The 171,288-nt window shown below is 69.5% G+C and carries 184 protein-coding genes and 3 pseudogenes (1 of these 187 cut by a window edge); 109 read left to right on the plus strand and 78 right to left on the minus strand.

Annotated elements, in window-relative coordinates:
* Positions 1 to 158: the beginning of a LysR substrate-binding domain-containing protein gene (locus tag K343_RS0106590; protein WP_028007374.1), read on the minus strand. The gene continues 772 nt to the left of window position 1, outside the view; only the first 158 of its 930 coding nucleotides appear in the window; its start codon is at positions 156 to 158; its stop codon lies off the left edge, out of view.
* Positions 159 to 301: 143 nt separating this feature from the next.
* Between K343_RS0106590 and K343_RS21235 the strand changes: the two genes are divergently transcribed.
* The 10 genes from K343_RS21235 (at position 302) to K343_RS0106640 (ending at position 9,459) form a co-directional block, all read left to right on the plus strand.
* On the plus strand, positions 302 to 664 hold the full coding sequence (locus K343_RS21235) for a 2Fe-2S iron-sulfur cluster binding domain-containing protein (RefSeq protein WP_084615732.1): 363 nt from the start codon (positions 302 to 304) through the stop codon (positions 662 to 664).
* Positions 616 to 1,116 (plus strand): GlcG/HbpS family heme-binding protein, encoded by a 501-nt coding sequence (locus K343_RS0106600; protein ID WP_211226178.1) that lies wholly within the window; start codon positions 616 to 618, stop codon positions 1,114 to 1,116. Before K343_RS21235 ends, K343_RS0106600 begins: the two co-directional genes overlap by 49 nt.
* 68 nt (positions 1,117 to 1,184) lie before the next feature.
* Positions 1,185 to 2,624, plus strand: coding sequence for a 2-hydroxymuconic semialdehyde dehydrogenase (locus K343_RS0106605; protein WP_028007376.1), 1,440 nt, complete (start codon positions 1,185 to 1,187; stop codon positions 2,622 to 2,624).
* 18 nt (positions 2,625 to 2,642) lie between these two features.
* Positions 2,643 to 3,437, plus strand: coding sequence for a 2-oxopent-4-enoate hydratase (dmpE, locus tag K343_RS0106610; protein WP_028007377.1), 795 nt, complete (start codon positions 2,643 to 2,645; stop codon positions 3,435 to 3,437).
* The gene (dmpH, locus tag K343_RS0106615) at positions 3,434 to 4,222 is read left to right on the plus strand and encodes a 2-oxo-3-hexenedioate decarboxylase (RefSeq protein WP_028007378.1); all 789 of its coding nucleotides are present in this window, start codon (positions 3,434 to 3,436) and stop codon (positions 4,220 to 4,222) included. Before dmpE ends, dmpH begins: the two co-directional genes overlap by 4 nt.
* 147 nt (positions 4,223 to 4,369) lie before the next feature.
* The gene (locus K343_RS0106620) at positions 4,370 to 4,633 is read left to right on the plus strand and encodes a tautomerase family protein (protein WP_028007379.1); all 264 of its coding nucleotides are present in this window, start codon (positions 4,370 to 4,372) and stop codon (positions 4,631 to 4,633) included.
* The gene (locus K343_RS0106625; RefSeq protein ID WP_028007380.1) at positions 4,630 to 5,544 is read left to right on the plus strand and encodes an acetaldehyde dehydrogenase (acetylating); all 915 of its coding nucleotides are present in this window, start codon (positions 4,630 to 4,632) and stop codon (positions 5,542 to 5,544) included. Before K343_RS0106620 ends, K343_RS0106625 begins: the two co-directional genes overlap by 4 nt.
* Positions 5,544 to 6,611: a 4-hydroxy-2-oxovalerate aldolase gene (dmpG, locus tag K343_RS0106630; RefSeq protein WP_028007381.1), complete on the plus strand. Its 1,068-nt coding sequence runs from the start codon at positions 5,544 to 5,546 to the stop codon at positions 6,609 to 6,611. The genes K343_RS0106625 and dmpG (K343_RS0106630) overlap by 1 nt, the downstream gene beginning before the upstream one ends.
* 122 nt (positions 6,612 to 6,733) lie before the next feature.
* Positions 6,734 to 7,786 (plus strand): MBL fold metallo-hydrolase, encoded by a 1,053-nt coding sequence (locus K343_RS21240; protein WP_161628862.1) that lies wholly within the window; start codon positions 6,734 to 6,736, stop codon positions 7,784 to 7,786.
* A 185-nt stretch (positions 7,787 to 7,971) separates the two neighbouring features.
* Positions 7,972 to 9,459: an alginate export family protein gene (locus K343_RS0106640; RefSeq protein WP_161628863.1), complete on the plus strand. Its 1,488-nt coding sequence runs from the start codon at positions 7,972 to 7,974 to the stop codon at positions 9,457 to 9,459.
* Positions 9,460 to 9,675: 216 nt separating this feature from the next.
* Here the strand turns inward: K343_RS0106640 and K343_RS24380 are convergent, their stop codons facing one another.
* Positions 9,676 to 9,861, minus strand: coding sequence for a hypothetical protein (locus K343_RS24380; RefSeq protein WP_154662462.1), 186 nt, complete (start codon positions 9,859 to 9,861; stop codon positions 9,676 to 9,678).
* A 147-nt stretch (positions 9,862 to 10,008) separates the two neighbouring features.
* Here K343_RS24380 and K343_RS24755 point away from each other — a divergent pair.
* Positions 10,009 to 10,218: pseudogene (locus tag K343_RS24755) on the plus strand (transposase); the annotation flags it as partial.
* A 42-nt stretch (positions 10,219 to 10,260) separates the two neighbouring features.
* Here the strand turns inward: K343_RS24755 and K343_RS0106645 are convergent.
* On the minus strand, positions 10,261 to 10,875 hold the full coding sequence (locus tag K343_RS0106645) for a TetR/AcrR family transcriptional regulator (RefSeq protein WP_028007383.1): 615 nt from the start codon (positions 10,873 to 10,875) through the stop codon (positions 10,261 to 10,263).
* Positions 10,876 to 11,211: 336 nt separating this feature from the next.
* Here K343_RS0106645 and K343_RS0106650 point away from each other — a divergent pair, with 336 nt between their 5' ends.
* From K343_RS0106650 to dmpG (K343_RS0106675), 6 genes are all read left to right on the plus strand, one after another.
* Positions 11,212 to 12,081: an alpha/beta fold hydrolase gene (locus K343_RS0106650; protein ID WP_028007384.1), complete on the plus strand. Its 870-nt coding sequence runs from the start codon at positions 11,212 to 11,214 to the stop codon at positions 12,079 to 12,081.
* Between the two features lie 13 nt (positions 12,082 to 12,094).
* A complete protein-coding gene (locus tag K343_RS0106655; RefSeq protein WP_028007385.1) occupies positions 12,095 to 13,093 on the plus strand; it encodes a VOC family protein in 999 nt (332 codons plus the stop codon).
* Positions 13,090 to 14,832, plus strand: coding sequence for a bifunctional 3-(3-hydroxy-phenyl)propionate/3-hydroxycinnamic acid hydroxylase MhpA (gene mhpA, locus K343_RS21245; RefSeq protein ID WP_051278011.1), 1,743 nt, complete (start codon positions 13,090 to 13,092; stop codon positions 14,830 to 14,832). Before K343_RS0106655 ends, mhpA begins: the two co-directional genes overlap by 4 nt.
* A 99-nt stretch (positions 14,833 to 14,931) precedes the next feature.
* Positions 14,932 to 15,663 (plus strand): 2-keto-4-pentenoate hydratase, encoded by a 732-nt coding sequence (locus tag K343_RS0106665; protein ID WP_366514393.1) that lies wholly within the window; start codon positions 14,932 to 14,934, stop codon positions 15,661 to 15,663.
* A 12-nt stretch (positions 15,664 to 15,675) separates the two neighbouring features.
* Positions 15,676 to 16,635 (plus strand): acetaldehyde dehydrogenase (acetylating), encoded by a 960-nt coding sequence (locus K343_RS0106670; protein ID WP_028007387.1) that lies wholly within the window; start codon positions 15,676 to 15,678, stop codon positions 16,633 to 16,635.
* Positions 16,632 to 17,687: a 4-hydroxy-2-oxovalerate aldolase gene (gene dmpG, locus K343_RS0106675; RefSeq protein ID WP_028007388.1), complete on the plus strand. Its 1,056-nt coding sequence runs from the start codon at positions 16,632 to 16,634 to the stop codon at positions 17,685 to 17,687. Before K343_RS0106670 ends, dmpG (K343_RS0106675) begins: the two co-directional genes overlap by 4 nt.
* Positions 17,688 to 17,737: 50 nt before the next feature.
* Here the strand turns inward: dmpG (K343_RS0106675) and K343_RS0106680 are convergent, their stop codons facing one another.
* Positions 17,738 to 17,971, minus strand: coding sequence for a thioredoxin family protein (locus tag K343_RS0106680; protein ID WP_028007389.1), 234 nt, complete (start codon positions 17,969 to 17,971; stop codon positions 17,738 to 17,740).
* Positions 17,972 to 18,000: 29 nt separating this feature from the next.
* Entirely contained in the window at positions 18,001 to 19,005 is a 1,005-nt protein-coding gene (locus K343_RS0106685; RefSeq protein ID WP_028007390.1) for a permease, read from the minus strand.
* 346 nt (positions 19,006 to 19,351) lie between these two features.
* Here K343_RS0106685 and K343_RS0106690 point away from each other — a divergent pair, with 346 nt between their 5' ends.
* From K343_RS0106690 to lepB, 6 genes are all read left to right on the plus strand, one after another.
* Positions 19,352 to 21,094: a phosphoethanolamine transferase gene (locus K343_RS0106690; RefSeq protein WP_028007391.1), complete on the plus strand. Its 1,743-nt coding sequence runs from the start codon at positions 19,352 to 19,354 to the stop codon at positions 21,092 to 21,094.
* Positions 21,095 to 21,289: 195 nt separating this feature from the next.
* Positions 21,290 to 22,057: a glutathione S-transferase family protein gene (locus K343_RS0106695; RefSeq protein ID WP_043112266.1), complete on the plus strand. Its 768-nt coding sequence runs from the start codon at positions 21,290 to 21,292 to the stop codon at positions 22,055 to 22,057.
* Positions 22,057 to 22,455: a GFA family protein gene (locus tag K343_RS0106700; protein ID WP_028007393.1), complete on the plus strand. Its 399-nt coding sequence runs from the start codon at positions 22,057 to 22,059 to the stop codon at positions 22,453 to 22,455. Before K343_RS0106695 ends, K343_RS0106700 begins: the two co-directional genes overlap by 1 nt.
* Before the next feature lie 12 nt (positions 22,456 to 22,467).
* Complete coding sequence (locus K343_RS0106705) at positions 22,468 to 22,848, plus strand: YciI family protein (protein ID WP_028007394.1); 381 nt, start codon at positions 22,468 to 22,470, stop codon at positions 22,846 to 22,848.
* A 73-nt stretch (positions 22,849 to 22,921) separates the two neighbouring features.
* A complete protein-coding gene (locus tag K343_RS0106710) occupies positions 22,922 to 23,344 on the plus strand; it encodes a VOC family protein (RefSeq protein ID WP_028007395.1) in 423 nt (140 codons plus the stop codon).
* Positions 23,345 to 23,461: 117 nt separating this feature from the next.
* Entirely contained in the window at positions 23,462 to 24,103 is a 642-nt protein-coding gene (lepB, locus tag K343_RS0106715; protein WP_028007396.1) for a signal peptidase I, read from the plus strand.
* A 92-nt stretch (positions 24,104 to 24,195) separates the two neighbouring features.
* Here lepB and K343_RS25160 read toward each other — a convergent pair whose 3' ends face one another.
* Positions 24,196 to 25,611, minus strand: a complete 1,416-nt coding sequence (locus K343_RS25160; protein ID WP_028007397.1) for a fatty acid desaturase — start codon at positions 25,609 to 25,611, stop codon at positions 24,196 to 24,198.
* Between the two features lie 184 nt (positions 25,612 to 25,795).
* On the opposite strand from K343_RS25160, the gene K343_RS0106725 reads away from it, so the two are divergent.
* Positions 25,796 to 26,809: an AraC family transcriptional regulator gene (locus tag K343_RS0106725; protein ID WP_028007398.1), complete on the plus strand. Its 1,014-nt coding sequence runs from the start codon at positions 25,796 to 25,798 to the stop codon at positions 26,807 to 26,809.
* A gap of 7 nt (positions 26,810 to 26,816) precedes the next feature.
* Here the strand turns inward: K343_RS0106725 and K343_RS0106730 are convergent, their stop codons facing one another.
* Positions 26,817 to 28,004 carry an MFS transporter gene (locus tag K343_RS0106730; protein WP_028007399.1) on the minus strand — a complete coding sequence of 396 codons (1,188 nt, stop codon included), beginning with the start codon at positions 28,002 to 28,004 and terminating at the stop codon, positions 26,817 to 26,819.
* Positions 28,005 to 28,120: 116 nt separating this feature from the next.
* On the opposite strand from K343_RS0106730, the gene K343_RS0106735 reads away from it, so the two are divergent.
* The 3 genes from K343_RS0106735 to K343_RS0106740 all read left to right on the plus strand — a co-directional run bounded on the left by K343_RS0106735 (position 28,121) and on the right by K343_RS0106740 (position 30,310).
* Entirely contained in the window at positions 28,121 to 29,029 is a 909-nt protein-coding gene (locus K343_RS0106735) for a LysR family transcriptional regulator (RefSeq protein WP_028007400.1), read from the plus strand.
* 38 nt (positions 29,030 to 29,067) lie between these two features.
* Positions 29,068 to 29,646, plus strand: coding sequence for a hypothetical protein (locus tag K343_RS24385; protein ID WP_154662463.1), 579 nt, complete (start codon positions 29,068 to 29,070; stop codon positions 29,644 to 29,646).
* A 112-nt stretch (positions 29,647 to 29,758) separates the two neighbouring features.
* Positions 29,759 to 30,310, plus strand: a complete 552-nt coding sequence (locus tag K343_RS0106740) for a DUF4256 domain-containing protein (RefSeq protein WP_028007401.1) — start codon at positions 29,759 to 29,761, stop codon at positions 30,308 to 30,310.
* Positions 30,311 to 30,337: 27 nt separating this feature from the next.
* Here the strand turns inward: K343_RS0106740 and K343_RS24390 are convergent, their stop codons facing one another.
* A complete protein-coding gene (locus K343_RS24390) occupies positions 30,338 to 30,487 on the minus strand; it encodes a hypothetical protein (RefSeq protein WP_043112267.1) in 150 nt (49 codons plus the stop codon).
* A gap of 151 nt (positions 30,488 to 30,638) precedes the next feature.
* Between K343_RS24390 and K343_RS23925 the strand changes: the two genes are divergently transcribed.
* The 3 genes from K343_RS23925 to K343_RS0106750 all read left to right on the plus strand — a co-directional run bounded on the left by K343_RS23925 (position 30,639) and on the right by K343_RS0106750 (position 32,114).
* A complete protein-coding gene (locus K343_RS23925) occupies positions 30,639 to 31,166 on the plus strand; it encodes a hypothetical protein (RefSeq protein WP_084615740.1) in 528 nt (175 codons plus the stop codon).
* A gap of 379 nt (positions 31,167 to 31,545) precedes the next feature.
* Positions 31,546 to 31,830 carry a hypothetical protein gene (locus K343_RS24395; RefSeq protein ID WP_154662464.1) on the plus strand — a complete coding sequence of 95 codons (285 nt, stop codon included), beginning with the start codon at positions 31,546 to 31,548 and terminating at the stop codon, positions 31,828 to 31,830.
* Positions 31,818 to 32,114 carry a type II toxin-antitoxin system RelE/ParE family toxin gene (locus tag K343_RS0106750; protein ID WP_028007402.1) on the plus strand — a complete coding sequence of 99 codons (297 nt, stop codon included), beginning with the start codon at positions 31,818 to 31,820 and terminating at the stop codon, positions 32,112 to 32,114. Before K343_RS24395 ends, K343_RS0106750 begins: the two co-directional genes overlap by 13 nt.
* A 133-nt stretch (positions 32,115 to 32,247) precedes the next feature.
* Here the strand turns inward: K343_RS0106750 and K343_RS0106755 are convergent, their stop codons facing one another.
* Positions 32,248 to 33,501, minus strand: coding sequence for a DUF445 family protein (locus K343_RS0106755; protein WP_051278012.1), 1,254 nt, complete (start codon positions 33,499 to 33,501; stop codon positions 32,248 to 32,250).
* Between the two features lie 116 nt (positions 33,502 to 33,617).
* Between K343_RS0106755 and hrpA the strand changes: the two genes are divergently transcribed.
* From hrpA to K343_RS0106785, 6 genes are all read left to right on the plus strand, one after another.
* A complete protein-coding gene (hrpA, locus tag K343_RS0106760) occupies positions 33,618 to 37,457 on the plus strand; it encodes an ATP-dependent RNA helicase HrpA (protein ID WP_051278013.1) in 3,840 nt (1,279 codons plus the stop codon).
* The gene (locus K343_RS0106765; protein ID WP_028007405.1) at positions 37,454 to 37,987 is read left to right on the plus strand and encodes an NADPH-dependent FMN reductase; all 534 of its coding nucleotides are present in this window, start codon (positions 37,454 to 37,456) and stop codon (positions 37,985 to 37,987) included. The genes hrpA and K343_RS0106765 overlap by 4 nt, the downstream gene beginning before the upstream one ends.
* Before the next feature lie 79 nt (positions 37,988 to 38,066).
* Positions 38,067 to 38,783, plus strand: coding sequence for an orotidine-5'-phosphate decarboxylase (gene pyrF, locus K343_RS0106770; protein WP_028007406.1), 717 nt, complete (start codon positions 38,067 to 38,069; stop codon positions 38,781 to 38,783).
* 2 nt (positions 38,784 to 38,785) lie between these two features.
* Entirely contained in the window at positions 38,786 to 39,850 is a 1,065-nt protein-coding gene (gene hemE / locus K343_RS0106775; protein WP_028007407.1) for a uroporphyrinogen decarboxylase, read from the plus strand.
* A 57-nt stretch (positions 39,851 to 39,907) separates the two neighbouring features.
* On the plus strand, positions 39,908 to 40,840 hold the full coding sequence (gene yihG / locus K343_RS0106780) for a 1-acylglycerol-3-phosphate O-acyltransferase, YihG family (RefSeq protein ID WP_028007408.1): 933 nt from the start codon (positions 39,908 to 39,910) through the stop codon (positions 40,838 to 40,840).
* A 123-nt stretch (positions 40,841 to 40,963) separates the two neighbouring features.
* Positions 40,964 to 41,902 (plus strand): DegV family protein, encoded by a 939-nt coding sequence (locus K343_RS0106785; RefSeq protein WP_028007409.1) that lies wholly within the window; start codon positions 40,964 to 40,966, stop codon positions 41,900 to 41,902.
* Between the two features lie 19 nt (positions 41,903 to 41,921).
* On the opposite strand, the gene K343_RS0106790 is transcribed toward K343_RS0106785, so the two are convergent.
* The 3 genes from K343_RS0106790 to K343_RS0106800 form a co-directional block, all read right to left on the minus strand.
* Complete coding sequence (locus K343_RS0106790; RefSeq protein WP_028007410.1) at positions 41,922 to 43,025, minus strand: 5-(carboxyamino)imidazole ribonucleotide synthase; 1,104 nt, start codon at positions 43,023 to 43,025, stop codon at positions 41,922 to 41,924.
* On the minus strand, positions 43,022 to 43,492 hold the full coding sequence (gene purE / locus K343_RS0106795) for a 5-(carboxyamino)imidazole ribonucleotide mutase (RefSeq protein WP_051101772.1): 471 nt from the start codon (positions 43,490 to 43,492) through the stop codon (positions 43,022 to 43,024). The genes K343_RS0106790 and purE overlap by 4 nt, the downstream gene beginning before the upstream one ends.
* A gap of 245 nt (positions 43,493 to 43,737) precedes the next feature.
* A complete protein-coding gene (locus K343_RS0106800; protein ID WP_028007412.1) occupies positions 43,738 to 44,466 on the minus strand; it encodes an SIMPL domain-containing protein in 729 nt (242 codons plus the stop codon).
* A 158-nt stretch (positions 44,467 to 44,624) separates the two neighbouring features.
* Here K343_RS0106800 and sufT point away from each other — a divergent pair, with 158 nt between their 5' ends.
* The 3 genes from sufT (at position 44,625) to K343_RS0106815 (ending at position 46,227) form a co-directional block, all read left to right on the plus strand.
* Entirely contained in the window at positions 44,625 to 45,173 is a 549-nt protein-coding gene (gene sufT / locus K343_RS0106805) for a putative Fe-S cluster assembly protein SufT (RefSeq protein ID WP_020647782.1), read from the plus strand.
* Positions 45,174 to 45,192: 19 nt separating this feature from the next.
* Positions 45,193 to 45,579: a Co2+/Mg2+ efflux facilitator ApaG/CorD gene (apaG, locus tag K343_RS0106810; protein WP_028007413.1), complete on the plus strand. Its 387-nt coding sequence runs from the start codon at positions 45,193 to 45,195 to the stop codon at positions 45,577 to 45,579.
* A gap of 138 nt (positions 45,580 to 45,717) precedes the next feature.
* A complete protein-coding gene (locus K343_RS0106815) occupies positions 45,718 to 46,227 on the plus strand; it encodes a hypothetical protein (protein ID WP_028007414.1) in 510 nt (169 codons plus the stop codon).
* A gap of 112 nt (positions 46,228 to 46,339) precedes the next feature.
* Here K343_RS0106815 and K343_RS0106820 read toward each other — a convergent pair whose 3' ends face one another.
* Complete coding sequence (locus tag K343_RS0106820; protein ID WP_028007415.1) at positions 46,340 to 47,641, minus strand: NADH:flavin oxidoreductase/NADH oxidase family protein; 1,302 nt, start codon at positions 47,639 to 47,641, stop codon at positions 46,340 to 46,342.
* A gap of 365 nt (positions 47,642 to 48,006) precedes the next feature.
* On the opposite strand from K343_RS0106820, the gene K343_RS0106825 reads away from it, so the two are divergent.
* Positions 48,007 to 48,276: a hypothetical protein gene (locus K343_RS0106825; protein ID WP_154662465.1), complete on the plus strand. Its 270-nt coding sequence runs from the start codon at positions 48,007 to 48,009 to the stop codon at positions 48,274 to 48,276.
* 39 nt (positions 48,277 to 48,315) lie between these two features.
* Here K343_RS0106825 and K343_RS0106830 read toward each other — a convergent pair whose 3' ends face one another.
* Entirely contained in the window at positions 48,316 to 49,302 is a 987-nt protein-coding gene (locus tag K343_RS0106830) for an LLM class flavin-dependent oxidoreductase (RefSeq protein WP_028007417.1), read from the minus strand.
* A gap of 236 nt (positions 49,303 to 49,538) precedes the next feature.
* Here K343_RS0106830 and hisB point away from each other — a divergent pair, with 236 nt between their 5' ends.
* The 10 genes from hisB to K343_RS0106880 all read left to right on the plus strand — a co-directional run bounded on the left by hisB (position 49,539) and on the right by K343_RS0106880 (position 56,370).
* The gene (gene hisB, locus K343_RS0106835) at positions 49,539 to 50,132 is read left to right on the plus strand and encodes an imidazoleglycerol-phosphate dehydratase HisB (RefSeq protein ID WP_028007418.1); all 594 of its coding nucleotides are present in this window, start codon (positions 49,539 to 49,541) and stop codon (positions 50,130 to 50,132) included.
* A 69-nt stretch (positions 50,133 to 50,201) separates the two neighbouring features.
* Complete coding sequence (hisH, locus tag K343_RS0106840) at positions 50,202 to 50,843, plus strand: imidazole glycerol phosphate synthase subunit HisH (protein ID WP_028007419.1); 642 nt, start codon at positions 50,202 to 50,204, stop codon at positions 50,841 to 50,843.
* Positions 50,844 to 51,041: 198 nt separating this feature from the next.
* Positions 51,042 to 51,767 carry a 1-(5-phosphoribosyl)-5-[(5-phosphoribosylamino)methylideneamino]imidazole-4-carboxamide isomerase gene (gene hisA / locus K343_RS0106845; protein WP_028007420.1) on the plus strand — a complete coding sequence of 242 codons (726 nt, stop codon included), beginning with the start codon at positions 51,042 to 51,044 and terminating at the stop codon, positions 51,765 to 51,767.
* A 125-nt stretch (positions 51,768 to 51,892) separates the two neighbouring features.
* The gene (hisF, locus tag K343_RS0106850; RefSeq protein ID WP_028007421.1) at positions 51,893 to 52,663 is read left to right on the plus strand and encodes an imidazole glycerol phosphate synthase subunit HisF; all 771 of its coding nucleotides are present in this window, start codon (positions 51,893 to 51,895) and stop codon (positions 52,661 to 52,663) included.
* Positions 52,664 to 52,716: 53 nt separating this feature from the next.
* Positions 52,717 to 53,046, plus strand: coding sequence for a phosphoribosyl-ATP diphosphatase (locus tag K343_RS0106855; protein ID WP_028007422.1), 330 nt, complete (start codon positions 52,717 to 52,719; stop codon positions 53,044 to 53,046).
* 18 nt (positions 53,047 to 53,064) lie between these two features.
* A complete protein-coding gene (gene tatA, locus K343_RS0106860) occupies positions 53,065 to 53,292 on the plus strand; it encodes a Sec-independent protein translocase subunit TatA (protein ID WP_028007423.1) in 228 nt (75 codons plus the stop codon).
* A 21-nt stretch (positions 53,293 to 53,313) separates the two neighbouring features.
* Positions 53,314 to 53,661 carry a Sec-independent protein translocase protein TatB gene (tatB, locus tag K343_RS21255; protein ID WP_051278014.1) on the plus strand — a complete coding sequence of 116 codons (348 nt, stop codon included), beginning with the start codon at positions 53,314 to 53,316 and terminating at the stop codon, positions 53,659 to 53,661.
* A complete protein-coding gene (tatC, locus tag K343_RS0106870; protein ID WP_028007424.1) occupies positions 53,658 to 54,428 on the plus strand; it encodes a twin-arginine translocase subunit TatC in 771 nt (256 codons plus the stop codon). Before tatB ends, tatC begins: the two co-directional genes overlap by 4 nt.
* Before the next feature lie 15 nt (positions 54,429 to 54,443).
* Positions 54,444 to 55,142: a response regulator transcription factor gene (locus tag K343_RS0106875; protein ID WP_028007425.1), complete on the plus strand. Its 699-nt coding sequence runs from the start codon at positions 54,444 to 54,446 to the stop codon at positions 55,140 to 55,142.
* The gene (locus K343_RS0106880) at positions 55,135 to 56,370 is read left to right on the plus strand and encodes a sensor histidine kinase (RefSeq protein ID WP_028007426.1); all 1,236 of its coding nucleotides are present in this window, start codon (positions 55,135 to 55,137) and stop codon (positions 56,368 to 56,370) included. The genes K343_RS0106875 and K343_RS0106880 overlap by 8 nt, the downstream gene beginning before the upstream one ends.
* A gap of 20 nt (positions 56,371 to 56,390) precedes the next feature.
* Here K343_RS0106880 and K343_RS0106885 read toward each other — a convergent pair whose 3' ends face one another.
* Genes K343_RS0106885 through hemB form a run of 4 tightly spaced genes read right to left on the minus strand, consistent with a single transcriptional unit; the run spans position 56,391 to position 59,482 of the window.
* On the minus strand, positions 56,391 to 56,906 hold the full coding sequence (locus tag K343_RS0106885) for a L,D-transpeptidase family protein (protein ID WP_028007427.1): 516 nt from the start codon (positions 56,904 to 56,906) through the stop codon (positions 56,391 to 56,393).
* 2 nt (positions 56,907 to 56,908) lie between these two features.
* Positions 56,909 to 57,721 (minus strand): shikimate dehydrogenase, encoded by an 813-nt coding sequence (gene aroE / locus K343_RS0106890; protein WP_028007428.1) that lies wholly within the window; start codon positions 57,719 to 57,721, stop codon positions 56,909 to 56,911.
* A gap of 23 nt (positions 57,722 to 57,744) precedes the next feature.
* Entirely contained in the window at positions 57,745 to 58,452 is a 708-nt protein-coding gene (locus K343_RS0106895) for a glutathione S-transferase family protein (RefSeq protein WP_043112216.1), read from the minus strand.
* Positions 58,453 to 58,486: 34 nt separating this feature from the next.
* Entirely contained in the window at positions 58,487 to 59,482 is a 996-nt protein-coding gene (gene hemB, locus K343_RS0106900; protein ID WP_028007430.1) for a porphobilinogen synthase, read from the minus strand.
* Between the two features lie 198 nt (positions 59,483 to 59,680).
* Here hemB and K343_RS0106905 point away from each other — a divergent pair, with 198 nt between their 5' ends.
* The 3 genes from K343_RS0106905 (at position 59,681) to K343_RS0106915 (ending at position 62,956) form a co-directional block, all read left to right on the plus strand.
* Positions 59,681 to 61,576, plus strand: a complete 1,896-nt coding sequence (locus K343_RS0106905; RefSeq protein WP_245585135.1) for a glycosyl hydrolase family 18 protein — start codon at positions 59,681 to 59,683, stop codon at positions 61,574 to 61,576.
* A gap of 70 nt (positions 61,577 to 61,646) precedes the next feature.
* Entirely contained in the window at positions 61,647 to 62,204 is a 558-nt protein-coding gene (locus tag K343_RS0106910) for a sigma-70 family RNA polymerase sigma factor (protein ID WP_028007432.1), read from the plus strand.
* On the plus strand, positions 62,201 to 62,956 hold the full coding sequence (locus tag K343_RS0106915) for an anti-sigma factor (RefSeq protein ID WP_028007433.1): 756 nt from the start codon (positions 62,201 to 62,203) through the stop codon (positions 62,954 to 62,956). The genes K343_RS0106910 and K343_RS0106915 overlap by 4 nt, the downstream gene beginning before the upstream one ends.
* Before the next feature lie 27 nt (positions 62,957 to 62,983).
* On the opposite strand, the gene K343_RS0106920 is transcribed toward K343_RS0106915, so the two are convergent.
* Positions 62,984 to 64,435, minus strand: coding sequence for an MDR family MFS transporter (locus K343_RS0106920; protein WP_028007434.1), 1,452 nt, complete (start codon positions 64,433 to 64,435; stop codon positions 62,984 to 62,986).
* Positions 64,436 to 64,509: 74 nt separating this feature from the next.
* On the opposite strand from K343_RS0106920, the gene glpK reads away from it, so the two are divergent.
* A complete protein-coding gene (gene glpK, locus K343_RS0106925) occupies positions 64,510 to 66,012 on the plus strand; it encodes a glycerol kinase GlpK (RefSeq protein ID WP_028007435.1) in 1,503 nt (500 codons plus the stop codon).
* A 3-nt stretch (positions 66,013 to 66,015) separates the two neighbouring features.
* Here the strand turns inward: glpK and K343_RS21260 are convergent, their stop codons facing one another.
* Complete coding sequence (locus tag K343_RS21260) at positions 66,016 to 66,666, minus strand: PadR family transcriptional regulator (RefSeq protein ID WP_084615742.1); 651 nt, start codon at positions 66,664 to 66,666, stop codon at positions 66,016 to 66,018.
* Between the two features lie 90 nt (positions 66,667 to 66,756).
* Between K343_RS21260 and K343_RS0106935 the strand changes: the two genes are divergently transcribed.
* Complete coding sequence (locus tag K343_RS0106935; RefSeq protein ID WP_043112273.1) at positions 66,757 to 67,593, plus strand: siderophore-interacting protein; 837 nt, start codon at positions 66,757 to 66,759, stop codon at positions 67,591 to 67,593.
* 53 nt (positions 67,594 to 67,646) lie between these two features.
* On the opposite strand, the gene K343_RS0106940 is transcribed toward K343_RS0106935, so the two are convergent.
* Together K343_RS0106940 and K343_RS0106945 are read right to left on the minus strand one after the other, a co-directional pair.
* Entirely contained in the window at positions 67,647 to 68,342 is a 696-nt protein-coding gene (locus K343_RS0106940; protein ID WP_028007437.1) for a hypothetical protein, read from the minus strand.
* Between the two features lie 141 nt (positions 68,343 to 68,483).
* Positions 68,484 to 68,834, minus strand: a complete 351-nt coding sequence (locus K343_RS0106945) for a GFA family protein (RefSeq protein WP_028007438.1) — start codon at positions 68,832 to 68,834, stop codon at positions 68,484 to 68,486.
* A 133-nt stretch (positions 68,835 to 68,967) separates the two neighbouring features.
* On the opposite strand from K343_RS0106945, the gene K343_RS0106950 reads away from it, so the two are divergent.
* Positions 68,968 to 70,200, plus strand: coding sequence for an MFS transporter (locus tag K343_RS0106950; protein WP_028007439.1), 1,233 nt, complete (start codon positions 68,968 to 68,970; stop codon positions 70,198 to 70,200).
* A 162-nt stretch (positions 70,201 to 70,362) separates the two neighbouring features.
* Here K343_RS0106950 and K343_RS0106955 read toward each other — a convergent pair whose 3' ends face one another.
* The 14 genes and pseudogenes from K343_RS0106955 to K343_RS21280 all read right to left on the minus strand — a co-directional run bounded on the left by K343_RS0106955 (position 70,363) and on the right by K343_RS21280 (position 82,439).
* Positions 70,363 to 70,809 carry a hypothetical protein gene (locus K343_RS0106955; RefSeq protein WP_051278015.1) on the minus strand — a complete coding sequence of 149 codons (447 nt, stop codon included), beginning with the start codon at positions 70,807 to 70,809 and terminating at the stop codon, positions 70,363 to 70,365.
* 128 nt (positions 70,810 to 70,937) lie between these two features.
* Complete coding sequence (locus K343_RS0106960) at positions 70,938 to 72,167, minus strand: beta-ketoacyl-ACP synthase (protein WP_028007441.1); 1,230 nt, start codon at positions 72,165 to 72,167, stop codon at positions 70,938 to 70,940.
* A 175-nt stretch (positions 72,168 to 72,342) separates the two neighbouring features.
* Positions 72,343 to 73,059: pseudogene (locus K343_RS21265) on the minus strand (3-ketoacyl-ACP reductase FabG2); the annotation flags it as partial.
* The gene (locus K343_RS0106970) at positions 73,056 to 73,538 is read right to left on the minus strand and encodes a hotdog family protein (RefSeq protein ID WP_028007442.1); all 483 of its coding nucleotides are present in this window, start codon (positions 73,536 to 73,538) and stop codon (positions 73,056 to 73,058) included. The pseudogene K343_RS21265 and the gene K343_RS0106970, both read right to left, overlap by 4 nt.
* Positions 73,535 to 74,110, minus strand: a complete 576-nt coding sequence (locus K343_RS21270; RefSeq protein ID WP_051278016.1) for a DUF3261 domain-containing protein — start codon at positions 74,108 to 74,110, stop codon at positions 73,535 to 73,537. The genes K343_RS0106970 and K343_RS21270 overlap by 4 nt, the downstream gene beginning before the upstream one ends.
* 1 nt (position 74,111) lies before the next feature.
* Positions 74,112 to 75,356, minus strand: coding sequence for an NAD(P)/FAD-dependent oxidoreductase (locus K343_RS0106980; protein WP_028007443.1), 1,245 nt, complete (start codon positions 75,354 to 75,356; stop codon positions 74,112 to 74,114).
* Between the two features lie 86 nt (positions 75,357 to 75,442).
* Positions 75,443 to 77,830 carry an MMPL family transporter gene (locus K343_RS0106985; protein ID WP_028007444.1) on the minus strand — a complete coding sequence of 796 codons (2,388 nt, stop codon included), beginning with the start codon at positions 77,828 to 77,830 and terminating at the stop codon, positions 75,443 to 75,445.
* 24 nt (positions 77,831 to 77,854) lie between these two features.
* Positions 77,855 to 78,523, minus strand: coding sequence for an outer membrane lipoprotein carrier protein LolA (locus K343_RS0106990; protein WP_028007445.1), 669 nt, complete (start codon positions 78,521 to 78,523; stop codon positions 77,855 to 77,857).
* Positions 78,520 to 78,933, minus strand: coding sequence for an acyl-CoA thioesterase (locus K343_RS0106995; RefSeq protein WP_028007446.1), 414 nt, complete (start codon positions 78,931 to 78,933; stop codon positions 78,520 to 78,522). The genes K343_RS0106990 and K343_RS0106995 overlap by 4 nt, the downstream gene beginning before the upstream one ends.
* Positions 78,934 to 79,042: 109 nt before the next feature.
* A complete protein-coding gene (locus K343_RS0107000; protein ID WP_028007447.1) occupies positions 79,043 to 79,807 on the minus strand; it encodes a glycosyltransferase family 2 protein in 765 nt (254 codons plus the stop codon).
* Positions 79,804 to 80,154, minus strand: a complete 351-nt coding sequence (locus K343_RS0107005; RefSeq protein ID WP_051278017.1) for an ApeI family dehydratase — start codon at positions 80,152 to 80,154, stop codon at positions 79,804 to 79,806. Before K343_RS0107005 ends, K343_RS0107000 begins: the two co-directional genes overlap by 4 nt.
* Before the next feature lie 14 nt (positions 80,155 to 80,168).
* Positions 80,169 to 80,453, minus strand: a complete 285-nt coding sequence (locus tag K343_RS0107010; RefSeq protein ID WP_084615744.1) for an acyl carrier protein — start codon at positions 80,451 to 80,453, stop codon at positions 80,169 to 80,171.
* A gap of 139 nt (positions 80,454 to 80,592) precedes the next feature.
* A complete protein-coding gene (locus K343_RS21275; protein WP_051278018.1) occupies positions 80,593 to 81,438 on the minus strand; it encodes a lysophospholipid acyltransferase family protein in 846 nt (281 codons plus the stop codon).
* On the minus strand, positions 81,435 to 82,439 hold the full coding sequence (locus K343_RS21280; protein WP_051278019.1) for a chorismate transformation FkbO/Hyg5 family protein: 1,005 nt from the start codon (positions 82,437 to 82,439) through the stop codon (positions 81,435 to 81,437). Before K343_RS21280 ends, K343_RS21275 begins: the two co-directional genes overlap by 4 nt.
* A gap of 175 nt (positions 82,440 to 82,614) precedes the next feature.
* Here K343_RS21280 and K343_RS0107025 point away from each other — a divergent pair, with 175 nt between their 5' ends.
* The 9 genes from K343_RS0107025 to K343_RS0107065 all read left to right on the plus strand — a co-directional run bounded on the left by K343_RS0107025 (position 82,615) and on the right by K343_RS0107065 (position 89,661).
* On the plus strand, positions 82,615 to 82,902 hold the full coding sequence (locus tag K343_RS0107025; RefSeq protein WP_028007450.1) for a phosphopantetheine-binding protein: 288 nt from the start codon (positions 82,615 to 82,617) through the stop codon (positions 82,900 to 82,902).
* A gap of 53 nt (positions 82,903 to 82,955) precedes the next feature.
* Positions 82,956 to 83,552 (plus strand): COG4648 family protein, encoded by a 597-nt coding sequence (locus K343_RS0107030; protein ID WP_028007451.1) that lies wholly within the window; start codon positions 82,956 to 82,958, stop codon positions 83,550 to 83,552.
* Entirely contained in the window at positions 83,552 to 84,895 is a 1,344-nt protein-coding gene (locus K343_RS0107035) for an AMP-binding protein (protein WP_028007452.1), read from the plus strand. The genes K343_RS0107030 and K343_RS0107035 overlap by 1 nt, the downstream gene beginning before the upstream one ends.
* Positions 84,892 to 85,203, plus strand: a complete 312-nt coding sequence (locus K343_RS24760) for an ApeI family dehydratase (RefSeq protein ID WP_028007453.1) — start codon at positions 84,892 to 84,894, stop codon at positions 85,201 to 85,203. Before K343_RS0107035 ends, K343_RS24760 begins: the two co-directional genes overlap by 4 nt.
* On the plus strand, positions 85,200 to 86,126 hold the full coding sequence (locus K343_RS0107045) for a lysophospholipid acyltransferase family protein (RefSeq protein ID WP_028007454.1): 927 nt from the start codon (positions 85,200 to 85,202) through the stop codon (positions 86,124 to 86,126). Before K343_RS24760 ends, K343_RS0107045 begins: the two co-directional genes overlap by 4 nt.
* Complete coding sequence (locus K343_RS0107050; RefSeq protein WP_043112217.1) at positions 86,101 to 87,321, plus strand: beta-ketoacyl-ACP synthase; 1,221 nt, start codon at positions 86,101 to 86,103, stop codon at positions 87,319 to 87,321. The genes K343_RS0107045 and K343_RS0107050 overlap by 26 nt, the downstream gene beginning before the upstream one ends.
* Positions 87,321 to 88,100 (plus strand): beta-ketoacyl synthase chain length factor, encoded by a 780-nt coding sequence (locus K343_RS0107055; RefSeq protein ID WP_028007456.1) that lies wholly within the window; start codon positions 87,321 to 87,323, stop codon positions 88,098 to 88,100. Before K343_RS0107050 ends, K343_RS0107055 begins: the two co-directional genes overlap by 1 nt.
* Before the next feature lie 13 nt (positions 88,101 to 88,113).
* Positions 88,114 to 88,563, plus strand: coding sequence for a hotdog family protein (locus tag K343_RS0107060; protein ID WP_043112218.1), 450 nt, complete (start codon positions 88,114 to 88,116; stop codon positions 88,561 to 88,563).
* Between the two features lie 195 nt (positions 88,564 to 88,758).
* The gene (locus tag K343_RS0107065; protein WP_051278021.1) at positions 88,759 to 89,661 is read left to right on the plus strand and encodes a DMT family transporter; all 903 of its coding nucleotides are present in this window, start codon (positions 88,759 to 88,761) and stop codon (positions 89,659 to 89,661) included.
* Between the two features lie 46 nt (positions 89,662 to 89,707).
* Here the strand turns inward: K343_RS0107065 and K343_RS0107070 are convergent, their stop codons facing one another.
* The 3 genes from K343_RS0107070 to K343_RS0107080 all read right to left on the minus strand — a co-directional run bounded on the left by K343_RS0107070 (position 89,708) and on the right by K343_RS0107080 (position 91,734).
* Entirely contained in the window at positions 89,708 to 90,157 is a 450-nt protein-coding gene (locus K343_RS0107070) for a DUF2834 domain-containing protein (protein WP_028007459.1), read from the minus strand.
* A 110-nt stretch (positions 90,158 to 90,267) separates the two neighbouring features.
* Complete coding sequence (locus K343_RS0107075; protein WP_028007460.1) at positions 90,268 to 90,516, minus strand: DUF1272 domain-containing protein; 249 nt, start codon at positions 90,514 to 90,516, stop codon at positions 90,268 to 90,270.
* A gap of 30 nt (positions 90,517 to 90,546) precedes the next feature.
* On the minus strand, positions 90,547 to 91,734 hold the full coding sequence (locus tag K343_RS0107080) for an FAD-dependent oxidoreductase (RefSeq protein WP_028007461.1): 1,188 nt from the start codon (positions 91,732 to 91,734) through the stop codon (positions 90,547 to 90,549).
* A 196-nt stretch (positions 91,735 to 91,930) separates the two neighbouring features.
* On the opposite strand from K343_RS0107080, the gene K343_RS0107085 reads away from it, so the two are divergent.
* Together K343_RS0107085 and K343_RS0107090 are read left to right on the plus strand one after the other, a co-directional pair.
* Positions 91,931 to 92,422 (plus strand): DUF4442 domain-containing protein, encoded by a 492-nt coding sequence (locus tag K343_RS0107085; protein WP_043112220.1) that lies wholly within the window; start codon positions 91,931 to 91,933, stop codon positions 92,420 to 92,422.
* Between the two features lie 245 nt (positions 92,423 to 92,667).
* The gene (locus tag K343_RS0107090) at positions 92,668 to 93,252 is read left to right on the plus strand and encodes a hypothetical protein (RefSeq protein ID WP_028007463.1); all 585 of its coding nucleotides are present in this window, start codon (positions 92,668 to 92,670) and stop codon (positions 93,250 to 93,252) included.
* Positions 93,253 to 93,312: 60 nt separating this feature from the next.
* Here K343_RS0107090 and K343_RS0107095 read toward each other — a convergent pair whose 3' ends face one another.
* Positions 93,313 to 93,804, minus strand: coding sequence for a nuclear transport factor 2 family protein (locus K343_RS0107095; RefSeq protein ID WP_028007464.1), 492 nt, complete (start codon positions 93,802 to 93,804; stop codon positions 93,313 to 93,315).
* Between the two features lie 283 nt (positions 93,805 to 94,087).
* Here K343_RS0107095 and ligD point away from each other — a divergent pair, with 283 nt between their 5' ends.
* Positions 94,088 to 96,745, plus strand: a complete 2,658-nt coding sequence (ligD, locus tag K343_RS0107100; RefSeq protein WP_028007465.1) for a DNA ligase D — start codon at positions 94,088 to 94,090, stop codon at positions 96,743 to 96,745.
* Positions 96,746 to 96,762: 17 nt separating this feature from the next.
* Positions 96,763 to 97,683, plus strand: coding sequence for a non-homologous end joining protein Ku (gene ku / locus K343_RS0107105; RefSeq protein ID WP_028007466.1), 921 nt, complete (start codon positions 96,763 to 96,765; stop codon positions 97,681 to 97,683).
* A gap of 56 nt (positions 97,684 to 97,739) precedes the next feature.
* On the opposite strand, the gene K343_RS0107110 is transcribed toward ku, so the two are convergent.
* From K343_RS0107110 to K343_RS0107125, 6 genes are all read right to left on the minus strand, one after another.
* Positions 97,740 to 98,186 carry a YciI family protein gene (locus K343_RS0107110; RefSeq protein ID WP_028007467.1) on the minus strand — a complete coding sequence of 149 codons (447 nt, stop codon included), beginning with the start codon at positions 98,184 to 98,186 and terminating at the stop codon, positions 97,740 to 97,742.
* Between the two features lie 967 nt (positions 98,187 to 99,153).
* Entirely contained in the window at positions 99,154 to 99,525 is a 372-nt protein-coding gene (locus K343_RS24400; protein WP_154662467.1) for a hypothetical protein, read from the minus strand.
* A 161-nt stretch (positions 99,526 to 99,686) separates the two neighbouring features.
* Positions 99,687 to 100,043 (minus strand): hypothetical protein, encoded by a 357-nt coding sequence (locus K343_RS24405; protein ID WP_154662468.1) that lies wholly within the window; start codon positions 100,041 to 100,043, stop codon positions 99,687 to 99,689.
* A 464-nt stretch (positions 100,044 to 100,507) separates the two neighbouring features.
* A complete protein-coding gene (locus K343_RS0107115; RefSeq protein ID WP_028007468.1) occupies positions 100,508 to 103,177 on the minus strand; it encodes a hypothetical protein in 2,670 nt (889 codons plus the stop codon).
* 82 nt (positions 103,178 to 103,259) lie between these two features.
* Positions 103,260 to 103,955: a hypothetical protein gene (locus K343_RS0107120; protein ID WP_028007469.1), complete on the minus strand. Its 696-nt coding sequence runs from the start codon at positions 103,953 to 103,955 to the stop codon at positions 103,260 to 103,262.
* A 136-nt stretch (positions 103,956 to 104,091) separates the two neighbouring features.
* Positions 104,092 to 104,970 carry a DMT family transporter gene (locus tag K343_RS0107125; protein ID WP_028007470.1) on the minus strand — a complete coding sequence of 293 codons (879 nt, stop codon included), beginning with the start codon at positions 104,968 to 104,970 and terminating at the stop codon, positions 104,092 to 104,094.
* Positions 104,971 to 105,105: 135 nt separating this feature from the next.
* Between K343_RS0107125 and K343_RS0107130 the strand changes: the two genes are divergently transcribed.
* Both K343_RS0107130 and arsC read left to right on the plus strand, forming a co-directional pair.
* On the plus strand, positions 105,106 to 106,410 hold the full coding sequence (locus K343_RS0107130; RefSeq protein WP_028007471.1) for a hypothetical protein: 1,305 nt from the start codon (positions 105,106 to 105,108) through the stop codon (positions 106,408 to 106,410).
* 55 nt (positions 106,411 to 106,465) lie between these two features.
* Positions 106,466 to 106,816, plus strand: a complete 351-nt coding sequence (gene arsC / locus K343_RS0107135; protein ID WP_028007472.1) for an arsenate reductase (glutaredoxin) — start codon at positions 106,466 to 106,468, stop codon at positions 106,814 to 106,816.
* Here the strand turns inward: arsC and K343_RS0107140 are convergent.
* From K343_RS0107140 to K343_RS0107165, 6 genes are all read right to left on the minus strand, one after another.
* Positions 106,803 to 107,291, minus strand: a complete 489-nt coding sequence (locus tag K343_RS0107140) for a DUF2062 domain-containing protein (RefSeq protein ID WP_028007473.1) — start codon at positions 107,289 to 107,291, stop codon at positions 106,803 to 106,805. The genes arsC and K343_RS0107140 overlap by 14 nt on opposite strands.
* Positions 107,288 to 107,623 (minus strand): DUF1475 family protein, encoded by a 336-nt coding sequence (locus K343_RS0107145; protein ID WP_028007474.1) that lies wholly within the window; start codon positions 107,621 to 107,623, stop codon positions 107,288 to 107,290. The genes K343_RS0107140 and K343_RS0107145 overlap by 4 nt, the downstream gene beginning before the upstream one ends.
* Positions 107,620 to 108,978: an SAM-dependent methyltransferase gene (locus K343_RS21285; RefSeq protein WP_051278022.1), complete on the minus strand. Its 1,359-nt coding sequence runs from the start codon at positions 108,976 to 108,978 to the stop codon at positions 107,620 to 107,622. Before K343_RS21285 ends, K343_RS0107145 begins: the two co-directional genes overlap by 4 nt.
* Before the next feature lie 49 nt (positions 108,979 to 109,027).
* Positions 109,028 to 109,801, minus strand: coding sequence for a DUF1365 domain-containing protein (locus K343_RS0107155; protein ID WP_043112221.1), 774 nt, complete (start codon positions 109,799 to 109,801; stop codon positions 109,028 to 109,030).
* Positions 109,786 to 111,060 (minus strand): NAD(P)/FAD-dependent oxidoreductase, encoded by a 1,275-nt coding sequence (locus K343_RS0107160; RefSeq protein WP_028007476.1) that lies wholly within the window; start codon positions 111,058 to 111,060, stop codon positions 109,786 to 109,788. Before K343_RS0107160 ends, K343_RS0107155 begins: the two co-directional genes overlap by 16 nt.
* Before the next feature lie 215 nt (positions 111,061 to 111,275).
* Positions 111,276 to 111,938: an arylesterase gene (locus tag K343_RS0107165; RefSeq protein WP_051278023.1), complete on the minus strand. Its 663-nt coding sequence runs from the start codon at positions 111,936 to 111,938 to the stop codon at positions 111,276 to 111,278.
* On the opposite strand from K343_RS0107165, the gene K343_RS0107170 reads away from it, so the two are divergent.
* The 5 genes from K343_RS0107170 to K343_RS0107190 all read left to right on the plus strand — a co-directional run bounded on the left by K343_RS0107170 (position 111,937) and on the right by K343_RS0107190 (position 118,052).
* A complete protein-coding gene (locus K343_RS0107170) occupies positions 111,937 to 112,611 on the plus strand; it encodes an ABC transporter ATP-binding protein (protein ID WP_051278024.1) in 675 nt (224 codons plus the stop codon). The genes K343_RS0107165 and K343_RS0107170 overlap by 2 nt on opposite strands.
* Positions 112,608 to 115,109: an ABC transporter permease gene (locus K343_RS0107175; protein ID WP_028007479.1), complete on the plus strand. Its 2,502-nt coding sequence runs from the start codon at positions 112,608 to 112,610 to the stop codon at positions 115,107 to 115,109. The genes K343_RS0107170 and K343_RS0107175 overlap by 4 nt, the downstream gene beginning before the upstream one ends.
* 154 nt (positions 115,110 to 115,263) lie before the next feature.
* Positions 115,264 to 116,241: a malate dehydrogenase gene (locus K343_RS0107180; protein ID WP_020647711.1), complete on the plus strand. Its 978-nt coding sequence runs from the start codon at positions 115,264 to 115,266 to the stop codon at positions 116,239 to 116,241.
* Positions 116,242 to 116,490: 249 nt separating this feature from the next.
* A complete protein-coding gene (locus K343_RS0107185) occupies positions 116,491 to 117,453 on the plus strand; it encodes a magnesium transporter CorA family protein (RefSeq protein ID WP_028007480.1) in 963 nt (320 codons plus the stop codon).
* Positions 117,454 to 117,539: 86 nt separating this feature from the next.
* Entirely contained in the window at positions 117,540 to 118,052 is a 513-nt protein-coding gene (locus tag K343_RS0107190) for a hypothetical protein (RefSeq protein ID WP_028007481.1), read from the plus strand.
* Between the two features lie 4 nt (positions 118,053 to 118,056).
* Here the strand turns inward: K343_RS0107190 and K343_RS0107195 are convergent, their stop codons facing one another.
* The 12 genes and pseudogenes from K343_RS0107195 to msrP all read right to left on the minus strand — a co-directional run bounded on the left by K343_RS0107195 (position 118,057) and on the right by msrP (position 127,458).
* Positions 118,057 to 118,419: a YidH family protein gene (locus K343_RS0107195; protein WP_028007482.1), complete on the minus strand. Its 363-nt coding sequence runs from the start codon at positions 118,417 to 118,419 to the stop codon at positions 118,057 to 118,059.
* Positions 118,420 to 118,669: 250 nt separating this feature from the next.
* The gene (locus K343_RS0107200; protein WP_028007483.1) at positions 118,670 to 119,962 is read right to left on the minus strand and encodes a citrate synthase; all 1,293 of its coding nucleotides are present in this window, start codon (positions 119,960 to 119,962) and stop codon (positions 118,670 to 118,672) included.
* Between the two features lie 27 nt (positions 119,963 to 119,989).
* Entirely contained in the window at positions 119,990 to 121,258 is a 1,269-nt protein-coding gene (locus tag K343_RS0107205; RefSeq protein WP_028007484.1) for a malic enzyme-like NAD(P)-binding protein, read from the minus strand.
* A 200-nt stretch (positions 121,259 to 121,458) separates the two neighbouring features.
* Entirely contained in the window at positions 121,459 to 121,701 is a 243-nt protein-coding gene (locus K343_RS0107210; RefSeq protein ID WP_028007485.1) for a type B 50S ribosomal protein L31, read from the minus strand.
* A 78-nt stretch (positions 121,702 to 121,779) separates the two neighbouring features.
* On the minus strand, positions 121,780 to 122,244 hold the full coding sequence (locus K343_RS0107215; protein WP_051278025.1) for an RDD family protein: 465 nt from the start codon (positions 122,242 to 122,244) through the stop codon (positions 121,780 to 121,782).
* Between the two features lie 15 nt (positions 122,245 to 122,259).
* The gene (locus K343_RS0107220; RefSeq protein WP_028007487.1) at positions 122,260 to 122,451 is read right to left on the minus strand and encodes a CPXCG motif-containing cysteine-rich protein; all 192 of its coding nucleotides are present in this window, start codon (positions 122,449 to 122,451) and stop codon (positions 122,260 to 122,262) included.
* An 88-nt stretch (positions 122,452 to 122,539) separates the two neighbouring features.
* Complete coding sequence (hemW, locus tag K343_RS0107225) at positions 122,540 to 123,655, minus strand: radical SAM family heme chaperone HemW (RefSeq protein WP_245585136.1); 1,116 nt, start codon at positions 123,653 to 123,655, stop codon at positions 122,540 to 122,542.
* A 453-nt stretch (positions 123,656 to 124,108) separates the two neighbouring features.
* Entirely contained in the window at positions 124,109 to 124,750 is a 642-nt protein-coding gene (gene rdgB / locus K343_RS25275) for an RdgB/HAM1 family non-canonical purine NTP pyrophosphatase (RefSeq protein WP_366514395.1), read from the minus strand.
* 3 nt (positions 124,751 to 124,753) lie between these two features.
* Positions 124,754 to 125,155 (minus strand): annotated as a pseudogene (locus K343_RS25280) (GNAT family acetyltransferase); the annotation flags it as partial.
* Positions 125,156 to 125,159: 4 nt separating this feature from the next.
* On the minus strand, positions 125,160 to 125,873 hold the full coding sequence (gene rph, locus K343_RS0107235) for a ribonuclease PH (RefSeq protein WP_043112281.1): 714 nt from the start codon (positions 125,871 to 125,873) through the stop codon (positions 125,160 to 125,162).
* An 8-nt stretch (positions 125,874 to 125,881) separates the two neighbouring features.
* The gene (gene msrQ / locus K343_RS0107240) at positions 125,882 to 126,508 is read right to left on the minus strand and encodes a protein-methionine-sulfoxide reductase heme-binding subunit MsrQ (RefSeq protein WP_028007491.1); all 627 of its coding nucleotides are present in this window, start codon (positions 126,506 to 126,508) and stop codon (positions 125,882 to 125,884) included.
* A complete protein-coding gene (gene msrP / locus K343_RS0107245; RefSeq protein WP_028007492.1) occupies positions 126,508 to 127,458 on the minus strand; it encodes a protein-methionine-sulfoxide reductase catalytic subunit MsrP in 951 nt (316 codons plus the stop codon). Before msrP ends, msrQ begins: the two co-directional genes overlap by 1 nt.
* A 114-nt stretch (positions 127,459 to 127,572) precedes the next feature.
* Between msrP and K343_RS0107250 the strand changes: the two genes are divergently transcribed.
* The 5 genes from K343_RS0107250 to K343_RS0107270 all read left to right on the plus strand — a co-directional run bounded on the left by K343_RS0107250 (position 127,573) and on the right by K343_RS0107270 (position 131,195).
* Positions 127,573 to 127,986 carry a SufE family protein gene (locus K343_RS0107250; protein ID WP_028007493.1) on the plus strand — a complete coding sequence of 138 codons (414 nt, stop codon included), beginning with the start codon at positions 127,573 to 127,575 and terminating at the stop codon, positions 127,984 to 127,986.
* Between the two features lie 117 nt (positions 127,987 to 128,103).
* Positions 128,104 to 129,045 (plus strand): SPFH domain-containing protein, encoded by a 942-nt coding sequence (locus K343_RS0107255; RefSeq protein WP_028007494.1) that lies wholly within the window; start codon positions 128,104 to 128,106, stop codon positions 129,043 to 129,045.
* 9 nt (positions 129,046 to 129,054) lie between these two features.
* Positions 129,055 to 129,495 carry an NfeD family protein gene (locus K343_RS0107260; protein ID WP_028007495.1) on the plus strand — a complete coding sequence of 147 codons (441 nt, stop codon included), beginning with the start codon at positions 129,055 to 129,057 and terminating at the stop codon, positions 129,493 to 129,495.
* An 85-nt stretch (positions 129,496 to 129,580) separates the two neighbouring features.
* Positions 129,581 to 130,309 carry a PAQR family membrane homeostasis protein TrhA gene (gene trhA, locus K343_RS0107265; RefSeq protein WP_084615747.1) on the plus strand — a complete coding sequence of 243 codons (729 nt, stop codon included), beginning with the start codon at positions 129,581 to 129,583 and terminating at the stop codon, positions 130,307 to 130,309.
* Between the two features lie 4 nt (positions 130,310 to 130,313).
* On the plus strand, positions 130,314 to 131,195 hold the full coding sequence (locus K343_RS0107270; RefSeq protein WP_028007497.1) for a PPK2 family polyphosphate kinase: 882 nt from the start codon (positions 130,314 to 130,316) through the stop codon (positions 131,193 to 131,195).
* Positions 131,196 to 131,211: 16 nt separating this feature from the next.
* Here K343_RS0107270 and K343_RS0107275 read toward each other — a convergent pair whose 3' ends face one another.
* Complete coding sequence (locus K343_RS0107275; protein ID WP_028007498.1) at positions 131,212 to 132,405, minus strand: cation:proton antiporter; 1,194 nt, start codon at positions 132,403 to 132,405, stop codon at positions 131,212 to 131,214.
* A gap of 77 nt (positions 132,406 to 132,482) precedes the next feature.
* Positions 132,483 to 133,145 (minus strand): NAD(P)H-binding protein, encoded by a 663-nt coding sequence (locus tag K343_RS0107280; RefSeq protein WP_028007499.1) that lies wholly within the window; start codon positions 133,143 to 133,145, stop codon positions 132,483 to 132,485.
* Between the two features lie 128 nt (positions 133,146 to 133,273).
* Between K343_RS0107280 and K343_RS0107285 the strand changes: the two genes are divergently transcribed.
* The 3 genes from K343_RS0107285 (at position 133,274) to K343_RS0107295 (ending at position 135,143) form a co-directional block, all read left to right on the plus strand.
* On the plus strand, positions 133,274 to 133,714 hold the full coding sequence (locus tag K343_RS0107285) for an HIT domain-containing protein (RefSeq protein ID WP_028007500.1): 441 nt from the start codon (positions 133,274 to 133,276) through the stop codon (positions 133,712 to 133,714).
* Positions 133,715 to 133,778: 64 nt separating this feature from the next.
* Entirely contained in the window at positions 133,779 to 134,603 is an 825-nt protein-coding gene (locus tag K343_RS0107290; protein ID WP_028007501.1) for an SDR family NAD(P)-dependent oxidoreductase, read from the plus strand.
* Positions 134,604 to 134,795: 192 nt separating this feature from the next.
* Complete coding sequence (locus K343_RS0107295) at positions 134,796 to 135,143, plus strand: hypothetical protein (protein ID WP_028007502.1); 348 nt, start codon at positions 134,796 to 134,798, stop codon at positions 135,141 to 135,143.
* Between the two features lie 90 nt (positions 135,144 to 135,233).
* On the opposite strand, the gene K343_RS21290 is transcribed toward K343_RS0107295, so the two are convergent.
* Entirely contained in the window at positions 135,234 to 136,661 is a 1,428-nt protein-coding gene (locus tag K343_RS21290) for an OmpP1/FadL family transporter (RefSeq protein WP_051278026.1), read from the minus strand.
* 379 nt (positions 136,662 to 137,040) lie between these two features.
* On the opposite strand from K343_RS21290, the gene K343_RS0107305 reads away from it, so the two are divergent.
* The 3 genes from K343_RS0107305 (at position 137,041) to K343_RS0107315 (ending at position 141,793) form a co-directional block, all read left to right on the plus strand.
* Positions 137,041 to 139,038 carry an SDR family oxidoreductase gene (locus K343_RS0107305; RefSeq protein ID WP_028007503.1) on the plus strand — a complete coding sequence of 666 codons (1,998 nt, stop codon included), beginning with the start codon at positions 137,041 to 137,043 and terminating at the stop codon, positions 139,036 to 139,038.
* Positions 139,039 to 139,240: 202 nt separating this feature from the next.
* Complete coding sequence (locus K343_RS0107310; protein ID WP_245585137.1) at positions 139,241 to 141,184, plus strand: CocE/NonD family hydrolase; 1,944 nt, start codon at positions 139,241 to 139,243, stop codon at positions 141,182 to 141,184.
* 153 nt (positions 141,185 to 141,337) lie between these two features.
* Positions 141,338 to 141,793 carry a DUF3617 domain-containing protein gene (locus tag K343_RS0107315; RefSeq protein WP_161628865.1) on the plus strand — a complete coding sequence of 152 codons (456 nt, stop codon included), beginning with the start codon at positions 141,338 to 141,340 and terminating at the stop codon, positions 141,791 to 141,793.
* 68 nt (positions 141,794 to 141,861) lie between these two features.
* Here K343_RS0107315 and K343_RS0107320 read toward each other — a convergent pair whose 3' ends face one another.
* Entirely contained in the window at positions 141,862 to 142,929 is a 1,068-nt protein-coding gene (locus K343_RS0107320) for a 3-deoxy-7-phosphoheptulonate synthase (RefSeq protein WP_028007506.1), read from the minus strand.
* 126 nt (positions 142,930 to 143,055) lie between these two features.
* On the opposite strand from K343_RS0107320, the gene K343_RS23305 reads away from it, so the two are divergent.
* From K343_RS23305 to K343_RS0107370, 10 genes are all read left to right on the plus strand, one after another.
* Positions 143,056 to 144,021 (plus strand): DUF3187 family protein, encoded by a 966-nt coding sequence (locus K343_RS23305; protein ID WP_028007507.1) that lies wholly within the window; start codon positions 143,056 to 143,058, stop codon positions 144,019 to 144,021.
* A gap of 694 nt (positions 144,022 to 144,715) precedes the next feature.
* Positions 144,716 to 146,134 (plus strand): F0F1 ATP synthase subunit beta, encoded by a 1,419-nt coding sequence (gene atpD / locus K343_RS0107330; RefSeq protein ID WP_028007508.1) that lies wholly within the window; start codon positions 144,716 to 144,718, stop codon positions 146,132 to 146,134.
* Positions 146,131 to 146,556 carry a F0F1 ATP synthase subunit epsilon gene (locus K343_RS0107335; protein WP_028007509.1) on the plus strand — a complete coding sequence of 142 codons (426 nt, stop codon included), beginning with the start codon at positions 146,131 to 146,133 and terminating at the stop codon, positions 146,554 to 146,556. The genes atpD and K343_RS0107335 overlap by 4 nt, the downstream gene beginning before the upstream one ends.
* On the plus strand, positions 146,553 to 146,846 hold the full coding sequence (locus K343_RS0107340; protein ID WP_028007510.1) for an AtpZ/AtpI family protein: 294 nt from the start codon (positions 146,553 to 146,555) through the stop codon (positions 146,844 to 146,846). Before K343_RS0107335 ends, K343_RS0107340 begins: the two co-directional genes overlap by 4 nt.
* Positions 146,843 to 147,121, plus strand: a complete 279-nt coding sequence (locus tag K343_RS0107345; protein ID WP_084615750.1) for an ATP synthase subunit I — start codon at positions 146,843 to 146,845, stop codon at positions 147,119 to 147,121. The genes K343_RS0107340 and K343_RS0107345 overlap by 4 nt, the downstream gene beginning before the upstream one ends.
* Positions 147,118 to 147,825 (plus strand): F0F1 ATP synthase subunit A, encoded by a 708-nt coding sequence (locus K343_RS0107350; protein ID WP_028007512.1) that lies wholly within the window; start codon positions 147,118 to 147,120, stop codon positions 147,823 to 147,825. Before K343_RS0107345 ends, K343_RS0107350 begins: the two co-directional genes overlap by 4 nt.
* Complete coding sequence (locus K343_RS0107355; protein ID WP_028007513.1) at positions 147,822 to 148,079, plus strand: F0F1 ATP synthase subunit C; 258 nt, start codon at positions 147,822 to 147,824, stop codon at positions 148,077 to 148,079. The genes K343_RS0107350 and K343_RS0107355 overlap by 4 nt, the downstream gene beginning before the upstream one ends.
* Positions 148,076 to 148,813 carry a F0F1 ATP synthase subunit B family protein gene (locus tag K343_RS0107360; protein WP_028007514.1) on the plus strand — a complete coding sequence of 246 codons (738 nt, stop codon included), beginning with the start codon at positions 148,076 to 148,078 and terminating at the stop codon, positions 148,811 to 148,813. Before K343_RS0107355 ends, K343_RS0107360 begins: the two co-directional genes overlap by 4 nt.
* Positions 148,797 to 150,314 (plus strand): F0F1 ATP synthase subunit alpha, encoded by a 1,518-nt coding sequence (locus tag K343_RS0107365; RefSeq protein ID WP_028007515.1) that lies wholly within the window; start codon positions 148,797 to 148,799, stop codon positions 150,312 to 150,314. The genes K343_RS0107360 and K343_RS0107365 overlap by 17 nt, the downstream gene beginning before the upstream one ends.
* The gene (locus K343_RS0107370; protein WP_028007516.1) at positions 150,311 to 151,162 is read left to right on the plus strand and encodes a F0F1 ATP synthase subunit gamma; all 852 of its coding nucleotides are present in this window, start codon (positions 150,311 to 150,313) and stop codon (positions 151,160 to 151,162) included. The genes K343_RS0107365 and K343_RS0107370 overlap by 4 nt, the downstream gene beginning before the upstream one ends.
* 3 nt (positions 151,163 to 151,165) lie before the next feature.
* Here the strand turns inward: K343_RS0107370 and K343_RS0107375 are convergent, their stop codons facing one another.
* A complete protein-coding gene (locus K343_RS0107375) occupies positions 151,166 to 151,864 on the minus strand; it encodes a pirin family protein (RefSeq protein WP_028007517.1) in 699 nt (232 codons plus the stop codon).
* 126 nt (positions 151,865 to 151,990) lie between these two features.
* Between K343_RS0107375 and K343_RS21300 the strand changes: the two genes are divergently transcribed.
* A complete protein-coding gene (locus tag K343_RS21300) occupies positions 151,991 to 152,929 on the plus strand; it encodes a LysR family transcriptional regulator (protein WP_043112222.1) in 939 nt (312 codons plus the stop codon).
* 13 nt (positions 152,930 to 152,942) lie between these two features.
* On the opposite strand, the gene K343_RS0107385 is transcribed toward K343_RS21300, so the two are convergent.
* Complete coding sequence (locus tag K343_RS0107385; protein ID WP_028007518.1) at positions 152,943 to 153,413, minus strand: hypothetical protein; 471 nt, start codon at positions 153,411 to 153,413, stop codon at positions 152,943 to 152,945.
* Positions 153,410 to 154,018: a glutathione S-transferase family protein gene (locus K343_RS0107390; RefSeq protein WP_028007519.1), complete on the minus strand. Its 609-nt coding sequence runs from the start codon at positions 154,016 to 154,018 to the stop codon at positions 153,410 to 153,412. The genes K343_RS0107385 and K343_RS0107390 overlap by 4 nt, the downstream gene beginning before the upstream one ends.
* A gap of 123 nt (positions 154,019 to 154,141) precedes the next feature.
* Here K343_RS0107390 and K343_RS0107395 point away from each other — a divergent pair, with 123 nt between their 5' ends.
* The 10 genes from K343_RS0107395 to K343_RS0107440 all read left to right on the plus strand — a co-directional run bounded on the left by K343_RS0107395 (position 154,142) and on the right by K343_RS0107440 (position 165,034).
* Positions 154,142 to 155,314, plus strand: a complete 1,173-nt coding sequence (locus K343_RS0107395) for a magnesium transporter (protein ID WP_043112223.1) — start codon at positions 154,142 to 154,144, stop codon at positions 155,312 to 155,314.
* 197 nt (positions 155,315 to 155,511) lie between these two features.
* Positions 155,512 to 159,483, plus strand: a complete 3,972-nt coding sequence (locus K343_RS0107400) for a M36 family metallopeptidase (protein ID WP_028007521.1) — start codon at positions 155,512 to 155,514, stop codon at positions 159,481 to 159,483.
* Positions 159,484 to 159,579: 96 nt separating this feature from the next.
* Complete coding sequence (locus K343_RS0107405) at positions 159,580 to 159,885, plus strand: EF-hand domain-containing protein (protein ID WP_028007522.1); 306 nt, start codon at positions 159,580 to 159,582, stop codon at positions 159,883 to 159,885.
* Between the two features lie 13 nt (positions 159,886 to 159,898).
* The gene (locus K343_RS0107410; protein ID WP_028007523.1) at positions 159,899 to 160,636 is read left to right on the plus strand and encodes a sulfite exporter TauE/SafE family protein; all 738 of its coding nucleotides are present in this window, start codon (positions 159,899 to 159,901) and stop codon (positions 160,634 to 160,636) included.
* Entirely contained in the window at positions 160,627 to 161,046 is a 420-nt protein-coding gene (locus K343_RS0107415; RefSeq protein WP_043112224.1) for a PaaI family thioesterase, read from the plus strand. Before K343_RS0107410 ends, K343_RS0107415 begins: the two co-directional genes overlap by 10 nt.
* Positions 161,047 to 161,187: 141 nt before the next feature.
* A complete protein-coding gene (locus K343_RS0107420; RefSeq protein ID WP_028007525.1) occupies positions 161,188 to 162,711 on the plus strand; it encodes a metallophosphoesterase family protein in 1,524 nt (507 codons plus the stop codon).
* 11 nt (positions 162,712 to 162,722) lie between these two features.
* Positions 162,723 to 163,616, plus strand: a complete 894-nt coding sequence (locus K343_RS0107425) for a hypothetical protein (protein ID WP_028007526.1) — start codon at positions 162,723 to 162,725, stop codon at positions 163,614 to 163,616.
* 2 nt (positions 163,617 to 163,618) lie between these two features.
* Positions 163,619 to 164,152, plus strand: coding sequence for a GTP-binding protein (locus K343_RS0107430; protein WP_043112287.1), 534 nt, complete (start codon positions 163,619 to 163,621; stop codon positions 164,150 to 164,152).
* Positions 164,149 to 164,568: a roadblock/LC7 domain-containing protein gene (locus K343_RS0107435; protein WP_028007528.1), complete on the plus strand. Its 420-nt coding sequence runs from the start codon at positions 164,149 to 164,151 to the stop codon at positions 164,566 to 164,568. The genes K343_RS0107430 and K343_RS0107435 overlap by 4 nt, the downstream gene beginning before the upstream one ends.
* 58 nt (positions 164,569 to 164,626) lie before the next feature.
* Positions 164,627 to 165,034 carry a hypothetical protein gene (locus tag K343_RS0107440; protein WP_020647667.1) on the plus strand — a complete coding sequence of 136 codons (408 nt, stop codon included), beginning with the start codon at positions 164,627 to 164,629 and terminating at the stop codon, positions 165,032 to 165,034.
* A gap of 54 nt (positions 165,035 to 165,088) precedes the next feature.
* Here the strand turns inward: K343_RS0107440 and K343_RS0107445 are convergent, their stop codons facing one another.
* From K343_RS0107445 to K343_RS0107455, 3 genes are all read right to left on the minus strand, one after another.
* Entirely contained in the window at positions 165,089 to 165,832 is a 744-nt protein-coding gene (locus K343_RS0107445; RefSeq protein ID WP_028007529.1) for a DUF2238 domain-containing protein, read from the minus strand.
* Positions 165,833 to 165,922: 90 nt separating this feature from the next.
* The gene (locus tag K343_RS0107450) at positions 165,923 to 166,624 is read right to left on the minus strand and encodes a DUF4386 domain-containing protein (RefSeq protein WP_028007530.1); all 702 of its coding nucleotides are present in this window, start codon (positions 166,622 to 166,624) and stop codon (positions 165,923 to 165,925) included.
* A 94-nt stretch (positions 166,625 to 166,718) separates the two neighbouring features.
* Positions 166,719 to 167,144 carry a DUF6326 family protein gene (locus tag K343_RS0107455; protein WP_043112225.1) on the minus strand — a complete coding sequence of 142 codons (426 nt, stop codon included), beginning with the start codon at positions 167,142 to 167,144 and terminating at the stop codon, positions 166,719 to 166,721.
* Between the two features lie 162 nt (positions 167,145 to 167,306).
* On the opposite strand from K343_RS0107455, the gene K343_RS23935 reads away from it, so the two are divergent.
* A protein-coding gene (locus K343_RS23935; RefSeq protein ID WP_154662470.1) for an IS3 family transposase occupies positions 167,307 to 168,418 on the plus strand; the annotation gives its coding sequence in 2 pieces (ribosomal slippage) (positions 167,307 to 167,559 and positions 167,559 to 168,418; 1,113 coding nt in all).
* A gap of 285 nt (positions 168,419 to 168,703) precedes the next feature.
* Here K343_RS23935 and K343_RS24410 read toward each other — a convergent pair.
* From K343_RS24410 to K343_RS23940, 4 genes are all read right to left on the minus strand, one after another.
* Positions 168,704 to 169,153: a hypothetical protein gene (locus K343_RS24410; RefSeq protein WP_154662471.1), complete on the minus strand. Its 450-nt coding sequence runs from the start codon at positions 169,151 to 169,153 to the stop codon at positions 168,704 to 168,706.
* Positions 169,154 to 169,181: 28 nt separating this feature from the next.
* On the minus strand, positions 169,182 to 170,075 hold the full coding sequence (locus K343_RS24415; RefSeq protein ID WP_154662472.1) for a hypothetical protein: 894 nt from the start codon (positions 170,073 to 170,075) through the stop codon (positions 169,182 to 169,184).
* A gap of 82 nt (positions 170,076 to 170,157) precedes the next feature.
* On the minus strand, positions 170,158 to 171,030 hold the full coding sequence (locus tag K343_RS0107470) for an IS3 family transposase (RefSeq protein ID WP_154662473.1): 873 nt from the start codon (positions 171,028 to 171,030) through the stop codon (positions 170,158 to 170,160).
* Positions 170,964 to 171,288: transposase (locus K343_RS23940; RefSeq protein ID WP_154662474.1), on the minus strand; the 325-nt coding region annotated here is incomplete at its 5' end. The genes K343_RS0107470 and K343_RS23940, both read right to left, overlap by 67 nt.

Genomic DNA, 171,288 nt, shown 5'->3' on the forward strand with positions numbered 1-171,288 from the left:
AACAGCTCGGTGCCGAGCAACTCCTCGAGCTGCTGGATCTGACGCGTCAGCGGCGGCTGCGACACGTGCAGGCGGTCCGCTGCGGCGCGAAACGTGCCGCTCTCAGCCACCGCCACGAAGTAACGAAGATGTCGAATCTCGATCGAATTCAAGTTCATCTGCCAGGCCGTCCTCATCGTTGCGCGATGATACTCCATCGGTATCGGCACGGCCGGATAAAGGTATTAGACCGTATTGCTGTCGCGGCCTAAATTTGATCGCGAATGTCGCCGTGGCTGGACAAGAGCGACCGAGGAGAAAGATGCGCTTCGAAGTGCTCATCGATGGGAACGGAAACGCGTTCCACTGCGCAACGGACCAGCCCGTCCTGTCGGCGATGACGAACACCAATCAGCGCGGAATCCAGGTCGGCTGTCGCAGCGGCGGTTGCGGTGTCTGCAGGGTCAGGGTGCTGAGCGGCCGCTACCGCCTGGGCCAGATGAGCAACACGCAGGCGCCGAAGGACCAGGTAGACCTCGGCTTCGTGCTGGCCTGCCGGCTCTATCCCGAGAGCGATCTTCGGATCGTGCCGGTCGGGCGGCTCGTTGCCGTCGCTGCCGATGCAATCAGCCGCGGATGCCCGTCGAGGCGCCCGGACGAAACTACGGAACCGTCAGTCAGATGATCACGTTGCACGAAGAAACCGAGACGCACGTGGCGCAGGCCGTGATTTCTCACCACGCTGCGCTGCGCGCCGTGCACGGCGCGCTGGGCGAGGCCGAACGGATGGGAGTACGCATCAATGTCGCCGTTGTCGACAGTGCCGGTCATCTCGCCGGTTTTGCCCGCATGCCGGGCTCGTTCCTGATGTCGATCGACATGGCCTGCAAGAAGGCCAAGTCCGCGGCCGGTCTCGGCATCGAGCCCGAACTCGCCGAACAGATCCTGGCCCACGAAGCGGCGCGGGTCCGTGAGGGCCTGATCCCGGTCGCCGATTTCACGCTGATCCGCGGCGGCCTGCCGATCCGTATCGACGGCACGCTCATCGGCGCGATCGGCGTGTCCGGCGGCAGCGAATCCCAGGACGTCGCCTGCGCGCAGGCTGGTGTCGCAGCAGTAATCGGAGAAAAGCAGTGAGCAATGAACGCAGTGTCGGAACCGCCACGACGGCGGCCGATGCAGGCCGCAAGGAGTTCCGCCATTTCATCGACGGCGCGTTCGTCGGCAGCGCGAGCGGCCGGCGTTTCGAGAAGCGCCGTCCCATCGACAATGCGCTGCTCGGTCATGTCCACGAGGGCGGCCGCGACGAGATCGATGCCGCGGTGGCGGCGGCCAGGGCCGCCATGGAAGGTCCCTGGGGGCGCATGACGGTCGAGGAGCGCTCGGCGCTGCTGTACAAGGTCGCCGACGAGATCACGCGCCGCTTCGGCGACTTCGTCGCCGCCGAGATGGCCGACACCGGGCAGCCGAAGAGCATGATGGAGCACGCCTTCATCCCGCGCGGCGCGGCAAACTTCAAGATCTTCGCCGACGTTGTCAAGAACGTTGCCACCGAGGCGTTCCAGACGCCGACGCCGGATGGTGCCGGGGCTCTCAATTACGCGATCCGCGTGCCGAAAGGCGTGATCGGCGTGATCTGCCCGTGGAATGCGCCGCTTCTGCTGATGACCTGGAAGGTGGCGCCGGCGCTGGCCTGCGGCAATGCCGTGATCGTCAAGCCGTCCGAGGAAACGCCGGGAACGGCCACGCTGCTGGGCGAGGTGATGAACGCGGTTGGCGTGCCGAAGGGCGTCTACAACGTCGTCCACGGCCTCGGTCCGAACTCGGCCGGCGAGTTCCTGACGAGCCACCCGGGGGTCGATGCCGTGACGTTCACGGGCGAGACGCGTACCGGCGCCGCCATCATGAAAGCCGGTGCGGACCAGATCCGTGACGTGTCCTTCGAGCTTGGCGGCAAGAACGCGGGTCTCATCTTCGCCGACTGCGACTTCGATGCCGCGATCGACAGCGCCGTCCGCTCGGTGTTTCTCAACTGCGGTCAGGTCTGCCTCGGCACCGAACGTCTTTACGTCGAACGCCCCATCTTCGACAAGTTCGTCGCGGCCCTGAAGGTGCGCGCGGAAGCGCTCAAGCCCGGCAATCCGGAGCACAAGGACACGACGCTCGGGCCGCTGATCAGCCAGGAGCATCGCGCCAAGGTGCTCTCGTACTACGAGAAGGCCAAGGCCGAAGGCGCGACGCTCGTCACCGGCGGCGGCGTGCCGCAGCTCGACGGCGCGCTGGCCGCCGGATCCTGGGTGCAGCCGACCATCTGGACGGGGCTTGCCGAGTCGGCGTCCGTGGTCCGCGAGGAAATCTTCGGGCCGTGCTGCCACATCGCGCCGTTCGATGACGAAGCGGAAGTGATCCGCCTGGCCAACGACACGCGTTACGGCCTGTCGACCACCATCTGGACGCGCGACCTTGCCCGCGCGCACCGCGTCGCTTCGAAGATCGAGGTCGGCATCGCCTGGGTGAACTCGTGGTTCCTGCGCGACCTGCGCACCGCGTTCGGCGGCTCGAAGCAGTCCGGCATCGGCCGCGAAGGCGGCGTTCACTCCCTGGAGTTCTACACCGAGCTCCGCAACGTCTGCATCAAGCTCTGAGATCCGCCCGTCATGTCATTGAGTCGCGAATCGATCCAGCGCCACGGCGATGCTCTCTACCATGCGCTCGTCACGCGCACGACCATCGCCCCGCTGGTTTCCCGTGAACCCGACCTCACCGTCGAGGATGCTTACCGCATCCAGGAGCGGATGCTGTCGCACCGCCTCGAGCGTGGCGAGAAGATCGTCGGCAAGAAAATCGGCGTCACCAGCCGCGCCGTCCAGGAGCTCATCGGCGTCAAGCAGCCGGACTTCGGTCAGCTGACGTCCGGCATGGCCTACGAAGAAGGCCAGGACGTGCCCTTGGGCGATCTGATCCAGCCGCGTGCCGAAGCCGAAGTGGCCTTCGTGCTGAAGAGCGACCTGAACGGTCCGGGCGTGACCGCCACCGATGTGTTGCGCGCCACGGACTACGTCGTGCCGTGCTTCGAGATCGTCGATTCCCGCATCACGGATTGGAAGATCAAGATCCAGGACACCGTTGCCGACAACGCGTCGTGCGGCGTCTATCTGCTCGGCAAGCGCAGGATCAGTCCGAACAAGGTGGACCTGAATCTGGCCGGCATGGTGCTGGAGCGCAACGGCGAGCTGTTCAGCACCGCCGCCGGCGCCGCCGTGCAGGGTGGCCCGGTCAACGCCGTCGTCTGGCTGGCCAACACGCTGGGCGCACTCGGCATTCCGTTCCGGGCGGGCGAGGTCATCCTCTCGGGCTCGCAGTCGACTCTGGTGCCCTGCGTTGCCGGAGACAGCCTCCGGTGCACCGTCGGCGGCATCGGCGCGTGCGAAATCCACTTCACCGGAGCGCGCGCGTGAACCTGTCCCCGCAGATCATCGGCGAACTGGCCGATCGCGTTCTCCACGCTCAGGACCACGCGCACACCATCACCAAGCTGACGGACGAGCATCCGTCGATGACCATCGAGGACTCGTACGCGGTCCAGGACGAGCTGCGCCGCCGCTGGATCGCCCGCGGCGACCGCGTCATCGGGATGAAGGCCGGTCTGACGTCCAAGGCCAAGATGCAGCAGATGGGCGTTCACGTGCCCAGCTTCGGCATCCTGACCAACGCCATGGCCCGGCCGGAGAACGGCGCCATCCAGATCCGCGAACTGGTGCATCCGCGCGTCGAGGCCGAGATCGCTTTCGTCCTCAAGAAGCCGCTGTCCGGCCCGGGCTGCTCCATCGAGCAGGTGCTGGACGCCACGGACTTCGTCATCCCGGCCGTCGAAGTGATCGACTCGCGCTACGAGAAGTTCAAGTTCGATCTGATCAGCGTGATCGCCGACAACGGCTCGTCGTCGCGCTATGTCACCGGCGGGCGCCCGCGCGATCCGCGCGAGCTCGACCTGCGCACGATCGGCGTCGTGATCGAGAAGAACGGCGAGATCCAGGCGGTGGGCGCCAGCGCCGCTGTCCTGAATCACCCGGCGAATGCCATCCTGATGCTGCTCGAGCATCTGCACGCGCGCGGCGAATCGCTGCCGGCGGGCAGCTTCGTCATGACCGGTGGCATCACCGAGGCCATCCCGGTCGCGGCCGGCGACAGCATCGTTGCCCGCTTCCAGGACATGGGCAGCGTGTCCTTCCGGTTCGCCTGACCGCCTTGCCGCCGCCATGGCTTTCGCAAACCTCTGCCCTGCCGATCAGCCGCGCCCGCCGGCGCGCGCGGCCATGAAGGTGCGAAACGCGATCCGGCAGCGGCTCATCGCCCACCCCGTATTTGGATAAGAACCCACGAGATAGGCATGCCAATCATCGAATTTCATCTGCTGGAAGGCCGGACGGTCGACCAGAAGCGTCGCCTCTGCGACGCCGTCACCAAAACGGTCGTCGACGTGCTGGGCGTCCGGCGCGAACAGGTCCGCATCCTGATCCACAACCTGCCGCCGGAGAACTTCTCCGTTGCCGGCATCACGGCGCTGGACCAGGCCGCCGGCAGCGGCGCGGCGAAAGCTGTTACGGAGGCGCCGGCCAACGGCGCCACCAATGGAAAAGGAGTGTCGGCATGAAGAAGATCAAATGCGCCATCATCGGTTCGGGCAACATCGGCACCGACCTGATCTACAAGCTCAAGCGCAGTGAGCTGCTGGAACCGGTCTGGATGGTGGGCATCGACCCCGCTTCGGAGGGCCTGGCTCGCGCCAAGGGCCTCGGCCTCAAGATCACCGACCTGGGCGTCGACGGCCTGGTGCCGCACGTCGTCGCCGACGAAGTGCAGATTGCCTTCGACGCGACTTCCGCCTACGTCCATGCCGAGAACTCGCGCAAGCTCACCGAGCTCGGTGTGCTGATGGTCGATCTGACGCCGGCCGCGATCGGCCCGCTGTGCGTCCCGCCCGTGAACCTGAAAGGTCTGCGCGAGAAGAAGGTCCAGAACGTCAACATGATCTCGTGTGCCGGCCAGGCGACGATTCCGATCGTCAATGCCGTCTGCCGCGTCCAGTCGGTCGATTACGCCGAGATCGTCGCCAGCCTGTCGTCGAAGTCGATCGGCCCGGGAACCCGCGCCAATCTCGACGAGTTCACGTACACGACGTCGAACGCCATCTGCGTGGTCGGTGGCTCGCGTCGCGGCAAGGCACTGGCGATCATCAACCCGGCCGATCCGCCGATGATCATGCGCAACACGATCTACTGCCTCACGGATGCGGCGCCGGATCAGCAGAAGATCACTGCCTCGATCCTCGAAATGATCGGCGAAGTGCAGCGCTACGTGCCGGGTTACCGGCTCGTCAACGGGCCGGTTTACGACGGCCACAAGGTTTCGGTCTACATGGAAGTCGCCGGCCTTGGCGACTATCTCCCGCGCTACGCGGGCAATCTCGACATCATGACGGCCGCCGCGACGCGCACTGCCGAAATGTTCGCCGAGGAATTCCTGGCTGGCCGCGTTCAGCCTCAGCTTTCGGAGGTTGCGTAATGTTGGAGCCGATCGATCTCAAGGGCCGCAAGATTCTCGTGCATGACATGTCGCTGCGCGACGGCATGCACGCCAAGCGCGAGCAGATTTCCACCGAGCAGATGGTTCGCGTCGCCACGCGACTCGACGATGCCGGCGTGCCGCTGATCCAGGTCTCGCACGGCGGCGGCCTCGGCGGCAATTCGCTGCAGCACGGCTTCGCCCTGCACAGCAACGAGGAGTACTGGGACGCCGTCGTGCCGAAGATGAAGCGCACGAAGGTCTCGGCCCTGCTGATCCCGGGGCTCGGCACGATGAAAGAACTGCAGAGCGCCTACGATCACGGCGTGCGCAGTGTCCACGTGGCGACCCACTGCACGGAAGCCGACACGTCGCCCCAGCACATCGCCTACGCGCGCAAGTTGGGCATGGATACCACCGGCTTCCTGATGATGGCCCATCTGAACAGTCCTGAAGGACTGGCGCAGCAGGCCAGGATGATGGAGTCGTACGGGGCCCAGACCGTCTACATCACCGACTCGGCCGGCTACCTGCTGCCGGCGGACGTGAAGGCGCGCGTCCGGGCGCTGCGCGACAGCCTGAAGCCGGAGACCGAAATCGGCTTCCACGGCCACCACAACCTCGGCATGGGCATCGCGAACTCGATCGCCGCCATCGAGGAGGGCGCCACCCGGATCGACGCATCGGTCGGCGGCCTCGGCGCCGGCGCGGGCAACACGCCGCTGGAAGTCTTCGTGGCGGTCTGCGAGCGCATGGGCATCGAGACGGGCTGCGATCTCTTCAAGCTGATGGACCTCACGGAAGACGTGATCTTCCCGATGATGGAGCACATCGTCCGTGTCGACCGTGCGTCGCTGACGCTGGGCTTCGCCGGCGTGTACTCGACCTTCCTGCTGCATGCCAACCGCGCAGCCGCCAAGTACGGCGTGCCCGCGCGCGACATCCTCGTCGAGCTCGGTCGCAAGAAGATGATCGGCGGCCAGGAAGACATGATCGAGGACACCGCGATGACGATGGCCAAGGAACGCGGCCTGCTCAGCGAAGCTTCGCAGCGCCACGCCGCATAAGCAGCATTCACGTCAGCCGATCGTCGACGGACGCGCGAGTTTTGCCGTCCGCCGACGATACGACGTGTTCCCCCAACGATCGCGCCGTCGCGCGACGTCAAAACACGATGAGGAGAGAGTCAATGAAAACCCCAACGATGCTGCAGGTCCTGCGCACGTTCATATTGAGCGTGACGGCACTGCTGATGGTGAGTGCCACGCAGGTTGCCCTGGCCCAGGAAGCGACGCCGAATGTCGATGCCGGTGTCGATCGCCTGATCTTTCTTGGCACTGCCGGCGGGCCGATGGCGCGCGTCAAGCGCGGCCAACCGGCGACCCTGCTCGTCGTCGACGGCAAGTCCTATCTGATCGATGCCGGTGCCGGCACCGTCGACAAGATCGCCAAGGCCGGGATTGACCCGCAGACCGTGCGCGATATCTTCATCACGCACCATCATCTCGATCACACCGCTGGCCTGGAGCCGCTGATCTCGCTCGACTGGATCGGCCGCAATCTGCGTACGCGGCAATCGACGCCGCACATCAACATCTACGGTCCGCCGGGCACGGAGAGCCTGCTGTCCTATTCGCTGCAGTATCTGAGCATTTCCGAACGCATTTTCCAGTCGATGGGCAGCGATCAGATGGCGCCGTCTGATTCGATCTTCTTCGCGCGCAATGTCGCGGCTGGCAAACCATTCTTCGATGACGGCAAGGTAACGGTGCTCGCGGTCGAGAACACGCACTATCACTTCAAGCCGGAAGAGGCCGCGTACAAGGCCGGCGACAAGTCGTATTCGTATCGTTTCGAGACGCCGTCCGGCTCCATCGTCTTCACCGGCGACACCGGGCCGTCGCCGGCGGTGACGGAGCTTGCCAAGGGCGCCGACGTGCTGGTCAGCGAGGTCATCAGCCTCGATCAGACGCGCGTGTTGTGGAAGAAGAATTTCAATGTCGCGATGCCGGACGATGTGGCCTACCACATGGCGCAGGAACATCTGACGCCGGAGGAAGTCGGCAAGATGGCGCAGCAGGCCGGCGTGAAGATGGTGATCCTCAATCACCTGGTTCCGGCACTCGATTCCTATGACGGCACCGCGGCGTACTCGGAAGGCGTGAAGAAGTTCTATTCGGGTCCGGTAGTCGTGTCCAAGGACCTCTGGGAATACAACCTCTACAAGGACGGTAAGCGCTGATTCGTGCGCAGGTGCGTGCGATGCCGCTGTGCGGCGTTGCACGCACCTGCGATCCGCACGAATTCGTGAATCGGCAACCGTCGCTGCAGCGCGGTAGGCCGAAACGTTCGTCGCATCCGCGGCGCGTATCGACTCAATTGCGCGGGCCCTTCGTCAAGAGGCCCCAGCGCTGGGAGGAGAAAGAAATGAACGCAATACATTCGGCGTCGACGAAGGCGCAGCGAATGCTCGTAGCCGTGTATGGTCTCTGTGTCGTAGCACTCGGGGGCGCGTGGCAGCCCGCCATCGCTGCCGATTCGGACAGCACCAGCGTGCGTCGGCTGCCGCCCGGCACCGGCGACGGTGCGCGCTACGGTGAGTACTATTTCCTGCGCTTCAACGAGCCTGCGCCGGCCGCGGGTGCCGGCAGAGACGATCTGTTCGCACCCCTCAAGCGCATCGCGCTCGGGGATTCCACGGACGGCGCCTACCTGTCGTTCAGCGGCCTCGAGCGCTTTCAGTTCAACAGCTACAGCCACGAAACGCTGGCGTCGACGAACTACGACGACCAACGCTTCTATCAGTTTCGCCACATCTACGGCGCCGATCTGCACTTGAGCGATTCGCTGCGCTTCTTCGGCGAACTCGGCAGCGGCCAGGTCGACAAGACCCACGCGGGGCCGCAGCCGGGCCGGCAGGTCAACGACCTCGTCGCACAGCAGTATTTCGTCGAATCCTCCGCGCAAGTCGGCGACGGCCGCGTCACCGCACGCGTCGGCCGGCAGGGCATGTGGCTCGGCAACGGCCTGCTGGTGTCGACTCAGCCGAACGCGAACATTCCCTGGTCGTTCGATGGTGCCGACGTCAGCTACCGCGATGCATCGATGCAGATCGAAGCCTTCCGGGTCGAAGCGGCAGGCACCGGCACCGGCGGCATCGACGACGACCGCTCGATGCCGGAGCGCCGGATGTGGGGCGTCTACAGCAGCTTCGCATTGCCGCATGCGGCGCAGGTCGGGGCGCACCTCAATGTCGATGCGTTCTACCTCGGTACGCGATGGGAAAACATGAAGTACGGCGGCGTGGCCGGCACCGACCGCCGCAGCCACTTCGGTGTACGGCTGTGGGGTGGCGCCGGGCAGGCGATCATGGACTGGACTGCGGTGATGCAGCGCGGACGCTTTGCCGGCAAGACCGTTTCGGCGTACGCGCTGTATTCGGTGAGCGGCTATGCATTCCCGCAGGTCCGGTGGAAGCCCACGCTGCTGATCCACGCGGACCTGATCTCCGGCGGCGAGTCGGCGTCCAAGATCGGCACCTACAATCCGCTCTATTCCGGGCAGCTGTACTACACCGCGACCGGTTATCTGGCCGGCAGCAATCTGATCGACGCAGGGCCGGGCATTTCGCTCAAGCTCAGTCCACGCTTTACGCTCAACGCTTACAACCGCTGGTATTGGAAGAAGGACAAGGCCGACTACGTCTACGGCCGTGGATTCGTGCCGCTGGCGACGACCGCGAACACATCGTCGTCGTACATGGGCATGCAGCCGGACGTGGATTTTTCCTGGGAAATCCAGAAGCATCTTTATCTGACCACCTACCTGTCGTACTTCGACTCGGGCTCGGCGCTCAAGCAGAGCGGCGGCAAGGACATCGCGGCCACCTATGTCGATCTCAGCTTCCTGTTCTAGCGCGGCAGATTCGAGTCGCGGCTGGTGCCCGGCGCGCGCCATGAACGTGCTGCTCGAGCATGCGCATGCGAAGCTGCAGTCATTCAGTGCCGTCGCGTGATTTCTTACGTTCACCGCGCGACTGACCTTTCCTGAAACAGGGCCAGCAGCGCGGCGAGAGAAGGGCAACGAGAGATCGATGGCAACTCTTGCAGGAATATGCTCAGTTCGGGTTGCCTACTGACATGAATGGCCTCGTTCTGAAAAGGGATTTTTATACCAGTGAACTGATCCGATCGCTGGGGAACGGATGCCCATGCTGTCGAACAGATCGTCTTCACACGGCGCATCGCTCAGATATTCGTCCTGTCGGGATCGGCGCGACTGTTCATTGAGAATGCCGGGGGCAATCTGGAACTGCATTCAGACATCCGGTCCTCGTATGCCCATAACCGAATATTGGTGAGCACGACGCACTCCGTAGCACATACATTCCGATGGTCGCTGAGCTACGTGCGGAAGGATCGACCGGTGCGGGTCGACCGGGAGACGCTGGCGCTGGGCTATGCCGGCGTCCTGTGGGTATTGCGCTCGGGGGCGCGCTGGAGCGATCTGCCGGCAGGTTACGGTGCGTACAAGAGTGTCCACAAGTGCTTCACGCGGTGGGCAGCCAAGGGTGTTTGGGAACACATCTTTCAGACGCTGACGCGCGATCGGGACAACGAGTACCTGATGATCGACAACAGCATCGTCCGGGCGCATGCACAGGCAGCGACCGGCTCGCCGCTATGCCGCTTTGGATCGCTTGAATGTCGATTCGGCCTAGGGTAGCTGCGCGAGCTCCGGCAGCGGCTCTGTCGCCAGCTTCTTCGCTTCCCGGGTGCTGATGCCGAGCCCTCTGAGGAGCAGCTCGGCGGCGTCGGAGCCGGCCTCGCGCCAGGTCTTGATTCCTTCCTGAACCAGAAGGAAGGCACTGATGGTCGTGCCGGTCGTCATGCCCACGACGATCGGCAGTTGCGCCGGTTCGATCTTGTAGCGACCGGTCTGCTGACCTTGCATCGCATCCAGCATCGGCGGGCCTTCCCAGATCTTTCGCAGCGCTTCGCTCGTGAAGCCGAAGTGCAGGATGAACTTCCCCCAATGCGGCTCCTCGTGAGCGCGCCGGATGTATAGGCGGACGCCGATCGCCAGGCGTCGTGCCGGATCGTCGATGCCGGCGTAGCTGAGCGCGATGCGCTCGTCCATTTCGTCGGCCAGCTGCGCCGCCACGGTTTCGAAGAGGCGTTCCGTGGAGCCGAGGTGGCTGTACACCGTGCCGCGCGCCATGCCCGCGGCGGCAGCCAGATCCTTGATCGTGATGCTCGCCGAGCCCGTTTCGGCAAACAGGCGCAAGGCGGTCTGATGGATGCGCTTCTGCGCAGCCGTCATGGCTTTCATGAATCTCTCGGCGATCGGCGACTGAACCGTATTGTCCGGCCGGCGCGGCGTCCGCACCAGATCCGATGTCGCCGCGTGAAACGGCGGGCGGCCTGGGGCTTGACCACAATGAACACGCGTGTTCAAATAAAAACACCAAAGTTCAACTTGGGCAGAAGAGATGGCCGTTCGAGCCACGCAGCAGGAGGAGCAGCGTTGTCGCGCGGCGCCGCAGCAGCGGCGCGGCGCTGGCTTGCGCGTCGGCCTGCCCGGCGCGGACCGCCGTTCCATCGGTTTCCCTCCCGTCGGCGCGCGGCCCTGACAGGCATCCGCCGGCAGCACTTCATGGAACCTCACATGGCAAGCGGCGACATTCGCGGACTGCAATCGCAGACGCTCACCTTCGGCAAGCGGAGCATCTACTTCAGCGAGATCGGACAGGGTCATCCGGTGCTCATGCTGCACGGTGGCGGCCCCGGCGCTTCCGGCATGTCGAACTATTCGCGGAACGTGGAGGCGCTGGCGCGGGACTTCCGCGTCATCGTTCCGGACATGCAGGGCTACGGGCGCTCCAGCAAAGGCGTCAATCGTCAGGATCCGTTCGGCGATCTGGCCGAGGTGATGCTCGGCTTCATGGACGCGCTGGGGATTCCGGCGGCGCACGTCGTCGGCAACTCGCTGGGCGGCGCGTGCGGCCTGCGCATGGCGCTCGACCAGCCCGCGCGCGTTTCCTCGCTGGTCCTGATGGGGCCCGGCGGCGTCGGCACGACGCGCGGCTTGCCGACCCGGGGCCTGAGCCTGCTGCTCGACTACTACAACGGCACCGGCCCCAGCCTCGACAAGCTGCGCACCTTCATTCGCGAGTATCTGGTGTTCGACGGCAGCCAGATCAGCGAGGCGATGATCAAGGCGCGCTACGAAGCCAGCATCGATCCGGAAGTGATGGCCGCGCCGCCGCTGCGGCGGCCGCCGGGCCTCGGTGCCGCCCTGCGCATGGACTTCACGCGCGATCGGCGGCTGCAAAGATGCAAGACGCCGACTCTGGTCCTGTGGGGCACCGAGGACAAGGTCAACCGTCCGCGCGGCGGTGCGGCGCTGCAGAAGGCGATGCCGAACTGCGACCTGTACCTGTACGCCAATACCGGCCACTGGGTGCAGTGGGAGCGCGCCGACGAATTCAACGCCAGCGTGGCGGCCTTCATGCGCCGGCACACGCCGAAGGCATAGCGGAGCCACGGTCATGGACAGCAGCGCTGCGCACGGCGTGTTCGGACAGGTCAGCATGGGGTATGTCGTCGTCGAGTCGGAGCGGCTCGGCGACTGGCGACGCTTCCTCAAACAGGGCCTCGGTCTGCATCTCGAATCGGAAAGCCCGTCGGAGCTCGCGTTCCGCATCGATGCGCATTGCCGTCGCTTCGTGGTGAAGCGCGGGCCTGCCGAAGACGTGGTCGCCGTCGGCTGGCAGGTGCATCGCGAAGGCACGCTGGCGGAGATTCTGAGCCGGCTGCAGGCGCGTGGCATCGCCGTCGAGGACGGTGACGAGGCGCTCGCCGCGACGCGCGGCGTGCGCGCGCTCAAGCGGCTGAAGGGGCCCAAAGGCCTGACGCTGGAGCTGTTCACCGACGCGCTGACCAGCGATGCGCCGCTGCGGATGCTGAGCCGCGGTTTCGTCACCGGCGACGGCGGCATGGGCCACATTGCGCTGACCACCCGCTTGCCGACCAAGGTGTGCCGCTTCTGGCAGGAGATTTTCGACGCACGCCTCAGCGACCGCATCTCGCAGCCGATGTCGGGGACGATGCTCGACGTGAGCTTCCTGCGGCTCAACGAACGACATCACTCGGTGGCGGTCGCCGCCACGCGCGGTCTGCGCGTCGATCCGATCCGCACGCAGATCCAGCACGTGAACATGCAGGTGGCCGACCGCGCCGATCTGAGCGCGGCGTATGCACGCTGCCGCGATCTCGGCTACGAGATCGCGCACGAGATCGGCCAGCATCCGAACGACCTCGAACTCTCGTTCTACGTCACGACGCCGTCCGGCTTCGAGATCGAACTGGGCTGGGACGCGCTGTGCGTCGACGAAGCGGCATGGACGCCGGCCTGGTACGACGCCATCAGCCTCTGGGGGCACCGGCCGCAGAAGGTGTCGCCGCTGCGCCAGCTGCTTCTGAACCTGGGCAATGCCGGACGCGGCCTGCGTCACGCGTTCCGGCCCGAATACTCGCCGATCCCATGAGCATGCAGAACCTGCCAGAAACCGGCGGCGAGGCCGCCGACGTCGTCATCTCCGGCCTGGGCCCGACCGGCCTGGTCCTGGCCCACATGCTGGGCATGCGCGGACACAAGGTGGTGGTGCTCGAACGCGAGCCGGTGTTCTACGGCAATGCGCGCGCCGTCTATACCGACGACGAATGCATGCGCATCTTCCAGTCCGCCGACGTCGCCGAGGCAGTGCAGGCGCGGATGATGATGGAGACGCCGGTGCAGTTCGTGCGCCCGGACGGGCGCGTCATGGGTCGGTACTGCCCGCTGCAGCGGCCCTACGGCTGGCCGGTCGTCAATTTCTTCTACCAGCCGTATCTGGAGACGACGCTGACCGAGACGCTGGCGCGCTATCCGAACGTGCAGGTCCGCCGCGGCCGCGAGCTTAGCGACTTCGTGCAGAACGCCGACGGCGTGCTCGTCACGCATCAGGCTGCGCGCAGTTTCCGCTTCACTGACGCCAGCGACGCCACGCGGCAGAACAGCGGCGAGGCCGATCCGCGCACCCTCCGGGCGCGCTATCTGATCGGCGCCGACGGCGGGCGCAGCCGGGTACGCGAGCAGCTCGGCATCAAGATGAGCGGCAAGAATTTTCCGGAGCCCTGGCTGGTCGTCGACCTGCGCCTCAAGGACGGCGAGGAAGCGTTGCGCCACGTGCCGTACTTCAACTTCGTCGTGGACCCGAAGATGCCGGTCGTGAGCTGCGTGCAGCCCGATCGCTTCCATCGCTTCGAGTTCATGCTGATGCCGGGCCAGAGCCGCGAGGACATGGAGCGGCCGGAGACGGTGCGGGCGCTGCTGTCCCGCTTCGTCGATCCGGACAAGTTCGAGATCAAGCGCAAGCTGGTCTACACCTTCAATGCCCTGATCGTGGAGCGCTGGCGCGAAGGCCGCGTCCTGCTGGCCGGCGATGCCGCCCACATGACGCCGCAGTTCATGGGACAGGGCGCCAGCTCCGGCGTGCGTGACGCCCACAACCTCGGCTGGAAGCTGGATCTCGTGCTGCGCGGCCAGGCGGGCGACGCCTTGCTCGACAGCTACGGCCGCGAGCGGCACGGCCACGCCAAGGCCATGATCGACATCTCGGTACTGATGAAAGATCTCGTGTCGATGACCAGTCCGGCCGGCACGGCCTTGCGCGATGCCGCGATGGCGATCGTCCGTTCGGTGCCGTTCCTGAGGAACTGGATGCAGCGGGGCGCGTTCAAGCCCAAGCCGGTCTATGCCCAAGGTGCGTATCTCGGCCTGCCGCGCGCGCGCCGCGGCGGTCCGGAAGGGGCCCTGATCCCGCAGCCGGTCGTGCGCCTGTTCGACGGCCAGCGGCGCCTGCTCGATGAACTGCTCGGCAAGGACTTCGCGCTCGTCGGCTTCAATGTCGATCCGCGCAAGACGCTGTCGCCGGCGTCGATCGAGATGCTGGACAGCCTGCGCACCCGCTACGTCGCCCTGTTTCCCTATGCAGCGCGCCCGCAGGGCTTCCACGGCGTTGCCCGCAGCGCGCCGCCGGGCCTGACCGAAGCCGAGGACATCGGCGGCGAAATGGTGAGCTGGTTCCGCAAGGCCGGCTTCAAGTCGGAGGCGGTCGCGGTGATCCGCCCGGACAAGTTCGCGTTCGCCGTCGTATCCACGGCCCGGCTGGACGCCGCCATCGCCGAGCTGAAGCAGCAGCTGCACTGGCAGGCGGCGCCTCTCGATCTCGCCCGCGCCGCCTGAATGAAAGTGAAGAACAAATCCGCGAAACCCGCGCTGCCCGCGCGGGGCTCCACGATCACCCGCGCCGCCGCGGCGCTGCGCGAGGCCAGGGCCACGCGCATGCCGATCGCGCGGATCTCCGAGACCTTCGGGATTCGAACGCTCGACGACGCCTATGCCGTGGCGGCGCTCAACACCAGCCTGCGCGTGGCCCGGGGCGGCCGCATCGTCGGCCGGAAAGTCGGCCTGACCTCGGCTGCGGTGCAGCGCCAGCTCGGCGTCGACCAGCCGGACTTCGGCGTGCTGTTCGCCGACATGGAGTTTCTCGATGGCGACGAGGTGCCGATGGCGCGCCTGATCCAGCCCAAGGCCGAGGCGGAGGTGGCCTTCGTCGCCGGCCGCGATCTGTGCGGCGGCGTGCCGTCGTATTCGGAATTTCTCGCCGCGCTGGCCTATGCCTTGCCGGCGCTGGAGATCGTCGACAGCGCCATCGCCGGCTGGACGCTGACGCTCGCCGACACGGTGGCGGACAACGCGTCCTGCGGTCTGTACGTTCTCGGCAACCAGCCGGTCGCCATCGGTCAGCTGCGTTCGAGCGAGCTGGGCCTGCAGCTGGACCGCAACGGCCGTACCGAAGCGATCGGCAGCGGCTCGGCCTGCCTCGGTCATCCGCTGCGCGCCGCCTACTGGCTGGCGCGGACCCTGGCCGCGCGTGGCGAAGGGCTGCGTGCCGGCGACGTGATCCTCTCCGGCGCGCTCGGCCCGATGGTGCCGGCCGTCGCCGGCGATCTATTGCAGGCGACGATCGGCGCTCTGGGCACGGTCAGTTGCCGCATGGCCAGCGAACCGTAAGGCGGGTACGAGATGAGCGACAAGATCAAGGCCGCGATCATCGGATCCGGCAACATCGGCAGTGATCTCATGATCAAGATCCTGCGGCACGGCCGGCGCATCGCCATGGGCGCGATGGTCGGCATCGACGCCCAGTCCGACGGGCTGGCCCGTGCCGCCCGGCTCGGCATCGCGACCACGCACGAGGGCGTCGAGGGGCTGGCCCGGCTGCCCGGCTTCGAGGACATCGGCATCGTCTTCGACGCCACGTCGGCCGGCGCCCACGTCGGCAACGATGCGTTCCTGCGCCGGCTGCGTCCGGATATCCGCATCATCGATCTGACGCCGGCCGCGATCGGCCCGTACTGCGTGCCGGTGGTCAATCTCGACGAGAACCTCGCGCAGGGCAACGTCAACATGGTGACCTGCGGCGGGCAGGCGACCATCCCCATCGTCGCCGCCGTCGCGCGGGTCGCCAAAGTGCACTACGCCGAGATCGTGGCGTCCATCAGCAGCCGCTCGGCCGGCCCGGGCACGCGCGCCAACATCGACGAGTTCACCGAAACGACGGCGAAGGCGCTCGAAGCGGTCGGCGGTGCCGGCATGGGACGCGCCATCATCATCCTCAACCCGGCCGAGCCGCCGCAGCTCATGCGCGACACGGTGTACGTGTTCTCCGAGGCGGCGGACCGCGAGGCGGTGCGCGCCTCGGTGGAGGCCATGGTCGGCGAGGTGCGCCGCTACGTGCCCGGCTACCGCCTCAAACAGGAGCTGCAGTTCGACCTGATTCCGGCCGACGCGCCGATCCTCATTCCGGAACTCGGCGGGCGCTACGCCGGGCTCAAGACCTCGGTGTTCCTCGAAGTCGAGGGCGCCGCGCATTACCTGCCGGCCTACGCCGGGAACCTCGACATCATGACCTCGGCGGCGCTGGCCACGGCCGAGCGCATCGCCGAAGCGCTGCAGTCCGTCCCCGGGGCGGTGACGCCATGACCTTCAAGCCGGACCGCAAGCTTCATCTTGCGGACGTCACGCTGCGCGACGGCAGCCATGCCGTTCGCCACCAGTATTCGATCCGCAACGTCCAGGACATCGCCCGCGCGCTGGACGCGGCGCGCGTCGAAAGCATCGAGGTGGCGCACGGCGACGGCCTCAAGGGCTCCAGTTTCAACTACGGTTTCGGCGCCCATACCGATCCGGAGTGGATCGCCGCCGTCGCCGAAGTCGTCACGCACGCCAAGATCGCCACGCTCCTGCTGCCCGGCATCGGCACCCTCCACGACCTGCGCGCCGCCTACGACGCCGGCGCGCGGATCGTGCGCGTCGCCACGCATTGCACCGAGGCCGACATTTCGAAGCAGCACATCGAGCATGCCCGCCAACTCGGCATGGACACCGTGGGCTTCCTGATGATGAGCCACATGAGCACGCCCGAGGCGCTGGCCCAGCAAGGCAAGCTCATGGAGCGCTACGGTGCGCAGTGCATCTATGTGGTCGATTCCGGCGGCGCCATGAGCATGGACGACGTCCGTGCCCGCTTTCGCGCACTCAAGGCGGTGCTCGATCCGCAAACGCAGACCGGCATCCATGCCCACCACAACCTGAGCCTGGGCGTGGCCAACTCGATCGTCGCCGTCGAGGAAGGCTGCGATCGCGTCGACGCCAGTCTGGCCGGCCAGGGCGCCGGCGCCGGCAACGCGCCGCTGGAGGTGTTCGTCGCTGCCATCGACCGCATGGGCTGGGCGCACGGCAGCGATCTCTACGCATTGATGGACGCCGCCGACGAAATCGTGCGGCCGCTGCAGGATCGGCCGGTGCGAGTCGATCGGGAGACGCTGGCGCTGGGCTATGCCGGCGTCTACTCCAGCTTTCTGCGCCACTCGGAAGCCGCCGCGCAGAAGTACGGGCTCCGGGCCGTCGACATTCTCGTCGAGCTCGGCAAGCGGCGCATGATCGGCGGTCAGGAAGACATGATCGTCGACGTGGCGCTCGATCTTCTGAAGCGCAAGCGGCCGGACCAGGAAGCGTCCGCCGCAGACGCCTGAGGCCGGCGCCGGCTACGCCCCGGGCCGCGGCGGCCGGTCGCCGACCGGTCCTAGTGGCGCAGCAGCGCCTCGATCTCGCTCGCGGCGAGCACCTTGCCGGTCGACACCACCTTGCCGTCGATCACCAGCGCCGGTGTCGACATCACGCCGTGCGCGGCGATCTGCGCCACGTCGGTGACCTTGACGATCTCGGCGTCCTGGCCGAGATGATCGAGCGCCGCGCGCGTGTTGTCGGCGAGGGCGACGCACTTGCGGCAGCCGGAACCGAGAATCTTGACCTGCATGGGAGTCTCCTGGATCGAGCGCCGAGCGTTCAGGTGAGCAGCGGCGCGAAGCTGTTGAACAGATAGCCGATGATGATGATGCCGAGCAGCACGATGCCGACGAACAGGCTCAGCAGCGGCGTCCGGATGACCTTCTTCAGCATGATCAGCGACGGCAGCGACAGCGCCGTCACCGACATCATGAACGCCAGCGCGGTGCCGAGGCCGACGCCCTTGGCGACCAGCGCCTCGGCGATCGGCAGCGTGCCGAAGATGTCGGCGTAGATCGGTACCGCGATCAGCGTCGCCAGCGGCACCGACCACCAGTGTTCCTCGCCGAGCAGCGCGCCGATGAGGCTGGCCGGAATCCAGTTGTGGATCGCGGCGCCGACGCCGACGCCGATCAGCACGTAGATCCAGACCCGGCCGAAGATCTCGGCGACCTGCCCGGCCGCGTACTTCAGGCGGTCCGCCGTGTGCAGCTGTTCCTGCGGCAGGTCGAGCACCGGGCTGTGCAGCACGAAGGGCTCGATGTAGCGCTCCATGCGCGCGTATCCGATCAGCGTGCCGCCGATCACCGCGAGCACGATGCCGATCAGCACGTAGGCGATCGCGATCGTCCAGTTGAACACGCTGGCGAGCAGGATCAGCGAGGCCATGTCGACCAGCGGCGACGAAATCAGGAACGAGAAGGTCACCGCCAGCGGCAGGCCGGAGCTGGTGAAGCCGATGAACAGCGGAATTGACGAGCACGAGCAGAACGGCGTGAGCGTGCCCAGCAGCGCGCCGCTCAGATTGGCCTTGAAGCCCTGCATGCCGCCGAGCAGGCGCCGCGTGCGCTCCGGCGGAAAGTAGCTCTGCACCCAGGAAATGCCGAAGACCAGCACCGACAGCAGGATGAAGATCTTGATGACGTCGTAGATGAAGAAATGCAGGCTGGCGCCGACGCGCGTCGCCATGTCCAGGCCGAAGACCCGTTCGACGAGCACGCGGACCAGATCACTCAGCCACTGCATGCGCAGCAGCTGATCGTTCAGCCATTCCAGCAATCCCACGATTCCTCGCTCCGCCGGGTCGACGGCCGCCGCCCCGGCCGGGCGGCCGCGGGGGCGGGATCGGCAGAGGCGGTACGCGGGACGCGGCCCGTCATCCCTGCGTCGACGTGGTGGCGAGCATCGAATTTCGCCGCGGTTGCGGCATTGATGCGCATCAAGCGGGGTCGCCGCGGTCCCGGCGAGACTGCTTTTTCCGGGCCGGATTTCGAGTCCGGCGGGACGCGAGCGCTGCCGTACTAACAGTGCGTTGACGCAGCGCTCCCGAAAATGCGCGGTGTTTTTCGGAAGAGTCGAGCTTTACGTGTCCACGGAATCAACTGTCTCGAAGACGCCAGCCGCCGCTGGCATGCCGCGTCCGCTGCCCGGCGCGGGGCTGTTCGCCTGGCTGCAACGTTCGGCGCTGGAGCTGCTGGCCGGCCGCATCGAGATTTCGGCCTTGTCGCTCGTCGTGCTCGTGGTCTTCTATTTGGCCACGACGCAGAACTTCGCACTGGCCCATGCCGTCGTCAATTCGCTGCCGTCGCCGTTCACGATGCAGGAATGGCGCATCGTCGGCTCGGTCGCGATCACGCTCGTCAACCTGCTGTTCCTGATGCTGGTGCCGTTCAGCGCGCCGCGCGTGGTCAAGCCGCTGGCGATCGCGATGCTGCTGACCGCCGCGGTCTGCAGCTACTTCATGGATACCTTCGGTGCGGTCATCGACAAGTCGATGATCCAGAACGTGGCGCGTACCGACGCGCATGAGGCCGGCGACCTGCTGCACGGCTGGTTCTGGCTGCACGTGGCCATGTTCGGCCTGCTGCCGGCGGCGGTCGTGCAGCGCCTGCGTGTGCGCCGCGAGAACGCCTGGCCGGCGCTGGCGCGCCGTGCCGGTCTGGTGCTCGGCATCCTCGTGCTGCAGCTCGCCGTGCTCGGCCTGCAGTACAACGCGCTGTCGTTCTGGGGCCGCAACCACCGCGAGATCCGCCTGCTGATCAACCCGTTCGCGCCGGTCAACGCGGCGATCCGCTACGTCGGCAGCCAGCTGCCGAAAGGCCGGCAGAAGCCGCTGCAGCTGATCGCCGCCGACGCCGTGCTCGCGGCGCCGGCCCGCGAGCGGCCGCTGCTGGTCGTCTGGGCGGTCGGCGAGACCGCGCGCGCCGAGAACTTCGAGCTGAACGGCTACCGCCGGCCGACCAATGCGGCGCTGGCCAAGGTGCCGGACCTCATCAATTACGACAACGCCAGCTCCTGCGGCACGGCCACGGCCGTGTCGGTGCCGTGCATGTTCTCCGGCATGAAGCGGGCGCAGTACAAGGAAAGCCGCGCCGAACGCCAGGAGAACCTGCTCGATGTGTTCGCGCGCCTGCATCTCGGCGTGCAGTGGTGGGACAACAACTCCGGCTGCCAGGGCGTCTGCAAGCGCATCGAATCCGTGCGCCTCGACAACGCCAATGATCCCGCCTATTGCGACGCCAACGGCTGCAAGGACGGCATCCTGCTCAAGGGGCTGGACGGTGCGGTGCCCGCGGCCGGCCAATCCAAGCTGCTCGTGCTGCACATGCAGGGCAGCCACGGCCCGGCCTATTTCAAGCGCTACCCGGAATCGGCGCGCGTGTTCACGCCGGATTGCCGCGACGAGAACGTGCAGCGCTGCTCGCACGAGGAAGTGGTCAACGCCTACGACAACACGCTGGCCTATTCGGACAGCGTGCTCGCCGACCTGATCGCGCGCCTGCGCCAGCGGCAGGATGTCGATTCCGTCGTCATCTACGTCTCCGACCATGGCGAGAGCCTCGGCGAGAACGGCATCTACCTGCACGGCCTGCCGTACTCGATCGCGCCGTCGCAGCAGACGCACGTGCCGCTGATCGCCTGGTTCTCGGACGGTGCGCGCCGCTCGCTCGGCGTCGATCTGGCCTGCGTGCAGCGCGGCGCCGAAGCGCCGGTGTCGCAGGACAACCTGTTCCACACCGTGCTCGGTCTGTTCTCGGTGCAGACCTCGGCCTACGAGAAGGACGAGGACCTGTTCGCGTCCTGCCGCAAGGCGGCCCCGGCGCTCGCCGGCGACGCCGCTCCGGCCCCGGCCGGCAAGGCCCGGCAGGGCTGAGGGCTCCGCGGGCGTCGCGCCCGCGGTCTGCCGCTTCGCGTCGATCCGGGCTCGGAGCGCAACGGTCCGCCGGCGCCGCGGAGGCGATCCGGCGGCGGTGACCGGCTCCGGCTCCGGCGACGAATGCCGGCCACGTGTGCTGTCGTCCCCATCGCGAAGACGCTAAGGTGCGCCCACCCTGAAGTGCGTGCCGTCATGCGTTCCGACCTTCCGACGCTGTATCACGATCCGACGTCCGAGCCGTCGCGCGCGGTGCGCTGGCTCAGTCTCGAAGCGGGCATGGCGCTGCGCGTCGAGCCGGTGCTGCTGACGCGCGGCGATCACCGCCGGCCGGCGTTTCTCGCGATCAATCCGCGCCACCAGGTACCGGCGCTGTCGCACGGCGACTTCCATCTCAGCGAGGCGACGGCGATCGCCCGCTATCTCGCCGAGTGGCATGGCGCGGCGGAGCGCTGGTTCGGCGGCTCGCTGCGCGAGCGGGCGCGGATCAACCAGCGGCTGTCCTGGTATCACACCAACCTGCGGCTGAAGCTCACGCTGAACTATTTCCTGCCGGCGCTGCTGATGCCGGCCTACCTCGGCGTGCCGCCGCCGGCGCCGGCCGAGGCGGCGGCGCTGCGCGCGGCTTTCGCCGAGACGCTGGCCCAGCTCGATGCCTTTCTGGCCGAGGCACCGTTTGTCGCCGGCGAGCGGCCGACGATGCCGGACCTGCTGTTCGCCAGCGAGCTGTTCGCGCTCGACGTCGACGCCGCGCGCGACGACGCCCTCGGCGCGCACGCCCGGATCGGCGCCTGGCTGCAGACGATGCGCGCGCAGCCGCAGTACGCGGCCGCGCATCGGCACTGGAACGCGGTGGTGCCCGGCGTGCGCGCGCGGCTCGCCGGACGCATGCCGGTCAGCGGTGATCCAGCCTGGGTCGCGGCGGTCTGCGCGCGGATCGGTCTGGACGAAGGAGACTTGTAATGACGAACGGACGTTGCCTGTGCGGCGGCGTGCGCTTCCGCATCGACGCCGCGCTGGCGCCGATCCAGCTCTGCCATTGCGCGCAGTGCCGGCGTGCGCAGGGCAGCGCGTTCGCCGCCAACATTCCGGTGCCGGCGGCGGCGTTCCACCTGCTCGCCGGCGAGGCATTGCTGACGGCCTATGCGTCCTCGCCGGGCAAGCAGCGCGTGTTCTGCTCGCGCTGCGGCTCGCCGGTCTACAGCCGCCGCGACGCGCAGCCGGACGTCCTGCGCGTGCGCGCCGGCCTGCTCGACGAGCCGCTGGCGACGCGGCCGGGCCTGCACATCTACGTCGCCTCGCAGGCCGGCTGGTGGACGATCGCCGACGCGCTGCCGCGCCACGACGCGTCGGCGCCCTGAGGAAGGAGTGCCATGAAAGAACCTGCCGAATTTCTCGTCCTGTCGCGCGGCCAGTGGGACGCCGACGCGCCGGCCGAGGCGATCCAGGAGGCGATCGACCGCTTCTACGCCTGGCACGACCGTCTGGTCGCCGAAGGCCGCATGCGCGCCGGCCAGCGTCTGGCGCCGGGGCGGCGTCTGGTGACGCGGCAGGGCGTGCTCGACGGGCCGTATGCCGAGGCCAAGGAGGTGATCGGCGGCTACTGGCATATCCTCGCCGCCGATCTCGACGAAGCGGCGGCGATCGCCGCACAGAATCCCTGCCTCGCGTTCGGCCTGGCGTTCGAGATCCGCCCGATCGAGCCGGTCCGCGCCAGCGCCTACCTCGTCAGCTGCGAGACGTCGTCGCGCTGAGCGCTGCGACGCCGCCCGCTTCCGGCGGCGGCGACGGCCGGTGATGATGGAGGTCCGTCCCGGAGCCCCGATCATGCAGCGTGGACTCATCAATCATCTCGACCTCACGGTCAGCGATCTGGCGCGCTCGACGGCGTTCTACGACGCCGTGCTGTCTCAGCTCGGCTACCGGCGCACGACGACCTACGCCGGCAGCGTGCCGAACTGGGAGCTGCAAGCCGGTCCGGTCGCGCTCAGCCTCGGCCTGCACGCGGCGCGCCACGCGGTGCCGCACGACCGCTACGCGCCGGGCCTGCACCATCTCGCGTTCCACGTGCCGAGCCGCGCCGAAGTCGAGGCGATGCACGCGCGGCTGCAGCAGCTCGGCGCCACGGTGCTCGACGCGCCGGCCGAGTACGACTACACGTCGGGCTACTACGCGCTGTTCTTCGCCGATCCCGACGGGCTCAAGCTCGAAGTCGTGCACGAGCCGCGCTTCGACCGCGCCGGCGACTGAGCCCGGACGCCGGCCGGAACTCGCGCGGCCGGCCGCGGGTCTAGGCCTGGCGCCGCGCTGTTCCGTCCGCGCGGCGGACGGCGGCGCGGCGGACGGCGGCGCGGCAACCGGGGTTTCATCGCCTTCCTGCTGTTCTTCGGGCTGTTCCGCACCGCGGTCGCGGACTGGAACCCGATCCCGTCCGGCTCGATGCGGCCGAGCCTGCTCGAAGGCGACGTGGTCTACGTCAACCGCCTCGCCTACGACCTCAAGCTGCCGCTGACCGACGTCGTGCTCGCGCACACCGGCGCGCCGCGCCGCGGTGACATCGTCACCTTCCATTCGCCGGCCGACGGCAAGCGCCTGATCAAGCGCATCGCCGCGCTGCCCGGCGACACCGTGCAGATGCGCGACAAGCAACTCGTCGTCAACGGCGTGCCGGCGCACTACGCGCCGCTCGGCACGGTGCGCGAACACCTCGCCGACGGCCGCGACGTCGACGCGCTGCGCCTCGACGAGACGGCGCAGGGTCGCGCGCACGTCGTGCAGTGGGTCAGCGCGCCCGGCACGCTGGCGCAGGACAACTTCGGCCCGCTCGTGGTGCCGGCCGGCCAGTACCTGATGCTCGGCGACAACCGCGACAACAGCGCCGATTCGCGGTACTTCGGTTTCGTGCCGCGCGAGCGCCTGATCGGCCGCGCCGTCGCCGTGCTGGCGTCGGCCGACATCACCGGCGACTGGGCGCCGCGCTTCGAGCGCTTCGGCGAGGCGCTGGACTGAGAAAGGCGCCGCCGGCGTTCACGCTCCGCACACGAAAAACGCGCCCGGCCTTGCGACCGGGCGCGTCGGAACGCGAATGCCGCGCGCGGACTTCAGGCGGCGCGCGCCACCGTCGGCAGCGGCTGGAAGTCGACCTTCTCGCGTACCGCGCAGGCCGGGCACGGCCAGTTCGCCGGCAGACGCGCCCACGGCGTGCCCGGCGCGATGCCCTCGTGCGGGCAGCCGGCGGCGGCATCGTAGACGTACGAGCAGTTCGGGCAGAGGTAGCGGTCGGCGTCGGCCGCGACGCCCGCTGCCGGTGCGGCGGCCGGCGTCGCGGTGGCGGCCGGCGTCGCGCGCAGCGGCGCACGCTGCCAGCGCTCCAGCAGCGCGGCGCGCTTCGGGGCGTGGAGATGGGCCTTGCTCAGGTCGCCACGGTGATGGGCCGCGACGCGATGATCCATCATGCGGAACCACAGCGGCGGGCAGTAGGCGACGAGGATCATCGACGAATAGCCGGACGGCAGCTGCGGACTGTCGTCGAAGTGGCGCAGGGCCTGGTAGCGGCGCGTCGGGTTGGCGTGGTGGTCCGAGTGGCGCTGCAGCTGGTAGAGGAACAGGTTGGTGACGATGTGGTTGCTGTTCCACGAGTGGCGCGGCGCGCAGCGCTCGTAGCGGCCGGCCTTGTCGTCGTACTGGCGCAGCAGGCCGTAGTGCTCGATGTAGTTGACGACCTCGAGCAGCGTGGCGCCGAAGAAGGCCTGCGCGACCAGGAACAGCAGCGCCCACGGGCCGAGCCACAGGGACAGCGCGCCGAACAGCACGACGGTCAGCGCCCAGGACTGCAGGTTCTCGTTCGACAGGCTCCACACGCGCTTGCCGTTGCGCTTCAGGCGTTCGGCCTCGATGTGCCAGGCCGAGCGCAGGCTGCCGGCCATGGTGCGCGGCAGGAAGGCCCAGAAGCTCTCGCCCATCCGCGAGCTGGCCGGATCGATCGGCGTGGCGACGTTCTTGTGATGGCCCTTGTTGTGTTCGATGAAGAAGTGGCCGTAGGCGACCGGTGCCAGCGTCAGCCGCGCCAGCCAGCGTTCGAGCGCGTTGGTCTTGTGGCCGAGCTCGTGGCCGGTATTGATGGCGATGCCGTTGATGATGCCGACGCTCAGCGCGATGGCGCCGAGGTTCCACCACGCGTAGTCGCCGGTCGCGAACAGCCAGGCGCCGAAGATCGTCGCCGCGAACTGCGCCGGGATGTATGCGAACACGATCGCGCGGTAGTAGCGGTCCTGCTCGAGGCCGGCGACGGCGCTGTCCGGCGGATTGGTCGGGTCGGTGCCGATCAGCGTGTCGAGCAGCGGCAGCAGCCCGTACATGAAGACCGGCATGCCCCACAGGAACAGGCTGTTGCCGGTCGTGTACGCGAGCAGCAGGCACGACAGCGACAGCACCGGCACCAGCGGGCTCAGCAGCCAGAGGTAGCGCTTGCCGTCGCGCCAGGACTGCGGCGGTGCCGCGAGCGTCGAGGTGTTCATGAACGATTCTCCTTCGATCCGTCTGGGATGCCGCGTGCGTTTGCGAATGCCGCGGCACTGTTGGAATGCCGATGCATTGTGAGCGGCGCCATCGGCTGCGATCCTGTCATTTATTGACATCACCCTGTCTTTTTCAGACAGTGCCGTCCGGACCCGCATTTGGACCCGCGACCCGAGCCGCGACATGAAGCGCAATGACCCCGAAGTGCCGGCGCGCTACTACGTGCGCATGGGCGAGGTGCTCGCCGCGCGCGGCGTCGACGTGCTCGCGCTGCTGCGTGCGGTACGCCTGAAGCCGGAGGCGATGGCCCTGCCGGAGGCCAAGCTGCGCTGGAGCCAGGTCGAGGCGCTGGTCGCGCAGGTGCTGGCGATGCCGGGCCTGGCCGATCTGGCGTTCGACGTCGGCCGCGTGCTGAAGCCGAGCTCGCACGCCAGCGTCGGCTTCGCGATGCTCAGCAGTCCCGACATCGACTATGCGCTGCGCGTGCTGGCGCGTTATTTCCGGCTGGTGATGCCGAGCTTTCGCATGCACTACCGCGCCGCCGGCGGCCGCACCGAGATCCGCTACGCGCCGGCCTTTCCGCAAAGCCACGCCTGCCTCGCGTTCCATCTGGAGGCGATCGCCGCGGCGACGTACTGGGAGATCAAGATGCTGAGCAGCGGCGAGATGCCGGCGAGCCAGCTGCACTTCTCGGTGCCGCCGCCGCTGCACGTCGCGCGTTACGCCGAGCTGAGCGGCGCGCAATGCCACTTCGGCAGCATCGGCTCGCCCGGCGTGCGCCTGCTGTTCGATGCCGACTTCACGCGCCATCCGCTGCCGATGGCCGATGCCGGTGCGCTGAAGATGGCGGAAGCGCGCTGCGCCGAACTGCTGCGCAACGCCGTCGCGGTCGGCCAGGTGCGCGACTGGGTGGCGATGATGCTGCGCGAGAGCGCCGACGGCATGCCGACGCTCGGCGAGCTGGCGCAGACGCTGAACCTCTCGCCGCGCACGCTCGATCGTTACCTCAAGCGCGAGGGCGCCAGCTTCCGCACGCTGGCGCTGCAGGTCCGGCACGAGCGCGCCTGCGAGCTGCTGCGGCGCGGCCTCAGCGTCACGCAGATCGCGCACGAACTCGGCTACACCGACGCTTCCAACTTCACGCGCGCGTTCCGCCGCGCCGCCGGCCGCGCGCCGAGCGCGCACCGGCAGCGCTAGCGCCGGCTCAGTCGGCGGCGCAGGGCACCGCGACCGGCGCGGCGGCGCGCCGGCGTTCGAGCTGGCGCGCCCACAGCGCCACGCCGACCGCCGCCAGCGGCAGCAGCGCGCCGGCCCAGGTCACCGCACCGAGGCCGTAGCCGTGGCCGATCACCGTGCCGCCGAGCCAGGCGCCGGCGGCGTTGCCGAGATTGAACGCGCCGATGTTGAAGCTCGACGCCAGGCTCTGGCCGGCGCCCTGCACCTTGTCGAGTACCCACATCTGCAGCGGCGGCACGGTCGCGAACGAGGTCGCGCCGAGCAGGCCGACGAAGAGCACCGCGAGCGTGCGGTCGTGGATCGCGAAGCGCATCAGCACCAGCGTCGCGGTCAGCGCCAGCAGCGTGCCGAGCAGCGCCGCGTAGAGGCGGCGGTCGGCGAGCCGGCCGCCGAGCAGATTGCCGACGATCAGGCCGCCGCCGAACACCAGCAGGATCGGCGATACCGCTTTCTCGGAGAAGCCGCTGATCTCGGTGAGGATCGGCGCGATGTAAGTGAACACCGCGAACATGCCGCCGAAGCCGAGCACCGTCGTCAGCAGGCCGAGCAGCACCGGCGCGCGGGCCAGCGCGCGCAGGTCGGCGCGCCAGTCGCCGGCCTCCGGCGCGCCGGCGTTGCGCGGCACCAGCAGCGCGATCACCGCGAAGGCGACCACGCCGACCGCCGATACCGCCCAGAACGTCGCGCGCCAGCCGAAGCTCTGGCCGAGCCAGGTCCCGAACGGCACGCCGAGGATGTTGGCGACGGTCAGGCCGGTGAACATTACGGCGATCGCCGAGGCGCGTCGCGCGGGCGCGACCAGACCGGTCGCCACCACCGAGCCGACGCCGAAGAACGTGCCGTGCGCGAAGGCGGTGAAGACGCGCGCCGCGAGCAGCGTCGCGTAGTTCGGTGCCAGCGCGCAGGCGAGGTTGCCGAGCGTGAAGATCGCCATCAGCGCCAGCAGCACGGTCTTGCGCGGCCAGCGCCCGGTCGCCACCGTCATCAGCGGCGCGCCGACCACGACGCCGAGCGCATAGCCCGAGATCAGAAAGCCGGCGGCCGGAATCGACACGCCGAGATCGCCGCTGACCTGCAACAGCAGGCCCATGATGACGAACTCGGTGACGCCGATGCCGAAGGCGCCGGCGGTGAGGGCATAGAGGGCGAGAGGCATCGCGACGCTCCACAGGACACGAGAAAAGGGGCGCTACGATGCTCGCCTTCGCGATTGATGATAAGAATGTCGCCAGGCACGACGATCTTGCATCGGAATCACGAATCGGCGGACCCATGGACAATCGCAGCGGCGAGATCGAAGTGTTTCTGCGCGTCGTCGACGGCGGCAGCTTTGCCGCGGCGGCAAAGGTGCTGCGCGTCACGCCGTCGGCCGTCAGCCGCACGATCGCGCGGCTCGAAGCGCGGCTCGGCGTGCGCCTGCTGCAGCGGACCACGCGCGCGCTGACGCTGACCGCCGAGGGCGAGGCCTTCCGTGTGCGCGCCCAGGCCATCGCCGCCGAGATCGACGATCTGGAGCGCAGCTTCACGGCCGCACGCGCCGAAGCGCGCGGCCGCCTGCGCGTGACGGCGTCGGTGCCGTTCGGCCTGCACTGCCTGCTGCCGGTGCTGCCGGAATTCCTCGAGCGCCATCCGCAGGTGAGCGTCGATCTTTCGCTGACCGACGCGCTCGTCGATCTCGTTGACCAGCGCATGGACGTCGCCGTGCGCCATGGGCCGCTGCGCGACTCGACGCTGCGTGCCCGCCCGCTCGGCGCCAGCCGCTGGATCGTCGCCGCCGCGCCGGCCTACCTGCAGCGCCACGGCACTCCGCGCACGCCGGCCGAGCTGGACCGCCACAACTGCCTCAACTTCAACTTCCGCCGCGTGCTCGAAGGCTGGAACCTGCGCCCGGCGCCGGGCAGCGCCAACGCGCCGCAGCGACAGGCGGTGCACGGCAACTTTTACGGCAACTCCGGCGAAGCGCTGCGCCTGATGGCAGTGGCCGGCGCCGGCATCGTGCGGCTCGCGCACTTCCTGATCGGCGCCGACCTCGCCGCCGGTCGTCTCGTGCCCCTGCTTGAGGATTACGCGCCGGGCGACCGCGAAGAGATCCACGCCCTCTATCTCGGCCACGACAAGCCGGCGGCGCGCGTCCGCGCGTTCGTCGATTTCCTGGTCGAGCGCGCGACGGTGACTGAATGAGGGGGCCGCGCGGCTTGCCGGTGCCGGCGCCAAGCCGGATGTGGGCGCTCTCGATCCCGCCGCTCGAACGCGCGTTCGGATGGGCCGTCAGGCGGCCGGAATATCCGCCGTTCAACGCCCTGGACCGTGTGATGAACTTTCCGACCGTGTCGGCCGGCCTGACGGCACATTACCCGTGCCAACCGATGAGCGTCGGGCTTAAAGAAAAAATGCGTGTGCTCGTATTGTCGTCCGCACTTCTCCTGGCAGCCTGTGGAAAGGGGGCTGCTGAAAGAGAGGTCTTCTTTGGCTGCGAAGCGCCGGGAGGGCAGTTCAGGGCGGAGTTCTTTCGAGAATTCGGCGGCGGCGCCGCGGGCTGGCAGTACGAGGCTGTGGCTGTATTCGAGCGCGGCGTCAGCTCGCCCGCACGGATCCTGACTCTCAAGCAGGGCTACGACGTGAATTTATCGTGGCAGTCTGCCACTGAGTTAAAAGTAAGCTACCCAGATGCAGCGCGAGTAGACCACTGGCAAAGCTGGTTCGGGCGCATGGCCGATGGCAAGGTGGTCCTTGAGCCTGTTCCATCTAGGCAAGGGCGATTTGTTTCGCGAAAGAGCGGATGCATAAACGCCCAGTAAGCTGCTCAGGTCGACCGCCTCCCCTCCGGCGGCCCCCCATGCGGGCGCCGAGTGCCGGGAAGTCTTCGTGCGCGTTCTTCAAAACATCCGGTGAAGTTGGAGGCGATGCGCCATGGGTCTGACGAAGAAGCAAGGTGACGCGCTGATCTGCGTGCTCAAGGATCGTTTCGAGACGAACGTGGGTCGACACAAAGGCATCGACTGGTCTTGGGTGCAGGCGCGGATTTCGGCAGAGCCGGGGAAGCTGCAGTCGCTTCACGAAATGGAAGCGACCGGCGGTGAGCCGGACGTCATCGGCCACGACAAGAACACCGGGCAAGTCATCTTCTGTGACTGTTCCGCCGAAAGCCCCGGCGGCCGCAGAAGCCTGTGCTTCGACCGTGATGCGCTGGACTCGAGAAAGGAGAACAAGCCGGCCGGCAACGTCGTGGACATGGCGGCGGCCATGGGCATCGAACTGCTGACCGAGGCGCAGTATCGCGAGCTGCAAAGACTCGGCTGCTTCGATGCCAAGACATCCAGCTGGATCGTGACGCCGCCGGAGATCAGGAAACTCGGCGGCGCGCTGTTCGGTGATCGCCGCTACGACTCGGTGTTCGTGTACCACAACGGCGCCCAGTCGTACTACGCGGCCAGAGGGTTTCGCGGCCTGTTGCGGGTTTAGCAAAAGACGTTGGTGCGAGGCCTTGCTCTACCGCCGCGTGCAAAACCGATCGACGTCACGCTCCAGAAAACCGATTGGACCGACACTCCGCATGTCGCCGAAACCGACCGAATAGGCCGCCACGATCGAATCCTTGTGAACGTCCAGACCCACAAAGGCGGTGCTATCGTTTGCCATGCTGAGCTCCGCTGAAGGAAACCGACTGATGAGCGTAGTCCTGACTCGCTCCTGCGGCTCTGGCGCTTCGCTAACCCGCGTTACGGCCTTTGCGAAGGTCAGCGCCTCTGACGGCGGAAGTCATATTGTCTAGAGTTCAAAGAGGGGAGTTATGGCCGTAACGGTGACAGAGGTCGTTGAGGCGTTTGATCTCTTATTCGCTTCAATGCATCGAAAAGAGTTTTGCAAGACCCTGCGTCTCAAGGAATATACAGAGCGCGAACTTCAGCCTATTGTCAGGTCGTTCCTGCTGGGTTATTTCGGAGAATCTCTTGTTCCGGAGGCAAAGGCTGTTCTTCCGGGGTCCCTAAGCGGTAGCGGTCGCGTGGACTTCCTCGTAGGGAACGTTGCTATTGAGCTGGCGGTACGCAGCAAGGGAAAAGCCAAGGCGAACATTTCGTCTTCGGTCAATACGAAAGAAATCAAGAAGCTGATAAAGCATGATGGGCTGGCTGTTATGGTGCTGCTCGACTTTTCGGACACGCCAGCCACAGACCACGATATCGAACGGTTCAGAGAATGGCCGTCTCTGGGAAAAGGCAATCACACGAAGTCGCCGTTCAACGTGGCGTATTTCTACAAGAAGCGAACTAAAGCGCTGTCACTTGGTTGCATAACCAAGAACATCCGCGTCGAATGAGCACTAACAACAGTACATGGACTCCTCCCGCAAGCCCGCAGGTGAAGTGAACCGCTGATCGCGGCGTGCGAAGGTGGTTGCCGTCGTAAGTTTGGCTTCGTCGAGAGCCTGCGTTGCAGGCAGAGCCTTCATGGAAATCCTCGCCGGGAGAGCCACACGTTCGCAACGAACTTTTTGCCGCGCTCACGCTGGTCATCGGCTTTGTTTCCCGGGCGGTTCGATGCGGATCCGGCGCTTCGCTAACCCGAGTTACGGCCTTTGCGAGGCCGGTACCATGACGGTGAATGTCATGCAGTCTGGGCCATGCATGGAGGCCGGCTTGCCGCGATTGCCGCGCCGGTGTTACCGTGGTGACACCTGATTTGCGGAGTGCCTGGCAATGTCCACGACCTCTTTGAAGCTTCCCGAAGACGTAAAACAGCTGGCGGTCGCAGCAGCAAAGCAACAAGGCGTTACCCCGCATGCATTCATGGTCGACGCCATTCGTGCCGCTGCCACGAATGCGGAGCGGCGGGCGCAATTCGTGGCGGACGCTGTTGCTTCGAGGAAAGAAGCCCTTGAATCCGGAAAGGGGTACGCAGCCGACGAAGTGCACGCGTACATGCGCGCTCGGGCGCAGGGCATGTCCGCCAAGAAGCCCAGAGCAAAAGCTTGGCGCGCGTAATCTATGCCGATCGTGCGCTCGCCGATCTCGGCCGGCTCACCGACTTTCTCTTGCAGGCCGAGCCGGCCGTAGCGCTGGAGACGGTTGATCTCATCGCCGAAGCCGTACAGATCCTTGAGAATCATCCGCTGATCGGGCGCTCCGCGGAGCAAGGGCTAAGAGAGCTTGTGATTTCTCGCGGCAAGTCTGGATATGTCGCGTTGTATAGCCATGAGCAGGAGCAGGACGTCGTACTGATCTTGTCGATAAGACATCAGCGCGAATCCGGCTATGCGCTGGAGTAGCTGGGGTGCCTCCGGTAAAGCGGTGACGGACTCTCCGCAGGCCCGTAGGTGAAGTGGAACGCTGATCGCGGCAAGCGCAGGTTGCAGCCGTGCATGCGGCGGCGCCGAGGGCTTGCGACGTGGCCCGCCGCGCCTAATGCACCATCAGGAACACCTGCAGCTCGCCGACGAGGAAGCCCAGCACGGCGCCCACGGTGATGAGGACCCACTCGTCTTCCTTGAACACCGGCCGCAGCATGCCCTCGAACTGCTCGGGACTCAGGGCCTGCATCTTGCGGATGAGGGTGTTGCGGATGTCCATCGCGTCTTCGGCGTAGTGGTTGATGGACTGCAGGGCGTGCGGCAGCTCGCGCATCAGGCTTTCGGCGACGGCGACTTTCATGTCCGCGTATTTGCGTGAGCCGATCAGCATCGCCACCAGCGGCCGCGCGGCGCCGGCCTGTTCGTCGACGGCGAGCTTGACGTGGTGCTGCAGCAGCTCGAACAAGCGGTCCGACAGCGGGCCCTTGAGCACCGCCTCCCAGACCTTGTCCGGCGTGAGGATCTGGTCGGCGATCAGGTTGCCGTAGTCGTGCGCGACTTCCTGCTGGCGGCGCAGGAACAGGCCTTGCACGGTCAGCCCGAGCACGCGCCGCGGCCGCAGCGGGCGGAACAGCATCTGCAGCGCGAGCCAGTCGCTGGCGAAGCCGACGAACAGGCCGAAGGCCGGCAGCATCCAGGGCTGTTTCCAGATGACCCAGCAGATCATCTGCACGATGCCGATGCCGAAGCCGAAGTAGAAGCCGGCGGTGCCGAAGAATTTGAACTCCTGGCGGCCGGTTTCCCAGAAGATGCGGTTGAGCAGCTTCTTGTCGCGCACGAGGTTGCCGACGACCATGGTCTTGAGGTCGAACAGCTCTTCGATGTGGGTGTGGATGTCGCGCATGATGCCGGCGACCATGCCGGGCAGGTCGCCCTGCACGCGCTGCACGATGCGGCGCCGCACGAACTCCGGCAGCGTGCTCCACAGGCCGGGCTGGAAACGCTCGGCGACGTCGCGGGTGATGCGGTCCATCGCGTCGATCAACGCCGGCTCCAGCTCGCGGGCGACGCGGTCCGGATCGAGCCGGGTGAAGACTTCGCGGACGCTGATCAGCTGCGAGGTCATCAGGTCGACGGAGATGCCTGCCATCTTCGCCGCGTTTCGCGGGATAATGCCCTGCCAGCCGAGGTACGGGGCCTTGAGTCCGATGAATTCGATGGGCTGGAACATCATGCGGATCGCCACCACCTTGGTGACGTAGCCGATGATGGCGCTGACGAAAGGCAGCGAAAGATAAATCCAGAAGTGCTGTCGGACGTCCGCCGCGATCGCGTGCCAGTCAAGCCAATGCGTCAACCACTCCATTCCCTGCTCCCCCCGGGCGACGGCCGGCGCGTTCGGCCACCGTCTTTTAGATTTGCTCTGATGATCCGGATTGTGCCCAAGCCCCCGCGCGCTGCCTATCGGCCGCACCGCCAGCCATGACCATCGCGGCGGCCACTCTCGATGCCGTACGGGCGACGCTGGACGCCGCCCGCGACGAACTGCTGGCGCGCGATCACGCCGGCTTCGTGCGCCTGCTCGAACGCGCGCGGCGCGGCGCGAAGGTCGATCTGGCGCGGCTCGATCGCGATGTGGCGCAGGCCAAGCTGCGCTATGAGAACCGCCAGCGCGCGCGGCCGGTCTCGATCCGCTATCCGGACGAGCTGCCGGTGGTGCAGGCCAAGGACGAGCTGTGCGAGGCGATTCGCAACCATCAGGTCGTCGTCGTCTGCGGCGAGACCGGTTCGGGCAAGACCACGCAGCTGCCGAAGCTGTGCCTGGAGCTGGGCCGCGGCGCGCGCGGCCTGATCGGTCATACACAGCCGCGGCGTCTGGCCGCGCGCAGCGTCGCCAATCGCATCGCCAGCGAGCTCGACACGCGGCTCGGCGAGCTGGTCGGCTACGAGACGCGCTTCGATCGCCGCGTCTCCGAGCGCTCGCTGGTCAAGCTGATGACCGACGGCATCCTGCTCGCCGAGCTGGGCCGCGACCATCTGCTCACCGCCTACGACACCATCATCATCGACGAGGCCCACGAGCGCAGCCTCAACATCGACTTTCTGCTCGGCTGGCTCAAGCGCATCCTGCCGCAGCGGCCGGACCTGAAAGTGATCGTCACCTCGGCGACGCTCGATCCGGAAAAGCTGTCGCGGCACTTCAACGACGCGCCGATGCTGTTCGTCTCGGGCCGTACCTATCCGGTCGAGATGCGCTACCGGCCGCCGGCCGACGACGGCGATCAGGAAGGCGCGATCGCCGCGGCGATCGACGATCTCTGGCGCGGCCGGCCGAACGGCGACGTGCTGGTGTTCCTGCCCGGCGAGCGCGAGATCAGCGACGCCGCGCGCGTGCTGAGCGGTCGCTTCCAGCGCGCCGAAGTGCTGCCGCTGTATTCGCGGCTGGCCGCGAACGCGCAGGATGCGGTGTTCTCGCCGGGCAAGCAGCCGCGCATCGTGCTGGCGACCAACGTCGCCGAAACCTCGGTGACGGTGCCCGGCATCCGCTATGTCGTCGACACCGGCACCGCGCGCATCAACCGCTTCGCGCCGCGCACCGGCGTGCAGCAGCTGCAGATCGAGCCGGTCTCGCAGGCCGCCGCCAATCAGCGCGCCGGCCGCTGCGGCCGCCTCGGCCCCGGCATCTGCGTGCGCCTCTACGGCGAGGACGATTTCGCGGCGCGGCCGGCGTTCACCGATCCGGAAATCCGCCGCGCCAATCTGGCCGGCGTGATTCTCAGCATGACGGCACTGGGCCTCGGCGATGTCGAGGCGTTTCCGTGGGTCGATGCGCCGGACAGCCGCCACGTCGCCGACGCCTACCGCGTGCTGCAGACGCTCGGCGCGCTCGATGAGGCGCGCCAGCTGACGCCGCTCGGCCGCGAGCTGGCGCGCCTGCCGCTCGATCCGCGCGTCGCGCGCATCGCGCTCGCCGGCCGCGGCAGCAGTGCGCGCGAGGCGATCCTCGTGCTGGCGGCGGCGATGTCGGTGCAGGACCCGCACGAAGTGCCGGCCGAGGCGCAGGACGCGGCGCGGCAGAAGCACGCCGGCTGGCGCCATCCGCGCTCGGATTTCCTCACGCTGCTCAAGCTCTGGCAGCAGTGGCGCGACTGGAGCGACAGCCACTCGAACCGCCAGCTGCGCCGCATCTGCCGCGAGCATTACGTCTCCTTCCTGCGCATGGAGGAATGGGAGGCGGTGCATCGCCAGATCCGCGATCTGGCCAGCGACGAAAGCGGCCGGCCGGCATCGGACGCGCGCTGGACCAACGAAGCGCTCGACGAGCTGTACGTGCCGGTCCATGAAGCGCTGCTGGCCGGTTTGATCGATCACATCGGCCACAAGCTGCCGGAGAAGAACGAGTACCAGGGCCCGCGCAACCGCCGCTTCAAGATCCATCCGGGTTCGGCGCTGATCAAGAAGCCGCCGCAATGGGTGATGAGCGCGCAGCTCGCGCAGACCACGCAGCTGTACGCGCGCACCAATGCGGCGATCGAGCCGGACTGGCTGGAGCGCGTCGCGCCGCATCTGGTCAAGCGCGTGCTGCTGCATCCGCAGTGGAACGCCGAGCGCGGCGAGGTGACGGCGACCGAGCACGTCAGCCTGCTCGGCCTGCCGCTGCTGACGCGTGCGCGCCACTACGGCTCGACGCATCCGCTCGAAGCGCGCGAGATCTTCATTCGCGAGGCGCTGGTCGGCGGCCATCTGCCGCGCAAGCCGGCTTTCCTCGACGCCAATCTGCAGCTGATCGAAGCGATCCGCGACAAGGAAGCCAAGATGCGCCGCCCGGACCTGCTGGCCGGCGACGAACAGTTCTACGCGTTCTATGACGCGCGCGTGCCGCCCGAGGTGTGCACGGCGGCGGCGCTGCGCAGCTGGCTCAAGCGCGAGCCGCAGGCGCAGAAGGCGCTGACGATGGCGGAGGCCGACGCGCTGCGGCCGGGCGCCAATGCCGACGTCGAAAGCCTGTTCCCGGATCGCCTGGAACTCGGTGGCGTCACGCTCAAGCTTTCGTACTCGCACGAGCCCGGCGAGGAGCACGACGGCGTCACCTTCCACATCCCGCTCGCGCAGGTCCACCAGCTGCCGGCGGAGCGCTTCGAGTGGCTGGTGCCGGGCCTGCGCGCGGCCAAGCTCGAAGCGCTGATCCGCACGCTGCCGCAGCATCTGCGGCGCCAGGTGATGCCGGCCGCCGAATACGCGCAGGCCCTGAACGCGCGTCTGACGCCGGACGACGGCGCGCTGCTGCCGGCCATGTGCACGGCGCTGCAGGCGATGACCGGCGTGCGCCTGGAGCCCTCGGATTTCGCGCCGGACCGGCTCGAAGCCTATCTGCGGCCGCGTCTGCAGCTGGAAAACGACAAGGGCGCCGTGCTCGGCGTCGCCGACACGCTCGACGGCCTGCGCGGCCGCTTCAGCGGCGACGCCCGCCGCGCGCTGAACCAAGCGGCGAGCCGCGACGACACCCTCAAGCAGTGGGCGCGCGAGAAGCTGGGCGACTGGGATTTCGACGCGCTGCCGGAATCGGTGCCGCTGCCCGGCGGCGCGCGCGGCTATCCGGCGCTGGCTGCGCACGACGGCCAGGTCGATCTGCGCCTGTTCGAATCGCGCGAGGCCGCCGCCGCCGCGCATCGCGCCGGCACGCGGCAGCTGCTGCTGCTGCGCATGCCCGAGCGCCTGCGCGATCTGGCCAAGAACGCACGCCTGAAGCTGGCGCTGCTGGCCGTGCCGTTCCAGCTCGACGTCGACAAGATCGCGCTGCAGCTGGCCGCGCGCGCCGCCGACGCCAGGCTGCTCGACGCGCCGGTGCGTACGCGCGCCGATTTCCAGGCCGCGCTCGAACGCCGCGCGGCGTTCAGCCTCGACGCGCAGGCGCGGCTCGACAGCCTCGTCAACTGGCTCAACGCGGCGCTGGCGATCCGCAGGACGCTGGACGCCTGCAAGAGCAAATGGCCGCTGTCGGCCGCCGACATGCAGGCGCAGCTGGCGAGTCTGTTCGGCGCCGACTTCGTGCTGGCGATCCCCGATCCGCAGTGGCCGCGCGTCGCGCTCTATCTGCGTGCGCTGCAGGTGCGGCTCGAACGCCTGCCGCAGAAACCGGTGCGCGACGAGGATCTGACCAAGCAGCTGGCGCCGTTCGCCGAGAAGCTGCCGGATCTTGCGCAGCCGGCGCGCTGGCTGCTCGAAGAATGGCGCATCGCCCTGTTCGCGCAGGAGCTGAAAGCCGTCGGCCGGCCGTCGCCGCAGGCGCTGCGCGAAGCGCTGGCGCAGCCCCGGCCATGAACGCGCAGCGCTGGCTGGCGGTCTGCGGCAGCCTGCGCCGGCAGTCGTCGAACCGGGCGCTGCTCGATGCGCTGCCGGTGCTGGCGCCGGACGGCGTGCGCATCGTGTGCCATCCGCTCGACGCGCTGCCGCCGTTCAATCCGGATCTGGAGGGCGACCTGCCGGCGCCGGTGCGCGCGTGGCGCGCCGCCGTCGCCGCCGCCGACGGCCTGCTGATCTCCAGTCCCGAATACGCGCACGGCGTGTCCGGCGTGATGAAGAACGCGCTCGACTGGCTGGTCGCCGGGCCGGAATTCGTCGGCAAGCCGGTCGCGCTGCTCAACGCCACGACGCGCGCCGGGTTCGCGCCGGCGCAGCTCGCCGAGACGCTGCGCACCATGTCGGGGGTCGTCGTCGACGCCGCCGGCCTGAGTCTGCCGCTGCTCGGCGGCACCCGCGACGGCGCCGCGATCGTCGCCGAGCCGGCGCTCGCGGCGCCGTTGCGTACGGCGCTCGCGGCCTTCGCCGCGGCGATTGCCACGCGCGGCTAGCCGCGCCGGCCACCGCGCCGGTTGCCGCCGGACTGGCGGGCGCCGACAATTCGCCCTCCCGCTCGTTCCCGGATTGCCCATGATTGCCGCGCAGGATCGCCTGATCGCCGCGCTCGACGTGCCGACCGCCGCCGATGCCCGCCAGCTCGTCGCCACGCTCGGCGACGCCGTGCACTTCTACAAGATCGGCCTCGAGCTCTTGATGGCGCCGGGCTTCTTCGAGCTGCTCGACGCGCTCAAGGGCGAGGGCAAGAAGGTCTTCGTCGACCTCAAGTTCTTCGACATTCCCGAGACCGTCGCGCGCGCCGTGCGCAATCTGTCCGAGCGCGGCGCCGACTTCTGCACGGTGCACGGCAACCAGTCGATCATGGAAGCGGCCGCCAAGGCCAAGTCCGGCGCCACCAGGGTGCTCGCGGTGACGGCGCTGACCAGCCTCGATCAGGGCGATCTGAACGATCTGGGTTTCCAGTGCGACGTCGCCGCGCTGGTGCTGTCGCGCGCGCGCCGCGCGCTGGCTGCCGGCTGCGATGGCGTGGTGTCCTCGGGCCTGGAAGTCGCGAAGCTGCGCGCCGAAGCGCCGCGCGAGCTGATCTGCGTGACGCCCGGCATCCGCCCGGTCGAGAATCGCGTCGAGGCCGATCAGAAACGCATCATGACGCCGGCCGCGGCGATCAAGGCCGGCGCCGACTATCTCGTCATCGGCCGGCCGATCCGCGACGCCGCCGATCCGCGCGCGATGGCGCAGCAGATCCAGGCCGAGATCGCGCAGGCGCTCGCCGAGGCGGGCCGCGCATGAGCATCCGCACGCTCGACAACGACCGCTTCCTGCGCGCGCTGAAGCGCCAGCCGGTGGACTACACCCCGACCTGGATGATGCGCCAGGCCGGACGCTACCTGCCGGAGTACCGCGAGAGTCGCAAGAAGGCCCGCGACTTCATGGCGCTGTGCCGCAATCCGGAGCTGTGCTGCGAGGTTACGCTGCAGCCGCTGGCGCGCTACGGTCTCGACGCCGCGATCCTGTTCTCCGACATCCTGACGATTCCCGATGCGATGGGCCTGGGCCTGCGCTTCGTCGAGGGCGAGGGCCCGGTGTTCGACCGCCCGGTGCGCGACGAACGCGCGATTGCCCAGCTGCCGGTGCCGGACCCGAACGTCGAGCTGCGCTACGTGATGGACGCGGTGACGACGATCCGCGCCGCGCTCGGCAACCGCCTGCCGCTGATCGGCTTCTCCGGCAGCCCGTGGACGCTGGCGACCTACATGGTCGAGGGCGCCGGCGGTTCGGACTTCGTGACGATCAAGCGCATGGGCTACGACGCGCCCGAGCTGCTCGACAGCCTGCTCGCCAAGCTGGCGGCGTCCGTCAGCCTCTATCTGGAAGCGCAGCTCGCCGCCGGCGCCGACGCGCTGATGGTGTTCGACACCTGGGGCGGCGTGCTCGCGCCCGACGACTATCTGCGCTTCTCGCTGCAGCCGATGGCGAAGATCGTCGCCCACCTCAAGCGCGTCGCGCCCGAGGTGCCGGTGATCCTGTTCACCAAGAACGGTGGCCAGCATCTCGAAGCGATGGCCGATACCGGCTGCGACGCGCTGGGCCTGGACTGGACCACCGATCTCGGCGCGGCGCGTGCGCGCGTCGGCTCCCGCGTCGCGCTGCAGGGCAATCTCGACCCGGCCTGGCTGTTCGCCGGCCCGGCGAAGATCGAGGCCGCGGTGGCACGCACGCTGGCGAGTTACGGTCCGGGCCCCGGCCACGTCTTCAATCTCGGCCACGGCATCCTGCCGACGACGCCGCCGGAGCACGCGGCGGCGATGATCGAGGCGGTGCGCCGCCTGAGCCCCGCGTACCATCGGGCCGACTGACGCGCTGCGCCGGCGCGCGGGGCGCCGGCGTCAGGCTTTCGATGAGGAGTTACCGCGATGCTTTCGGTGATCTTTCCGCCCAGCGTGGTCGGCGTCATCACCGCCGCCGCGATCCTGCTGACAACGGTTGCCGCGTTCCTGCTGCTGCTGCCCGCGATCCTCCTCAAGCTGCTGCCGTACCGCCCGCTGCAGCGCGCCTGCAGCCATTGGTGCGTGTGGGTGGCGACCAACTGGGCGTCGAACAACAAGATCATCCTGCGCCTGCTGCACGCCGTGCAGTGGGAGGTCGATGTGCGCACGCCGCTCGATCCGCGCGCCAACTACCTGCTGATCGCCAACCACCAGTCCTGGGCTGACATCCTGCTGCTGTTCGACATCCTGCACGGGCGCGTGCCGTTCCCGCGCTTCTTCCTCAAGTACGAACTGCTGTACGTGCCGGTCATCGGTCTGGCCTGCTGGGCGATGGATTTTCCGTTCATGCGCCGCTACAGCCCGGCGCAGCTCGCGGCGCGACCGGAACTGAAGGGCAAGGATCTCGAAGCGACGCGCCGCGCCTGCGAGCTCTACCGCAGCGAGCCGGTCACGGTCATCAACTTCCTCGAAGGCACGCGCTTCACCGAGGCCAAGCGCGTCGCCAAGCGCTCGCCGTACCGCCATCTGCTGCGGCCGAAAGCCGGCGGCATGTCGTTCACGCTCAATGCGATGGGCGAGCAGTTCGCCGGCGTCATCGACGTCACCATCGCCTACCGGCCGACCCGCAAGCCGCTGCTGTGGAGCTGGTGCTGCGGCGAGCAGGATCAGATGGACGTCCACGTCGACGTGCTGCCGATCCCGGCCGAGCTGATGCACGGCGACTACGAGAACGATGCCGAATTCCGTGCCCGCTTCCAGGGCTGGATCAACACCGTCTGGACGCGCAAGGACGCCCGCCTCAACCGCCTGCTCGGCGGCCGTCCGGCGGTGCAGGCGCCGCGCCCGGCGGCGCTGTAACGATTCGCCACGTCCGGCGCCGGACCGCGATGTCCGGCGGGCGGATCGCCACGTTCGTCAGCTGCCTGAAGACGGGGCGCCGCCGCCTCGCATAATCGGCTCCTTTGCCGTCCGGAGCCGTCCATGCGCATCGGCGTGGTCGCCGACGCCACTTGCGATCTGCCGTCGGAGTTCATCAAGTCGCACGACATCGGCATCCTGCCGGTGACGATCCAGCTCGGCGACGAGCTGCTCGACGACGTCCGCGATCCGCGCGCGACGCGGCGCTTCTATGCGCGCCAGCTGGCGCAGCGCGACTTCGACGCCGACACCGTTGCCTACAGCGTCGAGCAGACGCGGGCCCTGCTGCTGCGGCGCATCGTGCCGTTCTACGACTACGCGTTCTGCATCACCATCAGCGCGACACGCAGCAGCACGTTCGAGAACGCCGCCAAGGCCTCGTTCTCGATTCTCGCCGACGAGCAGTCGGCGCCGACGGCGCGCGGCCCGTTCGTGCTGCGCGTGGTCGATTCGCGCACGGCGCTGGCCGGCACCGGCGTGCTGGTCGCGGAAGCCGCCAAGCGCGTGCGCGACGGCATCACGCCGTTCGAGCTGCGCCGCCATCTCGACGCGCTGCGCGATCACGTCTGCACCTACCTCGTGCCGGGCGATCTGTACTACGTGCACCACCGCGCGCAGAAGAAGGGCGAACGCAGCGTCGACTGGCTCAGCTATGCGATCGGCACCGCGCTCGATCTGCGGCCGGTGATCCTCGCCTACCGCGGCGATACCGAGCCGGTGGCGCGCGTGCAGGGCTACGAGCGCGCGGTCGCCGGTGCGTTGGCGCAGGTGGCGCGGCAGATCGAGCACGGCGCGCTGTACGTGCCGCATGTCGCCATCAGCTACGGCGGCGAACTGACCGAGCTGCAGCGGCTGCCGGGCTACGACGCGCTGCGCGAAGCCGCGGCGCGGCGCGGCGTCGAGCTGCTCGAGAGCGTGATGTCGGCGACCTCGGCGGTGAACATCGGCGCCGGCTGCGTGTCGGTCGCCTATGCCGGCGAGCGGCGTCCGTTCAGCGAGTAAGCGGGGCTTCGCGCGGGCTTCAGCTTTCGACCGCGGCGACCAGCGCCTGCAGCTGCGCGAGGCGCTCGGCGAGTTCCGCATCGCTGGCCGCCGTCACCGTCGCATGGCCGACCTTGCGCTGCGGCTTCGGCGTCTTGCCGTAGTGATGGATGTGCACGCCGGGAATCGCCGCCAGCGCGGTGTTCTTCGGTGCGTCGCCGATGAAGTTCACCATCACGCTCGGGCCGCGCAGCGCGGTCGAGCCGAGCGGCAGGCCGGCGATCGCGCGCAGGTGGTTCTCGAACTGCGAGCAGACCGCGCCCTCGATCGTCCAGTGCCCGGAGTTGTGCACGCGCGGCGCGATCTCGTTGGCGAGCAGCTGGCCGCCGTCCGGGCCGGCGGCGACGAAGAACTCGAAGGCGAGCACGCCGACGTAGCCGAGGTGTTCGCAGACGCGTCGCGCGTAGTCCTCGGCGTGGCGCTGCAGCGGATCGTTGGCCTGCGGCGTCGCCGTGCGCAGGATGCCGTCGCGATGCACGTTCTCGACGACCGGGTAGAAGCGCATCTCGCCGTCCTGGCCGCGCACCGCGAGGCAGGAGACTTCGCGCTCGAACGGCACGAACGCTTCGAGGATCAGCGCCTGGCCGCCGAGCTTGGCCCAGGCGGTGTCGAGATCCTCGGGCTTTCTCAGCACGGCCTGACCCTTGCCGTCGTAGCCGAGGCGGCGCGTCTTCAGCACCGCCGGCAGGCCGATGTTGCGCACCGCGAGATCGAGCGCTTCGCGCGTCGCCACCGGCATGTAGCGCGGCACCGGGATGCCGAGCTTGTCGAACAGCGATTTCTCCGACAGGCGATCCTGGCCGACGGTCAGCGCGACCGGCGCCGGCAGCAGCGGAATGCGCGCGGCGATGGACTCGGCGGTCTTCGCCGGCACGTTCTCGAACTCGTAGGTGGCGAGGTCGACGGCGTCGCAGAAATCGGCGAGCGCCTTTTCGTCGACGTAGTCGGCGTGGATGTGCGCGCCGAGCGGCGCGGCGCAGGCTTCGGTCGCCGGATCGAGGAACACGAAGTCGAAATCGAGCGGATAGCCCGCCAGGGCCAGCATCCGACCCAGCTGGCCGGCCCCCAGGATGCCGATTTTCATGCGGGCAGCTTCAGCGGTTCGTCGTCGAGGACTTTGGCGGTCTGGCGGCTGCGGAACGCGTCGAGCCGCGCCGCGAGGCGCTTGTCGGTGGTGGCCAGGATCGCGGCCGCGAGCAGTGCGGCGTTGGTGGCGCCGGCCTTGCCGATCGCCAGCGTCGCGACCGGGATGCCGGCCGGCATCTGCACGATCGACAGCAGCGAGTCGAGGCCGTTGAGGGCCTTGCTCTGCACCGGCACGCCGAGCACCGGCAGCGCGGTCTTGGCGGCGCACATGCCGGGCAGATGCGCGGCGCCGCCGGCGCCGGCGATGATCACGCGCAGGCCGCGGCCGCTGGCCTGTTCGGCGTATTCGAACAGCAGATCGGGGGTGCGATGCGCCGAGACCACGCGTGCCTCATACGGCACGCCGAGATCTTCAAGCGTTTGCGCCGCATGCGCCATCGTCTCCCAGTCGGAGCGAGAGCCCATGATGAGACCGACGACGGCGCGGGGTGCGGCGGGCGGGGAGGTTTTCTTGCGACTGGCCACTTTCGGCCCCTCAGCGAACGCGGGGAGGAAAGCGCAGGATTATTGCATTGCAGGGGATCGCGCGCACCGGGGCTTCGGCCGCGCCGGTGCCGGCCGCGCGAGAACGCGCGGTTTCGTAATTTTATCGGAGCAAATAAAACGGGCCCGGACGCGCGCGCCGCGCGGATCCGGGCCCGCGACCGGGCTCAGCGCTCGGCGAGGTCGAACTCGGCGGAGACCGAAGCGCTGTACTTGATCTCGCCGCCGGCGAAACCGATCTGCTCGTTGCCGCTGGCGTCGGCCATCGGCGCGGCGGCGACGCGCATCTCCGCCTTGTACATCACCGGCATCGGCCGTACCTCGTCGTTGGCGCGGACGCTGCGTACGGCGCCGAGCTTCACGCCGAGCGTGTCGGCGAGCAGCTTGGCGCGGGCCTGGGCGTCCTGCGCCGCCTTGGCGAGCGCCTGGCGCTGCAGTTCGTCGCTGCGGCTCGATTCGAGCTGCGGCGGGCTGACGTGGTTGACGCCGGCCTTGGTCGCGCGCAGCACGTAGTCGCCGAGCTTGTCGAGATCGGTGACGACGACCTCGATCGTGCGCCGCGCGCGGTAGCCGACCAGCTTCTGCTGGTGCAGCTTGTCGTCCCAGACGTACTCCGGGTTGAGGCTGATGCCGGCGGTCGAGATCTGCTCGTCCTTGGCGCCGAGCGCCTTGGCCTCGGCCAGATAGGCGCGGACGATGGCGTTGACCTGCGACTCGGCGGTCTTCAGATCCGGATGCAGCGCGTCGGCGGCCAGGCTCAGACGCGCGCGGTCGGGGGCGACGCTGACCTCGCCCTGGCCGCTGACGGCGACCAGGCGCGGCGGCGGGGCGTCGGCCGCGGACGCGGCGGCGCTGGCGAACAGCAGGGCAGGCAGCAACCAGGCGATCTTCTTCATTGTTCGGGTCTCGCGGTGGGATCAAACGCGCCGATCATAGGCGAGCCGGCCGGCCTGAAGCTGAACGCGGCGCACGCCGGCAGCAGCGCGCGGCGCGCTGGTTTAAGATCGCCCATCCCGTTTTTTGTCGCGCCGCCGGGCGCGATCCTGACCCATCCATGAGCGCCTTCCACGAACCCGTCACCCTGACCCGTGACGTCATCGGCATCCTGATCCCGCAGGGGACCAAGGTCGAGCTGCCGGAGGGCGCGCGCGCGCAGATCACGCAGGCGCTCGGCGGCAGCTTCACCGTGCAGGTCGAGGGGCACTTGTTCCGCCTCGAGGGCAAGGACGCCGATGCCATCGGCCAGGAAGTGGTGCGCGCGCCGGAGATCGCCGCCGACGCCAGCGACGAGGAAATCGAGCAGGCGGTCTGGGCGCAGCTGAAGACCTGCTACGACCCCGAGATCCCGGTCGATATCGTCGAGCTGGGCCTGGTCTACGAGTGCAAGGTCGAGACCCTCGAACCCGGTCGCCGCCGCGCGCGCGTGCGCATGACGCTGACCGCGCCGGGCTGCGGCATGGGCGATATCCTGGTCGCCGACGTCAAGAGCAAGATCGAGCAGATCCCGACGATCGCCGAGACCGACGTCGAGCTGGTCTTCGATCCGCCTTGGAACCAGTCGATGATGTCGGAAGCGGCCAGGCTCGCGACCGGCATGTACTGACCGGCAAAGGAGCAGGGCGATGTCGGACACCGTGACCCGAGGCATCCGTATCATCGTGCAGCCGCGCTTCGTCGCCGAGCAGTCGGACCCCGACCGCAGCCAGTACCTGTTCGCGTACCACATCACGATCCGCAACGAAGGCGAGCAGACCGTGCAGCTGCTGTCGCGGCACTGGGTCATCACCGACGGCGAGGGCCATGTCGAGGACGTGCGCGGTCCCGGCGTGGTCGGCTACCAGCCGGTGCTCGCGCCGGGCGAGGAGTTCCAGTACACGAGCGGCTGTCCGCTGACGACGCCGGTCGGCACCATGCACGGCGAGTTCAACATGGTGCTGCCCGATACGCGCGAAAGCTTCGATGCGCGCATCAGTCCGTTCCGGCTCGCGGTGCCGACGGCGCTGAACTGAGGCCGCGGCCCGGATCCGCGCGCCGCGCGTGATGCAGCTCGCTCTTGCGGCGCCACGCCTTCTGTAAAGTCACCGCTGTTCTGCGCGGAGGGGCGCAGACATCGCACCGACAACGCGGTCTTTTCAGGGGATTCTTCCATGCGTTCGATGATGCTGGCGCTGCTTGGCGCACTGCTGCTGACGGCTTGCGGAACCCGGCCCTACACACCGGTCCAGTATCCGCTGCGAGACGGCCTGATTTCCAAGTTCAACACGACGGCGCCGGTCCAGGTCATCAACGCCCAGCCGTCGACCGAGCAGACCATCGTCTACTCGTACAGCGGCATGAAGCTCAGTGCGACGCTGAACACGATCACCGAGACCATGGTGCAGCAGACGGCCGGCGAGCTGGCGAAGAACACGCAGAGCAACGGCGTTGCCAAGGCCAAGACGATCGAGCTGAAAGTTGCTTCGCTGCAAAGCCGCTATATCGCGTTCTTCTGGAAGAGCAACATCGTCTACGAAGCCAGGCTCGGCAACGGCGCGCTCATCGAGAAGACCGTTCCGCATTCGAGCGGCGATCTGTTCCAGGACCTCAACGGCTGCATCGCTGAAGGCGTCATGAATCTGCTCAACGACGAGAAGGTTCGCGCCTATCTGGCATCGTAGGCGAGCCGCCCGCTGCCTTGCCGCGAAGGCCGCGAGCGCCGCTGCTGCGACGGCACGGGTGCGCCGGGCGGGCATCGTCGCGGTGACGCCGACCCGCCCGACGGACGACGCGCTACGAATGGCGCCGCGCGCGGTGCATCCGCCAGGCCTGCCGATACTCGTCGGCGAGATAGCGCCAGAACGCGCCGAACACGCCGAGCTTCAGATTCGGGCCGAGACCGTCGGCGAGCCGGTACAGCTGCAGGTAGTACCAGCCCTGCTGGCCGAAGACGTTGATCAGGCGGAACAGGAAGATCTTGGTCGTCGGTCCGAGGATGCCGGGGCCCAGCTGCATGCGCTTCTCGTAGCGCGGCAGCGCGTCGATCTGCCGCGCGAGCAGGCGCTTCGGCAGATCCGGCTCGCCGCACAGCGGACGGCCGAGGCCGACCACGTCGACCGCGCCGCCGAGCGCTTCCTCGATGCCGGCGCGCGTGCGAAACCCGCCAGTCACCATCAGCGGCATCGTCGCGATCCGGCGCACGTCGGCGGCGTAGTCGAGGAAGTAGGCCTCGCGCTGGCGCGTGCTCGCGCGCTGCGGCGTGGCGTCGGCGTCCTTGCCGGCATAGCCGAGCAGGCGCGGCTGTTCATAGGTGCCGCCGGACAGCTCCAGCAGGTCGAGCTGTTCGTCGTTGAGCCAGCGCACCACCTGCAGGCAGTCTTCGTGCGTGAAGCCGCCCTTGCGGAAGTCGTCGGAGTTGAGCTTGACCGAGACCGGGAAGTCGGCGCCGACGGCCTTGCGCGTCGCGCGGATCGTTTCGATCAGCATGCGCGCGCGGTTCTCGAGCGAACCGCCCCAGGCGTCCGTGCGCCGGTTCGTCGCCGGTGACAGGAACGAACTCAGCAGATAGCCGTGCGCGGCGTGGATCTGCACGCCGGTGAAGCCGGTCTCGCGCGCGGTGGCGGCGACGCGCGCGTAGCGCTGGATGAAGTCGAGGATCTCTTCCTCGCGCAGCGCGCGGGGTTTGGCGTAGTTGGCGAGCAGCTTGAGCTGCACCGGCGACGGCGCCAGCGGCTCGCGCGTCACATACCACGGCGATTGCCGGCCGGCGTGTGAAATCTGCATCCACAGGTGGTTGCCGGCGCTGGTGCCGGCGCGGCTCCAGGCGCGCAGGCGGCGCAGCGTCTCGGCGTCCGGCGGTGCCGGGTCGAGCGCGACATTGGCCGGGCGCTCGAGCACGCGGCGGTCGATCTGCACGTTGCCGGTGATCAGCAGGCCGGCGCCACCCTCGGCCCAGCGCCGGTACAGCGCGACGTGGCGCTCGGTCGGACGCAGCTGCGGATCGGCGAGGCCTTCGGTCATCGCCGCCTTGCACAGGCGGTTCGGCAGGCGAGCGCCGCAGGGCAGCGCCAGCGGCTGCGCGAGCAGGTCGGTCACGGGGTTCTCCTCGGAAGACGGTCGTTTGTTCTGGGCGGCGGTCCGGCATTCGATTGCCGCCGTCCGCGCCTGCGGTTGCCGGCGATTGTAATGGCGCAGATCGCTGCCGTCCGGCGAATCGGCTTCCCGGCGCGGCGCAGGGTACGTGCCGCCGGTCTTCGCCGGAGGCGGGCGTCAGCGCCGCCGTGCCCGGCGGCCGGCGGGCATCGACGGCCGGGGCGGATTCTGCGAGCCGGCCTCGGCTGCCGGGAGCGCCCGCCGCGGGATCACCGCCGGGCGGCATTGAGATGACCGTACGCTGACATTATTCTGACTTCGTCCGGCGTGGACGTTCCGATGGGTCGGTAGAGATGAACAGACAATTGATGGCATTGCTGTCCGGTGCCGCCCTGCTGGCTCTGGCGGCCGTTCCGGCCTATGCGGCGAGCACCGCGGCCGGCGCGGCGCCCGCCCGATCGCAGCAGACGGTCCATCGGGCCGCGCACAAGAAGGCGGCGCACGGCAAAGCGGCGGCGCCTTCGTCCGCGCGTCACGCCCGCAGCGCGCACCACGCCAAGGCGGCCCGTCACGCGAAGCCGGCGCCGCATCGCACGGCCAAGGTTGTGCAGCGCAAACCGGGCGCCGCGGCCCGCTAGAGGCCTGTCAGCAGGCCCTCGGCGGATCGCGCCGGCGCTTCAACGCGCCATCGCTTCGGCGACGAGTTCGTGCGAGCGCAGCCGCGCGGCGTGATCGTAGAGATTGCAGACGATCATGATCTCGTCGGCGCGCGTCTCGTCGGCCAGCGCCAGCAGGCGCTCGCGCACCTGCGCCGGCGTGCCGACGATCGTGCGCTCGCGCCATTCGCGCAGCGCCGCCTGTTCGTACTCGCTGTACGGATAGGCGAGTGCCTCGGCCGGGCTCGGCAGCGGCAGGAACCGGCCGCTCTGGATGCGCAGCCAGGCCAGCTCCATCGTCGACGCGCGCTCGCGGGCGAGATCCTCGCTGTCGGCGCAGACCACGGCGACGCCGAGAATCGCGTGCGGCGTCTTGAAGTGCTCCGACGGCCGGAAGGCTTCGCGGTAGGCGAGCATCGCGGGCGCCGCCGGCGTCGGCGAGAAATGCGCGGCGAAGGCGTAGCCTGAACCGGCCTCGCCGGCCATGCGTGCGCTCGCGCCGCTCGACCCGAGCAGCCACACCGGCGGCAGCGTGACGCCGCCCGGCTCGGCGTGCACGCCGTCCGGATAGCCGGCCTTGCCGCCGCGCGAGCGCGCGATCAGCTCGTTGAGCATTTGCGGGAACAGCTCGCCGCGGCCGGCGCGCAAGGCGCGCGTCACGCCGGGGACCCCGCCGGGCGCGCGGCCGAGGCCGAGGTCGATGCGGCCCGGATAGAGCGCTTCGAGCGTCTGGAACATCTCGGCGACGCGCAGCGGCGGATGGTTCGGCAGCATGATGCCGCCGGAGCCGAGGCGCAGCGTGGTGGTGGCGGCGGCGCTGTGCGCGATCAGCAGCTCCGGCGCCGAGCTGGCGACGCTCGGCATCGCGTGATGCTCCGCGTGCCAGAGGCGCCGGAAGCCCAGGCGCTCGGCGAGCCGGGCGAGGTCGACGGTGCGGCGGATCGAGACGGCGGCGGGCGTGCCGTCGACGACCGGCGCCAGATCAAGGATCGAAAGAGGCAGCGGCATGGGCGCATTGTCCGTCAAGCCGGCGCCTGCGGCGAGCGGCCGGGTCCAGATGCGGCGTCCCGCTGCCGGGACAGTGCGCGACGGACCTGCGCGGCGGCGATCGGGGCCGGCGCCTGACCGCTGCGGGTCGGCGCGCCGACGCTGCGCCGGCGGCGGGCGCCAGCGGCCGTCCCGCTGATTCAAATTTGCCCAGCGCCGGAGTATTCTTTGCGACCATTTTTCGCCAGTTCAGCCACATGGCTGCCCGCACCGCCAGCATCGAACGCAATACCCGCGAGACGCAGATTCGCGTGGAGCTGAACCTCGACGGAACCGGCGCCTCGCGTTTCGCGACCGGCGTGCCGTTCCTCGATCACATGCTGGATCAGGTGGCGCGCCATGGCCTGATCGATCTGGTCGTCGAAGCCAAGGGCGACCGCGACATCGACGATCACCACACGGTCGAGGACATCGGCATCACGCTCGGCCAGGCCTTCGAGCGGGCGCTCGGCGACAAGAAGGGCCTGGTCCGCTACGGCCACAGCTACGTGCCGCTCGACGAGGCGCTGTCGCGCGTCGTCATCGACCTGTCCGGCCGGCCGGGGCTCGAATACTTCGTCGAGTTCCCGCGCGCGCGCATCGGCGAGTTCGACGTCGATCTGTTCCGCGAGTTCTTCCAGGGCTTCGTCAACCACGCCAAGGTCACGCTGCACATCGACAGCCTGCGTGGCCGCAACGCGCACCACATCATCGAAACGGTGTTCAAGGCCTTCGGCCGTGCGCTGCGCGCGGCCGCCAGCCGCGACGAGCGCCTCGGCGACGTCATGCCCTCGACCAAAGGCAGCCTGTAGCCGTGACCTTTTCCTGGCACCCGGCGCGCGTCCGCGCCGCCTGACGCCGCGCCACCGGATCTTCGCAACATGGCAGCGATCGGCATCATCGACTACGGCATGGGCAATCTGCACTCGCTCGGCAAGGCGCTCGAGCGCGTCGCCGGCAACGGCCGTGTCGTCATCAGTTACGACCCCGAGGAGTTGCTCAAGTGCGACCGCCTCGTGCTGCCCGGCGTCGGCGGCGTGCGCGAGTGCATGAAGGAGCTGCAGCGGCTCGAGCTGAACCAGCTCGTGGTCGAGGCGGCGCGCAGCAAGCCGATGCTCGGCATCTGCCTCGGCATGCAGGTGATGCTGGAGTGGAGCGACGAGAACGGCGGCGTGCCGGCGCTCGGCCTGTTCCCCGGCCGCGTCTCGCGGTTCCCGGACCCGCCGGAGGATGGTTCGCCGAACCGTCTCAAGGTGCCGCACATGGGCTGGAACCGCGTGCGCCAGGTGCGCCCGCACCCGATGTGGCAGGGCGTGCCGGACAACGCCTGGTTCTACTTCGTGCACAGCTACCACGCCGTGCCGTCGAATCCGGAGCACGTGCTCGGCGTCACCGACTACGTTCACGAATTCGCCTCGGCGATCGCCCGCGACAACATCGTGGCCTTCCAGTTTCACCCGGAAAAATCGCAGAACCACGGCATGACCCTGCTGGCGAACTTCACGCAGTGGGATCCTGCGTAGGCGCCGGTTCGGGACCGGGCCTGCTGACCCGGGCCTGACGGTGCTTGCCAGCGCTGCGCGGATTCAGGCAGAGTGTCGGCAACGTCAGGGTTTCTCCTTACCGTTTCTTCGTTCATTTACGTTCGGCCAGCACCGCTCGACCGCCCGCAAACGCGTCCCCCGAATAACCGTCCTTCCACCTGACCATACCCGCAGCTCATGCTGTTGATACCCGCGATCGACCTGAAGGGCGGCCAGTGCGTGCGTTTGCGCCAGGGCCGGATGAACGACGCCACCGTGTTCTCGGACGACCCCGCCGCGGTCGCCAAGCGCTGGGCTGACGAAGGCGCCGAGCGCATCCACGTCGTCGACCTCGACGGGGCCTTCAAGGGCTCGCCGGTGAACCTCAAGGTCGTCGAGGAAATCGTCGCCGCGGTCGACGTGCCGGTGCAGATCGGCGGCGGCATCCGCGACGAGGAGACGGTGCAGCGCTATCTGAACAGCGGCGTGCAGTACGTCATCATCGGCACCAAGGCGGTCAACACGCCGCACTTCCTGCACGATCTCTGCCTCGAGTTCCCGCGCCACATCATCGTCAGCCTCGATGCCAAGGACGGACGTGTCGCGCTCAACGGCTGGGCCAAGGTCACCAGCCATGACGTCGTCGAGACCGCCGTGCACTGCGAGCGCGATGGTGTCGAGGCGATCATCTATACCGACATCTCCCGCGACGGCATGATGCAGGGCTTCAACGCCGAGTCGACCAGTGCGCTGGCGCGTGCGCTGAAGACGCCGGTGCTGGCCTCGGGCGGCGTCTCCAGCCTCGACGACATCCGCCGGCTCAAGGAAATCGAGAACGACGGCGTCGCCGGCGCGGTCATCGGCCGCGCGCTGTACGAAGGCGGCCTCGATTTCAAGGAAGCGGTCAGGCTGGCGAAAGGCTGAGACGACGATGTGTGGTCCGGCCGCCCCGGCGCGTTTGCAGCGCCCTGTCCTGAAATCTGCTCCGCCGGCACCGGCGGGGCGCCCGGGCCCGCAGCGAGCGGCGCCCGCTCCGCTCAGCCCCTGACATGCTCGCCAAACGCATCATTCCCTGCCTCGACATCGATCGCGGCCGCGTCGTCAAAGGCATCAAGTTCGAAGACGTGCAGGATGCCGGCGATCCGGTCGAGGTGGCGCGCAAATACGACGCGCAGGGCGCCGACGAGCTGGTGTTCCTCGACATCACCGCTTCCGTCGACGACCGTCCGACGCTGTTCCAGACCGTCGAAGCCGTGGCCCGCGAGATCTACATTCCGCTCACCGTCGGCGGCGGCGTGCGCAACTGCGCCGACGTCCGCGCGCTGCTGTCGGCCGGCGCCGACAAGGTCAGCATCAACACCGCCGCCGTCGACAACCCGGATTTCGTGTCCGAGGCCGGCGAACGCTACGGCGTGCAGTGCATCGTCGTCGCCATCGACGCCAAGCGCGTCAGCAAGAAGAAAGAGGCGCCGCGCTGGGAAGTGTTCACGCACGGCGGCCGCAAGGCGACCGGGCTCGACGCCATCGAATGGGCGCGCAACATCGTCCAGAAGGGCGCCGGCGAGCTGCTGCTGACCAGCATCGACCGCGACGGCACCAAGGGCGGCTACGACCTCGAACTGCTGCGCGCGATCTCCGATGCGGTCAGCGTGCCGGTGATCGCCTCCGGCGGCGTCGGCAACCTCGAACACCTCTACGAAGGTCTCACCACCGGCGGCGCCGACGCGGTGCTGGCGGCGAGCATCTTCCACCAGGGCACCTATACGGTCGGCGAAGCCAAGCAGTTCCTCGCCGCCAAGGGCGTGCTGGTCCGTTCTTGAGCGGACCCGAGTCGGCGTACACTGGCACTCCCGACCCCGAACCTGGAATCGCCGTGTCTTCGCCCGCCGACGTGCTGTCACAACTCTTTGCGACCATCGAGTCGCGCAAGGGGGCCGACCCGAAGGCGTCGTACATCGCCAGCCTGTACGCCAAGGGCGTCGACGGCATCGCCAAGAAGGTCGGCGAGGAAGCGGCCGAGACCATCATCGCCGCGAAGAACGCCGACGATGCCGCGCTCGTCCACGAGCTGGCCGATCTCTGGTTCCACACGCTCGTGCTGCTCGCGCAGCGCGGACTTGCGCTCGAACGGCTCAGCGACGAGCTGGCGCGGCGCTTCGGCACGTCCGGGCACGCCGAGAAAGCGGCGCGTCCCACTGGTTAACGAAAGAGGTATAGGCACATGGGTTCTCTGAGCATCTGGCACTGGCTGATCGTCCTGGGCATCGTCGTGCTGATCTTCGGCACCAAGAAGCTGCGCAACGCCGGCGGCGACCTCGGCTCGGCCGTCAAGAACTTCAAGCAGGCGATGAAGGAAGGCGAGGCCGACGCGCCGAAGACGCCGGAGCAGCTTGCGCAGGGCGGCAAGTCCGGCGCCGAGAGCCGCCAGCACGAAGAAACCAAGAGCTGATCCGGCACCGATCGCGCATCGATGTTCGAAATCGGTTTCTCCGAGCTGCTGGTCTGCTTCCTCGTCGCGCTGGTCGTGCTCGGCCCGGAGAAGCTGCCGAAGGTCGCGCGCACGGTTGGCCGCTGGACCGGCCAGGCCAAGGGCTACCTGCGCAACCTGACCGCCGAACTCGACCGCGAGGCGCAGCTGGGCGAGCTGCGCAAGCAGCTCGAGGACGCCAAGCGCGCGGTGCAGGACGGTGCGCAATCGTTCAAGGAAAGCGTGCACAAGGAAGCCGGCACCCTGCAGACCTCCGTGCAGCAGGAAGTCGATGCGGCGCGCGACGCGGTCCAGACAGCCGCTGACGATCCCGCGGGCAAGAAGCCGTGAGCGAAGAGCAACCCTCGGGCGGCGAACAGCCGCTGATGGCGCACCTGCTGGAGCTGCGCTCGCGGCTGCTGAAGATCGTGCTCGGCGTGCTGGCGATCTTCGTGCCGCTGAGCTTTTTCGCCAAGCAGCTGTACTCGCTGTTCGCGCATCCGCTGCTGGCGCTGCTGCCGCCCGGCAGCTCGATGATCGCCACCGAAGTCGCCTCGCCGTTCTTCACGCCGATCAAGCTCGCCGCCGTCGTCGCCTTCGTGGCGGCCATGCCCTGGGTGCTGTGGCAGGTCTGGGCCTTCGTCGCGCCGGGCCTCTACAAGAGCGAGAAGCGGCTGGTCGCGCCGCTGATGATGTCGAGCACGCTGCTGTTCTACAGCGGCGTCGCCTTCGCCTACTTCCTGGTGCTGCCGACCGTCTTCCATTTCATGGTCAGCGTCGCGCCCGACGGCGTCGCGGTGATGACCGACATCAGCAAGTACCTCGACTTCGTGCTGACGATCTTCGTCGCGTTCGGCTTCGCGTTCGAGACGCCGGTCGCGCTGGTGCTGCTGGTCAAGACCGGCTTCGTCACGCCCAAGCAGCTTGCCGGCAACCGCGAATACGTGATCGTCGGCGCCTTCGTCGTCGGCGCGATCTTTACGCCGCCCGACGTGATCTCGCAGATCATGCTCGCCGTGCCGGTCTATCTGCTCTACGAGGTCGGCATCATTGCCGCGCGCATCATGGTGCCGGGCAGCGCAGAAGTCGACGCGCAGCGCGAGCAGCAGAACGGCTGAAGGGACGGCCCGCCCATGCGCGTGCTGCTCGTCGAGGACAATGCCGACCTGGCTGCGAACGTCGGCGACTATCTCGAAGCGCACCAGCACACCGTCGACTTCGCCTACGACGGACCCAGCGGCCTGGCGGCAGCCGCGAACGGCGCCTTCGACGTCGTCATCCTCGATCGCCTGCTGCCGGGCTTCGACGGCGCGACGCTGTGCCGGCGCCTGCGCGACGAGCACGGGGTGACGACGCCGGTGCTGATGCTGACGGCGCTCGATACCGTGGCGAACCGCGTCGACGGCCTCGCCGCCGGCGCCGACGACTATCTGGTCAAGCCGTTCGCGATGGCCGAGCTCGAGGCGCGTCTGAAAGCCTTGAACCGCCGCGCCAGCGGCAGGATCGCCTCCGGCGCACTGCGCGTCGCCGACCTCGAATACGATCCGCGCACCTGCGAGGCGCGCCGCGCCGGGCAGACGCTGCCGCTCAATCCGTCGACGCGGCGCATCCTGGAGTTCCTGATGCGGCAGACCGACCGCATCGTCACCCGCAAGGAACTCGAATACCTGCTGTGGGGCGACGAGGTGCCCGACGGCGACGTGCTGCGCGCGCACATGCATGCGTTGCGCAACGTGATCGACCGCCCGTTCCCGCGCAAGCTGCTGCATACGCTGCGCGGCACCGGTTACCGGCTGGCCGACCTCGGCGATACGGCCGACGACGGTGACTAGGCGCCGCGCCGGCAGCACGCTGCATCGCCGCCTGGTCGGCGGCCTCGTCGGCCTCTCGCTGCTGATCGCCTCGCTGGCCGCGGTCGGCGTCTGGCTCAGCGACGTCTACATCGAGGATGCCGCGGTGCGCGATCTGATGGAGCGCGAGCTGGCGTTCATGGTCGGCCCGCACGCCCCCGATGCCGCGAGCCGCGCGCACGACACGCTGCGCTTCTTCAACGGCGACGAGGCGCCGGCCGAACTGCGCCGCTACCGCCCCGGCTACTACGAAGACCTGCATTTCGACGGCCGCTCGTTCAATCTGCTGGTGCGCGAGACCGGGCCCGCGGCGTACGCCTACCTGCTCTACGACATCACCTTCGTCGAGACGCGCGAGAACGCGCTGTTCGGTGCCGGCCTCGCCGCACTGGCGCTGGTCGGCGTGCTCAGTTTTTTCGCTTCGCGCTGGCTGGCGCAGCGCGCGCTGGCACCGCTCGACCAGCTGGTCGGGCAGCTCGGCGCGCTCGATCCGGAGCGGCGCGGCGAGCGCATCGCGCTGGCGGTCGACGACAGCGAACTCGCCGTGATCGTCGATGCGCTCAACCGCTACATGCAGGAGCTCGACGCGCTGGTCGAGCGCGAACGGGCGTTCGCCGCCGCCGCCAGTCATGAGCTGCGCACGCCGATCGCGGTGATCCAGGGCGCCGCCGAGACGCTGGCGTTGCAGGGCGAGCAGCCGGCGCTCAAGCGCATCGAGCGTGCGGTGCGCATGGCGCGCCACGAGCTGGACGCGCTGCTGACGCTGTCGCGGCTGCGCGACACGCAGATTTTCGAGGAGCTGTCGCTGGAGCGCTGGCTGCGCGAACTCGCCGAGCCGTACATCGAATCCTCGCCGCAGGTGCGCGTCAGCTGGGACATGCCCGAGGCCGTGCGCATCGCCGCGCCGGCCGGTGCGATCGCGGCGATCTTCACCAACCTGCTGCGCAACGCGCTGCGCGCCTCGCGCGGCGGCACGGTCACCGTGCGCCTGCGCGCCGACCATTTCGCGGTCGAGGACGACGGCCCCGGCATCGCGCCGGCGGCGCTGCCGCGCGTCTTCGAGCCGGGTTTCAGTGCGCACGACGGCGGCACCGGCATGGGGCTCTACATCGCGCAGACGCTGGCACAGCGCTTCGGCTGGACGCTCACGGTCGAGAATCGCGAGGGCGGCGGCGTGCGCGGCACGTTGCGCTTCGCGCCGCGCGCCTGAACGCGGCGGCCGCGCCCGCTTCAGGGCAGCAGTTCGATCGGCGTGCCGACCGCGACGCGGTTCCAGACCTCGTCCATGTCGGCGTTGGCGAGGCCGATGCAGCCGTTGGTCCAGTCGGTGCGCTGCAGGAAGATGCCGAGGCTCGCGTAACCGTTGCGCTGGCCGTGGATCATGATCGCCTCGCCCGGCTTGACGCCGCGCGCCCGCGCGCGGGCCAGGTCGTCGGCGTTCGGGTACGAGATGTGGATGGCTTTGTAGTAATCGCTGTCGGCCTTCTTGGCGTCGAGCACGTAGCGGCCTTCCGGCGTGCGGCCGTCGCCTTGCTGCAGCTTCGGCCCGAGCGGATGCGGGCCGAGCGCGATGCGGTAGCGGGCGATCACCTGGCCGCCGCTGAGCAGATAGAGACGTCGCTCGGATTTGACGACGCGCACCAGGTCGACGATTGGCGTCGATGCCGCGGCCGGCGTCGCGGCCTCGTCGGCGGCGCCGGCCGACACCACGAACAGGCAGGCGGCGAGGACGAGCGCGCGCCGCACGATCAGGCGGCGCGCAGCGCCTGCAGCACGCCGGCGGTCGGCGGGCGCACGCCGCGCCAGATCTCGAAGGCGCTGGCCGCCTGCTCGACCAGCATGCCGAGGCCGTCGGCGACGATCGCCGCCTTCTGCGCCGTTGCCCAGTCGCGGAACGGCGCGAACGCGGCGCCGTACGACAGGTCGTAGCAGGCGCCGCCGTCGGCGAGCAGCTGGCCCGGCAGGCGCGGCATCGCGCCGCTGAGGCCGGCCGAGGTGGCGTTGACGATGAGGTCGTAGCGATCGCCCTTCAGCGCCAGATGCGTGCGCGGCACGACGCTGCCGACCTCCTTGAACTGCTCGGCCAGCGCTTCCGGCTTCCACGGATTGCGGTTGGAGACGACCAGCAGCGCCGGCCGCGCCGCCAGCAGCGGGCCGAGGATGCCGCGCACCGCGCCGCCGGCGCCGACGATCAGCACGCGGCGGCCGGCGACGCCGATGCCCAGGCGCGTCAGATCGCGCCAGAAGCCGTCGCCGTCGGTGTTGTCGCCCTGCCAGCCGCCATCGACGCGCAGCAGTGTGTTGACCGCGCCGGCCTGCTGCGCGCGCTCGCTGACGCCGACGCACAGCTGCGCGACCTCGGTCTTGTGCGGCAGCGTGACATTGAGGCCGCGATAGCCCTCGTCGTGCAGCTGGCGCAGCGCGAACGGCAGCATCTCCGGCTCGACGTCGACTGCGTCGTAGGCGAGATCCTGGCCGGTCTCGCGCGCGAACTGCGCGTGGATCAGCGGCGATTTGCTGTGCGCGATGGGATGGCCGATGACGGCGTAGCGGTCAGTCATGAAGTGAAAAAGGTCAGGACGGTTCAGCGCGCGGCGCCGAAGCAGTGCGCGTGCATGCGCGCGCAGTACGCAACGAGATTCGGATGCGCGGCGACGATGCCCTTGAGCGGCGTGTCGATCGGCGCGTCGTGCAGGTTGCCGAGAAAGCCGTAGGCCGACGCGTCGAGCGTGGTCGGCTGCGCGCCCATGAAGTAGGGCCGCTCGCCGAGCCAGTCGGCGAGCGCCTGCACGTCCTGGGCGGCGCGGCGCAGGATCTCGGCGCGCGGATGGCGGCCGAGCCCGTGGCCCTTCAGCTGGGCGCGCACGCCACGGCGCGCGAGCGGCCCGATCGCGAGCCGCAGCGGTGCCGGCAGCGCCGCGAACAGCACGCGGCGCGTCTGCGCCCATCCGCCGTCGTCGATCCAGCGGAAATGCAGCAGCGCCCAGTACAGGTGTTCGTTGATGAGGCGCTCGAAGGCGCGCGCCGCGGCGCGCTGGCGCGCATCGAGTCCAGCGTCGAGATCCTTGCCGTACTTGGCGGCGAGCCGCTCGATGATGCTGTGCGAGTCGGCGATGATCTCGCCGTCGTCCTTGACGACCGGCAGCTTGCCGAGCGGGCCGTTCGGCATCCTCTGCACGGCGACGCGGTAGTCGAGGCCGGCAAGCCGCAGCCAGGTCTCGACCTTCATGCAGAACGGCGACAGGTTCGGCCAGCCGGCCGGCGACGCGTACTGGTGCAGTTCGATCGTCATCGGCGCGGCGTCCCTGGCGCGGAGCGGCGGCGGATCAGGCGTTCAGCCACTGCGCGGCGCGCCTGGCGAAGTAGGTGAGGATCATGTCGGCGCCGGCGCGGCGGAAGCACAGCAGCGCTTCGAGCACGGCCTTCTTCTCGTCGAGCCAGCCGCGCTCGATCGCGCCCTGCAGCATCGCGTACTCGCCGCTGACCTGGTAGGCCGCGGTCGGCACCTTGAACTCGTCTTTCACGCGGCGAACGATGTCCAGGTACGGCATGCCCGGCTTGACCATCACCATGTCGGCGCCCTCGGCGAGATCGAGCGCGACTTCGCGCAGCGCCTCGTCGGTGTTGGCCGGGTCCATCTGGTAGGTCTCCTTGCCGCCCTTGCCCAGATTGCTGCCGGAGCCGAGCGCGTCGCGGAACGGGCCGTAGAACGCCGAGGCGTACTTGGCCGCGTACGACATGATCAGGGTGTTCTTCTGGCCGTCGCGCTCCAGCACGTCGCGGATGTGGCCGATGCGGCCGTCCATCATGTCGCTCGGCGCGACGATATCGACGCCGGCGCGCGCGTACAGCAGCGCCTGGCGGCGCAGGATCTCGCAGCTGGCGTCGTTGTCGACGTAGCCGTGCGCGTCGAGCACGCCGTCCTGGCCGTGGCTGGTGTACGGGTCGAGGGCGACGTCGGCGAGCACGCCGATGCCCGGCACGGCGCGCTTGATCGCCTTGATCGAGCGCACCATCAGGCTGTCCGGATTCAGTGCTTCCTCGCCGCCCGGCGTCTTGCGCTCCGGCGGCGTCACCGGGAACAGCGCCACGCAGCCGACGCCGAGCGCCAGCAGCGCCTCGCATTCGCGGACCAGTTCCTCGAGGTCGAGGCGGACCACGCCCGGCATCGACGCGACCGGCCCCTTCAGCGCGCCTTCGGCGACGAACAGCGGCTGGATCAGCTGGCCCGGCACCAGCCGGGTCTCGCGGACCATGTCGCGGACGAAGGAAGCCTGGCGCGTGCGGCGCAGGCGCGTACGGGGGTAGGAACCGAGGGTCACGGGTGCGTCCGGCGACGGAGAGGGAGCCGGAATTATAGACCTCGCCTGCGCGCCGCCGCCCCGTCGGCCGACCTCAGCAAAACCTCACGAAACACGCATCGCCGCCTCAAGCGCCGGCCGGCGCGCCGGCCTAGGGTGCAGAGGCGGACCGCGTCGGTCCGCGCGTTCGTGCACGGGACGTTCCCGGGGGAGATTTTCATGTCGCATTCTTCACAGCCGCGGCGCCGGATGCGCCTCGCCGCGATCGCCGCGGTGGCGGCGGCGATGGCCGCGCCGGCCGCGGCCGGTCTGTTCGACCGCCTGATCGGGCCGGCCACGGTGCAGTTCACGAGCGGCGGCGCCGCACTCGCCGAAGGCGGCACCGCGACGCTGACGGTGCGCCTGTCGCGGCCGGCGCTCGGCAGCGTCACGGTGCCGCTCACGGCCGGCGGCGAGGCCCTGGCCGGGCGCGACTATCAGGCTTCGCTGCCTGCCTCGCTGCGCTTTCGTCCGCTCGAGACCTCGCGGACGATCGTCGTGCAGACGCTCGACGACGCCGACGTCGAGTCCGCCGAGACGCTGACGCTGACGCTCGGCACGCCGAGCGGCGCGCGGCTCGGTTCGCCGGCGCAGTACCGGCTGCGGATCGACGACAACGACGTCGCCACGCTGCCGACGCTCGCGTTCGCCGGCGCCGCGGCGAGCGGCAGCGAGGCGCAGGCCAGCCAGATCGAGATCGTGCTGTCGGCGCCCAGCGTGCAGGCGGTCACGGTCGAGCTGGCGATCGCCGGCACGGCCAGCGCCGGCGCCGACTACACGCTCGCGCCGGCCGGCACGCTGCGCTTCGAGCCCGGCCAGACGCGCCGCGCGCTGACCATCACGCCGGTCGACGACAGCGCGGTGGAGAGCGCCGAGACCGTGGTGCTGACGCTGCGCAATCCGGCCAACGCCACGCTCGGTGCCACGTCCGTGCATACGCGCACGATCCTCGACAACGACGCGCCGCCGAGCGCCGGCAAGTGGGTCAGCGGCTATTACGTCGGCTACGCGCGCGGCCTGTATCCGCCGGAGGTGGTCGACTACTCGGCGCTGACGCATCTGATGCTCGGCCGCATCACGCCGCGCGCCGACGGCACGCTGAACAAGCACTTCGACATCGACGACGTCGAGGGGCCGGCCTGGGCGCACGACGTGGTGACGCGCGCGCACGCCGCCGGCAAGAAGGTGATCGTCATGCTCGGCGGCGACGGCGCGCACGACGAGTTCGTGGCGGCGGCGTCGGACGCCAACCGCGCGCGCTTCGTGCAGAACCTCGTCGCGCTCGCTGCCGAGTTCGGCTTCGACGGCTTCGATCTCGACTGGGAGCCGATCGTCGTCGATCCGGGCAACGGCATCGACGAGCGCGTCGACTTCCGCAAGCTCGCCGAAGCCCTGCGCGCGGCCGCGCCGGACAAGCTGCTGACGGTGCCGATCGGCTGGATCAACAACAACTTCGCCAGCGAGGAGGCGGACCCGTTCTGGGGCCAGGTGGCGCCGCTGTTCGACCAGATCAACATCATGAGCTACGGCATGGCGTCCGGCTTCTGGAACTGGGAGAGCTGGCATTCCTCGGCGCTGTACGGCGAGACCGGCATGGCACCGAGCTCGATCGCCTCGACGGTGCGCGCCTGGCGCGAGATCGGCGGCATTCCGGCCGCCAAGCTCGGCATCGGCATCGGTTTCTATGGCTCCTGCTGGCGCTACGTGACCGAGCCGCACCAGATCGCGGTTTCGACGCCCGGCGGCCTGCCGGTCAACGGCGCCGACGACAACCAGATGAGCTACACCAACATCATGACGCTGTACTACCCGCAGGCCACGCCGCGGCGCGACCTGACGGCGATGGTGCCGTACCTGACGACCGGCGATCCGAACAGCGGCGTCGGTCCGCAGCAATGCACGTTCATGTCCTACGACGACGCCTGGTCGATCGGCGAGAAGGCCAAGTTCGTCAAGGACAACGGCCTCGGCGGCACGATCGTCTGGACCATCAACCAGGGCTATCTGCCGAACGCGCCGGCCGGTCAGCGCGATCCGCTGATGCAGGCGCTCAAGGACGGCTTCCTGGCGCCGTGACGCGGCTTGCGGCAGGACGGGGCGGGCGCGGCTTCCGCTACACTGCGGCCACGCCCGCCCCACCGTCCCCATGACCGACGCCGTTCTGCTGGCTCGCCTGCTCGCCGAAACGGCCGCCGGCGACGTGCGTGCGTTCCGCCAGCTCTACGACGCCAGCAGCGCGCATCTGTTCGGCGTGCTGCTGCGTATTCTGGAGCGACGTGACTGGGCGGAAGAAGCCTTGCAAGACTGTTATCTGCGCGTGTGGCAGAAGGCGGAGACCTACGCCCCCGACAAGGGCGCGCCGCTGACCTGGCTGCAGACCATCGCGCGCTACCGCGCGCTGGACCTGCTGCGCGCCCGGCGCCCGGAAGTCGGCATGCCGGACGAGGAGGATGCGCCGCCGCTGACCTTCGCCGACGGCGACGCCGTCGATCCGGAAGCGCGCGCCGTCGAGCACGAGGGCCTCGGCCAGCTCGCCGGTTGCATGGAGGCGCTCGCCCCGGAGCAGCGCCGCAGCGTGCTGCTCGCGTACTACGAAGGCTATACGCACGCCGAGCTGGCGCGCGTGCTCAAGGCACCGCTCGGCACCGTCAAGAGCTGGGTGCGGCGCGGCCTGCTGCTGCTGCGGGAGTGCCTTGAGGCATGAAGTACGACGACGCCCGCCTGCGCCAGATCCTCGCCGCCGAATACGTGCTCGGCACGCTGCGCGGCGCCGCGCGGCGCCGTTTCGAGCGCCTGCTGCCGTCGCGCGCCGAGCTGTGCGCCGAAGTCCGCTTCTGGGAGACGCGGTTCGCGCCGCTGCTCGCCGACACCGCGCCGCGGCCGCCGCGGGCGATCGTCTGGGCCGAGATCGAGCGGCGCATCGCCGCCGACGCCGCCCGCGTCACGCCGCTTGCCGGCGGTGCCGGCAATGGCGGCGGCGCGCGGCGCGGACCGCCGCTGTGGTTCTGGCAGGGCTGGGCGGTCGCCGCCAGCGCTGCCGTGGTGGTGCTGTCGCTGCAGCTCTACCGCTACCGCGGCGAGGCGCCGGCCGGGCCGCCGCCGGCCGTCGTCGCCGGCAAGCCGCCGCTGGTGTCGATGCTGCCGGTGCAGAACGGTGCCGCCGTGTGGATGGTGTCGCTGTATCCGCAGAAGGGTGAGATCAGCGTCATCGCGCGCGGCGATTTCGGTGTCGACGCGCAGCGCGAGAGCCTGGAGCTGTGGCTCATCGGCGACGACGGCAAGCCGCGTTCGCTCGGCCTGTTGCCGCTCACCGGCCGCGGCCGGATGCCGATGCCGGCCGGCCTGCAGATGCCGGAGCGGCCGATGCTCGCCGTCAGCCGCGAGCCCTACGGCGGTTCGCCGAGCGGCCAGCCGAGCGGGCCGGTCGTCAGCAGCGCGCCGGTCGTTGCGCTCTGAGCGCGACGCCGCTGGCGTGAGCCGGCTTCAGTTGCGCTGCTCGGCCGGTTCCGGTTCGGCGGCGACGCGGGCGTGGCCGCTGACGTTGTTGCCGGCGTCGGCGGCGAGGCGGCGGAAGCCGAGTGCGGCGGACGCGGTCAGCAGCGCGACGGCGAGAAAGGCGTAGCGGAAGTCGATCGCCTCGAGCGCGGTGCCGGCGCGCAGCGCCAGGCTGCTGTTGAGCAGCTGCGAGCCGACGCCGACGCCGAGGCTCAGCGCCAGCTGCTGCGCGGTGCTGGAGACGCTGGTCGCCTGGCTCATGCGTGCTTCCGGCACGTCGGCGAAACCGAGCGTGTTCAGGCAGGTGAATTCGAGCGAGCGGAAGAAGCCGTAGGCGAGCAGCCAGGCCATGATCAGGCCGCGCGGCGTGGCTTCGCCGAACAGGCCGCAGCCGACCAGGAACACGGCGCTGAGCAGGGCGTTGCCGATCAGCAGCGGCCGGAAGCCGAAGCGGCGCACGACGCGCGGCGCGGTCGCCTTCATCACCAGCGCGCCGACCGCCGAGACGAACGTGGTCGCGCCCGAGGCCGCCGCCGAGAAGCCGAAGCCGAGCTGCAGCATCAGCGGCATCAGCAGCGTGTAGGCGCCGATGCCGGCGCGGTAGACGGTGCCGCCGCCGACCGAGACGCGGAACGTCGGGATCTTCAGCAGGCCGAGATCGAGGATCGTGCCGCGCCGGCCGCGCGCATAGGCGACGTAGGCGGCGAGCAGCGCGGCGCCGGCCAGCAGCATCGCCGCGACCGCGCCGTTGTCGAGCACCTGCTTGCCGAGCTGTTCGAAGCCCGACACCAGCAGCGCCAGACCGCTGCCGAGCAGCAGCCAGCCGCGCCAGTCGAGCGGGCCCGTGGCGGCGCCGGGAATGTCGTCGATGTAGCGCGTCACCAGCCAGAAGCCGACGAGGCCGATCGGCAGGTTGACGAAGAAGATCCAGCGCCACGAGGCGTAGGTGACGATGAAGCCGCCGAGCGGCGGGCCGAGCACCGGGCCGAGCAGCGCCGGGATCGTCAGCCAGGACATCGCCGCGACCAGCTCGCTTTTCGGCGTCTTGCGCAGCAGCACGAGACGGCCGACCGGCACCATCATCGCGCCGCCGAGACCCTGGATGACGCGCGCGATGACCAGCCCGGCCACCGAATGCGACAGCCCGCAGAGCGCCGAGCCGAGCGTGAACAGCAGGATCGCGTAGCGGAACACGCGCTTGGCGCCGTAGCGGTCGGCGATCCAGCCGGACAGCGGGATGAACACCGCCAGGCTGAGCAGGTAGGCGGTGATCGCCAGGCTCAGATGCAGCGGGTCCTCGTGCAGCGCGCCGGCGATCTGCGGCAGCGCGGTGGCGATGATCGTCGAGTCCAGGTTCTCCATGAACAGCGCGCTGGCGATGATCAGCGGCACCACGCGGATGCCGGAACGCGGCGCGGCGGCGGAGTCGGTGGGCGGCATGGGTCGGATCGGCGTGGACGACGGGTTAAAGTTCGACATTATCGGGCGCCGGCGCGCCGCAGGGAGGGGGAACGATGGGGCTTCTGCTGGCGATCGACCAGGGTACGACGAGCACGCGCGCGATCGTGTTCGACGCCGACGGCGTCAAGCGCGGCGTCGCGCAGCGCGAGCTGCCGCAGGCCTATCCGCAGGCGGCGCCCGGCGTCGACACGCCGGTCAAGACGGTGATGGTCGAGCACGATGCGCAGCGCATCTGGGACGACACCGTGGCCTGCGTGCGCGAGGCGCTCGCCGCGGCGCGCACCGAGGCGCGCGCCATCGCCGCGCTCGGCATCACCAACCAGCGCGAGACGACGGTGATCTGGGATCGCAAGACGGGGGCGCCGATCCATCCGGCGATCGTCTGGCAGGACCGCCGCACCGCCGCCTTCTGCCAGCAGCATCAGGATCGCAACGACTGGATCGGCGCCCGGACCGGCCTGATCGTCGACCCGTACTTCTCGGCGACCAAGATCGCCTGGCTGCTCGAACACGTGCCCGGCGCGCGCGCCCGCGCCGAGCGCGGCGAGCTGGCCTTCGGCACGATCGACAGCTGGCTTCTGTGGAAACTCACGAACGGTCGCGTGCATGCGACCGACGCCAGCAATGCCTCGCGCACGGCCCTGTTCAACATCGTCACGCAGCAGTGGGACGACGAACTGCTCGACTTCTTCGACGTGCCGCGCGCGCTGTTGCCGGAAGTGCGCGACAGCGCCGCCGACTACGGCGCGACCGAGGCGGCGCTGTTCGGCGCGCCGATCCGCATCGGCGGCATCGCCGGCGACCAGCAGGCGGCGACCATCGGCCAGGCCTGTTTCGCGCCGGGCATGAGCAAGTCGACCTACGGCACCGGCTGCTTTCTGGTGCTGAACACCGGCCGCGAGTTCAAGCGTTCGAAGAACCGCCTGCTGTCGACCGTCGCCTATCGCCTGAACGGCGAGACGACCTACGCGCTCGAAGGCAGCATCTTCGTCGCCGGCGCCGCCGTGCAGTGGCTGCGCGACGCCATGCACCTGATCCGCGCCGCCGGCGAGACCGAGCCGCTCGCCAAGTCGATACCCGACACCAACGGCGTCTATCTGGTGCCGGCCTTCACCGGCCTCGGTGCGCCGTACTGGGACCCGGAGGCGCGCGGTGCGATCTTCGGCCTGACCCGCGACTCCGGCATCGCCCACATCGTGCGCGCGGCGCTCGAATCGGTCGCCTACCAGACGCGCGATCTGCTGCAGGCGATGGCCGCCGACGCCGTCGCCCCGACCGAGCTGCGCGTCGACGGCGGCATGGTCGTCAACGACTGGCTGACGCAGTGCCTCGCCGACCTGCTGCAGATTCCCGTCGTGCGGCCGCAGACGGTCGAGACCACGGCGCTCGGCGCCGCCTTCCTCGCCGGCCTCACCGCCGGCGTCTACCGCTCGCTCGACGACATCGCCGCGCGCTGGACGGCGCAGGCGCGCTTCGTGCCGCAGATGCCGGCGGCGCGCGCCGACGCGCTGTACCGCGGCTGGGGCGACGCCGTGCAGCGCGTGCGGCGCGCCTGAGGCTCAGTCCGCTTCGCCGCCGCTGATCTCCTGCGCGGCGCGTTCGATGATGGCGCTGACGCGCTCGGCTTCCGCGTCGGTCCAGCCGCCGCGGCGGAACATCAGCGCCGTCTTCAGCGTGTGCATCGCCTGATGCACGGCTTCCGGCGCGCGGCCGCCGCCCATCATGCGCGCGACCATCGCCATGCGGTTCAGCGCGCCATCGACCGCCGCGCGATTGGCATCGAGGAAGGCGCGGCCTTCGTCGGTGATCTCGAACAGCTTCTTGCTGCCGTCCTCGGCCTGGCCACGAATCTGGCCGAGCTCTTCGAGCAGGGTCAGCGTCGGATAGACGGAGCCGGGGCTCGGCGCGTAGGCGCCGCCGAAGCGCTGCTCGATGTCCTTGATCAGCTCGTAGCCGTGGCGCGGCGCCTCGGCGATCAGCGCCAGCAGCACGAGGCGCAGATCGCCGGCGCCGAACACGCGGCCGCCGCCGCCACCGCCGCGGCCGAAGCCGCCGCGGCCGAAACCGCCGAAACCCTCGCCGGACTCCCGGCCGTGGCGGCCGTGGCCGTGCCGGCCGCGGCCTTCGCCGTGCGCGCAGCATGGCGCCTCGGCGCCGTATGCCGGCGTGTCGAAGGCGGCCCGGCCGCCGTGGAAATGATGTCTGAACATGGGGGACCTCCAGGATCCGTTGCATCGATGTCGGTAACGATATATCGTTTGTAACGAACTTACAACAGCAACGAACCCATGAACACTGCCATGAACGAAGCCCATCGTGCCGCGATCGCGGCGCCGGACGGGCGCCGCCCGCAGCGCGTCCGCCATGCAAGCCGCCTGCGCCGCCTCGAGGTTCGCGCCGTCGAGCGCGTGACCCCGCACCTGTTGCGCGTGACCGTCGGCGGCGACGAACTCGCCGGCTTTTCGAGCCCCGGCTTCGACGATCACGTCAAACTGTTCTTTCCCGCCGAGGACGGCTCGCTGAACCTGCCGACGCCCGGCCCGGACGGCCCGCAGTTCGGCGCCGGGCCGCGCCCGGCGATGCGCGACTACACGCCGCGCCATTACGACGCCGCGGCGCAGACCCTGCAGATCGATTTCGCGCTGCACGAAGCGGGGCCGGCGACGCGCTGGGCCGAGCAGGCGCGGGTCGGTCAGCCGCTGGGCGTCGGCGGTCCGCGCGGCTCCTTTCTCGTGCCGACCGATTTCGACTGGCATCTGCTGATCGGCGACGACACCGCGTTGCCGGCGATCGCGCGCCGGCTCGCCGAACTGCCGGCCGGCGCCCGCGCGATCGTGATCGCCGAGGTCGACGGCGCGGCGGACGAGATCGAACTGCCGGGGCCGGCCGCGCTCGCGCGGCACTGGGTGCACCGGCATGGCGGCGCGCCGGGTGCGATCGAGGCCTTGAGCGCGGCGCTGCGGCAATGTGCCCTGCCGCCGGGCGACGGCTATGCGTGGATCGCGGCCGAGGCCGGCGTCGCCCGGGCGCTGCGCGCGCAATTGCTCGGCGAACGCGGTCTGCCGGCGGCGCGCGTCAAGGCCGCCGCGTACTGGAAGCGCGGTGCCACGGCCGTGCATGAGCGCTACGAGGACTGAACGGCAGCGCCTTGCGCCGGCACGGAAGCGCTCCTCGCCGGCAGCGCGTCATCTCAATCGCTGCTGCGCGCCGGCAAGGCAGCGATGTAGGCGCGGTCCTCGACCGACAGCGGATCGCCTTCCGACAGGCGCCACACCGCGCCCTGCAGTTCGGCCTGCGGCGCGTCCCGGTCGAGCTCCTTGTCCTTGAGCAGATCGAACAGCTCCTGGAAGTCGGCGTACCGCAGGATCGGGCCGAGCTGGAACGTGTCCTGCGGACTGCTGCCGCTGCGGCTGGCGTTGAGGCAGAACAGATACAGCGGCAGGTAGATCGTCCTGCCCGGCTCGATGAGCACGGCCTGCTTCTGCACCAGGACGCCGTTCTGCGTATGCAGATCCTCGGCGATGGCGACGAAGCCGGGCGGGATGGTGACCGTGATCGGCAGCGGGTTGCCGATAGTGTCCGTCGTATTGCGCAGCGGCAGGCAGATGCGCACGAGATCGCCGACGCCCTGGGATGGTTCCTGCGGCGCGCAGTTCTCGGGCGTGAAGACGCTGTAGCCCTTGATCGGTCCAGCCACTTCCACGCCGGCCGGCAGCGCGAACGGCGCGCCCTGCGGCGCCGCCCTGGAATCGCCGAGACCGGGGCGCTCGACGCCGGCCGGCGGCGGCTCGTTGCCGTCGTCATCGTGGCCGCCACCCGAGCCGCCGCAGGCGGCCAGCACGAGCAGCGCCACGATGCCAATGCTTTTCCACGTCCGCTCGAACATCGCCCGTTCTCCGTCGCATGAGCCCGACGCGAGTGTGGCTGCGGGTCGGGCGGCGAACGGGACAGAATGCTGACGCGCGCGCCGCGTTCGTGACGCGGCGCACGCCGCCCGCCGGGTCGGGACGGGCGGCAGCGCCCGGCCTCAGGCGCTGCGGCCGTCGTACGGGATGCGCGCCAGCGTGCCGAGTTCGATGCCTTCGAGGCAGCGCACGTTGATCGCGGCCGTCGCCTGGCCCTTCGGATCGGCGCCGAAGCCGAACGGCGCGCAGCCGCAGACCGGGCAGAAGTGATGGTCGATGACGTGCTTGTTGAAGCGATAGGTCGCCATGTCCGCGGCCGGCGTGCGCAGCGTCAGCGCCGTGCGCGGCACGAACCAGAGCAGATAACCCTTGCGGCTGCAGTGCGAGCAGTTGCACTCGATTGCCGGCTGCGCCTCGACCTCGACCTCGTAGGCGATCCGTCCGCAATGGCAGCTGCCGTGATATAGGCTCATCGTTCTTCTCCGTATCGGAAGCGGCGCTCAGCATGCCGCCGGCGCGGCCGGCTGTCGAAGCCTTTTCGCCGCGGGTGCGGGCGCGCTAGTCTGCTGCGACGACCCGGCGCGCGGCGCCCCACAGGCCTTACGCATGCAAGACCCCACTTCGGCAGCGCCGGGCGGCATCGGTCCGGCGCTGCGCGCGCTGCCCGGCGGCATCTGGGCGCTCGGTTTCGTGTCGATGTTCATGGACATCTCCTCGGAGCTGGTGCACAGCCTGCTGCCGCTGTTCATGGTCGGCGTGCTCGGCGCGTCGATGACGACGGTCGGCATCATCGAAGGCGTCGCCGAGGCGACCGCGTCGATCGCCAAGGTGTTCTCCGGTGCGCTCAGCGACCGGCTCGGCGAGCGCAAGCGTCTGGCGGTGCTCGGTTACGGCCTGGCGGCGCTGACCAAGCCGATCTTTCCGCTCGCCGGCAGTCTCGGCTGGGTGTTCGCGGCGCGCTTTCTCGACCGCGTCGGCAAGGGCATCCGCGGCGCGCCGCGCGACGCGCTGGTCGCCGACCTGACGCCGCCGCCGCTGCGCGGCACCGCCTATGGGCTGCGCCAGGCGCTCGACTCGGTCGGCGCCTTCGTCGGACCGCTGCTGGCGATCGTGCTGATGGCGGTGTTCGCCGACCGCATCCACTGGGCGCTGTGGGTCGCCGTGCTGCCGGCTTTCATCGCCGTCGCGCTGCTGATGGTCGGCGTGCGCGAGCCGCAGGCCGGCGTGCGCACACCGGGCGTGGCCCGGCCGCCGCTGCAGCTGCGCGAGCTGCGGCGCCTGCCGTCGCGCTACTGGCTGCTGCTGTTGCTCGGCGCGGTGCTGACGCTGGCGCGCTTCAGCGACGCCTTCCTCGTGCTGCGCGCGCAGGACGTCGGCCTGCCGCTGACCTGGGTGCCGGCGATCATGGTGGTGATGAATGTCATCTATGCGGCGAGCGCGGTGCCGGCCGGCGTCGCCGCCGATCGCGTCAGTGCGCGCACGCTGCTGATCGCCGGCATCGCGCTGCTGATCGCCGCCGATCTCGTGCTCGCCGCCGCGGCGACGCCGGCCGTGGCGTTTGCCGGCGCGGCGCTGTGGGGCCTGCACATGGGTCTGACGCAGGGCCTGCTGGCGAAGCTGATCGCCGATACCGCGCCGGCGGCGCTGCGCGGCACCGCCTTCGGTTTCTTCGATCTGCTCAGCGGCCTCGCGCTGCTGCTCGCCAGCGTCGTCGCCGGGGCGTTGTGGAGCGTCTACGGAGCCGGCGCGACCTTTCTCGCCGGCGCGGTGTTCTCGGCGCTGGCGATGACCGGGCTGCTGCTGTTCCGCACGCGGCCGCATGCGGCTTCGGCGGCTTGATCGCCGGCGCCGGGCCTGCAGCATCGGTGCGGCGGCGTCCGCGGGCCGACCTCTGCCCGCGGCAGGCTGCAGCGGCGCCGCTCACCACCAACGGCGAGGCCGCGCGGCAATGCCGCGCGGCCTCGGTTTCGGTGCGACCGCCGGCGCCCGGCCGGCAGCGCTTCAGGGCAGCTTGACGACGGTACCGCGCAGCGCGACGCCGCCCATGATGCTGCCGGCGCCGCATTCGTATTCCGTCTCGCTCGTGAAGTCCTGGTTCCGGTAAACGCTATGGATGTTGACGACGGCGTTGCCGCCCTCCTGCTTCGCGCGGTCCTGCAAGGACAGCATCGCCGACAGCCACGCCCACTGGCAGGCTTCCTTGTCGGACTTGCCGACGAAGTTGGTCTTCTTGTTCGACGTGTACGTGCCGAGATCGCCGGCGGTCTTCGGATACGGCTGCGTGCCCCAGTAGAACTTGACGCTGCCGTCGAGCTTGTCGCCGGCGGCGGCCACCGCATCGGCGATCGGCATCTTCAGACGATCGTCGCGTGCCTCGGCACTGACGTTCACGGCAAGGCCGAGCACGGCGACGGCGAGCGCGGCGACGGTCCTGAAAGGCTGGTGCATGTTCGGACTCCCTCGTTTGGTCGGAAAAAGGACCGCGACAGCTTAGCGGTCCGCGGCACAAAAACCGAGACGCCGTCGGCACAAGATCCGGCGCGGCGGCGGCCGCAGTCCATCGCGCCGGCGCCGTCTCACATCGTGCGACGGAAGATCAGAGAGGTGTTGATGCCGCCGAACGCGAAATTGTTGCTCATGACGTGCTCGGTCTGTATCGCGCGGCCGCTGCCGATCAGATAGTCCAGCTCGCCGCAGCGCGGGTCCGGGTTCTGCAGGTTCAGCGTCGGCGCGAACCAGCCGCGATTCATCATCTCGATCGTCCACCACGATTCGATCGCGCCGCAGGCGCCGAGCGTGTGGCCGAGATGGCCTTTCATCGAGCTGACCGGCACCGCGCGGCCGAAGATGCGGCGCGTGGTATTGCTCTCGGCGATGTCGCCCTGTTCGGTCGCGGTGCCGTGGCAGCTGACGTAGCCGATGTCGTCCGGCGCGACGTTGCCGGCGTCGTCGAAGGCGAGCCGCATCGCGCCGCCCATCGTCTCCTGGTTCGGGTGCGTGGCGTGGTCGCCGTCCGAATTGCAGCCGAAGCCGACGATCTCGGCGTAGATCTTCGCGCCGCGCGCCTTGGCGTGCTCGTACTCTTCCAGCACCAGCGTGCAGGCGCCTTCGCCGATCACCAGACCGTCGCGGTCGCGGTCGAACGGCGCCGGCGTGGTCTTCGGCGCGTCGTTGCGCTGCGAGGTCGCGAACAGCGTGTCGAACACCGCGGCCTCGGACGGGCACAGCTCCTCGGCGCCGCCGGCCAGCATCATCGTCTGCAGGCCGTGCTTGATCGCCTCGTAGGCGTAGCCGATGCCCTGGCTGCCGGAGGTGCAGGCGCTGCAGGTCGGGATCACGCGGCCCTTGAGGCCGAAGTACAGGCCGATGTTGACGGCTGCCGTGTGGCTCATCATGCGCAGGTAGGTGGTCGCATTGAAGCGGCCGAGCTTGCCGGTGATCATCAGGCTGCCGAACTCGCAGACCGCATCGGTGCTGCCGGTGCAGGAGCCGTACGAGACGCCCATGCGGCCGTTGCCGATTTCCGGATCGTCCTTGAGGCCGGCGTCCTCGAGCGCGAGCTCCGAGGCGCGCACCGACAGCTGCGAGACGCGGCCCATCGTGCGCAGCACCTTGCGCGTGTAATGCGCCGGCAGCTGGAAATCCTTGACCGGTCCGCCGAGGCGCGTGTTGATCTCCTCGAAGCGGTCCCACTCCGGCATGCGCTCGATGCCGCTGACGTTGGCGCGCAGGTTCTGCTCGACGGTGTCCCAGTCGGACCCGATCGCGGTAATGCCGGCCATGCCGGTGACGACGACGCGTTTCATGCTGCTCTCACACCAGAAGTGAAACGAAGAAGCGGACGACGCGCAGTGCCGTCTCGACGAAGGGCCAGACGTTGCCGAGGGCGCCGCCGAGGACGCTGACCGACAGGTCGGACGGGATGAGGCCGCGCGCCCGGGCGAGGTAAGAGCCCAGCAGCGATACAAAGGCGGCGACGAACATGCCGCCGTTGACCGAAATCACCTGACGCGTGACGTAGGCGGCGGCGGCGGACATCAGGAACGACACCACGCCGCCGACTTCCTCGGGCTCGCCGACGCGTCCGGCCGGCACCAGCTTCAGCGCCTCGTCGAGCGGCACGTCGTCGATCATGCCGGTGCGGATCAGGCCCGGCGCGACGCAGTTGACGGTGATCTTGCGCGACGCCAGCTCGACCGCCAGCGCCTTGGTCGCGCCGATGATGCCGGCCTTGGCGGCGCTGTAATTGACCTGACCGCGGTTGCCCATCAGGCCCGACACCGAGGCGATGGTGACGATACGGCCCGGCTTGCGGGTGCGGATCATCGGCATCACCAGCGGATGCACGACGTTGTAGAAGCCGTCGAGGTTGGTGCGCAGCACCGCGTCCCAGTCCTCGCCGGACAGCGCCGGGAAGGCGCCGTCGCGGGCGATGCCGGCATTGCAGACGACGCCGTAGTAGGCGCCGTGCGCGGCGATGTCGGCTTCCAGTGCAGCGGCCGCGGCGGTGCGGTCGGCGACGTCGAAGGCGATGCGCCGCACCGAGCGGCCGAGCGCCGCGACGCGCGCCGCGGTGTCGTCGAGCCTGGCGAGGTCGCGGCCGTGCAGCACGAGGTCGTAGCCGGCCTGCGCCAGCGACACGGCGATCGCCTGGCCGATGCCGCGGTTGGCGCCGGTCACCAGAATCCAGCCGCTCATGCGCGGTCCTCCGTCAGGGCCTGCAGGTAGTCGTGAATGTCATCGGGCTGGTAGGCCTTGATCTCGGCGCGCGCCAGCTCGCGGTCGCCGTCGCTCAGCGTGCAGGCGAAGGCGGCGACGCCGCTGGCGTCGCGCACCAGCTGTTCGGCGCGCGCAACCAGCGTGCTGCCGTCGGCGAAGTACGGCACCGCACTGCGGTAGCGGCGCGTGCCGAGCAGCAGGCCGATCTCGACGCCAAGGCCGGATTGCAGGCGCACGATGCCGGCATAGGCGCCGATCGCCTGCGCCATGTACTCGACGCCGACCCAGGCCGGCACGCCGCGGCCGGCTTCGAAGAAGCGCGTGCGCGGCGTGACGTGCACCGTACAGCTGGCGTGGTCGGCGCCGTAGTCGAGCAGCGCGTCGAGCAGCAGGAAGCCGGGGCCGTGCGGCAGCAGCTCGGCGATCGCGTAGACGTGTCCGGGTTCCGGCGTCTTCACTCGGCGGCGTCCTGCGTTTCGATGTCGAGCGTGTAGCCGTAGGCGAGGTTGACCAGCCACAGCCGCGCCGGCCAGACGCCGCCGGCGAGCGGCGGCTGTCCGCGATGCACCTCGGCGACGATGCGGCCGTCGCGCAGCACGCGGCGCAGGCCGGGCCGCGGCTCGCTGACCGCGTAGCCGCTGCTGCGCCAGCCGTCCTGCAGCGCCGCCAGCGGCCAGAACGCCAGCTGCAGGTCGGCGACGATGCGCTGCGGGTCGATGCGCTCCGGCGCCAGCGGCGCGCGCTGCGCCTTGAGCTGGCGGCCGTCCCAGTCGAGCGTGAAGACGCGCTGGCCGAGCGCCGTCAGGCAGACCACGGACAGCGTCGCGAGGTCGTCGCTGACTACGCACTGCAGCGTGGTCTCGTCGCTGCCGTAGGCGGCGTGCAGCAGCTGCTGCACCTGCAGCGCGTCGCCGACGCTGGCCGGCGCCAGCAGCGGCGGCGCGGCGGCGCGCGGCGTTTCGCTCCGGACCGGGCCGTTCGCGCAGCCGCCGAGCAGCAGGGCGGCGGCGCAGGCGAGGAGGCGGCGCATGTCAGGCCACCTGCGTCACGCTGGCGTCGCCGCTGCGGCACAGCTGTGCCAGCGTGTGCAGGCGCTGCTTGGCGCGGCCGACGTACGGATTGCTTTTGTCCCAGGCATAGCCGGCGAGGATCGAGCAGATGTAGCGGCGGATCTTCGGGTCCTGGCGCTCGTAATAGATGACGTCCTGCAGCGAGCCGTCGTACCAGCCTTCGACGAAACCGCGGAAGGTCTCGACGCCGACGCGCAGCGGCTCCTCGAAATCCGCCTTCCAGTCGACCGCCTCGCCCTTGAGCTGGCGCGCCAGCACGTCGGCCGCCATGTGCGCGGACTTCAGCGCGATCGTCACGCCCGACGAGAACACCGGGTCGAGGAATTCGGCGGCGTTGCCGAGCAGCGCGTAGCCGGGCCCGGACATGCTCTTCACGTTCGCCGAGTAGCCGCGCAGCAGCCCGGCCGGGAAGACCTGCTCGGCGTCCTTGAGGATGTCGGCGAGCTGCGGGTCCTCGCGGTGCAGCGCCCACAGCTTGTCGTCGTTGCTGCCGCTGTACTTCTGCAGGAAGTCCTCGCCGGCGACCACGCCCATCGAGGCCTTGCCGTTCGAGAACGGGATCAGCCAGTACCAGACGTCACGGTGCCGCGGATGCGTGGTGACGCGGATCTTCTGGCGGTCGATGCGGCCGGACGGGATGCGATCCCAGACCTGCGTGTAGAGCGCGCAGCGCACCGGCAGGTGCGACGGCTCCTCGAGATTCAGCAGGCGCGGCAGCACGCGGCCGAAGCCGCTGGCGTCGAGCACGAAGCGCGGCGTGTGCACGGTCTCGTGGCCGTCCTGGTCGCGCGCGGTGACGCGCGGCCGCTCGCCGGCGAAATCGGCGGCGACGATCTCGACCTCGAACTGCACGCGGGCGCCGAAGCGCTGCGCCTCGTTGATCAGGACCTGATCGAAGTCGGCGCGCGGCACCTGATAGGTGAAGCCGTAGCCGGGCGACGACTTTTCGACGAAATTGAAATCGGTGTAGGCGTCGCGGTGCGCGAAGGCGGCGCCGTTCTTGTACTGGAAGCCGGCGGCCTGCACCGCTTCCAGCATGCCGGCCTGATCGAGCAGGCCGAGGCTTTGTGCGAGCAGGCTCTCGCCGATCGAGAAGCGCGGGAACTTCTGCTTCTCCAGCACCAGCACGTCGAAACCGCGCTGCACGAGCAGCGCCGCGGCGACCGAGCCCGAAGGGCCGGCGCCGATGATCAGCACGTCCGTCACATGACCCCCATCTTCATTCGTGTTGCCGTCGGACGGCAGTCTGCACCAGGGTGCCGCCGCCGGTCGTCACCGATTCCTCACTTCGTTCACTGCTTGTTCGGGCCGTCCGTCGGCGCGCATTCTGGCACGCCGGTCTGCGCCGGCGCGGCGGCCAGCACCGCCAGCAGCCAGGTGTAGGCGACGCCGAGCAGCACGGCCTGGCCGAGGCTGCGGATGAACGGCGTCGCCGAGCCGGCGAGCAGGCCGAAGGCCAGCAGCGTGACGAGGCCGGCGAGCGTGATTGCCAGCAGCGTCGTCGGCCGCGAGGCTTCGCCCTCGCGCAGGAACACCGAGTAGTCGACGCCGAGGCCGAGCACCAGCAGCAGCGCCAGCACCGTGAACAGGTTGGCCGGAATGCCGAGCGCGCCGAGCGTGGCCAGCGTCAGCAGGCCGCCGCCGAGCGGCGCGATCAGGTGGCGCGCGGCGCCGGCCAGCCCGTAGCGGCCGACCAGCACCAGGCCGATCACGCACAGCGAGCCGCCGAGGCCGAGCAGCGCCAGGCGCCGGTAATGGCCGAGCACGGTCGAGATGTCGGCGACGCGGTCGACCAGATGCACGTCCGCCAGGCCGGCGCCGGCGCCAGCCAGCGCGCCGGCGTCCTGCACGCCGCTCAGCGACACGACGCTGGCCATGCCGCGCGCGGTCGGGCCCAGCCACAGCGGGCGGTAGGCCTGGCCGGCCGGGCTGGCCAGCAGCGCGTCGGGCAGTACGCGTGCGTCGCGCGCCGCGGCGAACGCGGCCTGGGCGCGGGCGAAGGCCTGCGGCGGATAGCCGACCGTCGCGTACAGCGTCGCCAGCGCGCTGCCATCGGCGTAGAGCGCGCGCGCCAGCAGCGCCGCGTTCTCGGCCTGCCGCGCCTGTGAGGGCACCAGCCGCGAGACCGCGCTGTAGCCGCTGAGCGCGCCGCGCGCGACCAGCGCGTCGAGCCGCGCGCGCAGCGCTTCCTCGTGCTGCAGCAGCGCCTCGGCGTCGGTGCCCTCGACGATGAAGAAGCGCGTGTCGAGGCCGCCGCCGAGGCGTTCGCGGACCTCGCGTTCCTCGTCGAGCAGCGCCGGCGGCGAGGATTGCAGCGCGCGCACGTCGTCGATGAAGCGCAGGCGCAGGCCGCCGGAGATCAGCAGCGCGAGGCCGAGCGCGATCAGCAGGGCCAGCAGCGCCGGCCGCGGCCGGCCGAGCCGGGCGAGGCGGTCGCGCAGCGCCAGCACCGGTTTCGACGCCGGCGGCGGATGACCGGCGAGCGCCGGATAGGCCAGCGTCACCGTCAGATACGAGGCGACCAGACCGGTCATCGACAGCAAGGCCATCTGCCGCAGGCCCGGGAACGGCGGCACCAGGAACGAGCAGTACGCGAGCAGCGTGGTGGCCATGCCGACCGTGATCGGCACGCCGACGTGGCGCAGGCCGTCCATGCCGGTCCACGGTCGCGCGTCGCGGAAACGGTCGCTGAAGAAGTGGATCGAGTAGTCGACCGCCAGGCCGATCAGGCTCGATTCGAAGACCACGGCGACGATGTGCACCTTGCCGTAGACCGTCGCCACCGCCGCCAGCGATACCACCGAAGCGGCGCCGAGCGACAGCAGCACCAGCAGCAGCGGCCGCAGCGAGCGGAAGCAGAGCACGAACACCAGCAGCACGCCGCTCAGCGAGATCGAGCCGATCGTCGAGATCTCGCGTTTGGCGCGCTCGGTGTTGGCGGCGGCATGGCGCAGCACGCCGGAGCCGATCACCTGTACGCCCGGCGCCGCCGCGCGCGCCGCCGTCATCGCCGCGTCCAGCGCCGGCATTGCCGCGTCCTGCACGGCGAGGCGGAACGGCGAATCGCGCAGCGTCGCCGTGACCAGTACGTCGACGCCGTCGTCGCGCTCGATCGCCAGCACGCCGTCGCGCAGCGTCAGCTTGCCGCCGGCCGGCAGCAGCTGTTGTAGGTAGTGGCCGTAGAGATCGAACGGATCGTCGGCGAACGGCTCGACGCGGCTCAGGCCGCCCGGGCCGAGCCCGGCCGGCGCGTACAGCGCGCGCAGCGCCGCGTCGGCGAGTGCCGCGGCCTCGCCGCGCGCCAGACGCGCGCGATCGGCGTCGGCGAGCAACAGGTGCCGCGCCGGACCGTAGGCCGCGGCGAGCGCCGCCGGGTCGGTGTCGACGCCGAGCGTGACGTCGGCATAGGCCGCTTCGCGGCGCAGCGTGTCGGCGAAGGCCTGCGCGGCGCGCTCGGCGTCGCCGAAATCGGCGGCGCCGACCAGGAACAGGCTGCGCCGGCCGAGCGCGCTGTCGACGCGGTCGAGCGCCTGCCGGGTCACGGCGTCGGGCGCGGTCGACGGCAGCATCGCCGTGATGTCGGTTTCCAGCTGCAGGCGCGAGCCCGAGGCCCACCACAGCCACAGGCCGGCCGCGCTCATCAGCACGACCCAGAGGATCAGGCGGGCGCGGGCGGACATGGACGCGTGGACCTTCGCCGGGCCTTAGCGGAAGCGCGCGCGCAGGGCGTCGCCGGCCGGCCGGGTCGAGACCTGTGCGTCGCGGAACTCGATCTCGGTGCGGTCGCCGCCGCGCTCGTAGAGGCGCACGCGCTCGACGCTGCGGTGGCCGCCGACCACGATCGCCTCGATCGCGCCGGCATCCTGCTTCGGCGTCAGGCCGAGCTGCCAGCTGCCGTCGGCGGCCGGCAGCACCGACAGCGTGAACAGCTCGGTGAGCTGCGAGAAGTCGAGCGAGAACACCGCGAAGAAGATGCGCGCGACCATGCGCACCGCCGGCTGCTGCTCGGCCGCCACGCGCACGGTGCTGCCGCCGTCGCGCTGCACCAGCGCGTCGCGGGTGACGATCAGCTCGGAGGCGAACGGCGTCGTCGTGCGCCAGGCGACACCGAGATCGCGCACGAACAGGAAATCGCCGCCGGCGCGCAGCGGCTGCGGCAGCTCGTGCAGGAACTTGTTCTGCGTGTAGAGGCCGGCGATCGACTGCGCGGCGGCCAGCTCGTGCGTCACCGCGCCGAGCGCGGCGTGGATCGCGGCGGTGTCGGCCGGATGCGCGAATACCGCTTCGCGCTCGCGGCTCGGCGCCGCCGGCGCGGCGACGGCCGTGGCTGCGCCGAGCGCGAGCAGCGCGGCGAGCGCGACGCGGCGGCTCATGGGCTGATGCCCAGCTTGTGTGCCAGCACGTCCGGCGAGGCGTACTGCATCTGGAAGTCGGGCAGCGTCACCGCGACCTGGATCGTGTGTCCGCGCGCCAGGCGCTCGCCGCTTGCCGCATCGCGGATCGCGTAGGCGATCTTCAGGCGGTGCTCCCACTCCTCGATCGTCGCCGATGCGACGATGCGCTGGTTGAAGCGGATCGCCTTGACGTAGCGCAGATGCAGGTCGATGACCGGCCAGGCGTAGCCCGACTCGACCATCTCCGTGTAGTTGTAGGCGATCCGGTCGAGCAGCGCGCAGCGCGCCACCTCGAAGTAGCGCGTGTAATTGCCATGCCAGACGATGCCGAGCGGATCGCAGTCGTGGAACGGGACGAGGATCTCAGCCTCGGCGGTGGGCAGCGTCATACGGCGAGTCTAAGCAAAATGAGGTGAAGCCACAGCGGCTTCATGCGGCCGGGAGAACAGGAGCGTTTCACCATGCTCGGGCCGTGCGGTTCGTGAGGAGGTGCGGCGTTCAAGACGAACGCAGCTTGCGCGCCAGCAGGCGCGGCGCCCGCCACAGCATGCCGACGAACAGCCGCGCGTGCATGCGCGAGATGCGCAGGTTGTCGCGCCAGACGTCGAAGTGCGAGATGCCGTCGCTGGGGTAGGTGACGCGTGTCGGCAGGCTCAGCACGTCGACGCCGTCCCAGTACAGCCGCACCATGATCTCGGTGTCGAAGTCCATGCGCCGGCCGACGTGCTGCGTGCGCCAGACGCGCAGCGCGCTGGCCAGCGGGTAGACGCGAAAGCCGAGCATCGAATCCTGGATGCGCAGCGACAGGGTGTTGATCCAGACCCAGACGTGCGTGACGTAGCGGCCGTACAGCCGCGCCTTCGGCACCGAGGCGTCGTACTTCGGCACGCCGGTGACCAGCGCCTGCGGATGGCTGACCGCCAGCGCCAGCAGGCGCGGCACGTCGGCGGCGTTGTGCTGGCCGTCGGCGTCGATCTGTACCGCGTGCGTGTAGCCGTCGGCGGCGGCGCGTTCGAAGCCGGCCATCACCGCGGCGCCCTTGCCCTGGTTGTGCGGCAGGCGCACCAGACGCAGCCAGTCCGGCTGCTCGGCGATCAGGCGGTCGAGCGCGCGCGCGCAGGGCGCGTGGCTGCCGTCGTCGACGAGATAGGCGCGCAGACCGTGCGCGCGCAGCTGGGCGAGGGTGGTCGCGATCGCCTGCTCGTGGTCGTAGACCGGCACCACGAGGCAAGCCCGGAACGGCGCCGGCTCGGCGGCGGTCATGCAGCGTCCGCGAAGCTGAGACGGCCCGCCGAGCAGGCCCGGTCGGCGCTGCGGTAGCTGAAGGCGATCTCGCGTGCGCCGCTGCGCACGAGGCGCAGCGTCAGCGCGCTGTCCGGGCGGATCGGATGCTGGAACTTGAGCTGCGCGACTTCCTGCATCGGGCCGGCGAGGCCGAAGTGCTGCTGCGCGAGACGCACCGCCCAGCCGAGCTGCAGCACGCCCGGCAGCATCGGATAGCTCGGGAAATGGTCGGCGAAGCAGGGCAGCGCCGCCGGCACGGCGAGCTGTATCTCGATCGCGTCATCGCCGTCGGGCCGCACGGCGAGCGGCTGCGGGTCCAGGTTCATGGACCGCGCGGGGTTTACGGCGAAACGAACAACGCTTCGACGGCGGCGACCACGTCGCCGACCGAACGCACGTGCTTGAAGTCTTCCGGCTTGACCTTCTTGCCGGTGTAGTCCTTCAGCCGCAGGATCAGGTCGATCGCGTCGATGCTGTCGATCTCCAGGTCCTGATAGAGCTGCGCCTCCATGTGGATCTTCTGCGGCTCGATCTCGAACAGCTCCACGAGCAGCGCTTTGACGTGCTCGAAAATCTCGTCGCGGCTCGGAGCGGTGGCCGCCATAGGCATGATGACGCTGGACATTTCCCTTAACCTGCCTCGCCCCCCGGCGAAGCTCAAGACAAGCCGAACGCGCATTGTCGGCGGCCGCTGCCGGCTGCCGCAAGTACGAAGTTCACACAGCGCCGCCGGCGGCGCCCGCCCGCCCCCCCGGTTCCGGGGGTCAGCACAGCGCCAGCGCCGGCTCGCCGTAGCGGACCAGCGCGCAGCCGGCCGACAGCAGCAGCGCGGCCAGCCCGGTGCGCTCGGCGAAGTAGCGCGTCCAGTGTTGAGACAGACGCTTGGCGGCGATCGTCAGGGTCGGGGCCTCGGCGCGGATCGCGTCGGCGGTGTACGGCTCGCCGACGACGATGCGGAAGTGGCCCGGTCGCGCCGGCACGTCATGCCAGGGCCGGCCCTTGTCGAGCATCAGCGGTTCGCAGGTGATCGTCACCGGCAGGATCGGCGCGCCGGATTCGAGCGCGATGCGCGCGGCGCCGTGCGGGATCTGCGGCGGCTGGCCCGGCCGGGAACGCGTGCCCTCCGGGAAGATCAGCAGCGAGTGGCCGGCCCTGAGCGTCGCCGCGCAGTCGGCGACCAGTCGGGCGGCGTCGCCGCCGTTGGCGATGTAGCCGGCCCAGCGGATCGGCAGGCGCGTGAACGGATTGCGGAACAGCGCTTCCTTGACGATGCAGTCGGTCTCCGGGATGTAGCCGAGCAGCAGCACCACGTCGATCAGCGTCGGGTGGTTGGCGATGATCAGCTGGCCCGGCCGGCGCAGCTTCTCGGCGCCATGGATCTCCCAGCTGATGACGCCGACCGTGCGCATGATGCGCGAAAAGGTCCAGAACCAGCCCCGGACCACGTGCTGGGCGCGGCGCTTGGCGACGCGCGGATCGCGCGTCGTCAGGCCCACGGCCGGAAACAGCGTCAGCCCGAACAGCAGGCCGACCGCGCCGAAGATGAAGAACGACAGGCCGGTGGCGAACTGCCGCCAGCGCCGGTCGAGCCAGACGCCGGCGCGGCTCACGCGCCGGCCCGGTACACGGCCTCGATCTCCAGATCGAGTTCGCCGCGGCAGACGTCGCCGCGCAGGATCGTCACCGGCCGCGTGCCGAAATGCCGGCGCAGGTGCGCCTGCACCGCGTCGAGCCGGCCGGCGTCGCGCAGATAGAGCTTCAGCACTTCCGGCGCGAGCGGCGTGCCGGCCTGTTCGAGCAGCGCGCCGACGTTGCGCAGCAGCTCGTCGAGCTGCGCCAGCGGTTCGCCGACGTGCAGGGTCTCGTGGCCGACGATGCTGGCGGTACCGGACACCATCAGTTCGGCGCCGTCGCGCCAGCACAGCAGGTTGGCGCGCGAGAAGCTCGGGCTTTTCGGCCCGTACTGGCGCGGATAGCGGAAGGCGCTGACCTGGCGCGGGTTCTCGATCTGCCGGCCCGGCTGCGCGCCGGCGATGAAGTAGATCAGCAGGCCTTCGCCGCGCGTGCCGATCGCGGTCGCCGCCGGCAGTTCGCGCTCGAAGCCGGACTTGAGCGACAGCGCCTTGTAGCGGCCGAGGCTGAACTGCCGGTAGCGCTCGGCGTCGCCGTCGCCGCGGGTGATGCCGGCGATGAAGTTCCAGACGCGCAGCCAGGCCGGATAGCCGGCGCGCTGCAGGAAGGCGTCGATCCGCGCATAAGCATGGAACACGGCGCGGTCGGTGTCGGCGAGCTCGGCCTCGGCGAGGCGCAGCTGGCCGAACAGCACGCGGCCGTTCTCGGCATAGCCGATCCCGCCGTCCCAGCCGTGGCGCACCGGCGCCTCGCCCTCCCAGATCTCGACGCCGGCGCCGGCGAGCACCGGCAGCTCGACAAGAATCTGTCGCGGATCGTCGTCGGCCGCGGCGGCCTCGGCATGTCGCACGCAGGCCAGCACCGAAGGGCCGAGCCGCTCCGGCGCGGCGTCGGCGAGGCGCAGCCGATACGGCCGCTCATGCGGTTGCGGGGCCTGCGCGGTGCGGCCGCCGGCATCGTTGGCGATATGTTGCTGCATCGAAATTTGATCTAATAACCGCCACGCCGCTGCGGTGGGGTCCGCAGTCCGGCCTTCTGGTTCCTGGGGATCGCCTATTGTAGTCGCCGCCCCTGCCGAATCCGTGGGCAGGGTCACGGACAGCGCAGGACCTCGTCGCCGATGATGGTGCCGCATTTTTCCGAGGGATGAACCGATGTCGACGCAAACCGCCGCAGAGCGGGACATGGCTGCACTGCTGATCGAGGCCCTGCATCTGGAGGATCGCGACCCGGCGACGGTCGATCCGGCGGCGCCGCTGTTCGGCGAAGGCGCCGGCAGCTGGGGCCTCGACTCGATCGACGCGCTGGAGATCGCGCTGGCGATCCAGCAGAAGTACGGCATCGAGCTGAAGGCCGACAACGAAGCGACCAAGCGCGCCTTCGCCTCGCTGCGCGCGCTGACCGATTACATCGCCGCCCAGCGTCCGCAAGCGGTGCACTGAGCGCCGCGTCCGCACGGGCGCCCTCGCCGCTTTTCTTCGAGCCGCCTGCCCGCATGCCCGTCGCGCTGTTCGTCGCCTATCTGCTGTTCGTCCACCTCGGCGTGTTGCTCGACGCGCCGGTGCTGCAGTGGCTCGCGCTGCAGGCGCTCTACGCCAGCGTGCTGCTGGCGCCGCTGCGCGCCGGACGCCTCGCGTACTGGCTGGCCTGGGCCGGCTTCGCCGTGCTGAGCTGGGCGGTCGCGCTGTTCGGCGGCGGCATCTACCTGCTGTACCTGCCGCCGCTGGCGTTGAGCGGCCTGGCCTGCGTCGCGTTCTGGCGCAGTCTCGGCGCCGGCCAGGTGCCGATGGTGACGCGCGTCGCCACCGCCGTGCACGGCACGCTGGCGCCGCCGCTCGCCGCGCACACGCGGCAGGTCACGCGGCTGTGGACCGTGGTGCTCGCCGCGCTGTTCGTCGTCACGCTGCTGCTGACGCTGAGCGGCCACCGGCAATGGTGGGCGTGGTTCACCAACGCCGGCAGCTATGCCGTCATGGGCCTGCTGTTCCTCGCCGAGTTTCTCTATCGTCGCCGCCGCTTCCCGCAGCACGGCGGCGACAGCTTTGTCGGCTATCTGCGCCGCATCGCCGCCAGCGGCGTGCGCTTCCGCTGATGACGCTCTCGCAAAGCGAACTGCTGCCGCTGGTCGCCGGCGACGATCCGCAGGCCGTGCTCTGGCAGCGCGGCGCGCGGCCGGTCACGCGCGCCGCTTTCGTGCGCGCCGCGCAGCGCTTCGCCGCGACGCTGCCCGGCGACGGGCCGCTGCTCAATCTCTGCGAATCGCGCGAGCGCTTCGCGCTGACGCTGGCGGCGGCGCTGCTGGCACGGCGCACGCTGCTGCTGCCGCCGAGCACGGCACCGGCGACGCTGCGCGAGATCGCCGAGACGCACGGCGTGCGCGCCGCCGTCGGCGAGCGCGCCGAGCTTGCCGCCGGCCTCGCCTGGCTGCCGGCGCCCGAGACCGGCGACGCGGACGCCGCAGGCGAGTTCGGCGCGGTGCCGGCGATTCCGGCCGCCGCGATCGCGGCGATCCCGTTCACGTCCGGCAGCACCGGCCGGCCGCAGCCGCATCCGAAGACCTGGGGCACGCTGGTGCGCACGGCGCAGCTGGCGCTGGCGCGCTTCGCGCCCGGTGGCGGCCGGCCGTCGGTGGTCGCGACGGTGCCGCCGCAGCACATGTACGGGCTGGAGACTTCGGTCGTGTTCGCGCTGGCCGGCGGCCTGCGCACGCACGCCGGCAAGCCGTTCTTTCCGGCCGACGTGGTCGCCGCGCTCGCCGAAGTGCCGGCGCCGCGCCTGCTGGTGACGACGCCGGTGCATTTGCGCGCGCTGGTCGCCGCCGGCCTGCGCGCGCCGGCGATCGAGCGCATCGTTTCGGCGACCGCGCCGCTGGCGCCGGAGCTGGCTGCCGCCGCCGAGCGCCTGTTCGGCGCGCCGGTCTGCGAAATCTACGGCTGCACCGAAGCCGGCAGTCTGGCGACGCGGCGCACCGTCGACGGCGAGATCTGGCGCCTGCACGACGGCGCCACGCTGACGCCGCATGAGGATGGCGCCGCGCTGCACGGCACGCATCTGCCGGACGCCGTCTGGCTGCAGGACCGCATCGAGCTGCTCGACGCCGGCGCCGGCCGCTTCCGTCTGCTCGGTCGCGCCCAGGATCTGCTCAAGGTCGCCGGCAAGCGCATGTCGGCGGCCGATCTGACGCAGAAGCTGCTGCTGATTCCCGGCGTCGAGGATGGCGTCATCGTGCCGCCGGACACCGGTCGCGAACGGCCGGCAGCGCTGGTCGTCGCGCCGAGCCTGAGCGAAGCGCAGATCCTCGCCGCGCTCGCCGAGCGCGTCGATCCGGTGTTCCTGCCGCGGCCGCTGAAGCGCGTCGCGCGGCTGCCGCGCAACGAACTCGGCAAGCTGCCGCAGGCCCAGCTCGCCGCGCTGCTCGCGGGCGCCGGGCCGTGAGCGACGAACAACGCGTCACGCAGCGCATCGGCGCCGATCATCCGGCGCTGCCCGGCCATTTCCCCGGCCATCCGCTGGTGCCCGGCGTGGTGCTGCTCGAATGCGCCGCGGCGCTGGCGCAGGCGCGCTACGGCTACGGCGCGCCGCGCGGCGTCAACCTGCTGAAATTCATCGCCCCGGTACGGCCGGAGCAGGATTTCGACTGCGTGCTGGTCGCCGGCGAGCGCGGCCGCGTCGCCTTCCGCATCGAGCTCGACGGCCGCATCGCCGCGCAGGGCAGCCTGCAGTTCGACGTGCCCGACGCATGAGCGACGCCGCCGGCTGGCAGCAGCAGCGCGAGCGCAGCACGGTTTTCATGCTGCGCCTGATCGTCGCCATCGCGCGCGTCTTCGGCCGCCGCGTCGCGCGCGTCTTTCTGTATCCGACGGTGCTGTACTTCGTGCTCGCCGGCGGCGCCCAGGGCCGCGCCTCGCGCGCCTACCTGCGCCGTGTGCTCGGCCGCGCGCCGACGCCGGCCGACCGCTGGCGCCACTTCTTCTGCTTCGCGAGCTGCATGCTCGACCGCCTGTTCCTGGTCGGCGGCTACACGCGCGGGCTCGATGTGCGGGTGACGCGCGACGCCGGCGTGCAGCGCCTGCTCGACGAGGGCCGCGGCGCGCTGCTGCTGCTCGCGCACGTCGGCAGCTTCGAGACGATCCGCGTCACCGGCAGCGTCGAGCGGCGCATGCCGCTGCGTGTGGTGATGGATCGCGCGCACGGCGGCGTCTACACGGCGATCCTCGAACGGCTCAATCCGCAACTGGCGGCGCACATCCTCGACGCCGGCGAGCGCGGCCCGGATTTTCTGCTCAGGCTCAAGGCGGCGATCGAGCGCGGCGAGATCGTCTGCCTGATGGCCGACCGCGCGCGCGACGGCGAGGCGACGCTGCGCGTGCCGCTGCTCGGCGGCGCGGTGGCGCTGCCGATGGCGCCGTGGATCGTCGCCAGCCTGCTGCAGGTGCCGGTGCTGACCGGCTTCGCCGTGCACCGCGGCGGCGGCCGCTACGATGCGTGCATCGAATGCTTCGCCGAGCGCGTGCAGGTCGAACGGCGCACGCGTGCCGCCGACGCGCAGCGCTACGCCGAAGCCTATGCGCGCCGGCTCGAAGCCGTGCTGCGCGACGCGCCGTACAACTGGTTCAACTTCTATGACTACTGGATCGACGATGCCCGCGACGATCGCGCCGCTTGAGCTCGCCGCCTGGACCGCGACGACCGCGCTCGGCCACGGCCGCGGCGCGCAGCTCGCGGCGCTGCGCGAGGGCCGCAGCGGCCTCGCCCAAACGCCGATCGCGGATGCCGTGCTCGGCGACTGCGGCCTGCAGACCTGGGTCGGCGCGGTCGCCGGCCTCGACACGCCGCTGGACGGCGCCTGGGCCGAGTGGGACTGCCGCAACAACCGGCTGGCGGCGCTGGCGCTGGCGCAGGACGGCTTCGCGGCGGCGGTCGCCGGGGCCCGCGCGCGGCTCGGCGCCGCGCGCATCGGCGTGTTCATCGGCACCTCGACCTCCGGCGTGCTGTCGACCGAGCTGGCGTACCGCGCGCGGGATCGCGACGCGAACCGCCTGCCGGACAGCTTCCGGCACCGCACCACGCACAACCCGCAGGCCGCCGCCGAGTTCGTGCGCCTGCAGCTCGGGCTCGACAGCGTCGCGCTGGCGATCTGCACCGCCTGCTCGTCGAGCGCCAAGGTCTTCGCCGCGGCCAGCCGCGCGATCGCGGCCGGTGTCTGCGACGCGGCGGTGGTCGGCGGGGTCGACAGCCTGTGCCTGACGACGCTGTACGGCTTCAACGCCCTGCAGCTGGTGTCGTCGGAGATCTGCCGGCCGGCCGACGCGCAGCGGCGCGGCATCTCGATCGGCGAAGGCGCCGGCTTCGCGCTGCTGATGCCGGCGCGCGCGCCGGGCGCGCTGGCGCTGCTCGGCTACGGCGAGTCGTCCGATGCCTACCACATGAGCACGCCGGACCCGCAGGGCCGCGGCGCGGCGCTGGCGATGCGCGACGCGCTGGCGCGCGCCGGCCTGCCGGCCGCCGCCGTCGATTACGTGAACCTGCACGGCACGGCGACGCCGGCCAACGACGCTTCCGAGGATCAGGGTGTCTGCGCGGTGTTCGGCGCGCGTGACGAGGGCGGGCCGCCGTGCAGCTCGACCAAGGGTTACACCGGCCACACGCTCGGCGCGGCCGGCATCGTCGAAGCCGTCTACGCGTGCCTCGCCGTCGAGCACGGTTTCGTGCCGCCGAGCCTGAACACGCGTACGCTCGATCCGGCGCTGCGCGCGCACTACGCGCTGGAGGCGCAGTCGCGGCCGCTGCGCATCGCCGCCTCGAATTCGTTCGGCTTCGGCGGCAACAATGCCTGCCTGATCTTCGGGAGGGCCGCCTGATGCGCGTCGCGATCGAGGCCATCGGCCTGGCTGCGCCGGGCCTGCCGGACTGGCCGTCGGCGGCGCGCGTGCTGCGCGGCGAGGCGGCGCACGAGGCCGTCGAGCTGCCGGCCTACGCGCCGCCGCTGCTGCCGCCGAACGAACGCCGCCGCGCGACGCCGGCGGTGCGTCAGGCGTTCCGCGTCGCCGAGGAGGCGATCGCCGGCCGCGACGCCCGCACCCTGGCGACGGTGTTCGCCGGCTCCGATGCCGACATGGCGATCCTGCATCGCATCTGCGCGGCCGTCGCCGAGCCGCAGAAGCTCGTTTCGCCGACCGACTTCCACAACTCCGTGCACAACGCGGCTGCCGGCTATTGGGGCATCGCCGTCGGCTCGACCGCGCCGTCGACGACGCTGGCCGGCTACGACGGCTCGTTCGCGCTCGGTCTGTTCGAGGCGGCGCTGCAGGTCGTCAGCGACGCGCGCGACGTGCTGCTCGTGGTGTTCGACGTGCCGGCGCCGCCGCCGCTGTTCGACGCGCGTCCGCTCGCTTGCGCGGCGAGCTGCGCACTGTGGCTGAAACCCGAAGGCGGCGCCGCGCCGCTCGGTCATCTCGACCTGGCGCTCGGCGACGGCGCCGAGACCACGCTCGATGCGCCCGCGCTCGAAGCGCTGCGTCTCGCCAATCCGGCGCTGCGCGCGCTGCCGCTGCTGCGCCGCGTGGCGCGCGGCGAAGCCGGCGCGGTGGCGCTGCCGAACTCCGGCGGCCGCGCCCTGCAGCTGCACTGGCAGCCGTGAGGCCGGGCGCGCGATGACGGTCCTGCTCGACCGCGCCGGCCTCGCCGCGCTGGTGCCGCACGCCGGCGCGATGTGCCTCTGGGACGAGCTGCTCGCCGCCGACGAGACCACGGTGCACGTGCGCACGCGGCGCCACGCCGACGCCGACCACCCGCTGCGCCGCGACGGCCGGCTCGCGGCGCTGCACCTGATCGAGTACGGCGCGCAGGCGATGGCCGTGCACGGCGGCTGGCTCGCCAAGACCGCCGACGGCGCCGGCGGTGCCCGACCCGGCGTGCTCGCCGCGGTGCGCGACGTGGCGCTGCACGTCGAGCGCATCGACGACCTCGCCGCGCCGCTCGAATGCAGCGCGCGCCGCCTCGTCGCCAATGCCGGCGGCTGGATGTACGAATTCCGCCTCCACGCCGGCGACCGCACGCTCGCCACCGGCCGCGCGTCGGTGATCCTCGCCGCGCCGGCTTGAGCGGCGGAGAGCGGGTGGCCGCCGGCCTCGGTTCGCGCCGGCCCGGATCTTGGCATTCGAGCGCAGCAATCGGATGGCCGCGCAGGCGGTGACGCGATATTTCTCGCAGCCAGCAGGCCTATGGCCTTCCTGTCTGGAGGATCGGTGTCACACACGCTTTCGTCGCATCGCCCGTTGACGGCCCCGGAGTGGGGAATGCTGCTGATCCTCGCATCGGCCTGGGGCGGCTCGTTCTTCTTCAATGGCATCGCGGTTCGCGAGCTGCCAGTCTTCACCATCGTCGCCTCGCGACTGGTCATGGCTGCGGCCATTCTGCTGGCGATCCTGCGATTGCGCGCAGAGCGGCTGCCGGCGAATCCCGGCGTCTGGGGGTGCTTCCTGGTCATGGGAGCGCTGAACAACGCCATCCCATTTTCGCTGATCGTCTGGGGGCAACAGCAGCTTGCCTCCGGAGTCGCCGCGATTCTCAACGCGGCCACGCCGCTATTGACGGTGGTCCTCGCGCACGTGCTGACGCGCGACGAGAAGATGAGCGGTGGACGTCTGCTCGGCGTCGCGGTCGGGTTTGCCGGCGTCGCGGTGATGATCGGTCCCGCCGCCGTTCGTACGCCGGGTTCGGGCGTTGCCGCCGAGCTGGCATGCCTGGCCGGCGCGCTGTCCTACGCGCTCGCGGGCATCTTCGGGCGCCGCTTCCGGGCGCTGGGCATGACGCCGATGGCTACTGCGAGCGGTCAGCTGATCGCGTCCAGCGCCCTGCTCTTGCCGCTCGCGTTGTTCGTCGATCATCCCTGGACGCTGGCGGTTCCGGGCGTGGCGACGATCGGCGCTCTGGTCGGTCTTGCCGCGATCTCGACGGCCTTCGCGTATGTGCTCTACTTCCGCATCCTGGCGACGGCCGGCGCGACCAATCTGCTGCTGGTGACGTTCCTGATCCCGGTTAGCGCCATCCTGCTCGGCCACCTGTTTCTCGACGAAAGCCTGCTGCCAAAGCACGGCGCCGGCATCGCGCTGATCGGCCTCGGACTCGCCGCGATCGACGGCAGGCCGTGGTCGCTCCTGCGCCGCCGGTGGTTCCGCGCAGCGGGGCGCGGCCGTTGAGCGAAGCCTATGCAGCGCACGCGGCTGAACACTGCGGTCTGGTGGCTCAGGCCGGCGCCCGCACCAATGTCGTCGCCGTATAGGCGAGCGTCGCCAGCACGAGCAGCGCGAGGCCGATGAGGTCGCCGGTGGCGAGGCGACCGGCCGGGGTGCCGGGCGCGCGCACGGCGAGCACGCGTTCGCGGTGGATCAGGAACAGCGGCACGGTCACGCTGATCGCGATCAGCAGGCCGAACAGCAGATAGAGCCAGACGCCGCGCATGTGCAGGCGCCGCGCTTCGAGCACCATCCACAGCAGCACCGCGAAGCTGAGGAAGAACAGGTCGACGGTGATCGAGCGGCTCGCCGGATTGGCGAAGGTGTCGCTCCAGAAGCGCAGGTTGGCGCCGGCGAAGCCGAGCGGCAGGTAGGCCACGTTGTGGCTCCAGGTGCCGATCAGCGCCAGCAGCGCGATCGACGCATATGCGACGCACAGCAGTTTGCGCGTGACCGTCATCTCCGCCCGTCCCTGTGGCATGCCCCGCGCCACAGTGTGCCCGGATCGGCTCGCGCTGGCGACGGTGCGGCGGCATCGCCGCGCCGCTTGCGGCCCGCTGCGGCCCGGGTCTACGCGACCGCGCCGCAGCCGCCCGGCCGGAGCACGCGCCGGGTCGAGGCCGGATGCCGGATCAGCGCGTCGGCCGGCCGCCGCGGCCGTGCGAGCAGTTCGCCGCCGCAGTTCGGACAGCGGCCGCCGAGCGTGGTTTCGGCGCAGCTCGCGCAGAAGGTGCATTCGAACGAGCAGATGCGCGCGTCGCTGCTGTCCGGCGGCAGGTCGCGGTCGCAGCACTCGCAGTTCGGTCGCAGTTCCAGCATCGGCGTTCTCCGCGTCGTGGGGCTTCGATCCTACGCGCGGCGCATCTTCGCCATCAGCGCGGCGAGCTGCTGCACGGCGGCTTCGGATTCGGCGTAGTTCGGCGTCGCGTCGGCATTGCCGTAGTCGCCGGGCGCGCCGGTCTGCACGACGATGCCGTCGCGGCGCGGCACCACGAACAGCGAGCCGTAGCTGAGGCCGTAATCCACTTCCGGCTGCGGGATCAGGCGCCCGATCTGGCCGCGCACCGGCACCACGCTGTCGTCGCCGAACAGCGCGCGCGCGCCGTAGCCGGTGCAGTTGACCAGCGTCTTCTCGGGCAGCTTCTCGAGGTCGGCCGGGCGTTCGAACTCGCGCGTCTCGATGCGTCCGCCGCCGCGCTCGAAGTCCTCGATCAGCAGGCGCGAGTAGCTGCTGAGGTTGTAGACCATCGTCGTGTAGCGGCGCACGTAGGGCACCGGGAACGGATGCGCGCCGGCCGGAATGTCCTGCGAGCGCGGCCACAGCGAGCGGATCAGCGGCAGCAGATTGGCGTAGACGGGTTCGCCGTCGCCGTCGCCTTCGCCGTGGCCGCCGTTGAACGGCTCGTCGGCGAGCGCGTAGCCGTCGCGCCATTCGACCGGATCGCCGGGCAGGCCGAGCATCGTCTGATAGGTGCGGAACGATTCGCGCGCCATCGTTTCCCAGCGCGCGACGGCGTCCGGCGTCGCGTGCTCGGCGGTGCAGTAGCGCGAGTCCGGCGACCACACGCCGGTCGCGCGCGAGGAGCGCACTTCCGGCGGACGTTCGCGGGCGTAGATCGTCACCTTCAGGCCGGCCCGCTGCGCGAGCAGCGCCGTGGTGAGGCCGATGGCGCCGCAGCCGATCACGCCGACCTCGGCGACCTGCGTCGCCAGCACCTCGCGCAGCGCGAGCCGGGCCGAGCCCCAGGACAGCGACCAGCCGCTGCCGCCGTGGCCGTAGTGATGGACCACGGTCTTGCGGCCGAGCTTCTCGGCCTCGATGCGCGGCCCTTGCGCGCGAAACGGCCGCGTGCAGACCGTGATCGCGATCAGCCGGTCCGGCCGCGCGCGGATCGGCGCCAGCGGCGGCAGCGGATCGTAGTCGGCCGCCGACGCGGCGGCCGAAGCGACGGCGCGCGGCGTGCTCGCGCAGCCGCTCGCCATGGCGCCGAGCGCCAGCGTGGCGCCGGTCGTGCGCAGAAAGTCGCGACGTTGCATGAATCTCCCTGTCCGTTTTGCGAGTGCCCGTATCGAGCAACGTGGCGGCGGCCGCTTTCGGAAAAAGGCCCAAGCCGCAGCGGCGGGCAGTGTGCGGCGCCGCTGGCCGCGCCGCCAGAGCGCAGGCCTGCCACGGACAAGGCGTGCGGCCGGCGCGGCGCCGACAATGCCGCGAACGACGACAGGAGGATGCGACATGGCCGGCAATCGCCTTTCCCGCGCGGTGGCGTACTGCGCCGCACTGCCGGGGCCGCTGCGCCGGCGTGCGACCACGCTGCTGTTCAATTCGCAGGTGCGCTTCGCCGGCACCGCCGGTCTGCGCTTCGAGACGCTCAGCGAAGAGCAGGCCGTGGTCGTCGTCCGCAACCGCGGCAAGGTGCAGAACCACATCGGCGGCGTGCACGCCGCGGCGATGGCGCTGCTCGCCGAGACCGCGACCGGCGCCGTGTTCGGCATGAACGTGCCGGACGACCGCCTGCCGCTGCTCAAGTGCATGCACATCGACTACGTGAAACGCGCGCAGGGCGATCTGCGCGCAATCGCCACGCTCGACGCCGCGCCGCGTGCCCGCATCGTCGCCGAGGCCCGCGGCGATCTCGTCGTGCCGGTGACGATCACCGACGCGGCCGGCGAGTCGCCGATCGTGGCGACGATGACCTGGGCCTGGGTGCCGAAGAAGCGCGATTGAGGCTGCGGGTACGGAAGCGGGGAACTCATCACACTTCGCGTCTGCGTTCGTTCGGTGGCGCCTTGCTCTCGGCGAATGGCGTAACGGATGATCGGCCTCGGGGGCAGAGCATCCAGGGGGCGTTCTCTGACGCCGGAGCGGATTCATTCCATTCCACGACGGGCGTCGCGTGCGCTTTCCTTGATCGATGGCGTGCGGCTCGGATCCGGGCTGCGTCGCCGGCATTGCATTTTCAGGGGGCTGCAATGAAGGGTCTGGTCGCGGCAATCATGGCGCTTTCCGGCGCCGTCACGTCTGGTTGCATTTCCGTCAAATCCTACGTCGATCCGCAGTACCACCAGGCGAGCTATGAGGCGCTCCAGCGACCGCCTCAGCCGATTGCCGCCCGCGTCGATGTGCATTTCCTGCGCAACGGCGAAGCCTTGCCGAAGGCCGATGGCGAACTGCGCGCCAACGTGGAGCGTTCATTGCGCGCGACGGGCGTTTTCGTGCCGTCGACCAGCGCGGCTGCGCCGTTGATCTCGATTACCGCGAACAACGTTGCGGACCTGGGCGCGGCACGCGCCAAAGGCTTCGGCACGGGCCTGACGTTCGGCGCCGCGGGTTCGATGATCGACGATTTCTACGAGTTCTCATGCTCGTACGACAACGGCGGCGCCGCACGGAAGCTCGACTACAAGCACGCGATTCATACCTCGGTGGGCCACACCAAGGCGCCGGACGGGATGACGGCCACGACGCCGGCCAACGCATTCGGCCAGGTGATCGATGATGTCGTCCTTAATTTCGTCAAGGATCTTCAGGCTCGCGGGGCGCTTGCGCAGCAGTGAACATCGCTTCGATGGGAGCCTTCTGGTTGTCGTCGATTCGCTCTTGCGCGAAGCGGCGTTTCAGGCGAGCCGGTCGTAGAAGCCCGGCGTGCGGTCGACGCGCAGGCGCGTGAGCTTGCGGTAGCAGATCAGCCAGCGGCCCTCGACCTTGCGGTAGTGCTCCAGGTAGTGCCCGTAGCCGTGCAGGTGTTCCTCGTGCGCGCCGTCGCGCCACCAGAGGTGGTCCTCCATCGGCCAGATGCCGGTCGCGGTGGTGTCGGAGATGAATTCGATTTCCGGCGTGTGCGCGTGATGCACCGAGGTGATCGGCGTGCGGTGCTCCATGAAATGGCGGATCGCGGCCGCCAGCGCCTGCGGGCCGACCACCTTGTTGCGCACGCCGCCGGCCTGCGGCTGCAGCGCCGCCGGCAGATCGCCGTAGGTTTCCGACCACGCGTCCTCGGTGTGCACGCTGCCGTAGAGATCCCACTGCTTGCAGTCCATGTAGCGCAGACGGCGCGCGAAGACTTGCTTGATCTCCTCGATCGCCAGCAGCTTTTCGGTCTCGGTCATCGGCGCGCTCCGTCCGGGTCGATCCAGAGAGCCTGCGCGCCACGGCGCTGCTGCACATCGGCCGAACGGGGGTGAAGCGAACGGCGGCCCCATGCGCCGGATGCGCCCGCCGCCGTGTTGCGGGAGGACGGGGTCGGCGGCGTAGCATGGCGGGCACGGCGCGGACCTTCGCGCGGGATGCGGACGGTGGCGGTGCGTCGGCACCGGTGGCACATGCGGGTTCAGCGCTTGCTCAGGGCTCCGGCGCCATGGTCCCGGGCTCTGTACGCGGCAAGGAGCGACGATGCGGCGGCTCGCGAAATACCAGCAGATGCGGCGCTTCGATGTGACCGCGGAGCCCAGCGGCCGCGAGCCACCGGCAGCGCGCCGCGGTGTCCGCGCGCGGCTGCGCTACGTGATCCAGCTGCATCACGCGCGGCGCCGGCACTTCGACTTCCGCCTCGAACTCGGCGGCACACTGCGCAGCTGGGCGGTGCCCAAGGGCCCGTCGCGCGATCCGGCGCAGAAGCGGCTCGCGGTCGAGGTCGAGGATCATCCGATCGCTTATGGCGATTTCGAGGGCGACATCCCGGCCGGCCAGTACGGCGCCGGCCATGTCGACATCTGGGATCGCGGCTGGTGGGAGCCGGAAGACGCCGATGCCGACGCCGCGATTCGCAAGGGCCATCTGCATTTCACGCTGCACGGCGAGCGCCTGCAGGGCCGCTGGTCGCTGGTGCGCACGCATCTGGCCGGCCGGCAGCCGCAGTGGCTGCTGATCAAGAGCGACGACGCACACGCGCAGGCACCGGACGTGGCCGATGACGTCGTGCTGCGCGAGTGGCGCGCGCAGCACGACGGCGCGCGCCGCGGCCGCGCGGCGGCGGCCTCTGCCGGGACGGCGCAGGCCGCCGCGAGCGCCGGCACGCGCGCGCGCCGCCGCGCCGATCCGCCGCGCGACCCGTTTCCGCAGCAGGTCGGGCTGCAGCTGGCGCGCTTGTCCGCGCGCGCGCCGGCTGGCGCCGAGTGGGTGCACGAGATCAAGTACGACGGCTATCGCTTCCTGGCGATGCGCGAAGGCCGCCGTCTGCGCATCGTCTCGCGCAACGGCCTCGACTGGACCGCGAAGCTGCCGGCGGTGAAGGCCGCGGTGCTGGCCCTGCCGTGCCGCGACTGCATCCTCGACGGCGAACTCGTCGCCTTCGACGAGCACGGGCGCAGCCGCTTCGACCTGCTGCAGCAGCGTTTCGGCGAAGGCGGCGAGCTGCAGGCCGTGGTTTTCGATCTGCTCTACCTCGACGGCCGCGATCTGCGCGGCGAGGCGCAGGACACGCGCAAGGCCGCGCTGCAGCGGCTCCTCGCCGCTGCGCCGCCGCCGCTGCAGCGCTCCGAATACCTCGTCGGCGACGGCCCCGAGGCGGCCAGCGCCGCGTGCCGGCTCGGGCTCGAAGGCATCGTCAGCAAGTCGCGGCTGGCGCCGTACCGCGAAGGCCGCGGCGGGGCCTGGCTGAAGATCAAATGCGTGCAGTCCGACGAGTTCGTGATCGTCGGCTACACCGCCGGCCGTGGCGCGCGCGCCGCACTCGGCTCGCTGCTGCTGGCGCGGCCGCAGGGCCGCGGCCGGCCGTGGCGTTACGTCGGCCGCGTCGGCAGCGGCATCAGCGACGCCCGGCTCGCCGAACTGCGCGCCGCGCTGCGGCCGGCGAAGACGCCCGTCGAACTGGCGAACCCGCCGGGCCGCGCCGAGCTGCGCGGCGCGCATCCGATCTGGGTGCGGCCGGAGCGGGTCGTCGAGGTCGAATTCCGGGCCTGGACCGACGACGGTCTGCTGCGCCAGGCCAGCCTCAAGGGCCTGCGCCCGGACAAGTCGCCGGCCGATGTCGCGAGTCCGGATCGCGCGCCGCAGGTCGAAACGCTCGCCGCGTCCAGCGGCCGCCCGGCGCGCGCCGGGCCGGGCGCGAAAAAAGCCACGGCGCGCGCGACGAGCCGCAAGGCGCGGGCCGGCAAGACCGGCAAGAGCGGCGGCCGGACGCGCGCCAAGCCCACGCGCGCGGCAGCGCGCAGGGCCTCGGTGCCGACCGCGCGCGCGCGCCGCAAGGCCGGCGATCCGCCGGCGCCGTACCCGTTCACGCATCCGGAGCGGCAGGTCTTCACCGATCCGCCGGTGACCAAGGCCGAGATCGGCGCGCTCTATACGGACATCGCGGCGCAGATTCTGCCCGGCATCGTCGACCGGCCGCTGGCGATGCTGCGCTGCCCCGACGGCATCGGCGGCGAATGCTTCTTTCAGAAGCACCTGACCCCGGGCTTTCGCGACGCGGTGCACGCCGCGCGTGCCAAGGCCGACCGCGATCCTTACGTCTACATCGAAGACCTCGACGGCCTGCTCGCGCTGGTGCAGATGAACGTTGTCGAGATCCACGCCTGGGGTGCGCCGCTCGCGCGCCCGGATACGCCGGACCGCATCGTCTTCGATCTCGATCCGGCGCCGGACGTCGCCTGGTCCGCGGTCAGGGCGGCGGCGCTCGCGGTGCGCGAGCGGCTGAGCGCGCTGCGCCTCGAATCGTTCGTGCGCGCCACCGGCGGCAAGGGCCTGCACGTGGTCGTGCCGCTGACCGGCGACGACGGCTGGGACGCCGCGAAATCGTTCGCGCACGCGCTGGCCAGCACGCTCGCGCAGGAAGCGCCGCAGCGCTATGTCGACGTCGCCAGCAAGGCCCGCCGCGGCGGGCACGTGTTCATCGACTATCTGCGCAATGCGCGCGGCGCCACCAGCATCGCCAGCTACAGCCTGCGCGCCCGCCCCGGCGCGCCGCTCGCCGTGCCGCTCGGCTGGGACGAGCTGCCGAAGCTGCGCTCGGCCGCGCAGTACCACATCGGCAACATCCGCGAACGCATCGCCAAACGGCCCGAGCCCTGGGCCGGCATCGACGATGTCGAGCAGGCGCTGCCGCGCCGCTGACGCCAGGAGAGCACCGCATGGCCAAGCCGCTGTGGAATGGCGCCATCTCGTTCGGACTGCTGCACATTCCGGTGCAGCTGATGAGCGGCGAGCGCCGGGTCGATCTGCACTTTCACCTCGTCGATTCGCGCGACAACTCGCGCGTCCGCTACGAGCGCGTCAGCGAGGAGACCGGCGAGGAGGTGCCATGGAAGGACATCGCCAAGGCCTTCGAATACGAGAAAGGCAATTACGTCGTGCTGCGGGACGAGGACTTCCGGAACGCGGCCCCCGAGAGCAGCGAGTCGGTCGACATCGAGGCTTTCGTGGACCCGTCCGAAGTCGGCCCCGAATACTTCGAGCGGCCCTATTACCTCGTGCCGCCGAAGAAAGCCGAGAAAGGCTATGTGCTGCTGCGCGAGACGCTCAAGGCGCTGCACAAGGTGGCGATCGCCCGCGTCGTGATCCGGACGCGCGAGAGCCTGGCGATGGTGCGGCCCAGCGGCGACGCGCTGCAGCTGCTGTTGCTGCGCTATCCGCAGGAACTCGTCGCGAGCGACGCGTACCACTTTCCGTCCGGCTCCGCGAAAAGCCACCGCATCAGCCCGCGCGAGTCCGCCATGGCGCGCCAGCTGGTCGAGTCGATGAGCGACCGCTTCCGGCCGGCGCAGTACAAGGACGAGTTCCGCGAAAAGCTCAGCCGCGCGATTCGCGAACGCCTCAAGCGCAAGGGCGCGCGCATCGCCCGCAAGCTCGAAGCCGAGCCGGCGCACGAAGGCTCCGACAAGGTGGTCGATTTCATGGCGCTGCTGCGCAAGAGCATCGAGACCAACCAGCGCACGCTCGCACAGACGGCGCATCGCCCCGCGGCCGAAAAGCCGGCCCGCAAACGCCTGCACGCCAAGGCCAGGCCGGCCGCTCCCAAGAAGACGCGCCGCTCGCCGCGCAAGCGTGCGTGAGCGGCGGAGTGAAGCGCGCGTTGCGGGCGATGCAGCGCCGCGACAGCAGGCGTTGCCTATGACGATTTCGCGCCGCGCGACTGCCAGGCCGACGCGCTCCACGTCGGCGCCGCTTCGTTCATGAGTTGCAGAATTTCGGGCGGCAGATCACCCGCACCCGTCAGCTGGCGAACCTCCAGAATGTCGTCCGCATGATGGCCGCACGGTGCACGCAGCGCCCATGCAATCGCCTCGTCCAGCGAGTCGACGTCGATGAGGTAGAAGCCTCCCACCAGTTCTTTCGACTCGGCAAAGGGGCCGTCCACGACATAGCGTCTGCCGTTGGCGACCGCGATGCGGGCGCCGGGCGCCGCGGGATTGAGCCCCTCGGAGGCGACCAGCACGCCGGCCTGATGCATCTCCTCGTTGAAGCGCATGTAGGCCTTGAAGAGTTCCGCATCGAAATCTGACGGCTCAGCCGCCTTCTTCTCCGCACTCGCCTGCGCCGTGATGATGAACCGCATAGCCTGCTCTCCGATGTCGGTGGGTTTCAGCTACGACGAACGAGCGAAGCGAAAATCGACAGGCCCGCTGCAAGCAAAGAAAGATCGCCACCATGCGCGATATCGGCTTGACCACACCGGCGAGCGCGCCCCTTGTGCCGCCTTCGGAAGACTCGCAGATCGAGACGACCTGGAACACGAAATTTGCCCGGTCTGGGGTTGAGAACGTGCCCCGCTGTCGGGGCACGCCTCAAGCCTGCTGCCTATCGAAGTGCCTCTTCAGTAATTCGAACGTGGGCATCCGTTACATGTGCTCCGAATGCCTCAATGTCATCGAGGCACTTCCCTACATCGAGTCCCGGTATTGGTTCGCCCCTTCGAAGCTCTACGGTCTTGAACGATGACCACGGGGCGTACTTTTGTGGGAGGTTGTCACCCGACGATTGCGTGGTCACGCCGAATATACGGCCCGGACCTCTGAAGATATGTACTTGCATGCTTTGCACCAGAAATTTTGGAGACTGAATCCTGAAGCATCTAATGGCCCTCCTTCTGGTTGTGGAAATGCAGAATGATCGGAGTGACGTCCTACATAGCGCTAAGGTGTCGGGCACCGCAGGCGGAAGGTCCCGCTTGAGCGCAGGGTGAGAAAGCGGAGCTGAATGGCAGACCAAAGCGCCAAAGCTCCACCCAAAAGACCGCCGCCGGCAAGCACCGAAAGAGCTCAAGCACCAGCTGTTTTGTGGATAAGGCGTCACTACCGAAAATGAATGAAAAAGTGGCGCCATATAAAACGCATCCAACAACTGCCCCGGTAAAAAACAAACCCATGCGAAGGACTGTCACGGCAGGCTGAAACAAACGGGCAACGATGAACGCAAGCGCCAGGAGCGCTGGGGCGATGATTAGCGCGGAGAACATTGGGCTCGCATCATTCGCGGACTTACCGCAGCGAAGCAGAGGAAAATACGTCGGTTGGATGCGATTGTTATGCCTTGAGCGCAACTATGACTCCGATTGCCGATAGTGCCAGCCCAAGAAGAGATAGTTGATGGTTGCGATGGATCGCCGACCAGCCAGCATCTGTAAGGCGCCAGATATCTTGTTTTTCATTGAATAGAGGGTGGTCCGGCAGCGATCCATCATCTTTCAACTTACCGTGTCTTACATCTGGGTGAAGCACTTCAATCCACCCTCGCAGCACGCACGTTTGAACCATTGGCATGCTCTGCTCATTAATTGGTGCTGCGTATTCGATGACCCAAACGTTGCCAGGTTGCATGATCATGCCGACGCGTTGCTTTGCGATACGCCGAAGCAAGCGATAAATCCTCCACTCATATCGCATTACCTCAAACACGGCTGCTGTTCTCCTTAGGCATAGCTCCAAAATTAACCAACGGACCCGCCTGAGGCGGGGCCGTCGGGTTGATTGCTTCGTTGGGCATCATTGCGCAGCAAACGATAGGCCCTCTTGCCAGGGAGAAACGCCCAGAGATTGCTCCAGGGGCCCACAGTTTTCTACTGCGAACCGATAGGGCTTTGTAGCTCTGCCTTGACGCAGCGAGTGCCCTTGTAATGCTCGACAACTTGATGCCGGCCAGACAGGTAGCCCGTTACAGCCTCAATGTATTCGCGGACTTTGGCCGGCTTTGAGCAAGGGAACCACTCAAGCCAGCAATGGCCGACAGAGAAATGAAGCTCATCGTTGTTTTGAAAGCCAAGCCAAACTGCCTGAGATAGCCCACGTTGCTCAGGTAAACGGATGCTTATCTCAGTTGGCGCATCTGGCTCCGGCACCATTTCAAGCAACGGGAACTGAGCCGCAAGCTCGGCGAAAGCAGCCTTTGCGATTTCAAGCTCAGCAGCGCCTTTCATGATGCCCGACGCCGAGCATAAGCCGCGGCCGTGCCGGAGCGCAGCGAATGCGGCGCTTGTCCTGATAAGCAGTTCGCGGATTCCGCAAGTCTTGGGATTGCCGGCGCGCGGAAGGCGAACAAGGGTGTGACGCGGAACGCTGATGGGGTCGTTCGCGCCGGCGAGCGTCGAAGGAGGCTGGCGGGAGACGGTGGCTGGACCGCAGCGGCGAGCGTGCGCCGTTGGTGAGCAGAGGCCATGAAGGCCCGCAAGCGTTCGAATCGCATCGGTCGTTCCCCGCCCCGCTGGCCCGGCTGCGCCGGGCGAACCGGAATCGATGATGCCGCAGGGGCGCGGGCGCTGTCTCGTCCGCAGGTATGAGCGATGCGGTTCGGGGCGCGTAACGAAAAGGCCTCCGTTCGGGCGGAGGCCTTTTGTGTCGCGAAACGTGGCGCCGCGCAGTGCGGCGGTGCTACCGCAGACGCTCAGGGATGTTCCGGCGACGCGGCCGGCGGGTTCTGCGTGGCGGCGCTGTTGTCGGGGGACGGTGCGGTCGGGTTCTGCGCGGGCGAGGCCGGCGATGACGCGGCCGGCGCGGCTTGCGGAGCGCTCGGGGCTGCGGTGCCGGCCGCCGGCGGCGGCGCGGCGGTGGTGGCGCTGGTGTTGGCGCCAGCCGCAGCGTTCGCGGGCGCTGCGCTTGCCGGCGCGCGCGCGGCGTCGTCGGCCGGTGGCGGCAGGGTTTGCACGTCGAAGCGCACGCTGTGCACGAGCGTCGGTTCGTCGCGCAGGCGGATGTAGAGCCGGCCGTCGGTCGGGTGCGGCACCGGCAGGCTCGCGCCCGGATAGCCGTCGGAGACTTTCACGGCGCCGTCGAAGTTGTCGGAGCCGGACACCGCGTCGAGCAGGAACAGGTCGCTGCCGGACAGGCGGCAGGCGAGCTTGGCGTCGTCGGGGCACTTGAGTTCACGCAGCACCGGCAGGCGCACGAGCGTGGCGAGCGGCTGCCAGTCGCCGGCGACGTTGTCGACCACGGCGCGGAACTTAAGCGTGCCGAACGCCGAGAAACCGAAGGCCTTGGCCGGATCGAGCGTGGCGACGGCGACCTTCGCGGTCTCCAGCTTGATGCTGCCGTTGGCGATGCTCAGCGTCGTCGACGTCGATTCGTCGACGGTGGCGATCTCCAGCGTCTCGTTGCGGGCGAAGCGGGCCGGCGTTTGCGCGCGCACCGAGAACGTCAGCCGCGCGTCCTGCGGCAGCTGGTCCTGGTTGGCGAGCAGGATGTTGGTGCTCGGACTGGTCGGCGACGGCAGCACGCTCTTGCCGATCAGCACGACGCTCGGCCGCGGGTCGTCGATGCTGACGCTGACCTTGGCGATGCGGCCGTCCTTGAGCGTGACGGTCGCGGTCGGATGGCTGTCGGTCTGCAAGGCGGCGGCGGCCGCGGCGTCCTGCGTCACCATCGGCAGTTCGTCGTCGCGGCCGCGCGTCGACAGCTCGCCGGGCACGAACAGCAGATTGTCGATGGCGAGGCTCGCCACTTCATCGAGACGTGCGCCCTTGAGCACGCCGCGCGTGTCGCCGGCGTGAATCGCGAAGCCGTCGAGGCGGGCGCGGCTGGCGAAGACCTTGAGCGGGATCTGGTGCGGCTCGTCGGTGCCGTACTGGTCGATCAGCAGGTTGACGGTGCCGGGCTGCGCGTCCTGCAGCGGCAGCGTGACTTCGACGAGGCCGGGCTTGATGGGCTTCCATTCCGCCTTCAGCTCCTTGCCGGCCGGGTCGCGCAGCATGATGTTGTCGACGCAGCTGACGCTGTCGGTGCGCAGGTGCACGGTGTCCGGGCGGCCGATGATCAGCGCGTCGTCGTCGCCGTCGGCGAGCGCCCAGGCGTTGGCGCGCGCATTGCGCAGACGGAAGCTCGGGCCCTCGTAGGGCTCGAAGCCCCAATAGCCCATCAGCGTGCCGCGCACGTCGTTGCCGAGCTGCGCCGGCTTGAGCGCCGCGGTGTTGACGACGTAACCGCCGCGCACGGCGTCGGCGCGCGCCGGCAGGCGCACGGTCTTGCCGTCCTTGCCGCGCAGCGTCAGCGTGATGTCGTGCGCGAAGTTGGTCGAGAAGGCCAGCGGCGCGCCCTCGACCGGCAGCACGAGATCGGTACGCGACGCGCAGTAGATCTCGGTCGGATCGACGGCGTGCAGCGGCGGCAGGTGCGGTTCCTCGATCGCCGGCAACGCCACCACCAGCACCGATTTCGGGTTGTAGAACGACGGCGGCGTGTTCAGCGACAGCGCCAGCTTGTCGCCCCGGTGCGAGACCAGCGCCGGGATGTACTGGTACTGCGCGGTGCTGAACGAGTCGAAGATGCGCACCATGTCGAGCACGGAGGCGATGTACGGGCTGTAGACGCCGTAGCCGAGTTCCGGCGTGGCGCTCGCCGCCATCACCAGATCGGCGGCCGCGCCCGAGGTCAGCGTCTCGGCGATCGACATGCTGTGGCCGTCGTTGAGGATCAGCGATTCCTGGCCCTGCGTCAGGCACGGCGCCTGCAGCTGCGGGATCTTGTCGAGGCACTTGTCGTCGACCTTGATCGACAGGCTGCGCGCCAGCAGCGGCGCGGTCTGCCGCAGCACCGCCGGATCGCCGTAGCTCAGCGTGCGCACGGCGGCGACGTAACGGTCGAGGCGCGAGCGGTCGAGCGAGGCCTGATTGAGGTCCTGGCTGGCGCGCACGAAGGAACCGGGCCGGCCGCGCACCGCGCCGACGATGCCCTTGAAGTCGCCGCTGGTTTCCGGCGCGAGGAACAGCAGCGCCTGCTGCGCGCCCTGGGGCACCGTCACCGTCAGGCCCTCGCGCGCGCACTTGCCCGTCCAGGTCTTGCACGGGAAGAACCATTCCTCCGGCGGTGGATTGGTCGAGCCGGTCAGGAACACGGCGACCATCAGGTAATGCGCCGACTGCGACGGCGGGAACTCCGGCTTGATCCAGATGCGGTCGCCTTCCTGCAGGTTCGGCACTTCGGAGGCCGGCAGGATGGTGTTGCCGCGCGTGATGACGGCGTCGAGCGTCGGGCCGGCGAGGTCGAACGGCGCGGGCGCCGCCGCCTCGGCGAGGCCGCAGCTCAGTGCGGCCAGCAGCGGAAGGAGGAAACGGGAACGCATGGGGGATTCGTCGGGTTTGTGAGCGGCGCTCACGGGAACGGGTGCGCAGGGCGCCATGGCAGTTTCATGGTCGCCGTCGCGTTCATTGGTAGCGGGCGGCGATCTGCTGCCAGGTCTTCGCCGCGTCGGCAAACAGCGCGTCGCGCGCCTGGCGTTCGGCATCGAGGCGCCGCGCGTCGAGCGCGGCCGGCGTCTTCCAGTCCGGGGCCAGATCGCCGTTCTCGGCACGGCCTTCGGCGCCGCCGAACGGGTAGCCGGTGCGTACGTCGACGAAGCGCCCGCTGGCGGTGCTGAGCAGGCGCGCGCCGGCCGGCGCCGCCTTGCCGATCGGCAGCTCGCTGGCGGCCGCGTAGGACTGGCCGTCGGCCTCGAAGCGGGTGTCGACCGTGTAGAAGAACAGCACGTCGGCCTGCCGCTTGGCGGCCGCCAGACGCAGGGCGTCGAGCGTTTCGAAGCTCGCCGGCAGCAGCGCCGGATCGAGCGCGATCGCGGTGCCGACCAGCGGCCACTGCGCGAGCGCGTCGAGCGAGGTCTGCGGCTCGCTGTCGGGCAGCACGCTGTAGCGGCCGCCGCCGAGCGCCGTCGCCGAGGCCGAGCGGTAGCCGGGCGCCTGGATGCGGACGACGGCGAGCGTCATCGGCAGCTGCGGGGACGGCGGCTGCGCCGCCGGGTCGGCGGCGGCGCCAAGTTCGGCGAGCGGGGCCGGCCCGCCGGGCGTGGCGTAGTGCGCACAGCTGCACAGCAGCATGCTCAGAACGAAGGCGGCGATCGGGCGCAAATGCCTGCTCCGTTGGAAAAACGCGCGAAGTCTACCGGCATCCGCCGCAACCGGCGATGAACGAAAACGCGGATCGAGCCCGTATTTCCCCGGGCCGGAGCCCGGACGGCGGGTTTCCGGGCGCTTTTCCGGGTGCTCAGGCGCGGCGCTGGCCGAGCCAGACGCCGGCCGCCGCCAGCGTGAAGCCGGCCGCGTCGTGCCAGCCGAAGCGGGCATGCAGGACCAGCGCGGCGAACACCGCCGTCACCGGCGGCACCAGATAGAACAGGCTGGCGACGCGCCCGGCGGCGCCGTGCCGCAGCAGCCACAGATACAGCAGCAGGCCGCTGCAGGAATTGACGAGGATGACCCAGGCGATGCCGGCGATCACCTGCGGCTGCAGCTGCAGCACCAGATGTTCCAGCCGCCACGCGAACGGCAGCAGCATGCACAGCGAGGCCGTCAGCTGCACGACCAGCGCCAGCCGCGGATCGAGCGCAGTCGCGTGGCGCTTCTGGTAAAGCGTGCCCAGGCTCAGCGACAGCAGCGCCGCGCCCATGCTCAGGTAGCCGAGCAGCGGCCCGGTCGCGCGCAGATCCGGCAGCACCACGAACAGCACGCCGGCGAGGCCGAGGCCCAGGCCGAGCACGGCATTGCGGTGCAGCGATTCGCCGAGCAGCAGCGCCGCGCCGGCCGCCGTCGTCAGCGGCATCAGGCCGGTGATCAGGCCGGCCGCGGCGGCCGGCACGCCGGCGCGCAGGCCGGCGTAGGTGAAGCCGAAGAAGCCCGCCTGCAGCAGCACGCCGGCGATCGCCGCATGCACCAGCGCGCGGCCCGGCGCCGGTGCCGCGCGGCGCAGCAGCAGCCACAGGCCGATCAGCAGCGCCGAGCCGCCGAAGCGCACGACCGCCAGCGTGAACGGTCCGCTGCCGTGCAGCGCGGCGGCGGCGGCGATGTAGCCGGTGCTCCACAGCACCACGAACGCCAGACCGCCGGCGATGCCGGTATCGGGTGCGGTCGGTGGGGGCTGGTTCATCGGCAGTCGGTGGCGGGCGCGCCGCGCATTCTAGCGACGCGCCGCCGGCCGCCGCCGGAATCTGGCGTCGACTGTCGCGAATTCGTTACGGCGGTGCTTCTAGAGTCGCGCTTCGCCTTCACGAGATTGCCGCCGATGCCGCTGCGCCGCTCCGTCGCCGTCCTGATCCTGTGCCCGCTGCTTGCCCATTGCGGCTCCGGCGGCGATGCCGCGCCGGAAGCCGGGCCGCCGGCGGCCGGCGTCTTCGAAGGCGGCACCGGCGCCGGCGCCGCGCCGATCGCGGGCCTGCAATACCGCTCCGCCGATGTTGTCGGCACGACCGATGCCGAAGGCCGCTTCGAATACCGGCCGGGCCGGCCGCTGCGCCTGTCGATCGGCGACGTGCGGCTCGGCGAAAGCGACGGCGGCGCCGTCGTCACGCCGTACGCGCTGGCCGGCGGCTGTGCGTACCCGCCGCCGCTGCGCCGCCTCGCGCGCTTCCTCTACAGCCTCGATACCGACGGCGACGCCGGCAACGGCCTGCAACTGCCGGATGTTGCGGCCGTCGCCGAGCCGCTGCCGATCGCCGCGCTGTCCGACGCCGACCTGGAGGCGCGCGTCCGCGCCTGGCGCGGTACCGCCGACGGGCTGACCGACGAGCGCAGCGCGGTCGACGCCTTCGTCGCGGCGCTCGACGGCGAAGCCTGGACGCAGGACAGCATGGCCTACTTCGGCGTGCAGACGCTGCTGCGCTCGCAGGGCCTGGCGCACGACGGCCAGAGCTGGTTCTTCTCGTGGCGTTACGGGCTGCAGCGCACCGACGCGCAATACCGCGCCGAGGCCGGCGACCTGTCGGCGATCCCGTCCGCGCTGCGCGATCAGGGCAGCAATCACATCGGCGACGTCGACGTGCTCGACGGCACGCTCTACGTGCCGATCGAGGACGACGCCTACGCCCATCCGCTGATCGCGCTGTACGACGCGCAGACGCTGGCCTATCGCGGCCAGGCCCATGCGCTGGCACCGCATCAGGCGCACGTCGCATGGGTCGCGCTCGATGCCGCGCGGCGCGTCGCCTACAGCGGCGACTGGTCGCAGATGGACCGGCTCAACGTCTACGATCTCGATCATGAATTCACTTGGCTGCGCGCGCTGCCGCTGGGCGCGACGCTCGATCGCATCCAGGGCGGCGAGGTCTACGAAGGCGCGCTCTACCTGACGCGCGACGACGCTGCCAAGACCGTCTACAAGATCAATCTCGACACCGGCACGGCGCTGCCGCTGTTCACGCTCGTGCCCGACGCCTCCGGCGCGCTCGGCGAGATGGAAGGCGTGGCGATGCGCCGGCTCGACGACGGCACGGCGATGCACACGATCGACCTCAAGGCCAGCTACCTCGGCGCCAACTTCCGCCACTTCCGCCGCACGCAGCCGCCGAACCGGCAGCGCTGGTGCAGCTGAAGCGAGCCGCCGGCCGATGCTATGGTGCGGGGCCGATCCGCAACGACCGCCGCCGATGAAAGACTGCATCCTGCACAACCCGCGCTGCTCGAAGAGCCGCGAAACGCTCCAGCTGCTGCAGGCGCACGGCGTCGAGCTGCCGGTCGTCGAATACCTGCAGCAGCCGCTGGCGAAGGCCGAGCTGCGCGAGCTGTGCCGGCGGCTCGGCGTCAGGCCGCTCGACATCGTGCGCACCAAGGAAGAACTGTTCGCCGAACTCGGACTGGCCAGGGACAACGGCTACAGCGACGAGCAATGGCTCGACGTGCTGGCGAGCCATCCGAAACTGATGGAGCGGCCGATCGTCGTCTACCGCGGCCGCGCCGCGATCGGGCGGCCGCCGGAGAACGTGCTCAAGCTGCTTTGACCCGCCGCGCGAGCTGCCGCAGTGCCGGGCGCAGCGTCAGGTACAGCAGCGCGGCGGCGAACGGCGCGAGCAGCGCCCAGACGCAGATGCCGTAGAGCGCGACGCGGCCGTAGTCGACGACGAACTGCAGCGGGTCGGTCTGGAAGCGGGCGAGCAGTTCGCCGACCGAGAAGATCGGCACGTGCGCCTGCCCGAACAGCGTCTCGCCGGCGCGGTAGAACGGCAGCAGCAAGGCCACGTGCAGCGGCGTCAGCAGGTAGTTCGCGAGCTGCATTACCGGCTGGTTGAGGCGCAGCCAGATCGCCGCGAGCGCGCACAGGAAGGTGGTCGCGCCGAGGATCGGAAAGACGCCGAGCACGGTCGCCAGCGCCAGCGTCAGCGCGATCCGGTCCGGCGTGATGCCCTGGCGCAGCTGCGCGACGACCGGGTCGACGAGGCGGCGCTGCCAGATCGAGCGATGGGCGGCGCCGCTCATCGCGCGCGCCGCAGCAGCAGATCGTCGACGCCGGCGCCGCGCGGCAGCCGCCACAGCTGGATCAGCACGTAGCCCGCCATGGCGATGTTGCCGAGCGCGAAGATCGCGACCAGCCACAAGGCGCGCGCCGGGTACGAGCGCTCCTTGTACGTGACCCACAGCCAGAACGTGAAGAAGGCGAGATAGGTGTCGACCAGCGTGGCGACGAACCACGGGTGGCCGACCACCGCGCGCGGCGTCTGCCAGAGCGGCACCTGCAGGCTCGCCCAGCCGGTCGCGGCGACGATCGCCAGCAGGATCAGCGTGAAGATCAGTTTGAGGGTGCCCGTCATCCGCGCCTCCGTCGCCCGGTGCGTGCATCGTAGACGCGAACCATTGCCTGGTCGCGGCGCAGCGTGATCTGCATCAGGTCGATGCTGCCGACGCGAAAGCCGCATTCGCAATACGCCAGGTAGTAGCGCCACAGGCGCAGGAAGCGCTCGTCGAAGCGGGCGGCGATCGCCTCGCGCTGCGCGAGCACGTTGCGGTGCCAGAAGGCCAGCGTGTCGGCGTAGTCGAGACCGAAGAAACGCGCGTCCTCGGGCTTGAGGCCGGCGCCGAGCGCGAGGTCCTGGAAGCGTCCGGGCGGGCACAGCATGCCGCCGGGGAAGATGTACTTCTGGATGAAATCGCGCTTGCGCCGGTAAGCCTCGAAGATCGTCGGGCTGATGGTGATGCCCTGCAGCGCGGCGATGCCGCCGGGCTTGAGCGCGCGGTGGATGGCCGCGAAGTACGCCGGCCACCAGGCTTCGCCGACCGCCTCGTACATTTCGATCGAGACGACGCGGTCGTAGGTCTCGCGCAGGTCGCGGTAGTCGCGCAGTTCGAAGCGCACGCGCCCGGCGACGCCGGCAGCGGCGGCGCGCGCCTGCGCGTCGGCGAGCTGCTCGGCCGACAGCGTGATCGAGGTGACGCGGCAGCCGTACTGCTGCGCCGCATGGATCGCGAAGCCGCCCCAGCCGGAGCCGATCTCGAGCAGATGGTGCTCCGGCTGCAGCTGCAGGCGTTCGGCCATCGCTCGGAACTTGGCGCGCTGCGCGCGCGCCAGCGTGCTGCCGTCGTCGTTCTCGTCGGCGGCTCGCGTCGCCGATCCTTCGCGGCGCGGGAACAGCGCCGACGAGTACGCCATGGTCTCGTCGAGCCAGAGCCGGTAGAAGTCGTTGCCGAGGTCGTAGTGGTGGGCGATGTTGGCGCGCGCCTGGCGGCGCGTGTTGGCGCGCAGGCGGTGGCCGAGCCAGCCGGACAGCCGGCCGAGCGGATTCTTCTCGTACGGGCCGCGGTAGTGCGGCTCGTTGCGGTACAGCACCATCAGCAAGGCCGTGAGGTCGGGCGAATCCCAGTGGCCCGCCATGTAGGCTTCGCCGAAGCCGACTTCGCCGCCGCGCAGCACCTGAGCGACCAGCGCCGCCGAGCGCACCTGCAGCACGCCGTGCGGTCCCGGCTCGCGGCCGCGCAGGTGGCGCGTCTCGCCGTTCGGCAGCGTCACGTCGAGGCTGCCGACGCGCAGGCCGCCGAGCATGTAGAGCATCGCGCGCAGGCGCAGGCCGATGCCGCCGGGGCGCAGCGCCGCGGGCAGCGGCGGCGAGAAGGCGTCGGGCGGCAGCGGGGTGTCGAGGCCGGCACGCGCCTGCAGTTCGGATTCGCTCATCTTGGGGCTCCGTCTGGAAAAGGTCTTCGGCGTAGGGATGTCGGGTCGTTCAGCGGATGCCGGGCGGCGACGGCCGGGCATGGACGCGGGCACCGCGCAGCCACAGTTTCAGGGCCTGCCAGTGGATCGCGCCGAGCACCTTCAGGGCCAGCCACGGCAGGCGCGCGACTGCGCGCACGATCGTCGCGTCGCGCAGCGGCACGCGGCTGCCGGTGATCGTCGCGTCGAGCCGCGGCTGCGCGCCGTGTTCGAGGGCGATGTGCACGCGCAGGCGGGCGCCGGGTTCGTCGAGCGCGAAGCGGTAGCGGCCGGCCAGATCGAAGAACGGCGAGACGTGGAAGCCCTTGTCCTGCGCCGGCATCTCGCCGTACGGCAGCGGCGCGCCGCCGCGCGCGAGCAGGTAGCTGTGCCGCTCGCCGAAGGTATTGCGCACTTCGGCGATCACGGCCCGCAGCGAGCCGTCGGCGTGCTCGCAGTACCACAGGCTCAGCGGATTGAAGGCGTGGCCGAGCACGCGCGGAAAGGCGAGCAGGCGGATGCGGCCGCCGTCGAGGGCGATGCCGTGGCGCTGCAGCAGCGTCTCGGCCCAGGCGCGCAGGCCGCGCCCGTCGCCGTGGTCGGCGTCGTGCAGCGACAGCAGATTGAAGCGATTGTGCGAGAAGCCGCGCAGGCGGCCGGCCAGCTCGTCGACGCGATCGACGTCGACAAACAGATAGAACACGCGGTAGACGAAGCGGTAGAACGGCGCGACGCGGCGCCGGTGCATGACGCGCGCTTCGTACAGGCAGCCGGCTTCGCCGCGCGGCGTCACAGGCGCGCCCATCGCGGCAGGCAGGCGGCATCGAGGCCCTGCACGGCGCGCAGTCCGGATTTCAGGCCGTCCTCGTGAAAGCCGTAACCCGTCCAGGCGCCCGCCCACCAGATGCCGCGGCGGCCCTGGATCTGCGGCAGGCGCTGCTGGGCGCGGATCGTCTGCGGCCGGTACTGCGGGTGCGCGTAGTGCGTCCGGTACAGCACCGTGCCGGCGCGCGGCGGCCGCGGCGGGTTGAGCGTGACGATGTACGGCGTCGCCTCGGTGAGCCGCTGCAGCGGATTCATCCAGTAGCTGACGCCGATCGGCGCGTCGTCGAGCGCGTCGTGCGCGAGCAGCGCGTTCCAGCTCGACCAGGCCCAGCGCCGGCGCGGCATCAGGCCGGTGTCGGTGTGCAGATAGGCGACGTTGTCGGCATACGGCACGTCGCCGAGCACGGCGCGCTCGGCGGCGTCGGCGTCGGCCAGCAGGCGCAGCGCCTGATCGCTGTGCGTGGCGCAGACCACGGCGTCGTAGCGGGTCTCGCGGTCTTCGCTGCGCACCCAGACGCCGCCGTCGCCGCGGCGCAGCGCCGTCACCGGCAGGCCGCTGCGCAGCTCGCCGGCGAAGCCGCGCAACAGCGCGTCGACGTAGCGGCGCGAGCCGCCGGCCACGGTCTGCCACTGCGGCCGCCGGTAGACGTTGAGCAGGCCGTGCGCGTCGAAGAAGCGCGCGAAAGCGGGCAGCGGAAAGGCCATCGTGCCGGCCGTCGACGTGCTCCAGATCGGGCCGGCCATCGCCGCCACGTAGCGCACGCGCAGGCTCATCGGATAGCGGCCGCGCTCCAGGAACTCGCCGAGCGTGATGTCGGGCAGCGTGTCCGCGGCGAGGCGTCGCTTGATCTCGGCATTGAAGCGCGCGATCGCCGCCAGCATGCGCCAGTGCTCGGCCGAGACGAGCAGCGAGGGCTGCGCGAAGACCTTCAGCAGGTTCTCGTCGCCGGCCCATTCGACGCGGCCGCCGGCGACCGAGACGCCGAGCGACATGTCGGTGTCCCGGCGGGCGACGCCGAGCGCGTCGAGCAGGCCGTAGAAGTTCGGGTAGTTGACCGGATTGCAGACGATGAAGCCGGTGTCGATCGCCAGCGGTCCGCGCGGCGTGTCGACCGTCACCGTGTTGCTGTGGCCGCCCGCACGCGCGTCCTGCTCGTAGAGCACGACGTCGTGCCGGTGCGCGAGGCACCAGGCGGCCGAGAGTCCGGAAATGCCCGAGCCGATGACGGCGATCTTCATGGAGGAACCACCTGCCCCTGCGATGACCTGTGCCGGCCAATACGCGCCGCGCCGGCGTATGGATGCAGGTCGCCGCTCCGGCGGGCGAAACGGCGGGCGAAACGGCGGGGGAGGACGGTGCGGCGGACGCAGTGCGCGGGCGGCGCAGACGCGAAAACGGCCGCATGAAGCGGCCGTCAGCGCGCCGTCGGGGCGCGGACCCGATGAACCGGGGTTTAGCGCGCCAGCGGCTCCAGTGCCGGCCAGACGGTGTCGAGCAGCCGGTCCTGCACGGCGGCGGTCGGATGGATGCCGTCGTCCTGGAACGCGGACGGATCGGCGGCGATCGGCGCGAGCAGGAACGGCACCAGCGTCGCACGCTGCGCTTTGGCGACGAGGCCGAAGCTGGCGGTGAACTGCGCCACGTAATCTGGCCCGTAGTTGCTCGGCAGCAGCATCTCGAACACGGCGGCGCGCGCACCGGCCTGGCGCGACAGGCCGACCAGCTGCGTGAGGTTGTCGCGCAGCCTGGCGATCGGCAGCGCGCGCAGGCCGTCGTTGCCGCCGAGTTCGATCAGCACCACCTTCGGCCGGTGCCGGGCGAGCAGCGCCGGCAGCCGCGCCAGACCGCCGGCCGTGGTCTCGCCGCTGACGCTGGCATTGACGACCCGCGCGTTATAGCCTCGGTCGCGCAGGCGCTGCTGCAGCAGCGCGACCCAGCCGCGCGACTGCGGGATACCGTAGGCCGCGCTGATGCTGTCGCCCAGGACCAGCCAGACCGGCGCGTCGCCGCCGGCGGGCGCGTTCGCGGCGGCTGCCGCGTCGGCCGCGGCCGCGAAGGGCACGGCGCACAGCAGCAGGCAGCCGATCAGGACTTGCGTGGAGAAACGTTTCAGCATGGCTTCGAACATTGCCGTTCGCGCAACAGGAGTGGTCAAGCAGGTTAGCAGCGGCGGCCAGCCGCTGACGATCCTCGATGGCGTCGAGCTGACGATCGCCGCCGGCGAATCGCTGGCGATCGTCGGCAGCAGCGGCTCCGGCAAGACCACGCTGCTGTCGCTGCTCGCCGGTCTCGACCTGCCGACGCGCGGCGAGATCGAGCTGGCCGGCACTTCGCTGACCGGGCTCGACGAGGACGCCCGCGCGCAGCTGCGTGCCGGCCGCGTCGGCTTCGTGTTCCAGTCGTTCCAGCTGCTGGCCGGCTTCACCGCGCTCGAGAACGTCATGCTGCCGGCCGAACTTGCTGGCCTCGATGATCCGCAGGCGCGGGCGCGCGCCGCACTCGATCGCGTCGGCCTCGCCGCGCGGCTCGATCACTATCCGCAGCAGCTGTCGGGCGGCGAGCAGCAGCGCGTGGCGCTGGCGCGCGCGTTCTGCGGCGAGCCGCAGATCCTGTTCGCCGACGAGCCGACCGGCAATCTCGACACCGCGACCGGCGCGCGCGTCATCGAACTGCTGTTCGAGCTGAATCGCGCGCAGGGCACGACGCTGGTGCTGGTCACGCACGACCTCCAGCTCGCCGCGCGCTGCGCGCGCCGCGTGACGCTGGCCGGCGGACGGCTGCAGACATGAGAGGCACGACGCCGGCCGGTGCTTTCGCGTTCGCCCTGCGCCGCCTGCGCCGCGGCTGGCGCTCGGGCGAGCTGCTGATCGTGCTGCTGGCGCTGGCGATCGCGGTCGCCGCGACCGGCTCGGTGCGTCTGTTCACCGAGCGCGTGCGGCAGGCGATCGCCGAGCAGAGCGGCGATACGCTCGGCGCCGATCTCGTCTACCGCTCGCGCGACGCGCTGCCGGCGACGCTGCGTGAGCGCGCCGCCGCGCTCGGTCTGCGCACGCTCGACGTCACGCAGTTCAGCAGCGTGGTGTTCGCCGGCGAGGCCTCGTCGCTGGCGTCGATCAAGGCGGTCGGCGACGGCTATCCGCTGCGCGGCGAGCTGCGTCTGGCGCCGGAGCCGTTCGCACCGGCGCAGGTCGCGCACGGCGCGCCGCCGCCCGGCAGCGCCTGGGTCGACGCGCGTCTCTGGCAGGACCTGCAGCTGGTGCCCGGCGCAACGCTGCAGGCGGGACGGCTGACGCTGCGCGTCGCCGCCAGCGTCGACAACGAACCGGATCGCGGCAACGGCTTCGCCGATCTGGCGCCGCGCCTGATCGTCAACGCCGCCGATCTGCCGGCGAGCGGTCTGCTGACGGTCGGCAGCCGTGCGCAGTACAGCCTCTACGTGGCCGGCGCACGGACCGCGCTCGCGCAGCTGCAGGCTGAGCCGCTGCCGCGCGGCGTGCGCATGGTGACGCCGCAGGACGCGCGTCCGGAACTGCGCAACGCGATCGAGCGCGCCGGCCAGTTCCTCGACATCGCCGTGCTCGCGGCGACGCTGCTGGCCTGCGCGGCGGTGGCGCTGGCGGCGCGCCAGTACGGCGACAAGCTGCGCGACGAGATCGCGCTGCTCAAGTGTCTCGGCGCGCGGCGCGCGTTCCTGACGCAGGCGCTGCTGCTGCAGCTATTGCTGCTCGGGCTCGCCGCCGGGCTCGCCGGCGCGGCGCTCGCCTATCTCGCGCAGGAGGTGCTGGCGCGCGTGCTGGCCGGCCTGATGCAACTGGCGCTGCCGCCGGCGCCGCTGTGGCCGCTGGCCGGCGCGACCGCGCTCGGCCTGCTGCTGCTGCTCGGCTTCGCCGCGCCGCCGCTGCTGGCGGCGCGCAACACGCCGCCGCTGCGCGTGTTCCAGCGCAGCGACGACGGAGGGGCGTCGAGTCGCGCGGTGACGTTGGTCGCGCTGGCGACCGCGGCGGCGCTGCTGTGGTTCGCGACCGGCGACGTCGTGCTGGCCGGCTGGGTGCTCGCCGGCAGCGCCGCGACGCTGGCGGCGCTGAGCCTGGCGGCGTGGCTGCTGGTGCGGGCGCTGACGCCGCTGCGCCGCGCCGCCGGCGGTCGCGGGTTCGCCTGGCGCTTCGGTCTCGGCAATATCGCGCGCCGCCGCGCGGCGACGATCGCGCAGGTGACGGCGCTCGGCCTGGCGCTGCTGGCGCTGCTGCTGGTGTCGGTGGTGCGCGAGGATCTGCTGGCGAGCTGGCAGAAGAAACTGCCGCCGGACACGCCGAACCAGTTCCTCATCAACATCCAGACCGAACAGCTGGCGCCGCTGAAGGATTTCTTCGCCGCGCACGGTTACGCCGACATCACTTTGTGGCCGATGGCGCGCGGCCGCCTCGTCGCGCTCAACGGCCAGGAAGTCACCGCCGAGTCGTTCCCGGACCCGGAGACGCAGCGCTGGATCAATCGCGACTTCAACCTGTCGTGGAGCGACACGCTGAATCCCGACAACCGCATCACCGAAGGCGCGTGGTGGGGCGCGGCCGGGCACGGCCAGCCCTGGCTGTCGGCCGACAAGTACGCGATCGAGCGTCTGAACCTGAAGCTCGGCGACACGCTGACGCTGGATTTCGCCGGCGAGCAGCAGACCTTCACGGTGAAGAATTTCCGCACCGTCGACTGGGACAGCTTCAAGCCGAACTTCTTCCTGCTCGCGCCGGACGGCGCGGTCGCCGATACGGTGCCGCGCCAGTACCTGACGAGTTTCTATCTGCCGGCCGCGCGGCGCGCGCTGCTGCGCGAGCTGATCACGCAGTTCCCGAACGTGACCGTGCTCGACGTCGACGCGCTGATGAGCCAGGTGCGCGGCATCATCGACCGCATCGTGCGCGCGGTGGAATTCATCTTCCTGTTCACGCTCGCCGCCGGGCTCGCGGTGCTGCTCGCGGCGATCGAGGGCACGCGCGCCGAACGCGTGCGCGAGACTGCGCTGCTGCGCACGCTCGGCGCCCGCACCGGCCTGATCGCGCGCGGCCTGCTCGCCGAATACGCGGTGCTCGGCGCGCTGGCCGGCGGCGTCGCGGCGATCGCCGCGCAGACGCTGGCCTGGGTGCTCGCCGCGCAGGTCTTCCACATTCCGTACGGGCCGCGACCGCTGCTGTGGCTGGTCGGCATGGCGAGCGGCGCGCTGATCGTCGCCGTGCTCGGCTGGCTGTCGCTGCGCACGACGCTGCGCACGCCGCCGCGTCGCGTGCTGGTCTGAGCGCTGTGCCCCGGCGCCTGCCGCCCGCGCCGCCGACGGCGGCAGCGGGCGACGGCGGCCGTGCCGTGACGAGTTTCTACCCGCCCATGCCGAATTGTTTAGAATTGCGGCCCCCAAAAGCGGTACCTGCCCGTTCTTTATTCGGAGTGTCCATATGAAGAAGCCCGTCAAGGTCGCCATCACCGGCGCCGCCGGCCAGATCGCCTATTCGCTGATTTTCCGCGTCGCCAGTGGCTCGATGCTGGGTCCCGACCAGCCGGTCATCCTCCAGCTCCTGGACATTCCGGACGCCCTGGAGAAGCTCAAGGGCACGGTGATGGAAGTCGACGACTGCGCCTTCCCGCTGGTTTCGGAAGTGATCGCCTCGGCCGACCCGATGGAAGCCTTCGATGGCACCGACTACGCGCTGCTGGTCGGCGCGCGTCCGCGCGGCCCGGGCATGGAGCGCAAGGATCTGCTCGAAGCCAACGCCAAGATCTTCTCGGTGCAGGGCAAGGCGCTCGACGCCAAGGCCAGCCGTGACGTCAAGGTGCTGGTCGTCGGCAACCCGGCCAACACCAACGCGCTGATCGCGCAGAGCAACGCCAAGTCGCTCGACCCCAAGCAGTTCACCGCGATGGTCCGTCTCGACCACAACCGCGCGCTGAGCCAGCTCGCCGCCAAGACCGGCACCAAGACCACGGACATCGAGAAGATGATCATCTGGGGCAACCACTCGGCGACCCAGTACCCGGACATCAGCCACGCGACGGTCGCCGGCAAGCCGGCCAAGAGCCTCGTCGACCAGGCCTGGATCGAGTCCGACTTCATCCCGACCGTGCAGCAGCGCGGCGCCGCCATCATCAAGGCGCGCGGCCTGTCGTCGGCGGCCTCGGCGGCCTCGTCGGCGGTCGACCACATGCGCGACTGGGCGCTCGGCACCAACGGCAAGTGGGTCAGCATGGGCATTCCGTCGGATGGCTCGTACGGCATCAAGCCGGGCGTCGTCTACGGCTACCCGGTGACCTGCGCCAACGGCAAGTACGAGATCGTGCAGGGCCTGTCGGTCGACGAATTCTCGCGCGGCCGCATGACCGCCACCGAGACCGAACTCCGCGAAGAGCGCGCCGCGATCGAAGAGCTGTTGAAGTAAAGCCTTTCGTCACGCGGCGAGGGCCCCGCGCGTAGCGCGGGATCGCCGCCAGGACGGAAGGCGCCGGCGCGAGCCACCCGGCGAGGTCGCGTGCGCATCGCGCATGGGATCGCCGTCAAGGCGAGTCGCTGCCGGTGCGTCAAGAGAAAGGCCATCTCGTCGGATGGCCTTTCTCGTTTCCGGCGAGGCTTTCGCATGCGTCGCGGCTGGCGCTTGCGCGGCGCCGTCGGCCTGCTAAGGTGCGGCGCCATGGATCTCTACCACTTCGAGAACGGTCACGCGCCGCGCCGGCTGAAGGCGGACGAGCCGGTGCCGGCGACCGGCTTCCTGTGGGCCGATTTCGTGCGCGCCGAAGCGCAGGACTGGGCCTGCTGGGCCGAGCCGATCGTGCGCGCGGCGATCGATCCGCAGCACATCGACGACAGCCGCAATGCCTTGCATCCGTCGTTCTTCGACGGCACGCCCGATTACGACATGCTGCTGTTCCAGGGTCTGGGTCCGGGCCAGGCGCCGTTCCCGCTCGAAGCGCGCACCACGGCCTTCTTCATCTTCAAGCGCGTGCTGGTGACGATCCGTGCGCCGGACAGTGTCAGCATCAACAGCGTCTGCGCGCGCCTGCTCGACTGCCGCCTCAAGGCGCCGGCCGCGCCCCTGCTGCTGACGCATCTGATCCTCGACACCATGGTCGACCGCTTCCTCGCGATCAAGGAGCCGATGGCCCAGACCCTGACCGAGATGCAGGACGACCTGCTCGATCCCGACACCTCGACGACCGACTGGCGGCAGCTGCTCGAAGCGCGCAAGCAGGTGCGGCGCCTGGAGGCGCTGGCCGAGGGCCAGATCGAGGCGCTCGACGCCTGGCGGCGCGGCAGCCAGTTCGACTGGAGCAAGTCCTTCGAGGTGCGCGTGCACGATGTCCTCGAACACGTCACCCGCGTGCTGAACTACGCCAGCGGCCAGGAACGCGATCTGGAGGCCGCCGTGCAGCTGCACTTCGCGTCGGTCGCGCATCGCACCAACAAGATCATGCGCGTGCTGACCGTGCTGTCGGCGATCTTCTTCCCGCTGACGCTGATCGTCGGCATCTACGGCATGAACTTCGAATACATGCCCGAGCTGCACTGGCACTACGGCTACTTCTACGCGCTGGCGCTGCTGGCCGGCATCGGCGGCTCGCTGTACGGGTACTTCAAGACGCGCAAGTTCTTCTGAAAACGCCGGCTACGCCGATTTCGTACAGCGCCGATCGCGCCGGCGCGGCACACTAGCGGCACCGCCTTCGTTCACGGAAACCCCGCATGCTGCAACGCTGCCTGCTGTTGCTGTGCCTGAGCCTGCTCGCCGCCTGCGGCACGACGATCCGCAACAACGTCACCAACGCACCGCAGGCGCCGATGACGGCCAAGCAGTACGTGTTCACGCCGATCACGGTCAGCTCGACCTCGCAGACCGACGATGCCAAGCGCTACAACGAAGAACTGAAGGTCGAGGCGCAGACCCAGCTGGTGACGCTGGTGCGCAGCAAGAAGGCGGTCTGGGTGAAGGCGCCGGCCAAGGCGCCGACGATCGTGGTGACGATCAACGCCAACTACGGCAACCGCGGCATTCGCCTGATCCCGCCGATCTTCCGCGGTCGCGCCGGCCAGGCGCTGATCGCCGTCGACATCCAGCTGCGCGGGCCGGACGGCCACATCCTCTACGCCACGCATACCGAAGGCAAGCTGCGCAGGGGCGTGCTCGGCGGCGACGCGCTGAACGTCGCCAAGCGCACGGTCAGCGACGCCTTCGCGGACTTCGGCAAGCGCCTCTGAGCGCTCAGCGCGCGAGGTAGAAGGCCAGCGCCAGGCCGAGCGCGGCGATCAGCAGCGCGAGCACCGTCGCCGCCGCGCTCGAATAGCCGGGCGGCCGGTCCTCGGCCGGCAGATGGCGCAGGTAACGGCGATGCTGCACGGCGCCGAGCGCGATCGTCAGGCTGCCGAACACGACCAGCGTGACGCCGAGCGGACCGGACAGCCCGCCCGCGTCGGCGCGCGCCTGCGGCAGTTCGAGCGCGAGCAGGCGCAGGAACAGGCCGAAGCGCTCGACGACGAAGCCGAGCGCGACGATCGTCAGCCCGGTCCTGATCCAGGCCAGCAGCGTGCGCTCGGCGGCGAAGAAGATGCGAGGGTCGTTGGCCATGTGCCGGCAGCATAGCGGCGCCGGTGCGGCAAACGAAACCGCGGGCCCGGCGCGATCCGGGCGCGCATGCGCCGGCGCTTCGTTTTTCGGGTCGCCATCCTGTGCGCGCCGCACCGCGCTACCCCCGCGCCGCCCGGGGCCCGACCCGCGGCTGCGGAGACTCTCCTCGCCGGGCCCTGCGGCGGCATCGTCGCGCCCACGAAAAAGCCCTCCTTGCGGAGGGCTTTTTCGTACGGCCGGGAACGCGGTTTCAGCGCTGCGCGAGCGGCGAGACCGAGCGCTCCGGCGCGCCGGTGTAGACCTGGCGCGGGCGGGCGATGCGCATCGCCGGATCGGCGATCATCTCGGCCCAGTGCGCGACCCAGCCGACGGTGCGGGCGATCGCGAACATCGGCGTGAACATGTTCACCGGGATGCCGAGCGCCTTGTAGATGATGCCCGAGTAGAAGTCGACGTTCGGGTACAGCTTGCGCGCCTTGAAGTAGTCGTCGTTCAGCGCGATCTCTTCGAGCTTCATCGCCAGTTCGAGCTGCGGATCGTTGACGTTCAGCGCCTTGAGCACCTTGTGGCACTGCTCGCGGATGATCGTCGCGCGCGGGTCGAAGTTCTTGTAGACGCGGTGGCCGAAGCCCATCAGGCGCACGCCCGACTGCTTGTCCTTGACCTTGTCCATGAAGCCCTGCACGTGCTTCACGTCGCCGATTTCGTCGAGCATGTTCAGCACGGCCTCGTTGGCGCCGCCGTGCGACGGACCCCACAGCGCGGCGATGCCGGCGGCGATCGCGGCGTACGGGTTGGTGCCGGTGCTGCCGGCCATGCGCACCGTCGAGGTCGAGGCGTTCTGCTCGTGGTCGGCGTGCAGGATGAAGAGGATGTCGAGCGCCTTGGCGGCGACCGGGTTGACGTGGTACGGCTCGGCCGGCACCGCGAACATCATGTGCAGCAGGTTGCTGCAGTAGTCGAGATGGTTCTGCGGGTACATGAACGGCTGGCCGACATGACGCTTGTACGCGGCCGCGGCGATCGTCGGGATCTTGGCGATCATGCGGTGCGCGAAGATCTCGCGGTGGCGCGGATCCTTGTTGTTGGTCGTGTCGTGGTAGAACGCCGACAGCGAGCCGACGACGCCGGTCAGCATCGCCATCGGGTGCGCGTCGTAGCGGAAGCCGCTGAAGAAGCCCTTCAGCGACTCGTTGATCATCGTGTGCTTGCGGATGCTCTGGTCGAACGCTTCGAGCTCGGCGGCGTTCGGCAGTTCGCCGTTGAGGATCAGGTACGCGACCTCGATGAACGAGCAGTGCTCGGCGAGCTGGGCGACCGGATAGCCGCGGTACAGCAGCACGCCGGCGTCGCCGTCGATATAGGTGATCGCCGACTTCGTCGAACAGGTCGACGAGAAGCCCGGGTCATACGTGAAAACGCCAGCCTTGTCGTAGACCTTGCCGACGTCGAGGCCGACGGGGCCGAGAGTGCCGCCGACGGCGGGCAGGTCGATCTTCTCCCCGTTGGCGTTGTTGACCAGGCTGAAGCTAGGCGTGCTCATGATGACCTCTTCTTGAACTGGGGATAGTTATGCCGGGCGGAGCGCCGACAGCCGCGCGACGCCACTGTCGACAGCCGCACGGGCAACCGCCGGCGCCACGACATCGCGCAGGCGGGGGTCGAGCGGCTTGGGGATGATGTACTCCGGACCGAACGACAGCGATTTTAACCCATATGCGGCCAGCACTTCCGCCGGCACCGCTTGCCGGGTCAGGGCCGCCAGGGCGCGCACCGCGGCGACCTTCATGGCGCCGTTGATGAGCCGGGCGCGCACGTCGAGCGCGCCGCGGAACAGGAACGGGAAGCACAGGACGTTGTTGACCTGATTGGGGTAGTCGCTGCGCCCGGTTGCCATGATCAGGTCGTTACGCACTTTCAGTGCCACTTCCGGGCGGATTTCCGGCACCGGATTCGACAGCGCGAAGACGATCGGCCGCTCGTTCATCAGCATCAGCCATTCGTCGCGAACCAGGTCCGGGCCCGACAGGCCGATGAAGACGTCGGCACCGGCCAGTGCGCCGGCCAGCGTGCGGCGCTCCGAGGGTTCGGCGGCGAACTCGCGCTTCTCCGGATTGAGCGTCGCGTAGTCCTCGCGCCCGGTATGGATCACGCCCTTGCGGTCGACCAGCAGCAGGTTCTCGCGCCGCGCACCAAGTTCGAGCGCGAGGCGCATCGAGGCGATGCCGGCGGCGCCGGCGCCGAGACAGACGATGCGCGCTTCGTCGATCGTCTTGCCCTGCAGTTCCAGCGCGTTGAGCAGACCGGCGCAGAGCACGATCGCGGTGCCGTGCTGGTCGTCATGGAAGACCGGGATGTCGCAGCGCTCGACCAGCGCCCGCTCGATCTCGAAACAGGCCGGTGCGGCGATGTCCTCCAGATTGATGCCGCCGAAGGTGCCGCTGATGCGGGCGACGGTGTCGATGAATTCCTGCGGGTCCTTGGTATCGACCTCGATGTCGAAGACGTCGATGTCGGCGAACTTCTTGAACAGCACCGCCTTGCCTTCCATCACCGGCTTGCCGGCGAGCGCGCCGCAGTCGCCGAGGCCGAGCACCGCGGTGCCGTTCGAGATCACGGCGACGAGATTGCCCTTGGCGGTGTAGCGGTAGGCCGCTTCGGCGTCCTGCTGGATCGCCAGCACCGGCTCGGCGACACCCGGGCTGTAGGCCAGCGACAAGTCGCCGGGGCCTTCGACCGGCTTGGTGATCGCGATGCCGAGTTTTCCGGGGCGCGGGAATTCGTGATAGTCGAGCGCGGCCTGCTGCAGCTCGGCCGGCGTCGGGTCGGAAGCGTTCATGATCGTCGCAGTGCCTTCTGCCTGGATGCGCGAAATTAGAGGGCGCGCATTGTCGCGGCGGCAGGGCACGCGCGCACACGGCCGCAGGACGTGGCCGGCGCTGGCGCTGCAGCAAATGCGGGCCGCCGGCCGGCAGCGGCGGGCAACGAAAAAGGCCGCGCTTGCGCGCGGCCTTCGGGTCCTGCAAACGGCTGTGCGGCTTACTTCTTGCCGTAGCGCGCCTTGAACTTGCCAACGCGGCCGCCGGTGTCGACGACCTTCTGCTTGCCCGTGTAGAACGGGTGCGACAGGCTGGAGGTGTCGAGGCTGACCAGCGGATACTCGGTGCCGTCGATCGTGATCGTTTCCCGCGTCTTCACCGTTGAACCGATGATGAACACGTGATCAGCGGCGCCGTCCTTGAACGCGACCGGGCGGTACTCGGGGTGGATGCCGTCTCTCATGGGGAAAACCTTCACGCAAAAGCTCGAAAGGGCGCGAAGTTTAATGTCGCTGCGCTGCGATCGCAAGTCCGCGCCGCTTCAGACTTGCGGCTGGCGGATGACGACGGTGCCGGCGATCTTGTCGTGCCAGCCCTGCTTGCGTGCGTCGAACGCCACCCACAGCAGGCCGAGACAGAACGGCAGCGTCGACACGAAGTAGCCGAGGTAGCGCGCCAGGTATTGCTTCCAGCTCGGCTTGCCGAAGGTGGCGGCGTCGACGATGACGGCGTTGATGATCATCTTGCCGGGCGTCGCCATGCGCGTCAGCCAGAACGCCAGCACCACGGCGCCGATCATCAGCTGCACCGTCAGCTGCGCGTACGGGTCCTCTTCGTTGATGCCGATGCCGAACAGGCCGAGCAGCAGCGCCATCGGCACCAGCGCGAAGAGCACGACGATCGAGTCGATCATGCTGGCGAACACGCGCGCCCAGAAGCCGACGTAGTGCACCGTCGGGATCGTGGCGCCGGCGTTGCCGACGCTCATTTCGCTGACTTCATCCATCGCTGCGGCCTTCCTTCAGTCGCTTTCCGGTTCCACATTCACTGTACAGCCTTCGCCGTCGGCCCGGACCTGCACGCGCACCGTCATCGGCCGGCAGCAGACCGGGCAGTCCTCGGCATAGACCTGTTCGTCGCCGGCCGACAGGTCGATCTCCAGGACGATTTCCTCCCAGCAGGCCGGACAGGTGACGGTGATTTCATCGAGCATGGCGCGGCTCCGGGCGGCGATTGGGGCCTGTTAACGCGGCGCTGCAGTGTCGCAGAGCGCCGTGCGCGCGTCATGCGCGACTGACGCTTCAGAGAAAGAGTCCGAGCAGGCCGTTGAGATGGCGGTGGCCGAGTTCGGTCGGCCACACGCGGCCGTCGCGTTCCTCGATCAGGCCGCGCGCGCGCGCCGTCGCCGCCGCTGCCAGCGCCGCCCAGTCGAGGCCGGTGCGTGCGCGATAGTCGGCGATGGCGAAGCCATCGTTGAGGCGCAGTGCGTTCATCAGGAATTCGAGCGGCCGTTCGGCTTCCGTCACGTGGCGCCGCTCCTGCACGGCGCCGTCGCCGCCGGCGCGTTCGAGGTAGGTGCGCGGATGCTTGTGCCGGGCGCGGCGCTCGATCTGCAGGCCGCCGCCGGCAAGCGTGTCGCCCGCGGCGCTGCGCTTGCCGTGCGCGCCGGCGCCGATGCCGAGATAGTCGCCGAAGTGCCAGTAGTTCAGGTTGTGGCGCGCGCGCCGGTCCGGCTGGGCGTACGCCGACACCTCGTACTGCGCGTAGCCGTGCGCGGCGAGCAAGGCCTGGCCTTGCAGCTGCATGTCCCAGGCCTGCTCGTCATCGGGCACCGGCGGCGGCCGCGCGCCGAACTCGGTGTTCGGCTCCAGCGTCAGCTGGTAATACGACAGGTGCTCGGGTGCCAGCGCCAGCGCCGCGCGCAGATCGGCGGCAGCCTCGTCCGGCGTCTGCTGCGGCAGCGCGTACATCAGATCCAGATTGATGTTGGCAAAGCCGGCGCGGCGCGCGAGTTCGTAGGCGGCGATCGCCTCGCCACGGTCGTGAATGCGGCCGAGCCGCTTCAGGTGCGCGTCGTTCAGGCTTTGCACGCCGATCGACAGGCGGTTGACGCCGGCGGCGACGTAGCCGGCGAAGTGCGCCGCCTCGGCCGTGCCGGGGTTGGCCTCCAGCGTGATCTCGATGTCGGGCGCGAACGGCAGACGCCGGTTCACGCCGTCGAGCGCGCGGCCGATCGCGCGGTCCGAGAACAGGCTCGGCGTGCCGCCGCCCATGAAGATGCTCGTCAGCGGCCGCGGGTCCGCCATCTCGCGCAGCTCGAAGTCGAGATCGCGCAGCAGCGCGTCGACGTAGGCGTCTTCCGGAATCTCGCCGCGCAGCGCGTGCGAGTTGAAGTCGCAGTACGGGCATTTGCGCACGCACCACGGAAAATGCAGATAAAGGGACAGTGGGATCGCCGGATCAGCCGGACTGCCTTGAATGGCAGTCCGGCCCGGCGATCGCCCGGCCAGGGATGGCCGGGCCGGGGCTCGATCCGGCACAGAGGCCTCGCCAGGGACGGCAGTCCGGGTCTTCATCGGCAGCCGATCCGCGGACTGCCTTGAAGGGCAGTCCGGCCCGGCGATCGCCCGGCCAGGGATGGCCGGGCCGGGGCTCGATCCGGCATAGAGGTCTCGCCAGGGATGGCAGTCCGGGTCTTCATCGGCAGCCGATCCGCGGACTGCCTTGAAGGGCCGTCCGGCCCGGCGATTGCGCGGCCGGCGATCGCCCGGCCGGGGTCTGATCCGGCGCAGAGGTTTTGTCCGGGATGGCGGAAGCGTTCTTCATGGCGCCGGACACGGCGTCGCCGTTCACGTTCCCGCGTTCCGTCTTCACCGCTGCAGCTGGCGCAGCAGCTCGGCGCTGGCGCGGGCGCGGTGCGAGAGGCGGTTCTTCATTTGCGGCGGCAGTTCGGCGGCGCTGCAGCCGCGTTCGGCGACCCAGAACAGCGGGTCGTAGCCGAAGCCGTTGGCGCCCTGCGGCGCGCGCAGGATGCGTCCCGGCCAGAACCCCTGTGCGAGCAGCGGCACCGGATCGTCGGCGTGGCGCAGCATCGCCAGCACGCTGACGAAGCGCGCGCCGCGCCGTTCGTCGGGCACGTCGCGCAGCGCATCGAGCAGCCTGGCGTTGTTGGCGCGGTCGCGTTCGGGCTGGCTCGCGTCGATGCCGGCGTAGCGCGCCGAGCGCACGCCGGGCGCGCCGTTCAGCGCTTCGACTTCGAGTCCCGAATCATCGGCGAGCGCCGGCAGGCCCGAGACCTGCGCAGCGTGGCGGGCCTTGATCAGGGCGTTCTCGACGAAGCTCGGCGCCGTTTCCTCGGGCTCGACGGCGCTGAACTCGGAGACCAGGCGCAGGCGATAGCCGAGCGGCGCGAGCAGCGCCTGCATTTCGCCGAGCTTCTTGGCGTTGCGCGAGGCCAGCACCAGCTCGCCGCGGTCCGGCTCGACGGCCGAGGCGCGCGGCCCGTCGCTGATCAGGCGCTTGCCGTAGCTGAGCACGGCGTCGCGCGCGTAGCCGAGGCGCTCGTAGAACAGCACGGCGTCGAGATTGCCGTCGCGGACCTGCAGATTGAGTTTCGGCGCGCCGAGGCCGGCGACGTAGGTCTCGGCGGCGGCCATCAGCGTGCGGCCGATGCCGCGGTGGCGATGCGTCGGGTGCACGGCCAGGTAATTGACCCAGCCGCGATGGCCGTCGTAGCCGGCCATCACGCTGCCGACGATCACGTCGTCGAGCACGACGATCAGGAAGCCCTCGGCCTGCAGCGCCTGCTTGCGGGCGATGTCGCGGCGCGGGTCGTTCCAGGGGCGCGTCAGTCCGCAGTCCTGCCATAGCGCGACGACGGCCTCGGCGTCGGTGTCGCGGTACGGCCGGATCTGCACCGGATCAGCCCTGCAGCGCGGCGCGCTGCGCCTCGATCAGCTGGGCGATGCCCTGGGTGGCGAGATCGAGCAGCTGGTTCAGTTCGTCGCGGCGGAAGGCATGGCCTTCGGCGGTGCCCTGCACCTCGATGAACTGGCCGGCCTCGTTCATGACGACGTTCATGTCGCATTCGCAGCCCGAGTCCTCGCGATAGTCGAGATCGAGCACCGGCTTGCCGGCGTGGATGCCGACCGAAATCGCGGCGACCTGGCCGAACAGCGGGTTCTTCTTGATCTTGCCGGACTTGCGCACGGCGGCGACCGCATCGGCGAGCGCGACGTAGCCGCCGGTGATCGCCGCAGTGCGCGTGCCGCCGTCGGCCTGCAGCACGTCGCAGTCGATGGTGATCGTGTACGGGCCGAGCGCGTCGAGATCGACGCAGGCGCGCAGCGAGCGGCCGATCAGGCGCTGGATCTCCTGCGTGCGGCCGGACTGCTTGCCCTGCGCCGCCTCGCGGCGGCTGCGGTCGTGCGTGGCGCGCGGCAGCATGCCGTATTCGGCGGTGACCCAGCCGCCTTCCTTCTTCCAGGCCGGGCCGCGTTCCTCGACGCTGGCGGTGCATAGCACGCGCGTGTCGCCGAAGCTAACGAGCACCGAGCCCTCGGCGTGCTTGGTGTAGCCGCGGACGATCGAAACGGGGCGAAGCTCGTCGGCGCGGCGGCCGGAGGCGCGGAGCAGGGGATCAGTCACGGAGTGCGGCGGGGCGGCGAATGGCCGCGGAGTATACCGCGCCACGGCAGGCGCCAGCCGAGCAGCACCAGCAGCAGCGCCAGGTACAGCAAGGGTTCGCGCCGATCGGCCTTGACCAGCCACAGGTAATGCACGACGCCGAGCAGGGCCGCCGCGTAGATCAGGCGGTGCAGCTGCGCCCAGCGCCGCTTCAGGCGCCGCTGCCAGGCCTGCGTCGAGGTGATCGCCAGCGGCACCAGCAGCAGCCAGGCGGCGAAGCCGATCGCGATGTAGCTGCGCTTGACGAGGTCGTCGGCGAGTGCCGCCGGCGAGCCTTCGAGGTCGAAGGTCAGGTAGATCGCGAAGTGCAGGCAGATCCAGAAGAACGCCCAGAGGCCGAGCGCGCGGCGTACGCGGACCGGTTCGGACCAGCCGCTGATGCGGCGCAGCGGCGTCATCGCCAGCGTCGCCAGCAGCAGGCGCAGCGACCAGTCGCCGGCGTAGTGCTCCAGGAACTCGACCGGGTTGGCGCCGAGCCGCGACTGCAGCACGCGGACGGCCAGCCACAGCAGCGGCGCGAGGCCCAGCGCCCACGCGGCCAGGCGCCAGCCCCAGAGGCGAACGGTCGGGCCGGGCGCCGGCATCAGTAGTTCTGCTTCAGGTCCATGCCGGCATAGAGCGAGGCGACTTCCGGATAGCCGTTGAACATCAGGGTGTCGCGCTTGAACAGCTCGCCGAGGCGGCGCTCCTTGGCCTGGCTCCAGCGCGGATGGTCGACATTCGGATTGACGTTCGAATAGAAGCCGTACTCGCTCGCCGCCATGCGGTTCCAGGTGGTCGGCGGCTGTTTCTCGACGAAGCGGATGCGCACGATCGACTTGATGCTCTTGAAGCCGTACTTCCACGGCACCGTCAGGCGCAGCGGCGCGCCGTTCTGGTTCGGCAGCACGCGGCCGTACATGCCGACGGTGAGCATCGTCAGCGGGTGCATGGCCTCGTCGATGCGCAGGCCCTCGACGTACGGCCAGTCGAGCACGCCGTAACGCGTGTCCGGCATCTGCTTCGGGTCGTACAGGGTCTCGAAGGCGACGTACCTGGCCTTCGAGGTCGGCTTGTAGCGCTTGAGGAAGTCGCCGAGCGGCAGGCCGACCCAGGGCACGACGATGCTCCAGGCTTCGACGCAGCGATGCCGGTAGATGCGTTCTTCGAGGCGGCCGGCGATCAGCGTGTCGATGTCGGCGCGGCCCGGCGCCTCGCATTCGCCGTCGACGACGACCGTCCACGGCCGTGTCTTCAGCGAGCCGGCGTTGCGCGCGGGATCGTCCTTGTCGCTGCCGAACTCGTAGTAGTTGTTGTAGGTGCTGACGGTCTCGAAGTCGGTCACCTTCTCGCCGCCGGCCTGATCGCGATGCGCGGCGACGTTCAGCGCCGCCAGCGCCGGCGCTGAGGCCTTCGCCGTCGCCAGCCCCGGCAGCGCCAGCGCCGCGGCGCCGAGGCCGAGGCCACCGAGCACGCGGCGGCGGCTGAGGTACAGCGTTTCCGGCGTGACGTCGGATTCGCGCAGCGCGTGCGGCGGCAGGATGCGGATCAGCATGCGGGGGCTCCGGTGAGGGACGAACGGTCCGGCATGGACCACGGCGGACGCCGGGCGTTCGCCGCTACCATATGCGTTTGTACGAACGAACACGAAATCCGGACGCGCAGTGCCATGAATGTCGATGAACTGGCCGAAACCTTTGAAATGCTCGGCGACTGGGAGGAGCGCTACCGCTACCTCATCGAGCTCGGCCGCAAGCTGCCGCCGATGCCGGACGGCGCGCACGTCGACGCCAACAAGGTGCGCGGCTGCATGTCGCAGGTGTGGCTGACGCACGAGGTCCGGCCGGGGCCGCCGAAGACCCTGGAATTCCGCGGCGATTCCGACGCGCACATCGTCAAGGGCCTGATCGCCGTGCTGTTCATGCTGACGTCCGGCAAGACGCCGCAGCAGATCCTCGCGCTCGACATCGGCAATGCCTTCGAGCGCCTCGGCCTGGAGAGCAATATCTCGATGAACCGCCGCAACGGCTTCTACGCGATGGTCGAGCGCATCAGGCAGATGGCGGCGGCCGAAGCCGCCTGAGGCGCGCACCGGAAGCGCGCGTGCCGGGCCGTCTGACGGCACCGTCACGAATGCGGCGCGCGCGGTTGCTAGAATCGGCCTGCCGTCGCTCGACGGCGCTCACCGGGTAGGGCTGGCATGGAACTGATTCCGATCATCTTCGTCGTCTTCGCGCTGGTGACGCTGTGGAAGGGCGTCGTCACCGTGCCGCAGGGCCGCGAGTACACGATCGAGCGCTTCGGCAAGTACCGCGCGACTTTCGAGCCCGGCCTGCACTGGATGATTCCGTACGTCGACAGCATCGGCAAAAAGCTGTCGATGATGGAGCAGGTGCTCGATGTGCCCTCGCAGGAGGTCATCACCAAGGACAACGCCATGGTCGGCGTCGACGGTGTGGTGTTCTTCCAGGTGCTCGACGCGCCGAAGGCGGCCTACGAGGTGCAGAGCCTCGAGTTCGCGATCATGCAGCTGACGATGACCAATCTGCGCACGGTCATGGGCTCGATGGATCTCGACGAGCTGCTCAGCCAGCGCGATCACATCAACACCAAGCTGCTGTCGGTGGTCGACAATGCGACCACGCCGTGGGGCATCAAGGTCACGCGCATCGAGATCAAGGACATCCGTCCGCCGCCGACGCTGGTCGAGGCGATGGCCCGGCAGATGAAGGCCGAGCGCGAGAAGCGCGCCAACATCCTCGACGCCGAAGGCTTCCGCCAGGCGGCGATCCTCAAGGCCGAGGGCGAGCGCCAGGCGCAGATCCTCGCTGCCGAGGCGCAGAAGCAGGAGCAGATCCTGGAGTCCGAAGGCCGCAAGGAAGCGGCGTTCCGCGACGCCGAAGGCCGCGAGCGTTCGGCCGAGGCCGAGGCCAAGGCGACGGCGATGGTCAGCGAGGCGATCGCCAAGGGCGACGTGCAGGCGATCAACTACTTCGTCGCGCAGAAGTACATCGAGGCGCTGGCGCGCATCGCTACCAGCCCGAACGAGAAGCTGGTGCTGATGCCGCTCGAAGCCTCGAGCGTGATCGGCGCGATCGGCGGCATCGCCGAACTCGCCAAGAAAGCGGCCGGCGGCAAGTAAGGAGCGGTCATGGCGCTCGACAGCATCGTCTGGTGGCACTGGTGGGTCGCCGGCCTGGTGTTCCTGACGCTGGAAGCCGTGCTGCCCGGCGCGATCTTCCTGTGGATGGGCGCGTCGGCCGCCGTCGTCGGCCTGCTCGCGCTGATCGTGCCGGCGCTCGGCTGGAAGGTCGAGTTCATCATCTTCGGCGTGCTGGCGATCGCCGCCGTGCTCGCCTGGCGGCGCTGGCGGCCGGCACCGGCGACGACCGACCAGCCGACGCTGAACCGCCGCGGCCAGTCCTACGTCGGCCGCCAGTTCACGCTCAGCGAGCCGCTGGTGAACGGCATCGGCACGCTGCGCGTCGACGATTCGCAGTGGCGCATCAGCGGGCCGGGCGACATGCCGGCGGGTGCCCAGGTCCGCGTCGTCGCCGCCGACGGCGCGACGCTGCGCGTCGAGCGCCTCTAGCGCCGCTCGCCCGCGCCGGCCCTTGCCGGCCGGCCGCAGGCGTGTAAGCTCAAGCCCCGATCCGCTTGAGCTTTCCGCGTTGCGCATGGCGACCCGTACCGAAAAGAATCTGCACGACCTGCACGAGCCGGCGGTGCACGGGCATCACATCGGTCCGCTCGAAATCCCCGATTCGCTGTACTCGCTCGGCGAGGAGATCGCGCACGCGGTGACGCACGGCGTCGGCGCGCTGCTGGCGATCGTCGGGCTGACCGCGCTGGTCGCGCGCGCCGCCCTGTACGGCAACGAGTGGCACGTCATCGCCTCCGCCGTGTTCGGCGCGACGCTGGTGCTGATGTACACGGCCTCGACGCTGTACCACTCGATCCCGCTGCCCGGCGCCAAGAAGGTGCTGCGCGTCATCGACCACTCGATGATCTACTTTCTGATCGCCGGCACCTACACGCCGTTCACGCTGGTGACGCTGCACGGCACCTGGGGCTGGAGCCTGTTCGCGCTGACCTGGGGTCTGGCCGCGGTCGGCGTGGTGTTCAAGATCTTCGCGACCGGCCGTTACGAGAAGCTGTCGCTGATCATCTATCTGGCGATGGGCTGGTGCGCGGTCGTCGCCATCCAGCCGATCCTCGAGCGCCTGGCGACCGGCGGCCTGCTGCTGACGCTGGCCGGCGGCCTCGCCTACAGCGGCGGCGTGGTGTTCTACGTCTGGGAGCGCCTGCGCTACCACCACGCGATCTGGCATCTGTTCGTGCTCGCCGGCAGCGTGCTGCAGTACTTCGCGATCTTCTTCTACGTGGTGCCGGGGCCGAACGGCTGAAGCGATGTCCGAGCACACCGATTTCGTCGCCAGCCCCTACCTCGTGCCGTTCGACGGCGGCTTTCGCGTCGGCAAGGCCGGCACCGCGCCGCCGAAGGACGCCGACAAGGATCTGGCCAGAGCCCGGCTCGCGGTCGAGGTCGAGGCGCTCGACGAGCTGCAGCGGCGGCTCTATGCCGACAACCGCCACGCCGTGCTGCTGGTCTTCCAGGCGATGGACGCGGCCGGCAAGGACAGCACGATTCGCGCGGTGCTGACCGGCGTCAATCCGGCCGGCTGCCAGGTGTCCTCGTTCAAGCGGCCGAGCGCCGAGGAACTCGATCACGACTTTCTCTGGCGCTGCATCCGCCAGCTGCCGGAGCGCGGCCGCATCGGCGTCTTCAACCGCAGCTGGTACGAGGAAGTGCTGACGGTGCGCGTGCATCCGGACAACCTCGACGCGCAGCGCTTGCCGTGGCGGCCGAAGGAAGAGGCCAAGCTGTGGCGCGAGCGCTACGAATCGATTTCCGACTTCGAGCGGCATCTGGCGCGCAACGGCACGGTGATTCTCAAGTTCTTCCTGAACGTGTCGCGCGCCGAGCAGCGCAAGCGCCTGCTCGACCGCCTCGACGAGCCGGACAAGAACTGGAAGTTCGAGGCCGGCGACCTCGCCGACCGCGCACGCTGGAACGACTATCAGGCGGCCTACGAGGACCTGCTCAACGCGACCTCGAAGTCCTGGGCGCCGTGGTACGCGATCCCGGCCGACGACAAGCCGTACATGCGCGCGACGGTGGCGGCGCTCATCGTCGCCCGGCTGCGCCAGCTCGACCTGCGCTACCCGCGGCTCGACGCCGACGCACGCGCCCAGCTCGCCAAGCTGCGCAAGCAGCTCGAAAGCGAGTGAGCCGGCGCGCCGGATTCTAGGGTTCCGCGTTCGAGGCGCGGTCGGCGCGGAACAGCGGCACCAGCAGCGGCGGCGCGATCATCGTCGTCGCCACCGCCATGAACAGCACGATCGCGAACACGTGATCGGAGATCACGCCGAGGCCGAGGCCGATCTGCGCGACGACGATGCCGACCTCGCCGCGCGGCGCCATGCCGACGCCGATCTGCGCGGCGCGGCGCCAGCCCAGATGGATCGCGCCGAGGCCGCAGCCGAAGAACTTGGTGACGACGGCCAGCAGCGTGACGATCACCGCGGCGAGCAGGGTCTCGCTGCTGGCCAGCACGTCGAGCTTGAGCTGCATGCCGATCGCGACGAGAAAGAACGGCGTGAAGAACTCGGTGATGCCGCGCACCTGCTGGTGGACGTCGTGCGAGCCCTCGGTCGCCTCGGCCAGCGCCATGCCGGCGAGGAAGGCGCCGATGATCGCGGCGATGCCGATCTCGGCGGCGACCGCGGCGAGGCCGAAGCACAGCACGATCGCGCCGGCCAGCAGCGAGTGGCCGATGCGCATCGAGACGAGGGTCGGCGTCAGGCGCGTCATCACGCGCGAGCCGACCGCGGCGACCAGCAACACGAAGCCGATCGACAGCGCCGCGGTCAGGCCGATCTCGGTGTAATTGATGCTGCCGCCGGCCATGCTCGCCACCACCGCCAGCACCAGCAGGCCGAGAATGTCGTCGATCACCGCGGCGCCGAGGATCACGCGGCTCGAAACCAGGTGCAGCAGGCCCATGCCGGACAGCACGCGGGCGGTGATGCCGACGCTGGTCGCGACCATCGCCGCGCCGAGGAACAGCGATTCGATGTCGCTATGTCCGGTTGCGGACATATAGCCCCAGCCGGCGACGAAGGGCACGGCGACGCCGAGCACGGCGACGGCGCCGGCGGTGCGGCCGACCTGGGCGATCGAGCTCGGCTTGGTCTCGAGGCCGACCGAGAACAGCAGGAAGATCACGCCGAGTTCCGACAGCGTCTGCGTGAGCAGGCCGGGCTCGACCCAGCCGAGCACGCTCGGGCCGATCAGCACACCGGCGAGGATCTCGCCGACCACCGAGGGCTGGCGCAGGCGCTCGAACACTTCGGCCAGCAGCTTGGCCGCCGCGAACATGATGAACAGCGTCAGCAGCAATTGGTCGGAATGCGCGGCGGCCTCGGGCGCGGCGCTCATGGGCGGACTCGGGTGGTGTTCATGATCGTGACACTGTGGCGCGCCGGCGGCGGACGATCAAGGCGGCGCGCGGGGATTCAGTCGGCGTCGTTGTCGTCGGGCAGCGGCAGATGGTGGACGTGGGCGCCGCGCTCGCCGCGCAGCGCCAGACGCAGCATCGCCTCGGCGACTTCGTCGGCCTGCACCGGCCGGTAGCGCTGCAGCGGTCCGGCGGCCAGCTTCGCCAGCAGCGGCGCGAAGCGCTGCGCGTAGGCTTCGCCGCGGCGGAACTCGCGGCGCTCGCCGAGCAGCAGCGACGGCCGCACGATGTGCACGGCCTCGAAGCCGACCGCGCGTACCGCCGCCTCCATGCGGCCCTTGACGCGCGAGTAGTAGGCGAGCGCGTGCTCGCTGGCGCCGACCGCGGAGATCACGATGAACTGCTGGGCGCCGGCCGCGTGCGTGGCGCGCGCCAGGTCGACGACCATGCGGTAGTCGACATCGGCGAACGCTTCCTTGGAACCCGCCGCGCGCAGCGTCGTGCCGAGGCAGCAGAACACGTCGTCGACCGCGAGCGCCGTTCCGAGTGCGGCGAGGTCGCCGAAGTCGGTGATGATCGTCGTCAGCTGCGGATGCTCGATGTCGAGCGGCCGCCGCGCGAGCACAACCACGCGCGTGTACGCCGGGTCGCGCAGCAAGCGGTCGACCACGCGATGCCCCACCAGCCCCGACGCTCCGGCGACGAGTGCGCTGCGCTCCATGCGATCCTATCCCCTTGTTGTCTACCGCCTGTTCGTGTGGCGCCGGATCGCGGCGCCGCGAAGCATTGCGGCCCTATATACCGCATCGCCGCGCGCGCTGGCAGTATGACGCCGCACCGAGAGCCGCCATGTCCCCTGTTTCCGACCGTTTCGAATTGCACGGCCGTCTCGCCGCCGACACGCTGCGCGTCGGCGACTGGCCGCTGTCGCGCGTGCTGCTGATGAACGACGCCCAGTATCCGTGGCTGATCCTGGTGCCGCGCCGCGCGGCGATCCGCGAGATCCACGAGCTCGACGAGGCCGATCAGCAGCAGCTGCTGCGCGAATCCAGCGCGCTCGGCCGCGAGCTGATGGCGCTGTACGGCGGCGACAAGCTCAACGTCGCCGCGCTCGGCAACATGGTGCCGCAGCTGCACGTGCACCATATCGTGCGTCGCCAGCGCGATCCGGCCTGGCCGGCGCCGGTCTGGGGTCGCCTGCCGCCGCGGCCCTACGACGCCGACGATGCCGAGGCTGCGCTGGCGACGCTGCGCCGACGATTGGCCGAACACTTCGTGCTCGACGTCTGAGCGGCGCTGGCCGGCGGCGGCGGCCTGTTCCTAGACTCGCCGACCGATAACGGGAGGTCAGGACATGGATACGGTCGCGGGCAAGACGCTGCTCATCACGGGCGCGGCGATGGGCATGGGCAAGCTGTACGCGCAGCTCGCGGCGCGCGAGGGCGCCGCCGCGATCGCGCTCTGGGACATCAACGCCGTCGAGCTCGACAAGACCGCCGCCGAGCTGCGCGCCCAGGGCCTGCGCGTCGTCGCCCAGGTCGTCGACGTCGCGCAGCGTGCGGCCATCGCCGCCGCCGCCGCCGAGCTGCGCACGACGCTCGGCACGCCGGACATCCTCATCAACAACGCCGGCATCATCCGCGGCAAGTACTTCTGGGAGCACGATCCGCAGAAGGACATCGAGATGACGATGGCGATCAACGCGCTGGCGCCGATGTACATCGCCCGCGAGTTCCTGCCGGACATGATCGCCGACCGCACCCGCGAGCGGCGCATCGTCAACATCTCCTCGGCGGCGAGCCTGGTGTCGAATCCGCGCATGAGCGTCTACTGCGCGTCGAAGTGGTCATGCACCGGCTGGAGCGATTCACTGCGCCTGGAGCTGGCGCAGGCCGGCCACGCGCACCTCAAGGTGCTGACGGTGTGTCCGACCTATATCGCGACCGGCATGTTCGACGGCGCCAAGCCGATGCTGATGACGCCGGTGATGACGCCGCAGTACGTCGTCGATCGCGTCTGGCGGGCGATGAAGCGCGGTCGCGGCCGCCTGATCCTGCCGTGGACCGTGTACCTGTCGAACGCCCTCAAGGGCCTGCTGCCGCTGCGCCTGTTCGACTGGTTCGCCGACCACGTGTTCGGCGTCTACCACTCGATGGACGATTTCCGCGAACGCAAGTGATGCACGTGCCGGCGCCGTTCGTCGCGCGCCGGCATACGCTGCGGCGGTGTGTCCGTCGCGCGTTTGTGCGCCGTGACAAGCTGTGCCGGCCGGCGGCGATTGTCCGCTGCCGGCCGGCACCTTATAAAGGCGCGCCGGCCGCCAGGGCCGGTGCGGCCCAGGGGGGGGGTCATGAAAAAGCAAAAGCAAAGGATGGCGGTTCCGGCCGCGTCGATCGCGGTCGTCATGGCGTTCGCCGGCTGCGCGAGCGAGGCGCCCAAGCCGGCGGCGCCGAAGAACATCTCGGCGCCGCTGAAGGCGGAAGGCCTGCTGCCGCCCGGCGTGTCGGCCGCGCTCAAGGCCGGTGACGCGGTGGCGCTGAAGGCGCCGACCTCGCTGCGCCTGACGCCGCTGCCGAACGCGCAGGCCGGCGATCTCCTGCCGGCCGGCACCCTGGTGCGCCTCAAGTCGCGCGTGCTCAACGCCCGCGGCTCGTGGTGGCTCGTCGACGCGCCGAACGCGTCGGGCTGGGTCGTCGAGGCGGAGCTGCTCAGACCCTGAGGGCGGTGCGCCGCCTTCGGCGCCTGCAAAAGAAAAGCGCCGGACGGTGAGCCGTCCGGCGCCGCTTGCGGGACTGCCTGCGGCCCGCGCTCAGAACGCGTAGTTCCACTGCAGGCCGATGATCTGCAGGTGCGACTTGAAGCTGCCCGCGACGTGCCCCTGGGTCTCGGTCTCGCCGGCCGCGGTGCTGTTCGGATGGCCTTCGTAGTCGTAGCTGCGGTCGATGCTCTGGTTCTGGATGAACACGTAGCTGTAGGCCACGTCGATCGAGCTGCGCTTCGACATCTGCCAGGTCGTGCCGAGCGACAGCCACTGGCGGTCGTTGTCGGGCAGCGTCGGCAGCACGTCGGTGCTGCTCGTCACCGGCGACTGGTCGTACATGTAGCCGCCGCGCAGCTTCCACGCCGCCGTCATCGCGTACGAGGCGCCGACCGAGGCCTTCCAGGTGTCGTCCCAGTCGGTCTTGATGTAGGTCGTGGTGATCGGCTGGGCCTCGATCGTCAGGTGCTGCAGGCTGCTGTGGCCGGTCCAGGTGACGTCGCCCATCAGCGCCAGACGCGCGCTGAGCTCGTGGTAGGCGTTCAGCGACACCGACTGCGGCGTCGTCACGTTGAGGTGGCCGTGCGCGGTGGTCGGGAAGTTGGCGAAGATGGCGTCGGCGTACGGCGCCAGCGGGCCGCTGGCGATGTAGGTGGCCAGCGGTGCGCTGTTCTGCAGCATCGCGTCGCCGGCGAGCTTCTGCTTGATCTCCGAGCGGTAGGCGAGGCCGAAGCGGGTGTGCGGATTCAGTTCGTAGAAGTAGCCGAGGTTGTAGCCCAGGCCCCAGGAATCGCCCTGGATGTGGAAGCGCATGTCTTCGACGCCGAGCGCGCCGACCGCGAGCGCCTGCACGGTGCCCGCCGGCAGGCCCAGTTCGGAGCCGATGCCGTACATCGCCTGCGCGGCGCTGACCTGGCGGGCCAGCGCGCCTTTGGCGTACTGCGCGACCAGGCCGATGCCGAAGCTCTGGTGCTCGTCGAACTTGAACGACAGCGACGGGTTGATGTTGAGCATCTCGACCGCGGTCTTGGTCGCGTAGTAGCGGCCGGCGAAGCCGTTGTCGTACTCGACCTTGGCGCCGAACGGTACGTAGAGGCCGAGACCGGCGACGACGCGCGGGCTGAGCCGGTGCGTCAGATAGAAGTGCGGCACGAAGGTGGTCTTCACCGGATCGCCGCCGTTGTCGCTGTCGACCGGCAGGCCGAGGCCGTTGGTGGTCGTGCCGCGTTCCTTGAACTCGAGTTCCGGCAGCACGACATTGGCGATCAGCGAGAACTGCGTGCCGGCCAGGCGCGACATGCCGGCCGGATTGCTGTAGATCACCGAGGCGTCGTTGGCTTCGGCGCCGTTGGCGTTGGCGGTGCTCTGCGCGGTGACGCTCTGCGTGCCGAAGTTGTAGCCGGACGCGAACGCCGCCGGTGCGCCGAGCACGGTCGCGGCCAGCGCGGTGAGGCGGAAACTGCGAAAGAGGGGGGACATGCAGATCTCCAGTGGGGGGAAGCGTGGCGGCCTGACGGTCGTGGCGGCGAGCGTGGGGCCTGCAGCCCTCTCTGGCGCTTCGGGTGCGGGCGGGAATGTTGCCGCGGGCAGGGAAGCCTCGCCGCGTGCCCTTTTCGGGGTCTGTCCGTGACGGTCGCGCGGGGCCGCTATTGTCGAGGCCGCCGTGCGCGACTCGCTTGACGCTGGTCAAGACATTGCCGCCGTTCGTCGGCGCGTGATTGCGGTTTCACGGTAACCTCGGTTGCCGGCGCGCTTGGCCGCCGTGGCCGGTGCCGGTTCGCGCGACGGCGAACGCCGGCGCGGCGCCGGTTCGCTAAGATGCTCGGCACCCAAGACAACGACAAACAGGGGAACACGAATGAACTATTTCGTGACTGGTGCGACGGGTTTCATCGGCAAATTTCTGGTCGGCGAGCTGCTGCAGCGTGCCGAGGCGAAGGTCTACGTGCTGGTGCGACCCAGCTCGCAGGACAAGTTCGAGGCGCTGCAGGCGCGCTTCGGCGAGGCCGGCGAGCGGCTGGTCGCGGTGCACGGCGACGTCACCGAGCCCGGTCTGATCGACGAGGCCGAGCGCAAGAAGCTCAAGGGCCACATCGCGCACGTCTTCCATCTCGCCGCCGTCTACGACATGGCGATGAGCGACGCGCAGGCCGACCGCATCAACATCGAGGGCACGCGCCATCTCGTCGAGTTCGCCAACGGCCTCGGCGGCGACGTGCACCTGCACCATGTCTCGAGCGTCGCCGTCGCCGGCAACGGCTACAACGGCCGCTTCACCGAGGACATGTTCGACGAGGGCCAGAAGCTCGAGCACCCGTACTACCGCTCGAAGTTCCAGTCCGAGAAGATCGTTCGCGAAGAGAGCAAGGTGCCGTTCCGGATCTATCGGCCGGGCGTCGTCGTCGGCTCGTCGGAAAGCGGCGAGATGGACAAGATCGACGGTCCCTACTACTTCTTCAAGACCATCCAGAAGCTCAGCTACGCGGTGCCGAAGTGGCTGCCGCTGCTCGGCATCGAGGGCGGCAAGGTGCCGATCGTGCCGGTCGATTACGTCGCCAAAGCGATCGTCACCATCGCGCACGAGAAAGGCCGTGACGGTCAGTGTTTCTGCCTGATCCAGTCGAAGTCGCCGAGCGTCGGCGACCTGCTGCAGACCCTGCTCGAAGTCGCGCACGGACCGGAGTTCGCGCGCCGGCTCGAACTGCCGGCGCTGCCGCTGGCGATGCGCGAGCTGGCCGGGCAGGTCAAGGGCCACGTCGCCGGGACTTCCTGGGGGCCGGCTGTCGAGAAGCGGGTCTCGAAGGCGATCGGCGTGCCGCTGTCGGTGGTCGCCTACGTCGGCAACCGCACGGTGTTCGACGATCGCAACACGCGCGCCGCGCTCAAGGGCACCGGTGTGCAGTGCCCGGACATCCGCGACTACGCCGACAAGCTGTGGCAGTACTGGGAGAAGTTCCTCGACGTCGAGACCCGTGTGCCGCGCGGCGCGGTGCAGAAGCTGACCGGCAAGGTCGCCGTCGTCACCGGCGCCTCGCGCGGCATCGGCCTGGTGGTATCGAAGAAGCTCGCCGCGGCCGGCGCCAAGGTCGTGCTGGTCTCGCGCAAGCGCGAGAAGCTCGAAGAGCTGCAGCAGATCATCGAACTCGCCGGCGGCGAGGCGCATGTCTATCCCTGCGACCTCAACGACCTCAACGCGATCGACGAGTGCTCGCAGGCGATCCTGCGCGACTTCGGCCATGTCGACATCCTGATCAACAACGCCGGCCGCTCGATCCGCCGCTCGGTGTTCGAGTCGTTCGACCGCTTCCACGACTTCGAGCGCACCATGCAGCTGAACTACTTCGGCGCCGTGCGCATGATCATGAACTTCCTGCCGTCGATGGCGAAGCACAAGAGCGGCCACATCATCAACATCAGCTCGATCGGCGTGCTCGCCAACGCCGCGCGCTTCTCGGCCTACGTCGCCTCCAAGGCCGCGCTCGACGCGTTCTCGCGCTGCCTGTCGGCCGAGGTCAAGCACAAGAACATCGAGGTCACGGCGATCTACATGCCGCTGGTGCGCACGCCGATGATCGCGCCGACCAAGCTCTACGACTACGTGCCGGCGTGGTCGCCGGAGAAGGCCGGCGACACGGTGATGAAGGCGCTGCTGAGTCGGCCGAAGTCGATCGCCACGCCGCTCGGCACCGCCGCCGCGGTTTCGTACGCGCTGTGGCCGAAGCTCAACGACTACATCCTCAACAAGGGCTTCCATCTGTTCCCGTCGTCGGATGCCGCCAAGGGACGCCGGGAAGGCGCCAAGCCGACGCTGGAGCAGGTGGTGTTCGCCAACCTGTTCAAGGGCGAGCACTTCTAGGCGTCCTCCGGCGATTGCGGCCGCGCTTCGGGCCGGCGGCGACGGCCGCCGGCCTTTTTCCGTGGCGCCGGCGCTGGCCGTCGCGCCGGCGGCGATCGCGCTTGCAGCCAAGGCCGCGCGCTCGTGCCGGCGCTACAGTCGCGCTCAAAGCGCCGCGTCTTCGCACGCAGGCGCGCCAGCCCGAAGAAGAGGGGGAGAAACGATGGACAGGGAAGTCTCGTTCGCGCGCCGCGCGAAGCCGGCCCGGATGGCCGCCGCCGCCGCGCTGCTGACGCTGCTCGCCGCTTGCGGCAGCAGCCCGCCGCCGGCGCAGGGCGGCAGCGCCAGGTGGACCACGCTCGGCACGCGCGCCGAGCCGGCCGCGGCGGCGGCGCCGATCACCGCCAACGCCAAGGCGGTGTGGAGCGACTACGATCCGGCGCCGCTCTATCCGGGCACCAAGACCCTGCCGCTGCAGTACATCACGATGCGCGACGGCGTGAAGCTCGCCACCTACGTGACGCTGCCGGCCGATGCCGACGGCAACGCCGTCACCGAGCCGTTGCCGGTGGTGCTGGTGCAGACCAGCTACAACGGCGCCGCCGGCAGCGTCGTCAGCGCGATCGGCGGCGCCGATCCGTACATCGTCGAGCGCGGCTACGCGACGGTCGTCGTCGACGTGCGCGGCACCGGCCAGTCGCAGGGCGAGTGGGAGGCGTTCGGCGCGGAGGAGCAGGCCGACTACGCCGAAGTCGTCGACTGGGTGACGAAGCAGTCGTTCAGCGACGGCCGCATCGGCGTCTACGGCGTCTCGTATCTCGGCATCACCGCGATCATCACCGCCGCGCAGGGCCATCCCGCGGTCAAGGCGGCGTTCCCGATCGTGCCGATCGGCGACGGCTACCGCGACATCGTCTTCACCGGCGGCCAGGTCAATCCGACCTTCATCCCGATCTGGCTCGGCCTGGTCTCGGTGCTCGGCCTGACCAATCCGACGCTCATCACCGACCCGGCGACCGGCATTCCGGCGACGCTCGAGCATCTGCTCAGTGCCGTCACCAACTTCCAGGTGCCGACCATCCTGCGCGCGCTGGCCGGCGTGCCGGAGACGGCCTACGACGGCGACTTCTGGGCGGTGCGTTCGCCGCTCGAAGCCGACGGCGAGATCCGCGTGCCGACCTTCGTTGTCGGCGGCCTGCACGACCTGTTCCAGCGCAGCGAGCCGATCAGCTACGAACGCATCAAGCGGCACGCGCCGGCCAAGCTGCTGATCGGGCCGTGGACGCACCTCGAGGCGGCGTTCGGCGCCGGCCTGCCGGCCGACGGCGTGCCGCCGCTCAATCACATCCAGCTGCAGTGGTTCGACCAGTACGTGAAGGGCATGAAGGTCGGGGCCGAGCGCCTGCCGAACGTCACCCAGTACGTCACCGGCTATGAGCACTACGCGACGGCGAGCGACTGGCCGCATCCGGACGCGCGCGCGCAGCGCCTTTACCTGCGTGGCGACCGGAGCCTGAGCGAGGAGGCGCCGGCCGCGGACGAGAAGTCGAACACCGTCCTGCAGTTGCCGATCGAGGGCCTGTGCTCGATCAGCACCTCGCAGTGGACCGCCGGCATCCTCGGCTACCTGCCGCTGCCGTGTTTCGAGAACAGCAACACTGCCGAGACGCTGTCGGTGAAGTACGAGACGCCGCCGATGGCGGAGGACTACTACCTCAACGGTCCGATCCAGGCCGACATCTGGATGTCGACCAGCGCGCTCGACGCCGGTCTGTCGGTGCGCGTCGACGACGTCGACGAGAACGGCATCGCCAAGTCGCTGAGCAACGGCATCCAGACCGCCTCGCTGCGCGCCGTCGACGCCAGCCGCTCGCGCACGCTCGACGGCCAGATGATCCAGCCCTGGCATCCGTACACGCAGGACTCGGTGCAGGACGTCGGTTCGGGCAACGCCGTGCTGGTGCCGGTCGAGATCTTCGCGACCAGTGCGCTGATCGCCAAGGGTCACAAGCTGCGCGTCGCCGTCGGCGCCAGCGACCTGCCGCAGGGCGTGCCGCCGATCCCGACGCTGCTGCAGTCGCTGGTCGGCGCGCTGACCCTCTACAGCGACGCCGAGCACCCGTCGAGCGTGGTGCTGCCGGTGGTGCCGGCGAGCGCGCTCAACTGAAAGCGCCGCGCCGCCGCTGCCGCGAAACCCGCCGTCCGGCGGGTTTCTTTTTTTGCGCCGGCGCACATCGCGCCGACGACTGTGAAGCATCTGGCGGATCAGGGCCGCCGCATGCGCTTAAGGTCGCGGCGGTCAAGCCGATGGAGGTCGACGATGCTGCGCAAGACAATGGGAGGACTGCTGCTGGCGCTGCCGCTGGCGGCGACGGCGGCGCCGGTGGTCAAGCCGGGTCTGTGGAAGTCGGAGCAGACGCTCAACGGCGAGCGCAGCACCGAGCATGACTGCGTGACGCCGGAGGAGGCGCGCAGCGCCAACAACTTCGTCAAGGATTTGCCGAAGGGCTGTACGCTGAGCAAGGTCCGCGACGACGCGCGCGTGCTCGCCTACGACTACCAGTGCCAGAGCGCCGAGCAGAGCGGCAAGGGCCAGGTCGAGATCAAGGTCGACGCGCCGACCCACTACGTCATGCGCTACCGCTTCGACGGGCAGACGCGGATCGGCAAGGACGTCACGCCGGTCCGGCTCGACCTGCAGGCGGACAGCCGCTGGGTCGCGGCCGACTGCGGCGAATACGCCGACGACGACAGCGGTGACGATGGCGACGAGTAGCACGGCCGTACGGCGCGCAACGAAAAAGCCGGGCGATGCCCGGCTTTTTCACGTCCGCTTGCGACCCTTCAGGCCGTGCGCGCGTGGCGCAGGCGGCGCTGCTCGACGCAGGCGGCGAGGTGGCGCAGCAGCTCGGCGGTATCGTCCCAGTGGATGCAGGCGTCGGTGATCGACTGGCCGTAGCACATGTTCGGCCCGATGTCCTGGCGGCCCTCGACGAGATGCGACTCGATCATGCAGCCGATGATGCGCTCGTCGCCGCCGGCGATCTGGTGGCCGACGTCATGGCCGACGACGATCTGCCGCTTGTGCTGCTTGCTCGAATTGGCGTGGCTGAAGTCGATCATGACCTGCGGCCGCAGACCGGCCTTGGTCAGCGCCGCGCAGGCGGCGTCGACGCTCTTGGCATCGTAGTTGGTGCCGGCGCTGCCGCCGCGCAGGATGATGTGGCAGTCCTCGTTGCCCTTGGTCTCGAAGATCGCCACGTGGCCTTCCTGCGTCAGCGACAGGAAGCGGTGCGGATGCTTGGCCGACATCACCGCGTCGACCGCGACCTTCACCGAGCCTTCGGTGCCGTTCTTGAAGCCGACCGGGCAGGAGAGCGCCGAAGCCAGCTCGCGATGCAGCTGCGACTCGGTGGTGCGCGCGCCGATCGCGCCCCAGGCGACCAGATCGGTCAGGTATTGCGGCGTGAGGATGTCGAGGTACTCGACGCCGGCCGGGATGCCCATGTCGTTGAGCTTGAGCAGCAGCTCGCGGCCGACGCGCAGGCCCTTGTTGATGTCGAAGCTGTCGTTGAGGTCCGGATCGTTGATCAGGCCCTTCCAGCCGACCGTGGTGCGCGGCTTCTCGAAATAGACGCGCATCAGGATCAGCAGATGCTTGTCGAGCTGCGCGCGCAGCGTCCTGAGCTTCTCGGCGTACTCGACTGCGGCTTTCGGGTCGTGGATCGAGCACGGGCCGACGATCACCAGCAGGCGATCATCGCGGCCGTAGAGCACGTCCTGGATCTCGCGGCGCGCGTTGAAGGTCGTCTGCGCGGCGTTCTCGCTCGCCGGCAGTTCGGCCTGGACCTGCGCCGGCGTGGAGACCGGACGGATCGACTGGATTCGGGTGTTTTCGGTGACGAGACGCATGACGCGAACCTGCTTGAAACCTACATCGGGGCGCCGATGCTAGCAGGTTCGCGCGGACGCTGGGTGTTTCCCCTCAAGGCCGGGCCGGGCACAATCGCCGCCGATCCTTTCTCGCCGGACCGACCGATGCCGACCGACCGCCGTCTGCCGCTGCTGTGCGCCGTGCTCGCTGCCGCTGCCGCCCTGCCCGCCCGCGCCGCCGAGCCTTTCGTGTTCGGCACCTTCAATCAGGCGGCGCTGGCGCGTCACGCGCCGCTGCCGACGCCGCTGGCCGACGTCGGCGGCGGCAGCGGCGCGCGCGTCGCCGTCGACTGGACCAACGAATACGTCGCCGACCAGAACAGCCGCGAGTCGCTGCTGCTCGACGGCGAGAGCGTGCGCGTCGGCCTCGGCGGCCGGCTCGCGTTCGGCCGCTGGCAGCTCGCTGCCGAGCTGCCGCTGCTGTTCACCAGCGGCGGTTCGCTCGACAGCCTGATCGAGAACTGGCACGACTGGTTCGGCCTGCCGAACGGCGGCCGCGAGTACGAGCCGCGCGATCTGTACCGCTACCGCTACGTGCGCGACGGCCAGACCGTGCTCGATGTCGAGGATGGCTACAACGGTCTCGGCGACGCGCGCCTCGGCGTCGCGCGCTGCGGCGACGGCGGCGGCTGCTGGCGGGCGATGCTGCAGCTGCCGACCGGCGACGCCGACCGTCTCGCCGGCGGCGGCCTCGGCGGCGCGCTCTGGTACGAGCAGCCGTACGCGCTCGGCCGTTCCGGCGACTGGAGCGGCGCGCTCGCCGCCGGCGTGTCCGCGGTGCGCGCCGACGGTCCGCTCGAAGACCAGCAGAAGACGCTGATCCCGTTCGGCTGGGCCTCGCTCGGCTACGCGCTGACGCGCACGCTCGACGCCGGCGTGCAGCTCTACCTGCACGGCCCGCTCTACGACGACTCCGATCTCGACGCGCTCGCGCAGATGGGCGGCCAGCTCGCGTTCGGCTTCCGCTACCGGCCGACGCCGAACGTCTCGGCCTGGCTCGGCCTGCAGGAAGACATCATCACCGAGTCCTCGCCCGACTTTTCGATCCACGTCGCTGCCGACTTCCGTTAGGGCCTGCCAGGGCCAATGGCGTCGCTGTGGTGCCGCCGGGCGAGCCGCAGGCCCCGGGTCGCGTTCAGGGGGAAGGCGCGGAGCGCGCATCGGGGTGCTTGCCCGAGACGCGTTCCGCAACGCTGCACGGCGGCTCGCCGGGCGGCATCCCGAAGGCAGCGGCCCACGAACCGAGGCCTGCCGCATCGCCGGCCGCTCGCTTCGCGAACGGCCTCGTCGCTCCGGTACGACCGGTCCCGGTCGCTTCTCGTGCCTCGTGCCTCGTGCCTCGTGCCTCGTGCCTCGTGCCTCGTGCCTCGTGCCTCGCGCCGCGGCAGAGCGGACGCGGCCCCGGCGACGCCATTGGCGTGAACCCCCGCGCGCGCAATGCCGCGCGGCCGCCCGGATCGGGAAGACGATGCCTCGAACCGGCGCAAGCCGGGCGCGACGCTCGGTGCCGGACTGCCGCCGCGAACGTGCGGCGCGCCGAGTACCGCTTGCGGCGGCGCCTGGCAACGCCGTGATCCGTGACCCCTGGCGTGCCCGGCTTGTCGCGGCGCGAGGCGGACGCGTCGGACGCGCGCCAGCGGCGGCCGGCGGCCGCGCGCCGAAGCGCCGTGCGCGCGGTGCATGTGTGACCTGCCGGCGGCGTGTCGTCGATGCGGCCTGACTCAGATCATTGACAGTCTCGCGTGCGGATCGCACCTTTGCATGCATGGCCGAGCTCACGACGCAAGCCAGCGGAACCGTCGCCGCCGTGCGCAGTGGCATTGTCGACGTGCGCTTCGAGACCGGGCTGCCGGCGCTTGAGGAAATGCTGCGCGTGGCCTGGGATCAGCCGCAGATTCTGCTGCTCGAAGTGCAGGCCCATCTCGACGGGCGCACGGTGCGCTGCGTGGCGCTGCAGGACACGCATGGCCTGAGCCGCGGTGTCGCGGTCCAGCGCAGCGGCGGGCCGCTGCGGATGCCGGTCGGCGAGGCGGTGCTCGGGCGTCTGCTCGACGTCGCCGGCCAGCTCGGCGACCGCGGGCCGGCCCTGCCGCAGGACGTGCCGTACTGGCCCGTGCACCGCGCCGCGCCGCCGCTGGCCGCGCGCACGCTCGGCACCGAGCTGTTCGAAACCGGCATCAAGGTCATCGACCTGCTCGCGCCGCTCGCGCACGGCCGCAAGGCGGCGATGTTCGGCGGCGCCGGCGTCGGCAAGACCGTGCTGGTGATGGAGCTGATTCACGCGATGGTCGACCGCTATCGCGGTCTGTCGGTGTTCGCCGGCGTCGGCGAGCGCTCGCGCGAGGGCCACGAGCTGCTGCTCGACATGCGCCGCTACGGCATGCTGCCGCACACGGCGCTGGTATTCGGGCAGATGAATGAGCCGGCCGGCGCGCGCTGGCGCGTCGCGCTGTCGGCGCTGACCATCGCCGAATACTTCCGCGACGAGCGCAAGCAGAACGTGCTGCTGCTGATGGACAACGTGTTCCGCTTCGTGCAGGCCGGCGCCGAAGTGTCCGGTCTGCTCGGCCGCCTGCCGTCGCGCGTCGGCTACCAGCCGACGCTGGCGCCGGAAGTCGCGGCCCTGCAGGAACGCATCGCCTCGGTCGCCGGCGCCTCGATCACCGCGATCGAGGCGGTCTACGTGCCGGCCGACGATTTCACCGACCCGGCGGTGACCACGATCGCCACCCACCTCGACAGCCAGATCGTGCTGTCGCGTGCGATGGCGGCGGAAGGCATGTATCCGGCGGTCGATCCGCTGGCGTCGACCTCGGTGCTGCTCGACCCGGTCGTCGTCGGCGAGGCGCACTACCGGATCGCCGAGCGCGCCCGCGAGACCATCGCGCGCTACCGCGACCTGCAGGACGTGATCGCGCTGCTCGGCATCAACGAGCTCGGCGCCGAGGACCGCCGCATCGTCGGCCGCGCGCGCCGCCTGCAGCGCTTCCTGACGCAGCCGTTCGCGGTGACCGAGGCCTTCACCGGTGCGCCCGGACGCTCGGTCGCGCGCCAGGACACGCTGGCCGGCTGCCGCGCGATCCTCGACGGCGAATGCGACGACTGGGCCGAAGGCTCGCTGTACATGGTCGGCACGCTCGACGAGGCGCGCGACCGCGAGCAGCGGGCCAAGGTCGCGGCATGAGCCACGCGCCGCTGCGTCTGTCGGTGAGCAGCCTCGGCGCACTGCTGGTCGACGCCCAGCCGATCGTCGCGCTGCGCGCCGAAGACGCCAGCGGCGCTTTCGGCATCCTGCCCGGCCATGCCGATTTCCTCACCGTGCTCGACGTCGGCGTGCTCGGCTGGCGCGAGGCGGACGGTCGCCAGCGTTATTGCGCGGTGCGCGGCGGCGTGCTCACCGTGCGCGGCGGCGTGCAGCTCGACGTCGCGACGCGCGAGGCGATCGTCGACGACGATCTCGAGCGACTCGAAAGCACCGTGCTGCGGCAGTTCCACGAACACGACGATGCCGATCGCCGCGCGCGGACCGAGACCGTGCGCATGGAACTGCGCGCGGTGCGCGAGCTGCTGCGCTATCTGGAACCGGCCGAGGCCGGCGCGCCATGAGCACGGACGACCGCGATGCCGACCGTGACGACGCGCTGCTCGGCGGCGTGCGCCGGCGCAGCGCGCGGCACCGCAGCTGGCTGCGCGACGGTGAGCCGACGCTGGTGCGCCAGTTCGCGCGCGTCGGCGTGCTCGGCTGGCTGATCGTGGTGCCGGCCCTGCTCGGCGCCTGGCTCGGCCACCTGATCGACGCGAAACTGGGTGGCGGCGTGTTCTGGACCGCGCCGCTGCTGCTGGTCGGGCTGGCGATCGGCTGCTGGTCCGGCTGGAAATGGATGCATCGACCATGAACCTCGCCCCGCTGCCGTCCGCCGTCGGGCTCGGCGCCTGCGCCGCGCTGGGCTTCGGCCTCGGCTGGGCGTACTTCGCGCTGCTGCGCTGGAACACCGCGCTGTACCTGCGCGGGCGCCGCCGCGGCCTGGCGCTGGTGCTGCAGCTGCTGCGCTTCGCGGTGCTGGCGCTGGTGCTCTGGCAGCTCGCGCGCATCAGCGCCTGGGCGCTGCTCGCGGCTTTCGCGGGCTTTCTCGTCGCGCGCGTGCTGGTGCTGCGCGGAGCGCGCGCATGATCGTCTCGCCGCTGGCGTCCGAGGCGCTGTTCCATATCGGCCCGCTGCCGATCAGCGCCCAGGTGCTGACGACCTGGGCGATCATGGCCGTGCTCGCCGGCGGCAGCTGGCTCATCACGCGGCGCCTGAGCGTGGCGCGGCCATCGGTGGCGCAGGCGCTGGCCGAAAGTTTCGTCGAGGCGGTCGAGGCGCAGATCCGCAGCGTGATGCGCACCGAGCCGGCGCCGTACCTGCCGCTGGTCGCAACGCTGTTCCTGTTCATCCTCGTCGCCAACCTGTCGTCGCTGGTGCCCGGCAACGAGGCGCCGACCGCGCATCTGGAAACCGACGCGGCGCTGGCGGTGATCGTGTTCTTCTCCGTCATCGTCTTCGGTGTCCGCGCGCGCGGCTGGCGCGGCTATCTGCGCAGCTTCGCCGACCCGAGCTGGGTGATGATTCCGCTCAATCTCATCGAGAGCCTGACGCGCACCTTCTCGCTGATGGTGCGTCTGTTCGGCAACGTCATGAGCGGTGCCTTCGTGATCGCCATCGTGCTGTCGCTGGCCGGCCTGCTGGTGCCGATTCCGTTCATGGCGCTGGAAGTGCTGACCGGCGTCATCCAGGCCTACATCTTCACCGTCCTGGCGACGGTCTTCATCGGTGCCGCGATCAGCGAGGAAGGCGCCGAACCCCCCGCAGCCGCAACCCCGAGGCCCGAAGCATGAGCGCATCCGAGTGGATTCCCCTGGTCAGCATTCTCGGCGCCGTGCTCGCCGTGTCGTTCGGCGCGATCGGCCCGGCGCTCGCCGAAGGCCGCGCCGTCGCCGCGGCGATGGACGCGATGGCCCGCCAGCCCGAAGCGGCCAACACCATCTCGCGCACGCTGTTCGTCGGTCTGGCGATGATCGAGACGATGGCGATCTACTGCCTGGTCGTCGCCCTGCTGCTGCTGTTCGCCAATCCCTTCGTGCACGGATGAACATCGACTGGTCGAGCCTGGCCCTGCAGACGATCAACGTCGTCGTCCTGCTGTGGCTGCTGTGGCGCCTGCTCTACAAGCCGCTGCGCGGTATCGTCGCCGAGCGCCGCGCGGCGGTGACGCAGACGCTCGACGCGGCGCAGGCCGCGAAGGACCAGGCCGAGGCCGCGCGCGCCGCGCTGGAGCAGCAGCGCACGGCGCTCGACGCCAGCCGCGCGCAGGTGCTGGCCGACGCGCACAAGCAGGCCGAAGACGAGCGTGCGCACGTACAGCAGCAGGCCGCGCAGGAGGCCGATGCGCAGCGCAAGACGCTGCAGGCTGCGCTCGAACGCGAGCGCCGCGAGGCGACCGTCGCCGTCACTGCCGAGGCTTCGGCGCTGGCCGTGACGATCGCCGGGCGCCTGCTCGCGCAGCTGCCGGCGGCGACCGTGTTCGAAGCCTTCCTCGACCGCGCCTGCGCCGAACTGGCGCGCCTGCCGGAGGCGCAGGGCTTCGCCGCCGGCGACGACGTCGAATGCGTCAGCGCGCAGCCGCTCACCGAGGCCGACGAGGCGCGCGTGCGCCAGCGTCTCGCCGCCGCGCTCGGCGCGGCGCCGGCGCTGCGCTTCCGTACCGACGCGGCGCTGCTGGCCGGGCTCGAGCTGCACCTGCCGCACGCGCAGGTGCGCAGTCACTGGGCACGCGATCTGGCGCGCGTGCTCGACGCGCTGCAGCGTGATGCCCGCGCTGTCTGACGCGCTTGCCGGCTGGCGCGCGCGCGCCGAGGCGCTGGTCGGGCGCGTGCCGCTCGGCGTCGAGGCCGAGGCGATCGGCCGTGTGCGCTCGATCAGCGACGGCGTGGCGATGATCGAGGGCCTGGCCTCGGTACGGCTCAACGAGCTGCTGCGCCTGCCGGGCGAGCGCATGGCGTACGTGCTGACGCTGGAGACGGACCATGTCGGCTGCGTGCTGCTCGACGCCGAGGAAGGTCTGGGCGCCGGCGACATCGTGCGCGGCAGCGGCGAGGTCGTGCGCGTGCCGGTCGGCCCCGGCCTGCTCGGCCGCGTCGTCGATCCGCTCGGCCGCCCGCTCGACGGCCGCGGCCCGATCGTGGCCGAGCGTCACGACCCGGCCGAGCGGCCGGCGCCGCCGATCATCGAGCGCGATCTCGTCAGCCAGCCGGTGCAGACCGGCATTCTGGCGATCGACGCGCTGTTCGCGCTCGGCCGCGGCCAGCGCGAGCTGATCATCGGCGACCGTGCGCTCGGCAAGACCGCGATCGCCACCGACACCATGATCGCGCAGCGCGACAGCGATCTGATCTGCGTCTACGTCGCGGTCGGCCAGAAATCCTCGTCGACGGCGCGGGCGATCGAGGCGATTCGCGCGCACGGCGCGCCGCAGCGTACGGTGTTCGTGGTCGCCGGCGCCGCCGACGCGCCGGGCCTGCAATGGCTGGCGCCGTTCGCCGGCTTCACCATCGCCGAGTACTTCCGCGACCGCGGCCAGCATGCGCTGGTTGTGGTCGACGATCTCGGCAAGCACGCCGCCGTGCACCGCGAACTGGCGCTGCTGACGCGCCAGCCGCCGGGCCGCGAGGCCTATCCGGGCGACATCTTCTACGTGCATGCCCGCCTGCTCGAGCGCGCCGCCAAGCTGTCGGCCGAAAAAGGCGGCGGCTCGCTGACCGCGCTGCCGATCATGGAGACCGAGGCCGGCAATCTCAGCGCCTATATTCCGACCAATCTGATCTCGATCACCGACGGCCAGATCGTGCTGGCCAGCAAGCTGTTCTACGCGGGCCTGAAGCCGGCGGTCGATATCGGCCTGTCGGTGAGCCGCGTCGGCGGCAAGACGCAGAATCCGCTGCTGCGCCGCGCCGCCGGTTCGCTGCGGCTCGACTACGCGCAGTTCCTGGAGCTGGAGGCGTTCACGCGCTTCGGCGCCACCGTCGATGCGCGCGCCCAGGCGCAGATCACGCGCGGCCAGCGCATCCGCGCGGCACTGGTGCAGGCGCAGTACGCGCCGCTGTCGCTGGCCGAGGAGATCGCATTGCTCAGCGCGCTGCAGGCCGGCGTGCTCGACGCGATCGCCGTCGAGCGCGTCGCCGCTTTCCGCGCCGCGCTGCCGGGCTGGCTGGCCGGTGCCGGCCAGCGCTTTGCGGCGGCGATCGACGCCGGCGCGCTCAACGACGCGCTGCTGGCCGAGATGATCGCGGCGCTGCGCGCGCTCGCCGCCGGACTGGCGGCCGCATGAGCGAGCGCTACACCGAACTCGAAGCGCGCATCGCCGGCGTCGAGCAGTTCGGCACCGTGGTGTCGGCGCTGCGCGGCATTGCCGTCACCTATGCCCAGCAGGGCCGCCAGCGGCTGGCCGGGGTCAGCCGCTATGCCGACACCGTGGCCGAGGCGATCGCGCTGGCGCTGAGCCTGCAGGCGCCGGCCGCGGCGGTGCCGCCGGCGGCGCGGCGCGGACCGCCGGCGCTGCTGCTGTTCTGTGCCGAACAGGGTTTCGCCGGCGCGTTCAGCGAGCAGGTCTTCGATGCCGCGCCGGACGCCGCGCAGTCGCCGCTGCTGGTGGTCGGCCGCCGCGGCCTGCGCGTCGCCGCGGCGCGCGGCCTGACGGCGGCCTGGTCGGTGCCGATGATCGCGCAGCCGGACGGCGTCGCCCGGCTCGCCGAGCGCATCGCGCTGGAGCTGGTGCGCCGCGTCGGCGGCGGCGAGACGGTGCGCGCCGAGATGCTCTACACGCAGCCGGCCGAGCGCGGCGGCACGCGCGTCGAGCGCCGCTCGCTGTTGCCGCTGGACCTGCGCCGCTTCGGCGCCGTGCGCCGCGGTCCGCCGCCGCTGATCCAGCTGCCGCCGGCCCTGCTGCTGCGCCGCCTCGCCGAGGAATACCTGCGTGCCGAACTGGCTTCGGCGATCCTGCACAGCTTCACCGCCGAGAACGTGGCGCGGATGACGGCGATGAGCGCGGCGCGCGACAACATCGACAGCCGCCTCGACGCGCTGCAGCGCGAGGCGCGCCGCGCGCGTCAGGACGAGATCACCTCGGAGCTGATCGAGTTGGCGGCCGGCGCCGAGGCGCAGCGGACGCCGGCCTGAGCCTCAGGCGAGATCGAACAGCAGCAGCTCGGCGGCCGCGTCGGCGCGCAGTTCGAGCGCCGCTTCGCCTTCGAGCGTCAGCGCGTCGCCGGCTTGCAGGTGCCGGCCGCCGGCCTCGACGCTGCCGCGCGCGACGTGCAGGTAGTAGCGGCGCTTCGGGTCGAGCGTCTGCTGCAGCGTGGCGCCGGCCGCCGGCCAGGCGATGTGCAGCCAGGCGTCCTGATCGATATGGAACGGCGTGTCGGCGCCGCGCGGACCGACCACGGCCGCGAAGCCGCGGCGCAGCGTCTCGTCATCGAGCGGCGCCTGGCGGTACGAGGCCGGCTTGCCGGTCACCGCCGGCTCGATCCAGATCTGCAGCAGGTGCAGCGGCTCGCGCGCCGACGGGTTGACCTCGCTGTGCTGGATGCCGCGGCCGGCGCTCATCACCTGCAGCTCGCCGTGGCGCAGCACGCCGACGCCACCGGTCGAGTCGCGGTGGCGCAGCTCGCCGCCGAGCACGTAGGTGATGATCTCCATGTCGCGATGGCCGTGCGGCGGAAAGCCGGCGGTCGGCGCGACGCGATCCTCGTTGATGACGCGCAGCGCGCCGAAGCCCATGCGCTGCGGGTCGTGGTAGCTGCTGAACGAGAAGCTGTGATGCGCATCGAGCCAGCCGTGCTCCACATGGCCGCGCTCGTTGCCGGGTCTGACGCCGATCATCTGTTTTCTCCGGATACCGTGATCGGCGGACGGCTGGGCGCCGCCGCCGGAATGTGAGCAAAATAAGGGCGTGGTCCCCGCTGCAAAATCGGAATGTTTTGACCGGGTCCTTCAGGGCTACTGAACATGCGCTTGACTCTCGATGCCCTGGAAACGCTCGACGCGATCGACCAGCAGGGCAGTTTTGCCAAGGCCGCCGAGGTGCTGCACCGCGTGCCTTCCGCCGTCACCTACACGGTGCAGAAGCTGGAGTCGGACCTCGGCGTGCAACTGTTCGACCGCAGCGGCAAGCGCGCCAGGCTGACCGAGGCCGGGCAGGCGCTGGTCGAGCGCGGCCGCGAGCTGCTGCGCCAGGCGCAGAGCCTGGAAAACTGCGTCAAGCGCGTCAGCAACGGCTGGGAGACGCAGCTGACGCTGGCGGTCGACGAGATCATCCCGCTCGAACTGCTGTTCCCGCTGATCGCCGAGTTCGACGCGCTGGTCTCGGGTACGCGCATCCGCCTCGCGCGCGAGACCTTCGGCGGTGCCTGGGATGCGCTGATCGATCGCCGCGCCGACCTGACGATCGGCGCCGCCGGCGAGATGCCGCAGGGCTACGGCCTCGCCAGCCGGCGCTGGTGCTCGGTGCCGTTCGAATTCGCGGTCGCCCGCCACCATCCGCTCGCCGACCTGCCGGAGCCGCTGCAGTTCGAGCAGATCGTGCGGCATCGCGCCGTGGTCGCGGCCGACTCCTCGCGCAAGCTGGCGCCGCGCTCGACCGGCATCCTCGACGGCCAGGACACGCTGATCGTGCCGACGCTCGCCGCCAAGCTGTCGGCGCAGATCGTCGGCCTCGGCATCGGCTTCCTGCCCGAGTACATGGTGGCGCCGCATCTGGGCAGCGGCGAACTGATCCGGCGCGAGATCGAGGCGCCGCGCGCGCCGGCGATCCTGCACGTGGCCTGGCGCGCCGGCGAGGAGGGGCGCGCGCTGGCGTGGTTTCGCGAGCGCGTGCTCGGCGACACGCAGCTGCTGCGCGATCTGCACGCGCCCGAGGCGCGCGAGCCGAACCTCGGCACGCCCTGAAGCCGGCCGCCGCTCAGAGCAGGCCGAACGCGCGCAGCAGGCCGGCGAACAGCACCGCGAAGCCGCCGACCTCGGCGATCACCAGCAGCGCCATGAACGCGGCGAGACCGTGCTTCGGCAGCGCGCGGCGGCCGAGGCGCTGCGGGCGGCGGAACTGATTGTCGGTGTCGTCGAGCCAGCCGTGCAGCACATAGCCGCCGATCGCCGCGGCGAAGAACGCCAGCGGCAGCGCCGTCGCCCACAGATTGACCGCGGCGCTCCACGCCGACAGCTGCGCGAACTGCGCGAGCAGCAGCGCGGCGAAGGCGTACAGCAGCGCCGCGCGGTGGGCGATGTCGACATAGGCCGGCGCCTGCGCGTCGTCGCGCTGCGCGATGTGCGCGTACTTCCAGATGCCGCTGACGAGGCCGGCGAGAAAGAAGACGCCGGCACCGAGCAGCGCGAGGCGCGCGGCCGGTACCAGTGCGGCGGCGTCGGCGATCACGGCCGGTCGCGCATCGGCACGAAGCCGGGCTGCGCCTCGACCCGCGCGAGCCAGGCGCGAATCTGCGGATAGTCGGCCAGCGAGTAGCCGCCCTGCGGCGCGACATGCGTGTACGCCCACAGCGCGATGTCGGCGATCGTGTAGGCGTCGCCGGCGAGGAACGGCGTTTTCTGCAGCTGCGTCTCCATCACGCCGAGCGCGGCGTAGCCGCGCGGCATCGTCTCGCGAATCTTCTGTGCCCACTCCTCGGCCTTGCCGAGGTAGTGCACCCAGAAGCGCACGGTGGCGATGTACGGCTCGTGGCTGTACTGCTCGAAGAACAGCCACTGCAGGATCTGCGCGCGCTGCCAGCGCTCGTCCGGAAACAGCGGCGAGCCGTCGGCGAGGTAGCACAGCATCGCGTTCGACTCGGCGAGACGGCGGCCGTCGTCGAGTTCGAGCAGCGGCACGCGGCCGTTCGGGTTCTTGGCGAGGAACTCCGGCGTGCGCGAGGCGCCGTGCAGGATGTCGAGCTCGCGCCACTGGAAGGGCATGCCGAGCTGGTGCATCAGCAGGGCCGGCTTGTGGCAGTTGCCGGATCCGGTCATGCCGTAGAGGGTCAGCATCGCGGTGGACTCGGTGAAGGGTGGGCGTCGTAAGATCGCGGCGCGGCCGGCAGTATCGCCGGCGCCCGGACGAAGTCAAACGCGGCGGCGCGGCGCTGCCGGCGCGCGGCGCAGGGAGGCGGCATGGACGATCAGGGCTTGCAGGATCTGGTGCGGGCGGCGGCGAGCCGCGTGCCGCTCGATGCCGCGGAACTGCTGCGCGGCGAACCGGCGGAGCGCGTGGAAGCGGTGCTCGAACGTCTGCCGCGACAGTTCGCGCGCGACGTGCAGACGCATCTGCCGCCGGGCCTGCGTCCGGTCGAGACCGCGACCACCGCGCTCGAACTGCCCGGCACCGTCGCCGACCTGATGGAGCCGCTCGCCGCCGTGCTGCCGGAAAGCGCGACGGTGCAGGACGCGATCGAATTCCTGCGCGCCAGCCGCGATGCGCGCCAGATCACCTATCTCTACACCAGCGGCGCCGACGAGCGCCTCAGCGGCCTGGTCGTGATCCGCGATCTGCTGCTGTCGCGGCCGGACCAGACGCTGTCCGAGCTGATGCTGCCGTCGCCGTTCGCGTTCGCCGCGTCGACGCCGGCCGGCGAGGCGATCAAGGCCGCGGTGCATCGCCACTATCCGGTCTATCCGGTCGTCGATGACGCCGGCCGCGTGCTCGGCACCTTGCGCGGCTGGCGGCTGTTCGAGCGGCAGGCGATCGAGATCACCGCGCAGTCCGGCCAGATGGTCGGCGTCGACAAGGAGGAGCGTGTCTACACCGGGCTGTGGCAGGCCTTCCGCATGCGCCACCCGTGGCTGCAGATCAACCTGCTGACGGCGTTCGTCGCCGGCTTCGTGGTTTCGCTGTTCGAGGGCACGATCTCGCAGATCGTCGCGCTCGCCGCCTTCCTGCCGATCCTCGCCGGGCAGAGCGGCAACACCGGCTGCCAGGCGCTGGCGATCACGCTGCGCGGCCTCACGCTCGGCGATCTGGCGCGCTATCCGGTGCGCCGCCTGATCGGCAAGGAGCTGCTGCTCGGTGCGCTCAACGGCGCTTTCACCGGCGCGGTCGCGGCGGCGGCGATGTGGTGGACGGCGGCGCACGGGCACAACCCGCAGGCGCCGATGCTGGCGCTGGTGATCTGGCTGGCGATGGTCGGCGCCTGCACGCTGTCCGGTCTGTTCGGGGTGATGGTGCCGCTGCTGCTGCGCCGCTGCGGCGCCGATCCGGTCACCGCTTCGAGCATCTTCCTGACTACCGGCACCGACATCGCCGGCATGGGCCTGATGCTGCTGCTCGCCAGCACATTGGTGCTTTGAGCGGCGCCCCCCGAAGTGGGGAGGCCGGCCGCCGGCCCGGCGTAAAGATCGGGGAAAACCCGGTAGTAAAACGACACTGAGGAAATCTCAGGCGCCGCCGACGCGGCATTTTCCTGCGCGTGCCCGGCACCGTTGTTGCTCAGATCAGACCCGGGAAATTCAGGATTCGACGGTCAGAACCGTCACGGGGGCTATTCATGAAGCGGGTGATTCTGACGGGCGCGCTGCTGGGCGCGGCCGCGGCGGCGAGCGCGTCCGGCGGCCAGCCGGCCAACTACGACGCCTTCTGGGCGCAGCAGCAGAAGACGGCGATCGCCGCGGCGCTGGCGGGCGGTGCGGCGACGGCCGACGCCGCCGCGCTCGGCGGCGCGAGCTTCGTCTGGGCCGCGCGCGACGCGCGTGCGCCGGTGGTCGGCAAGATCGGCAAGGCCGCGCGCAAGGCGCAGCTCGAAACCTTTGCCCGCCAGTATCTGCGCAAGGCCGCCGGCCGCCTGGCGCTGCCGGCCTCGAGCGTCGAGAGCGCGACGCTGCTCGACCTGCAGGACCGCGGCCACGGCCCGGTCGTCGCGCGCTTCGCGCAGCGCGTCGGCGGCATCGAGGTCTTCAACCGCCGCGTCAGCGTCATGCTCGACGCCAGCGGCCGGCCGGTCGCCGCGTCCGGCTACTTCGCCGCCAGCGCCGCCGTGAAGCAGGCTGGCGCCTTCGCCGGCAGCGGCGGCGCGCCGGCGGTCAGCGCCGCGCTGCGCCGGCTCGGCGTCAGCGTCGCCGGCAATGACGTGCGCGCGACGCAGGCGCGCGGCGGCTATCAGTCCTACGCGCTCGACGTGGTGCCGGACGGCTTCGCGCTGAGCCGCGCGCCGCGCAGCAAGGCGGTCTACTACGCGCTCGCCGACCGCCTCGTGCCGGCCTACTACGTCGAGGTCTTCGGCCGCCGCGCCGGTGCGCCCGGCACGGTCGCCTGGTCCTTCGTGTTCGGCGAGGACGGCAGCACGCTGTTCGCCAAGGATCTGGTCGCCTACGAGGCGGCCCAGCCGTTCACCTATCGCGTGTTCGCCGACGCCGCCGGCATCCATCAGCCGTACGACGCGCCGCTCGGCAACGGCTATCTGCCGTTCCCGGGCCACGCGATCGACGAGGTCCTGCCGCGCGTCAGCGCGACGGCCAACGCCGTGACGCTGGTCAGCGGCCCGATCTCGACCGGCGATCCGTGGCTCGCCAACGACGCCACGACCACCACCGGCAACAACGCCGACGCCTTCCTCGATACCGGTCCGCAGCTGGGCCTGCCGCTGAACCTGCCGGACCCGATCGGCACCATCACCGGCGACGGCTACATCCCGGGCTCGGGCGATCTGCGCGTGGCGCTGAGCGGCGAGCGCAGCTTCGACTATCCGATCCACGCCGACGACGATCCGTCGACCGCGGACGCCAAGAACGCCGCCATCGTCAACCTGTTCTACATGAACAACTGGCTGCACGACTGGTGGTACGACCACGGCTTCGACGAGGCGTCCGGCAACGCGCAGAACGACAACTACGGCCGCGGCGGCGTCGACGGCGACGCGATTTCGGCGCAGGGCCAGGATTCGTCCGGACGCAACAACGCCAACATGGCGACGCCGGCCGACGGCAGCTCGCCGACGATGCAGATGTATCTGTTCGACGGTCCGCTGCGCGGCGAGGTCGCGATCACCGCGCCCGAGCCGTCGGCGCCGCTGAAGTTCACCGGCGCGAGCTTCGGTCCCAACACCTTCGACCTGAGCGGCGACGTCGTGCTCGCCGCCGATATCGTCGGCGAACCGACCGACGGCTGCGCCGGTACGCTGAGCCTGCCGATCACCGGCACCACGATCCCGGCGCCGCCGCAGCCCTCGCTGCTCGGCAAGATCGCGCTGATCGACCGCGGCAACTGCTCGTTCACGACCAAGGAGCAGTTCGCGACGCTGTCCGGCGCCAAGGCGATGATCGTCGTCAACAACGGCGACGGCGATCCGATCACGATGGGCAACGCCGATCTGCCGATTCCGATCGGCCTGTCGACCGATCAGCTCTACCTGCTGCCGGCGGTGATGATCCGCAAGGACGACGGCCAGGCGATCAAGGACCGGCTCGCCGCCGGCCAGACCGTCGGCATGCATCTGCAGCGCGAGACCTCGATCGACTACGACGGCACGCTCGACGAGCTGGTGATCTCGCACGAGTACTTCCACCACGTCAGCAACCGCCTCGTCAACGACGGCTCCGGCCTGTCGAACACGCAGGGCGGCGGCATGGGCGAGGGCTGGAGCGACGTCGCCTCGCTGCTGCTCGCGGTGCGGTCGGAAGACCGCGAGGTGGCCGGCAACGAGCGCTACCAGGGCGCGTACCCGACCGGCTTCTACGTGATTCCGAGCTACTACTTCGGCATCCGTCGCGCGCCGTACTCGACGCAGATGACGGTCAATCCGCTGACCTTCAAGCACATCGAGACCGGCGTGGCGATCGAGGGTGCGCCGATTGCGTTCGGCGCCGACGGCGCCGACAACGCCGAGGTGCACAACGTCGGCGAGGTCTGGGCCAACATGCTGTGGGAGGTCTACGCGGCGCTGCTCAACCAGCACGATTTCGCCACCGCGCAGGCGCGGATGAAGGATTACGTGATCGCCGGCCTGAAGATGACGCCGTCGTCGCCGACCTTCACCGAAGCGCGCGACGGCGTGCTCGCCGCGGCGCTGGCGACCGACCCGGCCGACTACGCGCTGGCGGCGCGCGCGTTCGCCAAGCGCGGTCTCGGCCTGCACGCGGTCGCACCGGCGCGCAGCAGCACCGACAACGCCGGCGTCGTCGAAAGCTACGTGGCTTTCGCCGCGCCGGCGCCGACGCTGGTCGCCGGCATCGGCGCCACCGCCGACGGTTTCGACGGCTGCGACGGCGACGGCATCCTCGATGCCGGCGAGTCGGCGCGCCTGAGCTTCGCGCTGTTCAACAACGGCGCGTACACGCCGGGCGAGACCGTCACCGCGACGGTCGGCAGCGACGCCGCCGGCCTGTCGCTCGGCGGCGGCAAGCTCAGCTTCGTGGCGCCGGCGATCGGTCAGAGCGCGTACGCGACGCTCGACGTCGCGCTCGCGCAGGGCGTCGCCTCGCCGCTGAAGATCGCGCTGACGCTGGCGCTCGACGCGCCGGCTTCGGCCGATCCGGCCGTCGAATACCCGCCGGCGACGAGCCTCGAACTGCTCGCCAACTACGACATCGCCAGGACCGCCAACCACGACGACTTCGAATATCCGTCGATCGCGGCGTCCGGCTGGACGCGCGTCTCACAGGGCACGACCACGCAGTGGGAGATCGTCGACGACAACGACGAGCTCGGCAGCGGCCACGTCTGGTACGCGCCGGACCCGGAAACGGCGACCGACCTGTATCTGGTCACGCCGGCGTTCTCGGTGCCGGCCGGCGGCAGCTTCTCGGTGAGCTTCGACCACCATTACGACTTCGAGTCGCTGCTGCCGCTGCCGGTGATCGGCCTCGGCTACGACGGCGGCTTCGTCGAGGTCAGCGTCGACGACGGCGCGACCTGGACCGACGTCACCGATTTCGGCGCGAGCTTTACGAAGAACGGCTACAGCGGCAAGGCGCAGGTCACCGGCCATCGCGGCTTCGTCAACAGCAACCGCGGCATGAAGACCTCGGTGCTCGACTTTGCCCAGCAGCTCGCCGGCAAGACCGCGCGGCTGCGCTTCCATGTCGCCAGCGACGAACTCAACGGCGGCTACGGCTGGGCGATCGACAATCTCGTGCTCACCGGCAACAGCGGCGCCGTGTTCAATGCCGTCAGCGCCGACGACGCGCAGTGCACGGTCACGCCGCCCGGCGGGACCACGGGCGGTACGACCACGGGCGGCACCACGACCGGCGGCACGACCACAGGGGGCAGCACCACAGGGGGCAGCACCACGGGTGGGACCACGACCGGCGGCACAACCGGCGGCACGACCACAGGTGGCACGACGACGGGTGGCACCACGACGGGTGGCACCACCGGCGGCACCGGCACCACCACGGGCGGCACCACCGGCGGTGTCTCGACCGGCGGCACGAGCGACGGCAACAACGGCGGTGCGATGCCGCTGTCGGTGCTGCTCGGACTGCTGGCCGCGGCGCTCGGCCGTCGTCGCGCGCGGCGCTGAGCGTGTCGTGGGCGGCGGCTGCGGTCGCCGCCCACGGTCGCACCCGCCGCCGCGTTACGGGGCGGACCCGACGTGGATGCGGCACAATGCCGCGACATGCGCGACCTCCCGATCTTTCCGCTGTCCGCCGCCGTGCTGCTGCTGGCCGCCTGTGCGACCGAGCCGGCGCCCCGCCAGCAGATCCTCGACGCCTTCAAGGCCGCCGACGCCGATGGCGACGAGCAGCTGACGCCCGAGGAATTCGCCCACCTGCCGATGACTGGCGTGAAGTTCGAGGACGTCGATACCGACGGCAACGGTCGCATCACCTACGCCGAGCTGCAGAGCTACCTGGTCTGGCGTCGCGTGCAGGCCGACGGCAACCGGCTGCCGGCGTCGGGACCGGCGCCGCACCCGCCCTGAGGCGCGTACGGCGATGACGGCCCTCGATCTGGCGATCGTGGTCGTCGGCTTCCTGACCGCGACGCTGTCCGGCGCGGCCGGGCTCGGCGGCGGCACGATCCTGATCGGCGTCTTCTATGCGCTCGGCATGCCGCCGGCCGAGGCCGTGCCGCTGTTCGCCGCCGTGCAGTTCGTTGCCAACAGCTCGCGCACCGTCGCCTACGTGCGCGACGTCGAGTGGTCGGCGGCCGGCTGGTTCCTGCTCGCCGGCATCCCGGCGACGCTGCTGGTCGCGCCCTTCGTCGCCGGCGTCGACGGCAACATCGTCAAGCTGGTGCTCGCCGGCCTGATCCTCGCTTCGCTGGCGCCGCAGGCGCGCGCGCAGCCGCTGCCGGCGCGGCCGGCCTTCCTGATCGCCGGCTTTCTCAACGGCAGCGTCGGGCTGTTCGTCGGCGCCACCGGTCTGTTCGTCGGCCGCCTGTTTTTCCGGCCGGAGTGGCGCAAGGAAACGGTGATCGGCACGCTGGCGATGACGCAGATGCTCGGCCACGGCCTGCGCGTGCTCGCCTACGGTCTGGTCGGCTTCTCGGCGCTGGCCGCGCCGCAGCGTCTGGTGCCGCTGTGCCTGGCCGTCATCCTCGGCACGATCGTCGGCAAGCGCCTCAACGGCCGCATCAGCGAGCGCGGCTTCGCGCGCCTGTTCCGCGCCATCCTGGTGACGCTGTCGCTCAAACTGATCTGGGATGCCCTGAGAGGATACGGATGGATCTGAAGCTCGATGCCGCCGCGGTCGAGGCGCTGATTCGCGAGGGCCTGGTCGCCGCCGGTCGCGGCGGCCTGCGCGTCGACGAACTGCGTTCCGGTTACGCGCGCGTGCGCCTGCCGTTCGATGCGGCCATGCTGCGCCCCGGCGAGGTGATCTCGGGGCCGACGCTGTTCACGGCCGCCGACAGCGCGATGTATGCGCTGGTACTGGGCCACGTCGGCGCGCAGCTGATGGCGGTGACCAGCGACATCAACATCCGCTTCCTCGCCAAGGCCCGGCCCGGCGACGTGATCGGCGAGGCCAGCTTCCTCAAGCTCGGCCGTCGCCTCGCGGCGATGGAAGTGCGCCTGTCGACGGCCGCCGCGCCCGGCGTGACCGTCGCGCACGCCAGCGGTACCTACGCACTGCCGGGCTGAATGCCGGGCCATCCCCGTCAGGGTTTCCCGCACGCCTTATCAGCCTGAGGCTACCGCTCGGCGTTCGACGAGCCCGCGTCCCTTTCGCAGCGTCAAGAATTCGCGCCACAACTTCAATGACGCGGGCTTCGGGGACGCTTTTTGGCGACACGCATCGACATCATCGGGGCCATCGACCCCGCGCTGGCGTGTTCGCCTGATCTCGCGCTCGAACTCTTCGCCCTGCCGGCACAAGCGCTCGGCCACGACGGCGAGTTCACCGGCCGTCCGCTGACACGCATCCAGGCCTCGCCGCAGCACGTGCTCAAGCTGCGCCTCGCCGGTCCCGCGCAGGGCCTGCGCGAGCAGACCGAGGAAAGCCTGCTGCGCGAGCGCCTGTACGGCGTCTATCACCCGGCGCGCACCTGGCTGATCGTGAACGAGGACGAAGGTCCGCACGCCGGCGTCTGGCTCGGCAATGTCACGCCGCGGCTGCGCGCGCTGCATCTGCCGCAGGCCGAGGAAGACGCGATGGTGTTCTTCCGCCACGTGCGCGCCATGCTGCAGATGTATCTGCGCATCGCCGCGCGCTTTCGCGTGCGGCTCGACGAGGGCCTGTCCAATTTCGCGGTCGACGACGTCGGCCAACTGCATTACCTCGACGACGACGTCTATCCCTGGGACGACTTCGCGCATTTCAGCCAGTCGGTCGGCGTGCTGATCCGCAAGCTGCGCACGCTGACGCCGAAGTTCGCGCAGATGCTCGGCCAGACCGTGCGCCAGGCGATCATCGGCGAGTTCGGCGACGCCGGCGCCTGCCGGCGTGTCGCCGACGCCATCCGCGGCCTCTACTACAACGGCGACGAGCAGTCGCGCCGCCTCGACGGTTTCATCGAAGGGCTGCTCGGCGCGCAGCCGCATTCGCGCACGCGCGCGACGCTGCACGAGCAGCGGCCGTTCGCGCTGCTCGCCGACATTCACGCCAACCGTCCGGCGCTGGAAACGGCGCTCGCCGGGCTGCGCCGGCTCGGCGTCGATCGCGGCATCGTGCTCGGCGACATCGTCGGCTACGGCCCGCATCCGGCCGAGTGCATCGAACTCGTGCGCGACAGCGGTTTCGAGGTCGTGCGCGGCAATCACGACGACGCCGTCGCCGGCACCGGCGCGGCCGAAGGGTTCACCGCGACCGCGGCGCGTGTCGTCGAGTGGACGCGTCAGCGGCTCGACGACGAGGCACGCGGCTGGCTGGGACAGCTGCCGACGCGGCTCGAGCGCGAGGGCTGGGTGGCGCAGCACGGCGCGCCGATGGACCCGGCGTTCTTCCGCGCCTACGTCTACCGCATGACCTACGAGGACAATCTGCGCTATCTCGCCGGGCACGGCCTGCGCTGGGCCTTTCACGGGCACAGCCACATCGCCGGCATCTTCTACGCGACGCCGCAGCGCGACGGTTTCAGCGACGAGGCCGAGCAGTCGCTGCTCGACTATCGCGAAGCGCTGATCTGCCCCGGCTCGGTCGGCCAGCCGCGCGGCGGCAGCCTCGACGCGCAGTGGGCGGTGTTCAATCCGGCGACCACGCAGATCCATTTTTTCCGAGCGCCGTATGACGTCGAGCTGACGCTGCGCGACATGGCGGCGCAGGACTTTCCCGGCGCGCTGATGGACCGGCTGCGCACCGGTACCTGAAGGACGATCCCATGCAACGCACGCTCACCACCGCCGGGCTCGGCGACAAGGAAACCCTGCTGATCAAGTCCTACCTCAGCCTGCTGTCCGGCAAGACGCGCGAGCCGTGGGCGTTCCGCGACAGCGGGCCGGTCGACGCCTGCATCGCCGTGCCCGGGCTCGACGCCGGCAAGGCGCTGACGATCCGCTACGGCGGCGACGGCGAGCTGCGTCTCAACGCGCCGCTTCGCGTGGCGGCGGTGATCGCCGTGCTCGATCAGGCTTCGGCGTGCCTGGGCGCGGCGAAGTCCGCCGCGGCGCCGGCTGCCGCGACCGCCGCTGCGAGTGTCGCCGCGCCGGCCGCTCCGGCGACGCGCGGCGACGGCCGCGGCACGCTCGCCGAATGCCTGCGCTCGCGTCGCGACGACGAGACCGTGCTGCGGCTCAGCGATGGCCGCGCGCGGGTCGAGGCCGACTTCGTCGCCGGCCGCTACCGCAGCAGCGCGCCGCTGCTCGCGCAGCACGCGACCGCCGCCGACTGGCACCGCGACGACGCGCCGGCACCCGTTACCGCCGTCGAAGGCGCGCTGACCTGGCTGATGTGGATGGCCGGCGTCGGCGAGGCGCGCGTGCAGCCCGGCGTCTACCGCCTGCGTCGCTGGCCCGACTTCGGCGCGCTGCCGCACCGGCCGGAGTTCGTGCGGCTCGCCGCGCTGTTCGCGCGCCAGGCGACGTCGCCGGGCGCTGCCGCCGCCGCCGCCGCGGTGCCGGTGCCGGAGGTCGAGGCCTTTCTCGGCGGCTGCCTGATGGCCGGCTATGCCGGCAGCGAGGGTGCGCTCGCCGCGCCGCCGCCGCGGCCGGTGGCCACGCTCGACGACGGCGTGCGCGGTCTGCTCGGCCGCATCCGCCGCCGGCTCGGACTGTGATGATGACGACCGCCCGCAAGATCGTCTTCGCCGGCTCGATGGGCGCCGGCAAGACCACGTCGATCGCCGCGCTCAGTGAGATTCCGCCGGTGACGACCGAGGCCGTCAATCACGACCGCGCGCTGTTCGACAAGGACACCACCACGGTCGCGCTCGACTACGGCGAGTTCACGCTCGACGACGGCAGCCGCATCCAGCTGATCGGCACGCCCGGCCAGCTGCGCTTCGACTTCATGTGGCGCGTGCTTGCCAACGGCGCGCTCGGCGTGATCCTGCTGGTCGACAACTCGCGGCCGGCGCCGCTCGACGATGTGCGCGAGTACCTGCGCCATTTCCGCGACTTCGCCGAGGGCGCGCGCCTGGTGATCGGCGTCGGCCGCACCGAGTCGCACCCGCAGCCGACGGTCGATGCCTACGCCGATCTGCTCGCCGGCGAGGCGCTGCTGCTGCCGGTGCTGTCGGTCGACGTCCGCCGCCGCGACGACGTGCTGATGATGGTCCACGTCCTGCTCAGCCAGCTGGAGGCCTGCGCATGAACGCCGAATCCCTGCGCCAGTGGGCATTGCGCCATGCGCTGCCGCACCTCAGCCAGATGCGCAACGACGTGCCCGGCCTGCGCGGTGCCGTGCTCGCCAGCGACGACGGCTTCGCGCTCGCCGCCGCGATCGACGACACCGCGCCGACCGCCAAGCTCGCGGCGATGGCCGGCGCCATGTACGGCCTCTGCGCCGCGACCGCCCGCGAGGCCGGGCTCGACGGCTGCCGCGACATCATCGTCGACGGCGACAGCGGCAAGGTCGTCGTGATGTCGATCCCCGATGGCGGCGTGCACCACCTCGTGCTGCTGGTGCTGGTCGACGCGCAAAGCGCGTTCGGCCACCTGCTGCTGCAGTGCCGGAAGTGCTGCGTCGCCATCGGCGAGGAACTCGGCCGCTACGCGCGCGCCGCCTGAAGCTGCGTCCATCCCGTCATCAGTTCCCAATCCCCCCAGGTTTAACCAAGGAGAAGTCATGAAGAACCTCAACGAGATCTGCAACACGGTGCTGCGCGACGTCAACGAATCGCTCGCCATCGCCGTTGTCGACCTCAGCTCCGGCCTGCTGCTGTCGGTCGCCCACAACGTGCCGTACTTCACGCAGAGCTACCTCGATGCCGTCGCCGCCGCCGCCGTCGACATGTTCCGCGGCAAGACCGTGGGCACTGTCGAAAAGCTGCTGTCCGCGCAGCGCGGCCGCGAGATCACCAACTCCATCAAGGAAGTGCAGATGACCACCGAGGCCACCTTCCACTTCATGTCGGTGGTGCCGGACAAGCCGAACGCGCTCGCCGTGCTGATCACCACCAAGCGCGCCAACCTCGGCATGGGCTGGGCGGCGCTGCGTGCCGCGTTGCCGCAGATGAAGGCGTACTGTCCGTAAGGCGCAGAGCGCGTCAGGCGTGAATGCCCGGCTCGTCCGGGCATTTTTTTGCCTTCAGCGTTGCGGATCACGCGGCTCGTTGAGCATGCGCACGATCTCGTTCTCGCCGTAGGGACGGGCGTCCTTGATCTTCAGGCTCTCGCTCCAGTCGCGCGCGAAGTCGTGCTGCAGCCAGGCGTTCAAGGCCGCGGTGATCAGCATCGCCAGCAGTGCGCCGAGCCCCGCGCAGGCCATGTCCTTCTGCGCGTCCCAGATGTCGCCCTGCGTGCCGAGATAGGCGACGCCCAGGTCGCCGCCGAAGAACTCCGCCGCGCCCCATTCGACCAGCTCGTACAGCGCCGAGGTCGACAGCGTGAAATCCAGCGGCAGGAAGTAGCCCCAGAAGCCGCGCGCGTCGGCGACGCGCAGGAAGATCTCGCGCAGCGGGTACGCCAGCAGCAGGCCGTAGGAGAAGTGCACGACGCGATCGAAGTTGTTGCGCTCCCAGCCCAGCATCGCGTTGAAGCTGTGCCCGGTCAAGCTCCGCCACCAGGCCTCATACGGAACCTCCGCATAGGTGTAATGCGCGCCGACCGCGTGCAGGCAGAGGTAGATGAAGATCAGCGTGTAAGAGATGCGCGAGAAGATGAAATGCTTGTGCGAGGCCCACAGCCCGAGGCCGAAGGCCACGACCAGCGCGTTCTCCAGCATCCAGTCATGGCGGTCGAAGGGCGCGATCGCCAGGGCCAGCCACAGCGCCGCGTAGACGGCGACCAGGATGGTGACGTAGCGGCGGTAACCGGGGATATGCAGCGGCATCGTCGAGGCGTTTTCTTTCGGGCGGACCGGCCAAGCCTAGCGGGGTGCGCGTCGGCTTGCTCGATGCGGCCGGCGCCACCCGATGTGCCGCTACCGGGCTGTACTGCGATCCGGTTCGCGGGCGCCCACCAGCAGAAGCCACAGACAGGTGCCGATCTCGCCGATGGCGGCCGGCAAGCCCGCATAGTCCGAGACGGGTGTCTGGGCGTAGTTCGGAACGAGAAGCTCGCCGAACACGTTGATCATGTAGCCGAGGAAACCCAGCATCAGGAAGAGGCCGAGGAGTTTGGGCAGGAAGCCGGACTTCACGACCAGGTAGCCGAACGGGAGCAGCCACAGCCCCCAGAACAGCTTGGTGATGAGCAGGCCCGTGCCGTAAGCGCCGAGTGCCGCCTTCGCGGCGGCCAGCAAGGGTTCGGGGGCAAGGGCCTGGCCGAAATAGGGATGGGTCAGCAGCGACAGCGCGTCCAGCCGGTTCGCCAGGCTGGCCAGCCCGAGCGGCACGCTGACGACCGCGAAAGCCACCATGAGCGCCGCCGCGGAGCGATCGACATCGCGAAAAAGTTGAAAGAGCGCCAGCGGCAACAGCAGAAAGGCGACCTGCATGATCATGAAGCCGGCAATGCCGTAACGGAACAGCGGTTCGGAAGAAACGATGTTGCGCGCGGTCGCTTGAAAATCGTCCGCTACATTGATCTGCGAAGGGACATACGCCAGGCTGAACATGCCCGTGACGACCACGACGAGGTACAGAAGGCCGGCCAATCGGCTGATCTTGCGATGGGTCATCATGCGATCGCGTCCGTGTTGATGAAATGCCCGCGAGGAAATGGACCTTGCTGCAATCTGCGATTCGCGCCCGGCGACGGCCGCCTGCAGCGACGCATCAGGCCGATGGCTCCGGCGTGCGCGGCCAACGCCACGCATACCCGACCACGAGCAGGGTGAGCGCAACCTCGATCGCGGCAAAGAGCATGTAGAAAGCCCAAGCGCCGCCCAGAAGGATCAGCAGCATGATGGTGGCATAGAACAGGCCGGCCGCAATGTTGAGCCAGCGGGCGGCCACGGCCGGCAAGACGAGCGAAAGAAAGATCATGAGAGCGGGTACGGCCATCAGGCTCGCCGTGCCGAACAGCATTTCCTGCGAGACGGCCCCCAGCGCCATCTTCCCCTCCAGCATCTCCTGCAGCTTGCCGGGAACATAAAGCTCGAAGTAGTCGCCGTACACGTAGCAGAACATCACGCTCGCCCAGAGCGCGGACAACTTGCTTCGGGTGGGCATCCGCTCCTCAACCAGAGCACGCGAACTCATTTGTTTCCTCCATGTCTTCCTTCGCAGAAGAATATCCGGGTTCCATAACGGGGACGTCAACATCCGTCAGGAGGTTAGGCGCTCCCTGGAATCGTAATCTTCCCCACCTGAGCGACAACTCGTAACCAGAGCTTTCTGGCATCGTAACTGCCAGGAGGCATCATGAAGAAGTCGCGTTTTACCGAAACCCAGATCATCGCGATCTTGAAGCAGGCCGACGCCGGCATGCTGGTGAAGGATATCTGCCGCAAAGCCGGAATCAGCGAGCCGACGTACTACAGCTGGAAGTCGAAATACGGCGGCATGGAAGCCTCCGATCTGAAGCGGACCAAGGAGCTGGAAGCCGAGCTGTCGCAGCTCAAGCGGATGTACGCCGACCTGGCGCTTGAAAACCGTGCGATGAAGGATCTCATCGCAAAAAAACTGTAGGGCCGGACGCCAAGCGCGCAGCGGCCGGCTTTCTGGTCGATCAGCACGAGCTATCGATCGTTCGCGCGTGTGGCTGCGTTGGGTTATCGCGGTCAGCGTTCTATCGCGAGCCTGCGCACTGGACGGTTCGGGACGCCGAGGTGATCGCAGCGCTCGCATCTCTGGTCGAGGATCGGCCGAGTCGTGGTTTCTGGATGTGTCGAAAGCGGCTGCGCCGGCAAGGCAGGCCCTGGAATCACAAGCGCATCTATCGTGTGTACAAGCTCATGAAGCTCAACCTGCGCCGCGCCGCGAAGCGGCGGCTGCCGAAGCGAGAGCGTATTCCGCTGTACGTGCCGCGGCTGCCAGACAGCGTTTGGTCGGCCGACTTCATGAGCGACGCACTGATATGCGGTCGGCGCTATCGCCTGTTCAATGTCGTCGACGACTTCAACCGCGAAGCATTGCACGTCGAAGTCGACACGTCGCTCACCTCGGAGCGGCTGATCCGCGTCTTCGAGCACCTGCGGCAGACACGCGGGCTGCCGCAGGTCCTGCGCACCGACAACGGCCCCGAGTTTCTCGGCGAAGTCTTCACGCAATGGGCAAAGGCGGCCGGCATGGCGATCCAGTACATCCAGCCCGGAAAGCCCAACCAGAACGCCTACATCGAACGCTTCAACCGCACGCTGCGCAACGAACTTCTGGACCAGCATCTCTTTGCCCGTCTCGACGACGTCCGCGAGGCCGTCTACTGGTGGATGCTGGAATACAACGAGGAAAGACCCCACGACTCGCTCGGCGATCTCACGCCGATCGAGTACGCTCAAGCCGCCAGAAACTCTGGTTTTGAACTGTCGCCTTGACGGGGAAGATTACGGAATGAGCTGCCGAGACCCTGAAGCCGACATTTCTAACGGAACTGAAAACCCCATTAGCGGGCCCCATAGCCGCCCGCTTTTTTCAGGATGCGCATCGAAGGATTGCCTGCTAAACGCCTGTCGATGGCTCAGTGAACTGCCACGAACGTGCGGAGTCACATGCCGGCATGGAATTATGGCTTCCATGGGTTATGGCTCTAACGTCTGTATCTAACGCGCGGCGAAACCGTCACGTTCAGAACCCGTTTGGATATGAGGCCGATAAAGCGATCATTCTGCCCCATGGGCCTTTGGCTTTTCGAAGGCGGTAACTCTTAGCTCACCGCCCGTGAAGTATTCATCTTCCGCTGCTCCGGCGATCTCAGGTGAAAGGATGTCGATGCACACCTCAACCGGATATCCGCACACCTCAACGCAGCGGAGATTTGGATAAAAGCCTCGAACAATATGCCAGGGCATGACGTCATGTCGATCGGGCCCGTGCGCAGTCTCCCAGATGAGATTGTTATAGCAGCCGGACGGCTTCTTTGTGGATGTCACTTCGACTTCGAAAGAGTCCGGCGCTCCAAACACTCTAAGCGTGAGGGTTGAAGAGATCGGCTTCCTCACGTCGGCCGCGGTATTCAAGGGGAGACGAATTTCGACACTGCTGTCCGCAGCCGTGCTTTGCCATGCAGGCAAGCTCACCGCCAGCAGCGACAACACGATCCGTCTGTTCATTGTTAGAGCCAGAGCCCAACGCCCCGGTTCACCCGCGGCCCGGCTGGAGCGGCGAAGCCGCGGAGGCCGGGACGTCGGGTGGAACCGATGGTTGGGCGTCATTTGAGCGACGCTGGTTATCCATGTAGAGATCCAGATCAGGCGCCAACGACAAGGCGACCTGTACGCGAGTGCAAATGAAGTGTCTTGATTTGTGGTGAAACTCAATACCAACCCCCACGAGTTTTGGGTTAGTGGCGAGTCGTGTCAACGTATCTACCTCAAGATGCCAGATGCCACCGCCGCTCATTCCTTGAGGCTTGGGCACGAGGAAGCTGGCGCCATCATGTGTCTGGACTTTCTTGTCGGGGAACAAGATCGAGAAGTGACACTCTTGCGATTTGTCCTTGGTGCTAGAAACACTCGCCACTGTGTCGATATGACCAGTGACAAGATGAGTTGCGCGCGCTGGTGGCGAGAACTCGCGATAAATTATTTTATTGCGGGTCGATGGATATCCGGCGATCAGGTAGTGATGTCCAGGTTGTTTAGGGCGCACAGTCGAAACAACGGATAAATCGCTGAACCAATAAGCCTGCTTTAGCTTGATTGAATCAGATTCTGACAAAGCAATAAGCGCCACATCGGCGTCAGGTGTAATGCCTTTTTGGTAGTCCCAAGCAATACGGAACTCGCGAAGTAGGACCGGGCCATCCTCTGCCCAAGTAAACAGCGGTACTGGTCTATTGGCGTGATCAAAGCAGACATGCGCGGCTGTGATCAGAAAAGAATGCCGTGCACCTACAAACGGTATGGCTGAGCCGACGGTATGAATTTTTCCACCGTCGTCGAAAGAATAGAGCGGACAAACTCGACGATGCGATGTCTCGCCTATGTCTTTTAGAGGTGCAAGTATTGTCATCACACTCTTGGTGACGCCCAACGCACCAGCTCAGGCGCGGATTTGCCGTAGCGAAGCGGAGGCAAATATGGGGACTTCCTACGCAAAAGTGGACACCCGCTGGTTAGCCGCACAGTACTTCAAACTCTGCCGGTGTACGGTAGCCGAGCGATGAGTGTAGCCGCCGGGTGTTGTAGAAATCGAGATATTCAAGAATCGCACTTCGCAGCTCCTTGTCGGTGCTGAACGTCCTGCGGTGATACATGTCGGACTTCATCGACTTGTTCCAGGATTCGATATGCGCGTTGTCCGTCATGCGGCGTGGGCGGTTCACGCTCTGGTCGATGTTCGCCGCTGAAAGCTTCTTGCGGAACTCGGCTGCCAGATATTCGACGCCACGGTCGGTGTGGAAGATGATGCGCTCCGACGGAGCACGCCGCCGCAGTGCAGAGGCCAGCGCTTTTCCGGTCAAAGCTGCCGTCTTCTCCAGGCCGATAGCCCAGCCGATCAAGCGGCGCGAGTAGCGATCCATGACCGTGGCCAGGTAGCGCCACTTGCCCGCGACCTTGAGGTAGGTCACGTCGCCAACCCAGACCTGATCGAGTCTGTTGACTTCGAGATTTTGAATCTTGTTGTCGCCGCTGATAAAGAAGCGGCCGATGCCGGGAATGCGCTTGTACAGCTTCGTCGAGCACGCCTGGATGCCGTTTTCCCGCATGATCCGCTCAATCCGCCGCCGACCGACGGCGTGCCCATCCTTCCTGAGCTGCTCGTGGACACGAGGGCTGCCATAGGTCTCTTTGCTCCCCTTGTGTGCGTTGCGGACGTGATCGAGCAGCCGGATGTCGGCTAGGGCGCGATCACTCGCGGGGCGGTTGAGCCAGGCATAGAATCCACTCGCACTGACCCTGAAGACCCGACACATCTGCCTCACCGGGTGTTCCCCGTGACGGCTTTGGATGTAGGCGAAGATTTCGCTCTTCGTTCGGAAGTGAATGCGATCGCTTTTTTTAAAAGGTCATGCTCAACCTTGAGTTGCTCATAGGCCTTTTTCACCTTGCGCAGCTCCTTGAGCTCTGCCGCCACATCCCGGTCCACCGATACGCCCTTGGTCACAATCAGGCCCTCTCGTGCTTGCTTGCGCCAACGAGACAGCATGAACGGATGAATGTAAAGCGATTCGGCAACATCCTTGATAGCTACGCCCGGTAGCGAACTCAACCTGACGGCGGTGGCTTTGAATTCCGGACTAAAA

The sequence above is a fragment of the Solimonas flava DSM 18980 genome, from assembly GCF_000426685.1.
Taxonomy (GTDB): Bacteria; Pseudomonadota; Gammaproteobacteria; order Nevskiales; family Nevskiaceae; genus Solimonas; species Solimonas flava.

What these genes read in the sequence shown, in the direction of transcription:
- K343_RS0106670 (WP_028007387.1), top strand. Translation starts at nt 15,676, where the DNA reads ATGAGCGACAAGATCAAGGCCGCGATCATCGGATCCGGCAACATCGGC.
- K343_RS24385 (WP_154662463.1), top strand. Translation starts at nt 29,068, where the DNA reads ATGTGGGCGCTCTCGATCCCGCCGCTCGAACGCGCGTTCGGATGGGCC.
- K343_RS0107445 (WP_028007529.1), bottom strand. Translation starts at nt 165,832, where the DNA reads ATGCCGCTGCATATCCCCGGTTACCGCCGCTACGTCACCATCCTGGTC.
- hisA (WP_028007420.1), top strand. Translation starts at nt 51,042, where the DNA reads ATGCTGTTGATACCCGCGATCGACCTGAAGGGCGGCCAGTGCGTGCGT.
- K343_RS0106640 (WP_161628863.1), top strand. Translation starts at nt 7,972, where the DNA reads ATGAACGCAATACATTCGGCGTCGACGAAGGCGCAGCGAATGCTCGTA.
- K343_RS0107090 (WP_028007463.1), top strand. Translation starts at nt 92,668, where the DNA reads ATGAAGGGTCTGGTCGCGGCAATCATGGCGCTTTCCGGCGCCGTCACG.
- pyrF (WP_028007406.1), top strand. Translation starts at nt 38,067, where the DNA reads ATGATTGCCGCGCAGGATCGCCTGATCGCCGCGCTCGACGTGCCGACC.
- K343_RS0107335 (WP_028007509.1), top strand. Translation starts at nt 146,131, where the DNA reads ATGAGCCACGCGCCGCTGCGTCTGTCGGTGAGCAGCCTCGGCGCACTG.
- K343_RS0106935 (WP_043112273.1), top strand. Translation starts at nt 66,757, where the DNA reads ATGAACGAAGCCCATCGTGCCGCGATCGCGGCGCCGGACGGGCGCCGC.
- K343_RS0106730 (WP_028007399.1), bottom strand. Translation starts at nt 28,004, where the DNA reads ATGCCTCTCGCCCTCTATGCCCTCACCGCCGGCGCCTTCGGCATCGGC.
- K343_RS0107185 (WP_028007480.1), top strand. Translation starts at nt 116,491, where the DNA reads ATGGATCTCTACCACTTCGAGAACGGTCACGCGCCGCGCCGGCTGAAG.
- K343_RS0106960 (WP_028007441.1), bottom strand. Translation starts at nt 72,167, where the DNA reads ATGAAACGCGTCGTCGTCACCGGCATGGCCGGCATTACCGCGATCGGG.
- K343_RS0107430 (WP_043112287.1), top strand. Translation starts at nt 163,619, where the DNA reads ATGACGACCGCCCGCAAGATCGTCTTCGCCGGCTCGATGGGCGCCGGC.
- K343_RS0106800 (WP_028007412.1), bottom strand. Translation starts at nt 44,466, where the DNA reads ATGAAGAAGATCGCCTGGTTGCTGCCTGCCCTGCTGTTCGCCAGCGCC.
- K343_RS0106790 (WP_028007410.1), bottom strand. Translation starts at nt 43,025, where the DNA reads ATGAAAATCGGCATCCTGGGGGCCGGCCAGCTGGGTCGGATGCTGGCC.
- mhpA (WP_051278011.1), top strand. Translation starts at nt 13,090, where the DNA reads ATGAGCATGCAGAACCTGCCAGAAACCGGCGGCGAGGCCGCCGACGTC.
- K343_RS0107275 (WP_028007498.1), bottom strand. Translation starts at nt 132,405, where the DNA reads ATGAGCGCCGCGCCCGAGGCCGCCGCGCATTCCGACCAATTGCTGCTG.
- K343_RS0107345 (WP_084615750.1), top strand. Translation starts at nt 146,843, where the DNA reads ATGAACCTCGCCCCGCTGCCGTCCGCCGTCGGGCTCGGCGCCTGCGCC.
- hrpA (WP_051278013.1), top strand. Translation starts at nt 33,618, where the DNA reads ATGACCATCGCGGCGGCCACTCTCGATGCCGTACGGGCGACGCTGGAC.
- atpD (WP_028007508.1), top strand. Translation starts at nt 144,716, where the DNA reads ATGGCCGAGCTCACGACGCAAGCCAGCGGAACCGTCGCCGCCGTGCGC.
- K343_RS0107220 (WP_028007487.1), bottom strand. Translation starts at nt 122,451, where the DNA reads ATGCTCGATGAAATCACCGTCACCTGTCCGGCCTGCTGGGAGGAAATC.
- trhA (WP_084615747.1), top strand. Translation starts at nt 129,581, where the DNA reads ATGGCGACCCGTACCGAAAAGAATCTGCACGACCTGCACGAGCCGGCG.
- K343_RS0107290 (WP_028007501.1), top strand. Translation starts at nt 133,779, where the DNA reads ATGGATACGGTCGCGGGCAAGACGCTGCTCATCACGGGCGCGGCGATG.
- K343_RS0106990 (WP_028007445.1), bottom strand. Translation starts at nt 78,523, where the DNA reads ATGAGCCGCCGCGTCGCGCTCGCCGCGCTGCTCGCGCTCGGCGCAGCC.
- K343_RS24410 (WP_154662471.1), bottom strand. Translation starts at nt 169,153, where the DNA reads ATGAACAGACGGATCGTGTTGTCGCTGCTGGCGGTGAGCTTGCCTGCA.
- K343_RS0106650 (WP_028007384.1), top strand. Translation starts at nt 11,212, where the DNA reads ATGGCAAGCGGCGACATTCGCGGACTGCAATCGCAGACGCTCACCTTC.
- K343_RS0107455 (WP_043112225.1), bottom strand. Translation starts at nt 167,144, where the DNA reads ATGAGTTCGCGTGCTCTGGTTGAGGAGCGGATGCCCACCCGAAGCAAG.
- K343_RS0106915 (WP_028007433.1), top strand. Translation starts at nt 62,201, where the DNA reads ATGAAGTACGACGACGCCCGCCTGCGCCAGATCCTCGCCGCCGAATAC.
- K343_RS0106710 (WP_028007395.1), top strand. Translation starts at nt 22,922, where the DNA reads ATGCAGCGTGGACTCATCAATCATCTCGACCTCACGGTCAGCGATCTG.
- K343_RS0107285 (WP_028007500.1), top strand. Translation starts at nt 133,274, where the DNA reads ATGTCCCCTGTTTCCGACCGTTTCGAATTGCACGGCCGTCTCGCCGCC.
- K343_RS0107045 (WP_028007454.1), top strand. Translation starts at nt 85,200, where the DNA reads ATGAGCGACGCCGCCGGCTGGCAGCAGCAGCGCGAGCGCAGCACGGTT.
- K343_RS0107095 (WP_028007464.1), bottom strand. Translation starts at nt 93,804, where the DNA reads ATGACCGAGACCGAAAAGCTGCTGGCGATCGAGGAGATCAAGCAAGTC.
- K343_RS0107050 (WP_043112217.1), top strand. Translation starts at nt 86,101, where the DNA reads ATGCCCGCGACGATCGCGCCGCTTGAGCTCGCCGCCTGGACCGCGACG.
- msrQ (WP_028007491.1), bottom strand. Translation starts at nt 126,508, where the DNA reads ATGCCGGCGCCCGGCCCGACCGTTCGCCTCTGGGGCTGGCGCCTGGCC.
- K343_RS0107425 (WP_028007526.1), top strand. Translation starts at nt 162,723, where the DNA reads ATGCAACGCACGCTCACCACCGCCGGGCTCGGCGACAAGGAAACCCTG.
- K343_RS0106910 (WP_028007432.1), top strand. Translation starts at nt 61,647, where the DNA reads ATGACCGACGCCGTTCTGCTGGCTCGCCTGCTCGCCGAAACGGCCGCC.
- K343_RS0107085 (WP_043112220.1), top strand. Translation starts at nt 91,931, where the DNA reads ATGGCCGGCAATCGCCTTTCCCGCGCGGTGGCGTACTGCGCCGCACTG.
- K343_RS0106695 (WP_043112266.1), top strand. Translation starts at nt 21,290, where the DNA reads ATGCGTTCCGACCTTCCGACGCTGTATCACGATCCGACGTCCGAGCCG.
- K343_RS0106755 (WP_051278012.1), bottom strand. Translation starts at nt 33,501, where the DNA reads ATGGAGTGGTTGACGCATTGGCTTGACTGGCACGCGATCGCGGCGGAC.
- K343_RS0106725 (WP_028007398.1), top strand. Translation starts at nt 25,796, where the DNA reads ATGAAGCGCAATGACCCCGAAGTGCCGGCGCGCTACTACGTGCGCATG.
- K343_RS0107280 (WP_028007499.1), bottom strand. Translation starts at nt 133,145, where the DNA reads ATGGAGCGCAGCGCACTCGTCGCCGGAGCGTCGGGGCTGGTGGGGCAT.
- K343_RS0107110 (WP_028007467.1), bottom strand. Translation starts at nt 98,186, where the DNA reads ATGCGGTTCATCATCACGGCGCAGGCGAGTGCGGAGAAGAAGGCGGCT.
- tatA (WP_028007423.1), top strand. Translation starts at nt 53,065, where the DNA reads ATGGGTTCTCTGAGCATCTGGCACTGGCTGATCGTCCTGGGCATCGTC.
- K343_RS0107355 (WP_028007513.1), top strand. Translation starts at nt 147,822, where the DNA reads ATGAGCGCATCCGAGTGGATTCCCCTGGTCAGCATTCTCGGCGCCGTG.
- K343_RS0107155 (WP_043112221.1), bottom strand. Translation starts at nt 109,801, where the DNA reads ATGGGCGCGCCTGTGACGCCGCGCGGCGAAGCCGGCTGCCTGTACGAA.
- K343_RS0106680 (WP_028007389.1), bottom strand. Translation starts at nt 17,971, where the DNA reads ATGCAGGTCAAGATTCTCGGTTCCGGCTGCCGCAAGTGCGTCGCCCTC.
- K343_RS0107145 (WP_028007474.1), bottom strand. Translation starts at nt 107,623, where the DNA reads ATGACGGGCACCCTCAAACTGATCTTCACGCTGATCCTGCTGGCGATC.
- K343_RS0107025 (WP_028007450.1), top strand. Translation starts at nt 82,615, where the DNA reads ATGTCGACGCAAACCGCCGCAGAGCGGGACATGGCTGCACTGCTGATC.
- K343_RS21240 (WP_161628862.1), top strand. Translation starts at nt 6,734, where the DNA reads ATGAAAACCCCAACGATGCTGCAGGTCCTGCGCACGTTCATATTGAGC.
- K343_RS0107250 (WP_028007493.1), top strand. Translation starts at nt 127,573, where the DNA reads ATGAATGTCGATGAACTGGCCGAAACCTTTGAAATGCTCGGCGACTGG.
- K343_RS0107130 (WP_028007471.1), top strand. Translation starts at nt 105,106, where the DNA reads ATGCCGCTGCGCCGCTCCGTCGCCGTCCTGATCCTGTGCCCGCTGCTT.
- K343_RS0107060 (WP_043112218.1), top strand. Translation starts at nt 88,114, where the DNA reads ATGACGGTCCTGCTCGACCGCGCCGGCCTCGCCGCGCTGGTGCCGCAC.
- K343_RS0106740 (WP_028007401.1), top strand. Translation starts at nt 29,759, where the DNA reads ATGGGTCTGACGAAGAAGCAAGGTGACGCGCTGATCTGCGTGCTCAAG.
- K343_RS0106895 (WP_043112216.1), bottom strand. Translation starts at nt 58,452, where the DNA reads ATGACGATCGAACTGCACCAGTACGCGTCGCCGGCCGGCTGGCCGAAC.
- K343_RS0107365 (WP_028007515.1), top strand. Translation starts at nt 148,797, where the DNA reads ATGCCCGCGCTGTCTGACGCGCTTGCCGGCTGGCGCGCGCGCGCCGAG.
- K343_RS0106625 (WP_028007380.1), top strand. Translation starts at nt 4,630, where the DNA reads ATGAAGAAGATCAAATGCGCCATCATCGGTTCGGGCAACATCGGCACC.
- K343_RS0106955 (WP_051278015.1), bottom strand. Translation starts at nt 70,809, where the DNA reads ATGCACCAGCCTTTCAGGACCGTCGCCGCGCTCGCCGTCGCCGTGCTC.
- K343_RS0107180 (WP_020647711.1), top strand. Translation starts at nt 115,264, where the DNA reads ATGAAGAAGCCCGTCAAGGTCGCCATCACCGGCGCCGCCGGCCAGATC.
- K343_RS24390 (WP_043112267.1), bottom strand. Translation starts at nt 30,487, where the DNA reads ATGGCAAACGATAGCACCGCCTTTGTGGGTCTGGACGTTCACAAGGAT.
- K343_RS0106920 (WP_028007434.1), bottom strand. Translation starts at nt 64,435, where the DNA reads ATGCCGCCCACCGACTCCGCCGCCGCGCCGCGTTCCGGCATCCGCGTG.
- K343_RS0106985 (WP_028007444.1), bottom strand. Translation starts at nt 77,830, where the DNA reads ATGTCCGCCCGCGCCCGCCTGATCCTCTGGGTCGTGCTGATGAGCGCG.
- K343_RS0107450 (WP_028007530.1), bottom strand. Translation starts at nt 166,624, where the DNA reads ATGATGACCCATCGCAAGATCAGCCGATTGGCCGGCCTTCTGTACCTC.
- K343_RS0107010 (WP_084615744.1), bottom strand. Translation starts at nt 80,453, where the DNA reads ATGTCCAGCGTCATCATGCCTATGGCGGCCACCGCTCCGAGCCGCGAC.
- K343_RS0106700 (WP_028007393.1), top strand. Translation starts at nt 22,057, where the DNA reads ATGACGAACGGACGTTGCCTGTGCGGCGGCGTGCGCTTCCGCATCGAC.
- K343_RS0107080 (WP_028007461.1), bottom strand. Translation starts at nt 91,734, where the DNA reads ATGCAACGTCGCGACTTTCTGCGCACGACCGGCGCCACGCTGGCGCTC.
- K343_RS21285 (WP_051278022.1), bottom strand. Translation starts at nt 108,978, where the DNA reads ATGAGCGAATCCGAACTGCAGGCGCGTGCCGGCCTCGACACCCCGCTG.
- K343_RS0107205 (WP_028007484.1), bottom strand. Translation starts at nt 121,258, where the DNA reads ATGAACGCTTCCGACCCGACGCCGGCCGAGCTGCAGCAGGCCGCGCTC.
- arsC (WP_028007472.1), top strand. Translation starts at nt 106,466, where the DNA reads ATGAAAGACTGCATCCTGCACAACCCGCGCTGCTCGAAGAGCCGCGAA.
- tatB (WP_051278014.1), top strand. Translation starts at nt 53,314, where the DNA reads ATGTTCGAAATCGGTTTCTCCGAGCTGCTGGTCTGCTTCCTCGTCGCG.
- K343_RS0107005 (WP_051278017.1), bottom strand. Translation starts at nt 80,154, where the DNA reads ATGAACCTGGACCCGCAGCCGCTCGCCGTGCGGCCCGACGGCGATGAC.
- dmpG (WP_028007381.1), top strand. Translation starts at nt 5,544, where the DNA reads ATGTTGGAGCCGATCGATCTCAAGGGCCGCAAGATTCTCGTGCATGAC.
- K343_RS0106940 (WP_028007437.1), bottom strand. Translation starts at nt 68,342, where the DNA reads ATGTTCGAGCGGACGTGGAAAAGCATTGGCATCGTGGCGCTGCTCGTG.
- K343_RS0106705 (WP_028007394.1), top strand. Translation starts at nt 22,468, where the DNA reads ATGAAAGAACCTGCCGAATTTCTCGTCCTGTCGCGCGGCCAGTGGGAC.
- K343_RS0106735 (WP_028007400.1), top strand. Translation starts at nt 28,121, where the DNA reads ATGGACAATCGCAGCGGCGAGATCGAAGTGTTTCTGCGCGTCGTCGAC.
- K343_RS0107215 (WP_051278025.1), bottom strand. Translation starts at nt 122,244, where the DNA reads ATGGATGAAGTCAGCGAAATGAGCGTCGGCAACGCCGGCGCCACGATC.
- K343_RS0107440 (WP_020647667.1), top strand. Translation starts at nt 164,627, where the DNA reads ATGAAGAACCTCAACGAGATCTGCAACACGGTGCTGCGCGACGTCAAC.
- K343_RS0107360 (WP_028007514.1), top strand. Translation starts at nt 148,076, where the DNA reads ATGAACATCGACTGGTCGAGCCTGGCCCTGCAGACGATCAACGTCGTC.
- K343_RS0107305 (WP_028007503.1), top strand. Translation starts at nt 137,041, where the DNA reads ATGAACTATTTCGTGACTGGTGCGACGGGTTTCATCGGCAAATTTCTG.
- ku (WP_028007466.1), top strand. Translation starts at nt 96,763, where the DNA reads ATGGCCAAGCCGCTGTGGAATGGCGCCATCTCGTTCGGACTGCTGCAC.
- K343_RS0107390 (WP_028007519.1), bottom strand. Translation starts at nt 154,018, where the DNA reads ATGCTGACCCTCTACGGCATGACCGGATCCGGCAACTGCCACAAGCCG.
- K343_RS0107350 (WP_028007512.1), top strand. Translation starts at nt 147,118, where the DNA reads ATGATCGTCTCGCCGCTGGCGTCCGAGGCGCTGTTCCATATCGGCCCG.
- K343_RS0106600 (WP_211226178.1), top strand. Translation starts at nt 616, where the DNA reads ATGCCCGTCGAGGCGCCCGGACGAAACTACGGAACCGTCAGTCAGATG.
- K343_RS0106995 (WP_028007446.1), bottom strand. Translation starts at nt 78,933, where the DNA reads ATGACGCTGCCCACCGCCGAGGCTGAGATCCTCGTCCCGTTCCACGAC.
- K343_RS0107030 (WP_028007451.1), top strand. Translation starts at nt 82,956, where the DNA reads ATGCCCGTCGCGCTGTTCGTCGCCTATCTGCTGTTCGTCCACCTCGGC.
- K343_RS0106765 (WP_028007405.1), top strand. Translation starts at nt 37,454, where the DNA reads ATGAACGCGCAGCGCTGGCTGGCGGTCTGCGGCAGCCTGCGCCGGCAG.
- K343_RS24405 (WP_154662468.1), bottom strand. Translation starts at nt 100,043, where the DNA reads ATGAAAGGCGCTGCTGAGCTTGAAATCGCAAAGGCTGCTTTCGCCGAG.
- K343_RS0107375 (WP_028007517.1), bottom strand. Translation starts at nt 151,864, where the DNA reads ATGATCGGCGTCAGACCCGGCAACGAGCGCGGCCATGTGGAGCACGGC.
- K343_RS21280 (WP_051278019.1), bottom strand. Translation starts at nt 82,439, where the DNA reads ATGCAGCAACATATCGCCAACGATGCCGGCGGCCGCACCGCGCAGGCC.
- apaG (WP_028007413.1), top strand. Translation starts at nt 45,193, where the DNA reads ATGTCGGACACCGTGACCCGAGGCATCCGTATCATCGTGCAGCCGCGC.
- K343_RS0107170 (WP_051278024.1), top strand. Translation starts at nt 111,937, where the DNA reads ATGGCTTCGAACATTGCCGTTCGCGCAACAGGAGTGGTCAAGCAGGTT.
- sufT (WP_020647782.1), top strand. Translation starts at nt 44,625, where the DNA reads ATGAGCGCCTTCCACGAACCCGTCACCCTGACCCGTGACGTCATCGGC.
- K343_RS0106645 (WP_028007383.1), bottom strand. Translation starts at nt 10,875, where the DNA reads ATGAAAGCCATGACGGCTGCGCAGAAGCGCATCCATCAGACCGCCTTG.
- glpK (WP_028007435.1), top strand. Translation starts at nt 64,510, where the DNA reads ATGGGGCTTCTGCTGGCGATCGACCAGGGTACGACGAGCACGCGCGCG.
- K343_RS21235 (WP_084615732.1), top strand. Translation starts at nt 302, where the DNA reads ATGCGCTTCGAAGTGCTCATCGATGGGAACGGAAACGCGTTCCACTGC.
- K343_RS24380 (WP_154662462.1), bottom strand. Translation starts at nt 9,861, where the DNA reads ATGCAGTTCCAGATTGCCCCCGGCATTCTCAATGAACAGTCGCGCCGA.
- K343_RS0106665 (WP_366514393.1), top strand. Translation starts at nt 14,932, where the DNA reads ATGCCGATCGCGCGGATCTCCGAGACCTTCGGGATTCGAACGCTCGAC.
- K343_RS23305 (WP_028007507.1), top strand. Translation starts at nt 143,056, where the DNA reads ATGCCGACCGACCGCCGTCTGCCGCTGCTGTGCGCCGTGCTCGCTGCC.
- K343_RS0107115 (WP_028007468.1), bottom strand. Translation starts at nt 103,177, where the DNA reads ATGCGTTCCCGTTTCCTCCTTCCGCTGCTGGCCGCACTGAGCTGCGGC.
- K343_RS0106815 (WP_028007414.1), top strand. Translation starts at nt 45,718, where the DNA reads ATGCGTTCGATGATGCTGGCGCTGCTTGGCGCACTGCTGCTGACGGCT.
- K343_RS0106830 (WP_028007417.1), bottom strand. Translation starts at nt 49,302, where the DNA reads ATGCCGCTGCCTCTTTCGATCCTTGATCTGGCGCCGGTCGTCGACGGC.
- K343_RS0107075 (WP_028007460.1), bottom strand. Translation starts at nt 90,516, where the DNA reads ATGCTGGAACTGCGACCGAACTGCGAGTGCTGCGACCGCGACCTGCCG.
- K343_RS0106945 (WP_028007438.1), bottom strand. Translation starts at nt 68,834, where the DNA reads ATGAGCCTATATCACGGCAGCTGCCATTGCGGACGGATCGCCTACGAG.
- K343_RS0106620 (WP_028007379.1), top strand. Translation starts at nt 4,370, where the DNA reads ATGCCAATCATCGAATTTCATCTGCTGGAAGGCCGGACGGTCGACCAG.
- K343_RS0107270 (WP_028007497.1), top strand. Translation starts at nt 130,314, where the DNA reads ATGTCCGAGCACACCGATTTCGTCGCCAGCCCCTACCTCGTGCCGTTC.
- dmpG (WP_028007388.1), top strand. Translation starts at nt 16,632, where the DNA reads ATGACCTTCAAGCCGGACCGCAAGCTTCATCTTGCGGACGTCACGCTG.
- K343_RS0107125 (WP_028007470.1), bottom strand. Translation starts at nt 104,970, where the DNA reads ATGAACCAGCCCCCACCGACCGCACCCGATACCGGCATCGCCGGCGGT.
- K343_RS0107160 (WP_028007476.1), bottom strand. Translation starts at nt 111,060, where the DNA reads ATGAAGATCGCCGTCATCGGCTCGGGCATTTCCGGACTCTCGGCCGCC.
- K343_RS0107310 (WP_245585137.1), top strand. Translation starts at nt 139,241, where the DNA reads ATGGACAGGGAAGTCTCGTTCGCGCGCCGCGCGAAGCCGGCCCGGATG.
- hisH (WP_028007419.1), top strand. Translation starts at nt 50,202, where the DNA reads ATGGCAGCGATCGGCATCATCGACTACGGCATGGGCAATCTGCACTCG.
- K343_RS0107395 (WP_043112223.1), top strand. Translation starts at nt 154,142, where the DNA reads ATGGACGATCAGGGCTTGCAGGATCTGGTGCGGGCGGCGGCGAGCCGC.
- purE (WP_051101772.1), bottom strand. Translation starts at nt 43,492, where the DNA reads ATGGGCTCTCGCTCCGACTGGGAGACGATGGCGCATGCGGCGCAAACG.
- K343_RS0107295 (WP_028007502.1), top strand. Translation starts at nt 134,796, where the DNA reads ATGGCGGTTCCGGCCGCGTCGATCGCGGTCGTCATGGCGTTCGCCGGC.
- K343_RS0107260 (WP_028007495.1), top strand. Translation starts at nt 129,055, where the DNA reads ATGGCGCTCGACAGCATCGTCTGGTGGCACTGGTGGGTCGCCGGCCTG.
- K343_RS0107435 (WP_028007528.1), top strand. Translation starts at nt 164,149, where the DNA reads ATGAACGCCGAATCCCTGCGCCAGTGGGCATTGCGCCATGCGCTGCCG.
- K343_RS0107055 (WP_028007456.1), top strand. Translation starts at nt 87,321, where the DNA reads ATGCGCGTCGCGATCGAGGCCATCGGCCTGGCTGCGCCGGGCCTGCCG.
- K343_RS0106875 (WP_028007425.1), top strand. Translation starts at nt 54,444, where the DNA reads ATGCGCGTGCTGCTCGTCGAGGACAATGCCGACCTGGCTGCGAACGTC.
- K343_RS0107165 (WP_051278023.1), bottom strand. Translation starts at nt 111,938, where the DNA reads ATGCTGAAACGTTTCTCCACGCAAGTCCTGATCGGCTGCCTGCTGCTG.
- hisB (WP_028007418.1), top strand. Translation starts at nt 49,539, where the DNA reads ATGGCTGCCCGCACCGCCAGCATCGAACGCAATACCCGCGAGACGCAG.
- K343_RS0107070 (WP_028007459.1), bottom strand. Translation starts at nt 90,157, where the DNA reads ATGACGGTCACGCGCAAACTGCTGTGCGTCGCATATGCGTCGATCGCG.
- yihG (WP_028007408.1), top strand. Translation starts at nt 39,908, where the DNA reads ATGCTTTCGGTGATCTTTCCGCCCAGCGTGGTCGGCGTCATCACCGCC.
- K343_RS0107195 (WP_028007482.1), bottom strand. Translation starts at nt 118,419, where the DNA reads ATGGCCAACGACCCTCGCATCTTCTTCGCCGCCGAGCGCACGCTGCTG.
- K343_RS25160 (WP_028007397.1), bottom strand. Translation starts at nt 25,611, where the DNA reads ATGAACACCTCGACGCTCGCGGCACCGCCGCAGTCCTGGCGCGACGGC.
- K343_RS0107200 (WP_028007483.1), bottom strand. Translation starts at nt 119,962, where the DNA reads ATGAGCACGCCTAGCTTCAGCCTGGTCAACAACGCCAACGGGGAGAAG.
- K343_RS0106905 (WP_245585135.1), top strand. Translation starts at nt 59,681, where the DNA reads ATGTCGCATTCTTCACAGCCGCGGCGCCGGATGCGCCTCGCCGCGATC.
- K343_RS0107255 (WP_028007494.1), top strand. Translation starts at nt 128,104, where the DNA reads ATGGAACTGATTCCGATCATCTTCGTCGTCTTCGCGCTGGTGACGCTG.
- K343_RS21290 (WP_051278026.1), bottom strand. Translation starts at nt 136,661, where the DNA reads ATGTCCCCCCTCTTTCGCAGTTTCCGCCTCACCGCGCTGGCCGCGACC.
- K343_RS0107405 (WP_028007522.1), top strand. Translation starts at nt 159,580, where the DNA reads ATGCGCGACCTCCCGATCTTTCCGCTGTCCGCCGCCGTGCTGCTGCTG.
- K343_RS0107140 (WP_028007473.1), bottom strand. Translation starts at nt 107,291, where the DNA reads ATGAGCGGCGCCGCCCATCGCTCGATCTGGCAGCGCCGCCTCGTCGAC.
- K343_RS0107035 (WP_028007452.1), top strand. Translation starts at nt 83,552, where the DNA reads ATGACGCTCTCGCAAAGCGAACTGCTGCCGCTGGTCGCCGGCGACGAT.
- K343_RS0107190 (WP_028007481.1), top strand. Translation starts at nt 117,540, where the DNA reads ATGCTGCAACGCTGCCTGCTGTTGCTGTGCCTGAGCCTGCTCGCCGCC.
- msrP (WP_028007492.1), bottom strand. Translation starts at nt 127,458, where the DNA reads ATGCTGATCCGCATCCTGCCGCCGCACGCGCTGCGCGAATCCGACGTC.
- K343_RS0106825 (WP_154662465.1), top strand. Translation starts at nt 48,007, where the DNA reads ATGGCATTGCTGTCCGGTGCCGCCCTGCTGGCTCTGGCGGCCGTTCCG.
- K343_RS0107210 (WP_028007485.1), bottom strand. Translation starts at nt 121,701, where the DNA reads ATGAGAGACGGCATCCACCCCGAGTACCGCCCGGTCGCGTTCAAGGAC.
- K343_RS0107400 (WP_028007521.1), top strand. Translation starts at nt 155,512, where the DNA reads ATGAAGCGGGTGATTCTGACGGGCGCGCTGCTGGGCGCGGCCGCGGCG.
- K343_RS0106690 (WP_028007391.1), top strand. Translation starts at nt 19,352, where the DNA reads ATGCCGCGTCCGCTGCCCGGCGCGGGGCTGTTCGCCTGGCTGCAACGT.
- K343_RS0106785 (WP_028007409.1), top strand. Translation starts at nt 40,964, where the DNA reads ATGCGCATCGGCGTGGTCGCCGACGCCACTTGCGATCTGCCGTCGGAG.
- K343_RS0107340 (WP_028007510.1), top strand. Translation starts at nt 146,553, where the DNA reads ATGAGCACGGACGACCGCGATGCCGACCGTGACGACGCGCTGCTCGGC.
- K343_RS0106655 (WP_028007385.1), top strand. Translation starts at nt 12,095, where the DNA reads ATGGACAGCAGCGCTGCGCACGGCGTGTTCGGACAGGTCAGCATGGGG.
- K343_RS0107370 (WP_028007516.1), top strand. Translation starts at nt 150,311, where the DNA reads ATGAGCGAGCGCTACACCGAACTCGAAGCGCGCATCGCCGGCGTCGAG.
- K343_RS0107315 (WP_161628865.1), top strand. Translation starts at nt 141,338, where the DNA reads ATGCTGCGCAAGACAATGGGAGGACTGCTGCTGGCGCTGCCGCTGGCG.
- ligD (WP_028007465.1), top strand. Translation starts at nt 94,088, where the DNA reads ATGCGGCGGCTCGCGAAATACCAGCAGATGCGGCGCTTCGATGTGACC.
- hisF (WP_028007421.1), top strand. Translation starts at nt 51,893, where the DNA reads ATGCTCGCCAAACGCATCATTCCCTGCCTCGACATCGATCGCGGCCGC.
- K343_RS0106950 (WP_028007439.1), top strand. Translation starts at nt 68,968, where the DNA reads ATGCAAGACCCCACTTCGGCAGCGCCGGGCGGCATCGGTCCGGCGCTG.
- K343_RS0107175 (WP_028007479.1), top strand. Translation starts at nt 112,608, where the DNA reads ATGAGAGGCACGACGCCGGCCGGTGCTTTCGCGTTCGCCCTGCGCCGC.
- K343_RS0107415 (WP_043112224.1), top strand. Translation starts at nt 160,627, where the DNA reads ATGGATCTGAAGCTCGATGCCGCCGCGGTCGAGGCGCTGATTCGCGAG.
- K343_RS0107320 (WP_028007506.1), bottom strand. Translation starts at nt 142,929, where the DNA reads ATGCGTCTCGTCACCGAAAACACCCGAATCCAGTCGATCCGTCCGGTC.
- K343_RS23925 (WP_084615740.1), top strand. Translation starts at nt 30,639, where the DNA reads ATGGCCGTAACGGTGACAGAGGTCGTTGAGGCGTTTGATCTCTTATTC.
- K343_RS21270 (WP_051278016.1), bottom strand. Translation starts at nt 74,110, where the DNA reads ATGCGCCGCCTCCTCGCCTGCGCCGCCGCCCTGCTGCTCGGCGGCTGC.
- K343_RS0107410 (WP_028007523.1), top strand. Translation starts at nt 159,899, where the DNA reads ATGACGGCCCTCGATCTGGCGATCGTGGTCGTCGGCTTCCTGACCGCG.
- K343_RS21300 (WP_043112222.1), top strand. Translation starts at nt 151,991, where the DNA reads ATGCGCTTGACTCTCGATGCCCTGGAAACGCTCGACGCGATCGACCAG.
- K343_RS0107000 (WP_028007447.1), bottom strand. Translation starts at nt 79,807, where the DNA reads ATGACCGCCGCCGAGCCGGCGCCGTTCCGGGCTTGCCTCGTGGTGCCG.
- K343_RS24395 (WP_154662464.1), top strand. Translation starts at nt 31,546, where the DNA reads ATGTCCACGACCTCTTTGAAGCTTCCCGAAGACGTAAAACAGCTGGCG.
- aroE (WP_028007428.1), bottom strand. Translation starts at nt 57,721, where the DNA reads ATGACTGACCGCTACGCCGTCATCGGCCATCCCATCGCGCACAGCAAA.
- K343_RS0107065 (WP_051278021.1), top strand. Translation starts at nt 88,759, where the DNA reads ATGCTGCTGATCCTCGCATCGGCCTGGGGCGGCTCGTTCTTCTTCAAT.
- K343_RS21260 (WP_084615742.1), bottom strand. Translation starts at nt 66,666, where the DNA reads ATGTTCAGACATCATTTCCACGGCGGCCGGGCCGCCTTCGACACGCCG.